The sequence below is a fragment of the [Clostridium] innocuum genome, from assembly GCA_012317185.1.
In the GTDB taxonomy this organism is placed as follows: Bacteria; Bacillota_I; Bacilli_A; order Erysipelotrichales; family Erysipelotrichaceae; genus Clostridium_AQ; species Clostridium_AQ innocuum.
On the sequence record CP048838.1, the window covers coordinates 4,094,676 to 4,325,361 of the forward strand.

The window sequence follows — 230,686 nt, forward strand, 5'->3', positions numbered from 1 at the left end:
GCGTGTAGGCTTCATTCAAGCCGTGCTCCTGAAATGTGGAGATTGCCTTGGACTGTGCCTTGCTCATGGTACGAACCTTATCGTACACATCCACCTTGCCTTCACTTTCACGATCCAATCGCAAAATCGGCTTGATTTTCAGCAGTCCGCCAAGTGCAGCTGCCAGCGGTGTCAGCCGGCCTCCACGCTTCAGATGCTGCAAATCATCCGGTATAATCAGTGTCCCGCTATCTGCCGCACTCGCACGCAGACGCTCCACGATCGTTTCCAGATCATGTCCCTGCTCGACCAATTGACTGGCACTGATTGCCAGATAGCGCTGGATATTGCAGGTTGTATACGATTCGATGACATGCAGATTCACCTGATGCTCCTTGGCTACCGCCTGCATGACACTGGAGGTGGAGGATAAGCCGCCACTCAGCGGAACTGCAATGACCGCTTCATAGCCCTCCGCCTTAAGCTGTGTAAACAGCTCCTCCACAAGTCCCATAGGAGGCATGGAGGTTGTCGGCATTTCGCCGTTTCTCAGATACTCATAAATCTCTTCTACGGTTATATTCTCTCCATCCAGAAACATTTTGTCCTGAATGATGATTTGCAATGGCAGATAATAAATTCCTAATTCGCCGGCCTGCTGCTTTGTCAGACCGCTGCCGCTGTCGGTTACGATTGCGATTTTCATAAGACTCGCCCCTTTTCTGTATTCGTGTTCCCTCGCGAATGCAGGGTTTTCAATACGGTCAGTTACACAGACGTGTAAAAATATCCTGTTTCATTATACCAAGTTTATTTTGAAAGTCAAACGAGAATCACCATGTTCTGCTTTCCAATTATCGGATGCCGGGTTTCAAAAAGTCATTTCGACTGAATACAATCGTACTGTAAGGCTCGATATTGACCTTTTTAATCAGGATATCCTCGGATGCTCCGTTATAATATAGCAGCGGATATGCCGCCTCAAATTCATAGGAAAAATATTCTCCTGTCGGATTGAAGATAATCACCATATCATCATGCTCGTCCCTGATTTTATACAGCAGTACCTTTTGGGCGATATCCGAAAAGGACACGTGCTGTTCCACATCCTCTTTCATGGAATAACGCAAAATCGGATGCTCCTTGCGGATACGGATCAGATCCTTTGTGATTTTCACCATATCCTGATACTGGTTTCTGCGCAGATAATCCAGTTTATTGATTTCATCACTTTCTTCATATGTGTTGGGAAGCCCGTGCTTGCTGCGGGCAAATTCCTGTCCGGAGTGGATGAAAGGGATACCCTGCGCAAGCAGAACTGCCGCCATCAGCATTTTGGCACGGGCAATGCGCACCTCCTTGCTGTCTTCCTTGCAGCATTCCTTCAGCTTGTCCCAAGACGTCATATTGTCATGGCATTCCACATAATTGACAGCGTTTCTCGGATGGGTGAACATCGGCTCCATTCCAATATTCGTACAGCTGCCGCTCAGACAGTTCTTCATGATATCAAGCAGGTAGACTGCCCCGGTGCAATAGCCCTTGACACTGACCTCGTTGGTATTCGTACGTCCCTTGACAACATCCCGGAAGCGATCGGAGAAATGAGCGACATACGGCATCTGTGCATTGTTGGAAATACTGGCACGTTTTCCGGAATCCAGAAAGCTCGGCATATCCCAGCCCTCGCCATAAACCATGAAATCCGGATTGAGTGCTTTGCAGGCCTCATATACCGCATTGATGGTTGCCACATCCAGAATTCCCATCAAATCGAAGCGGAAGCCGTCAATATGATAGGTTCTTACCAGATAGGTACAGGCATCCACAATATATTTATGACACATGTTTCTGCGGGAATCCACATCATTTCCGCAATAGGTACCATTTGAGAAGTCACCGTTTTCATTCATTTGAAAATAGTAATTCGGTACAGTGTTTTCAAAGGCATGTGTTTCCTTATCGTATACATGGTTGAATACGACATCCAGATTGACACGGATCCCCTGCTTGTGGCATTCCTCTATAAGCTTTGTCAGCTCGAACATACGGCCGTATGGATTCGCCGGTTCTGTACTGAAGCTGCCTTCCAGAACACGATACTGCACCGGATCATAGCCCCAGTTATAATGCATCAGCGGATAGTTTTCATCCACAGAGCCAAAATCCGTGACCGGCATCAGCTGAATGTGCGTGATTCCCAATGTCTTCAGATAAGAAAATCCGCTGCATTGCTGCTTCGTTATTTCATTTTCCTCTACAAACCCACGGAATTTTCCAGGCATTGTGACACCGATTCCCTTCTGCATCGTGAAATCGCGCACGCTCGTTTCGTAGATAATGGCATCGCAGGCACTGGTCATTTTCGGCAGGGGTACGTCCCGCACGCGGATTTTATCCAAATCGACAACCGCACTTCTGCGTGAATTTTCAATCGAAGCTGTCCCATACGGGTCAATGCTTTCCCGCCAGACACCGTTTACCCGGACAAGGTAGACATAGGTCGCATTCTCCAGATTTTCCAATATGGTATAGCGGTATACCCCCTTGTCTGTCCGTTTCATTTCATACGTATACAGACGGTTGTTCTTGCAGACCTCCAGCTTGACTCTGCTGGCTGTCGGTGCCCATAAGGCAAATGCAGTCTGGTCTCTGTCATAGGTATAGCCGAGATCATTACCGTCATAAAAAAACTGTTCATCAAAACGCTCTGTCTTGACGATACCGCTGTATTCCAGCACCACACCCCGTGCATGCTGATGCATCACCTGATATTCCACACCGATTTCGATGGGATCGTATAATGCCAGTGTATATTTATTGTAATTATTTTGTGTTGTTTCTATGGACTGAATGTGAAGGTCAAAGAGATGCCCCTGATCATCCTTCAGATAGAATTTATTGCTGACTCCCTCATAGCTGTTTCTTGACATAAATACAATGACCTTGTCATAGTCATCCAGATATGCCTCGTAATACTTTTCCTGTCGCATACTTATCACCATGTATTATTATACCAGAGTTTTCCAGGTTTATCACCAGAAAGGTAAAACAGGTGCTGTTCTTCTGCTAATCTGTTCAGATTACAGGGAAATGAGGGGTGTTTATGGCATCATCCGGATTACAATTTCAGCTTTCAGGAACATAAGACAGTCGACAGCAGTAGAAAGGTAAGGAATTTTATACCTTTTTGTAATACAAAGTCATAGAAATAGTAAGCATTGTATTCTTATTGAAAAGGAAAAAAAGCTGCTTGATCTACTCCTTATCTTGGCTTGAAAAAAGCACCTGCACGAAGGATAGTTTTTCGGCATACCACCGTTTGTACAGATACTATTTAAGTATTATCAAGCTGATGCATCATGGTTTAAATTCTTATAAGCGCAAGATGGCAGAGAACCTTTCCCTTGTTCTGTTTACGCTATTTGGATTCGGTTTCCTTTGCACCTTTGGCAGCAGAAAAGCGGCAATTGGGATTATTTTCTATTGGCCTTAAGTTCCCGCCATGCCTTCTCCATGATATCAGGCTCCATAATGAGACGTCTGCCGATATCAGCTAATGCAAGTGCTCCGTCGAACAGTGCCCGGCTGCCTTGCTGTGATATCGTGGCAGCTGCCATTTCACGGGAATGACCGTTTACACAGCTGTCCGCGATTTTGATATAGCCCTGCAGGGTTGGACAGCAATAGCTGACACTTCCCACATCACTGCTTCCCTGCGCAACCTCGTCCACCCCTTCCCATGGATAACCGAAATCCTCATACTCATCCTTCAGCATATCCGCAAGAGTATAGTTGATAACACAGTCATCATACGGACACTCATAGGTGGTAATACGACTTGTACATCCGCTCATCGTACAGGCGCCTTCTACACAGGCTTTTGCTTTTTCACAAAGCTCCTTTACATATTCCATCGTTTCCCCGCGGAAATAGTATTCCAGACTCGCATACGCAGGAATAACGTTTGCAGCTTCTCCTCCATGCGCGATTACTCCATGGATAAATGTATTCGGTTCTGCGAACTGACGCAGCAGATTGATTGACATATAGCTCATAACTGCCGCATCCAGAGCGCTCTTTCCGTTCTGCGGTGTACAGGCATGTGCATTCTGCCCAAAAAACTCAAAGCGCAGTGGATAAATGGCAAGTGTTCTTCCCCCAAGGGAGTTCTTTGTATCCGGGTGCAGCATCAGCGCCGCATCCACATCATCAAACACATGTGCAGCAGCCATGGAAACCTTCCCTCCGAAATTTTCCTCTGCCGGTGTGCCAATAATGCGCACCTCTCCGCCGATGTTCGACAGTATGCTTTTTAACGCACAACCCGCTGCCAGTGACATTCCGGCAATCAGATTGTGACCACAGCCATGTCCAACCTCCGGTAAGGCGTCATATTCACACATATAGGCTATGACAGGCCCCGGTTTTCCACTGTTCCATACACCAAGAAAGCCGGTCGGTACCACGTATTCCTCCGTTACTTCAAATCCCTCTTTGCGCAGCATCTTGCACAGGACACGCATGGAACGAAACTCCTGATTTCCGATTTCCGGGTGTTCATACAGATCATTAACCAGATATTTGTATTCCTCCATATGTTCCTGTATATAATGCTTCAGCTGTTCCTTCATATCATCCCTCTTTCCTTTTTCACCATTGTATAGGCGAAACAGATATTTTTCAAGTCAAGATGTCATGAAAGCAGAAAAAAGAACTGAATGTCCAGTTCTTTCCTGTTTTCGTTTATTTCATATTTACCGGTTCAATATTCCAGATTTCATCCGCATACTGCTTGATCGTACGATCACTTGAGAAGTAACCGGACTGTGCGATATTGATCAGGCAGGTTTTTGCCCATTCCTCTTTATTGCGGTAACGCTCTTCAATATTTTTCTGTGCGTGAGAATACGCTTCGAAATCCGCCAGCAGCAGATACTCATCATTCTTGAACATCAGCTCGTTATAAATCTGCTTGAAGTCCTTCGGATCATTGGAGAAGGTGGAATCCACAAAGCTGTTTACCACCTTCTGGATGTTGGCGTTCTCATTGTATTTCCGCCATACATCATAGGTGTTTTCATGCTTGACAAGGGCTACATCATCTGCACGTAAGCCGAAGATTTCCGCATGATCATAGCCTACTTTCTCCACGATTTCCACATTGGCACCATCCATGGTCCCCAGTGTAATCGCACCGTTCATCATAAATTTCATGTTTCCGGTACCGCTTGCCTCTTTACCGGCAGTGGAAATCTGTTCGGAAACATCTGCGGCATTCATCAGAATCTCCGCTATGCTCACACCGTAGTTCGGAATGAAGACAACCTTCATATACGGAGAGACATCCGAATCATTGTTTACCTTGTCGGCCACATAATGAATCAGCTTAATAACCTCTTTGGCAAATGTATAGCTAGGCGCTGCCTTTGCCGCAAAGATAAAGGTTCTCGGATAGATACGGAAGGATGGATCCTGTTTCATACGGAAGTACAAATCGATAATGTTCATGACATTCAGCAGCTGACGCTTATAGGCATGCAGACGCTTTGCCTGTACATCGAAAATGGAATTGACATCGATATCAATGTGCAGTGTCTCCTTAATATAAGCCGCAAGGATTTTCTTGCGCTCCATCTTCACATCCATAAATTCCTTCTGCAGATCCTTGTCATCTACATACTTCATAAGATCCTGCAGACGCTCCGGGTTTGCTTTAAAATCAGGACCAATCGTCTTTTCCAGCAGGTTGCTCAGCTGCGGGTTGGAGTACAGCAGCCATCTTCTGTGTGTGATACCGTTTGTTTTGTTGTTGAATTTATTCGGATAGATGTCATGGAAGTTCTTCATAACATCCTCTTTCAGAATTTTCGTATGCAGTGCAGCTACACCGTTGACACTGTGAGAGCCGATGATTGCCAGGTTTGCCATGTGAACCTGTCCGTCCTTCAACACGCAGCACTCATTCATCAGATCAGATCTGCCCATATCATGACTTACCTCATATTTGAAGCGACGATCGATTTCCTCGATAATCATGAATACGCGCGGCAACAAATCCTGTACATACTGAATCGGCCATTTTTCCAGAGCCTCGCTCAAGACAGTATGATTTGTATATGCCATGGTATTCTTTGTAATATCCCAAGCCTGATCCCAGTCATATTTATAATCATCCATAAGAATACGCATCAGCTCCGGTATACAGAGTACCGGATGGGTATCGTTCAGCTGAATCGCAACCTTTTCCGAGAAGTTATCCAGTGTATGATAGGTAGACATGTGCGATTCGATAATATTATTCAATCCTGCGGCTACGAAGAAATACTGCTGCTTCAGACGCAGAATCTTGCCATGCTCGGTGGAATCATCCGGATAAACATTGCGGCAGATTTCACGCACCTCGTTTACATATTCGTTCAGACTGCTCGCATCACAAGCATCATCCGCAACCTCTGCACTCCACAGACGAAGTGTATTTGTCAGGTTGGTGTTCTGTCCGACAATCGGCATGTCATAAGGTACGGCACGTACAATCAGGGACGGCACATGTTTAACGATTGCCTTGCCGTCTTCTCCCATCCACATGTCCACATGTCCGCCAAAGTTGACATTAACTGCATGCTTCGGTTTCCGCACTTCCCAGACATTGCCTAAAGACAGCCACTGGTCAGGTACCTCCACCTGCTCGTTGTTTACGATTTTCTGTTTGAAGAGACCGTATTCATAGCGGATACAGTTTCCATGTCCCGCCAGATTCAGACTAGCAAGTGAATCGAGGAAGCAGGCAGCCAGACGACCCAGGCCACCGTTTCCAAGACCTGCATCGCTTTCCAGATCCTCCAGTTCATTGATATCCTGTCCAAGCTCGGCAAGACCTTCCTTGGCGATTTCATAGATCCCCAGATTCATCAGGTTATTTGTCAGCAGTCTTCCCATAAGAAATTCCATGGAAAAATAATACATCTGCTTTTCCTGTTTTTCGGCTACGACATTCTTACTGGCGTTCCAGTGAATGCTTGCATAGTCACGAACCATTTCCCCCAGAATCATATATTTTTCAGTGATGTGGGCCTGTTCAAAAGAACGGCCGTAGCGCTCTATAATTCTTCTTTGAAACTCTTCCTTGAACTCATTTTTGTTTTTAAATTCGTTAGCCATAACTTTAACTACTCCTTCCAGCTCGCCTTTTATTTTACATTATTTTACACGTAATTACAAATACAAAAACTGTACGTAAAGTGCGCAAAGCCTCCCTTCTCCTGCTATTTTATGGTCTATCTTCTCTTTTGTGACAAACAGAAAGAAAGGATACCGCTTCCACGATTTATGAAAATTTTAAAAGAAAAGAATATCCGAGCATTTCTCTGATATTCTTTCCATTTATTCTATATTTAAACGCCGTCTTTCGATTGATTTATAATTTGTAGGAATGAATACAATGCCTTATTCTCTTGCGAAAAAGGCTACTCGATATCCTTTAGGAAGACCCAACTCCGTAGTTCTTTAAGCAATACTCTTAAGGAATGTAATAATTATACCTCTATGACTTCAGAATTGCTTATTCAACTTTTTTGATATATATCTTGAAATCACCATATTCAGGATAAAAATTTACGATATTCAAATACTCGTTTCCCTGAATTTTGAGAGTTGCACTCTTTTTATTTTTAACCTGTACGTTATCCACAGCCTCCCATTTATTTTCAGTATTCATCTCCACCTGGAAAAATATCTCTGCATTTTTATGCTTACCTTCGACACTTACTTCGAATGTTCCCGCTTCAATTTCTTCTCCACACCGAAATGCTCCTGTGGTATTGTTCAATACGGCGATATCATCATGAAATTCAATGGTTCGAATTTAGAGCGCGTCATTATCACAGAGCTACCCTGTGATAATGATATCTTGTTACGATTGTAATATCTTATATTCAATATTGTTTGATTAACCCCAAGTTTAAATGCGTTCGTCTTAACCGGCTCCTTTGTAGAAACGTCATAATATCCAGGTTCAAAGCCATCCTCACCGACAACATATTCTTTGTCTCCCGCAATTACAACTCCTGTCTGTCGGGCTGGATAATGCACTCCCTTGCAAGGATACATATTCTTCCTTGCTGCTATACTGTGTAGCAATAATTCCAATTGTGCATACTGCTGCTATGCCAAGCACGGCAGCTGCTAGCTTGTGTTTCTTTTCCATGGTACGCCCTCCTATTTAAGCTGTTATAAATTTTAGACTATTCAGCTAATTCCTAAAAGTTACTATGATATAAATCCTATTCCAGATTTTGTATAAGTCGATCACCTTCTTCACTGTTTTTAAAGTATGCTATCCAAGTATGAGCTTAATTTAATGTTTTTCCCTTACTTCGGATTAAATATGCCTTTATTCATACTTAATTTCAAATCAATCCCCTATCGATCTATACTGGCAAATACAGAGGAGGGCATAAGAACTGCTCCCAAGACGATGGCGCTCAAAGCCGCTGTAATCTTTTTTTCTTTTACATTTTCCTTCCCTTTCTTAAACCACCTGTTCATACTTGTAGAATATCATAAAGATTCATTACAGCACTTATTTCTTAAGATTTCTTTATATTTGCTCGATTAGTAAACATACACAGCAAAAAAAGCAGCACAGGCAAGTCTGCCTATACTACTTTATTCGTTCCTTATAATCAATTTTGTTTCTCTGTACATAGATTGGTCTTCGCTTTGTCTCCATATACGTTCTGGCAAGATACTCACCCATGATTCCAAGACAAAACAGTTGAATACCACCAATCAGCAAAATCAGACAAATAATTGTCGCATAGCCTGGAATAGTGATTCCCATAATCAATTTCTGTATCAATACCACTATCAAATATAGAAATGCCAGTGCTGAAAAAGTGATACCGAATACCGTCGCTATACGCAGCGGCATCGTCGTAAATGATACAAAGCCTTCGATTGCATATTTAAACAGCTTCCAGAAGGACCAGCTGGACTGTCCGTTTACACGATCCTGAACATCATAAGCCATATAATATGTATGAAATCCGACCCAGGAAAAAATTCCCTTTGAAAACCTATTATTTTCAGGCAATGACAAAATGGCATCAACCATAGGACGGCTAAGTAAACGAAAATCACTAGCTCCATCAACAAATTCTACTTGTGAAACACGATTTATCATATGATAAAATGCTGATTTGAAGCCTCGTAAAATTTTTCCTTCCCTACGCTTCTCCTGGAAGGCTGCAACACTGTCCAGATTGTCATCCTCATCAAGAATCTGCATCATGCGAAGAACATAGGCCGGATCCTGTTGAAGATCAGCATCTATAATAACGGTATAATCACCAACTGACTCTTTCATCCCTGCATACATTGCACTTTCCTTTCCAAAGTTGCGTGAAAAGTTTATGATGTTAATATGAGCGTCCGGATATGTCTTTACAAGCTCTTTTAGCTTAACATAAGTTTGATCCCGACTACCATCATTGATGAATATATATTCATAATCAAAGGCTTCATTCCGAAAAGTAGCTTCGACCTTTTCATAAAATAACTCTACGTTATCAGCCTCGTTATAACAAGGCACTACCAGCGACAATTTCATAATACATCCCTCGTTTCACTATTCCTGCGTTTTTGGTTTGAAAATCATAAATTTACAAAATACGTAATTGCCTATAACCGTAACAATGCTGACAAAAATCTTCGCAATATTTTCATTCATAGCTGCTAATTGGATACAGACAAACAGCAGAAGACTTTCCACAACAAGTGTTACAGCACGCAGAGACACAAATTGTATAAATTCAGCTTTCTGATCATTTCCTTCACTCTTAAACACATATTTTCTATTCGCTATATAGGCGAACAGCACTGCAAATATCCATGCTATAACATTTGCTATTAAATAATGCAGTTGTATATGTGTACAGAAGAAATACACAACAAAATTCACAAGTGTTGTCAAACCACCAACAACGACATAGTTTAGCAGTTCTATTATATTTTTCTTCTTCTCATCCATAAAATACCTCTTTTATATCTGCTTAGCTTATATACGCTATATATAAGAATACGCCATTTTCCTTATGTTTTCCAGTCTTTTATCAGCAATCAGTAATAAAGAAATCATATCTGATTATAAAACTAAACATTTATAGCAAAGGAAAGCCAGCTTCCTTCTATATTTTAACATTCATAATTTTTGTTTGCTATCAGCTTTATCTTAAGGTTTCTTAAAATCTGCAAATCATTGCATTAGTTTCATTGTTCCCATGATTCTGCGATTCATTCTGCAATAACCAATGGCAGCTCTAATACAACGGTAAATGTATTCCCTTTTACATCAATATTCACTGTTCCATTATGCATCATTATTATTTTTTCTACACTTTTCAATCCAATTCTGTTACTTTCTACTTTTTCATCATCTATGCAAATCTGATTACTCATGTATAACTGGTATTGATTGCCTTCGCAAATTCCATGCACAATGGCTGTAGCACTGTGATCTGCATATTTATGCATATTAGAGAATAAATTGTCCATTGCTCTTTGCAGCATTTCAATATTACATGCAATCTGATAGTGTTCATCCTCCAGTGTATAGGTGATATTCATATCATCCTGCTGCATAAACTCAATATTTTCTCTAATATAATTCAATAAATCGGAAAGCGGCTGTAATTCCAGATTCAGAGATTCTTCTTTTTCAAACACCAAAAAATATTCAAACATTTTATTGGAAAGACTTCGAATCTGTTCCACCGCTGTATGGATCTTTTTGTTTCAGATATAGTGCTGTAGCAATCAGCAAAGAGAGTATACTGACCATAATTCCAGCGCTTTTTCCTGGCATTTGATACGTAATTTCTACAGTATGATGTCCTTTCTTTATTGGAAATCCAACAAATGCTGTATTAACTTTTTCATATGCTATTTCTTGGTTATCCAAACGTACTGTAAATCCCTTATCAAACGGAATAGAGGTTACAAAATAACCGTCATCTCTAACGTCTATTTCTCCCTTTAATACATTATTACCTGACATGCGCTCACCTTTTAATGCATCTATGCTCTTATTTCGCTCGGTTAAGACACTGCCATCCATAAGGTATGCCTTGGGATTTTGAATTGTATAAGCCCCTTTCTCCAATTTTAAAGTGATATCTCTCCATGGCTTGTCTCTATCCAGAACATAACGAAAATTATTTCTATTGTTGCCATACATATCACTGTTTGATCCGCGCTTATTCACAATGCCGTTAATTTCGATACCTACGACTGTTCTCGACGGCTTTTTAATTTCAGTAATCGGCAGATCCAAAATAAGCAATTGCCCGTCGATGCTTTGATCCAATCGTAAGTTTATCGTGCTTTTTTTACTTACTGTCAGTTGATAGCCATTTTTAAGCTTCTTTACAGTAACAGAATCATCCATGTGCAAAAGCTTATATGAAAGCTGCACTTCCTGCAGGCTGCTCTTCCACTCTTTCACATCAGCTCTTTCAACAACTGCATTGTTATATACAGCTTCCATAGAATAAGGATATTTCAGGTCTTGAAATTGCTGTTTGGATAACAAATCCGATGTTGCATACCCCATCGGCAATACATTCTCATTAACGGCTACATAACCGTTTTTATCACCGGACAGGATGCTGTAATGCAATGGAACAGTACCCTTACCATATAGATATTTAACAGACATCAGTGACTGAAAGAAAGAATTTTTTTCCGCAGTGACGGTTGCATTATTCGTGCTTGGTCCCGGCATCCCCATCACCTTGTCCGTAAAATAGGAGTAATCCTGATTTCGATTTGAAGAATACAGAGATGTTTTATACATTCGGCTATCCAGAACCTGATTACATGTACGTAAAGCATAATGCAGATCATCAAAGCGATAAAGAGAAGAGTCCTGATCCAGCGCAGCTTTCACCTGTGCTTTTTTATCTGTATTTTCAAATTTTGAGAGTTGAGACTGTTTTACGAAATTCTCAACTTTATTTGTCGGCATTGTTAAAAGCAAAGGAAACAGCAGATATATACCAAATATATATTTTTTTCTTGTGACCGTATATAATATAAAAATTCCTGAACAAAAGAACGCGTCTATCAAATACAGAAGCTTCAGATTTTCCAATTCAATAAAGAAATAAGGAAGGAATAAAAACGGTAAAATCCAAAGCAGCCTGCGAGATGGTTTGTTTTCCATTTCAGACAGCATTTCCGCAATCATATAGCCAATGAGCGGAATCATTGGAATCAAAGACTTTTCCCGTACATACTGCAGACCATTTAAAATATAACAAAACAAGGGTAGGATAGTAATCAGTAGAGTCATGATACCCAGAGCTCGTTTTTCTTTGGAATTTCTGAAAATAAAATATACAACCGCAGCCAAGGCAATCACACACATACCCGCAGAATACGCATTGGATCTGAATCCGGTATAGGTGAGTGCGCTGATATCCATGTCCGGCTTCAACAACTCCATAAGTGTAGGGGATTGGATTGCTTCTCTGGTATGACTGAACATCATGATTACCGTTGGAAGGAGAATGAAACAGCTGATGCCTACACCGATAAGCACTTGTCCCATCAGCCTGCCTATGGTTTTAAGAGACTCCAGATAATCAATTTTTTTCTGCATTCGCAGGATTTCATATATTGCATAGATACCGCACATAAAGAGAGCACTGACACTATAGAAATAGCTTTCCAGAATCATCAGTACAATACCAATCATCATAAGAGCGCTTTTCCTTTTTTGAAGATAGCGTTGAATTCCGATAAATGTCAGTATAAGCCATGGCATATAGTTGATGAACATCACATGCTTATGCGTATGAAACAGCATGGGACCTGCACATAAAAAAATAACCGAAGCAAAAAAAGCAGCATGTTGCGAAATATTTTGTTTCCTTATCCAGTAATAAAACAATTCCGTGCTTGTGATTGTGAGAGCAATACTGCTGATCATAATGTAGGTAGACATCTTGATCATAGGAAACGCATAGGATAGCAATATCTCCGGTCGCAGCAGCCCGTAATAAATAAACTCTGCCATATTCTGACCAGCTCCAAGCTGTAATGAAAAGTCTGGATACAGCTGTCCTGTTTGATAAAAATTCTCGCGGAAATATTCAGCAAACGCCACATGCTGACTCAGCCAGTCCGTTATGGAACCATATACAAGCTGTTTGCTTTGCAGCAGCGTAAAGAGAACACCTGTTATCAGAACAATGAGTATTCCCAATACTGCCATATAACGTATATCATTTTTTTTCATTGCATTCCAACTTTCTCTAATTCTTTACTATTATTAACCTCTATGATTATATCATTCTATGAATAGCGACTTTCCTTTTTTTTCTTAAATATTCTTAAATTTCATCATATTTTTTAAGATGCCTAACGGCCCAATAATATGAAAGAAGGAATAATCGAAGAAAATTCTTCAATTACTCCTTCGCATATAACTCATGATTGTTTCAGCTGTTGATAAATAAAGCTGCTTACTCTTTTGGTACTTTCTCCATCCTGATACATAAAATACATATCCTTAAATGCTTTTATGGATTTCTTATCATAATCTTTTATACAAAGCTCTTTCGTCAGGCTCTCTGCTGTCTGACATACCGGAAAGGGTATGGATTTCAAATCTATGTTGAAGCCGAGTGTTTCTCCATATTCCGCAAGATCAGGCGTATAGAGAATGACCTTTTTCTCCATAATTGAAAAGTCAAACAAAATAGAAGAGTAATCCGTAATCAGGCAATCTGCTACCGTATATAGATGATTCAGCTCTTCATCTGTTACATTCAGAATCTGCTCACCACTTCCAAGGTCAACATCACGCAGCAAAGGATGCATCTTATACATAACAACATAATGATCCGGTAGCTTCTCAATCAGAGATGAAAGATCTAAATCCACATGCCGCAGCCCCTTTATGATATTGCCTCGAAAGGTTGGAGTATAGAGGATTACATACTTACCCTGCAATTCAGGATACTTTTCCAGTAGCTCATTTCTATATGCCAGTCTGCACTCCTTTGAAAAAAGAGCGTCCGTTCGTGGTATTCCTAACGGCAGCACCTGATGCTCATTAACACCAAATGCTTTCGCATATACCGGTTTCCACTGATCACTTGTAGAAAGAACATAATCATAGTTTTTTATCTCATACTGCCTATCAATTTCATTGCCAAATTTCTTTACAGCACCGCATGCATGCCATACCTGAAGCACCCTGACCTGCGATCTTTTAAAATGAGAAACTACATAATTGTTATCGTTTAAAATAACAACTTTGCTTGTATTGATAAGAAATACCTGTTTTATACAATTTAGGAAATATAATAAATCACCTTTTATCGTCTTTTCAAACTTTGTGAGAATATAACGTATTTCAATATCCGGATAACGCTTCAGTTCTTCATCCAAGAGTTTGAAATCACCTGTAAGTATTTGCGAAGTCAGTGTTACAAAGGTGATTCGATTTTGTCTGACTGGCAGACACTTTGCCAGTTGATAAAAAAACCATAATACCATATGGAGAATAAGCTTTTTTAATTCCATGTCCTCATCTCCTGTTCTGTGAATCAATATATTTCTTCATACCGAATGTATATCTGCTTTTCTTAAAATCAACGCATTCCTTCACCTTAATATTTGGTAAAATTCGTTGGAATTCGCGGCGATAGGCCTCCATCCCGGGAAATCTGTGCAGCAGTCTCTTAAGTTCCTCTTTAGGCGATAACTGCATACGAACATCCATGACGATATAATCAAGGCATTCATGAAATTCCTGATACAGCAGTTTCTGTGTAAGCGGAGTGAAATCCTGACGATCCAAAACTGCTATTGCACTGTGATCCTCCGCAGCTTCCTTTAAATATTGGATGTCCTGCAGCCTCTTTATTTTCGGTATAAAGTACACTGTACGCTCTTTATTCTTATTATCAGCATAATCTGTAATGGAATCCACAGGAACCTTCTTCAGGCATACTGCAGGATCAAAAGCAGCTTTGGATACAAATACATCTGCATATGCATTCCATGCAGCTTTGCTGATTTCCACCGATTTCTGCTTCGTAATATATTCCTGAAGCTGTTTTAATGTTTCCGCCTTTACAAATGGAAGATCTTGAACGGAAAAATACATACCACGATCTCTGGCATATTCTTCAGCATCATAAACAAATAATATGACAGGTCTTTTTGTCAGTGCAAAGTCAAATAGTACACTGGAATAATCTGTTATCAGCATATCGCAGCCCATCAGAAACTCATAATTATCTACGCCCTCAGGAAAGGAGCATATATGCTGATAGCCTTGAATCGGTATCACATCCTTTACAAGAGAATGCAGATTGACATAAAGCATCTGATCGTCATTCAGCGTTTCATCCAATACCTGTAATATCTTTTTCAGTTCTTCGGCATAGCCCGCTATTTCCAATGCAGTGCTTGTCAAACCTCTCCATGTGGGCATATAAGCTATCATTTCCAGTTTCTCCGAACCATACCGTTTTTTAATAGCTATCGTTTTCTCATGCTCATGAAATACAAGATTACGGGGATATTCTGCTGTATAGGATAGCCCGGTAAATAAATTTGTCAAATTATAGTCTTCTATCATCCTCTGTTTGGTAAATACATTTGGAAACAGAAGCATACTGCTTTGCAGAAAGTTACGTTGTATATTACTCATATCCTGGATACCGTTTTTCATTTTCTTACCTAATGTTTTCCATGGTGTTCCATGCCAGGTATTCAGATACACCTGTTCATCTCTTCTGATAAAGTATGGTGGAAATGTAACATTATTAACTAGAATTTCACTGGTTGCCAGAGCCATTTGATATGCTTTGCTATATACAGGAACGAGTATGGCAGTCTCCAGTCCGTGCTCCTTCAGCAGCTGTTTATGCTCCTGTCTGTTCTTCACGGTCGTCGCAATATATATTTTGTCAACCTGATGCTGAAGCTGCTGTGCGATATAGAAAGGTGAGTCTGATACTGTTTTTCCCTGAAAGGACTCAATCAGTGCCTGCCCTTTCATTACCGGATGCTTTTTACAATATGCGTGATAGGCATAGCGCGTGATATAGGAACGCTTGCTCACCAGCCGTTTAAGTTTACTGACTGTTTTCTTAACAGTCTTCAAACAGGTGAGTGCACCTTTCGGTACGAACATAAACAGATACCAGAAGGCTTTATATGGAACCATATGCTTAATTTTACGATTTTTATATACATCCTGAAAAAAGATACTGTTTGTTTTCCAGCTTTTAAAATTCCTGTTCATATGATCAAACCCGGTCTTGATCATTGCCTTTTTCAGGGACAGATTATGGTACCCCGGAAAATCCTGAAACCGCAGCAGCATATGCTTCAGATTAAGAAAACACAGGATGTCCTGGTACTGATTAAAAGCATTTTGCTCTTTGTAATATGTATTTACCAGCTCCATAGACTGAAACATCTGTAATGTCTTACTGCTGTAGGTAGCTGTGATTGCCCCCTCTCGTTTCAGTATGTAGTAGTATAACGGTTCATCAACCTTTGAAATTTTATTCGCATGTAAAAATAAAGTCCAGGTTACTGCCATATCTTCATACAGACAGCCTTTTGGATACCGTATTCCGGTCTTTAAAAATAATTCACGCCGATACAGCTTGTTCCAGGCATAGGTAGAGTTCATATACAGCAATCGAGGATTTTCCTGCAGGCTCTTGTCAAATTCCTGTAGATTTCCTTTTTGAAAATGCCGGAACTGCCCGTTTTGTTCCTGTACACCATAATATCCGCAAACAACAATATCCGCGTTTTCCTGCTTCGCTTTCTCATACAGCTTCTGATACATCTCGATATCTGTATAGTCATCACTATCTACAAATCCAACATAGGCACCACTCGCATGCTCCAAACCATAGTTTCTAGCGTCGGAAAGCCCCCCGTTTTCTTTTTTCAATGCAATGATTTTATCCGGATAGAGAGAAGAAAACTCATCTATAATTTTCTGTGAATCATCCTTCGTTCCATCGTTTACAACAATAATTTCGATATTGGATAATGTCTGATGAACCAGGGTGTCCAAACAAACGCGTATATATTTTTCAACATTATATACAGGCACGATTACACTGACATCTACACTTTTTGACATACGCATCTCCTTACTGCTCTTATAAGCTGTCTGTCTATACTGTATTTTAACACAGTCACCATAAACAGACCATCCCTTAAACATATTGTGCCTGAACGATTATATAAAGAAGTCAGTGTCAATAGACACTGACTTCTAACTTTCAAACGACAGGCTATTACATTCTTTATCCTGATGTTTACTGATTTTGCATAACCCTTTGAAAAATCTGTTCGGATGCCGTACCTTTTTCATACTCGCAGAACTTCTTACGGAATTTCTGCAAAGCCTCGTCATGCTCCTGAGCAACTTTATCAATATTCACAATGCTCTGTATCACCTCATCGGAAGTTTTCAGCAGAGGTCCTGGTGCCTCTGCGACAAAATCAAAGTTAAATCCACGCAGAGTATCTCTGTAATCTTCCAAATCATATGTGAAGAACAGCATTGGTCTGTTTAAAATTGCATAATCAAACATTACAGATGAGTAATCTGTAATAACAATATCGGAAGCAAGATAAAGCTCCTCAACACTTGGATAGTTACTTACATTGATTACAAATTCATCCAGCAGGTCTTCCTTCAGACCTTTAACTGCAAAAGGATGTATACGCAGCATCAGAACATAGTCATCCTGAATCTGCTTTTTCAACTCCTGAATATCAATTTTCATATTGAACTGATTTCGTACACGCCATGTCGGAGCATACATAATCACTTTCTTCTCCGGTGAAATACCAAGCTTTTTCTTTATATCAGTAATATCCTTTTCATTGTTCTTTGCAAACAGCACATCATTCCTAGGGTATCCTGTTTTCAGAAATTCTTTCTTAAATGCATAGCAGCTGGATGTAATGCTCTCTGCCTTGCTGCTCTGCACAACCAGGTAATCCCAGCGGCTGCATTTTTTAATAAATTTCTGACGTGCCTCTTCTGTAGGAAGCTCTCCTGGAACATCCAATCCAAGTGTTTTCAATGGTGTCCCATGCATGGTCTGCACTTCTACCTGTTTTTTCCGCTTTTTAAAGGACTCCATAAAGTTTACATTATTCACAAAGTATTTTGATGTAGCCATATAATAGTGGTAACGCAGACTCTTTCTACGTACGCGAATTCCATTTCCCTCAATTGGTGTTCTTTCATCTACAAGAGACCATATGCAGGTATAATCCGGATGTTCTTTATCCATGTATTTATAAAACGCCTTCGGATTACAGTGGAACTTTTGTCCCCACCAGCCTTCAAATACAATTCTTTTTTTACGTACCGGCAGCATTCTCAGCATTGGATATATGAATAATTCCACAAACTTGCGTCGCAGCTTATTACTCTCATACCATTTCCATTTTCTTGTGACCTTTACAATCATATCCAGATCCATGTTTGGATATACACTATAGTAATAATCCTTATATGGTTTTCTGGACAGCTGCGCTACCGCATCAGCCGCAATGGTGTGCTTTTGTACGGAACCATCTTCAAATTCATAAATAATGTACGTTTTCCATTTATCCGCCACCATGTTCTTTGTGAAAGCATCATCACATATCGGAATAATAGCAGCTGCTGTTACAGAGCTTCCCTGAACATAAATTTTTCCAGTAACCGGTGGCATAGTCAAGCTACTGCTTTCGCCCTTCAATTCAAAATACGCAGTTTTCAGCTTATCTGCATTACTCAGTCTGGTTTCTACTTCCATACCAATCTGTTCTTCTGCCCAATATAGTCTTGTCAAAACAGAACGATGCGGTTCCCCTGCAAGGTTCATATATCCGGCATCATCACTATATACGCGAATCAGTTGATCAGCCGTGAATGCATAACGACTTAAACGCAAATCATTGCTGGATAATGCCTTGCCGCCCTTTGCCATGATAACCCCGTGGTCTGCATGAAAAGCATTCAGATCAAGCACAGCGCTCTGCATATCATTTTCTTGCTTGACTTTTAATTCATTCACAGCATCGTCACTTTTGCATATCAATGTTTCTTTTGACAACTGCGTCTTCACTATTAATTCATGATCAGTAACAGTAAGCTGTTGAACCTTTACATCAAGTGATTCACAATTCAGACATAAATCATACCCCAGATTGTAATATGGAAGTACTTTTGTATCCTTCACATTCAGATATTTGGGACGTGCATCGCTTCCGGAAACCGGCCCACCCGCATAAAAGGATGTATGTATTCCTTCGCGATCATATTGCAGCTCTACTTTCAGAATACCGTTTGCTATTTTCTGTATTTCCGGTCTGCTGAAATCAATTTCAATTTCAAAGCCGCTCCATTTATAATTATAATAACGCGCTTTACGGTTGCTTTTATCAACCTTTAATCCATGCCTTCCGCGAACACCATTGGCCTTGCATACAGTTAATGGCACAGATACAGATTCTCTTGTTGCGACATTCAATAGGTTAGCCTTCAGCTGCTGTGCATGTTTGCTTGAGCAGGTTAATCGTTGAATAAAGGAATATCCCTTTACTATCAGCTTATTGTCATTCCAGTAAACCTGCTGCAGAGACCTTGTCTCCGGATACAGGCGAAGCTCTTTTGTCATATCATAATATTCTTCAGGGAAATCATGAAAAGGAAAGTCTCCGATATAATGCATTTCACCATTTACTTTTTTCCTTTTGATTTTCAACGTACGATAGGCGCCCTTTTCATAAGCCAGTAATTCCAGAAGCCGCTTCTTGTTTCCTGTTTCTATCAGATGATATTTCATGCGGTCAATCGCCTGTAAGTCTTGAAAAGAATCCTTTCGGAAATCCTTCATATAATCACGAATTACATCCATCGCATAATCTATAAATTCATCATCAGCTGTCAGCATTTCCTGAATATATAGCTTTAAGTCAACAGACATCCACTTATAATCCTTCATATAAAGCGCATGGTCATCGCTTACATGTGCATTATAAAAATCATCAACCATGTGCATAATTTTCACACGGTCCGTGAAGTTTTTCATTTCTGTACGGTTTTGTGTAATCGATTTATTTGCTCCATCACGTTCACGCCATAAGTATACGATTTCATTCAATACGGAAACCGCATTTGCATAAAAATGCAGTGGCATCGTCACTGGAATATCTTCATATAAAATCTTTTCAGGAAATTTAAAATCATGTTCCTTCCAAAAGCTGAATTTAATCATTTTATTCCAGGAAGTGGTATCATATATCAACTGCGGAGTCTCTAAAATGCTTGTCTTATCATAGGCATCACGAAATGCTTTTCTATGAAGGCCTGAATTATATATTTTTCTGGAATTAAAACGCTGTACATCACCGACAACCATATCATTGCCTGTTTCCACAGCCTTTTTGTACATCGCTTCATATGCGCCATCCGGCACAATATCGTCAGAATCAAGGAAGATGATATAGTCACCGTGAACAAACTGAATACCGTAGTTCCGGGCATTCCCCAATCCTCCGTTTTCTTTCAAATAATAGAAAAAATTGTCATAGTTCTTTGCATATTCCTGAGCAATGACACCACTGATATCCGTAGATCCGTCATCAACCATGATAACCTCCAGACTATCGATTGTCTGGCGAACCATGGATTCAAGACATTCCTCCAAATACTCTGCGACATTGTATATCGGTATGATGACACTTACTTTATATTTCGCTGACATTCTTCTCCTCCTCACTACTTCTGCTTCAATTCACTCTTGATCATAGTGGAAGATATGCCTTCCGTTCTTGGCAGATAAACAACATCACAATATTCCTTCAGGAAATCAAATTTCCCTTCCCAGTCATCTCCCATAACAAAAACATCGACATCATATTTCTGTACATCCAGCTTCTTCTGTTCCCAGTTTTCTTCAAGAATAACCTCATCGACGTAGCGAATAGCCTTTACGATTTCCATTCTGTCAACATCTTTGATTTGACAGACCTTGCCCTTTTCACGCAGATTAAAATCGTCACTGCTTACTGCCACAATCAAATAATCTCCTAAAGCCTTAGCCCTTTTCAAAAGATTTAAGTGGCCAATATGAAACAAGTCAAAAGTACCATATGTAATAACCTTTTTCATGATTTTCTCTCTCCTTTGTAAATTTATTTATATACCCTATAACCTTATTTCTACAGCTTGTGAAACAGCTTGTCAAGTAGAGAGGTTTTTTCATCAATGATCAAACGTTCCTTAAACTTCTCTTCCAGCATTGCTTTTTTCTCTTTATCGCTTAATTTGTTTAATTTGTCAACATAGGCGGCATAGTGATCGCAAATCGTATCAATATCACCGGTTTCCACAAGCTTTCCACCTTCAATCCATATACCAGATTTACAGAAATCGCGGACCTGCGGCAAGGAATGTGAGATAAATAAAATCGTTTTATCCTCTTCATCCCTCAGCTTCTTCATTCGATTCAAACACTTCTGAGCAAATCCTTTATCACCAACAGATAATGCCTCATCAACAATAAAGATATCCGGATTCAAAGCCAGAGATATAGAAAAGCCAAGACGGGCCTTCATACCACTGGAGTATTTTTTCACCGGCTGATAAAGAAAATCCCCCAGTTCTGCAAATTCAATAACGCCATCTGTTATCTCACGTATCCGCTTCTTCGTAAGTCCAAGTAACGCACCCTTAACATTAATATTTTCCAGTCCAGTCAGCTGGTTGTTTAGTCCTGTGTTTATAGAAATCAGTGCCTGTTCCCCATTGATTTCCATTTCTCCGCCATCGATATCGGAAATACCGGAAAGAATAACAGAAAGGGTAGATTTACCGGAGCCATTGGTACCAAGGATACCAACAACATCACCCTTTGGTATATTCAATGTAATATCCTTTAAAGCAAAAAAACGCTCATTTTCACTTTTCTTACCATCTTTTTTCTTTAGTTTATAAATTTTAGAAACATTTCTCATTTCTACAGCATTGGCACTGCTGTCATATATACTCTTTACCATATACACCTCCTGCTAAATCATATCAATAAACTTACGTTTAAATTTATACATAAGGGCACACCCGATCACAAATAAGATTATAACGACTGCCCAGAAATAAAGGGTCTGAGCCGGATGATCCAAAAATGTTTTATTGTAGAATATAGAATCGCGATATCCATTAACGATATAATATACAGGATTCAGTTTCATAATTTTATTCAAGAGTTCATGATAGGGAACATGATTACCAAAATGACATTCCCAGATAACGGGAGAAAAATACATCAGCATCCGCATCAGTGATGTTATCAGCTTACGAATATCTCGCCAGAGCATAGTTAAAACAGATAAAATCAGCGAAACGGCTTCAACAAATGCAAATGCACATAACGCATAATAAAGCAAACCAAACCAATAGATATTCGGAAAAAAACCATGAATCGCCAGTGTTACAAATGCTATTAGAAGCATACAACCATGGTTAAAAAATTCTTTTGCACAAATGGTAGCCGGCAGAACACTGACTGGGAATTTCATTTTCGTTATTACATTTGTTTTTGAAAAAACAGCACTACAGCCGTTCTGAATACAGGGCTGCACAAACCACCATGCCGCATAGCCTACGACCAGCCATGGAAGATAATCAATCTTACCGATTGGTTGCTTCTGCCATGCGACACCGAATATCAACCAGTATGTAAATACCTGAATTGCCGGGGATGCAAAATTCCAGAATATTCCGAACTTGGAATCGCGCATATCTGCCAGTAATTCATATTTCGCTATACAGAAAATACGGTACAGATTAGAGAAATTTTCATTTAATACATACCTTATACTTTTAAACATAGACCTAACTCCTTTGAATTTCACAAGAAATCATATTGATTATACTACAAATGATATCTATAAACTAGATGTTTTTCATTTTTCTGTTTTTTAACATAATTTCAGTCTCTTCTATATGCAAAATCATATAAGTTACAGAGTTTGTATATATATTATTCTTAATATATGGTATATATAATTACGTACTCCTTAAGTTTATAGCTTATTTAGGAATAATTTGTAAAAAATTGGAATTATTTGTAATTAGTTATTAATCATATTATGATATAATTTAAATATAGAAAGGGGTATTGAATAATACTAGGTGGATACCAATGGGAAACATAGAGTATTCTTAACGATGTTGACTTTATACAATTAAAAGGAGAATACCATGATGTTGAAAAAAATAACTATTTTAATAACTACAATCTGTATGACCTTTCTCTTAAATGAACTAACTATATATGGGGAAAGTACAGATACTATAATAACTAACGATATCACCACACGCGCAAGTTATATTTCTAGACAAAATGTAAAATCGCCATTTTACTATGACGGAGAAACCTATAATATAGACGTTACTTATAAAGTTTATATAGATTCTAGCACTGGGAAAATAATAGATGTGGACCTTGACAAATGGTCATCGAATTTACCAAATGGAAAGTGGACTGTTTGTGAATTGATTTCAGTTTACTATATTTCGAATTACCAAGTTGGCGTAACTGTAGATGTAAATATAATGAGTTGGCTTGGAGTAGAAAAAGTTTCCCGTATACAAGTAAGTTTAAATTCAACAGGGCCTATTTGATAAAGGTACATAGTTGATATAATTTATCAGTATCATAAATTAGAATTACACGACTCTTATAAAGCTTTAAGTAGCTGAAATAGTAATAAAAAAGGAGTATTTTAATTCCAAATAATCCCAAATATTTGGACAGAATTAATTACTCCTTTTCTATAGTAAATACATATATTTCAATTTAGTCTTGAAACTTTTTCAATATATCTATTATTATAACTGCTCAATCTGCTACTAAGCATTTTTATAATTAATTAAAAAAATATTTATCCATGTTTACTGATTCTGGAACCCCCAGCTGTTTATGTACCCAATCCATTTGCCTTTGCTGTAACAGGAATAATACAAGCTTCCATCTGGTCTGGCCAGAGAGCGCTTTATAGTAAAATTCTGATTCTTATATTTCGTCATGCGTCTTACCCATTTATTGGAAGGAGCATTGTAAAGCCAGTATTTCTGCGGGTTTGGTGTATTGAATTTCCTAGTATTGTTGGATCCCCAGCCAAAATAGGTGTCTTTTGTCACATTGTTTTTTAGTGCATAGGAGTTTACATAGCCTATCCATTTTCCATTATAATAAGCTGACCAGTATGATGTTCCTTCATCATTGACATATTCTCTTGTAAGCAATAAAGGCTTATTGTTATAATTTTTCATACTGCCAAGCCATTTCTTTTTGAATGGATCATAGCGGTAATACTTCGAAGCGTTCGGTGAAGAGAAAACCTTAACCCTTCTGGATAGCTGATAAAACCCTTCTGTTTTGCCCGGATACGTAAATTCCTGTGAATAAGCAGCAGTGCTAAACCGCCATCCTTCTTTATATTTATCTGCTGTTCTTACTACAAAACGGTACGCTTTCCCTGGCTTTCCTTTTTTGAATGTATAGGTGGTATCCTGCTGACATGACAGCCAATGCCATGCTTTGGAGTCATCTGTCTGATAATATACACGATATTCTGTTGGACGTGCTACCGGACTCCAGCTTAGCAGCACCTGGTCTTCCTGCACATCAACCTTCAGGTTTTGCGGAGTCTGTGCCTTGTATATTTTTTCCATTGGTTTTGCGGAAGTAGTTAAATGATTTCCATCGCTTTTCACAACAATGGTTCCATTATCTGCTGTTGAATAAATATCTGCATATGAGAGATCACGCCGTGTTCTTTCTGCCGGCAAAGCATTCAGGTTATTGCCTGCCCTTCCATTCGTTGAAGCTACTGCAATACTCGGCTTTACCTGTTCGAAGAATTCATAATTCCCGGAAACCTCCGAATCATCTGGTAAATCGCCTAAGTTCAGATAGCCATGATGCGGAAGCTTTAGGTAATCAACCTGTAGAATATTTTTACATTGCAGCAAATCCTTTAGATTATCATCTCTTTTGGCCATCTCCTGAAGCTGTGTAAGCAAAGCAGGAGCACTGGCAATCAGTTTTTTCTGACCTTCCCGCTGCAAATCGCCGGTTAATAAAAATGAAGTATTCTTATAGTCAATTCTTATCACTAATGAGCTATTGTTTATTGCATCAATACTGGTACCTTCCGCTGGATCGGCAGATGTCAGAAACAATACACGCGCCTGCTCATCACCTTCTCCCAGCATAAAGTAATCTCCTGCACGAGGTTCGCCGAAGCTCATAAATGGATCAACAAGTCCATCATCCTCGCGTGCAAGCTGAGCATCCATTAATTCAGACTGGTATGCTTCATAATAGGAATCTGTTTCAAATGGAGCACCCCAAAACATTCTTGTATTTACGCCAAAATAGCGATTCATAACAGGAATGAACCCACCGATATGGTCGTAATGTGGATGTGTTGCAATCATGACATCCAGCCCAGATTTGCCTTTATCCGCAGATCCTTCCTGCGTATTCACGGTTTGAATCCCCTGTGACTCCAGATATTTTGTGACAGTGTTATCCGGATTTTCAGCAATCAGCTGCTTCACATTATTCCGGAACGCATCCGACTGCTCTTTGCTAACCTTATTGTTTCCCATAAGGTAACTGCTTAACGGATTTTTGAAGCTGTTCCCTTTTTCTTCTGCTTCCGTAGAATAACCGGCATCAACCAGCATTGTCTGTCCCCCGCACCGGATCAACGTTGCATCTGCATTCCCTACGCTGATCGTATGTATTTCAAATCCAGTATTTTCAGCCGCCTGAATAACATTTTTCTGAAATGGTGAAGCTATATTCATACCCAGCGCCAGAAATAACACCAGAATGCTGATACCAATCTTTCTCATTTAAATCCCCTTTCTTACATACATAGCTATTATAGCGCAATCCTATCCATAATATCAACTTTATATAAAACTTTCTTTAATATTCATTTTTCGCTAACTATATTTACTATTTATACAAAAAGTCAGAACCTATGTATATACGCTTTTGTTCTGACTCTAATTTAATTTCTGAACTGCATCAAAAGCCAAAATACCAATCCTTGTATCGGATAAATTTTTCATATGGCACCATATGATCAAAAATTCTGTGTGCATATCCCTGCGAGAGATAAACCTCACTCATTAAATTTTCCTTTGCCTGCGCATCCTGCAAATCTAAGGCACCCGGTATCGTATGATTCAGCAGGTAATTTGTTTTATAAAATTTTCCGAAGTATTCCAGCTTACCCGTAAGTCCCAGCTTTACACATTCATTGGTTACAATCATACTTGTGAATTTATGTTGAATATGACCGTATTCACCATCCGGATTATGTGTGACAATCGAATCCCACTTTTTATAATTAAGAACATAATCAATATCATTACGTATTGGATCCTTAACTTTTTTCCAGTTGTTTTTCACGTGCTTTGGATTATCGGGATAATTAAGAATAATACCATAATTTCCAGTCAGTTCCATTGCCTTTTCAAATTCCTTTTTCCTGATTTTGTTATTCCCATTTGTCAAACAAATTATCAGATATCTGTCTTTCATTATATGATCTCCGGCCCATAGTGTTTCATCATCCGGATGCGCTATAATCATAACATTCTTTATCTGTTTCACCAGCTGATGATCAATTTTGAATGACGCAGGATTCAATTTTTTTGTAACATTTTTGATGCTTACTGTATTACTGCCTTTATAGGCGATTTCTTTCACATTCTCTTTACCCTGTATATATTGTTCCGTAATTCGATAGGTTGCTGTATTCGTAATCGCAAGAAGCAGAATCATGACAGCAGCTATCCGCAAATGGTACTTTCGTTTGTTTCGTTTCCTCATCATCATCACCTGGTCTCATTCTAACATAAAAAAAAGTCTACACTTCTTAATATATCTTAAGTTATGTAGACTTATACTTAATAACTATTAATTTTTAAAAATTTATCTCAGACTTCAAATCACGAAGCATTAGATCCCTTGCGGAATCCTCGGGATTTTTATCCTCAAACAGCACCTGATATATTTCATTGACAATCGGCATATCGATACCCAGACGCTTTGCATTTTCATGCACCGCCTTCGCTGTTCTGACACCCTCCACGGTTTTCGTATTATTATCCCAGAAATACTTTGCACTGTTATGCTTGCCGATATCATACCCTGCCTGAAAATTTCTGGAATGCTTACTTGTACAGGTCACAATCAAATCTCCGATACCTGTCAGCCCCATGAAGGTTTCCTTTTTACCGCCCAAGGCAACACCGTACCGCGTCATTTCCATCAGACCGCGGGTAATCAAAGCTGCCCGTGTATTATCACCATATCCAAGACCATACAAGACACCACTTGCCAGTGCAATGGCATTTTTCACTGCAACCCCGATTTCACTTCCTATTTCATCTGTACCGGTATAAATACGCAGATAATCATTGGAGAAGAGCTTTTGAATTTTCTGTGCATCGGCTTCCTTCTGCGATACCGCACAGATCGTTGTCAGCATACGGATGACAACCTCCTCCGCATGACTTGGACCAATCAGTGAAACCACGCTGCTGAGATGCTCAGCACTTATATTTCTGCGAATGACATCCGACATTCGATCAAAGGTCTCCGGATGAAATCCTTTGGATGTATTAACAACAACAACCTTATGATCCAGCAAAGCATCAATTTCTTTACAAACGCTTTCCACAGCAATCGTCGGTATACTTAAAACGATCACATCCGCATCCTTTACAACCTGGATATCAGTCGTTGCCTTAAGCGCCGGATTCAACTCCACTCCAGCAAAATATTTTGCATTCTGATGATTTTCATTGATATCCCGTATTTCGCTCTCGCAATTTCCATATATCATCACATCTTCATTATTATCACAAAGAACCTGGGCCAATCCGGTGCCCCAGCTTCCGCTGCCTACTACAACTGCTTTCACTTTATTCCCTGCCTTTCGTAAGGTCAATGCTTACCTGATAATCATTATACACATTTCCCCGCATACCGACAACTCTTTTTCCTTGACTGCCGCTGTAAACATTTATTTTACGGCTTTTTTGACAGGTTTCTTACGCTTTTTCAATTCCAGCAGCACACCGCCGAACGCAGGCACATCCACCTCGATGGTATACGGCAGCTTGTTACATTCCTTTTCAACAGCCTTCATTTTTCCAAGCTCCGTGATCTCTCCGCCCCAGATATCCTGTTCCGTATTCAGTAGCTCATGATACACACCCTTTTCCGGAACACCGAACGCATGCTTCTTATAGGCATTTGGAGAGAAATTCAGAATGACGATGTAATAGCTGTTTTCATTTTTACGAAGGTAGCTGAACATATTTTCATCCGCATTGTCCGCATCAATCCACTGAAAGGAGGTCCAGTCATATTCTGTTTCATACAATGCCGGTGTCTTACTATACAGCTCGCCAAGCTTCGCAAAATACCTGTGAAATGCATCATGCATCGGATATTTTAACAAATCCCAGTCGCACTGCTTTTCTTCATCCCATTCACGGAAATGCGCCAGTTCATTTCCCATAAAATTGAGCTTCTTGCCCGGATGCGTGAACATATATAAATACAGGGTCCGCAGCTGTGCGAACTTTTCCTCATAGCTGCCCCATATCTTATCGACGATGGTTTTCTTTCCATGTACTACCTCATCATGGGAAAACTCCATAATAAAGCGTTCGGAATAGAAATAAGCCATGGAAAAGGTGATATTATTGTGATGCCACTTTCGATAAATTGGATCCTTTTCCAGATACTTCAACGTATCATTCATCCAGCCCAGATCCCATTTATAATCAAAGCCCAGTCCGCCATCCTGCGTTGCCTTGGTCACATTTGCAAAATCACTGGAATCCTCCGCAATCAGCATGACACCTTTATATGCCTCAGACAAATGATAATTCATCCGCTTAATGAAATGCAGGGCACCTTCATTTTCTCCCAGGTCCTTGTTTCCATGCCAGTGTATGATATTGCTGATGGCATCCATTCTCAGACCATCCACGTGATACTTATCAATCCAGAAGGCAGCCGCCGACATCAGGAAGCTGCGCACCTCTTCTCTCCAGAGATTGAAGTTCGCCGTTCCCCATTGAGAATCCGCATCGCATGCCTTCTCATATTCATACAGCGGTGTCCCGTCAAAATATGACAGGGAGAAATCATCACGCACGAAATGAACAGGCACGAAATCCATAATGATTCCGATATTGGCACGGTGACATGCATTGATCAGATACATCAGCTCCTGTGCACTTCCATAGCGACTTGTTGCGCTGAAATACCCGCTGCACTGATAGCCCCAGGAACCGTCAAACGGATACTCATTCAGCGGCATCAGTTCAATATGTGTAAAATTGTTTTCTTTCACATACGCAATCAATTCCTTCGCAATATCCTTATAATTCACCCACTCCTGATCTTCATCCTTTTTCCAGGAGCCCAGATGCATTTCATAAATATTCACCGGTTTATCAAAATTTTTCGTACGCTGCGCAAGCCATTTCTCATCGCTCCATTTCTTATAATCCAGATTTGTAACGATGCTGGCCGTATTGGGACGCAGCTCGGAATAAAATGCATACGGGTCCATCTTATCGACAATACGTCCGGTAGCCTGTGTCACCCGATACTTATACATATCGCCTTCTTTGGCTTCTGCCACAAACAGTGACCAGATTCCCTTATCATCCTTGCGGCGCATCTGGTGTCCCTTGCAGCTCCAGTCATCAAAAGAGCCGATGACCTGAATGCCTTGCGCATGCGGTGCATACACCGTGAAGCGAACTCCTTTTTTCCCCCGTTCTTCACACAGGTGTGCGCCGAACAGCTCGTAAGCATCCAATGCACAGCCCTTATAATAACGATCCATAATTTTATTTTTCATGAGTAGCCCTCCAGTCTGTAACTACTTATATTTTACTCTATTTCAACACGAAAACCTATAGGTTTTCCTCTCTTTTTCATAAATTTGTAATGGGTTACATTACTTTTTTACCTATTTGTATACTATTTGCGAATAGCCTGATTCAAATAGTATACAGGCTTTGAAGCTCAAAGTTTTTCTATGCGGAAGCTTGACAGGAACAGATGAATGCGATATGCTGTATACGAAGATAGTTAGTTTAAACTAACAAACAAGGAGGGATAACCATGCTGCTGTCTTTACTAGCATTGACCATACTGACAATCGCATTGCTGAGCACCCGAAACTATCTGCTGCACAGCTATCGCTGACATTCATATAAAACAGTAAGTGGTGAGTTCATGATCGAACTCACCACTTTTTTTATTTGATCATTTCTGCCATCGCATTCTGGAATGCCAGAGTTTTCTCATGAGCATTGTCCAGTGATGTTCCCTTGATACAGTAATAGAACTTGCATTTCGGCTCAGTGCCACTTGGACGAATCGCAATCCAGCTGCCATCCTCCAGATAGTATTTCAGAACATCGGATTTTGTAAATTCGCAAAGCTCCTCTTCTTTTCCGTTTTCAATGATCTTGCTTTCCTTATAGTCTTCGAAGCGGATAACCTTCACATCGTTAATTGTTTCCACTGAAGTCTTACGCAGGGTCGCCAGAATTTCCTGAATACGCTGTGCGCCTGCCTGCCCCTCCAGCTTTAGCGATGTCTGGCTTTCCTCATAGAAGCCCAGCTCCGCATACAAATCATACAGAACATCCACCAGAGTCTTGCCCTTTGCCTTGTAGTAGCATGCCGCCTCTGCCAGCATCAGACATGCCTGCGGAGCATCCTTGTCACGCACGAACGGCTTGATCAAAGAGCCATAGCTTTCCTCATATCCGAATACATACTGTTTCTCATTCGTAATTTCGTATTTTGCCACCTTTTCACCGATAAACTTAAATCCGGTCAGTGTCTTTTCTGTAGCAACTCCGTATTTTGTGGCGATTTTTTCTCCCAGATCACTGGTCACCACAGTATTGAACATCACCGGGTTGTTCGGCATGCGATCCTTCGCCTGCAGCTGTGAGAAGATGTATTCAATCAATACAGCACCACTCTGATTACCGGTAAGCAGCTTGTATTCCCCGTCATGCTTTACACCAACACCCATACGGTCGGCATCCGGATCACAGACAAGGATAATATCTGCATCCTCTCGCTTCGCATATTCAATCGCAAGCTCGTAGCTTCCTGCCTCCTCCGGATTCGGTGTCGGTGTATTGGAGAAATCAGGATCCGGAGAACACTGTTCTTCCACAGCGACAAAGTGATAGCCTGCACGTGTATACACTTCCTTCACAGGAATGTTCGCAGTTCCATGCTCCGGCGTAAAGATTATTTTCACATCATCCTTATTGATATCCGGATTCAACTGAATGCTGAGTACATTTTTATAATACTCTTCATCCACATCCTTACCAATCACGGTAATCAGCTTTTCCTGTTCAGCGGAAGGCTCTGCCTTGATGGCAAGCTCATCCTCAACTGCATTTACTCGGTCGATAACCTGTTGTGCCAGTGCAGGCACCAGCTGACATCCTTTTTCATCATACAGCTTATATCCGTTGTATTCCTTCGGATTATGAGAAGCGGTAACCATGATACCTCCAAAGCAGTTAAAATGACGAACGGCGAAGCTCAGCTCCGGTGTCGGGCGAAGACTTTCAAACACATAGGATGCAATGTTGTAGGTCGCAAGCACCTTAGCGGAATCCATAGCGAATTCCTTTGACATATGACGGTTATCATAGCCAATGGCTACCCCCCGCTTCATCGCATCTTCCCCGTTTGCGCAGATATATTCTGCAAAGCCGACATTCGCCTTGCGGATCGTATGCAGGTTAATACGGTTTGTACCAGGTCCCAACAGACCTCTCATCCCCGCTGTACCAAATTCGATGGTTGTATAAAACGCATCGTTGATCTGACCCTCATCCATCTGTTCCAGCACTTCTTTATAAGAAGGATCCAGATTCGGATGGTTCAGCCATTTTTCATAAATATCTTTCACCATAAACTATCTTCCTTTCTGTTGATTGCTGGTTTTATTATACCATAATCTCATGGTTTTTTCTGTAAAAGTTTAGCGAATGTAAGCGATTACCACATTTTAAAGAGTTAAATTAAAAATTTTGCCATTCTGTACACGAATTGCATCTGATTTTTATTTGAATTTCATACAAAATAAGGAATGAAACGACTATTCGACTACTGTTTTCCTGCAAGTATTGTCTTTACATACATGAAAAAATCCCGTTTTCGATTTATACCCTCTGTGGAAAGTTTTCATTGTACAGATGGATTTCATATGAAACAGCGCGTAACATGCACATCTTCCTTTTAATGGCGTGCTGACAGGAATATACGGATATGTCTCTGTCTCCGGCTATCATAGTTGAAGTCGAACCCCTCAGATGCTTCATATCACCTATTCTGTAAAATACAGGTATTTCCACACCGCCTATGGATACGGCTTAAGCACATTCGAATCTCTGGCAGAGACTGCGTCCTCATCGATAATAAGGATACAGGTAAGATACATGCGGTAAAATATACCGGCATTTCACCTGAAATGATATTCCTGCATACGCACAACAGCCGTATATTGTTTTTTTAAGTGAAACCTCCATCCAATACTCATATACAAAAAAAGCTCCGTCCACAGTCTATCAGCAGGACTGTGCTCGGAGCCTTTCTCTTTTATTAACCGATGATTTTCTGAGCGCGCAATACTTCTTCGATTGCAGCGATTGCAGCATCTTCGTCATCACCATTGCAGGAAATAGTAATTTCAGACTGCGTAGGGATTCCCAGTGACATTACACCCATGATGGATTTCATGTTTACTTCACGGCCCTTGAAAGACACGTTAACTTCACATTTGAATTTGCTTGCAGCGTTCACAGCAACAGTTGCCGGACGTGCGTGTAATCCAACTGGGTCAATAACAGATACAGTGATTTGTTTCATTTTATATTCCTCCTATTAAACAACTTTTTTACATATCCTATTTTAAACCATTTTGATACCACTTACAATCTTTAATTCGTTTTTTTTCGAGAAAAATTGCTTTTCCCATGGGTTTTCCATGCATTTCTAAGCCTTTTGTAGAAAGCGGCTTCACTTCTTCCAAAAATTCCCCGCAGGTCATTACCGGGATTCCCTCATCCAGCAGCAAACGTGCAAACATTCCATCGCCCTCCACCAGCCGGTTTTGAAAGCTTCCATCATAAATGATTCCCTTTCCGCAGCTTGGACTACGCGGCTGTAAAATGACCAGATCCGGCTGAAACTCACGTATCTGTGCCAGTGCCAGCGCTGCTCCCTTTTTAAACTGCGCAGTTACATCCTCACCTTCTGTATTCATGATGTACTCCCCCGATATCTCCGCACAAGCTCTTGGAGTAGGAAGACCACCCAGCACCTCGGGACACACCTGCAGCACCTCATGCTCCTTCAGATAATCGATCAATTCCGAGGAAGCATTATTTCCGCCATTATATTTACAATTTACTCCCAGCAAGCAGCTGCTTACAGCATATTTCATTCCTTACCCCTCCTGTTTATTCAATGTATTTAAATAATGAATGTAGCCTTTTCTTATTTTCTATAAAGAAAACAGCACACCTACATCTCTATACATTCTATCATAAACCATCCAGTGACACATACAAATGTTTGTGTATCACATAAAATTCAATCCTCTCAATATCGATTCGCTTTCGCATATCATCATGAAACAAACTATAAAACCATAATTGGCAGCTTCCTTTCACATTCTATCATCATTCCCACGCATATCCGGATAGGAACCATATGTTTAAACTCCCTCTTTTCTCCCACGCTTTGAGCGCAGGCGCAGGCATTGCCTAACAGTTGTTTCAATTTACTGATTTCATCACAAACTGGATTTTATTTCACACATCCCTATCGACGATTTTAAGCGCATCTGTATATTCACCCAGACGAGCTTGTAACACAAAAAAGCCGCCTGCACAGATTACAGTACGGCTTCCTGTATTAGTTTGCTTTTGCCTTGCAATAGGCTGTAAAATCATGCTCCTGTATAATTTCATCCAAAAGCTCGCGGTTCCCCGGCCTCTCCACATGATACCAGTAGACAGGCAATATATCCAGCTGTGTGCCCTGTTCGTCCAGTATCTGCGTGTTTATTTTCTCATATTCATTTTCCGAACTACCAGGCACATATTCCTCCAGTGCATCAACCGCACGGGCTGCCGCTTCATCCACCTCATAGATTTCTCCAAGAATTCTGGAATTCCCCGGAAGCAGTGCCGGGTATGAGCGTTCCTTTAGGGAATACAGTTCCCCAATGACATAGCCATAGCCTAAAAACCGACTCTTCCCCTTCAAATAAAGCTCATAATTATACAATCCCATTCGCAGGGATCCATAAACGAACAGCTTCATTCTAACAGATGGTGCCTCCTGTCGTTTTGACATCCGCTTCATTATGAATCATTGCGGAAATAGCACAGGTTAACCCCTTAACGATAACCTCCAGCGCCATGCTCGGCTGTCCCGGCTTGTCCACCACCTGCTGTGGAAGATACGGAATATGGATAAATCCGCTTTTCTTGCCGGCAAATTCCTTTTCAATCATATAGCGCACACCATAAAGCACATGGTTGCATACAAAGGTTCCCGCACTGTTTGATATAGAGGCAGGTATCTTGTTTTTGCGTATCTCATTCACCATTGCCTTGATTGGCAGGTTGGAGAAATAGGCAGCATCACCATCCGCAAACACAGGCTCATCAATGGGCTGATTGCCTTCATTGTCCGTGATACGGCAGTCATCGATATTGATACCGACACGCTCCACGGTAAGATCACTGCGGCCACCTGCCTGTCCGATCGATAGAATCATATCCGGATCATGCTTCTGAATAGCTTCACGAATCACCTGCAAAGACTTATGAACGACAGTAGGTATTTCCAACTTGATAATCTCTGCGCCCTCTATCGTAGCTGGCAGCAGCTTCACTGACTCAATAGCGGGATTTATCGGTTCTCCGCCAAACGGATCAAATCCGGTCACTAATATTTTCATAAACAGCTTCCTTTCCTAGAACGCCAGCAACAGCATCAGTACGATGTGTACGACGATCATTGCGAATGCCATCGGTGCCTGTGCCCGAATGACAGTCCATTTATTTCTTGTTTCCAAAACAGCCGTTGGCACAATATTGAAATTGGCAGCCATCGGTGTTAATAAGGTACCACAAAATCCGCAGGTCATACCAAGTGCTCCGACAACAACCGGGTTTCCGCCCTGTGCAATGACAAAGGGAATACCGATTCCCAGAGTAATGACAGAGAATGCCGCAAATGCATTTCCCATAATCATCGTGAATATTACCATGCCAAGGCAGTAGATAATGACTCCGATCAGAATATTGCCGCTTGGTACGACACTGGATATCATTGTGGAAATCACATCACCGACACCGGCTTCGGTAAACAGGGTACCCAAAGCGCCCAAAAGCTGTGGCAAAAGACAGGATGCACCGACCTGCATCAGCTGCTTGGTTGTATTTTCACGCGTTTCATTTACCTTTGGACGGCAGATGATAACCGCCAGAACAAAGGATACCAGACAGGCGATTCCAACCATAACGGCACCATCCAGCGCAGCGCTGTCGATTCTGACAAACGACATCACCAACGCCATCAGACCAACTGTCACGGCCGGAAGGAATATCCAGCTTTTAATCCGTCTGCTTTCTTTTTCCTTTTCCTCAACACTGACATCCCGGAAGGTACCGATACGTACCTGTCCGCTAACTGTTAAAATCCCCATAACCACAAGGATTCCTCCGGTGATCGTACTCGGAATCCATTTTCCAAGGATGAAGATCACACCGACAAGCACCCAGAACAGCGCTGTCCCGTATTTTGCCTTATCATTCTTCTGGAATGCCCGCCAGCCGGCATCCAGACAAACCAGTCCGCATAATGCATAAAATATTTCCGGAGCGATATTAGTCAGAAAATCAGTCATGACGAGCACCTGCCTTTTTTACCTTACGGTCAAACAGGAAAACCTGCAGGAATGTAAATACCACGGTAATAACCATAACCGGAATACTGGCCATCGCAATACTTGGCAGTGTAACCTCCTTGTACATGGAAAGTGTTCCCTGAATCAGCACAACACCGCTTGCCGCCGCAAAGCAGTTCTGTGCAAAGAAGTTACCGAAGTTTTCCACAGCTGCCGCATGTCCCTTCAGCTCCTCCACCTCATTTTCACTCAGGTCACTCTGCTTACTCACCTTTGCCGCAGCCTCTGACATTGGCAGAATCAGCGGACGGACAAACTGAACATGTCCTCCGATCCGCACATTGAATGCACTGGCAGCAGTACGAACAAGCATATAGATTGCCAACACCTTTCCTGCGGATGCATTTTTTATTTTTCCTATCAAATATGCCGCACGTTCCTTCAGCCCGTATCGCTCAATAATCGCGATTACCGGGAAGATAATCAGGAAGATCGACATCAGACGATTGCTAACAAAAGACTCTCCCAGAATGGAAAGAATATGTGGAATATCCATTCCTGCAACAATTCCTGTCACCAGACCAGCCAGCAGAACAGTTGCGAGTACATCGAACTTCAGTGCGAAGCCGAGAACGATGATTACGATTCCAATCAATTTCAAGTATTCCATAATAAACTCCTCTCTATCATGGGGATTTTATCATTAACGGTAAAAAGTCGCAATCATTTTCTTACAAAATTTTATGAATTATTTTCACATTTTACCTGAAAAAGAGCTTCAGGCTTCCATTTTTTATTGAAATAAGCCAGCATTTACCTTATTTTCGTTTCACAAACACAAGCTCCTGTGCCTTGGATAATTCCTTTTGATATGCATAGCCGTCCGCATGAAAAGCGATAAGCTCCTCTGCGGTGGATATACGCTGTGTGATGATCCAGTTAACCATTGCGCCTCTTGCCATCTTCACCTGCGTGGATTCTGTTTTCAGTCTGCCCGCTTTCTCTATAAGAAATGTCACTGTATAGGTAGATTCTTCGCACAGATAAGGGTACACCGCTTTTGAATATTCCTTACTGGCAAGATTGATGATACAGGGCTTTTCGCCTTCCTCCTGCAAGAGGAAATGCGCAAGACGATCCCCCCAGTACGCATACAGATCCCTGCATTCACCGATCGGCAAACGTGTCTGCATTTCCAGACGATAGGGCTGGATGGCATCCATGGGACGTAGGACACCATACATACCGGACAGTATTCGTATACAGTCCTGTGCATAGGCGGCATCCTCCTGTGAAAAATTCTCCACCCCCATATGCTTGAACTGCAGTCCGTTATATGTATACAGCGCGGGTGAGCCTGCAAGAGAAAACGTCATGTTCTGATACCGCTGTACATTCTCCACAGCTATTTTCTCATTTATTTTCATCAGGGTACGCAGCTCATCAGCGGGGAGCTGCTTCAGCCTTTCACATATAACTTCACTGTCGTTGATGAAGTGTGGAAGCTGCAGCGGTTCTCTGTTTACCGGCTTCATCTGCTTGGTTGGTGATAACATTATTTTCATACTATCTTCCTCATTTCTCCTGTCTATTATAGCAGAGAGAGCTGCTTTGCGGCATTGATTTGCATGTTCATATCCGATTTCATTCCTAATGATTTTATAGCCGCTCTTTGAAGAATGATATCCCTGAAAGAAGAATCAAAAGCATACAGCTACCGAAAGGTTTCTTTACCATACAATATGAAGTTGATAAAGCCGTAAAAACCGAAAAAAAGAAATAAAGTTCCTGCATGCGAAGGAAATCTATTTCTTCATGGTTTATAATGTACACCGGTATTTCAAAGTATGTTAGAATCAGCTTTACAGCACCGCTTCTAGATCATGTCCTCGCTTTGTTCTGGCAGGTCCTCACTCACCGGTAGTTCCACGCTGCTGTTTTCCCTTTTCAAGCGTACTCTGCGATTCATTTCCTCACGCAGCAGAGAATAGATAACAGAGAAGGTTGGCAGTCCCAGCAGCATACCCGCAAAGCCAAACAAGCCGCCGCCAACTGTGATCGCAAACAATACCCAAAGGCCGGAAAGCCCCACACTTGTTCCAACGACACGCGGATAGATCAGATTGGATTCAAACTGCTGCAGACAGATGCCGAATATGACAAAGAACACCCCTTGCAGAGGATTGACGAATGCGACCAGCAGGGCACACAGAACAACACCGAAGATCGCTCCGAAAATCGGTATGATGTTGGTACAGCCGATAATCACACCCAGGATCGGTGCATATGGGAAGCCTAACACCAGGCAGCCGATATAGCACAAAACACCGATAATCACCGCTTCCACCAGCTGCCCGGTGATAAAGGCGGAAAAGGTTGTGTTGGTAAGATGAGCGACCCGCAGCACAAACGCATTCGCTCTGTTGGATGTAAAGGCATAGAGAAAGCGATGAGACTGTTCCAGCAGCTTATCCTTAGATACCGTCAGATAAACCGCAATAACCAGTGCCATAAATACATTGGCCAGACTGCTCGCAAAGCCGCTTGCCATGGTAAGCAGATGCGGTATTCCGTTTTTCAGAAGACTCACCAGAGTGTCCTGCAGCTGTGCGGAATAGGTGTCCACCTGCTTGAGAACATCCTGTGGTATCTGCTGTTTCTCGATCATACTGGTAATCGTTTTCTGTGCATCCTCAATATATCCCGGCAGTGAATTCGCCAGTGAGGCAATGCTTTCAATCACCTGCGGCATCACAATGCGTACAATAAAAGCGAGAATACCGAAAATAATTAACATGGAGCATACAGCGGCGAGCGCCTTTTTCCACCTTCCCAGATTGTCCGGAAGCTTTTTCAGGAAAAATTTCATAGGGATGTTGAAAACAAACGCCATCATGATGCCATAGATAAACGGACGCAGCATACCGATGATCATAGACACCGTATCAAACACCTCATTCAGATGCAGCATGATCCAGATTAACGCTATCGTATAGGTAATCAGAAACAATACGTGCTTCAGCGTCAGCCGGTTGATTTTCTTATTTTTTTCAGTGAACATAGAAGACCCCTTTCTTTATGAGTTCCTCAGCTCCAGCAGGATATCGCGAAGCTCTGCCGCACGTTCGAAGTCCAGCACCTTTGCGGCCTCCCGCATTTCCTTTTCCAGATTTGCCAGCAGCTTTTCCTTATCCTTCTTGCTGACCTTGGCTTTCTTCCCAATATATTTCGCCGTCATTTCCTGGGTTTCCTTACTGCGGACAACCTCATGGATCGGCTTGATGATCGTTTTTGGCGTAATGCCGTGCTTCTCATTATAGGCAATCTGTATTTCACGGCGACGTGCGGTTTCATCCAGCGCCTTCTGCATGGAATCCGTTATTTTATCCGCATACATAATGACCTGTCCATGGGCATTACGGGCAGCGCGACCGATAATCTGAATCAAAGAGCGCTCACTTCGCAGGAAGCCCTCTTTATCGGCATCCAGAATGGTAATCAGAGAAACCTCCGGTATGTCCAGACCTTCACGAAGCAGGTTGATACCGATCAGCACATCGTATTTTCCTTTCCGCAGGTCCCGTATGATTTCCGTTCGTTCAATCGTTTTAACCTCATGATGCAGCCACGCCACCTTGAAATCCATTCCCTTCAGATAGCTGGTCAGATCTTCCGCCATGCGAACGGTCAGCGTTGTAATCAGAGTACGTTCATTCTTTTCAATGCGCGTACGGATTTCATCCACAAGATCGTCGATTTGTCCCTGCGTCGGACGTACGGTTACCACCGGATCCAGAAGACCTGTCGGACGAATGATCTGTTCTATGATTTCACCCTTTGTCTGTTCCAGCTCATAGTTACCCGGTGTTGCGGAGACAAAGATTGCCTGATTGATCATTTTCTCAAATTCTTCAAAACGCATCGGACGGTTATCAAGTGCGGAAGGAAGACGGAAGCCATAGTTTACCAGTGTTTCCTTACGGGCACGGTCCCCATTGTACATGCCGCGAATCTGCGGCAGGGATACATGGGATTCATCCACTACGAGCAGAAAATCGTCAGGGAAATAATCAAATAAGGTATACGGGCATTCTCCCGGCTTACGACCATCAATATGACGCGAATAGTTTTCTATACCCGGGCAGACACCGAATTCACGCAGAGCTTCTATATCATAACGCGCACGCTGTTCCAGCCGCTGCTTCTCCAGCAGCTTGCCCTCATTTTCCAGCACCTGCAGACGGTCAGCCAGCTCCTCTTCGATCGTATTCGCTGCCCGATTGATAATTTCCTGCTTTGTCGCATAACCGCTGGCCGGATAAACCACGTAAACGGTATAGGCATTCAGAACCTTGCCGGTTAGGGGATCCACTTCACAGATTCGTTCGATTTCATCATCAAACATTTCGATTCGCAGGATAAAGGAGTCCGTATGTCCCGGTGCAACCTCAATTACATCTCCGCGGACACGAAAGGTGCCCCTCAGCAAATCCATGTCATTTCTCGTATACTGTCTTGCGACCAGCTTTCCCATCAGCTCCTTGCGATCAATGATATCACCCACACGGATTGAGAAAAACATCTCCCGATACTGTTCCGGATTGCTGGCACCGTAAATACATGCGACTGAAGCTATGATAATCGTATCCCTTCGTTCCAGAATGGAGTTGACAGCTGCCATTCGCAGCATATCCAGCTCCATGTTGGTTGTCGCATTCTTGTCAATATAGGTGTCGGAGCTTGGAATATAGGCCTCCGGCTGATAATAATCAAAGTTGGATACAAAGTATTCCACCCGGTTGTTCGGAAAAAATTCCTTAAATTCAGAATAGAGCTGTCCTGCCAGTGTCTTGTTATGTGCGAATACCAGTGTGGGCTTATTGACCTTCGCAATCACATTGGATATGGTGAAGGTCTTACCGGTACCGGTCGCCCCCAGCAGAACCTGCTGTTTCTTTCCTTTTTGAATGCCGTCCACCAGCTCCTGAATTGCCTTTGGCTGATCTCCCTGCGGCTGATAATCCGATACAAGATCAAATAATTTAGTTTCCATTTGTCAGTTCCACCGCTTTCTTCATCTGCGTATCCAGAACTGCCTCCTCACTATGCCATTTTAACGCACAGCTGGAAAGCAGAGAGGTCAGGGTATCCGCATCAATGTTTCCAGTGACCTTCATTCCCTTATCCTTCTGATACTGCTTCAGGGCTTCACCGGACGCATAAGAGAAATATTCATCCGTCCGATCCACTGCATAACCGAGGAATTTCAGATAAATCTGTGCACTCTTCGCTGCTGCGGAAACCGTGTCCGGCTTGTATACTTCCTTTTTCAGAACCGGTGCACTCGTATAGAACGCTTCATCCAGCTTTACCTGAACATCCGGTGTAATGCCCTTCCCGTTTATTTTTTCCCCCTTTGGCGTAATCCATTCCGCTGTTGTGTATTTAAACATGGTTCCGTCCTTAAAGGTGAGCGGCACCTGCACCGTTCCCTTGCCATATGTTTTTTCTCCGACAACGGTTGCGCCCAGATGTTCGCGCAGTGCTGCAGTCAGCACTTCTGCCGCACTGGCAGTATCCCCGTTGACAAGTACAACAATTTTCTTATATTTGTATTGCTCATAACCGCTGATGGTTTTGTAATCCTCCTTCGTGCCGTCCTTTGTTTCCTCACGGAAGATAACGGTATTGTCCGGAAGCAGATAGCTGGCAATTTCCTGTGCGGATTTCAAATAACCGCCGGTATTGTCCCGCAAATCCAGAATCAGGTTCTCACAGCCATCCTTCTTCAGACTTTCCAAATGACTTTTAACCTCTTCCCCGCTTGTTTCCGCAAAGGTGTCAAGCTCCAGTATTCCGGTTTTCCCGTTGACACTGCTGTATACGGAATCCTGCACAGTTGCTTTCTTCACCTTGATTTTCTTATGCCTGTTTTCCCGTATGATTTCCAATGTGATTTCATCACTCTTGGAATTGGTGATCAGCGCTTTAACATCGCTTGTTGTCATATTCCTGCATACAGTTCCATCAATGGCATAAATCTGATCTCCCATCAGAAAGCCTGCTCCCTCTGCCGGTGAATTTTTCAGCACCTCATCAATGATAAACGTCGAATCATCCACGCCGTAAAACTGAATGCCGATACCGACAAAGCTTCCTTCCATGGAGCCCGTAAAGCTTTCTGTCTGTTCATTATCCAGATAGCTGGTATGGATATCGCCGCCGGCATCCACCAACCCGCTGATCGCACCGTCAATCAGCTTCTGATTCAGATTTTTCTGATTCTTTCCGAAGTAGAATTTGTCACTCATGATGGAATAGATTTCCTCCAGCTTCTGAAATTCATCTCTGGAGGCTGCCGCAGTCTGATGCAGCGTGGAGTTTAAAAAGAAGCCTCCGAAAAAGCATACGATACATGTGGCAACAATGCACATTCGTCTCTGTCTGCGTTTTTTCTCTGCCTGTATTTCATCCGGCCATTTATGTCTGACCAGTTTATATCTCACAACTTTTTTCTCTGCCATACAAAACACCTCATTGTCCTTTACAGATTTACGTTTATAATCATATCACATTTTATGAACGATGATAACTATTTCGATGAAAGAACATGACAGTTCGTGAAATCTCATTCGCTCATTTTCATAAAGGCGCTCATTTTCATAGACTTTCCTTCAAAGTGAAAACAAGGAAAAGGACTGCCTGAGCAGTACATCCTTCCCGGATTTACATAGAACGCTCCCTTTGGAAAGCTCTGTGTAATCACGGAATGCACACCCGGCAGTCCTTTTTTACGATTATTCTGATAAAGCGGCACTTTCATTGTGTGCCGGTGTCCATATCAGCGCTTCCAGCGCAGATACTTCGTAGTTGAGAAAAAGCTTCCCACAAGTCCGACCAGCATACCGCCCAATAGCAGAATACCGCAAATCTGAAGTGTAAACGGCATAATCGGCTGTAGTGTAAACAGACTGGTTATAATCTGACCGTTCAGCATGTCAAAGAAATACTGATAGCCGAAATAGGTAAAGATACACGGCAGTACAGCGCCCATTAAACCTATGAGCATTCCTTCAATCATAAATGGAACTTTTATGTACCAGTTTGCCGCACCGACGTTTCGCATGATGGATATTTCGGCATTTCTCGCATAGATTGTCAGCTTAATGGAATTGGATATCAGGAAGAGTGCCAGCAGTGTCAGCAATCCGACAAAGACGAGTCCTCCGGAGCGAATGGTATTCAATACGGAAATCATTTTGGATACACTGTTTCCTCCGTAAACAGACTGCTTCACAAAGGGCAGCTGTTCAATCTGTGCATTGATGGCTTTGATCTGATTGGCATCCTTCACGGACACAAAGAAGGCATTGCACAGCGGGTTATCCTTACCGCGGTACATTTCAAATTCCTTCCCCTTTTCCTTAATCATCAGCTCCAGCTCATTATCCTTATCGGAAAAGGTCACCCTGCGTACACCGCTAATTTTTTCCAGACCGTCTTTTGCCTCATCAATTTTCTTCTGTGTTTTTACATCCGCCTTTAAAACCACATGAATCTGCAGATCATCCTCGATGGAATTGGTAAACAGAGATACATTTCCTGCAATCATCAGAAATGCGGAAAACAGAATCAGTGTGATGGTAACTGCACTGGATGCCGATAAGGACATGGCGATGTGACGAAAGATACTCAAAAAGGCCGTCTTTATGAATTTCGGGAACGCCTTGAAAAATCTAATCATGCTTCAGGTAGCCCCCCTTCATGATATCCGCAACCACATAGCCCTCCTCCAGACAGATGGTGCGTTTCTTAAAGCGGTCTACGATCGTTGAATCATGGGTAACCATGACAACCGTTGTTTTTTCAACCTCGTTGATTTTCTCCAGCAACTCCATGATTTCCGCAGATTTATCCGGATCAAGATTTCCTGTCGGCTCATCCGCTATCAGCACCTTGGGATGATTGGCAATTGCACGGCCGATTGTCGCCCTTTGCTGCTGTCCTCCGGAAAGCTCATTCGGAAAGGACTTCGCCTTATCTTCGAGCGATACCAGCTCCAGCACCTCCCGCACACGGCGGCGGATATCCACCTTTTTCATACCGATCACTTCAAGAGCGAATGCTATGTTTTCAAAGATTGTAAGTCTGGGAAGCAGACGGTAATCCTGAAATACGACCCCGATATTTCTGCGGTAGACCGGCACACGGGAATGCTTCAGCTTTCCCACATTGATATTTTCCACCATAACCGTACCACTGTTGGGAATTTCTTCCCCATCCAGCAGCTTGATCAGTGTAGACTTTCCAGATCCGGTCGGTCCGATAATATATACAAATTCTCCATCATCAATGGCAAGATTGATATCCCGCAGAGCATGTACACCATTCTTATATTCCTTCGATACGTTTTCCATTACGATCATAACATCACTCCTGACTTTTCATAATTACGCTTGAAACGGGCAGCGTTCCCTATAGGTAAGCTTACCCGAAGATATTTTCCGGTTTTTCACGACAAGGGGCACCGCTTACGCCACAGGTTCTGCTTAATGCTCCATTACCCCAGCCGCAGCCCCATGCAAAGTCAGCAGAGGAACGGAATTGTGAGATTGCAGAGGATATACTCATTTTTCCCAGATTGACGACCTCAATATGACAGTGCGGTCCGGAGGTATTCCCGCTGTTTCCGGTCAGTCCCAGCAGCTGTCCCTTTTTCACCTGCGTTCCGGCAGATACTGCAAAGCCTTCCTGTGACATATGGAAGAAGCTGATGGCATACGTGGTTCCACCGGCCTGTGTCAGCATATGGATACTGTTACCACCGCCTACCGGATAACCGCTCCAGTTGCCCAGATAACCGCCGTTCGTCGCTACCGAATTATTGGCATACAGAATAATTCCATCTGCCGGCGCCACGATCTGTGTGCCGATGGGAGCAGCCATATCGAGCCCGAGATGAACACCGCCGCCCGGATAATACCAGGTACCGGCAGACACGCTGCCTCCGCGAACCGGCATCATAAGCGCACCATTTCCACTGAAATCCAGCTTTCCTGCGACAGAGGTATTGATATTGATCATATTGTTCTGAATGCTTGCAATATCCACCTGCACCGAACGCATTTTCTCATTCAATTCAGCTTCCTGCTTACGGTATTCCTCCAGAAGCTTCTTTTTCTGCTTCTGTACCTTTTCTGTTTCTTTCTTATTTTTCTCGTTCTCCGCTTTTTTCGCTTCCACATCGGCCTTCAGCCGGTTTTTCTCGCTTTTCTGATGATCCAACTCAGCTTTATCCTCCTGCAGCTTTTTAATTTCCACCTGATCACTGTCTGTGATTCTCTGCAGACCATCCACCTTACGAATCATATCAACAAGATCCTTGGAGCCCATAATGACCTCCACATCCATATTGGTGCCGATCACCGCCTGTTCATCAAGCATGCGATCGGTGATGATCTTATTCCGCTGATCGATATCCTTCTGCTTCTTTTTGATTTCCACATTCAGCTTGGAAATCTGACCTTCAATGGTACGAATATTGGCTTTATTGATTTCGATATTCTTATCCAGTTTATCAATCACGGATTGCAGCTGCTTCATAACGGAGGTTATTTCCTCAATATTGTTTTTGATTGCGGATATTTTCTTATCCAGAGAGGATACCTCTCCCTCCAGAGAGCTGCTCAGCCCCGCATAGTATTCCTTAAAGGCCGCACACTGCTGCGCTGCCGCTTCACTTTCCTGAGCAACACTGCATTTGTTCAGCCATGCTTCTTCATTTCCTTCAAAATCTGCCGCATACAGCCAGCTGTTTTTCTGTGACGGTACCAGAAACAGCATTGCCGCTACACAGCCTGTAATCATAAGTTTCTTCATTTTCATCGACGCCACCTCAAATATTTCGTTGCTGCCAGAAAGCTGCCAATAATGCCCACAACAGCTCCACTCAGGAATAGCACCCCTGCAATCTGCAAGGTGAAGGGATATGGCTTCTGCATAACGAACATGCTGCTCATGAATTGTCCGCCAAAGAAATCATAGAGAAAGCCATAACCGAATATCGTCAGAATCACAGGAATCAATGCACCGATGATTCCAATCAGCATCCCTTCGAACATGAACGGTGTTTTGATATACCAGTTACCTGCCCCTACATTCCGCATAATGGAAATTTCTGTCTGTCTTGTATAGATTGTCATTTTGATTGTATTGGTAATCAGGAATATTGCAAGTACACCCAGTGCCAGTATAAAGGCGGCACCTCCGTAGCGTATTGCTTCAAAGGTGTCGATCATATCCTGAATGCTCTCTCCGCCGTACTGAGCCTTTTCAATACCTTCCATATTGTTTAATGTCTTTGTAATCTGAGGAATATCGGTTGCCTTCTCCACCTCCACGATGAATACATTCGGCATCGGGTTGCGTTCCTTATAGCGTTCAAACACCGAACCGCTTTCCTCAATCAGGATGTTCAGCTCATCCTCTTTGCTGGAGAATTCCACTGCTTTAACACCGGAGATTCCCTTAATCAGCTTTTCCATGTGTTCAATTTCATCCCGCTGCTGCAGGGAATCAATGGATGCATGAATTTTCAGATTTGTTTCCACATGATCCGCAAAGCTGTTCATGTTGGCCGCAAGCACGAGAAACAGAGTCATCAGTGTCAGCGTTACTGCCACCGCAGAGGCACTGGACAATGTCATCGCCATATGACGGCCCAGATTGCGGAGCGCCGTCATGAAATGCTTGGGAAGACTTTGTATAAAACTAATCATGATGTATATATCCGCCTTTCGCGATATCCGCAACGATAAAACCGTCCTCCAGCGCTATCGTGCGTTTTTTGTATGTATTAACAAGTGTGGAGTCATGTGTAACCATTACAATGGTCGTCTCCTCCACCTTGTTGATTTTATCCAGCAGCTCGATGATTTCCATCGATTTCTCAGGATCAAGGTTTCCTGTCGGCTCATCCGCAATCAGCACCTTGGGATGATTGGCAATTGCCCGGGCGATGGTAGCGCGCTGCTGCTGTCCTCCGGATAACTGATCCGGGAAGGATTTTGCCTTATCCTGCAGTGATACCAGCTCCAGAATTTCACGTACACGCCGTCGTATGGTTACCTTATCCAGTGCCAGCACCTCCAGTGCAAATGCAATATTTTCGAAGACTGTCATCTTCGGAAGCAGCCGGAAATCCTGAAACACCACACCGATATTGCGGCGGTAGAAGGGTACGCGGGAGTGACGCAGCTTCCCCACGTTGGTTTCCGCTACATACACCTCTCCCTGATCCGGAAGCTCTTCTCCGTCCAGCAGCTTGATCAGGGTGGATTTTCCACATCCTGTCGGACCGATGATATAAACAAATTCGCCTTCCTCTATTTCAAGATTGATATCACGCAGTGCGTGAACCCCATTCCTATATGATTTGGATACATTTTTTAAGAGGATCATTTCATCACTCCTTTGGCTAACATTATAACATAAATCGACACCGTTGACAGTGCCTGTCGTATGTAAAATTCTTACAATTTCAAAATGCAGACACAAAAGTTATGATAGATAGAAAACATTACCTGTCAGCTATGCGAAGTTTACAATGGTTTCTTCATCCGGATGCAAGTTTTTTCCTGCACAAAGCTGATGTATATCGTATTATCTGAAAGCTTTGCATTTCGTGCTGTGTTCCTGATAAAGCAAATAAAAAAAAGAATTCCTGCCATCACATTAGCGACGGGAACTCCTCGTTTAAACAGATATTTTGATTGCGGAAACAGGCAGAACCGTTTGATGCTAGAGCTGTTCCTGATAGGTGAAGCCTTCTCCCTGCACCTCATTCACATCACTGACAATGACGAATGCTTCCGGGTCTACCTCTGCAATGATATGATTCAGTTCAGAGAACTGTTTTTTCACAACCACCATCATGATAACCGGCTTGCTGGTTCGGGTGTAGCCGCCCTCGGCATGCAGAATCGTTGCTCCGCGGTTGATATTCTGATAGATCACCTGCATCATCTCTTCGAATTTATCCGATATGATCATGACGTTTTTGGCCTCATGAGAGCCCATGGTAATCACCTTGTCTATCAGCTGTCCGCATACCCAAACGGAAACAAGTCCGATCATGGCAGCCTCCACACCATATACACTCGCACCTAAAAGAACCGTAGCCCCGTCGATGCACATCACCAGCGTCGGCAGTGCAATCTTCGTATATTTGTTGATGATCAGCGGTGGAATGTCCATACCTCCGGTACTGCCACCGACACGGTAAACCAGTCCTATTCCGATCCCTGTACATACCCCTGCATAAATGGATGCCAGGAGTGGATTGCCGGTAACCTGAACATCGGGCCAAAGCATACCAAGCACAGAGATAAAGAGCGGGTATACGATTGTGGAAACAATGGTTTTTAACGCAAAGCGTTTCCCCAGCAGCACCGCTCCCAGTAAATACAGTCCGATGGTCAGTCCATTGATGACCAGACGCGGAGAAAGATTAAAAATCGGCTGCAGCGCAACAGCGATTCCCGCAACACCTCCGGAAAGAATGTCCAGTGGAAGAATGAAGAAGGTAACCCCTGCCGCTATGATGAGATTTCCCATAATGATGCTGATAATTTCGATAATCTGATCCTTTTTATCATGATTCTGCATATCCCATGCCTCGCTTTCCTGCTTTCCTATATATGATAGACGACTACTCCCATACAGTATCTGTAGCATTATCCGCTTATATTCCTGTTGCGAGCTTTTCGTATGTTCGCTACCCGAAATTATAACATATGTAAAAAATGAAATCGCAAGAAAATTCACGGATTGTTTTCACGTTTCTGAAACAGGAATGCATTTTCTATTATCCTTCTTTGTACAAGCCGCCAGAGATTCCTTTCAGAATTTATTGCCTCATAGATATATCCTGCCGGCGTCAACCCCTGCACGCTTTAAGGTGGCATTTCCACAGCAAAAAGAGATCAATTTCATCATTCTAAAATAATGAAATCAACCTCTTTTGTTCCTGCAAAACTGCGCTTACCCGTACGCATTTTAAATGCTTTCGATATTTGATTTAATATCCGCCCTTGCCTGTCGTTCCTTCTTCCACCTGCCCATATGTCTTGAAGCTTTCGATCACGACATCAATTTCTTCTTTACTCAGGACCGCCGGTTTTCCGACACACATGGTACGCCATTGAATTTCCGCAACCCACTCTACGTTTTCCGCTACGTTGAAGGCTTTCGATAAAGATGGTCCATAGGCCACCATGCCATGATTTGCCAGCAGCATCGCCAGACCTTCCCTCGTTGCCTCACTCACCTTTTCCGCCAGCTCCTCTGTGCCATAGGTTGCATAATCGGCACAGGGAACACGAAATGTCTGAGCTCCTGCAAGAAGATAATGCACAGCTTCAATCGGCTGCTTCAGACATGCAAAGGTTGTACAGTAGGTTGAGTGTGCATGCACCACACCTCGCGCATCCGGATGAAGCTTATAAATAGTCGCATGCAGCGCATGTTCACTGGATGGCTTCCGGCTTCCCTCTATAAGGTTTCCATCCAAATCCAGAATGACGATATCCTCAGCAGCGGTTTCAAAATAATCCAATCCGGATGGTGAAATCGCCATATAGCCACACACAGGATCATAGGCGCTGATATTGCCTGATGTTCCTTTCGACAAACCGGCAGAGCTCATTTTCTTCCCGTAATCTACAATTTCCTGTCGTTCTTTTTCCATTAACATACTTCGTTTTCCTCCTTATACCGTCGTATTCACTCTATCTCGATTTGTTTTCCATATTTCATAATACTCCTGTATGAGCGATCCCTTTTGCGGTTTATAGATTTTGTACGCTCGCTCATTTGTGTCTGTATGAATATTCCAATAAGAATTGCATACAGCTACACAGCCCATAATAGATGCCTGATGGAAATTATCCGGCAGTACCAGAGCCTTCTGCGTCAGATCACTGAGATGCTGACACAGCATTTCCGATTGAAAACCGCCGCCGCAGCCCAGAATTTTATCATGCTGTATCGGCAGCATCTGCAGCAGCTGTCGATACTGATAAAAAATAGAACAGGCGATATCCCCCACCAGGGCCCATGCAAGATCTATTCGATGCAAATCGGCGCGAAATGGCGGGCGCATGAAGAAGCCGCCGTTTTTATAGCCGCAGGCATGTTCAAAATCCAGAGAGGAAAAGGATGCGGTGCATTTTATGCTGTTTACTTCCTTCAATGCTGCCTCCAGATCCTCATAGCTTACACCGTCAAAGAGCAGATTTCGAATGCGCTGATAGTTCAATCCCGTAACACCGGGGTTTGTTTCCATCTGATACATGCTGCCCTTTAACCAGGAATCCGTCCAGCAGCGCTCCTGCGGATCACAGTATCGTTCTGTTCTCAGCGTCACCACAGGAGACGTTGTTCCTGATACAACAGCAATATCCCCTTCCTGCATACCGGCTCCAAGCACTGCCACCTGCGTATCTGCCCCCCCTATAAGAAAGGGAATGTCATAGGCGATTCCAAGCTGCTCCTTGATATCCTCTCTCATAAAACCCAGAAGAGAGCCTGCATTCAGCAGGGGCGGCATGGTAAGCTGCTCCAGCTTGAAACGCTTTATCAGTTCTTCACTCCATTGCTGTGTACCGATGTCATATAGCTGTGTTTCACACGCCTGCGAAGGTTCGATGGCAAGCTTTCCACATAAAACATAGCCAATCCACTCGCTCAGGCTTGTAAAGGTTTGTACCTGATCGAAAATTTCTTTTCTGCGCTTTGATAGGCCCATAAGCTTAGCAGCAGGAAAATCCTCCGTAACCCAGCGCCCCGTTTTCTTATAGATCCCATCCTTCTGTATCTCTGCCATCCACGCTCTTCCCCGGTTATCAATATTGGGAAGTCCATAGAAGTCTTCCTGTTTTCGGTTGATGAGGACAATACTTTCTCTGGCACCGGAGGAGGATATGGCATCGATCGTGATATTTGGATACATATGAATGATTTCCCGACAAAGTCCTAAGATGTTGCGCTTCCAAAACGAAGGATCAAAATACTGCGCATCCTCATATGCCTCATCAATATAATAGATATTTTCAAAGGTTTTCACGCAAATTAATGCGCCATCCTCACGAACCAGAGCAACTCTTGAATTACCGGTTCCTATATCCACGATCATATAATGCTTCATAACGGCATCTTCAGGGAGTGATAATTGTATACGATACGCTCCAGCTGCTCCTGCTTTTTCCAGGCCTTTAAACGCTCTGTGATGATATCCGACTGATGGTCTGTAACTTCATAGGTGGCTCCACAGATATGCGGTGTTAAAAGGACATTGTCATTTTCTATGATTTTCAAGTCATCCGGTAATGGCGGTTCGCTATTTAGCACATCCAGAAGAATCCCCTTAATGCGTTTCTCTCTTGCCATATCCTGCAATGCTTCCATATCTACGACAGCACTTCTTGCGGTATTCACAAAAACAGCATCCGGTTTCATCGTATACAGCAAATCTCTTGAAATCAGCTTCTCTGTAGCAGGAAGCACCGGCAGATGAATGGAAATGACATCACATGCGGTAAACAGCTCCTGCAGCTCACATTTTGTATATGGCGTATCACTGACATACGGATCGTAATAGCTGATGCTGCACCCGAATGCGTCCAGCAGGTGTGCAGCCGCTTTTCCCACGGCACCAAAACCGACGAAGCCAACATGCTTGCCATGCAGCTCATTTCCCATCCATGTATAATACGGTGTTGTTCCTTCTATCCATTGTCCGTCCCTGACCCATGCAGTTGCAGGAAGCAGCTTGCGCATATAGGCAATCAGCATTCCCACCAGCATTTCCGCTACAGCCGTCGCATTCCGGGCCGGAGTACACAAAACCGGTATTCCATGAGCACTGCATGCCTCTACATCAATATTTGCTGGATTTGCACGGCAGTCACCAATTACCTTTAATCCTTTATAGTTGGATACTACAGCTTCCGTGATGCGATCCAGCTCTGTAATCAGAATATCCGGCTGCACCGTTTTCAGCGCCTCCAGCATCTCTTTTTCATAAAAGCGCTCTCCTGTTTTATTCCATGGATCATATACGACCTCTTCAAACAGCTCCTGCAGCTCCCGCAGTCTGATTTCAGACATGGGAGCACGTACGTAAACCTTCATAAACCGACCTCCTTATCAATAAAACTGTGATACATCTTCCTCAAAATAAGCTGCGACATCATATGCACTATATACCCCCTTATCTGTTATGACACCATCAATCAGATAGGGTGGAGTAATATCAAAGGATGGATAAATCGCCTGAACACCGGGCAGGGTATTGTTGATACCGCGATAGCAGAGTACCTGCTGCGGATCGCGCTCCTCGATAATGATATCCGCCTTACTGCGCTTATCTGCATCCGGTATACCTGTCACAAAATACGGAATATGGAAGTATTTTGCCAGAATTGCAATCTGCATGGTTCCGACCTTATTTGCGATATGTCCATCCCCGGCGATTGTATCTGCGGCAGAGGTAAATAATGATATCCCCTTGTTTTCCATTGCATAGGCAACCATATTATCAGTAATCACCGTTGAGGAGAAGCCCATTTCATGACATACACTGGAGGTCAGCCGCGCACCCTGCAGGTAGGGTCTTGTTTCCGCATGATAAAACTCCACCTGTCTGTTTCTGCGCTGTGCAACACGACACATCATGCCTACAATCGTTTCTCCAAAGCACTGTGTCAGTACACGCCCTTTCTCCGGGATCTGATCAACCAGATATTCCGCTACCTTTTCCATTGTCGCATATCTGCGATTTAATGATTCCAGTGTTCTTTGTATGATCGCCTCTACCGCATTCTCGCCCCGATCGATTGCCGCATAGGCTGCCTGCAGGCATCCGCTTGTTATGACACGGTAGCGGTTTGCAGTCGTAATTCTGGCTGTAGCGATATCCTCAGCTGCAGTCTTCAGAAATTCCTTCTGCTCCTTCTGGTCTGCATTTCGTATCTGCCATGCTGCCAGGGCCATTCCCATACCGGCTGCGGTATACGGTCCGGCACTTTGCGTCACCATGTCCCGTATCGCCTGAACAACCTCCCGATAATCCTTACATTCCACGTAGCGGATAACACTCGGATAAATTCTCCGATCCAGTATACGGACCATACCGTTTTCAAACCATGCCACATGCTCATATTGCAGCAGATATGCAAGCCCCTTGTCCTGTCTTTCCATTGTATCAGCTTCCTTCCTTATTATAATTAACCCTTTATAGCGCATAGCATGTACCAATTTCATCAGCGTACCGCACAAAGCCCCTTACTTCATAAAGCAAGTACCATGCCTACATGCAGAGAGCGTGTGTATGTGCTGTTCTAGTGTATATGCCAAAGCACTACACACAATCCCTCAAGGTTCATTAGCCCTACGAACAAATCATGTTAAATTGTTCACTTACTTCCTTTCCCTCATGAATCACCTTTCGATTCCGTATCAGCCAGATTCCCATTTTCAGCAATGCACGCTCAAAGGCTACACGCTTGTCTGTCTCTTTGATTGAGGTGACCTCCATAACCTTGGAATCCCCCACAACCCTGCGAATAATTTCCGTCCCTGCATAGCCAAGGGAATCACTCATTACATCTCTGAGATAGTGCTGCTTAAATTCCTTGGTACGATACAGCGGACATTCCACGCATTGTTCATAAACCTTTGACAGCTTTTCCATGGTCAGATCAATCGTATCTGCCACCGTATGTGAACACCAGGTGAGAAATTCTGTATGCCGGGGTTCTATAAACTGTATTCTTGCCCAGGCGAAGAAGAGATTGCCAATCACATTTCCGATGTCATATCCCATTGGTCCGTAAAACGCAAATTCTGGATCGATAATTTTTATTCCCTGCTCATTGATGAAGATGGAGCCGGAATGCAGATCTCCATGCACCAGTGCCTGCGCATGGTTCATAAAGCTATCTCTAAGCTGGGCAACATCGGCTTTCAGCTGCTCATTCTCATATAGAAACTCTTTCACAAACTCCTCATTTTCCGGTAATACGATATTACGATTCTTGTAATTATCATATGGCTCTGTAAGCACAAGATCTTCTGTAATATCACACAGCTCCTTATTCAGGAAGAGCCTGACATTATCTTTCTTCACTGCCCGATCCAGCACCAAATCTGTTGTAGGCAGAAGTGTCCTTGCCAGAAATTCTGCGATATTTTCTGCAAAGTGGGGAAAGAATCGACCTTCCATCAGCTCTTTCCTCATATTTTTATAGGCCGAAATATCCTCCATTGCCAGCACGCACATTGTTTCATCATAGGCATAAACCTTTGGAACAAAGCCCTCTGCCAGCATACCCTCCAGTTTGAGAATTTCCGCTTCAATCTTATTACGATATACATCCAGCGCTCTTCCGGAAGAGCGCAGAAATTTATCTGCCTGCTTTATGATGATGGATTTTCCACTATCCGGATTCCATACACGGAAAACATAATTGATGTTTCCATCACCAATTTCCTCTGCCTGCAGAACTTCATCCTTTTGAAAGTATTGCAGCTTGGAGGTGACATAGCATTTTACTTCCTCCACATCCAGCAACATGTGATGCTCATAGTTATTCATATACATTTCCACCTTATATTCTTCTATGCTTCCTTTTCAACCTGTTCTTTTTTCGTTCTGATATCCTTGAATTTCGGAAATCCGATGATGATAAAGACGATTCCGAAGACAATCATCAGCATGGAATACCAGTTATAGCCCATGATAGCGGTTGGCGATACATTCGCCAGACCTCCGGCTACCAGCAGCTGTCCGGCATATGGCAACAGACCATTAAATGCGGAGGAAAACAGATCCAGGATACTTGCGACACGCGATCTTGAAATATGGAAATTATCCGCAATATCTCTGGCAATCGGACCGGCTGCGATAATCGATATTGTATTGTTGGTAGTCGCAATGTCCAGAAGACTTACCAGAGCCGCAATGGACAGCTCGCCGCCTCTGGATGATTTTGCCCCTTTTGTCAGCTGATTCATCAGGAAATCCATACCGCCAAAGTGCTTCATCAGCTCTACCATACCGCCGACCATAACGGCGATCAAAGCCATATCCTCCATACCGATTGCACCGTCATGAATAATCGTAAGCGACTGTATCAGGGTAAACCCGCCATTGAAGCATCCGATGACCACTCCGGATAAAATACCGATGATCATCACGACCACAACATTCAAGCCGACCAGGGACAAGGCGATGACCAAAATATACGGTATGATATTCACAAAGCTGAAGGAACCGATATTTCCAAGACTCACATCGCCTCCAGACTGGATAGCGAGCAGAATCACATTGATGACAACAGCAGGCAGAACCATCAGTATATTCGCTTTGAATTTATCCTTCATGGATACCTCCTGCGTTCGTGTTGCGGCAATGGTCGTATCGGAAATAAAGGAAAGATTATCTCCAAACATTGCACCGCCGACAACAGCTCCGGCTAACAGACAGACATTGATGCCCGTTTTATTGGATATATCAACTGCAATCGGCATGAGTGCGGCAACGGTTCCCATGGATGTTCCCATGGAGAAGCTCAACAGACATCCAATCAGGAAGATTCCGGGCAGAATCAGATTTCCGGGCAGAATGGTAAGTCCCATGTTTACGATAGAGTCAACGGCTCCCATTCCCTTTGCGACTCCGCCAAAAGCACCGGCAAGCAGGAAAATCAGAACCATCAGAATCAGAGTTTCTTCTCCTCCTCCTTTACAGTACAATGCAATTTTTTCCTCGAATGGTGTTTTCTTATCTCTTTTGTTTAACAGTAATGCGACTCCGGATGCGATGGCGATTCCCGTCATCAGCGGCATGTTGTCAAAGCTTCCTGTTCCAAGTCCCGTACCCATGTACGCAACAAGGAATACAATCAGCGGCAGCAATCCAAGAAAACTGCCTTTCTTTTCATTTTTCATAGTACCTCCTCAAGTATCACATGATTCTTTAAGTAGCTTCACCCTCGGTAGCTGTCCTGTGCTTCCCTCCCTTCTCAAATATTGTTTTCTGACCGAAATGAAACCCCCTACAACGAAAATACAACATATTCAGTCACACGTCAACAGTTTTGTGTTACTTTTTGTTGTTTTATTTGTGTTTATCCTTGCTTTTCATGTTGGATATTGTTATATTATAGATGTCGATGTGACTTTCTGTTTGATTATATGGGATTTTGAAGGAGGATGATTGACCATTTCCAAATAAACTTATATAATATTCATAGAAATATTACGATAAGAAAGAGGGAAGACGTATGTTAAAGCTAGAACGGCAGTTGTTTATTGAAAAGGAGCTGCACGAAAAGGGCAGTGTACTTGTTTCCGAGCTCAGCAAGGTACTGGATTGCTCAGAAGAGACAATACGCCGGGATATCAAGGAAATGGAAGCGGCCGGAAAGCTCAACAAAATTCATGGTGGTGCCTATCTGCCGGATAAATACGACAAGGGTGTGCCGATTGAATTACGTGAATCATTCTTCGCCAGCGAAAAGGAACAGATGGCGGACAAGGCGGTGGATATCATCAAGGATCATTCTGTCATTATGCTGGATTCCAGCACGACATGTCTGAAGCTTGCGGAGGCAATCATCTCATCCGGAAAATGTATTACATTGATCACCAATTCGCTGCGTATCAGTTCTTTGTTTAATTCCCAGTCATCCAATGTGAATCTGATTTGTCTGGGTGGACAGCTTCATCGGGCAACTGCATCCTTTACCGGGTATCGGACGACAGATACGCTGAAGCAGAATTTTGCGGATATCACCTTTATCTCCTGTCCGGCACTGCATCTGCAGCATGGACTCTCTGACAACAACCTGAATGAGGCAGAGGTGCGCAAGCATATGCTGGAAAATTCCCACTATAAAGTCCTGATTGTCGATCATACAAAGTTTGATTCCATATCGGACGTCCTGTTTTATGACCTTGCCGGAGTTGACCTGTTGATAACGGATCAGCCGCTCAGTGAGACATGGGAGGAGTATTGCAGAAAGTCATCTATCGAAATTATTTATTCGTAAATACGATAGGAGGACATCATGAGAAATTTTACGTATCACAACCCTGTACGGATTCTGTTTGGCGATCATGCACTGGATCAGCTTCCTGATCTGTTCAGGGAATTTCATGTTTCAAATCTTTTGCTGGTTTACAGCGGAGATTTTATCAAAGAGCTAGGAATCTGGGATGCTGTTCGTAAGGCTTGTGTTCAAAGTGGCATCGCCTTCTATGAAGAGGGCGGTGTTGTTCCGAATCCGAAAATCGAGCTTGTACGTGAGCTGATCACACTGGGAAAAGAAAAAAAGATTGATTTCGTCCTTGCCGTGGGTGGAGGCAGCTCGATCGATACAGCAAAAGCAGTGGCAGCAGGAATACCCTATGAGCATGATGTATGGGACTTCTTCGAATATGCTGCTGTTCCTGAAACGGCTGTACCGGTTGGTGTTATCACCACCATACCTGCGAGCGGCTCCGAGTGCTCCAATTGTTCCATCATTTCCAATGGGCTGCACAAATGCGGCATTGAGTACGATTGCATCATCCCGAAATTCGCCATCATGAATCCGGAGTATACCAGAACGCTTCCGGCCTATCAGACATCGGCGGGAATTGCAGATATTCTCTCTCATATGCTGGAGCGCTATTTCACCAATACGGAGCATGTTGATACGACAGATTATATGCTGGAGGGTACAATGCAGGCACTCATGGTGAATGCCCGCCGTTTGATGAAGAAGCCGGATGACATTCATGCGCGTTCTGAGGTACAGTGCCTCGCCTTTATCGCGCACAATAATTTGCTGGATATCGGCAGAGAGAGTGACTGGGGAGCGCACCGTATTGAACACGAGCTGAGTGCACAGTATGGGATTACGCATGGAGAAGGTATGGCTGTTGTAACCATCGCATGGGCCCGCTACATGGCTGCGCATCATCCGGATAAGCTGGCGCAGCTCGCTAGCAGAATTTTTGGTGTCGATCCATTTGTTTACACAAAAGAAGATATGGCCTATATCCTTGCGGACAGGCTGGAGGAATTTTTCCGGTCGCTGCATCTGAAAACCACCTTGCATGAGATGGGAATCGATGATGCACATTTTGAGGAGATGGCTAATCGGGCTACCAATAATGGTAAAGACTGCGTTGGACATTATGTGGCGTTGAATAAACAAATTTTTGTGGATATACTGAAGATGGCGTTATAAAAAAGCTTTGTCATCACGAATGCAGGTCCGTGATTGCAAAGCTTTTTACTGTTCTGAAAGCACAACATGTTTTACTTGATTAAATGCGGGGCAATAAAAAAGGCATCTGCATCAGCCTGTACATTATATACATACCTATGCAAATACCTTATCACTCTCTATTGATTCTGGAATCCCCAGCTATTGATATAGCCAATCCACTTATCTCCGATATAGCAGGAATAATACAAGCTTCCATCTGCTCTGGCAAGAGAACGTTTGATTGTAAATTTCTGATTACGATAACCAGTCATTCGCTTCACCCATTTATCTGCTGGTGCGTTATAAAGCCAGTATTTCTGTGGATTCGGTGTATTAAAGACTCGAGCATTATTTTCTCCCCATCCAAAATACGTATCCTTTTTCACACTGTTTTTCAATGCGTAGGAATTTATATAACCAATCCATTTCCCATTATAATAGGCAGACCAGTAAGAGGTACCTTCTTCATTCACATATTCTCTTGTTAAAAGCAGTGGTTTGTTATTGTAATTTTTCATGCTGCCCATCCATTTTTTCTTGAATGGATCATAGCGATTGTAATTTGCAGCATTCGGTGACGAGAATACACGGACTCTTCTGGACAGATTATAGAACCCCTGCGCCTTTTTTTGCGGATAAGTCAGACGGTTACTGAAGCTTGCTTGGCTAAATTTATACTCGCCATTTATAAGGTTTGCTGTTCTGACAACGAAGCGGTAGGATGCCCCGGAGGTTCCCGTTTTAAAGGTATAGGAAGTCCCGGTTTGAGATGTCAGATAATTCCATTCACCATCGTCTGTTGTCTGATAATATACACGGTATCTCGTATTGTAAAGAACCTTATCCCAAGTCAGCTTGATATTTGTTCCCTCTACCGTAGCTGTCAGATTTGCAGGACTTTGTGTCTGCAGACTCAGCAGGGTATTTGTAAACATACTAACATCCACATTTTCTGGAGTAATTCCTTCAAAATCAGCTTCCGATGTATACTGCCATCCACTGTCTCCCGTATAGTACGGATTATCAAACGCCAGATAGCTTCCATATTCTGCAATCCATGAAGTAAGTCCTAAAATATAGGCAGAGTTTAGCTGCTTCTGGCAATAACTGCGATAGCTGTAAACGTGCACTTTTCCACTATAACCTGCACTGTTCATTTTATCAACGAATGTTTTGATAATACTTTCATACGTCTTAACATCCTTTGGCGGAACACGTGTTGCTCCATCATGATTATATGCCTTGAACGCCTCTATATCATAATAAATCGGATAAGACATATCAGTTAAATCATATCCCTGCAGACGTTCAATTGTACTATCCGCTTCCGCATAGGCAAAGTTAGCATCATATGCATAGCTGTATAGATATAAACCATAAGGAATTCCCAGACGTTTACATTCTCTTATATTATAATCAAAATATTCATCTGTGTATCCGACACCCCATCCGATTCTAAGAATTGCGCCGTCAATTCCCTCACTTTTCAATTTTTCCCAGTTTATTTTACCATCATGCTCAGAGACATCGACTACCTGCTTTGGATTTTCAACAACAACGCTTTGTCCATTCTTTGTATATGTAAAGGTTTTCGTTGTTCCGTTCATTCCCCAGACAGGTGCAATCAAGCGGGCATTTGCTGATCTGCTTCTATACTGCGTTTGTGGCTGCTGTGGCGTACCGTCTCCCATGGCAGCATTTTCAGCTCCTTCCATCTCACCAATCTGCTGATATGTATCTGCTGTAACTGTCTTAATTTCATTTGTATCTGTATTGGTTACAGTACCATCTGTATTCTCTGTTTCTTGTGCATGGACACCTGTCAGGCAAAGACCGGCTGCCAGCAATGTGACTAAAAGTTTTCTCAAATTCAGTACCCCTTTCTTTTTCTATATAAGTATAACATCCCTGTAGCTAATTTCCACATTTTTTTATAAATCACTAACATTATTTAATTAACTATGTGTTAAAAATACGATATTTTAAAGCCTTCACATATATTCTTAAGGAAATCGTAATAATCACACAAACATCTCAATTCCTTTATTTTTACATATTCTGTAATCTCCACATTAAATGATAAAAAGGGGAGGCTCCCCTTTTCTTGACATTACTCATAATAATCAAATCTGTGTTTTTAAATATGCGAAGATAAACGCATCCAGATCGCCATCCATAACTCCCTGCACATCACTGGTTTCACAGCTGGTCCTATGATCCTTCACCATGGAATACGGATGGAATACATAGGAACGTATTTGTGAACCCCACTCATTGGCTTTCTGCTCACCCTTGATTTCCGCCAGTCGGGCTTCCTGCTCCTCAATCATCTTCTGATACAGACGACTTTTCAAGACACGCAGCGCCTCTTCCCGGTTTTCATGCTGGCTTCGGCCATTCTGACAGGTGGCCACCAATCCGGTCGGCTTATGCACCATGCGGACTGCGGAATCTGTTTTGTTGATATGCTGACCGCCGGCTCCACTGGCACGCTTGGTCTCCACAATCAGATCCTCCGGTTTGATTTCGATTTCGATTTCGTTGTTAAACTGCGGCATAACATCCAGAGAAGCAAAGGATGTATGCCTTCTCCCGCCGGAATCAAACGGCGATATGCGCACCAGACGGTGAACGCCCTTTTCCGCCTTCAGATACCCATACGCCATATCACCCTCCACAAGGAAGGTCACGGATTTGATCCCTGCCTCATCTCCGGGAAGATAGTCCAGCACGCTGACCTTGAAGCCTTTTTTCTCAGCCCAGCGTGAATACATGCGATACAGCATATCCGCCCAGTCACAGGATTCTGTTCCACCGGCTCCCGGATGCAGCTCCAGGATTGCACTGGAATGATCATATTCATGGGACAGAAGAATCTTGATTTCAAAATCATCAAAGTTCTTTTCCATCTCCAAATACTCTGCTTCAAACAGCTCGAAAATTTCATCATCATAATCTTCCTTCAAAAGATCATGTGTTTCTTCCAGACCTACCAGCGCACTGTTCAGCTTTTCGTAGCTTTCCACGATGTCCTTGATACCGTTCAGCTGACGAATCAGTGTTTGCGCATGCTGCGGATCATTCCAGAAATCATCCTGCAGCGTCATGCTCGTCAGCTCCTGAATCTTATGTTTTTTTTCAGCTAAGTCAAAGTGACTCACCAAGCTGCGCAAGCTTTGCCTGATGAGTGTTCACCCCCTGTTTAATTTCGTATAGTTCCATATTAGTTTTCCACTTTTCTTTCTACCTGTACCTTTAAAGCAAAGAATACAACCTCACGTGCAATACGTGCCTGCATTTCCTCAAACATTTCATATCCTTCCTGGATATATGCCTGTAAAGGATTGTTCTGCGCATAAGAGCGCAGGTGAATACCGTTTCTCAGCTTATCCATCATATCAATATGCTCAATCCAGTTGCGGTCCATATTCCGCAGTACGATGGTTTTTTCAAACTGCTTAAATTCATCACGGATATCCTTGATTTTATCATCGTATAGTGTGAAGATTTTCTCTGCACAGTATGTTGTTACATCATTCTTTTCCTTACCCTGGATTTCCTCCAGCTTCAGATTATCCTTTTCTTCCAGTCCGAGCAGCTCCAGTCCCTGCAGAACACCTGCATAATCCACGCTTTCATCATGGCGGGTATGATCCACATTCGCATCCACCACACTGTCAATGACGCGGTCTATCATATCACGAACGATGCCGTGAACATCCTCATTTTCCAGAACGAAATTACGCTGCTCATACATGATTTCACGCTGCTTACGCAATACATCATCATAATCCAGCAGCTGCTTACGAACATCATAGTTATAGCCCTCGACACGTTTCTGTGCCTGAGAAATCGATTTTGTTACCATCTTGGATTCAATCTGTGCATCTCCCATGGATTCAAACAGCTTTTCAAATTTATCGCCGCCGAAACGAATCATCAGCTCATCCTTTAAGGAAACATAGAAGCGGGAGTATCCCGGATCCCCCTGACGTCCGCTTCGTCCACGCAGCTGGTTGTCAATACGTCTGGACTCATGACGCTCACTTCCAAGAACGACCAGTCCGCCAAGAGCTCTGGACTCATCGGTAAGCTTGATATCGGTACCACGCCCTGCCATATTGGTTGCGATCGTTACGGATTTCGGGCGACCTGCCTTGGCGATAATTTCTGCTTCCCGCGCATGGTTCTTCGCATTCAGCACTTCGTGAGGAATCCGCTCTTTGCGCAGCAGCTCATGCACCAGCTCACTGGTTTCAACGGAAATCGTACCAACCAGTACCGGCTGCCCCTTTTCATACAGCTCCTTAACCTCTTTCACCAGAGCCGCAAACTTCAGTCTCGGGTTCGCAAAAATTGCATCCGGATAGTCGATACGCTGTACCGGTCTGTTTGTAGGAATTTCAATAACACGCATATTATAGATATCCAGGAATTCCTCTTCCTCGGTTTTTGCGGTACCGGTCATACCGGCAAGCTTATCGTACAGACGGAAGAAGTTCTGATAGGTGATAGTTGCAAGGGTACTAGTCTCTTCCTTAATGGATACACCTTCTTTGGCCTCAATTGCCTGATGCAATCCATCGGAATATGCACGGCCCGGCATCGTACGTCCGGTAAACTGATCGACAATGACGATCTCATCATCCTGTACGACGTACTCAACCTCATTTTTCATGATATAGTTCGCCTTTAAAGCCTGTGTTATATGATGTACCAGCTGGGTGTGATCCACATCATACAGATTCTTGATTTTGAAGTAACGCTCTGCGACACTTACACCCTTTTCACTCAGCATGATCTGACGGGTTTTTTCATCAATTTCAAAATCATCCCCCTTCAGACGTTTTGCGAATGCATCCGCCTGCAGGTACAGGTTTGCTGTTTTTTTCGCACCACCGGAAATGATCAGCGGCGTTCTGGATTCATCGACCAGAATGGAATCGACCTCATCGACGATTGCGACATGCAACCCGCGCAGCACGCGGTCCTTCACATCGGTAACCATATTGTCGCGCAGATAATCAAATCCCAGCTCGGAGTTTGTGGTATATGTAATATCACAGTTAAATGCATCACGCTTCTGAGATGGTGTCAGCGGGCGGGAATTTACGCCTACCGTCAAGCCCAGGAATCGATAAATCTGTCCCATCCATTCCGCATCACGTCCTGCCAGATAGTCGTTGACAGTAACAACGTGTACCCCCTTGCCGCTTAAGGCATTCAGGTAAACGCACATGGTGGAGGTCAAAGTCTTACCTTCACCGGTTTTCATCTCTGCAATATCGCCCTGGTGCATAGCAACCGCACCCATGATCTGAACCTTGTACGGGTACTCGCCAATCGTACGGCGTGCAGCTTCACGAGATGTCGCAAAGGCTTCTACCAGCAGACTGTCAAGGTTTTCCCCTTCCTCATATCTATGTTTGTACTCCTGTGTTTTTTCTCTCAATGCATCATCACTTAACGCTTCCATGTCATTTGCCAGTGCCATGACCTGTTCTGCAGTCTTTTCCAGATTATGCAATGTCTTTTTTTCACCGTTTAATAAACGTTCGATAAAATTAGCCATTCAAGACCCTCCATACCTTCTTTATAAGTTTATATCGCCTGTTCCAAAACTTCATATAGCCTTATCTATTGTAACACAAAGTGTGTTTCAATAACACCGGATACAGACAATTTCAGAAGAATTTACATTTTGTTTCTTTTTTTCCATAACATTTGTGTGAACAACCTGTCTGCGTTTTCGTTTACGTAAGCCTCCTCAATAATTTTACGTATCAATTTCAACTCTGGAAAGGATTCTGTTTGAATAAAAACCAGGATAGAAAAAAGAGGACATTCCCAAACAAGCCAGGATTTCTGTCCCCTTCCTATTCCTTTTATTTCGTAATGATTTCTGCCTTACATGCTGATACAAATGTCGGATCGCTGTTGTTTGGGCCTACCAGTACCACCATTGTGAATTCATTTCTTATCACAGTTCCCTGTCCCACCGTCTGACCGCCGGCGTTAATGTCAACACCCGAGGTTCCGACTGGAAGGTAGGAGCGTACAGCATTTTCGCAGGCAGCACTGCATCCGGTTGGAGCAGGTACAGGTGCAGGAAGATACGTAATAGCTTCATTATATACTGCGCTCGTAATTCGCACAGATGCAATGCGGCAGATCGACACGGCCTCTTGAGGTACGCCCTGTGCATTGGTGAGCTGCAGCAGTCCATAATCAGGTGACGGCAGCAGGGAACCGGCACGGCCACTGGCATTGTTACCACTTTCCATTGCAACAATGATAGTATCGTTTGGATAGAGCTGAATGATCTGCAACAATATATTGATCATCTGCTGAACACACAAGCAGTCAGCACCACTTCCTTCAGGGCCGGTTGGTCCTGTGCTTCCTGTATTTCCCGTTGCCCCGGTCGGGCCGGTTGGTCCGATACCCGCTGGGCCCGTTGCTCCGGTACTTCCGGTTACTCCTGTGGCTCCCGTAGGACCGGTGATTCCGATACCGGTTGGCCCTGTTGGACCGATACTTCCTGTAGCACCACGAAATCCTCTGGGACCACGTGGGCCCTCACAGCAACAATCACAACAGCAATCACAGCTGTCATAATATTCATTCTCATCATATAACATGATTCTCACCTCTTTTCATAACCATCACAAATTTTCATGGTCATTTCAGAGTATGTTGAACGTATATCTCCGGTGGCTGTCATCTCCCTATTTTTATCATAAAAAAATAACCGTGACAGCCATTATACATTGGAATCACGGTTATTCTGTTTTTTTACGCTTTAACGATGTTGTGAGCCTGCAGTCCACGGTCAGTTTCAACTAAATCAAATTCAACTTCTGCATCAGCATCAATTGTTTTGAAACCTTCCATCATCAATTGTGAATAGTGGAAGAATACATCTTTTCCATCCTCTAAAGTGATGAATCCGTATCCCTTTTCCTGGTTAAACATTTTTACTTTTCCTCGCATTGCTTCAAAACCTATACCTTTCTATGCTTGATCTATTGCATAACATCATTATAGACAGTTTACGAGTGAAAATCAATCAAAAAATTGTGAACTTTTTGAAAATACTATCATGTTTTTGTAATATGTTTCTTATTTTTAAACAGTTTTTCATTTATGTATAAAAATTACATATATAGGGAAATATTTTTCATTCATAAGACATGTGCTTTGTAATGTATTATATGTTTTTATCTGTTAAAAACACAATAAAAATCTGATTATCCGCTAAAACACAGTATCTATCAGCATTTTCAAGGGAACAAATACATCAATTTACTACTTATTTACTACCATTGAATGAGCCTTGATACGCCAGTTTTCCTAGATATGCAAAGATATGGTACAGCACATCAGTATTGAAACAAGAAAAAAATTGAATATTTTATAGACTATGGAACGCCTAAAATGACGTTCCTTTTCTATTTCCAGCCGTTCTTATTGGACGGCTATTTTATTACTCAAAATGAAAGGAGCATTAGATTTATGAAAAAGACATGGAAACGATTGTGTACGGGCTTCTTAGCTCTTGCGACTGTCGTTACTGCTTTACCGACGACACCCGTCCATGCAGAAAGCAAGCAATACTGGACGGAGTCAAAAGAGCGTGTCGGTATCGTTGAAAAAGTAATGAATGACGGTTCGATTGGTTCTACCTTTAATGAGGGACATTTGACCGTTGAGGGCGAGGACGCTTACTGTATTGACATCAACACAGACTTTAAGAATGGTTACAAGACCAGAGCTGACGCAAGCTCACGCATGAGTACCGACCAGATAAGCGACGTTGCCTTATCTATCGAATATGTAAAACAGTACACAGACAGCCACAGCGGAATAAGCAAAAATCACGCTTACCTTTTAAGACAGCTTGTAGTCTGGCAGAGATTGAGCGTACATCTTGGCTGGCAATGTGATAACGTGCGAGCTTCTTATGATGAAATTCAAAAGGCTACGCAGGACGAAGTTTTCTCTGGTGCAAAAGCCTTTGTCAAAGAAAATAAAGGACGCTATGAATGTGGCGGTTATATCTACTCTGGCGAGGGGCAGGAATTAGGACAATTCTGGGCGAAGTTAAATGTCGGAAATGCGAAACTGCAAAAGACTTCCAGTAATACCAGCATTACAGACGGTAACGGGAATTACTCAATCGCTGGTGCAACATACGGTGTCTTTTCTGATAAGGACTGCACAAAACAGCTTGCCACCCTTACGACTGATGAAAATGGAAATACAGATGTTGTAGAGGTAAAAGCAGGTACAGTCTATATCAAGGAATTATCCGCACCAGCAGGATATAAAGTAGATAAAACTGTATATTCCTTAAAGATTGAAGCTGGAAAGACAGCGACTTTGAACGTATCTGATACGCCAAAAGTAACGGACACTTTGATTGAGCTTTTCAAGATAGATATGGAAACACAGAAAGACAATCCGCAAGGGAACGCTTCTTTAGCAGGTGCGGAATTTACATGGAAGTATTATGCTGGCTTCTACAATAAAGAAAATCTCCCTGCCGAAGCTACTCGTACATGGGTTACAAAGACAATCGCTGAAACAGATAGAGACGGGACAACCCACTACATCACAAAATTAGCGGACGCATACAAGGTATCTGGCGACAGCTTCTATATGCAGGACGGCAAGGCGGTTCTTCCACTTGGAACGCTAACCGTAGAAGAAACAAAAGCTCCAAACGGCTACTTGTTAGAGGGTGCATATATGCAGGCTGGCGATAAGTCCGAACAGATAAAAGGCTTATACCTTACACAGATTACCGAGGACGGCGACCTTGCCGTATTATCTGGAAGTAACCAGTTTTCCGTATCGGATAAAGTTATCCGTGGCGGTGTCAAAATTCAGAAACGAGATTTAGAAACGGGCGATACAAAGCCACAAGGAAGTGCAACCTTGAAAGATACTGATTTTGACATCATTTCCTTAAATGATAATTCTGTTTTGGTTGAGGGCAAGTTATACAAGAAAAATGAAGTGGTAAAGACAATTCGTACAGATATTGAGGGTGTCGCTTCTACTTCTTCTGACCTTTTACCTTATGGAAAATTCCGTATCGTTGAAAGTGAAGCTCCCAACGGTTACTTAACTGATGGTGCAAAACCGATTGATTTTACAATCACAGAAAATGGAAAAATCGTGGACTTAACCGACGAAGCCCATTCTATCTATAATCAGATTAAGCGTGGAGATATTGAGGGTGTAAAAATCGGTGCAGGCACACACAAGCGTCTTGCTGATGTTCCGTTTCGGATCACAAGCAAGACGACGGGCGAAAATCATGTAGTGGTAACTGATGATAACGGGCAATTCTCCACTTCTGCTGACTGGGCTTCTCATAAGCACAATACCAACGCAGGCAAGACCAGCGAGGACGGTGTGTGGTTTGGAACTTCTGAACCAGACGACAGCAAGGGTGCATTACCTTATGATACCTACATCATTGAAGAATTACGCTCTGATAGTAACAAAGGCTTTGAACTTATCCCACCTTTTGAAATCGTGGTATCAAGAAATAACCTTGTGATTGATTTAGGAACGCTGACTGATGAATACGAAAAAGAAATTTCTATCCATACCACAGCGACCAGCAAGGACGGCGAAAAAACTATCCTTGCAGGAAAAGAGATTACGATTGTTGATACTGTAAAATTGGACGGACTTACAAAAGGCACAAAATATCAGCTCAAAGGCTGGCAGATGTTAAAGGAAGAAAACGCAGAACTTCTTATTGACGGGAAACGTGTAGAAAACGATTATACCTTTGTCGCTGATGATGAGGAAATGAAAGTGGAAATTTCCTATACATTCAATGCGTCTGCTTTAGGTGGCAAAAACCTTGTTACCTTTGAAGAATTGTATGATTTAAGCAATCCAGACGAACCCGTAAAAGTTGCAGAACACAAAGACATTGAGGACGACGGGCAAACGGTACTTATCACAGAGCGTATCATCAAGATACATACGACCGCTACCGATAAGGACGGCAACAAAGAGCTTGAAGCAGGAAAAGACGTTACAATCATTGATACCGTAACCTTAGAGGGCTTAGAAATCGGTACACAGTACAAACTTGTGGGCTGGCAGATGTTGAAAGAAGAAAATGCAGAACTTCTTATCAATGGAAAGCGTGTGGAAAGCGATTATACGTTTACTGCTGACAGCGAAACTATGAAAGTGGAAGTTGCTTTTACGTTTGACGCTACTTCTCTTGACGGCAAACAGCTTGTAACTTTTGAAGAATTATATGATTTGAGCAATCCAGACGAGCCGAAGAAAGTTACCGAGCATAAGGATATTGAGGATAAGGGACAGACGATTACCTTTAAGGAAAAGTCAGAAGAACCAGAAAAACCCGAAACGCCACCGACACCAGAAAAGCCTAACAGACCTAGCGACAGTCCCAAAACGGGCGATAACACCAACCTTTACGGACTGCTTGCACTTCTTATGACTTCTGGTGCTGGGCTGGCAGGTATCTTCTTCTACAAACGCCGTAAAATGAAGAAATCATAAGGCAGTAACGGTATGAGGAAAGAAAAATCACGCTCTCCGCCGAAGCGGTCAAACGGCAGACTTCCGCTTATTCTGGCTTGTCTGCCTACAACCTGCAAGAACACGGATAGTCAAGGGTGCGTAAGCATTGATTTTACCCTTTACTATCTGTGGGATTGCTGGTACTTCCCAAACCGCCAGAATAAGAAATCATAATCAATTAACTTATCAAAAATAGAAAGAAACGAGGTAAAACACTATGGAAATGAAATATGTCGTGCCAGATATGGCACAGTCTTTTGGAACTCTTGAATTTGCAGGCGAAAGCGAGCCAGTCTTTGAAAGAGATAAAAATAACCGCAGGGTCTTAGCCAGACGAAGCTATAACCTTTATTCTGACGTACAGAAAGGCGAAAATGTTGTGGTAGAAATTCCCGTGCAGGCTGGCGAAAAGCATTTCAAGTATGAGCAGAAAGTAAAACTTGTCAATCCGAAGTTATACGGCAGAGGTTATGCAATCGGGGATATGGGACATACCGATTATGTGTTAGTTGCTGATGATATTGTAGCAGTTGAAGAAAAGTAAAGGAGTGAAGAATTTATGAGATTATCAAACGGGTTTGTTATTGACAAAGAGAAAACATTTGGAGAATTGAAATTTACAGCGGTGCGTGATGTGTTCTTGCAGAACGAGGACGGGACACCGAGTACCCAGCTTAAAAAGCGTATCTATGATTTGAAGTGCAGTCTGCATGGTGGAATTATCCCCGTGTCCGTACCGCCAGAAGTACCGTTAAGGGAATTTCCGTACAATGCAGTTGTGGAGCTTGTCAATCCAGTAGCCGATACGGTATCACGAAAGACCTATACGGGTGCAGATGTGGACTGGTATGTAAAAGCAGAGGATATTGTATTGAAGAATAAAGGCAACCAGAACGCAGGCAATCCACAGAACCCTACACCGCAGGGACAGCCGAAAAAATAGGCTTGTTAGATAGATTTTTGTTGTAGAGGATATACGGAACTGCTATAATATGGGTATGAAGTAAGCGAAAATTAGAAATTGTGGAGGTAAACTATGAGAAAGTATGTAGGAATGGTATTAGCCTTAATTTGTATTGTAACTCTAACTGCTTGTGGTAGCGACAAAAAAATCACTTTACCAGAATTAGAAAAAATTACAGAAATTGAAATTATTAAAAATACTTCTGAAAGAGGAAAGAAAGTTACTGGAAAAGAGGAAATATCAAAAATAATTAGTGAATTAAAAGATAATTCTGAAAGCACTAAAAAAGAAAGTGTTAGCGATGAACCTACAAATACAGAAGATTATATTTGCATTAAATTTTATCATGATAATGCAGATGACAGTCCAAGTATAGTATATTTATATAAAGACAAAGATGATAGTTTTATTGAACAACCTTATTCTGGTATTTGGAAGTTAAAAAATGAAATATTTGATAATATAAGTGAAAATCTTATAGAGTAATTTGAAAAGAAACTCCCAGTTTGACAACCTCATATCCATATACACAAAGCAGTTAGTCTTAGGATTGACTGCTTTTTTCATACCCAGAAAGGAGTGATTGATTTATGCGTAAGATTTGGAACAAAGGACACCGTATCAGAGCCAGCGACAAGAACCTTGTCTACCACTTTTCCATAGGAACGCTTCTGTTTGTATTCGTGGCGGTTCTCCTGCTATTGAATATAAAACAGCTCATGCGTACCGATTGGGAGCATTTCAGCTTGTTAGAGAACGGCTTGACGCTTTCCACTTACAACTTCATAACCATACTGATAGCGACTGGTGTTTGTGCATTGGTCGCTTTGCTGTATTACCGTTTCTGTTACGACAGTTTCAAGAAGCTCCTGCACCGTCAAAAGCTGGCAAGAATGATACTGGAAAATAAGTGGTATGAAGCCGATACCGTACAAGACAGCGTTTTTTTTACTGACCTGCAAAGCAGATCAAGGGAAAAAATCGTCTGGTTTCCAAAAATTTATTATCAAATGGAAAAGGGACTGCTTCATATCCGCTGTGAAATTACGCTGGGGAAATATCAAGACCAGCTTTTACGGTTAGAGGATAAATTGGAAAGTGGCTTGTATTGTGAGCTAACCGACAAGACCCTGCATGACGGCTATATTGAATATACCCTGCTTTATGATATGATAGCGAACCGCATTACCATTGATGAAGTACGGGCAGAAAACGGCTGTCTTAGATTGATGAAAAATCTTGTCTGGGAATATGACGCACTCCCTCACGCTCTGATTGCTGGTGGGACTGGTGGCGGTAAAACCTATTTTCTGCTGACGCTCATTGAAGCCTTACTGCATACCAACGCTGTCCTTTATATCTTAGACCCGAAGAACGCTGACCTTGCGGACTTGGGAACAGTTATGGGAAATGTGTATCACACCAAAGAAGAAATGATAGATTGCGTCAATGCCTTTTATGAGGGCATGGTACAGCGAAGTGAGGAAATGAAGCGACACCCGAACTATAAGACGGGCGAAAACTACGCCTATCTGGGACTGCCACCCTGCTTTCTTATCTTTGATGAATATGTGGCATTTTTTGAAATGCTGGGGACGAAAGAAAGCGTGAGCTTACTTAGCCAGTTAAAGAAAATCGTTATGTTAGGACGACAAGCAGGATATTTCCTTATCGTTGCCTGCCAGCGTCCAGACGCAAAGTATTTCTCGGACGGTATCAGAGATAACTTCAATTTTCGTGTGGGATTGGGGCGTATCAGCGAACTAGGTTACGGTATGCTGTTCGGTTCAGATGTGAAAAAACAGTTTTTTCAGAAGCGTATCAAGGGACGTGGCTATTGTGATGTGGGAACAAGCGTTATCAGTGAAATTTACACGCCTTTAGTCCCGAAAGGACATGATTTTTTACAGACTATCGGCAGACTTGCACAAGACAGACAAGTTATGCCAGAACAACAAGAAAAGGAGTGAAAGAATAACTATGGGTTATTTACAAATGCAACTAATGAATGAAACAACAGAAACAATTACAATCGGTATTTGCTTAAACATTGATAAATTTTATGCTGATTTAGATTTTACGGCAAATAGCGACTTTGAAAAATGGGACGAATACCCTATTGAGCGTTTCCATGAAAAAGTGAGAGTAATTTTAGAAGAAATGGAAAACAAACAGCAGGAATTACCGCTGTTATTTTCTATTCCTCTGGACGAAGAAATGTCATTCCTAAATATTACATTTTGCTACAATTTCATTGTCATGGATAAAGCTTTGTTTCTGCATACACAACATGAATTTGAACTTGATAGCGAAGCCTTAGAAGTATGCAGGAATGAAGATATAGGCTGTGTTGTGCTGTATCTCGGTATGAATACTGTTATGTAGGCTCATACCGCAAGGCAGGACGGGACGGCGACGTGCGAAGCGAAAGGCGACGGCACGGACTAGCCGTTGCTGGTGTGGCGTAAGCCACGCCAGCAGGTAAAACCCCTCGGTATCTAACAGAGGGGTACGTTTGCAAATGGACAAAAGACAAAAAACATAGGAAACATAAGGCTTCTGGCATGGTTTCCTAGCAAAAATCGACTGTGAAGTCGTCTTAAAAAACTTCACACTTTACAGATTGGGGGTATGGTTCTGAATGAAGAACAATGGATAAAAGAATTACGGGAGAAACGGATTGCTTACGGTATCTCACAAGGCAGGCTGGCGGTGGCTTCTGGTATCACAAGGGAATATCTCAACAAGATAGAAAGCGGAAAAATGAAGCCGTCAAAGGAACTTCTGGAAACTCTGCATAAGGAACTGGCAAGGTTCAATCCAGAAGCACCGCTTACCATGCTGTTTGATTATGTGAAAATTCGTTTTCCCACGCTGGATATACAGCACATCATCAAAGATATATTAAAACTGAATATCAATTATATGCTCCATGAAGATTACGGACATTACAGTTATACGGAGCATTATTCTTTAGGGGACATCTTTATCTATACGTCGGCTGACGAAGAAAAAGGTGTCCTTTTAGAGTTAAAGGGGCGTGGTTGCAGGCAGTTTGAAAGTTACCTGTTAGCACAACAAAGAAGCTGGTATGACTTTCTCATGGACGCACTCGTAGACGGTGGCGTGATGAAGCGTATCGACCTTGCTATCAACGACCATACGGGCATTTTGGATATTCCAGAGCTTGCGGAAAAATGCAGGAAACGGGAATATATTGGAAAGTCCAGAAGCTATAAGTTTTATCAGTCGGGCGAGCTTATCAAGCACAGAGAGGACGACAGAGAATATATGGGACGTACCCTTTATCTTGGTTCGCTGAAATCTGATGTATATTTCTGTATCTATGAAAAGGACTATGAGCAGTACGGCAAGTTAGGGACACCGCTGGAAGAAGCAGACATTATCAACCGTTTTGAGATACGGCTTCGGAATGAACGAGCCTATTATGCAGTACGAGATTTGCTGACTTATTATGACGCAGAGCAGACCGCATTTTCTATCATCAATCAGTATGTGCGGTTTGTTGATGAAGAACCAGACAAGCGAAAAAATGACTGGAAACTCAATGACCGCTGGGCTTGGTTTATTGGCGATAACAGACAGAGCTTGAAGCTGACGACAAAGCCAGAGCCTTACACCTTAGACCGTACATTGCGGTGGGTACAAAGGCAGGTAGCACCAACCTTGAAAATGCTGAAAAAGATTGATAAGGGAAACGGTACAGACTACATGGAAACAATCGAACAGCAGGCAAAGCTCACAGAAAAGCATGAAATGATAATCAAACAGCAGACGACCCCTGCAAAAGATTTGGTGGAAAGTTAGGAGTGATAAAAAATGTGGGTATTATTAAAAGACTTCCTGCTGGTATCTATGGGAATGGGTATCGGCGTAGTCTTGATGTGTATTTTGAATGTCGGCAAAGAAGCTGACTGTGAAACGAAACAATTAGAAGAAAGTGAGGACAATTAAATGAATTTCGGACAAAATTTGTATCAATGGTTTTTATCAAATGCACAGAGCTTAGTGCTTATGGCGATCGTGGTTATCGGTATCTACTTAGGTTTCAAGCGTGAGTTTTCCAAACTTATCGGCTTCTTGGTAGTTGCCTTAATTGCTGTCGGCTTGGTATTCAATGCTGGCGGTGTAAAAGATGTACTGTTAGAGCTGTTTAACAAAATCATCGGTGCATAAAAATTTATTGTAGTGCTGATATGAGAATGTTATAATTGGGATATAAAACATACAAATAAATTGCTGAAAAATGAGGTATCAAAATATGGAAAATGAATTACTGGAAAACTTAGGAAGACTTCACACAACTGAACTTGGCGTTATTAGAATTAAAAAGAACTTATCTTTGAATGTAGAAAATGTAATTGAATGGTGCAAAGAAAAAATTAGCCTTTCTAATGCGGAAATCACAAGAAAAGGAAAAAACTGGTATATAACGATTGATAATTGTATTATAACAGTAAATGCGTACAGTTATACCGTTATCACTGCTCACAAGGTAAAATGATAAATTTTTCTATAAAGGAATTAAACGCATTTGCAGTTATTGGGCAAGAAGTAGAACTGACTAATTATCAAAAAAAGAATATTCAGATTAGTACACAGTTTTGGAGAAAGTTTAACAGTAGTTTGAAAAAAGCGTATCTTTCACAATCGGGAAATTGGGTAAAATATGCTTTTATGGAAAGAAGAAATGGAAAACTTTATTATTTCTGTTCTATTCCCCAAAGAACCATTACCCCAGAGGGCTTTCTGTATAAAGAAATACCGTCTTATAAATATTTGGTTGTGGAACATATTGGTGCTATGGAAAAAATATATGAAACTTATGGAAAAATTTATCAGGAAATTATTCCTAATACACCATATACCCCTATAAAAAATATTATCCTGCACTTTGAAAAATATGATTACCGTTTCCATTGGAATAGAGATAATTCAGTTATTGAAATTTGGATACCTATTCAAGATTAAAAACAATTTCATATCCATACACACAAAGCAGTTGGTCTTAGGATTGACTGCTTTTTTCTTACCTAAAAATCAGATTGGAGTGATGAAATGAACGATATTTTTAAGGATATGCAGGCAAAAGTCGGCTGTGAATATCTTTCCGACATGCCCTTTTACAAGCGTGAAGTATGGCAGGAAATGAAACGGCTGAGCCCTGCCGACTATCCTAAAAAACAACTGGAAGATTTTTCTGTCTATGTTTTTGGTATGTCCTACCAGATATTACAGGCAGTTATGAAACAACAGAGAGGAAGTGAAAAACAATGTATGAATTAAGAGTACAGATTGAAGCTGTCCCAACAGTCGAGGGCGATATACTATCCGCATGGTTTACCCTGCCGATTGACGAGGAACTCTTTTCTGAAAGGCTGGGCGTGGACGCAGAAAGCAATGATTACCGTATCACAGAAAAGGAACTGCCCTTTGCCGAGGAAGTGGACGAAGATACTACGGTGGATAGGCTCAATGATTTTTACTACACTTATGAAAGCCTGCCAGCCGATTTGAAAGAGGACTACGGGGAGCTGATGTGCCACTTTACCAGCCTTGAGGAACTGCACCAGCACCGACACGACATTATCCACTATTCATGGTGTAAGAACATGGCTGATGTGGCGAAACATCTGCTAGACAACGACCCTGCCTTTGCAGAGATTGACGAACGCCTAGTCCGATACTTCAATTTTGAAGCCTACGGACAGTATCTTGACGACAATGGAAAATTCATAGAAACGGAACACGGTATCTACGAACTTCCATAGAAATGAGGTGGTCTAATGAGCGTTGATGATATGGCAGTCTATATCGCAAATTTAGGGGATTATGTTGAGGGCGGTGTCAAAGGGGCGTGGTTTCATTTTCCACTCGACGAGGAAGAAATCGCAGAGCGTATCGGGCTGAATGGTCGTTATGAAGAATACGTTATCCACGATAGCGAAAACTTCCCTTGCGAGTTGGAAGAATATACGTCCATAGAAGAACTAAACCGTATCTATGAGCTGATACAAGACTTTCCAGAGGAAGTGTTAGATAATCTTGACGATTTTATTTCCTACTATAGCGACCTTGAAGAACTGGCAGACCATATTGGCGATATTATCTGCTATTCGGGGTGTGAAACAATGGAAGATGTTGCGTATCAGAAGATTTATGAAGAAAATGTACTTGGGGAAATACCGCCTGCCTTTTTCCATTACATAGATTGTGAAGCCTATGGCAGAGATATTGAAATTCAAGACTATTTTGTAAAAACAAGGTACGGTATGTGTGAAATCAAACGATAAGCTGGAAGATCAGCAACAAGAACTGTTGCTACTGACAGCGATTTTATATTGAGGGACAGTCTGAAAATGGCTGTCCTTTTCCATTTAGAAATTTACGAAAGGAGCTGGAAGAACTTGAAAAAAATTAAATCTTATACGGGTATCTGGAACGTGGAAAAAGTCTTGTATGCAATCAATGACTTTAACCTGCCCTTTCCCGTTACCTTTACGCAGATTACATGGTTTGTGCTTACAGAATTTATCATCATTCTGTTTGGGGATATTCCCCCACTTTCCATGATTGAGGGAGCATTTCTCAAATATTTCGGTATTCCCGTTGCTCTCACTTGGTTTATGTCGCAGAAAACCTTTGACGGAAAGAAGCCGTACAGCTTTTTGAAATCGCAAATAACCTATGCCCTGCGACCGAAAATCACTTATGCAGGAAAAGCCGTAAAACTGCATAAGCAGATATTGAATGAAACAATCACGGCAGTAAGGAGTGTGAACGATGTTCCCGATAAAATATATTGACAATAACCTTGTCTGGAACAAGGACAATGAAGTGTTTGCCTATTATGAGCTGATACCGTACAACTATTCTTTCTTATCCGCAGAGCAGAAATTTATTGTGCATGACAGCTTTCGCCAGCTAATCGCACAATCCCGTGAGGGTAAAATTCATGCCTTGCAGATTGCCACGGAAAGCTCCATACGAAGTATGCAGGAGCAGTCAAAGAAACTGGTAACTGGAAAATTAAAGGAAGTTGCCTGCCAGAAGATAGACGAGCAGACCGAAGCGTTAGTATCTATGATTGGGGACAATCAAGTGGACTACCGCTTTTTTCTTGGCTTTAAGCTCATGGTTACGGAAGAACAGTTCAATCTGAAGAACATCAAAAAATCGGCATGGCTGACGTTCAAAGAATTTCTCCATGAAGTGAACCACACGCTGATGAATGATTTTGTTTCCATGCCGAATGATGAAATCAACCGTTACATGAAAATGGAAAAATTACTGGAAAATAAAATCTCCCGTCGCTTTAAGGTGCGTCGCTTGGAAATCAATGACTTTGGGTATCTCATGGAACATCTTTACGGCAGGGACGGTATCGCCTATGAAGATTATGCGTACCAGCTACCAAAGAAGAACTATAAGAAAGAAACGCTGATAAAATACTATGACCTTATCCGTCCGACAAGGTGTGTGATTGAGGAAAGCCAGCGGTATTTACGACTGGAACATGAGGATAAGGAAAGCTATGTGTCCTACTTTACTGTCAATGCGATTGTCGGGGAGCTTGATTTTCCGTCAAGTGAAATCTTCTATTTCCAGCAACAGCAATTCACATTCCCCGTTGATACTTCTATGAATGTAGAAATCGTGGAAAATCGAAAAGCATTAACAACTGTCCGCAACAAGAAAAAGGAATTGAAAGACCTTGACAATCACGCCTATCAAGCAGGAAGTGAAACCAGCTCAAATGTGGTGGACGCATTAGACAGCGTGGACGAGCTGGAAACAGACTTAGACCAGACTAAAGAAAGTATGTATAAGCTCTCTTATGTGGTGCGTGTCTGTGCTGATGATTTGGACGAATTAAAACGCCGTTGTGATGAAGTCAAGGACTTTTACGACGACCTCAATGTAAAACTGGTGCGTCCTGCTGGCGATATGCTGGGGCTTCATTCTGAATTTTTACCAGCCAGCAAGCGATATATCAATGATTATGTGCAGTATGTAAAATCAGATTTTTTGGCAGGGCTTGGTTTTGGAGCGACACAGCAGTTAGGGGAAAATACGGGTATCTATATCGGCTATTCCGTCGATACGGGAAGAAATGTGTACCTGCAACCGTCTTTAGCTTCGCAGGGCGTAAAAGGTACAGTTACCAACGCTTTAGCTTCTGCTTTTGTCGGTTCACTTGGCGGTGGTAAGTCGTTCTGTAATAATCTTCTGGTGTATTATTCGGTTCTCTTTGGGGGACAAGCGGTTATCTTAGACCCAAAATCAGAGCGTGGCAACTGGAAAGAAACGCTCCCAGAGATAGCCCATGAAATCAATATCGTAAACCTTACCAGCGACAAGGACAATGCAGGACTTCTTGACCCGTTTGTGATTATGAAGAATGTAAAAGACGCTGAAAGTCTGGCAATCGACATCTTGACATTCCTTACGGGTATTTCCTCAAGGGACGGCGAAAAATTCCCCGTGTTGAGAAAAGCGGTGCGTTCCGTTACCCAGGGCGAAAAAAGAGGACTGTTACACGTTATTGAAGAATTGCGAAAGGAAGATACCGCTATCTCACGCAATATCGCAGACCATATCGACAGCTTCACGGACTACGACTTTGCACACCTGCTGTTTTCAGACGGTACGGTGGAAAATGCTATCAGTCTGGATAACCAGCTCAATATCATTCAAGTAGCAGACTTAGTATTGCCAGATAAAGATACCACCTTTGAGGAATACACGACCATTGAATTGTTGTCGGTGTCTATGCTGATTGTCATTAGTACCTTTGCTCTCGACTTCATTCACAGCGATAGAAGCATTTTTAAGATTGTCGATTTGGACGAAGCGTGGGCGTTCTTAAATGTGGCACAAGGAGAAACGCTATCAAATAAACTGGTGCGAGCTGGACGAGCTATGCAGGCAGGCGTTTATTTCGTTACACAATCCTCTGGGGACGTGTCAAAAGAAAGTCTGAAAAATAATATCGGCTTGAAATTTGCCTTTCGCTCTACGGACATTAACGAGATAAAACAGACCTTAGAGTTTTTCGGTATCGACAAGGACGACGAGAACAACCAGAAACGGCTTCGTGATTTGGAGAACGGACAATGCTTATTACAGGACTTATACGGGCGTGTCGGTGTGGTGCAGATACACCCAGTCTTTGAAGAATTACTACACGCCTTTGATACCAGACCGCCCGTACAGAGAAATGAGGTGGAGTGATGAAAGAAAGGATAAAAGGTGCGTTCACAAAAAAGAAGATTTTCCACGTTCTCAAAATGGCTCTGTTCGTGGTGGCACTCTCCCTTATCCTGCTTTCACTTTTGGGGACGGTGGCTCATGCGACGGGGCTTGTGGACGATACCATAAACGCAGAAAATCTGTATTCCAAATATCCGCTTTCCAACTACCAGCTTGATTTTTATGTAGATAATAGCTGGTCGTGGTTGCCGTGGAACTGGCTGGACGGTATCGGAAAATCGGTACAGTACGGGCTTTACTGCATTACCAACTTTGTCTGGACGATAAGCCTTTATTTAAGCAATGCAACGGGCTATGTGGTGCAGGAAGCCTATAAACTGGACTTCATCAACGATATGGCAGATAGTATCGGAAAAAGCATACAGACCCTTGCAGGTGTTACCGAGAACGGCTTTTCTTCTACGGGCTTTTATGTTGGTTTCCTGCTTCTCATTATTTTAGTAGTGGGAATGTATGTTGCCTATACGGGACTTATCAAACGGGAAACCAGCAAGGCACTTCACGCTGTTATCAACTTTGTTGTGGTGTTCGTGCTGTCCGCTTCATTTATTGCCTATGCTCCCGACTACATCAAGAAGATAAATGAGTTTTCATCAGACATCAGCACCGCTTCTTTGGACTTGGGAACAAAAATCATGCTCCCCAACTCTGACAGTGAGGGTAAGGACAGCGTGGACTTGATACGGGACAGCTTATTTTCTATTCAAGTACAACAGCCGTGGCTACTTCTACAATTCGGTAACAGCAACGCAGAGGAAATCGGGACAGACCGTGTGGAAGCTCTGGTATCGGCAAGCCCAGAGGACGAGGACGGAAAGACCAGAGAGGAAGTCGTGAAAACAGAAATCGAGGATAACGACAACAACAATCTGACGATACCGCAAGTGGTAAACCGTTTAGGTATGGTGTTCTTCCTCTTGTTCTTCAATTTAGGGATAACGATATTTGTATTCTTGCTTACGGGCATGATGTTGTTCAGCCAGATACTTTTTATTATCTTCGCTATGTTCCTGCCTATTAGTTTCCTGCTCTCTATGATACCGAGCTATGAAAGCATGGCAAAGCAGGCAATCGTGAGGGTATTTAATACCATTATGACAAGAGCAGGAATTACGCTCATTGTAACGGTGGCGTTCAGCATTTCCAGTATGTTTTATAACATTTCCACAGATTACCCGTTTTTCATGGTGGCGTTCTTACAGATAGTATGTTTCGCTGGTATCTACATGAAGCTGGGCGACTTAATGAGCATGTTCTCACTTAATGCTGGCGACAGTCAAAGTATGGGACGACGCATATTCCGCAGACCGTATCTGTTTATGCGACATCGGGCTAGGCGTATGGAACACCGTATTGCAAGGGCGGTAAGTGCTGGCGGTATTTCGGGCGGTGTGGCTGGTGCGGTAGCTGGAAGTGCCGTTGCTGGCAAACGGGCTGAAAGAAAAAATACAGCTTCTAAAGAAAATCGGGGCAATACCACTTCTAGCATGGGACAGCGTGCAGGTTCAAAAGTCGGTGCTGTCTTAGATACGAAAAATAAAGTGAAAGATAAGGCAAATGCTGTCAAAGAGAATATCAAGGATATGCCGACACAGACCGCTTATGCGGTGTATTCCGCAAAGGAAAAGGCAAAGTCCAGCGTGTCCGACTTTAAGCGTGGCATGGTGCAGGAACAGCAGTCCAGACAGACGGGACGCTTGGAAAAGCAGGAACAGCATAGGAAGAATATCGCTGACAAGCGTATGGAGCTTCAAAAAGCACAAGAAGCAAGGCAGGCACAGCGAAAGGCTGACGGATCAGCGACAACGGGAGCTACCCGTCCCCATGAGCGACCAGCCACAGCTTCAACTATTCCAAAGCCGAGTGCGGAAAAAATGCAGGAAGTCAAACGCCCTGCCACAGCTCCGACTTCTAAAGGTAGTGAGCCAGTCAAGACAAATGTTATCAAAGAGCGTCCGTTATCTTCCGGTGCTTCTGATAAGCAAGTGCCCCAGTCTGCACAGCCAGCACATAGGCAGAATATTGAAAAAGTTACGGTATCAAAGGAAACACGCCAGAATTACAAAGCAGAGCGTACTACAAAGACACAGACCTTTGAACAATCAAAGCGTACAACGGAACATACCGAAAAGAACCGTAACCTTGTAACAAAGAAAGGACAGAAGAAAAAATGAAACTGAAACATATCGCTATCATTGGCAGTCTGTTTCCTATCCTCTTTTCTCTAGTGCTTTTCTTTGGGGTATTGATTAGTGCGGACAGCGACGACGAGAACAGCAACTTTTCTTCGGGCATTACGGGTATGAACTTATCCGCAGAAGTTTTGAAACATCAGCCTATGGTAGAAAAATACGCCAGAGAAAACGGCATTTCCGAGTATGTCAATGTGTTATTGGCTATCATTCAAGTAGAAAGTGGCGGTACGGCAGAAGATGTTATGCAGAGTTCAGAAAGTCTTGGTTTACCGCCTAATTCCTTAGATACGGAAAGCTCAATCAAGCAGGGGTGTAAGTATTTTGCGTCCCTGCTTTCTTCCTGCAAAAATCAAGGTATCGATGATTTGAATGTAGCGATACAGTCCTATAACTATGGCGGTGGTTATGTGGGATATGTGGCAGGAAAAGGAAAAAAGCACACCTTTAACCTTGCGGAAAATTTTGCCCGTGAAAAATCGGGTGGAAAGAAAGTAACCTACACCAACCCGATAGCCGTTGCGAAGAATGGGGGCTGGCGGTATGGCTATGGAAATATGTTCTATGTGGAATTAGTCAATCAATATCTGACCGTAGCACACTTTGATAATGCGACGGCACAAGCGATAATGAATGAAGCGTTGAAATATCAAGGCTGGAAGTATGTGTATGGTGGTAGCAATCCCAACACTTCTTTTGACTGTTCGGGACTGACACAATGGTGCTATGGAAAAGCTGGTATCTCTTTACCGAGAACAGCACAGGCACAGTATGACGCAACCCAACATCTTCCGCTTTCGCAGGCAAAGGCTGGGGACTTGGTATTTTTTCATTCTACCTATAACGCAGGAAGTTATGTAACGCACGTCGGTATCTATGTAGGAAATAATCAGATGTATCATGCTGGCGACCCGATAGGATATGCAGACCTAAGCAATAGTTACTGGCAACAACACTTAATCGGTGCAGGACGAGTAAAACAATAGAAAGGACTTGAAAAATATGTTTAAGAAGAATAAGAAACAGACAGAAAATATCAAAGAAAAAAAGGTGCGTACTGTCAAGGTAGGCACACATCAAAAAACCGTGATTGCGTTGTGGGCGGTGCTTATCGCAAGCGTGAGCTTTGGGGCGTATAAGAATTTTACGGCTATCGACCAACACACGACCCATGAAAAAGAAATCATAGAGCTTCGCTTGCAGGACACCAACGGGATAGAAAATTTCGTGAAGAATTTTGCGAAGTCCTATTACACATGGAGCAACAGCAAAGAAGCGATTGAAGCAAGGACGCAGGCAATCAACAGTTATCTGACAAAGGAATTGCAGGACTTGAATGTAGATACCATTAGAACCGATATACTGACCAGTTCCACAGTTACAGATGTGCTTGTATGGAATATCGAGCAATCGGGAACAGATACTTTTTCTGCTACCTACGAAGTAGATCAGCAGATAAAAGAGGGAGAACAGACAAGCAATGTCAAGGCAACCTATACGGTAAAAGTCCATGTGGACGCTGACGGGGATATGGTAATCGTTCAGAACCCTACTCTTGCACCAGCAATCGAAAAATCAGACTATGAACCAAAGACACCAGAAGCAGACGCAAGCGTGGACGCTGATACCACAAATGACGCTACCGCATTTCTGGAAACATTCTTTAAGCTGTACCCGACAGCTACAGAAAAGGAGCTTACCTACTATGTATCGGGAAATGTGCTTGAACCTATCGGCATGGACTACCTTTATTCTGAATTGGTAAACCCTATCTTTACAAAGGACGGGGACAATGTGAAAGTCAAGGTTGCCGTAAAATTCCTTGATAATCAGACAAAGGCAACGCAGGTGTCGCAGTATGAGCTTGTGCTACATAAGGATAGTAACTGGAAGATTGTAGGGTAAACAAAAAGGCTTGCGTCATACAATGTATGCTCCGCAAGCCGTATTTACATATAAGCTATTTAGCTGTTACAACTTTTATAAGTCGTTCTGTACCATTGATTTCAGCTAATACAATATCCGTCATACGTTGAAGATTGGCAACATGATATAAACTGACCTGTTCTTCCCATTCTTCCGTATCTTGTTTTTGAATACCCGAAAGGTATTCATGTAAAACAATCATACGCTTTTCTAATAGTGCTTTTTGTTCTTCTAAGGGTAAACAATCAAGGAAAAAAGCCGTGATAGAAAAAATATTTGTATCATAATCGAATTTCAAGAAAGAAGTTCGTAAAGTATCTAATAACACAGCCGTTCCTTGTTCTGTAATTGAGTAGATTGTTTTATCGGGCATATTACCGTCTTTTTGCACTTTGCCAGTGATATATTGCTTTTTTTCTAAAGTTTTAATTGTTGCATATACAGTGGAAGTACCAATATTAAACCAATACTTGATATTCATGTAATCTAAAGTTTTGACAATTTCATAGGCATTAAGCGGTTGATGACTAATAAGTCCTAAAAGCATAGTTGCTGGTTTGGATAACATATAATTTCACACTCCTTGACAAATGTAACGATTTGCGGTACTCTATATATAGAGTAGTATTTATTTGTATCACTTTTGTTTTGATTGTATCACGAATTTTTGAAAAATGAAAGTAGAAAGGAGTTGTGTTTATGCCACAATTAAATAAAGGTGGAAAATTTGTATTTGGATTATCTTCAATACACGATGATTTAACCGTTCAGTTTCCAAAACAAGCACTTGAAGAATATCGAGTGTTAAACGATGATAAAATCATTATTTTTACAGGAAGCAAGGTTACAGGCGGATTTTGTGTAACGACATATCCTCTGCTATCCACGTCAAAATTAAGTCATATTTTACATGAATGCCCACAGTTAGAAAATCAGTCTATTCCGCAAGGGGCATTGGTTACATACAAGGGACGCAAATACGCATGGCTTGTTTTAAAAGAAAATGGAAGTATTCAATTCACACCACAATTACTTGAACAGCTAAATCTTAATGTAGGAGATGAGTTATTGTGTATTAGAAGTAGCGATATTGCATTTACAATGGGCGCAAAAGGACCACTCCTTGAAAAAGCCCATAATTACAATGGAAATATCGAGCGATATTAACGGGAGAAAGTTTGATTATGGCAGATTACAAAAAGTTATCAGAGAGCACTTTTAATATGCAGGCAAAAACCTATGATACAGATAAGAACGGGAAACACGCAAGAACACTGTACCAGCACGTTATCAATCAATTAGAAACTATAAAATTTGATAATCTGCTGGACGTGGGGGTGGTACGGGGGAAATCTTAACTACTGTAAAAAGATTATATCCGAACACTTCTATGTATGGGATTGATATTTCAGAAGAAATGTTAAAGAAAGCAAAAGAGAAAGTATTAGATACTGTAACATTATCTCTTGGCGACGCTGAACATTTACCCTTTGAAAATGGTAAATTTGATTGTTTGCTATGCACAGACAGCTTTCATCATTATCCTACTCCTAAAAGAGCGATTGCAGAATTTTGCAGAGTGCTAGATACAAATGGATATTTGATACTGGCTGATTTTTGGAAACCGTTTCCTATCCGTCAAGCAATGAATATCTTTATCCCCTTTAGCAATGAGGGAGATGTTAGAATATATTCAAAAAGCGAGATTATAAATTTCTTAGAAGCTAGTGGATTTCAAGATATACAATATCGAAACATAAATAAATCTGGTTATCTGGTAATAGCGAAAAAATAAGGGAGTGAAATTATGTTAAGACTTAAAAAACGAGATATAAAAAAGGCATTAAAAGTTGGTGCAAAAATGGGTGGTGTGTCATTAGCCAAGGTTAGAGCTGATATAGAAGCAACGATTGATGAAGCAATGAACAGCACTGACCCTGATGTGCAGGCAAATTTCAAAAAAATTTTTGGAAATAAACGCCCTACGCCAGAAGAATATATTTATATCATTACGAAAAAGACAAAAGTGTAATAAAAATCAAGTGCTGTAAGGGGGCTTGTATTATGGAAAGTTTTAAGCATAATCTTATATACTCATATACTACCTAACAGCATTTTATCAACAACTGAATATCTCACAGCTTTAATAGCTCGTACAGACTATATGTTTTGTGCGGGCTTTTTTTGTACCCGAAAAAATTTTTTCACTTTTTTTCAAATTCATGCAACAAATCACACCTTGCTGTACAGATATGGTGCGGAAAGAGGGATAAACACTTTTCACGTCATAACGGAAAGGAGGTGTGATGATATGAAACCGTCGGACTTCCAAAAGACAATACAATGTCAATTTGACTGCAAACTCAAACGTGTAGTAAAAGGCATTGTCCGTAATTATCGCAAAGAATTAAAGCGACGAAGAAATAAGGAAATTTCCTATTGTGAACTTCCAGAAATCGTCGTGGAAAATTTGGCAGTCTGGGACGAATACGAAAGCGATTATACCGCCTTTAATGTATGCGGTATTGAGGTTCGTGTCCTTGATGATGATTTAGCCGAAGCGATTAAGTATCTGTCTGAAAAAGACAGAGAAATCTTATTGATGTATTTCTTCTTAGGCATGAGCGATACAGAAATCGGCAATAAATTAAAGATTAACCGTTCAACGTCGTTTCGCAGTAGGAAGAACTCACTTGAAGAAATTAAGGAAAAGTTAAAGGAGAACATGAATGATGAATAACACACGCCCGTCATTTTATCTTATTTCGTCGGCTGTGGACGGCAACGTAAATTCGATTGAAAAAATACTGGCATTTTATGACCCGTACATATCAAAATGTTGCTTGCGTCCATTCTACGACAGATATGGTAATGTCTGCATAGTCGTAGACATGGAACTAAAGGGACGTATCAGAGAAGCACTTATCAAAATGATTTTGGACTTTGATATTCCTTTAGAAACCGAAGAATAACAAGCAGTAACCGCAGAGCATGATTTGTTCAATCCCCTCTTTCCTGCTCTGCCCCTGCTTTTACATGAAAGCAACACGCTTTCGCCAAAGCTCTTTGACAACTGAATAAAGCAGACAGATACGTTTGCGAGATAGCGAGCCACGGGGACTGTACGCCACGACCTTTTCAAAAGAAAGCGAGCGACCCACGCAGTGATCCGAGAGCGACTGTTGGAAAAGTCGTTTTGCCACGACCTATCCTCACAGAATAATGATACGTCCGCATGGTGCGGTTCTGCCCACAAGAATGGGAATAGTTGAAATACTAACGGAGCTTTCCAAAGCCGTCTGCCTGCTTGTAAAAAACGACACACAGTAAAGGGGGTGCATAGATTATGAACAATACTGATGTGCCTATCTGGGAAAAATATACGCTGACGATTGAAGAAGCGTCCAAATACTTCCGCATTGGCGAGAAGAAATTGCGTAAATTAGCCGAAGAAAATCTTGACGCTGGCTGGGTTATCGTAAACGGTAATCGTATTCAGATAAAGCGAAAACAATTTGAAAAAATCATAGATACATTGGACGAAATCTAATGTCATTGAGCCGTAGATATGGTATAATAAGGTATAGCGTATCACGGCTCATTCCATGACGGAAAGGAGCTTTACACTATGTCTAATGTAAAACGAAAAGACAGTAAAAATCGCAATTTGCGTAATGGAGAGAGCCAGCGAAAAGACGGAAGATACGTTTATAAATATACCGATATATACGGAAAGCCACAATTTATCTATTCTTGGAAACTTGTACCGACAGATAAAACACCTGCTGGAAAGCGTGATGATATATCGTTGAGGGAAAAAGAAGCACAGATAAAAAAAGACCTTAACGACGGTATTGACACAGTCGGCGGTAAAATGACAGTCTGCCAGCTCTACGACAAGAAGAACAGCCAAAGAAAGAACATCAAGAGGGCTACTGAAAAAGGACGACAGTATCTTATGAACGCTCTGAAAAATGACCCATTGGGTATGAGGGCGATTGATACTGTGAAGCAGTCTGACGCTAAAGAATGGGCTATCAGAATGAGTGAAAAAGGATATGCCTATAAAACGATTGATAACTATAAGCGTTCCTTGAAAGCGTCATTTTACATGGCGATACAAGATGACTGTATCAGAAAGAACCCATTTGAATTTAAACTAAGTGATGTTCTGGAAGATGATACTGAGCAGAAAGTTATCCTTACACCAGAGCAGGAAGAACGCCTGCTTGCCTTTATGGAAACGGACAAGATTTACAGTAAGTATTATGATGAGGTTGTACTTCTTCTGGAAACGGGACTTCGTATTTCTGAATTTTGCGGACTGACGACGCATATTGATATGCAGAACAGAATACTCAATATAGACCACCAGTTATTGAAAGATAGCGAAATCGGCTACTATATTGAAACGCCAAAGACCAAAAACGGAAAACGGGAACTTCCATTGACAGAACGAGCTTATCAAGCAATCCAAAGAATACTAAAGAACAGAGGAAATGCACAACCGCTGATTGTAGGTGGTTACAGCAATTTCCTATTCTTGAACCGTGAGGGCTTGCCTAAAATTGCAGGAAACTATGAGGGCATGGTGCGAGGACTGATTAAGAAGTATAACAAGTATCACACGGACAAGTTACCGAACATCACACCACATTCATTCCGACATACTTATTGTACGAATATGGCAAACAGAGGAATGAACCCAAACACTCTGCAATATCTCATGGGACACGCTAACATAACCATGACACTTGGTTATTACGCACACGGTACATTTCAATCTGCAAAAGCAGAGCTGGAAAGACTGGCTTGTTAATATCGGAACTTATATTTACTACTCATTTACTACTTTTGGTTGCATTTTCATGCTGGTAAATGCCAGCTTATGCAAGGTATCTTCCAAAAAGAAAATACCGATAAAGCCCTAAAATACGGGATATATCGGCATTTACCAACTTATGAAAAGATAATCAGAAATTTAGTAAGTTTTTCTCATAAAAAACCATAGTTTAAACACTACATTCGAATATCTATTTGCCAGAAAACAGGAAAAGGATCCGGAGAACTCCTGATCCTTTTCTTTGCGCCATTTATGCTTTTTCTACATTTCTGGCCTGCAGTCCCTTATCGGAATCCACCGTATCAAATGTTACTTCCTGACCTTCCTCCAGGGACTTGTATCCTTCCTGTTGGATATGAGAATAATGTACGAAAATATCCTTTCCATCTTCTCCATTGATAAATCCATAGCCCTTCTCAGCATTAAACCATTTTACTTTGCCTTTCATTTCTGACTTCACCTTCCTGTATCTATGTCAAAGTATAGAGAACATCCCTTTTCTTTTCAAATCTTTTTTTTCGCAGGATTCGACAAATCGGGGATTCGCACAAAGCGCCAGTGCCTCTATCTTATACCTATGCTCCTGAAGAAGATCATATGCACAAAGTAATGTATTTCCACTTGTAACAACATCATCAACCAGCAACAGTCTGGTTTTTGGAAGAACGATATCCGGTTTCATTTTTATTACCTGGGAAATATTTTTGCGGTTTTCAAAGCTTTGCAGGGACTGCTTGTGATTACAGGTCTTATAAAATGGTTCAATGGTCTTTAAACGGCAGGCATGCAGCATGTCCTTTACCGGATGAAAGCCGCGTTCAATGGTTTTTTCTTCGCTCGAAGGAAGAAGAACGATCGTGTAGTGTCGAAATTTAGCATTGATTTTTTTCATGATGTCATGGAAAAACACGTCTCTTAGAGCTGTATCCAGACCTTCCTTATATTGAAATATCATATTTTCCAGAAAATCATTATATACATATGCGATATGCAGCTTTATGCCATTCAGCTTTACCGTCTTATTCAAAACGGTTAACTCATGACGGCAGGCTCCGCACAAAAGGGAATCCTGACGCAGGAATTCAAAAAGACTTTGCTGATTTGTTATCTCCTCCATACATAGTCGGCACCATTCTTCCTTCATTTTGAATCCCCCCTGTTCATCCTCTGTAATGCCTGTATGCAGCGCTCAATATCTCTTGTTTTTCTTGTGCACAGAAACAAACCTTTCCCTGTCGGCATTTCAATATTACGTCCAACACGGCCAATCATCTGAATCAGGCTCGCTTCATTGAATACCGGATGATCAGCATGATAAATCACAACATGTACACCCTTGATGGTGATTCCTCTTTCCAGAACGGTTGTCGCAATCAGACATTCGTAGCGCTTTTCATGAAATCTTTTAAGGATTTTTTCCTTATCCTTCGTTTTTGAAGTAAAGGAAGTACAGCGAAACACAATACGCAGCCATCTGCTCATCTGCTCTGCCAGAGCTATCGTCGGTACAAAGACCAGGGTCTGTGCGGCTTCCTTTTTCTGCCACTTTAAAAATCGGATAAGCTGATACAGCTGTATGGAAGGCAAGGCTGCTTTCACATCAGGTACGATCAAAGGATAGCCATGCGGTCTTTGAAACAGCTCGACCATCTGCAGTTTTCCCTGCTTTACATCTGACAGCATTTCTTCATCCGGTGTAGCGGTCAAATACAGACGGTTCCCGATACAGGCATGTATTGCAATCTGCTTCAGCACAGCATTGCCACGATAAGGAAATGCATCCACCTCATCCATGATCAACAGATCAAACGCCGCATGATAGCGATACAGCTGGTGCATTGTGCATATGATGAGATCACCCTCGGTGACCTCAGTATAGCCCTCACAAACCGCGATCACATTTAGATTTTTAAACGCATCCTGCATGCGCTCCCGTATTTCCAGAACAACCTGACGACGGCTGATGGCAAAGCCCACCTTGCAGCCTTTCGCAAGGCTTTGTTTAATCGCCTCCATGACAAGCTCCGTTTTGCCGGCACCACAGGCTGCATATACTAGCACATCCTGGTGATGATTCAGGTACATTACTATTTCTGAAGCACACCGTTTCTGTGCAGGAGTCAGTGGATATTTCAGCTGATATGCTGTATGAATCGGTTTTCTACATACATTTTTTCTTTCCGGCAGCTCTCCTACCCCAATTCTTCCAAACATGATGCATTTTCGACAGTACCAGCCCTTGGCATCTTTATAAAAGTAACGTTTCTCTGTATTTCCGCAACGCAGGCATTGCATAGTATCACCTCCATAGTTCTATACGTATGAAAGTGGTAAAAGTCCTAAAAAAAACAGAATTTTTTTCATTCTGTCTTTTCTAACTTATGCGATATTTATTCGATAGTGCTGAAGCATTTCCATTTGTTTTTTATCTGTTTTTGTAGAATTGCAAACTATTAATTTGCTTCTTTTTCCACCTGTAAGAAATGCCATGCATCTGCACACATTTCTTCCAGTCCTCTTTCTGCTTTCCAACCAAGCTCCTTCAGCGCTTTTTCTGTGCTGGCATAGCATTGTGCAATATCCCCAGGACGTCTAGGATCAATCTGATAAGGAACCTCGATATTATTAACCTTTGCAAATGTATTAACAACATCCAGTACACTATATCCTATACCAGTACCGAGATTATACGCATCAACACCAATTGGTTCCATAACCTTATTCACAGCATTCACATGTCCCTTTGCAAGGTCTACTACATGAATATAATCACGTACACCCGTACCATCCGGTGTATCATAATCATTTCCATAAACATGCAGATAAGGCAACTCCTTATTGGCAACCTTAACGATATACGGCATCAGGTTATTCGGGATATCATTCGGACTTTCTCCCAACAGACCACTCTTGTGTGCTCCGATTGGATTGAAATAGCGCAGCAAAGCAATATTCCACTCATTATCTGAAATGTATAAATCTTTTAAAATCTGTTCAATCATCAATTTTGTCGTACCATACGGATTCGTAGTAGGTCCCAACGGGAAATCTTCAAAGATAGGTACACTTGCAGGGTTTCCATATACTGTGGCACTTGATGAGAAAACAATGCGCTTGCAGTTATGCTTTCCCATTACCTTACACAATGCAAGCAGCGACATCAGATTATTCTGATAATACATAATCGGTTTCTGTACTGACTCTCCTACCGCTTTATACCCGGCAAAATGAATAGCTGCATCAATTTTATGCTCACTGAATATTTTCTCCAGTGTTGCCTCATCACAGCAATCTGCCTCATAAAACGCAACACGCTTTCCTGTAATATTCTCAATCTTATCAACAACATCAGCCTGTGAGTTATACAGGTTATCAATTATCACTACTTCATTACCAGCTTCTATTAATTCAACGCATGTGTGGCTTCCAATGAATCCGGTACCACCAGTTACTAAGATTTTCATGTACGGTTCCTCCCTTAGTTTATCCATGTCCTATTATAGCATAATCCATTACTGATAGCGGAGAAACAAGAAAAAAAATAAGGATTTCACAAAACTAATCACCTTCAGTATATCAATTTAACCGTTTTCTATGCTTTTATATAACTCACCAAAAGCTTTTCTATCGCTTTAACTAAAAAAAGACCATGACGAAAGTGCTGTCCTAACACCATGGCCTGTTTTCCTGATAGTTTGATTTTTCTAACGCTGCTTCACAACTAATAATCCAGACGTCTGTAATACCGGCGAATATCCATTGGATGCCTTGTTTCTCTTTCCATATACGCATCGATCCGGTTATTTACGGCATGCATCACCAGGTGTGAAATGTGCTTTCTGTACCCTTCACTGATTCCCTTCAGCTCATAATCCCTTGTATCGATAATTGTGTAATTCTCACAGATTCTTGGCAGGAATTTCGCGACTCTTTCAGACAGCGGACGCTGGGCATCTTCTCCTATGAACACGGTAACCGGTGTTTCCTTTGTGATGATTTCAAACATACCATGAAAGAACTCCCCGGATGTGATGGACTTCGTCTTGATCCACAGCTGTTCCTCCCAATAGCACATTGCATAGGAATACGTTGCGCCCCACTGTTTTCCTGCCCCCACAAAATAGTGGATTGGATCATTACAGTGTTTTTTTGCAAATTCCTGTCCAAATGCATCAGCCTTCTTTTCCACATCAATCAGCGCCTGTGCCAGATGTGCTTCAAATTCCGCATACATAGCATCACAATCCGAAAATTCCCCATTGTTCTGCATGAATCGATCCGCAACCATAAAGAACTTCAGCTGTTCATTCACCGGATACGCTATTTCATAATCCACCAGCTTTGCAAGCTCGGTCGTATCAATGTCAATAAATCCAATCACCTTTGCCCCGGCTGCCTGCATACGCTTTACAGCCTCTACCACTTCCACTGTGCTGCCGGTAACGGATGAGGTAATTACGACAGTGCCCTCACCCACACGCTTATTCCCCGTCGTATTGTACTCGGAAGCATTTTCCGCCCAGGTTTCGATTTCTGATTGTTCCTTCATATGAACCGCCGCCTGCATACCGCTCGCCCAGGTTCCCCCGATACCCAGCCAGCAGATATTGCGATATCCCTGTGCACATATCTCATCGACGATCCGGTTGATATCCTTACGGATTGCTAGTGCACCATTGACACTGCTTCGTGCCCATTCTTCATTGAATTTCAATAACATGTTCATGTCCTCCTCTTATTTGTAAATCATTTATCTTATCCGGCAAGTATACCGAAATAAGCACCTGCAATACCGAGAACCATCGTTCCCAGAATCAACATGATCGGATTGACTTTTTTCTTCAATAGCCAGAAATACATCCATGTACCACCCAGTCCGATCAACCCGGGCATAATTCCGTCCAGAATAGACTGCAGGGTGGTGACCTCTTCACCGACCTTACTCAGCTCGACATTCAAAGTCGTCCATACCATATCCTTTGACATACAGCCAATAACCATAACACCAAGAATACTCGCTGCCGCAAGCAGCTTATCCATCATACCGTTGGCCTGCATTCTCTGCAGATACTTGAAGCCAATGCTATAGCCGAAATGCGCGCCGAAATAGCGGATGATAAACGCAGGAATGTTATATATCAGAAAATACACAATCGGTCCAAACATATTTCCGTTCTGTGCCAGTGAAATACCGATACCAACAGCAATAACCCGCAGACAGCCGACAAATACAGAGTCACCGATTCCGCTCAGTGGCCCCATCAGTGCCGTCTTGATACTGGAAATCGCCTCTCCGTCCACCTCGCCACATGATTTCATTTCCTCCATGGATGCCACAATGCCGCCAACGAACGGAGCAAGCTGCGGTGTGATATTAAAGAACTCGACATGGCGTGTCAGTGCATCCCTGTAGCCTTCCTCATCTCCTGCATATACCTTTTTCAAAATTTTATTCATCATCATGGCAAAGGCGATGTGCATCTGCCGTTCATAGTTCCAGGAAAACTCTATTCCCAAAGAGCCCTGGTTAAATGCCATTCTGGTGATATCCGCTTTCTGAATGCTCTTATCGGATTTAGAAGTCATCATCATCGCTCACCTCCATACCAGCTTCTCCAGCTGCGGCTCCCTTCAGATTCATAAAATCGAATTTGACAACAATCAGAATCACACCCAGAATTGCCACGCCTAATACAGGTACACTCATATAAGCTGCAAGCGCAAATCCCAGAAAATAGTAGGGAACATTCTGCCTGTTTACCGTCATGCGCATCAGCATTGCAAATCCCAATGCGGGAAGTAATCCGGCTGCCGCAGCCATACCATCCGTCACATAGGCAGGAATTGCATTGATCATACTGCCCACTGCTTCACTTCCCAAATAGAAAGCAAAGAACACAAGCAGGAATCGTCGTACAATGGTGATCATACCGATCAGCCAGTGTGTTGCCACAACACCGCCGTATTTTCCTTCCATGGCATAACGGTCTGTAAAACGCAGAATCACGGAATTAAATACATTGCAGAAGTTACCGATTGCCTGTGACACCAGTGCAATCGGCATCGCCAGCGTAACCGCCGTTTCGATACCCTTCCCCATGGAAATTGCAAATGCAGTGGCCAGAACACCGCCGACAATCGTATCCGGTGGAACATATGCCCCAATACTGACAGCCCCCATAAAGAATAATTCCAGACTTGCGCCGATAATCAGTCCCTGATGCAGATTTCCCAGCACCAGGCCAACCAGCGGTGCAAGAATAATTGGTCGATTGATATACAGGGAGCCCAGCTGATCGCCGAAGACACCCAGACTTGCAATCAATCCGATTAAGCATGCTTGTACCATGATTTCCTCCTCTTTTGCATTTTCATGCATGTTTCAGGAATTAAATTCCTGTATATTTGACCCGCACGGTTGCGGGAAGCGGACCTTATTGATGCAGTACATGCTCCAGTGCTATTGGAGATTCTGCCGGCAGCTGCTGGATGAATACAGACACGCCGCGCTGCTGCAGCTCCTTTAATTCCGCCTCATCCTTATCACTGATGAAAATCGCCTTGCTGATTTGACGACAGCCTTCCCTTCGAATCGTTCCGCCCAGATTGAGACTGTGAACAGCCGGACAGCCTGCACTCAGCACATTGGCATCATGAATGGTCTTTACGACCACCAGCAGTCGGTACGTATCGGTGACTCCGCTGTTGATTGCCTTTATGGAATCCTCCAGATTTTTAATGACCAGCTTGACCCCGGAGGGCTTTGCCAGCTTCATGGTCGTTTTGAAAACCTCGTCATGTACCACTGCATCATTGGCAATCAGAATGCAGTCAGCACTCAATTCATTGGTCCAGGAAAATGCAACCTGTCCATGCAGCAGACGATGGTCCACTCTGCATAATTTGATCATATTTGACACCCTTTCTTTTGCGCTTTTTGCGCTTACTCACATGTAGAATAAAGCAGTTCAGCTATCGTTTCTTACACCCCACGCTCTTCGTGCATCTGTATGTCTTCTTTACAGCATGTGGTTACTCTTTTGTGCTTTGCGATTGTTCTTTTTAGGTTGCAGTATTTAAAATTCATCCTCCTGCGACGAAATACCTTTGACGGTTTCATTGCAGTACATGATCCCCGTTTTTGCTTCTGTGAACAGACGGCGAATCAGCTTATCCGCATCCTCATCGGAAAACAGAAACAGATTCATCAGCATCGGCAGATTCATTCCGGTTAACAAATGGAAATGCTCCTTCCCGATATATTTCATCAGTTCATTGTTTACACTTCCCCCGAACAGATCCGTACAGGCAATGATTTCCGCATCTGTCGGGATTTTCTTCATAGTCTCTTTGATCAGATCTGAAATATCCTGCCCGTCTTTCACATAAGCGGTTATAAGATGCACATGCTTCTTCTCTCCCAGAATAATGCGGATGGAATCATAAATCCCCTGTGAGAACATCCCATGACTTGCGAGTATATAATGTCGTTCCATATTCTCCCTCCTTTCACTCCTCAAAGCTTTTCAGCGTTTTCATTTCCGCAGACCATGGTTTTTCATAATACCTTTGGGTTGCCGTTTCCAGTGACAGATATCCCGGATAGCCATATTCCTCAAGGACAGCAAGATCCGCTTTCAGATCACGGCTACCATCCCCCCAGGCCAGATGACCGGTCGGATTCCCATCCACAAAGTGAATATGGACAATATCGCTGCCGAAGGCCTCGAAGTATTCCCGGGGTGTATGTCCCATACGTGCCATTGCCCCAAAATCGATACACACCTTGAGACAGCTGCTTCCAACCTCGTTTCGATATCGCTGGATGTCCTGAATTGTATTCACAAGACGCGATTCCTCCGGCTGGAGAGCTTCCAGAGCCAGAATCACATTTCTCTTTTTTGCATAATCTGTGATTCTCTTCATCATAACGACGGAGCGATTCCATGCTTCCTCCACCGTTTCACTGTAATAGCACCATCCGCTGGTCACCAGAACCTGACGACATTCAAGCTCACATGCGATATCAATCATCTGCCGGTAATAGTTGAGTACCTCTTCCTGACGATGCTTCTGCTTGACTGCGATATTGTTCGGCTTTGGGTTTGTCTGTTCCGGACAGATGCCGATGATGGTTATCTGATAGCGATCGCACAGCTTCTTCAGCTGTTCCGGCGAGTCATGACGGCGGGCATCCACATAATAATGCATGGGACCGCTCCACAGCTCCACATAATGCATGCCCAGCTTATGGACGGATTGAAAGAAATTCTCCAGCTCATAAAAGCGGTAATGGCAGTTCATCGCACAGAGTCTGTCTTTAAAATTCATCTTCTCCTCCTGCCTTTCGTACATCATTTTCTATATATTCAAAGAGATATGCTATTTCCGATAGGGGCAGCTTGACATGGTAGTGCTGCAGCATAACCTCAAAGCTCCGGTTGACATCCGCAATAAAGTCCTCATGCTGTTTCTCAAAGGATGACAGGTCTGTATATTTTTCCAATGCCGTTTTTGTGACCAGACGTTCCACCAGGAAACAGATATGAATATAAATGCCGACAATGGTCTTGCTTTGAAACTTACGACCCATCGTATGCTGAAGCGCACTGACGGAGTCACTGACATAATCCAGCAGCTTATCTGCATTCAGAATCGTGATATTTTCCATGACTGACTGCATGGAGAAATTTTTCAACAGCTGACGGTCAAATTCTTCAATTTCCTCTTCCTTCAGATATGGCCGAAATACCTGATTCAGCTGTTCGATATGTTCGAAATTCATGATATCCTCCAGCGTCACACTATTGACCTTTTTTAGCTTCAGCGAATACGGCTTGATCATCAACACCACATCATATCTGTGAAATAAAATGTCCTCTGCCTTATTTTTCATCAGCTCATCATATTCATAGGAAATCATTTTCAAATCAATGGGACGCGGCAGACTGTTTTTGAATAATCGGCACAGCTTTTCTGAAATGACCATACCGGCATCATTTGTGAATACGATTGCTTTTTCCTTCTTCGCCTCTGAGAGTACCTTGTAATTGCATTGATTTTCTGCACAGGCCGTTTCCAGCAGATTCTCCAATTCGTAGTGCTGCTGTATCTTCATACCGATATTCAGAGCAAGTGAGGTGGAAATATTATTGATCACACCGACATTCACACTGTCTGCAATCACCTCGCCGATTCCCTCCAGTGACCCCATATCGACAAGCAGGATAATGTTTTTCAGATGCGGATTTTCTTCAATGAAATCGTTCAGCTTGTCGCTGATTTCCTGTACCGGTGTATTCAGCGGCATATCGATAGCTTCAAACGTATAAGAGTTCAGCAGCGAATTTGCGGCATCGGCAATAGAGCTTGCGGTAGAGTACCCGTGACTCAATATGATACCCACAGTATCTTGAGAGCGGATATCACGATTGTAGAAGTTGATATTCAGCATCAGAAAGATACGGTTCATTTCCGACAAGCGCATGTTGATATTGGAATGCAGCTGTCTGGCAATGGATTCCGTCAGAATATATTCATTGCTCATATTCTCTGCCATTTTCTTTAGACAGCGCTGTATTTCCTTCTGGTGATCCTGTTCCCACTGATGCAGGGAGGAGGTGTTTTTCTGCGCAGAGACGAGCATTCTCGCCAGTACATAGGCACAGTTGATCGGCAGATTGATATTTTTCATGAGCTTCACGCTGTTCAGCACACCGATGACTATTTTCTCCATAGCCTCCAGTCGGCCGTCATAGTACGTTTCCTGAAAAACAAGGATATCGTAGTAGTAGCGCAAGGCCTTCTGCCCCTGTTCCAGAAAGCTGGTAAAGGCATGTGTATCCATGCAGGTTTCTTCAAATGCCTGCAGCAGCTGTTCCCACATGATGAGGATTTTACTGCCGGCTGCGTTTTTCTCCACTGCGTCTATGCGAATCAGAGAATCACTGTCCCTGCTGTTTTTTTCCACCTTAAGATGATCGAGCAGCTGAACAGGCAGGTGATACAGGCAGATGTCCATGCGCTGGTTTGATACACAGTCCGCAAATGCATTGGCACATATGGTACGGATACATCTTCGCAGTTCATCGATATTGCTTTCAAAATGGCAGCTCATCAGGAAATGCTGAAGACGCTTTGATATATAAATCGTGCGTTCCAGACGTGCCTGTTCTTCCTGAAAAAATTTAATAACGAATTCCAGACGCTCCTCCTCGTTGCGTTCCTGAAAGGATGGGATGGAACAGATAACAGGAATGCTGAGCAGCAGGCTATGACAGAAAGCCGTATGCGGATCTTCACTGGTGGAGAGAATCAGATGGACACGGGATTCAATCTGTGCCTGATCATCCTGCATTCTCGTAAATTTATTTCTGCTTAAATAGTCGGCCAGCTTTTCCTGACATTCCTCACTCAGATGACTGGCGTCCTCTATACAGAGGATGCCTTCATCTGCCTCCTCCAGCAGTCCCCGCTCTGCCGCTTTCCCATCTGCGGCACCTTTTCCAAACAGCTCCTCCATCTGCCTGACTTTATCCTCACCGCGAAATGCCTTTTTGCGAAGCAGCGGTATCTCTTTTCTCGTGGAGGTCATGTGATTCAGACAGTATTCATGTGTGAGTCGTACCAGATAGGATTTTCCACATCCCATTTCCCCATGGAGAATGACAGGTAATCCTCCCTGCGGATAGGAGAGGGCGGTTTTCAGCTGTGCAATCGGGTATTGCAGGCTGCCGTCACAGCCGATTGCTTTTTGAAAATCCTGCAGCTTGGGACTGTTCCGGTGCAGCTCCTTCATAAGCTCACCCAGACTCAGATATTCACAGCTTTTTAATTCCAGCTGATACTTGCGTTCCAGCACACTGCGATCCATATAATAGACGGGACGCGTACTGATTTTTATGATACGCTCATCCTTCACCAGCTCATTGAGATACTGGGAGGTTAAGGAGCGGGAGATGTTTAAAGCACTGCTGATACTGATTGTTGTAAAACCGCCCAGCTCATTCATGCGCAAGCCCCGGGTAATTTTCTGCAGATATTCCAGAATCTGCAATTTTGATGTTGTGATATTCATGAAAGCACCTCACTTTTCCGGTACCGCTTGTTTACGATACCATTATAGAAATTCACATTGCACTGTGTCATCAGAGTCCTGTATTTTTGACACTGCGCAATGTTTCCATTCTAACTCAAACACTAAAGCGGTTTCAACACTATACAGTGTTGATTTAAAAGACACTGTTGAAATGGGGGCAACAGTGTCTGTTTGAATTTATATATTCCAGTGTTTGGTATTTCCAATCAAAGATTACAAAGTCTGATGCTTTCTTTCTGCTTCTGTAATCATAGATAATCATGATTCTGTATGAAGGAATTTCATTATCTCAACAGGAATCTGCTCCTGCCGTTTATTATATTCCAGTTTGACTGCTTTCAAGATATGTTCCAGAGTAAGAAAAGCTTTACCTTCCATTCTCCAATAACAAGCAGCATTGACTGCAACATTTTCAATTTGCGCCAGAGTCAGATTCAGGTGCTCTGCAAGCCAGGTGCAGGGAAGCTCCGTTTTCAAAGGGATACCTGAAAAACAGACTCTCCATTTTTCAGCTTTAACAGTTTTATCAGGTAGTGGAAACCGAATCATGACCGTTATGCGCCTTAAAAAAGCATCGTCGAAATTCTGAAGGATATTGGTTGTCAGAATCACAATGCCCTGATACTGCTCTATTTCCTGCAGCAGAAAGGCCGTTGCACTATTCGCATATTTATCATTTGAAGAGGCTAGGGCTGTTCGCTTTCCAAACAGTACATCCGCTTCATCAAACAACAGGATACAATTATTTCTCTGAGCATTTCTGAACATTTCCCGCAGGTGTTTTTCACTTTCTCCGACATATTTATCCATAATCATCGAAAGATCAACCTGCCATACCGGAAGGTCAGCTTCCTTTCCCAGGATTCTGGCAGCCAGGGTTTTACCGGTTCCGCTGGGGCCGTGAAACAAGACGATACAGGCATGTATTCTTTCCTGTACATGATAGCTAGTATCCCCCATATGCTGAATCCTGAATAAAATATAACGCAGCTGTTCCTTTAGGTCATCACTACCCAGCCAGTCCTCCCATTGCGCATCATGAGGCAGTACTTTATAAAGCGGAGATGTGAGGTCTCTTGAAATTATATCCATATGATAATTTTTCAATCCGCTTCCCTCCGGATCAATTTTTTTATAATTCACCATATCCTGCGGTGTCATATGAAGATAAGATTTAACCCATGTCTTTTCCCAAAGAAAGAAACTCATTGTCTGTAAATCTTCTGCAGATAAATACAGAGGTAACTGAATAACAGGATATTTGTTTGTGAATGACGACTCAGCAGAAATAATAACAGGGATCTTGACATAGCTAAAAAAATAATCTAGAAAGGAAATCTCTTCTTTGAGCAGATCCTTTGCAGTATCCAGATAAACAATACCTCCATTCAGTAGTCTGCAAAAAAAGGCAATACAATACAATATTCGAAGTCGTTCCTTTTGATCTGCCTGCTTCCATGCAATACCAGATAGTAAAAACACAGATTCTTCGAGAATTTTTGCACACCGCAATACTAAGGTTCGCTTTCCTGCATGTGCTTCTGCAGCCAGAATACAGGATTTTTTCAATGTTATATTCTTCAGCAGTTCTGCTTGCTGTTCTTTATAAATTGGAGCAAATGTCTGCTGGGATACTTCCATATATTGAAACGCCTTATGCTGAGCCAAACAGCCGCTGAGCAGATAGTATAAAGCATAAGAATGTAATTTAATCGGCGTCATCATCAGATAAGTTCCTTCATTACGCTGAAAAAGCATATCTTCATTCAAAAAAGCCATACAGACAGCCGCTGCATCTACAGGTAATGGTTGCATTGCAGAATACCATGATAGAATGACGCCTAGAGGAAGAAAGGATGCCTTTGTTTGTTTATATACATAAGAGGATAAAGCTGTGTCTGTCTCATAAAGAAAGGCACACAGAAGCAGAAAGTACAACATATCTTCCAGCTGAAACTGTTCCTTCACATAAAGAAAATTCGGTTTTGGATAATCAGAAGGCTTCTGAAGCTCCTGAAATAATACAGCAAGCTCTTTTGGTTTTTCCTCAGCCTGAAGCAGTTCAGATAATTCCAGACATTTCTTTAGGTATTCCTGATTACTCACCTGCATACCGTAATCACCTCATCTCATAATATCCACATAATCCAATTCAGCAGTGTCCATCACTCGGTCTGCTTCCCACAACGCTGCTGTAACACCAAGGAAGGCATTCTCATCCATATAGGACTGCCTTGTAAAATGCACATGAGCCACTGCATTCGCTGGTACCTCCTGTTGAAAAAACGACAACAGCTTCCGCTTTTGCCTCACAGGTAAGCAAGGTACAAACACATGCAGAGTACGCTTCTTTATCTGCATACATATGTTAATGTGAAACAAGAACTTCACCAGCTCAAAAAGATAACGCAGACTGCCCTTTTCCTGATAAATTTGATTCCATAAAGCCGGAAGCCCGCGCAGTGCAGACAGCTCTGCATACTCCTGAAAGTGCTCCAGTCCCAGCCATGTAAGCAGTTCACGAAGATGCTCCTCATCCGCACAAAGCGGATCCAGCTGCTCATAAAATTGATCAATTTCCTGTTCCAGAGAGAGATACACATCCTTGAATATAGACAAATACGCATCCAGCGTAGGGTTGTTTCGGTATACATATGGCAGATATTCACTAAACAAAACGGCCGGATAGCTTAATTCATAGCCGATGAATTGGAGTGTATTGCCTTTCGGCTTGCGGACCTGAAAGCAGAAGATAAGATAGCGTCCCTCACTTGCTTCCTCCCTGCCATACAGCAGCAGGTCCTGTTTGCTTTTTGTAAATCCATTCTGCCGGATGACATGAAAACGATCCAATACAGAAAAATCAAGCAGCTGCTCTCTTGTGGAAGCAGAATCAAACATCCAGACGGATACCTGCAGTTCCCACAGCTGGACAAAATGCAGGTGTAGTTCATCCCAGGTCCCCTTCACTTCACCACAGTCAAAGACGTCACTGACATAAACAGCCTCATCGTTTTGTATGCCCATGCATAAGGCACCGTTCGTGAGCGGTGTAAAACCGATCCATGCCCCCTGCAGGCTCATATCCTTATTCGATTGGTAGCTCAACGCTTCCCGCACATCATCACCTCATTTAATTTATTATAAGCAATGCGTAATCACAACATCCGCAAGCACGTAGGATACAGCAGCCTCATAGCGCAATACTTCACTTTCTCTATCTGTCTGAAAACAGCAGCGGATACAATCCAGTGAACATTGATCTCTCAGTTCCTGTCGAAGCTCATCCGCAGCAGCATCCACTTCTTCCTGCTGGCAGCGCTTCATATATGTTTTACAAAGCGCCTCCGCCTGTTTCTGTATCTGCCAAGAAACTGAGTTCGCAGCCTGCAGCTGAATCACTGTCCTTTTCAGCTTAATATCCTGTACACTCACATCATCTGTAAAGGGAAGATGCTGTTCCACAAGGTGCTGTACATAAGTCTGATAGCTTGGCATATGGCAGGCATGATCACAGCTATCCAGAATATAGAGCATCCATTTTCCAGGCATGCTCTGTATGCGAACCTCCATCAGGGATAGCAGCGGATATTGCAGAAGAAATTCCTTAAGCTTCTCCTTATGAAAGAAGATACCGCCGTATATCATGGCTTGCTCATACAGAGATGCAGACAGGGCATTGCATCCATTCATATGCGGATGATAAATCCGAACCGTTTCCCTATGCAGGGTAACCGGCTTTGACAGCTGTTCAAAAGCGGTGAAGAACAAGCCGTTCTCCATGGCTTTAGGGAGCTGAAAATCTCGGCCGTTTCCCATGATGATGCCTGTTTCGTCGCGATAGCAGCCCATTGCACCATTGGCCTTCTCATAACGATCAATGACTACGCCATCCTGCCATATACCCTGTGCAACCTGAAAAGCAAGACGATATGTTGATGCAGGGGCAATATCAATACGCTGTGAGCTGATTCCGTTTATCGTAAAGGTGGATACCAGCTCTTTCAGCTTCTCTCGCTGTGCAACCAGCCTTGCGAAAATCGCATCAGATGGAAGCTTCTCCCAGTAAAAGTGACTGGCAGTTCTTGTCTGCACTCTTCGGCAGGGATGCTGAACCCATCGTCCATCCAACTTCTGTATCTGCAGTATGTAGTTCTCCTTTGCGATATCCTCTGCAATCCGCAGTTCTGTTTCCTCCAGACTTGACAGCATCCATGTTTTTGCTAATGTACTGACAGCCTGCAGCAGAATCACATTCATCCAGACAGCCTGTAAACCGATTGGATGATCATAGCACGTTTCTTTTATTCGCAGACGCAGCCAGAATCCGTTTTCCTCAAAGCAGGTGGTTACCGCCATATCCTTACCCGGACGAAACCGTAGCTCACCACTGTTTAGCAGCGCATGGGTATCATCCTGAACATCACAGGCGTTCTGCCAGCCGTGAATACTGAAATAGTCCACCTGCATATCCACCAGCTTCGGCCATTCCAGTCCGTATACTTGCTCACAGGAATTTTCCACACAGATGTAAAAGGAGGAAACAGCATCGCGTGGCAGCGGATTCTTCAGACGAAGGTAGAGCATACAGGCATCCTCACTCAAAGGCAGTGTATAGGTTCCCTCCAGCGATCGAAGCAGCTCTGTAATCTGTTCTGAATGGTACCCGTTCTGTACATAGATGGAGCATATTTCATTAGGAACCAGGTGATAGGCATGCTCTGCTTCCAGTGTCAGATAATCCTCACCCAATGCTATGGAAAACGGCGTACCCTTTTGTAAATCGACAGGGTGATTCGGTTGCATACGAAACGGCAGTGATCTGCAGCGAGTTTCCGGCAGCGGCTCCTGCTGAAGCAATTCATACTTCTTTTTATGCGATTCCTGCACCTGCTCACTGTAATAATTCAGCATATCCACCAGCATCACCTGCATTTCCAGCAGCGTATAGGATACATCACTGGGATATATCTCTTCTTGCTTTGTCCGCTGCTTCCATTCCTTTAGCGCATCTGCGAACAATTCCTTATAGGTATGCGTATCTAGCTTCTGTACATTCATATCTGCCTCCATTTTATGCAAGCACAATAATTCAGCCGGCTCTTTCTTGATTCCGGGTATGTGAGAAATCGTACAGCTCTGCATAACCGATATTGACCGATTATTTTGTATCTCATTCCCCTTCCTGTACCTTACATTGAGAAAGAACCATTTCGCCCTCTTACATTCTACTTATGCTGTGTTCTTTTTCATCTGCCCTTCGCACTACCCGCACATTGGAAACCCGCATGATTCCCTGCTTGATATGCCGCAAAGCATGCAGCGGCTGTACCCTCGTGGATGGTGAGGAATGTACACGGCCTCTGATTTCACAGCAGACAATGTGCAGACCCGGCAGAGCATTTCGTACAACATGCACAATTACCTGCTCTTCACAATACATTCCGATTCTCCACCCATCCCCGTTTCTGCCATGTACAGGATGCAGGTACTCCCTGATCACTGCCTCCACCTGACGGTCGATATCCATATCCTCATGCTCTATCGTCAGCTGGATATTCAAAAGGATTTCGATAGGAGAACATATGTTAATTTTAAACGGAAAGGTATCCGGAAGCTGTTGTACAAGTACCTCCTCCACCTGCTTTTTCCGTTCACTAGTTTGTATAGAAAATACTTCCGTTTCCCATAACACCGCCACATGAACGATGTGCTGTTCCACTAAGCAGCTGACGTCCTGCAGATCGCAGAAGCACTCCATCAGAAATTCCTCCATATCGCGCAGTGTCTGTATATGCATGTGGTTTTTAGATTGCGCAAGGCGCTTCATCAGATGTGCATCCGTCTCCTTTTTTCTCTGCCATACGGAGTCGCTCAGTGTACGGATAGAGGAAATCCGCTGCATGCTTTGCGCCGGAAATACGACAGTCCCCTGTGGCAAAGCTTCTGCGGCAGACTCCTTACGGCAGAGGAGCCTTATTTCAATATGCTCATTCTGCAGACAGCCAGGAAATGTCTTACGATAAAAGGTTACAATATGCTGTTCCTCATCATATAGCACCCTGCGTTCTGCAAGTTGCTCAGCTTCAGCCACAAATGTACAGCTCTCCCAGCACTCCTGTACACGGAATTGCACTTCCTGTACATCGCCTTGGCAATGGACAGATACGGGAAGCTCATGGAAATGAAGTGTTTTTTCTATTGTGAATTCATCGTTTCCCTCAACGTATACGCAGTTTTCATATATGCGGCAGATACGGTTATCCCAATGCCCCTTTTCCTTTCGCACCTGTATCCAGTATCCGCTTTTTCCAAAGCGTTCCTTTGCCTTCACCGTGGAAGGAAAAAACATGCTGAGTAGCCCGCTGTGCGAAAATCCGCCGGTTTCATCCTCTACGGAAAGCTTTATCTCTCCATCCTCTCCATCTATCAGAAACTGTACATCCTGGCTGCTGTCAAAGGACTGCAGCAGCTCCACAAACATACGGCAGGGACCAATGCCGGGCTTTTGATTCAGCAGAAGGAACATCGTATCCAGCTTCACAGGGAAGGACGGAAACAAGAGAAATGTCTGCCCGATGCTGATATCCTCCTGCTGCCCATTTGCCCACAGTAGAATTTTATCTGGAGTGATGCGTTGATTTCCATAATCAAACTGCCAGCGTGAATGCGAAATCACAGGTATATGATGATAAGCGGGAAGCTGATAGCAATTTTCAGCCTTCGTAATCATCAGACGGAACCAGTAGCTTTCTATCCCGTCATAAACAAAGGGACACATATCCCTGGGACAGGTAAACTGAACACTGCAGGATTCCCTGGGCTGGTGAAAAAAATCCTTTGAAAAACGGACTTCATTCAGCTTTACCCACTCCCCGTTGAAATATTCCAGACGCACGCCATCCACAAAGACATCGTACACGATCTGCTGTCTGGGCAGCCTGCGCATGAAAAGGTGATAATCTGTTTCTTCGATGAGCTCTTTTCCTGCCGTATATACCACTTCCTCTGTGGAAAACTTCCATGTCAGCGCTGCATTAAGGCGTGTGAATACCTCATCACAGCGCATATAGCATGTTTGAAATATGGAAATTGGAGCATCTGCGAGAGGAAAATGTCCGGGATTTTCTTCCATATCCTGTACACTGATACTATCCGGATAAGAGGATGCAGGTGGAATCCGCAGAAAAATGCTGTCGATATATAGAGAAGGCAGTGTCATGACATCAAATACCTCCATGGTAAACACGAGAGTTCCCTCGGAAATCGGAAAGGCTTCATGAAAGTGAAAGCACAGATGATCTTCATCCTGCATAAGCGTCCAGTCATCGCGCACCTCGTCTTCCCAGCAGATGCTCCATCGTACACTGGCAGAGGTCAGCCATGTCAGAAAGGATTTTTTCTGCGCTTGCGCTGTTTCAAAATATACCTCGCAAACCGGATGCTTCCTGCGTTTAAAGATATTTCCAACACAAAACTGCAGCGCATACCGCTGTATGCTTTCTTCTGTCTGTTGAACCAACGGTATATCTTTACACACAGGAATGTGCGTGATCGAGCGATGCTCAGGATCGGCAAAAAACACCTCCTGTATGGATGTATGCTGCAGGCAGATATCCTCCTTTACCTTTACCGGCAGCAAAGCGCTTCCCTGAATATAGAAGTGGGTATCTTTCTTTACCAGCACACCCTGATACGCTAAAGAGGGATGAAGTTGCAGGCAGGTCATAAAGGGGGAGGCATACAGGCGCTGATAAGGCATGCGGTTCACATACAGACGGTGATGAACATCCATCATTTGCTGCAAAGCCTTTTGTGTATTCAGTAGCATTTGAATTCCGATATCCTGAATAATCGTCGCAGGATCCGTTTCATCAGCCTGCCACTGTTCAAGATATGCCATTTGCCGCGCTTTCTGCAGTGCTTTTAAATCGGTCACAGCTTTCCCTCCTTTAACGTTCTCCTAAATGGTTGACAGTATGCGCAAAACAGTTATCCGCTTTCCAAAGCCAGGGGATACTGTAACGCATCTCGCTTGCTATGCTCAGTACAGAGGTAGGAAATCGTAATCAGCAATACTGCATCCTCTCTTTGAAAGTCGACCTCAATATCTGTAATGCGCGGTTCCCATGTATGCAGGGATGCGATAATTTCCCGGCGGATCATTTCTTCCGTTTCAACGCTTTGATTCTCAAAGACATAGTCCTTAAGACGGCTGCCGAAAGAAGGCAGCATCCATCTCTCCTGAACATGGGTCGATAGAATCAGAAACACGCTGTTTCGAATGAGCTGTCTTTCATCACACAAAGATGAATGGTGTGTCCATGGATCAATTTGAAAGGGAAAGGAAAGCGTCGTATCCTGCGTTTTATCCAAGTTTAACGATGCCTCCCTGTACTTCGGTGATTCCGCTTGCAGAGATTTTCACGCTGGAATTTCCCTTGATTCCGACCTCCAGCTTTGCCTCCAGATTCACCTTCTGAGCACTGAGTTTTGTATCCATGGTGGTTTCACTTGTCAGCGCCTGTCCTTTGATCTGCAGCTTTTTACCTTCGATGCAGATAGTTCCATCCTTCTTCATGGTGATACTGCCCTCACCGCAGACCAGCTTTAATTCTTTTTCCGCATCCAGCTTCACACAGCCGTTTTTGCCATCCAGCAGCAACGAGCTGTCCTTCAGCTGCAGCTGCAGCTGCTGTTCCTTTTCATCCAGTTGCATAGCGGTATCCTGGCAGGTGATTTCTGCTTTTGCGGCATTCTCCTCATCCCAGAGCGAAAGCTTCATTCCGTTTTTCATAAGCCACTGCTTCTGTTCATTCTTCTCACTGCAGCCCTCCCAGATGGAAGCATCACCGGGGGCAATACAGCCGATGGCAACCGCTCTTCGCATATGCTCTCCGCTAAACATGACCATCACCTGATCTCCGATTTCGGCACGGCACAGAAAACCGTAGCTCTTACCGCCATATGGCAGCAGCAGCTCCACATCCTCCAGTATATCCTCTCCCTTTTTCATGTACGGAAGTTGTACATGCAGGGTTGCTTTTTTCTCATCCGTTCCATATCCGCATACTGTCGCAATTACCATATTGCGGAAACTATTTTGTTCATCCATATGCATCAGATCCATAATTTCATCCTTTCTCTATGACAGCTTCCCATTCACTGTAGGCACTTGTATCGTCAATGTGGTGCAGCATGTGCGTTACATAGCCTTTCTTTTGTTCACCATCTCCGCTTTTTGGAAGTACCAGTTCATCACCGCATTGCAGCCACGGCAGAAACACACACTGTCCATTTACCTTTGCATAGCTGTTTTCTACTTCCTTTTTCATACCGGCAACCATGCAGTTCAGTTCTTCTATATCATGAAAGCCGTCATCCACCACACTTGTGGAGGTATGCTTCAAAATGCCGGACAGTTTTTTTGTATAAGGCAGGGACGATAGGGTAACGCTCTCCTGTACGACTTTCTTCTCCTCATAGCCATCGCAGGTTGCGACTGTAAGCGTACCAATCAGATCCTGTATCGTATATAGCAGCTCCACCTGCTGCACTTCCTGCGCAGCATCCAGCTCCATCATTTCTTTGGACGCTGTATAACGCGGTTCAAAATGCAGCGTATCTCCCCGCATATAGCAGGTATACAAAGCCTGCATGCACAGCTTCTCCAGAATATCGAAATCACTGCAGCCCATCACCGGCCATATGGAATCCATGGAGTGAGGCAAGGGTGTCATCGCAAGGGATGCGTAATATTCCGCATACAGCGGTGTTTCCAAAATATCCTGCAGCAATGCATTCTTCATTTTTCCGCTTTCCACAGCTGATCGCTTGTGCAGCATCATCAGTCCCTTCACATCCTGTGCATAGATTTCCAGCTCCTGCAGCTGCGCATGTCCACTTTCACGCAGGGTCATCGTGTGAACATATCCCTGAAAAATAAGCTTTTCCTTCTTCTGATATCCTCCAAAAACGCTAAGACATGCCCCGCTTTGCAGATTGCTCAAAACCTCACCGGCATCCGTTATATCACAAAATAAAACCTCGGCTGTATTCGTTTTCAGCTCGCATGTTGTATCAATGTGCATACGGCTCAGACTCAGCGCCCCCGGATACAGCTGTCTGCCATCAACCTTTACGGTACAGGTCAGCTTTTCAAATCCGGAATTGGATGCTTTTAATTCACTCAGCTTCATAATCTGGCCTTTTTGACATTTTGTTTGCGGGCGATTTGTTTCCAGTCGTCGCTTTCCTTGAAGCTGCGCATGGATTCCAGGAAAGAGGTATGCTCCATAAGTTCACCGTTTTCTTTCGGCTCTGCTTCCGCTATCTGTTCTCCGTAATATTCTCCGGCAATGGATATGGAAACCTCCGCACGCACAGGAACTCCGGATGGTGAAAACATCGTATAGCGGACATCAATTTTTTCCAGAATCCCAATCACACAAATCGAACTCCAGGTAAAACATATTTTTTTCAGGTTTTCTTTCGTCTCCACACCGACATTTGTATAGGGATACAGCTTACGGATATAGGAGCGTACATCCTCATAGCTTTTTTGTGAAAGAGAGGTAAAGGTGTTGTAAAAAAGTGTTGTGGAAAGATGCAGAACCTGTTTATCCTTTTTTGTTTCCACCGGATTGACATGAGGATCGCCTGTTCCCTTTTCCATATCATATAAAGATGCAACAGCCTCACTGATTGCAATCTCGTTCGGATTAAACTGTACATGAAATGAATTTGATCCGGGTTTTCCGCTATCATCTACATTGGACAGTTTTGCCTTCGTCAGCATGTCGCTACCTCCTTCCCTCACGCAGACGCTCCCGCTTTGTTCTGCGCTCCACTTCGCGTATCACCGTGTTTACCAGTGTATTCATATCGTTACGCTGTACAGCTGCACGATGCTCTGGTTCACGTTCTACATGCATCTCATCTCTGCTTTTTTCTGAAATGACCTCTCGCTGCAGCTGTATTTTCTCACGATGGATCAGTGCCCTGCTCTGCTGGTATATCACAGGAATAAGCACCTGCTTCCATGACTGTGAAGACAGTGTCGTAAACAAGGAAGATCTGAACAGGCTACCGGCATAGGAGTACTGTGAAAGGCGGTTCATATGCGTGTTCAGGCAGTTTTTTATCTCTCTGTTATGTAAGTAGCTTACAGCCAGCTCTTTTGCTTTCGCAGGATGGTACTTATAATAGCTCTTTTCCTCCAGCAGACGCTGCTCTGCCAGCCGTTCGATAGATTGCTTAGCAAGGTGTAGCTGCAGTATTCTGGAAGGGTACTTCCTGTTTATAACTTTTTTTGACTGAATGATAAGGCTTCTTTCATCATTTTGATGATTCAGCATCAGAAAAGTCTGCGCCTGGTGTACATGCAACGTCATCATATGGTGAATATGATGGGTATGCTCTTCCTTTCGTATGACACTGCTTCTGACTTCTCTTAAAACGGTCTTCGCTTTTAAGAATGTCGGATGAAATTCATGATGCAGGGTCCGATTCAGGTGCAGTGTCATAATCGGACGAAACCTCTTCAGCTTTCGTTTCCTGCGCCAGCTATGAAAGAACATGCAGTTCTCCGTATGCCAGTGTAAAGGTGTCAATCAGTGCTTCATTCCCCTGTGCCTGCAGGGAGGATACCTCCCATTTGGATACCAGCAGGTTTTTCAGCATATAGGTTTTCATAACGGTTCTTCCATCATGTCCATAGACCTCGATCTTCATAGAATCAAGCTGCTCTCCTACCAGATAAAACGGATGAGATTGTCCGCTGTAAACACCTTTTTTCAGGGTAATCGTCCCCTGTGCAGCAGTACGTTTAGGGAAAAGGAGAACAGCATCATTCCGTCCTCCCTCCTGGTATGTTTCAACTTCGATTTCTCTGGCGATTCCGCTCAGCTCCTGAAATCCCATCATCGTATTCTGTATGGTCACACCAAAACGGTAGGCATGCAGCAATTCCATTGTCATAAATATACAGATACCGGGTGATGGTATCCTCTCCTTTTTGCTTTCATACGCACCTCCGTTAGATTATATATCAAATATACTTTCTGCTTCTCCATTCGCTCTGCGGTTGATTCTGCCAGCCTCATCACAGAACCGGTTGCGCTCAATATGCGGTAAAAGAAGAAGCTCGTCATAGGACCAGTGAAAATAATAGGCCAGGAATGATATCTGTTCATACAGTGTATCGCGGCTGTACAGACTCAGTCCTGCTGATAAAATTTATCGGTTCCGTAAACTCCTTACCGCAGTGCGGGCAGATAACACGTACCATCAAATCTTCATTATTGTTGATCGTTTCGTACATGTTCTGTAAAAAATTCACATCAGCTGTATACATATCTTCGATCATTTCCGGTGTCACGAAATCACAGCCATCCAGCTTCACAATGACTTTGCTAAGTAGAATGATGGTCGCATATTCCGGAGCTGCCTTTGCTTTCGGATGACGGGAGGCCTCAATTTCATCCTTCGCGGTCGCCAGTCTCATGAAGCCTTCCTTATGGATACCGCCATCCTCTGATCGATAGCCCTTTGGCAGCTTGAATTGATATTCTGTCTGCATATGGTTTCACCTACCCTCTGATAATCGCTTCACACGCGATATCCACGGATTCCACAGCCAGTTCATTTCCGGTTGCACTGAAATCGGAAAGCGCCAGCTTGATAGGAATCGCCTTCTGCAGCGTCCAGGAAGTAAGCACGGATTTGTGATCATCCCCCAGCAGTTCTATTTTTACATCCTCCTGCTTTACCGTAGCAGTTTGTGCGCTGTTCAGCCAGTCATAAAGTGCCTTGCTGGCGGTCAGACCGTATTTCAGTGTGACATTGCCATATTTGACGATTCCCTGCTGCTTGATTGGTGAACTGGATTCATAATTTCCTTCCCGATATTCAATCGGTTCGTAGGAGATGTCCCCTTTGGATATCTCAGAAAAGCCCATATCTCCAAGACTTCCCACGGTGACCTTATAGTTATATTTTTTAAATGGATATACGACAGCCATAGTGCTTCCTCCTTAATTGTTATTTTGCTTTTGTTTTATATTTTAAAGGCACTCCCTGATAATCCAGAGTATGTGCGTACAGCATGATTTTATCTGTTGTATAATGAATTTCATCCACCTGAAGTCTTGTACCAGGCGGAAGCATAACCTCATATTCCTCAGCATATTTCTGTTCGTTCTTAGGTAGATATGCCCCATGCTTTCCTAATAGTTTGATAGACCATTGCAGTGATTTTTTTGAGTATTTACTATTCTTGTCATAAAAGGTTGACACTATTTTATTCATAACCACAATTTCATTTGTTTTGTAAATTCCCGGGTTTTCATTCGTTATTTTGTATAGCATTTTGTAGTTTGATTTATAAGCAATCAAATCTTCCCCCCTACCTACCCAGTTCCCCTGATATGGTGTCAACAAATTCATTTTCCAGTTAAGTGCCAACAGATTTGCTGATTTTAAATGATTTTCATCAGTATCAACTTCATCTCCCTGCGTTCCCAGCATTAGCATTAGCGCCGTATTGATTTCCCTATATGTATTCGTCATATACAGTTCCGGAGCACCTTTAATTTCCCCGCTTAATTCAAATACAGTTTTGATTTCATAAGTGGTTATACCTGTAAAAATAGGATCAGCAGAAAGGATAGGAAGAACTTTATCTTGTATTTGTTTTGAAGAGAAAGCAGTGTTCCACTGTAATCCGATAGCTATCAAAGTAGCAGCTCTTTCCATACGGGGTGTATCATCTAATTCGTGATGATAGCCCTTCTCAAATTTTTTATCAATATAGAATAGCAGCGTTCCTTTTGTATTTGAATCCCAGCGTTCAACAATTTCGGCTCTGAGCAGACTGGAATCCGGCTTACGCTGATACCACGTAATCCAGGTTGCTGCATTACTTTTTCCGCTTAAAGGGGCATAAGGACTGGATACATCATCTGTTATATAATAAAGCTTATCTGGCTGTTGTTTATTTTGATACCATGTCAGTTTTAAATCCTCCAATCGATAGCTGCAATCCCCATTTTATTCAAGAATCCATGCTGGCTGTAATACTGCAGATGCAGGTACGGACGGACTTGTATGGGCGATTGCATGCTGCTTTACAGGGATCCGCTTCAGACAGTCACCAATCGTATCTGCTTCTTTCTCCAGGAATGCATGATCTTGTATTGCATTCCCCTTTATATGCTTATTTGCTGTAATTGGTGACATCATCTGTTGTACTGCGTGACCAAGCTCATGTGTGAAGCATGATTCAGCAGTTGATGCCATGTGAATTTCAGGGAACCGCGTAAACGCCTGTGCATGAATATTCCCGGGCAAACTGGAAGCACGATGAACTGAAAGGATGGAATCTGCGCCATGGTAAGCATTTGAGGCTTCCTGCATGGCCTCCTCTCGATTAAGAAAGCCCCGTTGTTTCATTTTATGACAGTTCCTGCATCTTCTGTGTAATACGGAAGATAACGAACTCTGCCGGACGTACCGGTGCAATACCAATCACACAGATTAGCCGACCATTCAGAATATCATCCTGTGTCATGGTTGACGGACCGATGTTGATAAAGAATGCCTCATCCTCACTGGAACCGACCAGCGCTCCGCTTCTCCAAAGCGTATTCAGGAACATATGAATCGTTCCCTCCACACGCATCCACAGATTAGCATCATTCGGCTCAAACACCGCCCAGCTTGTATTGGTGCGAATACTTTCCTCCACATATATAAAGAGACGGCGTACGTTGATATATTTCCATGATGCATCGCTGGACATGGTTCTGGCACCCCATACACGAATTCCCTGACCAGGTAATGAACGAATCAAGTTGATGCCCTTCGGATTCACCTTTCCCTGTTCTGCTTCATTGTAATTTACACTCAGACCGGTACAGCCGCGTACAACCTCATTTGCCGGTGCCTTAAACACCCCGCGTGTATTATCTGTGCGGGCATAGATTCCTGCCATGGCTGCACTTGGCGGGAAGAAACCGCTTGTTCTGAGAAGTGGATCATATATCTGAAGCCATGGATGATAAATCGCCCCGTAATTAGAATCGAAATAAGATCGATGCGTCTGCATATCATCCACACTGCGTGTATCGTACGGCATATCCAGTATCGCAAAACGGTTTGCAAGAGCTTCACAGTGTGCCACAAGTGCACTTTGTACCGCTGGAATCGTTACACCCGGTATCGCCATAATACTGACATCATCCACTTCCTTGAAGGCCTCCAGCCCGCTGCGTTTTCCAGGTCCCTTATCTTCTCCCAGAAACAGCTCGGCACCTTCTTCCACAACGGTTTTTCCATCCTTCAAAAAGCCGGTATACAGCGCATCATTCAACTGGAACTGCGACAGCCATGCTTCCAGCTTTTCCACCGTTTCTTCCTCGATTGTGAAAGTCCCCTGTAACAGGATACCCTTTGTCATAACGCGGTTGACGAAATCTGCTGCAGCCGTATTCCATGTCACATTATATGTTTCCACCATACCATCACATTCCGCCTGCAGAATAAAGCCGATTCTGTGCAGGAATATCGATGGCAGCAGATTGTTATCCACATAAGGAAGCGTAAAGCTGCGCTCCAGTTCCAGCTCGCCCTCACGCACACTGACGATGCGGTTATATTCTTTTCCATCCCCCGATACCAGCTCCACAAGATCACCGGCCTCATATCCGCTGATGCTTTTCACACGAACGATGCGCTTTTGCTCATCCCTCGCTTCTTCAAGAATATTGGTCTTAATCAGTCTTTGCTTCTGCATGGTAACACGTACTTCATTTCCCCACGCACCAACGCTGCCGGCTTTTAAATGCAGTGCAACGCCGTCCTGTTCCAATTCCATGGACGCAGTTGTATCTGAAGCACTTGCGACACGCATAACATAACAGCAGCTTCCTCCGTTTGTAAAGAACTGGTCAATTCCATATGCCAGATGCCGATATTTCACAGCAGCATCCAGATACCCTCCAAACACGCTGCGAAACTGCGAAATCCCTGTAATCAACACCGGTTTTCCTGTGACAGGTCCCCGCCTTGCCAGACCGATAAAGCCTGCCGTGGATGTACTGACACCCTCCATCGCTTTCGGACCGCTGTCAAATTCCTCTACGTATACGCCCGGTGATAAATATTCTGCCATTGTGACTCCTCCTTTTAACCTTAAACTATACGCTTACGTATATGTTCAATTCCTATGTTCTGCTTTGAAACTCCTTCGTTCTGTTTCGTAAAGCTTTTTTATCTGTAATCACAGCCGTTATGCTGCGACCAGTAAAAACAAGCACCGATATGATTTGTTGTACTGTGATAGTTTTTTTCTACCAGGATCATCTGACACTGATTTGCAGCCATGTTATATAGACCATGGTGCCACTCATAGGTGACTCCAGGTACAGCTGCGTTTGCCATTGCTTTTGTATATCCTGCTGCTGCACCAGCAGTATCTGCACTGGTATTATCGGTTGCACGATACCCGCTCATATTGATGATAACCCCTGCCGTATTGCCCTGATAGCAGTTTACAGGTGCTAGTAGCAGGGGTGTGTAACTTGGGATAAACATATTGGCAAAGAATGCACGCATAGAGGGAAAGGACCCATAATCAAACGTAGAGTACACTCTGCTCTTGAAATAATCACACATTCTCTTTGTTGCCGGTGGTAACCCATTTCGATATGTATATCCGATCAATGCCTGATGAATCTCATCCAGCATTGTATAATCATTATATGTCTTCCCGTGGATTACTACAAACCGCTGGACCACATCCTTTTGTACAGTATCGGAAGTATTGTGGATAATGAATTGATTTGCTTCCTGCTCCAATCTGCTATCTGAAACTACACTGCCTCGCTGTTGACAAACAGGAAATGTATTCTGCTTTTGTTGAACGATATGTACAACCTCATGCTTGATTTTATTCTCGTGAAAAGGCGCCAGATGAATGGTATTCTTCTGTGCAATTCCAACAGCCTGATAGTCTGCAGGCTTGGTACTGTTATAGTGTACCTTCACGTTTGAGAGATCACAGCCTGATTTTCTTTCAGCTTGAGATTTCAAATATGCTGGAATAGCTGTTATTTTTTCAGGCATTTCCTTCTTTAAATATATCATACTTACTTTACCATTACCTTTTGTGCCGGACTGGATATAAACTGAAGCATGCCGCCATATGCACACATAGCTCTTGCATCGGTTGTAAGCACGGGACTTCCCTTAACCAGTACCGTGGGACTGCTGATCATCCAAGGTCCCGCAATCATCGGCAGGCAGGGCATCGGCGTCAGTACACCCAGTGCAGCCGCCGTCGCACTCGCCACCGTGGGATTTGCCATACTCTGGCACATGCCAAACGTGGCAATACTTGCGGGACTGATATCCAGCATGGTCCCTGCGGGCATCCCGCTTAGAACCGTGGCATTCGCCATCGCCTGAAACGGACAAGGCGCGATACCAAAGGAGCATTTCATCACTGCACCACTTGTCACCATCGCACCCATATCAATCTCCTCCTTTGTTTCTGCTTTCTGTCACAACATCGACATGCCGTACGATATTGACCTTTTCAGATTGCAGAGAAGCAATCTCCACCGGAGCCACCCGCAGATATAAAGCCGGCTGCAGAGGCTGATGAAGACTCTCCCATACATGGATTTTAGAATCAAGCTCCATATTGACAAACTGTATCGGTATCTGCGCGGCATTCACATCCAGCATGCATAAGTCATGAAAGGTCTGTATCATTTTCTCATACAGAATCTCTTCCTGTTCCTTGTTGTAGCCGCCAAAGCGTGCATCTTCATTGACAAAGATCAGATAGCTCAGCTCCATCAGTTTCGGAGGAAATACACGGGAATCTCCATCCACACTGGCATAGCGCTGTGCGGTGATGGAGTATTCGCTGATATCATAAAGATAGATACCAATCTGTACATCCTGATGCTCGTGCCTTGGAATACAGAGCTGCACGCCGTCGCGGTCAAGCAGATAGTCCGGATACAGCTGTTCCACTAAATGCCGGCAGATTGTTCTGGATACTTCATGGATCATTTTACGAATTTCTCACTTTCTTCTTTCGCTGCCGCATCCTCTTCCAGCATGATTGTATAAAGCAGCTTATCCTCATAAATTGGATAGCCATAGCCGATGGATAGTTCTGTGACAGGATACAACACACGCTTCGTCAAATCTAATTGCAGATGATACTGCAATTCCTGTATGTTATTCTTATGGTCTACAAGACTGGTGCATTTGCGATACTCCCTGAATGCCTTGTTTTCCGTTAGCCGTAGGGCAATCACATCATAGGCATCCATCAGACCAGTCACCGTATGCGGCCTGTATTTTTTCTGCCAGGACGCCTCAATCTTATCCGGATCTGTCCCGGTGTTGGGGTCATCAATATTGTTATCCACCATCATGACAGAGGATATCACGATGTCCTTTGCCTCCTGCTTATCCTTCAGCTTCCACTCCTTTTCACTCTTTTCCAGCTTTAACGGATATTTTGTGAAAAAGGCCAGTGAGAGCAGGTCTGTCTTATAGACGATTGCTGTCGTGTTTTCATATACATAAATCTGATACGGCAGCAGGAAGCTGTTTTGTATATCTTCGAGGGTGGAGGGGAGAAAGGATGTAAAATTAATATGCCCTTCATGCATAGCACCTGTATAATAGGCTTTTCCGAAGGTATCAAACAGCGTACCGGTTCCCTGCGGTCTGCCAAACGCAAATTCCCCCTGATAGACCTTACGGGTATAGGCACCTTCCTCATATAAAATTCCCTGCCCATGTCGCATATTATCAAGAAACTCTCCTTCATAATCAATATTGCCGTTTTTATCATAATAGATGCCCCTGCCTTCAAATTCCCCATCGACAAAGCTTCCTTCATATAGCAGCTTGTAGGTATCATCAGTTTTACGATAGGCTCTGCCATCTCCATCTGCACGGTTGTTATGTACCTCACCGATATATTTCCGCATTTCGCCTTTGTCAAAATACAGGGTTCCGCTTTTATCCTCCATGACATTATCGATAAATTCTCCGGTGTAGATTTTATGTCCGTGCTCATCATATAAGGTACCCTTGCCATTACAGGCACCTTTTGAAAACATGCCCTCATAGGTGAGCCTGCCTTCTTTGTTCAGTATTTTGACATTTCCCTGATAGCTTGCCAGATTCAAATCATGATAGGAAAAGGTGGTTGCCTCCATATTCTGATTGGTAATCCGATTCCAGAGCTGCTGCAAATCCTTGTGAAAGAGAAAAATCAGAGTACTGAGGATGAGAAGCAACAGCAGCATGAATATCTTTCGATCAACATACAGATGGAATATGCGAATATAGTCTTCATTTCTCCGCTTTCGTTTCATGGATCCATACGCTCTTCTCCGATGCGCTGCAAACCGTCATAGGTCCGCTCGCTCCATTCCATATATTTATATATCCCAATGCCACAGAGTGCCAGAATTCCAATTCCTGCCATGATGATACAGCAGACACGGATTAGGAAGCTCCAATTTCGCTTCTTCAGGATAAATGCATCCTCCAGATGCACTAGATCGTTCATCAGCTGTGCATAGTCGTGATAGTCTCTTTGTGCCACCTTCTTTACAAAATCCTGATATTGTTTTGGATTCTGATATCGGTGCAACCGACGGGTTTCTTTTGCCTGCGACAGGATATCTGCCAAAAGCCGTGAGGTTCTGTATACACAGGTTGTGTGAAGTGGATGCTGCAGATGCGAGAAGTTTGGATTCAGGAATAAAACAACATCCTTTTCCGGTGTAATACCGATACTGTAGATATCCAGCGTAAGGTCACATAGACGCTCCGGCAGCTTTCTGCGCATGATTTCAAATACGAGGCTGCGGCATATGATAATACGCTCCTGTATGGTATGGAACTCCTTCAGCCAATCGGCTAAGGAGCATGCCTCTTGATACGGCTCAATCAGACAGAAGCTGCCCTTATAAAAGCCGTAAAGCAATTCGTATTCCATGCATAGATAAATCAGGGGTCTTTGAAGCTGTTCCTGCGCAATACAGAACACCCGGTATTTTTTATTTTCCTGTTCATACAGGTGTGCGGTACAGGACGGATTCTTATACAGGATGCCGGCATGCTTCCATGTTTCCAGATGAATTTCACTCATGTGCTTCCATCACCTTTACGTAGGCGGCAACCTGCTGATCATGGTAATGAGCACGAATCTGATACATACCGCTTTTCTGTCCGGCAGTAAAGGTTCCATCCTCCTGCAGTTCTCCTGCACTGGCATCATCAAGGGAAAATCGCAATTCTCTTATATCCTCCTCCCTGTCAAACACCGCTGTGAAGTGACAGACATCCTGCGGTCTGCATGCTATCGTGGAAGGCTCCAGACGAAGCAGACGGGTTTCCGTTACATTCTGAGTCTGCATATCCCATGCTCTGGCATACCAGTGTGCAATCAGCTTTTGTTCATAATAGGATTCGGAAACAGATACAGCCGCCTGAAAGCTGCCGGTCCATGGATAACAACGCACTGCCCAGCGCAGCGTTTCTTCCGGTTGAAACAGAGAGCAGTCACCGCTGATCAGCTGCTTCTGATATCCCGGTGCATCCTGCGGACTCTGAATTTCGATTGAAATCTGCATCTGAATTTCTCCGGGACCAAGACCATGACTGATTTCATCACTGTAGAAAACCGGATGCAGTCTGTCACACTGAAAATGCAGAATGCCACAGGCCTCCTTCACGTTTTGGTGATCAGCGGGTATATGAGATTCCTGTTTATCTGTCCAGCGAAGCCTTCGTTTCAGTTCCTCCACAACCATATCCAGCTGTGGTCTCTGGCATTCAATCCTTCCTGTTTCGTTCACCTTTTGAATATGAAGACGATCGTGTTCGCACTTAAATTCCACATATCCGAGAATAAGCTCATTCTGAAATACAAAGGGTTTTTCCATCAGCCGTTTTACCAGAGAAGCTTTCATATCCTCCACCATTTCAATTTCAAAGGTTTGTTCAGGTATGGTAACACTATGCTGCTCCAGCTGCAGCTGATCGATATGGAATACCGCATAATGTGCACCGGCTGTGTGATTTCGCTTTAACAAAACCGGTATGCTGTGCTCTTTCTTTTTATCTTTTGTATGCAGTTCCACTGTCTGTATATGATATAGCGTTGATCGTAAAGTCAGTGCCAGATGTAAGGGCGCTTCCTGCTTCTGTTCCAGCTGCAGAAGCAGCTCTACATCACCGTTTTGCGGCAGCATGCAGGGAATGTGCAGATACAGCTTATACTTCGTATCTTCGTAAATCACCTGCTGCTTGAATATCTGTTCATCCAAATAATCCGGAGGCTGCTGTTCCTGTATGTGCAGTTCCCATCGATCCTCCCATTTTCCATATTCCTCATGCTGATCCGTGCTTGGAAGCTCACAAAATTCTTTTCCAACTGCTTCATCCCTGTGATGAAGTGTTATCCAGCCAGCATCTGTATTGATCTGTGAAAAGCCCTCCAGTTCTTCCAAGGTGATCGTGATATCTTCTTCCAGTTGGATAAAATTGCCGGTGCTGTCCAATGCACTGCCTGAACTGATATGTAAACGCTCGTCAGATTGCCTGCTTAGATGAAGACCATATAGAATCCCGTCTCCCAGCGCTGCATGTGTACGTGCTTTCATCTGGTCGAGCATATACGCCTGTTCGCATATGAAGTCGTCGCTGCGCAGCATCTTTCCATGATAATAACGATTTTTCTGTTTCTGCATGCTGTATCACCCCCCTGTTGCAATAACATATATCCTTGGTTTTATTTTATCAGAAATGCCGATTAAATTCCTACATCTGGGACGAATGGTAATATGCTGGGACGAACAGTAGCTACGCAAACTGCATAAACACTGAACCATTTATCCCAGTTTGTATGCCGTTCATCCCACACATATAAAAATCGGATATTTCTTGTGTATAATAAAGACAAGGAGCTGATTATGATGGTATATAAATCTTTCAAGAAAAGCAGTCGGAATAAAGATATGAGTGCTGTCTTGCAAACAGAATTCGAACAAAAAAGCAGCATTGATCTCAGTGATGTACAGATTCATTATAACTCTTCCTTGCCTAAGCAATACATGGCTGACGCCATTGCACATAATAATCAGATAGATATCGCTTCCGGAAAAGAACACCTGCTGCGACATGAGCTTACTCACATTATCCAACAAAAGCAAGGGCTCGTAGATGTCACGGAAAAGCGAGGAAATCATTATATCAATAGCAGTAGTGTTTTGGAAAAGGGGGCAGACAATGCCGTTATAAAGCGTAAGCCACCGATGCATAAGCAGCAAAATATTATACAGATGGCCCCCATTACCGATCAGGAAATTATAGACCAGATACTAAAGGCTGGCGTTATATACATCAATCCCCTGTATCCTGAACTCAAAGCCTTCTTTAAGGATGCAGACTCTGATGATATAACTACAGAAACACTTCATGCCATTATTGAATTTGTTTATCGAACCGATACTGCTTCTGTTTCATACCTGCACAATCTCTTTCAGACATTCCCATTTAAAGCTAACATACCAATATATATGGATTTTATACAGTTTATAAATCGTTACCCTGAATTAGGTCCATCACTTTTAAATTTTACTAATATACTCGGTATTTCTGCTTCTGATTATCTCATAAGTGCATTTTCAAAAATCCCTGCCCTTGTTATAGATACCTTTGATTTACTGGTTATGCAACAAGATAATATTGCTGCATTTTCTACTCTTTTTCAAGAGCAGATACCTATGTGCGCGTCAGATATTATGGTCTCTGAAAATATTACGATGGCAAACCTCGGAGATTCCATCTATAATATATTAGGTGAAAAGTCTTTTACTTTATTTAATGATTGTATATCAAAGCTTGTACACTGCTGTATACCAGCCAGTATTAGTGATGTTTTGCTTGGATGTAATCTGAATGTTACAGAATATATTCTAACTGTCATAGATGGACAGGTTTATACTGCTGACGCTGCAGCTACAGAAATAGATATGAAAATGTTTTTACGCAGGCTTCAATTAACCACTGATTATGTTCAGAGTATTTACAACAAATTCCATGGAAAGTATTTGATAAAGCCTACTGGCAGCGATCCACATTTGCAGGGACGCCAGGTCGTATTTCTTATCAATGCTTCGGGCGGTATTTTTGTCTATAAAAATCGTCCACTAGAGGTAGATAATGAGCTCGCTGGCAAAAATGGCTTTTTAGAGGAAGCAGGAGAGCTTTTAATAACAGATCCTGAGATGCAATTTCAAGGAATGTGCATTGATCCTGTATCACACATGGAGGAAGTCATTTCTCCTTTAGGCGCTCCAAAAACAGAACCACTTGATTTAGATACCGCTAAAAGAAACTATTTTCAGCTTGGTGCTTTGCAGGCGATTGCAAGCGTTACCGGAATAGTTGATCTCCACGCAGACAACATTATATTTTCTGCAGTTGGACTTCACATTATTGATGCAGAATGTTCATTTCTATCTTTTACTGATACGTTAATAGAGCATGACAGAACAAGCCCTTTCATAATGCTTTACTCCCCGTCCATGTTAAGCTACACAAATTCAGTCTTTTCAATCAAAATGCCTGACGACCAGGTTGTACTTTCTACAACCAAATCTCCACTGCTTATGGAGATGTTCTATAAAGGAAAGAACTACACATTAATAAAAATCAAAGCAGAGAAGGCTACCTTTCTTCAAATACTATCTAAACACCTTGTCAATATACTTAGCTCCCGGATTGTTCCTATCGGGACAGGTGACTTTGGTGAATTGATGTATCGTTATGCCTTTTCAAACAATAAAGAAGATCTTCTGATGAATACCATCGAAAGGATAACAACTGATCTAATGAATGACAGCTACGCATATATGGCAGGACATCCAAAGCCTGTCTTTCAGTTTGATGTAATGCACAATGTGCTATACGATGCCTTCGAAAACCACACCATTCCGGCTTTGGAATTTCAATGGTCCACATCTAAAATATATATGGATTCTCAGGAAATATGTGCGCTTCATTATCGTAGAAACGGTACAATCGTATCCTTTATTCTAGAAAAGGTGGCACAGATGATTGACTCTCTTTAATCAATATTAAACACCTGCGATATGCAGCCTGCATTTTTGATAGACTTCCTTTTTTCTACCACGACTGATATAAAGAACTCTTTGATTCCGCATCGTGATCTGATTCCCATGAATTTGTTCGATGTAAGCTGGATTAACAATTACGCCGCGATTGATCAGAAGACAGCCATGGCAGGATAGTGTATCCTGTGCATATTTTATCGTCGCGCGATCCTTCCAACAGTTTTCCCGCCCATTAATATAAAGATAGTTCTTATTGCATTCGATAAAGTAAATATCCTGTATATGTAGTTTTCGCTGTGTATCCGGGTGTTGGAAATAATAGCATTCTTCCTTTTCATACAGATACTGCAGTTTTTCTTTCAGAGCAACACAATCCTGTGCAATGTGGGAGCAGCGAAGGACAAAGAACCAGGGAAAAAGCTGCATCGTGAAGAAATCCTCACTATCGTTACAGAGAAAGATCATTTTTGCCTTTTTAAAACAGGAGAACAGTGCCATAATCTTATGATTTATTTCCTGAAGAGTATCCGCATGCAGAACGATGTAATCAAAATTTTTTTCAGAAGGAAAAACCGGTTTTTTCTGCAAAAAATTCATTTGTACGCTGTGAAGTGAATATCCGCTGCCAGCAACACAGGCATCTGTGATTATCTGACGCTGTTTCGCTTCTACATCAATGAAAAGGAACGTAAGTATGCCTGTATGGTTCATGAAACATCACCCCTGTTAATATCCCCCAAGATCATATGCACACTTTCATGTGTTAATTATATGACAAATCTAAACATCATACATTACCACTCGGTAGAAAAAACTGCCAGTAAGGCAGTTTGCTTTTCGAAATCAGGGATACAGGATAAAGCTTGCGATAAATTTTGTGTCTGCTTTATAGAAAGCTGCATTTCCACCATACTTTTCGCATACCGTTCTCATGTTGATCATGCCATAGCTATGCTTCTGTGAATGCTTTTTAGGCACTATCATCCCTGAATCGGCTTTGTAATTACATTCATTTTCCACACGAATCAATAGATACTCATCCACATAACGAATATAGATTTGAATATCTGCCAGTTCTGTCAGCTCACTTTCCTGTATCGCATTTTCCAGTGCATTCCCCAGCAGAACAGTTAGGTCAATCGCTTCGATTGGCGGCGCCTTCACAACAACAGCATCTATCTCTATGGGTATACACGCACTTGCGCAGCGTTGCATATAGTAATTCAGAATACTATCAAGCAAAGGACAGGCTGTATATTTCTGTTGACTGACTTCATCAATTGATCGGGTATATTGTGTGAGGTAGCAATCCAGATCCTCCAGCCTGTTTTCCTGCAGCATTGAGCGGATTACATTCAGATGATGCTGCAGATCGTGGCGGATTTTTCTCGCATCCTCGATACTGCTGGTAATTTTTTCATATTGCGTCTGAAAGGATTCCAGCTGCTGATTTAGCTCCTGATTTGTTAGTGAGACCTTAAGCTCGGAAAAATACATATAATATACGATTGCATCCGTAGCCAGCACTGATGTGAGAAAAAGCAGCATATCCCTGTCATCGAGGAATCCGGCCGTACGATTCGTCATCGTAAAAATACAAAGACAATAAAGAAACATGACAGAGACAAGATACAGACAGCCTCTTTGCGCTGCAGCACGATCCATCGCAGGGAGTATACGAGCCATGGTATTCCTCATAAACAGTGCAACCAGAGGATAGCTTACGATGAGTAACAGCAGATTCACACCTACATTTTTATTATAAATTGTATACGTAGGGTCATAAAATATGGAAGAGCTTATGTTAACGAATGGTGTTACGAACGTAAAGATGACGGCACCGTAATGTATGACTGTCATATAAACCAGTAGTTTTTTTATAAATAGCTCCTGTGTGTGACGATAGATATATCCGGCTGTTATCAGCAAAACTACCAGAAAATACATATCAGCTGCGCCTCTCATATTCGCAAAGCCGCTTCCATCCCTGGTATATAGATAATTCATAAGGAGGGTGAACACCAGGGCTGCAAAAGTGAGACCAGCTGAGCAAAAGCATAGAATTTGCTTTTTCCCGCCATAAATCAGATGATTGAGAAACGGCAGGCAGGCAAGGAAAGCAAACGGCAGAGTCTGCAGTAAAAAGCCGGCAAAGTGCAAGAATAATAGATTTACTGACATAACAGTGTACCAGCTTCTGATCTTTGAAAAAGATAATCGTGATATTTCTGTAATACCTGACTTCTTCTCCGGCGGCTTATGATAATCGTTGTACCGTCTCTTAACAGACAATTTCCGTCACGGTAAATTTGCTTGATAAAGGACAGGTTTACAATTAAGCCACGACTTACGGTAATCAGCTCTTCTTCCTGTATTTCTTCTTCCAGTCGGACAAATGGCATATTAAGGAAGAACGGACTTTCCATTCTGGAAAGATATATTTCAACCCCTTTGTTTCTGCTTTCTATTTTTTGTATCCGATGAATTGGCAGCTCGCATATAGTTCGTTCTGTTTGCAGCTTCAATGTGTGCAAAGGCAGGCGCATGCGTTCAAAATAACGACGAAACATTTCCTGTATCTGAAAGTCTGTCAAGGGTTTCACAATATAATGAATTGCATTTAACTGAAATGCTTCCGGTGCATATTCTTTACTGGTTGTGAGAAACGCAACTTCAAGGGATTCCTGTAGCTGCCGGGCTTGTTGAATGATTTGCACACCATTCTCCTCTTTCAGATAGATATCCATAATGATGAGATCACATGGAATATTCAGGCGCAGGGAATGCAGAAGCTCTTCTCCAGATGTATAAAGGGTTAATCGACATTCAAAGGAGAACCTTTTTTCTGCTTTATGAATTGCTTCATGAAGCACGACGGCATCCAGATGATCATCTTCACAAATAACGACATTCAAAGCCATATTACTCCCCCTTTTGGACAATATTATATCATGAATAAATTATTACGGTATAGTGGAGTTTATGAAGCATAAAAATATGATCGTATGTATCAATATACGGATACTTTCTGGTGATCCGTCAGCAAATGTTTTAACCTTTTCTTTCTGCTTACGTTGTATTAATAACTCAGAATTGCATTATCCTGCAGTAAATTTGGACATTTTCACACATTCAGATTCCATTCATCTGAAAATCATTACAATAATAGTCATTAGGAGGTACATATTATGTACATAAAAGATACAATATTAAAAAGTTTGGCTATGGCCAACATGGATCCTATTATCACTATGAACCGGGATCCTCTGTCACATCCGTCGTACGAGGCATTTTTAGAAGTAATGAAAAAGGAAAGGAAAACAGCTGCGGAAGCAGAAGCATTGTGGAAGCTACTGATCGATGGCTTTCGTCACCAAAGAGAACTGAACAAGGATGCTCAAAAAGAAGCCGAAATTATCAAAGATGCTGTCCAGTTCAATGCCCTGTTGATGAAGTACAAAATTCCAGAGCCTCTGAAATCAATTTATCAGGAGAATTACATTTACTTTTCTGAAAAAATTGCCAAAGCTTCCAGTTCTGATAAACAGAAACGGGCGAATGAAAATTACATGAGTTTCCTACGTGGTGTCGTTCGCTCCACCAATCCTGAGTTTGAGCAATTCGCCAATCAGCTTCGAGCTTTATTGATAATACCGGGAGGTCGTGAGCTTGCTTTATGGTCAGGCGGTATTGATCTGAGCATTTTCTCTTATGAAAAAAGCCGCTGTCCTCTGGAACAGACAGTTCTCGGTAAGCTGTTAAACACGATGCCAATTACTACTTTATGGAATCTGGAAGCACCACTATGGAATATTATTTCCAGAACCTTTGTTTCTCAATACGGCCGGCTTCCGGTTCATGTATATTTCCGCGTGCTTGACAACGCCAGTGTATTATTACGCCAGGAGCTGCCACTCATGCAGAAGATCAATCCATCCGTCGCTATTCACTGGCACCCTGTGTTTAATTACCCAATCGGTATGGCAGAGGTTGGTGTTCATGGGGAAGCTATCACAGAGTCCGGGCGCGGCATTGATGATATGAAAGCGGCTGCAGAGTTACTGATTGCAAAATTAGGGGCAGCCAGCTATAAAGCAAACAGGCAGGCATTTGAACGTGCAAATAGTGATTACTTCGATCCGACACGTCCTCCTTTTGCAATTGATGATTAACTGAAAATAGAAAGACTGACAGCATCTGTCAGTTTTTTCTTTCATGATTATTTAGTTATTTTATAAAGCCGATATCCCTTACATGATAAAGAGCTTTCATCCATTGTATGGTTACACTATAATAAGAATTTTCATTGGATCAATCCTTTATGTAACTCACCTTTTATGTATTTCTTTATGGAGGATTATCAACTGAAATTACATAATTTAGTTCCGATCATATATATGAACTGAAATTAATAAAAACGATCTGCTTCAATTGGTTTGTTATTAGATTTAGTGGTTTACTATTTATGCAGCCCTCATGATATTGTAACTTATGGTGATCGATTGGTAACATCCTGCCTGTTTCTGAAATTTCGCGTTTAAAATCATTACGATAGATTACATATGGGAGGGGATTTCAAATGAATTTTATAATACAGATTGATAATACCATAACAGAAGACACAATTATACTGCGGGCGTGCAGTAGAAACAAGAATTATATTTATAATGTAATCCTTTATCTACAGAAAAACAGTTCACGAATTAAAGTATATGATGAACTGCATAATCTTTACCTTGTCACCTGTCACGAGATATATTATATAGAGAATATAGATCATAAAGTATATATCTATACAGAAAAAGATGTCTATCGCTGTTACCTTCGATTTTCAGAATTAAAAAAGCAACTGCATAATTGTGGCTTCTGTCAAATAAATCAGAGCACTCTGGTTAATTCAATTCATATAAAATCTGTTCGTATTGAAAAAGACTGCCACCGGAGCATAACTCTAGATAATGAGGAATGTCTAATCGTCAATCGCAGATATCGCTCTTTTTTAAAAGATCAGGTTTAACAGATTGCTGCCTTATTTATTTGAATAAAAAATGATAATAGTACCATACGGTTTTTTCTTACGTTAGAGTGTTTGTAAAAAGGAGAATTCAAATTCTATTGCTTTTCTACAATAGTGTTGAATTCTCCTTATCTGTATTTATGCACAATCGGTTAGCCTGATGATTGAATATGAGTGAGTAAGGCCCTAGCATAGGACACAAGCATCCTGTTGTTTATTATTCAGCTTTCTTCATCTATATAGATATGCTGAAGCTTATCCCGATAATCTGTTATCAGTCTGCGTAGGCTTTCCTTATCCGGATCATTTATCATATTATGAAAAGCATCCTGTATATCATGATGCAGCATTTCAATTAGCCACTGCTCATAAATATCAACAAATTCCTCTATCTGCGGGATTTCCGGAACCGGCTTTAGACTCATCCAAGATTTCAATGCCTGTTTATAAAAATCAGCATCATCATCTAAAGACTCTTGGAGATCTGTATACTGATTCTTCTGCAATGCATTCCATCCAAAGTCCCATGTCAGCATAATTTTATAGAGTTTGCTTTGCATACCAATATGCAGAATTTTTAGATTTTGATAATTCATTCTTTCAGTATCCGTTAAGTTCTTTTCTTTATCTTCAATAACCTTCAACAGCTGCTTTAGTCTTTTACTTTTTTCTGTCATTCTGTAATTCTCCATTCCTGTATCAAATGCTTCCAAATCATTCCGGTTGTCCAGTATACCTGCATAGCATAGCCGTCTTTCCCCATATAGCTTGTCATATCGTGCCGGATCAGTTTATGTTCAACACTATCATAGGGTATCTGACTTGATGTTATCAGTGTACCACTCCCCTGCTTTTCATCATTTTTCCCACCATGAATATATGGATTTAATCCGCTTGCTGCAGTACCCGGATGAAGCATATCTGTACCTTTCATTCCATATGGCGGAATGTTTACCTCCGGATTCAACTGACCGCCAGCATACTCATCACCAATTTGATAAAAGTGTGAAATTTCATGTACCATCGTTATTGCTGTTTCATCACCGTTTTCAAGTATAACAGTCGTATCTGCACCAAACGTAAAGCCGCTTAAAGCGTCCTTTTGATCATTCAAATCCATTTTTTCCGGTGATAGACCGATAACACCATCGCATTCAAATTCATTTTTTAAATGCTTTAACAGATTCCAGGTACGAAGTCTGCCAAACCATGTGTCCATATCGTACATATCCCCTCTAATATCCAAAGAATCATGCAGTATCAGCTGCAATCCGTTCCGGGATAAGGGTAACCTTTTTAATATCTCATTATGCCAGGTTTGCATTTGGGTATTCATGACGGAATGCTCCTTTTTTTTCTTAGATGTCAGAAGCGGTACAATCAGAAATTTCTTCACTGGTATAACGGTTGTATTAACACTCTCTTTTTTGCAGGCATCCCCTATCTGTACCTCAAACTGCATATCCCCCTGTTGAATATCTGTATATGGAATATAAAACAGGATTTCATCTTTGTTTGTTTCCTCCGGATGATAATCATGCTTTGTATCTGAATTGTCCAGAGTGGCTCTGGCAGCCTTTTGCAAGCTTTGATCGAAACAGGAGTCCTTAGATTTTGCGAGCAGGATGCTGTTACGCTTTGCCACATGTGTTGAAATCGCAGCAGGTGTGCCATCGTGTTCATTGATACCATATCCGAGTGCCTGATCAAAAACAAGCTCATAGTCACAGGATGTTTTCTGCGAAGCACTCTCACAGCCAAAGCAGCCTATGATCAGAATGAATAGAATGAATTTCTTCATAATTGCTGAAGCTGTATAAGTTCGGCTTGCATTGCGATGATTTCATCAGGTCCCAGACTTGCATTTTTTATTTTGTTATACAATGCATTCACTTCACTGAGAATCAGCTCCCAGTGTACCATTTCTTCTTTCATCTGGTGAAGCTGTCCCTGTACTTTTTTAATTTCATCTACCTTATCATCATATGACTTTTGTACATTATTTTTTTCTGTTTGACTACATTGATAATCATACTTTGCGGATTCCAAATCACGACTGATTGCTGCCAGTCTTTCTCCGGAAGCACAATATTCCCGATAGGCTGCAGCTGTGTCTGCTTCCTGATCATTCAGCAGCTTGTCAAAAGCCAGATAAGCTCCATATCCGGGTACCCAGAACCATCTTTTTAACAGCTCATTTTGTTTCTCTGCTTTTCTTCTGGCACTTTCGAGTTCTTCCTGTGCTATGCTGTATGCTTCTTGTTTGCTTATATAGGAAGCATTATATGCATCATATAAATTCTTTCTACCTTCATATATACTCTCCTGCTCATGATTTTTCTGTTTCAATCTTTCCATATGTACATACAGAACAGGTAGATTTGCGTTCAATTGGTCACATAGTACTTTTTTTTCATCAAATATCCGGCGAATCCTATTTCTGTTCTCATCGGCCTGAATTCTGATCTGCTCCAAAGAATCCAAAACGCTCTGTTCCTGTCGTTCCAGCCTGGCGATATCCTCATCACTAAGATCCATATGAATGGAATTTTTTTGCAGCATTTGTAAAATCTGTTCCATGATTTTTGTCAGCTGCAGATTAGCTGAATCCGTCTTTTTCATGTTTTTATCTGCGCTATTATCTTTATTTTCCATAAGCTAGCCTTTCAGTGTGCTGATTTTTTTATTGCTTTCTGCAACCTGCCGATTCAGGTTATTTGCAACATTACCAGCTGTTTTAGAAGCCATATCCCAGTGCTGTTCTCTGCTCATTTCAGCCTTATCTGCTTTTGTAATTGTCTCGTTTAAACGGAATCTTGTATTTTCAGCACCATTGATAAAGTCTGTGGAAATGCTTTTTACAGCTGCCCACTGTACCATATACGTCAGTAACGGGATCATAACACTGTCTGTGTAATAAAATTCAATGCGTTCTTCTTTGTCAATTTCCTGAAGATCTTGAATTGTATCCTTTAAATCAGATGTGGCAAGAGCCTTGCAGCATTTTTCCATAGATGTCCAGAATAAAGCGATGTCCATAACAGCAACAACAACATTTTTTAAACAGGATACAGCAACTATCAGGGAACGAACAGCTGCTTCCACACTGTTTTTTTCAATTACCATCGTCTTCAGTCGATTTGTATATTTGGCAAGATTGGCTAATTGCTTTGTCTGTTCCTCTTCCAAACGGATCAGCTCAGCGTTGATTTCCGTTAATCTCTTGCTGCGGTTTTCCTGTACGCTGCTCTCCTTCTGTGACTGCTCGGCAATTTGTGAAGAAACACCATGTAAAGCTGCACTAATGCTCTTAAGCGCACTTGATTTTTTGTTAACCTGCTTTTCTGCTTCCGTAATTTCAATATCCTTAGCACGGATGTCAGACCTGATGCTTTCCCTTTTTTCATCATTATCCGCTGTTTCAAGAGCTTTAACAAGTTCCTCTTTCTCTTTCTTCAGACTTTCGAGTCTATCCTTTGCGGCATTTGCTTCTTTTTGTGCAGTGTCAAGCTTTTCCTTATCCTCAGTTGAGCTTTCTGTAGAACCTGATTTCCCTGCCACATCAGCTGCTACAGAAGCAGCACTGCCAAGAAATGAGAATACAGCGCCCATGATGTCCATTGTACGCTGATGCTTTTCAGCATCCAGCTCTGCCTTGCTAAGCTTCTCATATTCGGTCTGCAGCCTGGTCAGACGTTTCTTAATTTCCTGTTGGGCAATATCCGCCGCTTCCTGCTCACTTTGAAAATCCGCCATCTCCTTCTGTATCTGATCCTGATGTGCATACTGGCGATTGTTTTCGTCAATAGTGTTTTTTAAGGTTTCTGAAGTATCCCCCGCCATTTTCTGATAGTCCTTTGCCAGCTGCTCCGCCTGTCTGCTCATTGTACCTGCAATTACAGAAAAGCGTTCCAATTTCTTGATTGCAACCTTTTCCGCACCCTTAGTCAGCCAGTCAAAGAAACCAATCAAATCATGAATAACAGCAGAGGACTGTCTTGCGAAATCGTCAATCACATTGATTCCCTTATCGTTTAGATCCATCAATGTTTTCTGCAGATCCCATATCTGCGTTTGTACATCAAAGCCATACACCGCATGATATGCAACATTTAGCAAATCTACAGAATTATCAAGATTCTTGAGTACGGTGTCCAAATCCATTTTGTGAAGTATATTCTTTTTCTCTGTCACCACTAGTGTAGAGGATGCATCCGGGGCTTCTTTCAGGCTGTATGTCTCTCTAATACCACCACAGTCCATAGAAATTGTATGATCCTTTTCAACCTTTAAAATTAAATCATTTGCCATTGTGTTTTACACTCCTTTTCTTTATAAGGAATCATAAGTATGCGCATAACTGATTCATCCTGTACATACTGTAATATATTTCTGCATCTTGGTGCTTCGGATCTACATGTCATGCGAATATAATAACAAATACTGCAATTTGCTTATTATAAAAGAACCGGTTCCAAGATAGCAATGTCATCAACTTAAGGTATCTTGACAAATGTGTGGTTTATTGTATAGAAAACGAAAAAAGGTGAAATGATTACCTAAAATGGGTATCTATTTCACCTTTAATTATGCTATAATTGTAGTGTGAAATGAAAGGATGATTACACATTATTTAATATATATCTAAATTGATTTGTAGTGTGTACGATGGTGCTGTTATGTATGTGAGAACTTGGAAAAAAGGATCCAAAATCTATGCCAGTATTGTGAAATCTACTAGAAATGGTACAAAAGTTTCTCAGGAGACTGTTGCTTATCTTGGAGAAGTCACTTTTGATCAGATCCCTTATCTTAAAGCTGCTTATGCTAAGAATAAACCATTATTGGTTTATCCGGAGGAGTCCTTATGATGTCGTGTGAAAAATCTTATCTAAACAGGATTCATAGAACCGCTTTTCTGCTCGATACTGAATATATTGATATTATCCGTGGAAATAATCAAAATGCTTATACGAGAAAGAGAAAAATCCTTTTGCCTCATATCTTTATGCAGATGCTTGCCACAACCGGAAAATCACAGAAGAATGAAATTTCTGATTTCATTGAACAAGTTGATGAAAATATAGAAATATCACAAACAGGTTATTTTAATGCGCGGATGAAATTTAACCCTGATGCCCTTCGTACAATTCTTCATGATATCAACAGAGATGTATATGCAGAAAAGAAATTATTAAAATTAAATGATTATTATATTATGGCGATTGATGGAAGCGATTTTTTTGATACCTAAATGGAGAGATAATAAAGAGGTTTGGAAAACAAAAATTGCACGATGGCGATAATGATCCTGTGATGGGTTCTGCTTCCAGTATTTTTGATGTCATTAATAAATGTATTATAGATATATCTATAAATTCGTATAAATACAGTGAGAAATCAAGCGCAGAAGATCATTTGGGTTATGCACGAGATATCTTACCTCAAGGATCAAAAATGGTTTGTATATTTGACAGAGGATATCCTTCTATTAAGCTGATCGATCAGATGTTAGAAAGCGGTCAATATTTTGTCTTTCGATTAAAAGCAAATGATTTTAAAAGGGAATGTGAAGAACTTCGTGATGATGAAGATGATAAATGGATTGATGTCATATATGGTAGATTGCGGAGTAATCACTTCCGTGAGGATAGATCATTTCGGATAAAACTTATGAATACTACCTACCATTTACGTTTTGTGAAATTCCAAATCGTACTCAATGACGGAAGTACAGCTACAGAGATATTATTGACAAATCTTTCTGAAACTGATTTTTGATACAGAAAGTATGAAGGAACTGTATCATCTGTGCTGGGACATAGAAACCTGCTATCGCTCCATGAAGTCACAATTAAAGATGGAAGAATTCTCAGGTTATCGGGAACAATTGATAAAGCAGGATATATACGCATGTGCATTAGTATACAATGCTGTATCTGATATCGTATGTTCAAAAGAAAACTTAAGTACCATACGACAGGAAAGATATAAATATGAGATGGCATTTAATAGAAATTATGCGAGTGGAAAATTGAAACACTATCTACTGAAGATATTTGTGTATTATGATCATCCAAAGCTAGCCAAAAAAGCATCAGTAAAAATGGATAAAGAGATGATGCGTCATCTCTGTCCAATACGCCAAGACAGAAATAGCATATATAGCAGACAGAAAAAGCGATTGAATAAACATAGAATGACTTATCGTTATTCTTATTGATGTAGTGTGAAATAGTATGATAGTATCAAATTCGTGTTTTTTTGCGCACTTATTTTTCAAAAAAAAGTATCCTCTATAGGAACATATTGATTGTTCTCTATACTGAATACTCTTTTTTTGTCAAGATACCTTAAGTTGATGACATTGTTCCAAGATAGAATCGGCTCCTCTTTTTGGTTGTAAACTAAAGATGTTTCCACTTCATATTATTGCCATTTATTATATCTGTTTTATCTACGAAACAGCATTTATCCGCACTGATGGAATTCGGCAAATGATACACCTTGGTTTTTTGATTCAGGTCATATTTGTATGTAAATTTTCCCTTTGCAATTTCAAAATGATTATGATTTCCTGTAGCTCTGCCTGCAGTTCCCGCATTCGCTATCTGTGTGCCCTGGCTATATTTTACACCAACTCTGATACCGTCAAGATTGTTGTCGTGTATAATCATAATCGTAGCATAGTCCATTGTTCCATCCGCAAAGCGAACCTTATTCTGAGACTGCCAGAATACTGCATTTCCCAAATCCGGTCCATCAACGCCGACACAGACTACATCAAAGGGAGCATATAAAGGACTGCATCCACCTTTATAGCCTGCTAAATCAAGCGCATTAACTCCCTGATGTGAGTATGATCCATTATTACCCTGCGTGATATTCATGTGCTCCACAGGAAACAGAATATTCTGTATTCCGTCTTTCATGCTTTTTTGATGTGCTTGCATTTTATCTTCTCCTTTATGTTACATACATACTGATTTTTATTGAAGAAAGCTCTGCTTTTCGTAATCAGTTTCTTTACATGTGTGCATTATTCCCGCATGTGCAAAATAATCCTATCCGAAAATATATTGAACAGGATCATGCTTAAGCTTACATTTCTTCCGGAATTTTAAAACTCAAAAGTGTCTCACGAACATCAGCATCCTGAGGCCACTCATCACAGAAAACAAGATAGTTGCTCATTTTCTCTGATCCCTGATATGTACCCATGCAATACATATCATCCAGTATAACGGAATTTGCATCAGCTGTTGTATTTGTTTTTTTCAAATACATAGTATATGCAATTTCATACTTGTTCTGTGGAGTGACACTGAGGAAATCTGACAACTCATCATTTCCCAGTGGTCCAACAAGAACACGTGAATAACCACAGCCTAGATAAGCCATTAAGCTTTTGTGAATCACCATGAATGCAGATGATTGAGATAATTGATAACATTCTGATGCGGTGCACAGGCAGGCCGATTATAATGAATATCAACAGCAGCATACGTTCCTGATTGGTTCTTTGTAATCGCCATTCTACTCCCTCCTTCCATCCTTAGGATATCAGAATACCAATATGATGAGTGATGATTATCTTATTTGTACGAATTAAAGGTTCTGTTATGCAAATTCGTTATTTATTATAATTGGTTTTCATCAAGCAGTTTTCACACTTTTTTATGATAAAATTACTTTTCCCCATGCCCCTATCCTGGATTGTATACTCCATATCGCATCATGAAATCTCATTTATATAATGAGCAGCTCTATCCTATACTAGATATTACAGGACCTGTTAGAGAAAGTTGAGATGATCAGAAACGATGCGGATGAAACCCTACGGAAAATAATTCAGATAGCGGAAACGATAAATGAATATTATCTTATTTTAAGCATAGATGGAATCGATCCTAACCTGGCATCTAGAATATTGGCAGAAATAGGTGATATAAAGCGATTTGAGACACGGGAAGCATAGATAGCTTATCTTGGCTTAGATCCAAATATCAGTCAATCAGGACAACTGGATGGTGATCATTTATCTATCTCAAAGAAGGGAGAAACAAGCGATTACGATGTCTACTGTATTTGGCGGTCACATGTAATATAAGGCTAAAGAAAGTAAATCCCATCAATCAGTTTTATCAAAAGAAAAGGTAGCAATTGAATCCGTTAAATTCAAAAGCCGCCAAGGTTGCATGTACCGCTAAACTAGCTAAAATCATTTACGGTATGTGCAAGAACAACACTATCTTTCAAAGATAGCCTATTTATATTATAAATATTTCTCAGAAAAATGGAAGATTCCATCTTTTTGTCGTAGACAAGTGATCTACTGATAATGAAGTGATATTTTCTGAAATTTAGGCTTGATTTTTATTATCTAATTTTTATTAATTTCTGTATATAAAATATGTCCATCTTGTGTTAAAGCCACAGTGCGAAGCCACCCAGCAGAAATCTGCACAACATTGTTCCAATCAGCTATTTCAGTTTGTCCAAAATTTTCTTTTTTATCAAGAATTTCTATAGATATCACAGTTCCATCTTTACGGAGTCCTATACTATGAAATCTACCGCTGATATTGCAATAATATCACGCCAACCTGAAACAGAACAACATCCATCTTTTTCATATCCTATCGAAACAACAGTTCCGTCATTTCTTATTCCCAATGTATGGTTCGATCCTGACGCTATTTGTACTATACTGGTCCAATCAGTCACATCCGTTTCACCAAAATCATATTTTTCATTATTGATTTTTGTAGATACAACTGTTCCATCCGTTTTCAATCCTATGGTATGATCCCATGCTGCACAAACCTGAATGATATCTGTCCAAGCATCTACATCTCCTTGCCCAAAATCATACATGTCATCAATGAATGTAGAAATTACTGTACCGTCTTTGCGTAACCCAACGGTACGCCACATCCCTGCTGATACCTGAACAATATCAGTCCATCTATCTACTTCTTCTTGTCCTGTATCATTAGAAGTATTTATTGACGTTGAAATAACAGAACCGTCATCTTTCAAACCTACAGTATGATATTCATTAGAAGATACTTGTATTATATTCTCCCAGTTCTTCACATTATTTTGTCCACGATTATCTTCAGATTTGTGAATTGTTGTAGATAACACAGTACCATCTTTTTTTAAAGCTATCGTACTGTATACACCAGCCTCGATTTGGGGTAGATTGTGATTTTCAGTCTTTACTGTCTCTTTTTCAGTTTTCTGCTCTATTTTAGCAGAAACAGTGTCAGAAATATTTTCATTGTCATGTGACGTTTGCTGCATCACTGTATTGATAAGAAGTGCAATCAGAATTAGAGCTCCTGATCCAACCATGATAGCCAGCTTCTTTCTCCTCTGTTGATTTACACGCATCTGGGACTTTCATAGCTGTCGGTACTCTACTTCACGTTCTTTCAGATTTCCTAGCTGCGTGACCATTTCTGTTGTTATCAGCGCACCGGTTATCTTCTCACAATACTGTCTTATATTTTCTTCAAAGCTTAAATCAACAGATAAGGTAAGTTTTTCATCTTCTAGAAATTTCTTAATTTTGTTAGTTATCAGCTCTTCATACTTTATTTTTAACGAGGCCTTATCCAGACATGATAGTAATTTGCTTTTACTAAACCGTAAGTATCTTCCATTTTTATTGCAAAATTTTCAAGAATATTGTCAAGCGTCTGTTGCTCATCCATTCTTAAAAATTTATCTGGCTGCTTATAAGCCCTTTCTCTTAAGTCTTCATTCATCAATTCAATCAAATTCTGTTTTTCAGAACCGCACGATTCACAGACATCTGATTTTGCTGCATTACAAAACCCGCAAGAACAGACCCAAAATTTATCCTTTATTAAGGGTAGAGTATTTACAGTTAAGTGTGAAGTATAATCATTTAATAAATTCAATTGCTGACGATCATAGTTTAACTTGATATTCGAAACTATATGACCATTCACAACATACTCTTCTCCGTCAACAATATAGCTAATTAAAGATAAATCTGTAGATGCGTCAGATAGCTCTATTTCATATACAAAACCTAGCAAATTTTGATTTTGATATTCTGAAACGTATTCAAATCGTTTAATTGTAAATTCCTGTCCATGAAAATTAAATTTCATTTGCATTAAATCATTTGTTCATTGAAAAATCGATTATACCTTTAGAAATCTTCTGTATATGTCATTACGCTTTACAATAATATTTTCGATGCTATAAAGCCAATATACTGAATCTAATCCTAATCGATTACGTATACCGTCTTTATCCATGCAATTATAGAGCACGTAAAATAAATCATATTTAAAAATTTAGAATATAAGTATCCGTATGCAAAAAAAGTCAGTCTATAATGCAATAAAATCTGCAAAATAACCTGACTTTTTATTTAAATATTATTCATCGGCTGTGTTTTCTTCCATAACCTGTTGAGCAAGAGCTTTTACATCTTCTCCGTTCTCAACTTTCTTTATAACTTCAACAGCACGTTTCACTGTATTGACATTTGGTTCCATCACCCAGGAATTAAATCCGTTTGCCGGTGACCATGCACTGCCATTACCGGTTCCATTAACGGAAATTTGTTCAATATCCCAGCCACTCATATCGTTTATCTGCATTTTAATCAAAGATGTCATTTCGCTGTTACTCATATTTGTCTGGAAGCTACCACTGACTGCATCCAAAATACTCGTATAATTTGTAATAATTGATGGTGAAATTGCTTTGTTTATGATTCCGGTAATAACTCTCATCTGATTCTTACCACGATCGCGGTCACCGCCCCCTAAATTATAACGTTCGCGGGCAAAGCGTAATGCTTTTGCACCATCCATATAAACTTCTCCTGCTTCATAAGAATAAGTTCCATCACTTGCTGTAAATGCAACTGGATTATTAACCGTGATACCACCTAAAGCATTAACAATATTCTCTACGCTTGAGAAATTTACACGTACATAATAGTTAATATCGATACCAAAATAATTTTCCACTGTTTCTACAGTGCAGTCTACTCCAAAAATACCAGTGTGTGTCAGTTTATCTGTCTGACCTCCCTGACATGGCTGAGGCACATAATAGTCACGAGGAATGCTAGTTAACAGAATCTGATGTGTTTTAGGATTCACTGTCGCAATCATATTAACATCAGATCTGGATACTGTAGATATTGTTCCATAAGTATCAATACCTGTTATGTAAATGTTAAATGGTTCAGAAGTCACATTTACATTTTTACTAATATCTTTAGTTGTAGTCTTATATTTGTAGCTTTTTACTATCCTTGTTTCTGAGTCAAACTTAGAATGATTATCCTCAAACAAGCTTCTTGTGGCTTCATCCATAATAATAGCGTCAATTTTCCCATCATATAGATCATCAGCAATAGTCTTATAAGATTTATAATCAACCGTTGATATATCCTGTCCTGCGTCTTTCTTTATGTCCGCAAGTCCCTTTTTCATGATATCCTGAGTTCCTGTTTTTGTTAAGCCAAATTTACTATTTTTTAAATCTTCAATACTTTCAGCTTTATTCTCTTTCATCACTACTACAGATACAATAGATGTCTGCGTATCATCCCCAGTCATTCTGGAGAATGCTGATCCTGTTTTAAATAAATACCAGTTGCCAACGCCTAAGAACACCGCTAATATAACAATCAATATTTTTCCCAATACCTTATTTACTTTATTTACTTTTTTCCCAAACTGGAGATAATACATTCCTAAAAGCAGTAATAATAATATGACACATACAATCATTGCATATTTCATAGGGATCACATTTACCGTGAATACCTGAACAATCATACCTAAAGTTAGTAATGCATAAAGAAGGACAAAATAAAAACCTACATTTTTAAATAAAGGCGTTTTCTTTGTCTTATGTATTCTCTTTGCCATAAACAGCCTCCTCTTTTAATCAACAGTTCTATTATAAAGGTTTTTCAACTATTTGACCATACGATTTGTATTACATTTCCTTAATATTACACAAGTTTCATACATTCTTGGATAATAGACAATTACCAAGGTTGAAAAAGGATGCTGAAGGATGGATCATTGCTATGTTACTTTCATCACGAAAATTGGTCATAGATGTTATAAAGGCAAACCTGAAAATAAGTTTGATAGGCGAAGCCTCCCCTATTTATTGTTTGCCGTATGATTTAAGGGGAAAAAATTCTAATTAAAAAAGATTGAAATCAATACTTCTTTAAAAAACGTTAAAATATTTACCTCTTTTTTGTCAAATTGTTTGAAGAAAAAAGCAGGAATAATTTGCAAGCGGTTTAAAATCAGCACATGTCCAAAATCATAGGGGCTGTAACGAGCAAGCAGACATAGAAATCGAAAAGCAATCATCCAGATACTGGAAAAAGTGCTTATTATTTGGTAAAATTAATTGCTTGTATTAAATATATTACCTAAGAAAAATTATAGCACATATCAAGCGATCCTGCCATTAAATTCAATTTTCTTTCCAAAAATGACATAGCACATGATGATATTTCACGCACTGTTCTTGAAATCACAGGAGGTATAAATTTAAATAAGCATATTGATTTCACTAACAGAAATACTCATGGCTATAATGGCATCTATATGAATTACGGTTATCCTCGCATGGGCTTGTTCGGTTACGCTTCCACTAGAAAACTTGAGAAACTGTGCCGTACTGATATCCGTTTCATATCTCTTATGAATAATTACAGACCTTGCCATCAGGCTTTCCACTGCTTCATCCATGATGATCTGAAAATGCCGATAGATAAGATATTCACTGAGATCAACAATTACATTGAACAGCAGGATACTGTAGATACATATGTACTGTATCTTGATGGCACTAAATTTGAAGCGAACGCAAACAAAATGACCTTTGTGTGGAAGAAGGCCATAACGAAATATAGAGCCAGATGCTGGGAAAAGACAATGAAATGCATTAAGAGTCTAAACCGTAATATTAAAAATGACCTTGAATTATCAATGATTTTTTTCAGTCTATCATGAAATCAGACTTGATTATCTGATGGATGTCTGTGACTGGATCGAACGATGCATGAATGGACATGGGATAGAGTTCAAACATGGTAAGGGGAAAAGAAAGCATAAAGTCCAGAGATACTATGATGAATTAAAGGAATATGGGCTAAAGATGTATAAATATACGCTTCATATAGATATACTTGCAGAACGCAACAGTTTCTCTAAGACAAATCCAGATGCAACATTCATGCATATGAAATATGATTATTATAACAATACCGGTGTATTCAAACCGGGATATAATGTGCAGATGGGAGTAAGCAGCGAATATATCCGGCATATCTATATCAGTGCAGATGCTGGATATGGCTGATATAATAATTACGGTTATAACAGTATCCACCACATTGAGCAGTATTTGAAATATCCTGGATATGAGAAAGAAAAAGAGAAGAAAACGAAAAAGAATCAGTTCAAAAGCTTTCAAATGAAAGAGAATGAGAACGGTGAGATCATATGTCCAGCTGGGCATGCTTTTACGCTGGTATCATCAACGCTGGATCATAGAAGTATGTATCCAAAGACAAATCAGAAATATGTGAATGAGCATTGCGGAGACTGCCCTTTGAGATCGAGATGCACAAAAGCAAGGAAAGGCAGGACACTGAACAGAAGCCGGGATATGGAAAAATATCATAAAGAGGTGCGCAAGAATCTCGAAAGCGAGGAAGGAAAGAAAATTATGATGCAGAGAAGCATCTAGGCAGAAGGTGTGTTTGCGAATCTGAAACAGGACTATGGATATACATTATGAATACCACTGTAAACACACGAAAAAAGAGCTGTAACGTTCTGTAGCCCAATTTAATGACTATTCGTTACAGCCCCTTTTATATTCATATTTGCATAGGCTTTTTAACGGATTTACTGGACCTCATCACTGTTTCTATTAATCTTTTTTCAGCTTTTTGTATAAACTTCTCGTCACGGAATACTCATTTACTTTACATATTTTCCTAATCAGTCTTATAAACAGGTAATTAATAGGCTTTATATTCTCCAATTATCTATATTTAATTTATTTTTTGCATACACATAGGTATTACTAGAACTTATAACTCATTTCCATCAATCATCTTATAGGCATATACACGTTAGAAATAATATTCCGATTTAGTGATCTGTGCATCATAGATGAATTATTCCCTTTTACCATATAGCGATAATTCATACACAATTCACCTGGTGCTTGCCTGTAATATATAACCATCAGCTTCTGCATTTATATCTCAGCTTTAAACTTTTTCACTGTTTTAGGTCTAGGCTTCGCATAAACATATTAATCCGATACACTTAATTGCCTTTTACCATTTATAATTTTGTAAATATATACCTTATAAAAGTTGTACTCACTCTGATAATTGAGGTATATTTCCATCCATAATCGCCTTTATAATGGGATTAAGTAAAAGTTAAGGTAGAGTATAAGCAGCAACCCAAGAAACATGAGAAAGTATTATTTAGTATCCAATTTACTTTGAAGAAAAGAACGATAACTATACACATGCGTATTATCACCATAACCTAACTCTTTTATACAGCTCAGATATGTGATAAAACCTTTTCATATTCCTGATACATATTTAGGTGGATAGCGCATAATTCCATGATAAGACGAAGGGGTAAAATTTTCTATACCACAATAAACAGGATATGTTAAGTTTACCTACTTCAACATCTCATCAGTTCCATTTGCTTCTTCATAAGCAAAATTCGCATCATATGCATAACTATAAAGATAAATACCATAAGGAATTCCCAAACGATTGCACTCACTAACATTGTATTGAAAATATTTATCTTCCATTAGATGTCCATATCCAACACGAATAATCACACCATCAACATCAGAGGATTTTACTTTTTTCCAATCTATCTTTCCGTTGTGTTCGGAAACATCAATAATTTTCTTTGTTCCTTTTCTCTCAAAAAGCACATTGTTTGCATCATAAAAACTTTTAATACCATTCTCATTAACCCAATATGGACCAACATCACGAAAATCTCTGCTTGTCATTTCTTGATTTTGTCCCATAGCAGCATTTTTCATTTTGTCTATTTCATTAAGATTAATTTTTTGATAACTATTTTCATCAACAATTTCAGTTTCTGTTTCATTTACTTCTGCCAAAACATTAAAATCATTTTGCAAAAGTAATAAAGCTATACAGAGTATAAATTTTAAAGTTTTCTTCACTCTACTTCTTTCTTTCATAGTTCTATTTTATTAATTGCCTTTCGCATATTTATACATATTACTTGGACCTAAAATACGATTCCCTTTTTCAGTAATATAAGGATAAACACGGTAAAAATTATATTCATTATTCGACGCTGTTGTATCTGTATATTCTGTTCCTTTTATCATATAACGATATTCAAAGTTACCATTACCAATTCGGCGATATACAATATAACCTTCGGCATCTTCTACTTTATCCCAGCTAATCTTTACTTTGTTCTTTCCTGCTGGTACTGCGTTCAAGTTATTTACAGCAGCTAAGCCTCCCTTTTGATAAACATAATTACCTGCTACTCCCAATTGACGTTTCCCATTTTCAGTAATATAAGGATAAACACGGTAAAAATTATGTTCATTGTTCGACGCTGTTGTATCTGTATATTCTGTTCCTTTTACCATATAACGATATTCAAAGTTACCATTACCAATTCGACGATATACAATATAGCCTTCGGCATCTTCTACTTTGTCCCAGCTAATTTTTACCTTATTCTTTCCTGCTGGTACTGCGTTCAAGTTATTTGCAGCAGCTAAACCGCCTTTTTGATAAACATAATTACCTGCTACTCCCAATTGACGTTTTCCATTTTCAGTAATATAAGGATAAACACGGTAAAAATTATATTCATTGTTCGACGCTGTTGTATCTGTATATTCTGTTCCTTTTACCATATAACGATATTCAAAGTTACCATTACCAATTCGGCGATATACAATATAACCTTCGGCATCTTCTACTTTATCCCAGCTAATCTTTACCTTATTGTTCCCTGCTGGTACCGCATTCAAGTTATTTACAGCAGCTAATCCCCCCTTTTGATAAACATAATTACCTGCTACTCCCAATTGACGTTTCCCGTTCAATGTTACATACGGATAAATACGATAGTAATTATATTCACTGTTCGACGCTGTTGTATCTGTATATTCTGTTCCTTTTACCATATAACGATATTCAAAATTACCATTACCAATTCGACGATATACAATGTAACCTTCTGCATTTTCTACTTTATCCCAGCTAATCTTTACTTTGTTCTTTCCTGCTGGTACTGCGTTCAAGTTATTTGCAGCATCTAACAGCCTCATTCCATCAACTGCCATAGACATTTCACTGACTTTTTCTTTACCTTTTACATTTTTATAAGATGCAATTTTATAAGAATAGAGACTGCGTTTTGTTGCAGTATCTGCGTAAGAAGTGTTCATATTCCCAGTAATCTTAGCAATCTGTTTATATATTGTTTCGTTAGGATCTTTACGATATAATATATAACCATCAGCGAGCTCATTACTTTCCCATGTTATATTCAATTTATCATTAGTTCCTGGAGTAACTTCTAATTTTTCGGGTGCTTCTAATGATTCTAATTCTTGAGGAATGATATTTCCATAAGAATATAAAACATAGTTATCATCAGAAGTAATGTTTTGAACATCGACAAGACCGAAAGTTTCATTCGCTTCAATAACTTTATTATTTCCTAAATAAATTGCAATATGATGAACTTGATCAGTGTGATCGCATTCTGGGTCACCACAATTTGGCTTTGACCAGAAAATCAAATCGCCTGGCTTTAATTGTTCCCTTGTAATTTCTTTGTTATTATTTTTTACAAACATTGCTTGCTCAAAAGATTCAGCACGATAATCCCATAAATCAATATCTAGATTTTCATAAGCAAAAGTGACAAAGGAACTGCATACATAACCATCTGGATCAGTTGTATAACGTACACCTATTTTATCCAATGCTTTATTAATAATATTGGGTCGTACATCATCTTTATAATCATCATCAATATAATGATTCATCATAATACCTTTATTATTAAATTGAATAATTACATGATACAAATTATAACTTGTGTTTTTTAATGCCTTTCCACTAGTCTCATCAAAGCAATAAAGATCTTTTCCTACCGAAAAAAGACCAGTCAGCATAATTCCTGATTCTTTATAAAACAGATAAGTATCACCTTGATATGTTTGAAGCCCAGTTCTTACGCCACTTGCAGTATTTTCATCAAAATAATAGGTAAAACCATTATTTGCACGATAAATTCCATTTAATAATTCACCAGTTTTGGGATGAAAATAATATTTTTTATCATTAATTATTTTGATATCTTTATACATAATACCGCTATCTTTTGCAAAATAATATTTCTTTCCATCAATGACCTCAAATCCATTTTGTTTAATACCGCCATTCTTCAAAAAATAATGTGTTTGTTCACCTTTTTCATAATTAATTGTCACAAACCCTATTTTTTGTTTCCCTGTCTTCTCATCAAAATAATATTTTTTTCCATTAATATTTTGGAGTCCGTACGCCATGATTCCATTATTTCCAGCAAAGTAGTATGTATCGCCTTTATTATCAGTATAAAGTCCCGTTGCTACACCACCATCTTTCAAAAAGTAATGTGTTTGTTTTCCATTTCCATAATCAATTGTCACAAGCCCTACTTTTTGCTTCCCAGTCTTTTCATCAAAATAATATTTTTTACCATTGATATTTTGAAGTCCATATACTAGAACTCCATTAGTTCCTGCAAAATAGTACGTATCCCCCTTATTATCAGTATAAAGGCCCATTGCTATCCCACCATTTGATAAGAAATAATGTTTTTGTGTATTACTTCCATAAGAGACTTCCACAATTCCAGTTCTTTGTGCATAAGTAACTTCATCAAAATAATATTTCTTTCCGTTTACTAATTGTAACCCTGTTTTTAATGCCCCTTTATCCCATTCTGGTGCATAATAAGTTTTATTATTTCTTGAAAATAGTCCCATTAATACTTTACCATTTTCCATATAATATGCTTTTCCATTTTTTACAACAATATGACTGTCAATACTAGCTACACTGGAAACAACTGGTGGCGCTTCTTGACGAAGTGGTATAGCAGGCAAAACTTGTCCGCCCATACAGCTTATAACTGTGCTTAAAATGATCAAAGTTTTCATAAAATTCTCCTTTTTTTACTAGAGTTAAGTTATACATCAAATAAAATTCAATGCACAATATTTATTTCAGTACTTACATAATCTTAAGAAATAAGTTTAGAAAAATAATCTTATATTTTTTCTAACAAAAAATCAAATTATTAAAAGTTTCTAATTTATTTTTATGCTAATAACTTTAGTGAATTTTATATTTTCAACTAATCCATGTAAATTCTAAATCTTTCCATTCTATATGAATTTGTTATTTTCATTGATTAATTAACAGATCAAATTTAACAAGGTTAATTTATTCTTTCTATTTTGCTATCCTTTATTTGAAGGTATTGGCCATCTTTTACTGTAACAAATCTATTGCCTTTAAAGTAATCATTTGACTCAATACTATCCCATCGATTATAAGAATCATTACAAATCGCATAATAACCATATTCTTTTTCTGGATTTACAACTACATTATATGTTCCTGCTGGAATATCTTTCCCGACTTTAAACATTCCTTCGCTACTCATATCTAAATCTGGCGCATGATTTACAGGATACATATCTAAACCATTTAAAGAAATGCTTTGTCCTTTTTGCAATGTAATATATCCATTATACTCAAGAATATCATTAGTGATGATATCATCATTATTTCCTGTTAATGTGACTTTATAATATCCTAAATTAGCATTGTTTTTAAAAACGATATATTCTCCCTCAGGTACATCTATCCCCACTCGATACATACCCTCTATATATTTTTTTATAGTCTTAGGTATTTTAACATAACTATAATTATTTGAAGGGCCTAGAACTCGCTTTCCATTCACATTTTTATATGCATAAACCCGATAATAATAATACCCTGGTGCCGATGTTTGAGTATCGACAAACGATGTACTGTTTACCATGTAACGATAAACCATTTTTGAATCATTTGGTGATTGGCGATAAATAATATAACCATCTGCATTTGATACTGTATTCCACGTAATTTTTATATTAGAATTTTGTCTTATTGTTTTTAAATTAGTAACAGCCAACGGCATAGGTTTAGCATACTTATATTCATTTGATGGACCAAGTACACGTTTTCCCTTCACATTCTTATATGGGTATACACGATAAAAATTATACTCACCTGTTTTTGCTGTTGTATCAGTATATGTGGTATTACTTACCATGTATCGATATTCGAATATTCCATCTGCAATTTTGCGATATATAATATATCCATCCGCATCTTTTTCTGCATTCCATGTGAGTTTAATTGAAGTAGTTCCAGTTGCTTGTGCTTTAAGATTTTTCACTCCTAATGGTGCAGGTTTAACATACTTATATTCATTTGATGGACCAAGTACACGTTTTCCATTCACATTCTTATATGGATATACACGATAAAAGTTATACTCACCTGTTTGCGCTGTTGTATCAGTATATGTGGTATTACTTACCATGTATCGATATTCAAATTTTCCATCTGCAATTTTACGATATATAATATATCCATCTGCACCTTTAACAGCATTCCATGAAAGCTTTACTAAATTTGCCCCCATGATCTGTGTATTAAAATTAGTTACAGCAGTTAAATCAATATTACTGTATGTTTCGTTCATATTTAACTTTGCTATCTCATCTGAATTTGCTTTTACATTTACATTTATACCATATAAAAACATAAACATTACAAGTATTGAACTAATTACATTTTTCAGAATTCTCATGATTATTCACCTCATTTTTATTTCAAAACCCTTGAAAAGATAATAACTTCATGATTTCCTCTTAACTATTTAAATAGCTATATTTTTATATTAAAAATTACAATTCCTATTAGAATCAATGAAATTCCTATTATTTTATTCTTATTTAATTTTTCCTTTAAAATATATATACTAAGTATTACAACAAATATATAGCTAGTTGTTGTCAAAATAGGACCAAATTTATAATCAATACCACTATATGCATATATATTCATAATCATTGTCAATAATAATAATAAATATCCAGATATAACAACTGGATTTATATATTCCATTATCCAATTCTTATGATTTTTTTTTGCACTCAACTTTAATAAAATTTGAGATATAGCAGCTAAAAAAGACGAAAGTAACATGATTAAAGTATAGATATTAAGCATTTTCATTCACCACCATTATCCCTACAAAAATTATTATAGTCCCTATAATATTAAGTATTGTTATTTCCTCTCTAAAAATAACAACAGACCAAATCATAGACCAAAATAAGAGCATACCTTTATTCACATAAGCAATGGATAAATCAACTTTCTTTAACAATTTTTGCCATAAAAAAGCATAGCTTGCCAATACTATTAACATGATTAATAAAATAACCATTACCATCCATATTTCTTTTTCTAGAAAAGACGAAGCAATTTTTGATAGTATACTTATAATTGAATAAAGAAAAATAATTGCTTGTATTTTTATAATTTGTATCCAATTTATTTTCTTCATAAAGTGTTCCTCCTCATATGTTATTAAATCCATAGTATTAAAATTGCTTACTTTTTTTGTCATAAAATTCATTCTACCATATTTTCTAATACTATTTTGGTAATTACTATTTTAACGACAAACTATAGAGATTTATAAAACAGGCGATATATTTAACCTAGTTATTCTATTTAATCAATGTTTTCTTCTGTTATTTCTGAAATCATATACTGTGGCGTTTGAGTTATAACAAACATCATTCTTACAATATAAATTCCTAGTAGCGATATAGAGAATAATAACAAACCTATGCAAGACGCAATGAGACAAAGTAAATAATTATTATTTCTATTAAATGCAAAAAGCAATGTAAAAAATATAGATAAAATTATAATTACAATAGAAACTACCATAAGATAGTGAAATGGTTGCGCAGAGAAATTTAAAATGCTCGACCATAATTTTAATGATTTCCGAAATGTATAGTTTGAACTGCCACTTATACGTTCAAAATGTTCTAACTCTACATTTGTTATATTTGCAGTTGTTCTAAGAAATAAAGATTGTAAATCCGTAAATTGTGATGGATAAAGAATAATTTTATCACGAATTTTCTTTTTAATTATCCAAAAGCTTGTAGCCTTTAATCCCTTTGGTTTTCCAATTAGCTTTTCAACAGAATAATTATGCAAATTGCTTGTTATTTTTTTTATACCTTTTGAAGTTGTATTTGTATATTTACCATAGACTACATCATAACCCTCTGATATCTTATTAATCAGCTTTTCTATTTGTGATGGATGTGTTTGCATATCATCATCCATTCCTAGATAATAATCCGATTCTTTAATACTTAATCCTGCTAATATTGCATTATGTTGTCCTGCATTTTTGGCTAAATTCACACCAATGACATTTTTATAAGATTTACTTATTTCTTCAATTTTTTTATAAGTTTGATCTTTTGAATAATCATTCACTAAAACAAAATCATAAGAAATACCTTTTAATTCGCTTAAAATTTTACTTGTTAAATCCACTACTTTTCCGATTGTATCTGCTGAATTATAACAAGGAATTACTATTGTAATTTTCATCATTTACACCCCTAATAATAGTTCTTTAAATCTTGAATTGCTGCCTCTAAATCATACTTAGGCTTAAAATTCAATTCTTTTTCCGCTTTTGATACATCCATCTCTAATATACTTTTATCTTCTGGTTTTTCTAGTAAATATTTAATTCCTGCTTCATTTTTAAAAACTCGGTTTATAAGCTTTGCTAGATTAGAAATAGAAATACGCCCTTTAATCCCTATATTATAAATACCCTTCGCATTTTTTGCTTCGATTGCACAAATAATTGCGGATATAACATCTTTAATATATATATATTGTCTCTCTCCACATCCACTACCATATATAACTTGTTCTTTATATTCTTTCGCATTATCTAATAGCGTATTTAACAAATATCCTTTTCGTTCACCTGTTCCAATTACCTGTGCCAAGCGTAGGCTTTTTATACACATTTCTTTTTTCTTATTCAAAAAATTTATTAAATGATCCATTGCATACTTTGACTCGCCATATAAATTACCTGATCCAGTATCAATTTCTTCACTACAGCTTTCATTATCGGCACGATATGTAGAAATAGAAGACAAAAATACTACATTTTTTGTATTTGAGTCCATGCAACTTTGAAATATATCACAATTTAAATGAATATTTGCAACATAATCATTTAAATTAAAATTGGGAGTTAATCTTTTTGCAGCAAGACATACTACTGCATCATCTGGTTGTAATACGTTCATCAAAACATCATATGATACTTGTTCCTTGATTAATTTAAATGATGAATTATCCAAAAACATTTGCAGATGGTTATCATATTGATCAATGCCAATTACATCATACTGACATTTTAATAATCGCTTTATTAAGTTTACCCCAATAAAACCATTAGCGCCGACTACAACAACTCGCATTTATTTCACTTCCTCTATATAATATCCGCCTTTTTCCATAAAGCCATTTAAAACACGCACATTATCTCCATTTTCATAATACCAGCGTAAATAACAACATTTATCAGGAATAATATATTTACTGCGATCAAATGCCGTATTTGGCTTCTCACAAGTAAACACTAATTTAAATTTCCCTTCTTTTTCTTTCATACAGAAAGCAAGTTGTTCATTGCCTAATAGATGTTGAAATGTTGCATCTAACAAATCAAATCCACAATATTCTTTTATAACATTCCACATATGGCAACCATCTAATCTAGGAGTTACTTCAATTACATAAGGAACATCGTTAACAATTTTTATTTGGAAATATACTGGGCCATTCTCTATATTTAATTTATTAACAACTCTCTCTACCAAAGCCCTAATTCTTTCTACAACAACAGGACTTTCTTTCGTTGGTAAATGATGTTCTTTTATAATACCTCCTGGATATTCTTCAAAAGATACACGATCCGATACAAGAAAGAATTTTAATTCTTTTTCATAAACATAAGCATTTACACTTATTTCAGGACCATTTAGATACTCTTCAAAAATTATTTTTTTACTTTTTGAATGTGACATTGATTCATCATATTCTTCAAGAACTTCATCCATATTAGATACTAAACGAACTCCACGTTGTCCTTGAGAATCTACTGGTTTCATCATCATTGGGAAAAAATTTAGTGTTTCTTCACTTAAATCATCTTTATTTGATGAAACAAAATAATGTACATTCCCTTCAAAATCAGAACCTAGATAATCTCTCATCTGCTGTTTATTATTACATATAATTGCTGTTTCTGACGAAACAAAATACGGTAAATTTAATTGTTCACTTACTTTGCACGCTGTTGGCATTGCAACATCTGAACCAACTGAATAAACGATATCTGCGTTAATCTTTATTGCATATTCTTTTACTTCATCAACATCAATAATGTTAATTTTCTCAAAGTGATCTAAAAGCGGAATTGATTTATCTGTATCTGTGTAGCTACATCCATACACTTCAAATCCCTTTTCTTTACAATATTTTATAGCGTCATATTGTGCATTCCCTGCACCTAAAATTAAGACTTTACGTGTCATATTTTTTACCCCTTTCATTCATAAACACTGTAATATTCATTTTCATAAACTAACTTATACTCATTATTAGTTATAAAATTGTTTAGAATCATCTTCTTCTCATTTATTTGTGATGTTCTTTCTAAATTACTTAAATAACCAACTTCATCAAATCCAAAATAAGATGATGTACGACAAATAACAATCAATGGCAGAGATGAATTTTCTTTCAACTTTTCCTCCAAATCTTGAGAAAATTCTTTTATAGAATATGATGAAACATTTATCCATGGACGCACATATGCCTCTTTATTACTTAATTCATATAATAGAACACTATCACCATATACTAATAATTCTTTATTATCATAAATAGAATTATTAAGTATATTCAAGACATCATTTACTGTCTCTGCCTGTCTTTGTGTAGTAAACAGTAATTTTGTTTCTTTCGAATTAATTTTAGAATTTAAATTAAAGATGTTAGAATCATCATACATATTAGTAGTTATTAAATAATTTGAAATTAATACAATACAAATTAAAAAAATAATTTTCGAACTTACTCCTAACCATTTATTTTTAAATTCAATAAATAACTTATAGAGAAAATGAAATACTAATGGCATTAGTATCCACATACCTAAAATTGTATGTCGAAACCTAACTCCAGATCCCATAAACACTAAATAATTCAGTAAAATTCCTAAAACACCTAATAATCCAATTTTTTTATATTTATCTGAATATGTTCCTAGAATTGAATAATATATTCCGCATATCAACAATATTCCAAAATATATCCATCCAAAAGAGCTAAGTTTTGCCCATCCTTGTGGCATTGCAGAAAAACTATTAATCGAATAAAAAATCAACAAAAGTACCACACAAGCTAAACAAAAAAAGAGAAAAGAATATAACTTTTTATCCTTTAAATAATATTTAATTCTAGTAATAAAAAATCCAATCAACATAGAATATACTAAAAGTAATAATCCTATTTCTATTGATGCCATACTATCTTTTATCAAAAATATAAATACATTTAAAAAACCATATTGAGAAGTTCCACTTTCTCCTTTTGATAAAAACAGAGCACGATTGAATTCTTCTAACAAATAGTCAAATCCAAAAATTAGCATATAAATTAGCAAAATAACTATTATTGATAAAATGAAACCAGATAAAAAAGAGACAATTTGACTAATCGTATCTTTTCTAGTTACATTGGAATTATAATATTTCCAAATTATTATCGGAAATATTAAAATAATACTAGTAATACTTGGTAATCTTACAAATACAGATATACCAACTAATATTCCAGAAATACAGCAATAAAATAATTTATTATTTATTAACCCTTTATACAAAAAATAAATTGCCATAATCATTAAAAGCATATTTAATTGATGAAAATTATAAACATTAATATATGTATCACAAATTAAGAGACTCAATGTTATTCCAAATAAAAGAATTTCTTTTCTTATCTCTTCTTTCAACAATTTATATACAAAGTAACAACTAGCCCATTCAATAAGAACCTCAAGAAGGTTCAATCCCCATAATCCTAAAAAAGATGTAATGCTGTACCATAAATATCCAATAATCGTCGCCAAGAAAGTCATTAATGAGACTGTTTCGGAAAACGGATGCTGGTAATTATATAAATATAAACCTGTATCCGCCATATCTATTCCGAAAAAAGAATGAATTAATGGCCACCCTATAATTATTAGGAGAAATATTAAATTCAGATTGACTTTTAGTTTTTTCTTGTAGACTATCATTTTTATCCTCTTTTCAAAGATTTTGAAATTTCATCTACTACATACAAAGTATCTTCAGTCGTCATGTCTACATACAGAGGTAATCTTAATATTCTCTTTCCTAAATCTTCAGTAACTGGCAACATTTCTGGTGTATATCCTAATTTTTGTCCATATGGTGAAGAATGCAAAGGTACATAACAAATATAACTTGAAATACCCTTTTCTTTTAAAGAATTGATTAAATTTGTTCTTGTATCTTCATCAGGCAATACGATGCAGAACATATGCGCATTATGCTCGATATCTTCTGGCAATACCGGTCTTCTCAATAAGCCTTCCTTCTCTAAGCATTCTAGTCCATTATAATATGTATTCCATACATTCATTCTTTTTTCTAGAATTTCATCATAACGTTCCATTTGTGCTGACAAAATTGCTGCTAGCAAATCACTAGGTAAAAAAGAAGAACCGATATCATGCCATGTATATTTATCTACTAATCCGCGTAATACATTTCTTCGATTTGTACCTTTTTCACGGATGATTTCAGCACGCTCCATATATTTATCTTCATTAACAACAATTGCGCCACCTTCACCCATAACATAATTTTTGGTTTCGTGAAAACTAAAACATCCAAATTCAGTTAATGTTCCTGCATATCTACCTTTGTATGTAGATCCTACCGCCTGAGCAGCATCTTCAATCACGAAAAGACCATGGCGATTTGCAATTTCATTGATCTTATCCATCTCACATGGAAAACCTGCATAGTCAACAGCATAGATTGCTTTTGTTTTTGGTGTTATTAGATCCTCAATTAAATTTTCATCGATATTAAATGTATCTTCTCGAATATCACAAAATACAGGTTTTGCCCCTCTTAATAGAAATGCATTTACCGTAGAAGAAAAAGTAAAAGAAGGCGTAATTACTTCATCCCCTGGTTCTAAATCAATTAAAATAGAAGCCATCTCTAATGCAGTAGTCCCTGAAGTTGTCAACAACATATTATCAATATGAAATCTCTTTTTAAAATGTTCATATACTTCTGTTGTATACTTTCCATCTCCTGATAATATACTATTCCCGTTCAAGCAATCAACTACTTTGTTGATTTCTAGTTCCGTAATCGATGGTTTATTAAATTTTATCATTCCCTAACCCTCCTGAAATATCTCTAACCTTTTGAACTAATTGAGCTTGTAAAAGTATTTCATGATAGATTTTATCTCTTACAGCGGTGTCATTGATAGCATTATAAAATTGACATATGGATTTTCTAAAATGAGAATCACAGTTTAATTCAAGAGTTTCAACTTCTCCGTTTTGAATAATTTTCAAACTTGGTTTCAAATTGTCGGGGGCTGTAAAAATACGATCCGTTTGCATAATTCCTCTACTTCCCCATATGGATAGCATACATTGGTATTCACAGTCCATTCCATATTCTCCAATAAATACCTCATTTTTACTATTTCTAAACATATAACTTCCATATAGATCTATATCAAAATCCTCATAAGAATTCATGACACATGACTCCAATGTAATATCTTCTCCGAGTAACTTTGTTGCAAGTTTTATTACATATCCTCCAGCATCCAATAAAGCGCCTCCCCCTAATTCTTTATTGTATCTGAAATCATTTTTATCTCTTCTAGGAAAACCAAATCTAGCATGATATGAATGCACTTTTCCAATTTTTCCATTTTCAACTTCTTTCTTTATTTCTGAAATTTGTGAATGATATTGGAACATATAATTTTCATGCAATACAAGTTTTCTTTCTTCAGCTAATTTGACCAAGTTTAAACTATCTTGATAATTTGTAGTTGAAGGTTTTTCAACAAATACATGTTTATCATTTTCTAATGCTTTCTTTGCCCATTTATAGTGTAAGGCAGGAGGCAATGGTAGATAGACTGCATCAACTTCATTTGACATAATTAAGGAAGAATAACTCTCGAAGATCTTCCCGCCATAGGTATCTACAAAAGTCTTTCCTTTTTTCCATTCATTTTCAATTACAGTGTCTGCAACATCTCCATCCCACTCTTCTTTTGATGCAATTGCAACACCTACATATGTAAAATTCTCTTCTTTTTCTAATGAAGGTAAAAATCTACGAAATGCGATTTCTGATGGACATATAATTCCAATTCTAATTTTTTTCATTTTTACACCTCTAATAATGATATTAAATTTCTAAGTTGTATATTTAAACAATTATTAACTTGAACTAATTGATTTAAAGTTCTATAGCTTACCCAGAAATATCCTTCCTCTTCCACAGCATGGATCTCATTTTTATTTATTTCTATAATAACATTTCGGTTTTGCTCATGATAAAATCTACCTCCTTCTTCTGAAAGTAGTACATCATGTATAATATTTACATTATGATTCATTTTATTCATAAACAAATCTACTATCTGATCCTGTTTATCCTGTGTTTTTGATGGCTCTAATTGCACAGTTGGTCCTAATTCCAAAGAATCAAAGCAGCCGATTTCCTTCTTTATCCTTACTAAAAATTTCTTTACACCATTATCATTACAAACAAATAGTCCAAATAAAGCAATCCCTGTCGCCTCAAATAACGGCTGGCTCCATCTCGTTACTTCTCTTCCCTCAATCATAATGTCACAAAATATGACTTTAAAATCATATTCATGAACACATTTAATTTCCTTCTCTATATGTTTCCACGTAGAAAGTTGATCTAGAGAAACCAATGCATCTTCTTCATCATCAAACATTTTTGAATTGTTTATTTGTTGATATATTCTAGGAATCATATACTCATCATGCATTGTAAAAATCGATTTAAATAAACTTTTATCATTTGCTTTTGCTTCCATTGCCTTTAATTCATTAGTTGAAAAACTGTGATTATAATATGGAATACAAGACAATACGGTTCGTGTATCCATATTCACAATATTGTCTTTTTTCATTAAACGCTTTATTTGTCCTAATGTCATCCATTTAAAATTTGGTTTTAACAAAACCTCATCCTGTACTTTTATGATAATATTTCGATTTCGTTTCTTATAAAAACGTGAAGATTGCTCTGATTGAATTTGATCTACGATGATTTCGTGATCAACCGCATTTAGGAAATATTCCAAATAATTCGGTTTTCTACCACCATGTTTTTGAGTAAAATTACTTTTTGTTGCTTGAATTGTAGGCGACAATTGTATTTTATTAATATTCCCAGGTTCAATTTTTGCCTGCATCAAAAAATTCAATACACCATCGATTTCCTTACAAATAATTCCTAAGTAACCTATTTCGTTTTGTAAAATAACGGGTTGTTCTAATATGACATCATTTTCTCTTTTTCTTTGGAATCCTTTTACCGTGAAAAATGATAAATTCTGATTTCTAATTTGTCCTTCTTTTTCGTCATAGTACCATGGACTACACTCGTTCAAAGATATTTTTTCTATCTGAACCTCAAGATCGTTATTTCGTTGCTCAATCCACTCATCTATTTCATCATTTCCAGTAATATTTCCTGTTTTATTTAGCCAAGATTCGTAGAGAAGGATAATTGTATTTTTCACACGATTACCCCCTTACTACGCTTACTTCATTGACATCTTCTTCTGCAAGTCTCAATAAATATTTTCCATAATCCGTTTTCGCAAATTTCTCTGCCAATTTTAACAATTGAACTTTATCGATAAAACCTTTTATGTATGCAATTTCTTCTATGCAGGAAACATATAAACCACTTCTTTTCTGAACTGCTCCAACATACTCAGATGCTTCAAGTAAGGCGTTGGGATTTCCCGTATCTAGCCATGCAAAGCCTCTTCCAAGAACTTTGATATTTAGCTTTCCACGATGTAAATATTCATTATTTACGGAAGTAATTTCCAGTTCTCCTCTAGCTGAAGGTTTTATAGTTTTCGCAATCTCTACAACATCATTATCATAGAAATACAACCCAGGAACTGCATAATGAGATTTAGGGATTTCAGGTTTTTCTTCTAGTGTTAGTACTTTATAATCCTTATCAAACGTGACGACGCCATATTCTTTAGGATTATCTACATAGTACCCAAAAATTGTTGCACCTTTTTTTGATAAAGCTTCATTTAACGTTGCCGTAAAATGACGACCGTAAAAAATATTATCTCCTAAAATCAATGCAACACGATCGTTTCCTATAAATTTTTCACCAATTATAAATGCCTCTGCTAATCCTCTTGGTTGTTCTTGTATTGCATATTCAATACGTAATCCCAATTGGCTTCCATCCCCTAATAATTCTTCAAATACTACTACATCTCGTGGTGTAGAAATAATTAGAATCTCTTTAATTCCAGCAAGCATGAGTGTAGATAATGGATAGTAAATCATCGGTTTATCATATACAGGCAGTATTTGTTTCGATACAACTTGTGTCAATGGATAAAGTCTAGTTCCTGATCCTCCGGCTAAGATAATCCCCTTCATGTTACACTCTCCCTTTTTCTTTATACATTTTATTAAAATAATTTTGATACTCTCCAGAAAGAATATTTTGCCACCACTCTTTATAATCCAAATACCATTGAATTGTTTGTTGTATACCAGTGTCAAAATTATATTTTGGTTTCCATCCTAGTTCTGTTTCTAACTTATATGGATCAATTGCATATCTTAAATCATGTCCTTTTCTATCTTCAACATACTTTATTAAAGACTCCGGCTTATTCAATGCTTTCAAAATTGTTTTAACTACTTCTAGATTTGTTCGCTCATTATGTCCACCGACATTGTAAACTTCACCTGCTTCTCCTTTTCTTATAATTAAATCAATTGCCACACAATGATCATATACATGTAACCAATCTCTTACATTTTCTCCAGTACCATATACAGGAAGCGATTCCTCAGCTAAAGCTCTAGAAATCATTAATGGAATTAATTTTTCTGGAAAATGATATGGTCCATAATTATTGGAACATCTACTAATGGTCACTGGTAAACCATATGTTCTATGGTAAGCTAAAACAAACAAATCCGCCGCTGCTTTTGATGAACTATATGGACTTGATGTATGCAAAGGAGTTTCCTCCGTAAAAAATAAATCTGGTTTATCTAATGGCAGATCTCCATATACTTCATCCGTTGAAACCTGATGATAACGTTGAATCCCATATTTATTACAAGCGTCTAATAAAGTCGTAGTTCCCATTACATTCGTTCTAACAAAACTTTCTGGATCCTCTATACTTCTATCAACATGCGATTCTGCCGCAAAATTTACAACCACATCAAATTTCTCTTTTTCAAATAAATCAAAAACAAAAGCTCTATCGGCTATATCACCCTTATAGAATTTATAATTTGTTTTATCCTCAACAGGTTTACATGTTTCTAAATTACCCGCATATGTAAGTAAATCAAGATTTACTATCACATCGTCCGGATATTTATCCACCATATAGTGAATAAAATTCCCGCCAATAAAGCCTGCGCCGCCAGTTACCAAAATTTTCATTTTCATTCTCCTACCTTATTTTCCAAATATAATATGACCCTATTTTTTTATACAAAGTCATTTCCACATTTACTTTATAATGTTCTTGTATAAAAGTCAAGATTTCATTTATCGGTCTGTTCTCTATAAAATAAACATTTTCCTTTAATAAATGTTCCATAGGGTTATTTATACTATGTTTTTCCAATTGCTTCATCCAATCCGGATGGAATGTATCAATTCCCGCAAAAAAAGCAGCATTCTTAAATTCTGACTTTTGAATCCCTTTCCATGGATTGTAATTCAAATATAACGTTTGAATATTGGAATAAAAACCTAAATAATAAAAATTATTTGGATTCTGCTTAATTTCGTTTATAACACTCATATCCTTTTCTTTTTCAAAAGAAGCATTATATTTTGCTAAATCATTATTCCATGAAATAAACAATGCATCATAACTACTTTTTCCATAACTTGGTATATACACTGGTATTCTACATACACATAGAACGATCAAAACTGCGATTAGAAATTTATCGCTAAATTTTTCGATTCGACTTTCAGATATTTGAATGCTAAAGAGCAAAAATGCTGTGGCTGCTAAAAAGATAGAATACTCAACACGATAGTTTAGTCTTCCTAGATACATGTTTAAAAACAATAAACAGAAAGCAAAGAAATTCACAGCCAAGACTTGAAAGATTCCATTTCTTATTGCAAAAATTCCAATCAATGAAATGAGGATTAGTGCCCAAACACTTACGTAATATTTATACTGGCGATTTATTAAATTGACAATCGTTCCTTTTATACTCGTATATTGGCTATCTCGATAGGCATTTAAAATAGTGCTAACCGTTTTTAATTTATCTAAATCGTAATATTCTATATCTCCGAAATTCCAATGAACTAATGTATAAAAATCATTTTCACTAATTCCATTTTTTTCAAATTCTATTCGGTTATCTTCATATGAGTAGTAAGAATAATCTACAATATCAGATCGATATGCACTATATGTTTTATATGCTTTAAACGCAGGATATCGTTGAACAAATCCTATACTGAAAAGACTTAATCCAATCAAAATAAGAAAACATGGGAATATTACTTTCCCTGCTTTTTTAACCAAATTCACGAAATCTATGTATTTGAGCCTCTTCTTTATTCCATAAAATAAGACTGGTAGTCCAGAAAAAAATAAAACAATATAGATGCATTTATTTCTTATCATATAGCCAACACAAAAAAGGAAAACCCCCAAAGCGACTTCTTTTTTATTTATCGTTTTGCTATCTAAAATATTGCTTAAAATAAGAATGCATCCTGTACATAGAGAGATCGTCGCAGTTTTTGTGAATTGCACCAATAAGTATAGATCATTGGAAAAAAACAAAAGAAATATCATAAAAAGCAATATGCTTAGATTATCTTTTTTATATTTCAAAAACGTATACGATATAATGCATAATGAAGTAAATATTACCGCAATTTGAAAAATAAAATACCAGTTGATTGTTGCGATAAATGTATATAACATAGAGAGAACAATCCCAATCATAGGATGCATAAACATAATAAATGAGGAAGGTGAGCCTGTATAAGCTCCAGAAACCACCATTTCCATGATAAAGTCATCAGAAACCTCATACTTCATACATCCTGAGAAAGCAAATAATATTAGGAGAACTAAGTTTATACAAAAAATCCCTTTTTTAGAAATTAAAAACTCTTTCATCACAAAGTTCACCTCCTAGTTTTTAAAGCTGAATAACCTTTATATATATAGTCAACCACAAACTCTTCTTTCAATAGAATCAAGCAAATAACATAACTTCCAAAAAACAAAATTGCATATACAAATAAACTGAAGAAGACTGTAAAATCGGTAAACAGATTGATGAAAAGTACAAGTATTGAAGCAAATAAACATGAAATAATTATTTTAAAAATTTTGAATCCACACTTAACTTCATGTAATTGTTTTGAAGTATACATAATTTGTACAGCCAAAACAGAAAATTCAGCAATCAGTGTGCCTAAAGATGCACCAGCGGCTCCTAATCTAGGAATACATATATAATTGACAATTAAGTCAAGGATTGCACCAAATGTAACGGAGTATACAACAATTTTTTCTTTCCCTAAAGGTGTTAATATTTGGATACCTGTGATGTTAGATAATCCTATTAAAAGAATAGTAGGAGTAATTATTTGCATTGCCAGCGTTGCGCCTATAAAATCTCTTCCAGATAAAACAATCAGTGTTTCTTTTGCAAATAAAATAAAGAAAATAGTTAGTGGTAATGCTATTATAAAAACAAATCTAATACTCTTAGAAATTAAGGTTTGAAACTGTATCTTATCATTTTTTTGAATACAATAAGATAATCTAGGTAATAAAACCGTTCCTAAAGATGTGACTAAACTTAGCAATATTGTCTTAATTTTTATTGCAGCATTATAGTACCCGACCTCTATATCAGATTGCATAAAACCAAGCATGACAGTATCGAGATTTGTATAGACTGTAATTGCAACAGATTGAGCAAAGAAAACCAAAATCGGTCTTATATGCACTAGAAAACTATAACTTTCGACTTTTTTAAAATTAATTAACTTGCGTAATCTAATAAAATTTAATATGTTAGATCCTGCATTTGCAAAAATCGCAATTCCACCATAAATAATATAATCACTTTTTTGATGGATAAAGAAAAACATTAGTATTATGGATATAATTTTAAAAAATATAGAGCGGTAAGTTATATAGCTATATTGCTCTAGTGCTTGATATAACCAATTAACTCCAAAAACATTTAAAATAATAGATAAAGAATTTATTAGCATTAAGGTCTTCTCTTTATATAATTCTGGCACTATAAAGACACTAATAAAATAAAACATTAATGCTAAACTAGTCGCACTCATATGAATTATAAGAAGCTCTTGTACTGTTTTATTTAGTTTATCTTTATCATCGCGTATTCTTGCGCATGCACGTATGCCATAAGTTGGAATCCCTAAGGCAGCAATCATAGAAAAGTAACTCGCAATAGATGCTGCAAATGCTACTTTTCCAGTTCCCTCAGCTAATAGAATTCTAGAAACATAGGGAAATGTTACAATAGGAAATATAAAATTTGCCGCAGTCAAAATGAAATTCATTATAAAATTCTTTTTGACAGTTTGTATTTTATTCATTAAACTCTTTTCCTACCATCTCTAAGGCTTCACTTATGATATGATGCATATCATAATACTTGTACATTCCCAATCTTCCGCCAAAAATAACTTTATTTTCTTTATCTGCAAGTGCTTTATATTTTTCATACAGACAATTATTTTTTTCATCATTCATCGGGTAATATGGTTCATCACCTTTTTTCCAAGTTGCTGGATACTCTCTTGTTATTACTGTTTTTTCTTGCTTCCCATATTCAAAATGCTTGTGTTCTATAATTCTAGTATATGGTATTTCATATTCATTATAATTTACCACAGCATTACCTTGATAATTCTCGCTTTCTAATATTTCTGTTTCAAATCTAAGACTACGATATTCTAATTCGCCAAAGCAATAATCATAGTATTGATCAATCATGCCAGTGAAAACGATTTTATTAGCAATCGTTTCTAGTTCTTTTCTTTTAGAAAAATAATCACAATTCAATCGTATATCAATTCCTTCAAGCATTTTTTCAATAATCGGTGTATATCCACCAATCGGTATGCCCTGATACAAATCATTAAAATAATTATTATCGTATGTAAATCTCACGGGTAATCTTTTAATAATGAAAGAAGGAAGCTCATCACATCTTCTTCCCCATTGTTTTTGTGTATATCCTTTTACTAATTTTTCGTATATGTCTCTTCCTACTAATGATATAGCCTGCTCCTCTAGATTTTTAGGCTCTATAATACCTGATTCTTTGATTTGCTGTTCGATTTTTTTCTTCGCTTGCTCTGGGGTAATTACTCCCCAAAGCTTATTAAACGTATTCATATTAAAAGGCATATTGTAAATTTCATCTCTATACCTTGCAATAGGAGAGTTGGTATATCTATTAAAAGTAGCAAATTGCTGAATATATTTCCAGACCTCGTGATTAGATGTATGGAATATATGCGCCCCATATTCATGAACATTAATACCTTCCACTTCTTTAGTGTAAATATTTCCGCCGATATGAGGTCTTTTGTCAATTACAAGACAATTTTTTCCCCTTTTTTTTGCTTCATATGCAAAAATAGAACCAAATAGACCTGCACCTACTATCAAATAATCATACATTCAATTCACTCACTTTCCATCGAACTTTTCTCCAGGTTTAACCTGTTTTCCTAATAAATTATGCCTAGCATCATGATATGCTTTTTTGGTATATCTAATTCTAGGCAAAGACCATTTTGAAATTGCTCTTAAATATGAAAACAAACAAAAATACATTGGGCGTAATCGTTTAAAAATGAAATTCTTCCCATATTTCATATCAAATACAAATGAATTCCTCAACATATAGTATTGTTTCCAATAAATTGGTTCACTTATATTGGGCAATGGTAGTTGCCTATTTAATTTTGCATTAACCATAAAATATATCTTTGTTATCTTTGTACAGCGATATGCGTAGTCACTATCATCAAAGAGTAAAAAATATTTATCATCTGGTAGACCAATTTCCGACAAAATTTCAGAATTAAACAATGGTCCTTCAAACGCAAAATCCACAACTTCTATTTTTTCTTTTCCGGTAAAATCTGAAATAACTTGTTTATCTTCTACACGTTTAAAGAAATTGTCAAAATTCATTTTTATAACAGCATTATCTTTAAAATTTTCACAAGTTCTGTTTGGGATGCACACTTTATGATTTTCATCCATACCCTCAAGCAAAATTTCTAAGCAATTTACTTCTGGTAATACATCATCATCCATTACCCAATAATAGTCATAGTCATACTTTAATCCTATTTCAAAGGCTTTTTTAAATCCGCCTGCCCCTCCTTCATTTTTTTCATTTAAATAATAATAAAATTTGATATTATTTAAATTAGTGATTTGTACCTCATTAATCTTTTCATGTAAGTTTAAGCCTAAAGCATTTAAATGACATAAAGTCCCATCAGTTGAATGATTATCAACGACTACAATTCCTGATATTTGATGGGTTTGATTACTTAATGCATTTAAAACTTTTTCTAAACATTTTTTACGATTATATGTACATAATAATACACAGACTTTTTTATTCATTTATTCGCCTTCCCTTTCTTTTTTGAACTATCCTAAATATGTAGGAGCCTACTACAATTTTTAAGACAGAAATTTTTAGTTTTTTAGATAATACACTTAGCTTTATATTTTCTACTAAAACATGATATGCTCCTGCATAATACATCCTTTTAAGTTCTGATCTAGCTTCATACTGCATAAGTTCTATTGTATATAGTAAAAAACCTTTCGGCGATTTAGCCAAATGATTATAGATATTTCTAGTTAAGCCTGAATCCAAATACTCACATCGATAAATGGGTTCATTAAACCATCTTATTTTATATCCGTCTCTTGCTATTTCATTCCATAAGACACATTCACTTAGAAATTTTTCACCACTAAATTCCGGAAATCTATACTTCTTTATTACATCTGTATAAAAAACCTCAGCTTTATCTCCTTTTATATTCTTTTCTCTTCTTTCTATTGAAGAACAGTCCAAATATTCTCCTTCAAACGATTCTCCTACATCTCCACTAAATTCATAAGATTTCAAGCCTCCAATACCTGCAAACTTTTCTTGTTCACTTTTTAGAGTAGTAAACCAAAAGATAATTCTTTCTATTGAATTTTCTGGTAAAGTATCATCTGAATCAACTATAAAGAAAAATTCTCCTGTCGCATTTTCTATTCCCATATTAACTGCATGATGTTTTCCTCTATTTGTTGATTTTATATAATTAACCCCAAATGGACTCTTTTCTTTCAGCTTATGAACTATATCTTCTGTATCATCTGTTGATCCGTCATCTACTATAATCCATTCCATCATCGTTAAATCAACTGTTTGCTTTGTTAAAGTCTCATATAATTTAGGCAAGAAACTAGAACGATTATACGTAGGTGTCATAATTGTTATTTTAATATCACTCATATTCATTACCTTTTTCAAATAAACAGTCAAACTCATATAAACGTGCTTGTAAATCAAAAAAAGGACTTCTTTCTACTGCTTTTTCTCTCAATTCATTTAATTTATCCTTATCCTTAAGTAATTGCTTTAAACCTTCATATAGTCCATTCTCATTATTCTCTACAATTAGACCGAATTCACTGTCTCCTAAAATATCTTTCATTCCTGCACAATCTGTCGTAAGTACAGGTGTACCTAAAAAAATAGCTTCAGAAACCACTGTGCTAAATCCTTCAGTTAATGAAGAACATACAAATAAATCTGCTTTTTTTAATAATGGATATGGATTATCAATAAATCCAGTTAATTCAACACAATCATTTAGTTCATTATCATCAATAAATTTTTGATAAGTATCCTTCAAGAGTCCGGTTCCTACAATTTTTAATTTAAATGTCAATTTATCTTCTTTTAATCTAACACAACACTTTAAAAGTCGATCATATCCTTTTTGTGGACTAAGTCTTCCCACAGTAATAAGATTTAATGGATTCTGCCTCTTATATTCTGTAACATTTTTTATAGAATTTAGTATCTTATTAGTATCTAGCACATTTAGTTGAACTTGCACTTTTTCTTCATCCACATCGTATATTTTTAAAAAAGAAGTTTTCACATCAGATGAAACGCATAATATCTTATTGTAAAAATTATAACATTCTTTCGCTTCTTCTTTACTTCTATAGTATTTATTGCTATCAGGCAGATTTATTAAATCAACATGAACCCATGCATATTTGGGAGTCCTTGACTTAGAACCGGCAATTATCTTAGTTACTGGTCCTTCTAAAAATGCTATTTCATAATCATATTCTCCCTGAACATATTTCTTGTATAATTTTTCTTTTTTTGAAAATTTAATATATCTTAAAAAAAGAAAGCGAATATAATTTCTCAATCGCTCTGGATACGCTTCTAAATCAAAAGCAAAAAAATATGTTGCATATTTTTTTATTTCTTCTATATATATTCCCTCATTTAACAAAGAAAAAACATACACATCATATTTTGTTTTATCCATTGCTTTCACTGTATCAAGAAGTATTTTCTCTGCACCACCACCAATTAAATTAGTTATGCTAAATAATATTTTCTTTTTCATTAAAAGCCTCCCCTAAAATATCCAATACCAGCCATATGCTATGATATTTGCATATGTCGCTAATATAGAAGCAATTGACAAAAATAACATAATTATAGATAAAATATGTGTTAGTTTAATTTTAAATTTCTTAAATTCAAAATAATTATTAATCTTTTTTTCTGATAATAAAATAAATAAAGGTTCTATCATAAACAAAGGCACCAAGTACATAAATCTTCTAATCAGATCAAATTGATAGAACGTTGATAACGCTAATATTGTATATAGAATTAAATACTTAATTGTATTAGACTTCTGTTTATACATTAGTATAATTATAAAAGAAGCAAAGAGAGCAAGAAGCATAAATAAAATCATATAATTCGCATTATATGGCTGTATAGTTCCATTTAAATATGGTAGTATCTTAAGATACACAAATGAGTCTTTCGGACATAAACTTAAAAAAAACTTTAAAATAGGATAATGAAAAAAAATACCTACTAATAAAGCGAACTGAATTTTTCTATTTTTTATCCAATCTACTAATAAAGGAATTACAAGAACCAATGATACCGGATGAATAAGCGATAATAATAAAACTACAATCAAGAAGTGATGAACTCGTATTCTCTCTGTTCTTAATGCATAACAATAATATGCACCGGTGATAAAACAAAAATAATTTCTTATTGCTAAGATATAAGTTTTATAAAAAGACATGCAAAATATAAATAACAACATACCTATCAATATATTTTTGTTTCGTATTTCTAAATCATCATAAATCATTAGTATTAGCTTAAATAAATAGAAATATCCGACAAATGTAAAAATCGCTTGGTATAAGCCTAATATATTAGTTTGTGCAATTATATACATTATTAAGTTATTCAAATATACCAATGAATATCCTGAATGAAATATTACCATAATAGAATGATTTTGATAACTTCCCATGACATCAAAATGTCTCTGTAAGTCATCCGATGTATTAGGCAATGTATAGAAAGCAATTAAAGCTAAGCCAACTGAAATCAATACAATGGATAAAATATCACATTTTTTTTGTTCTTGCCTAATAAAATAGCATCCACTACCTATACATAAAACCGGTAATATAATGCAAACTCCAAAAAGAATATTAGACATCTATAACTCTCCTTTTATGTAATTTTTTATAAACCTTTTTTGGAATCATTCCAATAATTAATGGTTTCAGTGCATAAATAAATAAGTACTTTGTCATTCCTGTACGCTTCATCCAATAAAATTTTAGTTTCGCCTCTTGAATTCTATATACATATTTTCTTTTTTTTATTCCACTTTCATCTTCTCTATATTCTAAAAGATAATCACCAATAATCTCCAATACCATTCTTTCTTCTTTCATTTTACACCATAAATCATAATCTTCAGCACGACATGTTAATTCAGTTACTGTATATTTATTCACATTAAGTATCGCTTCTTTTCTCATCATCACAGAAGGATGAATAAGGGAAGTTTGCTTAACCGCTTCTTTTAATGAAATACTTTTCATATGAGGAAATTCAGTCTTTGAATACCTATTTGATGAGTTATCTATATAGTATACATTAGTACCGATCACACTAGTTTCTGGATGCTCATTTAAATACTCTACTTGAATAGAAAATCTATCTGATAAAGCCCTATCATCACTATCCATTCTTGCAATATAATCACCTTTAGATATATCTATGCACCTATTAAGTGAGGCTGCTAGCCCCATGTTTTTTTTATTATTTATAATTGTTATTCTATTATCAATTTTTTTATATTTCTCTAATATCTTAGTGCTTTGATCCGCAGAACAATCATTACATATAATAAATTCAAAATTCTTATAGGTTTGACAAAGAATAGATTCTATTGCTTCTTTTAAAAATCTCTGATCATTATACACACCCATAATTACAGAAATCAAAGGTTCTTTATTCATTTCTCTCATAAATTTCCCTCATTTTCAAATTCACTTTCTTTATAGAATAATTTGAAACTTTATTATAATTAAAAGCAGCCATTGATCTAGAAAGGTCTAACTCTAATATTTTATTTATATAAATATTAAAGCTTTCGTTTTCTAAATCCACACAGTATCCACCTTTCTCATTTTCAATTAAATCTTCATTTCCTCTAATTTTGGAAACGACACAAGGTAATCCACATGCCATTGCCTCCATTAAAGCTACTGACAGTCCTTCCCTTTTTGAAGGAAATACAAAAATATCGCATGACTTCATTATCTTAATTACATCTTTTCTATATCCAAGAAAATGTAATCTGTCTGATACATGTAATTTCTTGGCTAATCGCTCATGTTGCTCTTTCAACTGACCATCACCGCACATTAGATAATGCACATTATTGGGTAACTCTGGTAATATTTCTATTACAATCTTGTGATTTTTATTAGCATTAAGCTCTCCAACTGAAAGTATTAAGATTGCATCCTTTGGAATATTCAACTCTTCACATAATTGTATCTTATTTTCTTTAATTATATTAATTTTATCTATATCAATTCCAACACCTGGTACATATTCAACAGTACCGCTTTTCTTTAATTTAAATTTCTTTGCTGCAATATAGTCTTCATTGTTAATTGTAATCAGTACATTCGTATATTTTGCAGAAATTTTTTCAATATTTCTAAAAACAAAATTTTTAAATGGATTGTTTCCTTTAAAAAAGTGAAAACCATGCGCTGTGTAAATCATTTTGCAAGTTCCGTATATATTACTTTTTTTATAAGCTAAACGTGTTATAAAGCTTGAGATAGGTGTATGTGTATGAACTAGAGAATAATTCTTATCATTTAATAACTGCTTTATTTGTTTATAAGAATTTATTATGTTTTTTATATTTTTAGGACTTCTCGAAAAACTAATATTAATTTTTTTAATCTTTAATTCCTTTAATTCACTTTCGAATTTTTTTATTCTTTCTTCATTCCAAACTGAATAATCATCAAAATTGCAGGCAACATCTATCGTATATCCCAGTTCTTGTAGTAATTTGATATTATTCATGTTAAACTGTCCAATCATTGATGGAACAGTTGCAGTCATTAATACTCTTTTCATACTTTCTCCAATCTTATTTCATTTGTTTTGCTGGTACTCCTATATAAGTGCCATTTTCAACTATGTCTTTTACAACAACAGAACCAGCACCTATCACCGTCTCTTTAACTATTTCTTTTCCTTGTATGATTTTAGTTCCCGTTCCAATTTCGACACAATCATTTATTCTTACATTACCTGAAATATTCACTCCCGGATAGACTGTTATATAGTCATGAAACTGCACATCGTGCCCTACCGTACAATTCAAATTGATATGATTAAAATTTCCTATTTCTAGATTTGTAGTTAGAATACTACCTTTACAAATGATATTTCCAAAACCTATCGTGACAGTTTTATCTATAATGACATCTTTATCAAATATATTAGGAAATGAAATATTCTTATTAATTTGAAGTCTTTCAACTATTTTTTTTCTGATTCGAGGATTTCCAATGGCTACTACTACATTGGTTTTCTCATTTACATTAAGCAAAAAATCTATTGTGCCTAAAACAGGATAATCATTCACACTTTTATGTTCTAAATCTTCATTATCATCTACAAAACCTTTAACATTCCATTTATCTGAATTTTCAATTAGCCATGCTACTTCTCTGCCAAATCCAGATGCACCTACAATTACAATATTGTTCATATCATCACCTATTAATCATCCTTTAAACTCCTCCATTGTCGAAGAGGTATCGCTACTAATTCCTTCTTTCTTAAAAACCGTTTTCACAGTCATAAATAATATCTTCATATCCAATAAAAAAGAATACTCTTTCGTGTATTCTACATCTTTTTCAAATTTCTCTTCCCAAGAAATTGCATTGCGTCCACTCACTTGCGCAAGTCCAGTTAAACCTGGTCTTACATCATGTCTTTGTTTTTGAAATCCATTATAAAGTGGTAAGTAATGGACCAATAGAGGTCTAGGACCGATAATACTCATATCTCCTTTTAAAATATTAAAGAGCTCTGGAAGTTCATCAAGTGACGTTGAACGAAGTTTCTTTCCAAATGAAGTTAACCTAACTTCATCTGGCAGAAGATTTCCCTCCCCATCAGTTTCACTCGTCATGCTTCGAAACTTGTACATCTTGAATATCTTTTCATCCTTGCCTGGTCTTTTCTGTTTGAATATAACAGGACTTCCCAATTTCACTCTTACAAGTATGGCTACAATCAAGTAAATTGGACTCAACAAGATTATTGCTATTAAGGACAATGTGAAATCAAGAAATCTCTTAAAAAATAATCTGTACATTATTTAAAGCACCCCTTAATGATTTCTATGATTTGGCCTTGCTCTTCTATTGTCATCTTATTATCAGAAGGTAGACATAATCCTCTATCAAAAATATCCATACCTGCATCTAATGTACTGCCTTCGAGATACGCATTCGTACTTGCTCTTCCGATTCCTTCTCTTGTAATGAAAGGATTCATTCTAAACACTGGCTGCATGTGCATCGGTTTCCAAATTGGTCTGCCTTCTGCATTGTATTTTGTCAATTCTTCTAATATCTCTGTTGGACAAGTTTTGCCTGCTTCACTAATAAATAGTGCCTCTTGTTCACTTCTTACCTGTTTACACATTGCTTCCTTATCGATAATTAAACAAGATAACCAGAAGTTTGGCTCACTATTCTCTTCATCATAAGGATTCATTTTTACTGGCAGGCCTTTTAACCCTTTTCTATATCTTTCATAAATAGCCTTTTTCTGTGCGATATGCTCCTCTAAGTGTGGAATTTGTCCTCTTACCACACCTGCAATGACGTTTGACATCCGGTAATTGTATCCCAATTCTTCATGCTGATACCAAGGTGCATTTTCTCTTGATTGTGTAGACCATTTTCTAACTTTCTCAGTCGCTTCTTTATCGTCAGTCAGAAACATCCCACCTGAGGATCCAGTTATGATCTTATTGCCATTAAATGATATTGCATTGTAATTCCCAAATGTTCCTGTCTGTACACCTTTATATCTTGCTCCTAAAGACTCGGCTGCATCTTCTATGATAATGACATTATGCTTTTTACAAACTGCTTTGATTTCATCGATTTTACCTGGGGTTCCATATAGGTGGACCAAGACAACAATTTTTACCTCCGGATATAATTCAAACGCTTTCTCTAAAGCAATCGGATCCATATTCCATGTATCATATTCCGTATCTATAAATACTGGTATCCCACCTTCATAGACTACTGGATTGACAGTAGCACCAAATGTCATATCTGTACAAAACACTTTATCTCCAGGTTTTACTCCAGCTAGTTTAACTGCCATATGTAAAGAGGATGTCCCGGATGCTAAAGCAACAGCATATTTGCATCCTACTTTTTCGCAAATCATTCTTTCTATTTCATTAATGTTTTTACCCACTGTAGACATCCAATTTGTTTTATAGGCTTCTGTAATATATTTTAATTCTTCTCCATGCATAGTGGGGCTTGACAGCCATATTTTATCCTTGAATTTCTCCAAATCTATCCCTCCAAAATAAAAGCAAGTCCCTTTTCAGCACTTGCTTATGATCTCTAATCCGACTTTTGTTGTGGTTTCTTTGTTGAACATGCTGAGTTGAAGATAGGCGACCCGCTTATGCCGATCTATTCTTATGATTTGTCCTTCTTTCCCCTGCAATGGTCCTTCTGTTATAAATATTTGCTCTCCCTGTATGAAGCCTGTAGACATCTCTACAACATGATTTTCTTTTCCAAATGATTTCATGAAAGCAACTTCCTCTTCATTTAAAGGAAATATATCTGCTTTTTTCTTACCGATGACCTTCACGAAATCAGGTATTTTTTTAAGCTCTATATTTAATTGATCAATCTGATCCGTTATCATGAAGATATAACCTTTGAACAGGATATCCTTTACATCATGCCAGTTCCCCATATATTTCTTTTTTCGGATATACTCTGGTATAAAGCAATCCTGTAAAACATCCTTTGAAATCATAGTCCGGCATTTCTCTACGATCTTTCTTTCGTGACCGCTTCTGACCTGTCCAACATACCATTTCATGCTGTTACCTCCAATAGGGTAGGCTTCACCCATCAAACTTCTTTTCAGGTTTGACTTTATAACATCTATGACCATACATTCGTGATGAACGTGACATAGCAACGATCCATCCCTAAGCATTATTTTCAACTTTGAATAACTGTCTATTATCCTTTGTTAAAATGAATTTAGCACTTTGCATTTTAACTAGAAACATAATACTACAAAAGTAACTATATTGCAACCATTCTTAATTCATTTCAGCTCTGAATGACAAACTTATTTTATGAATTCACATGATAATCTGATGATGATTGGCAGATTTTGAAAAAAAAGATATATCAACAAAACGTGATATACCTTTACTATTATTTCATAAAAACGCTTTGATCCTGATCTGTTATGATTAAGCTCAGCAACCTGTTTTTAATATCATTACGATGCTCGACATCATTTAATATTTCTTCAAGTTTGACCAACCTGTCTGTAATATCTTCTTTGGTTATTGCCATGACATTGTTTTTAAATATCAAATTATTTTTTGTTCTTGTTGTTGTTTCTCCATCAAGCTTTAATTCCTCAAACATCTTCTCTCCAGGACGTAACCCAATTTCAACAATATCAATATCCTTATAAGGTTTGAATCCTGACAATCGAATCATTTTTTCAGCTAAATCCAAAATTTTCACTGGTTCTCCCATATCAAGAACAAAGATTTCGCCTTTATCTGCATAGAAACCAGCCTGCAATACAAGCTGCGCTGCTTCAGGAATCGTCATAAAGTAACGTATGATATTTTTATCTGTTATCGTGACAGGACCGCCTTCCGCAATCTGCTGCTTAAAAATTGGGATTACGGAACCATTCGATCCCAAAACATTTCCGAACCGAACGGCAGCCATCTTAGTCACGCCATTATCACCATCTGCTTGCAAAATCATTTCTGTCATTCGTTTTGTTGCCCCCATGACATTGGTTGGATTAACTGCCTTATCCGTACTAATCATAATGAATCTAGATACGTTATTCTTAATACATGCATTAATCACATTATTTGTTCCGAATACATTGTTCTTGATAGCTTCCATAGGACGCGTTTCCATTAACGGAACATGTTTGTGTGCAGCTGCATGAAAGACAACATCCGGATTATATTCCTTAAATATACCATTGATTGCTTTAAACTCTCTTATTGATGCAATTAATGAAATAATTTCAATTGTTTTATTCAATATTCCATGTGTGCGATTTCTATTAAATTCCTGTTCAAGCATATATAAAGAATTCTCATTAATATCAATCATCATCAGCTGCTTCGGTTTAAATTTCACAATTTGTCGGCATAACTCAGATCCTATGGATCCACCGGCTCCCGTTACTACAACAACCTTATCTGTTAAGTAACTTTTGATTTCGTTTTGTTCTAGCTTTATTTCACCCCGACCAAGTAAATCCTCGATGCTTATATCCTGAACCGGATACTTTTTAGGTGAATTCAACTCATTGACAAGTAAATTGTCTCCTTCTTTCATAATTTTGGTTTCCAGCTTTGCAGACTGACACAGGTCATAAATTCTTCTCACTGTATCCTTATCAGCACTCGGCATAGCAATAAATGCAATTTTCACATCATACTTCTGCACAATCTCTGGAATATCGTATGTATCTCCCAAAACTCTATATCCTGATATTTCATTATTGATTTTCTTATCATCCACAAAGCCTATGACACTGACATTGAAATTATCATTTTGCGCCAATTCCTTTACTAGGACATAACCGGCATCACCAGCTCCAATAATGATAGCTTTTTCAGTTTTATTCGTAACCTTATATGTCATTCTTCTATACAATCTATAACAAACTCGTACATTAAACATCAACAAAGCTGTTAAGAGTCCCCCAGTAACTATAACACTAAGAAAAGTTCTATCTAATTCAAATATGATCGCCAAAGCAAACAATACGACAGTAGATAAAACAACAGCCAAACCAATTCTCAAAGTTTCAATAGGCCCGACATACTTCCATAAGCTTTTGTGAATTTTAAACAACATAAAGCAACTCATGTATACTAATAAAACTGAAAGCATTGCCAGCGCAAAGTCCCTTATATAGATTTTTTCAAAATTTGGTATTCTAAATTCTATTTTGATCCAATAAGCCAATAGAAACGATACAAATACGATGCATAAATCAAAAAAACACAGCATCATCTCTCTATGATTCTTATATAGACTGTTGTTAAATATTTTCTCAATCATTACAGCCACTCCTTCATACCTATCCTATTCTACCATACAACTAAATTTAATAAAATCTAATTTTAAAAAACAAAAGTATATATACCTTATTTTTAGCTTATATATCAATAATGAAATGTTATTTGTACCAAAATTTATGATTTTTCAACTATCACATATCTATCATATTTTCATTTGAAGATGACATTGTCTATCGCAGATAGGAACGAAAGTATGTATCTAAGTACTTTTAAAGACCCTTTATATTATCATTATCTTCAAATATACTAAAAAGAGAAACTCGATTCACAAGCTTCTCCATTAATAACCCTAAATTTCTATGATGCTAACGCTTTGAAATCATCTCTTACTTTTTTGTCATAGTCTTGGATATTGCGTATTATTTCAACAAAATATTTTTCTTCATCACGATTAAAGATAAATTCTATGATTTTTGTTGGAATAACCAACAGTGCAGTAATCAAAGATACTGAAGCACTGATGAAAGCAACTAAAGTATTCATATCAAATCCTCTATTTACCATGACTGCAATTGAAATACAATGTGCAAGTACCACAGCTATCAAAACACCTAAAAAAATAAATACAGAAACTTTCTTACACCTAGTTTTGAATGAAAGAGATTTTGTAAAATAATCCCTATATTCGATAAGTATCTTTGTATACTCTTCATTTCTTTCTTTGATATTCTTGCGATCTTCTTTTCTTCTATCAAATTCATAGGGATCAACTTCATTATTCCGCAAATCCGAAGGTTTTTTTAGTAAATCCCAAATCGTTTTTTCATTTGATTCCATCCTCTAACCCCAATTCCCCGATTCTTCTTAATATAGCAGTTTCAGAAACATCAAAAATATCCGATAATTCATTAACAATCATTTCTTTTTTGTATCCTAAAAGTGAAAAAAATCTATATTTATCAGTAAAAATATCTTTTGGCATTAATAAAGCAGCAGCAAATCTGTTTACTCTTATTTCCGTTTCACTAGTAAGCCTTTCCTTATCCAAACTATATTCATCCGCAAAATCTGACTTCCCATCATAATCAAATATGTAATGTCCTAACTCATGAGCCATTGTAAAACGCTGGTGTCCACGATTTTCATATGCATTAATTAACATAATTCTTTTACACCCTCGTGCCTCTATTAAGGAATCACTGACCCCAATAACGCCAGAAATATTCGCTGATAGATTTTCTTTATATATCTTAAATCCCACTTTATCAAGAATATGCGCAATTGGTGTCGGATAATCCATCAATTCAAACTGATGGCGTACTTCACCAGCAATTCTTTCAATTTCATTCGAATCAGAAAAGTCTTTAAAATAATTATTTTCTTGTCTTAATTTGTCAAATACACACATAGCTCTGTGCTCTCTTTTCTTTTCCAATGTTTAACACCTCAAACTTATATTACAAAATTATTCCTATTTTTTTTGTCAAAATAAGGTATAGAAACATGGTCTTTAACAGAGACAATTCACCCCTTCCCTTTAAATATCTAAATTTTACACCATTAATTCAAAAACAACAACCTAAAACAACACAAATCTCAATAAAATTCAACCATAAATTTTATCAATCATTACTGTATTCTGTTCATATTCATACTCTCATAAATTCTTATCAATAAAGGATAATATAGGATTATCCTTAAAAAGAGTAAGACGAAAGCTATATAAGGAGCTGTATGAAATTCATAGAAGATAAAGTATGGACAGAAATTCTAAATTATTTTTATAAGAAACAATATGGTAGCATAAAGGGAAATATTAAAGGTGTTCAGTTTGAAGCGTTGGTTGCATTTTTGCTTAAACTGTTATTTAATCAATATGAAATTGAATTTCATCCTACGAAGGCCTCGCATGATGGTAGTAAAGATTTTTGGGCAATTGATGATCTGCAAGAGCTTTGGTGGGCGGAATGTAAAAACTATACACAAAATATTGCATTGAAAGAATTAGCTCCAACACTGGTTATGGCTGAACTAAATGATGTACAGCATTTGCTTTTCTTTAGTTATTCAAACCTTAATAAAAATCTCAAGCGTCATATAGGACGATATGCATTTGAACACAAAAAAGAAGTTTTCATTTATGAGAATGAAACAATAGAGGAACTCCTATTCACAAATTATAAAGAAATGCTTTCAGATTTTCTGGGTCAACAGATTAAAGCAGATTTTCATCACTCCGTAGAAATAGATTTTTATAATGAAAAAAATCCAAAACTGATAGATAAGAAACGATTTAACGGGTATTATGAAATCATGGATTTAGCTGTGGGTGAAGTGTATAATTTGAATGTTATCGCAGAAAATAAGCATAAATTCAATTCCTGTACTATTAAAATAACCATTGATGAATCAGAAGATAATTATTATTTTGAGTTTCTATCACAGGACAAGGCTTTACGTAATAAGATAATGCGTACTATTGAATTAAAACCTAATCAAATCGTATTATGTAAATTTAAAGTACGTTTAATAAAATATAGGGAAAGGCTAAAGCTTCCACGCTTATGTACGGAAGTATGCCTGAACGGTGTGCAGGAAGCAAAAGCAAAAGCTGATTCTGTGGCATATCCTTGTGAATGGAATAGAAACAATGTCCTTATAGGGAAGCATTATGAGGATCTCATAAATATATTTACACATGAGTGTATAAATAATTCCCCAATGTCCGGATTTCTGGTATATGGTGGCGGTGGTACCGGAAAAACAAGAATATTACAGGAATGCGATGCAGTTTTAACAAAAAATGATTATCATATCCTAAATTTTATAGGCTTTGATAAAAATAGTTCTTGGAAGGATGTTGTGCGTGAAATCACCTATAGCGCTTTTGCGATTTCGGAAGACCTTGCATTTCATCTCATGTGTGAAACCGACGATATCGTTATACCGAGTCTTGATGATAATATCAAAGAAGAAATTGTAGCATTTTTTAAATTATTAAATAAGAAAGAATTCGCATTTGAAGAATTGCATCGGTATCTTAAAATAATCTTTGGAAAATTATCACAGGGCAGATATGCTGTAATCATTGATAATATGCAATCTTATGCGGTAGAAATTATTGATTTCTTCAAAGAAATGATACAGTATATGCTCCAACATCAGCAATCCTCACATATTGTCTTACTTATCTCTATCAATACGAGTCTTGTATTTGATGATCGATACCTTGATTTTATCGGGGAATTTAGCAGAATTGATTTTCTCTGCAGGAAAATTGATGGATTTCAAAATGAAAAACAGGCCATCGCATATTTAAAAACTATTTTGAGCTTGGATGATTATCCTTTAAATCTTCCTGTATTAAGAAAGATTCTTGCCAGTACGTCGTTAAAGCCAAAATATATCCAGCAGCTTGCCAATCACTTAATCATATCAGATTGCATAGAATTTAAAAATCAGCATGGAATTATCAACAAATCGAAGGAACTGGAAGCGAGTTTACGATCTATTCCAGATGATTATGAAAGATTATTCAGTTCGAGTTATCATATGATATTGGATAAATATGTACAATGGAAGTCAGATATCTATGATTTTATTTCCTTACTTCATCTTTTTTCCACAATGGATGAATCATTATTAGATATATTAAATGTAGACAGAAAGATTGTTCAGGCCTTAGTCAGGCACGGGGTCATTAAAAATGAAGGTGATCATAGGAACAAATGCTATGCATTTGAACACGATCTAATTGAATCCTGTTTAAGTACGGATATCTATCCAGATCTGCTGAAAAATGCGATGAAATATTTAGAGTCCTATCAAGACCTTTTTCATACGATTCTAAGAGATAAACAGGTTCCTATTCTGCTTTATAAGCTTTCTCATCGTATGTATGCAGGCAGTGAGCTTATAACTATAAACAAACATAAAGTACTTTATACTATACCAAATAAATTTATATTTAATTTTCATACGTATTTGCTCGATAATTTCATAAATAAAAAAGATGAAATGGAATTGAATGTGTTTATTAAGGAAGTGTCTGAATGCTGTAAATATGTTAGAGATCATATCAGTGAGTTAAGTGCAGAATATTTATTCGATAAAGCCTTTTCACATGTGTTTGATATAGTTTCAAATGAAAAAAACATTCTCCGTGAGCAATTCTCATTCATCATACATTATTGTGAAAATAAAAACAGATTGGCAAAAGCCGATTTATCTAGAAAAATTTACACTTTATATTATGAAAGATTGGAAGCTTGTGTATTAAATCATCGCGATATGGAAAGAGAAATTGAATATGCCAAAGCTTATCTTGAAAATCGAATTTTTGTATGTGGCAGACTGGAGGGTGCTTCATTGAAATATGTTTCCAATCTCAATAATTCAATGATGACAGCAATCGCATGGCAGTTTCATGATATATTATTAGAAGACTGTTTTGATGCTGCTAATTTATTTTTTATGAATAATGAAGATCTGAAACGAGGAATAGAATTATTGAAATGGGGCTTCAGAAGCTTTGAGTTATTGCCTGCTCATACAGCAGCGAAGTTTAAAGTTAACTATTATTCGAAGCTTATTCTCTATCAATTGATTACGCAGCAATTTGAGGATGCCATCAAAACAGCGAATGAAGCATTGTCCTATATAAAAGATAACGAAATCATCAATTATCATATTTTCTTTAAGTGTCGTTATCTGAAATATAAATTGATAGCTCTGTTATTGATTGGAGACTGTTCAGATATACTTGACAGCACCTTCGAGCAGTATGAAACAAATTTAAGTATTACACATACAGATAAATCAGATGACTGGCTATTTCTTCAGGCTAAGTATGCATTTTTAAATAATAACAGAGATAACTTTGAATCAATATTTCAAAGGCTGTATACTTCAATGGATTACGCTTCAAGTAATGTGAACATGCTGGAGGAGCTCGCATTAAAATATAAATTATTGTTTCCTGAAAAAATATTTTCAGAAATCGATGACAGAGCGAAGTCTTTATCATTAGTAAATAAGCTGCTCTATATGACCCCAAACGAAATCAAAGCATTCAATGCTGACTATATAAGCAAGGCAGTGATAGTCAGCATTGATAAAAAGGATGGATTTTACATGTGATTAACAGGAGCGGTCAATAATTGAAGACAGTGGTAAGAGGTTTCCATGAGAATCTAATACCAAATCATCTTTTATGTCTCGCATATGATACCAAATCAGATTATCTTGAAGGGAAGGAAAATAATCCACGAAATAAATAATTGGGACGTTGACATTCATGAATGAGTAAGGTATTTCATCATAGATTTGTATAGGAGTAGAATAATGTGGTGTATTTTGCGGATACGTATGGATATCACAATATTCAATATCTGCTATTTTTCTTAGCTGTGAGGCATACCATTCAAACTCCCATAAAGATGATAGATTGATGAAATAATACATGGGCTTTAGTTTAAAGATTGATTTTAAATATTTAAAGGATCTCATTATGCTTGAATCGATGGTGGGTGATAGAGTTTTGTAATTTTTAGCCCAAAACATGCTAGTGGAATCACTGCGTAAATGAGAGAAACTGGCACTTTTTCCATTTTTGAATGAGCTGCTACCTCTATGATATGCAATAGAATCAGCAATAACCCAGTTTTCTAAACCTAAGTTTCCAATCTTGAGTCCTATATCACAATCACTGCAACAATACGGCATATCCAAATCCATGCCTCCTACTTCAAGATATGTTTCTTTTCGTAGCATTAATGTTGCACTTGTTGTGGAGGAGACCTTTCTATCTTCCATCGCTAAAGGATGGTTGAATTTTAGACCTCTTAGCGGATGGACAATACGGTATTTTGAGTATTCTATTCCAAAATCGATAATCCTGTTATTTATAGGGTTCAATAGTTTTGAGCTCACTGATCCAATATTATCATTGGATAATAGCTTTTTTAAAAGAGGAGTATACCAATCATGATAACTGAAAATATCCTGATCACATAAGGTAATTATGTCACCATGTGATGCCTCAACACCTAGATTTGCTGTTTTTGAATACAGCATTGATTTATCATATTTAATATATGTAAATCGCTTTGGTAAATCTACTTTTAATTCATTCAGGTTATTATTATTTCCAACTATAATGATTTCTACTTCATTAGGAATGATTTTATCCAAAAGCTGTGTTGTGTAATATAGCATTTCTTTGTTTCTATGATAAGGCATAATAATACTTTGCTTTGGCTCCATGATTGTTATTCTCCTCTCTTCCCTGTATTTAAATAGTTTTCTGCTGCTTTTACATCTTCCAGAGTGTTAATATTAAAGTTGGCATCGCCAGATTGTTCGATTCGACATTTAAGACCAGTATCTATAGCTAACTGAATCCAATTGCCCATTTCATATTCCCCACGCTGTTGATTCGGTTTCAGTTCTGTCAATATACTTAACATACTCTATCTCATCAAACATAAGCCGGTGCCTTTCCATTTGTTAAAAACCTCAATCGGCTTTTCAATTAAGCAAGTAACCAGGTTATTAGAATTCAGCGACAGTGTATAAGCCTTTTGTATATTTTCGATTGTATCTTCTGTTACGCCACATAAACAGTCTGTATCTGAATGTTTGAATTTTTCCATCATAGACATGATTCTGGGATGCACTGTAATTTCATCACTTAAACACATCATGAAATCACTATTTATGTAAGGTGCTGCTAATAATATGGCGTGTGCTATTCCTAATTGAGGTTCTTGATAAACATATGTTATTTTTATGCCTTGATAAGATTCACCCATATATTTCATAATATACTCAGCGTTATGACCAACAATGATTATTAGTTCGTCAAAATACTGTGGTAATACCAATTCAAGGCTATAGTTTATTAAGGGTATATTATTTATGGGCGCAAAGCATTTATTTGTTATCTTCATATCCAATCGGTGACCTTTACCTGCTGCCAGCAAAACGAATTTCATATAATTTTCTCCTCGTTTAATTTTCATCAAATGAAGGATAATCCTATATTATCCTTTATAGTTTCCTTATTCAAATAATGCAATCAATGCATCATATAATTCCTCCGGCGTTTGAACCGGTTTACTCACCTTCTGTTTATCCACCTGGAAATCCAGTGTGTCGATAAATCTGATTTCATTTTGATACAGATAATCAAAGCCGATCTGTAAAACTGCTGCATGGCTTCGCTTCTTTAAATAGGACGCACAGTCTGCATCTATAATAATAATCTGTTTGTTTTTCACCATATTGAGCCGCTTTAGTAAATGCGGATCCGAAAACAGCCCCAAGCCGAACAGCACAATAGAGTCCGCTTCCAGAATATCTTTTTCAAACTGTTCCAATATGTCCGGATCTACTTTATGCTCCTTGTTTTCAGGTGAACTGCATATAATTTCCGATGCTTCATAATCTCCATGCAGTGCTACTATCTTCATATCAATGGTGATTCCACTGTCCTTGATATCGAAAAACTCATTTGTAATCTTATCATAGTTCGTCGTATAGCAAGTAACTCTTTCATACCCTGTCTCCTGCATTTCACGAAACAGACAGCCGGAGAAGCAACTCATTTTATGAAAAGAGTTTTTATCCGTATGCTTTAATTTTGATATTGTCCGCATCGTTTTCGGTACACTGGTCTTTTCATTATCAATAATCAAATTCTGCATATTTGTTTTTATTTTATCTGAAACAGCCTTTTCCAGCTGCTCCAGTATCTCTTCTGCTTCCACCTTGGAACAAAGATTCGCCAGCCTTGATAAAAGGAACTCTCCATTCACATTTGCATCCGCTATCTTTATGTCATCCAGCAGATGGCAATACTCATTCAACAGCCCTTTTGTCTCCTTATACCATTTCATACTAATCCATTTATTGGGGCACGCATCAAAGAGCTTTTCCATAATCTCTTCTTTATACAATGGATTATTCAAATACGCACTAAAGAAGCAATTGAACCCGTTGCCTATAATGAACACACTTTTCATTCTGCTTCCCCCTTAATCTATCGCATCCAGCTCATGATATAATGTTTTTGCATACGTATCTGTCATTCCACTTAAAAAATCAGTGACCAGTAACAGCCGTAAATATAATGCGTCACGCTCCTTATACTCACCTTCCAGCTTGGAAGCTTCCTTGCGGTAATTTGCGACGTGATTTGAGGAAAGCAGACTTGTAACCTTCTTATCTATTTTCTGCTGCTTGAAGCCTGCGTTTTTACAATCAAAATATATAATAGCAGGAACAAATTTATCCAACAGCGAGTTCAGGAGCTTATGAGCAGAGATTTCCAGCTTCATAATGCTTGTATGTGTAAACGCATAATCCTTTGCTGTTTCCTTTAAAATTTCCAATGTCTTCTCATGATAGGTATCCTCCAGCAGCTCCTTGTGATATTCTCCCTTCATAATGGCCGTATAATTGATACTGAACGAATAGGCCGCACACCACATCAGCCAACCTTTTATGTATTGCAGCCAGTTTTGGACAGCATACATTTCTGCATCCTTCACAGAGCTGCATAATTCCAATCCTTTAACATAAAGCTCCGTCAGCTTCTGCTGTGCTTCCTTTACATAATAATATTTATCATTTTTATCATATTTCTGTATTTTATCTGCGATTTTCTTCCTTAACTGATGGTAGCTGAACAACCCTTTCTTAAAGGAATCCTCTACATCTGCCACGCCGTAGGATATATCATCAGCAGCTTCCAGTAAAAACGTTAACGGATGACGTACATAGCTTCCAACAGCCAAAGTTCCGGTCTTCCTGCATATTCTTTGTACCAATTCCTCATCAGCCTGAAAGAACCCCATTTTATGATATTGGATATTTTCTGCTTTATCATCGATATCTTTGGAACAGCACGGATATTTAATCAATGTGTTAATAACTGCAGCTGTAAGATTCATGCCAAATTCACTATCCGAGAACGGCAGCTTTAGTATGGAACGAAGTGCCTGCGCATTCCCTTCAAAATTCTCAAGATCCATTCGCTGCTGTTTACTCAACAGGCTGTATACAGATTCTTCTCCATACATAAGCTCTTTCAAGTGATTTCGAAACCAGTCTCTTATTATCGTTTCGCCAAAATGACCAAACGGCGGATTCCCAATATCATGCAGAAGACCTGCACAGAACAGAATGTCCGGCATTGATTCTGTTTCATGCATAGAAACCCTGTTGTATTTTTTCAAACGCTTTCGTGTCAAATTTGCCAGCTGCTTGGCTGTAAATGCCGTTTCCAAAGAATGTGTGAGTCGAGTTCTTACAAAATCATTTTTGTCCAATGGAAAAACTTGTGTCTTATCCTGAAGTCTTCGAAAAGCTGCGCTCTGGATAACCGTTTGCTGATCCTTTTCAAATTCGTCCCGTAATTCCTTATCAAATTCTTCCAATGGAATCGCCGCCAGACGTTCATCTGATAACAATGCTTCCCAATTCATATTGCCTCGCTTTCCCTGATACTGTCTTTGAAAAGAGAATACGACAAAAAGCCCCCGTATTTTCCCCACTCTTTTTCTTTATTATACAATAGAAACAGCTAACCATGTAAAATTTCTCGTACTTTTTTATGTTTTTTTCTATTATTGCTACCTATCGTTTTACAAATCTTATAATTCATGGAATTCATTCAGCAAATATCACTGAGAATCAACATCCATCAGCTTCCTTTCGCAAACCATTCAGCTTTTTAAATCCTTCCTCACTTCTTATCCTCTTACATTTCTCCGTCAATAAATTTCATAATTTACAGTATTTTCCATTCAATATATATTTACATATTTTACCATATAAACTAGCATAAACCTTGAGGTGAAAAACATGAACTATATCTTAACCAAAGAAATTGTAGACCGGTATCTGCAGGAATGCAGTATCGCAAAAGAGCTGAACTCCCACACACTGAAGGCCTATCAGATCGATCTGAAGCAGTTTTTATGTTTCATGGAACCCTATGCATACGATGTACAAAAGGAATCTCTGCATGCCTATATTCTGCATCTGCACAAGACATATCAGAAACCAAAAACTATAAAACGCAAGATTGCCAGCATCAATGCCCTGTTCTCCTATCTTGTTTTTCATGATCTGATGGAAATCAATCCCATGAGCCGTCTGCGCACCTCCTTTCGGGAACCCCGGCTGCTGCCCAGAACCATACCGTACACACACCTTTCCTCCATCTTCAACCGCATTTATGATGAGATGAAGAACTGCAAGACCAGCTACCAGCGCAAGGTATGTGTCCGCAATGCCGCCGTCATGGAGCTTCTCTTTTCCACCGGCATGAGAGTCTCCGAGCTCTGCCATGTCAGGGATGAAGAAATCAACCTGCGTGAGCAGTATGTCCGCATTTATGGAAAAGGATCAAAGGAGCGCATCCTGCAAATCGGCAATCCGGACGTGTTGAAAATTCTCTATTCCTACCGCTCCATGTTTCAAAAAGAAATCGAAACCAGCGGCTTCTTCTTCATCAACAAGCTCGGCAACCCGCTCTCCGAGCAATCTGTGCGCCTGTTGATTGCCCGCTATGAGAAAGCACTGAAAATCCCCCAGCATCTGACGCCCCATATGTTTCGCCATACCTTCGCTACACAGCTGTTGGAGGAAGACGTGGACATCCGCTACATTCAGCATATCCTTGGACACAGCTCCATCACTACCACGCAGATCTACACCCACATCAGCTCCAACAAGCAAAAAGAAATCCTGTACCATAAAAATCCAAGAAATTTCATAAACCAGAGCTGATTGCACATATACTGCATCCCGCCTCTTGTCTAATTCAAATCCGAACAGCAAAAAAGAGAATTCAGAGATACTTTGCGTACATGAATTCCCTTTTTCTATATAATTGGCATTGTATTAAAGCATTCCGAAAATCTCCATCTCTTACAGGAAACTTTCTGATCAACGAGAGTGAAGACTTCCCTTCATCTTTGGTTATACACTGGCTTTCCCCGTTCAGCCATTCACCTTCAGCAGCTCCAGAATCTGATCCTTATCCATCCTCATGATATTCGTCTCATTCTCTTCCACGAAAATATCCGCAAGCTCCTTTTTCATCTGCTGTAAATGCTGAATACGCTCCTCCACGGTATTGCGCATAATCAGCTTATACACCTGCACGCGGGAATTCTGACCGATGCGATATGCCCGATCACTTGCCTGATTCTCCGCTGAAACATTCCACCAGGGATCATAATGAATCACTGCCTCCGCAGCTGTCAGATTGATACCGGTACCCCCGGACTTCAGTGAAATAAGGAACACCTTCTTTTCCTTATCCTGAAACTTCTGCACAAGCTCCCGTCGCTCCTCCTTACCGGTACTTCCATCCATTCGGAAATACGGTATATGCAGATGCTGGAGCTCAACCTGAATCAAATCCAGCATGGAGGTAAAATTGGAAAACAGCAGCACGGACTTATCATTCTCCACAAGAGAGCTCACCAGCTCCATGCAGGCCTTCAGCTTACTGGAAGGCTGCGATACCTCCTCATACACAAGACGCGGGTCACAGCAAATCTGCCGTAAGCGCATCAGCATTCCCAAAACCTGGAACCGATTGGTCTTCACCAGATCAAGCTCCTGCTGCAGCTCTTTGTTGACCTGTGCAAGATTCGCCATATACATTGTTTCCTCTGCCTCATCAAAGGCGATACTGAGCGTTGTCTCCGTCTTTTCAGGCAGCTCACTCAGCACCTCCTTCTTCACTCTTCGCAGAATGAACGGCTGTACCATTTTCTTCAGCTGCTCCTGCTTCTCCTTATGCTTTCCAAGAACGATATCCTTCTCGAAATGATGGGAGAAATAGCGGTAATCAAACAGGTAGCCCGGCATCAGAAAGTCAAAAATACTCCACAGCTCAGCCAGTGAATTTTCAATAGGTGTACCTGTCAGAGCCAGTGCATGATGGCTCTTCAGACGCTTCGTGCTCGTCGCATTCATCGTCCGCTGGTTTTTGATATACTGTGCCTCATCCAGAATCTTATAGAAGAACGTCCGGCTTTCATAATAGCCGATATCCCTCTTCAGATAATCATAGGAGGTAATCAGCAGATCCATATCCATACTGCTGCGGATCAGCTCCTCCCGCTTTGCCTGAGAGCCTGTGATACAGCAAACCCTTAAATCACTTGCAAATTTACGCACCTCATCCTCCCAGTTATACAGCACACTGCTCGGCACAACGACAATGCTGGTGCGGCCTGCCTGCTTTTCGCTTTCCAGAAAGGCAATGACCTGCAACGTTTTTCCAAGACCCATATCATCCGCCAGAATACCTCCGAAGCCATACTGGTGCATCAGCTTCAGCCAGCGAAAGCCATCCTTCTGATAATCACGTAAAAGCTCATTATAGCGCTGTGGTATTTCAATATCCTGTGTACTGATCTGCTGAAAGGAGTTCAGTATATTCTGTAAGACATCCTCTTTATGGAAGGCAATGGAGTCACTTCCCTTTGTGAATGCATCCAGCATGAACAGACGATATCCCGGCAGCTGTATGCAGTTCTGCTGCAGCTGTTCATCCTCGATATGAAACTCCTGCATCATCGTATCCAGTTCCTCCAGCTGATCACTCTTCAGATTCAGCAGCTTCCCGTTTTTCAACCGATAAAAATGCTTTTTCCTACGGTAGGCGCGCAGCACATCCAGCAGCTCCTCCTTATGAATATCGCGGCTGTGTAAATCGATTTCCAGAAGGTTACCCGCAAGGCGAAGCCCTGCATGCAGATTAACCACATGCTTCTTATTCATATTCTTCAATACATCACTGACAAAAATCTCACAATATCCCGACAGAAACGGAAGGCCGTCCCGCATGAACTCCAGCAGGGTTTCACTCACATCATGAAACAGCGCACAATGCTCCTTCGGCTGTATGATATCCGCATACTGCCTTATGAAATTTTCAACGATCTCCTGGCGCAGCGGCAGATATTCCTGCTCATCCTGAAAGCCCGGTATCCGTTCATCCTCATACAGAACATCCAGCTGAAAATACACCCTTCCCAGCTCATCAATATCCCCATACAGCTCCAGTCCGATCGGCTCCAGCGTATAGGCATACTTCGCGATTCCATACATATTCGCATAATCACGGATTTCACTTAGAACATATTTATAGAAATCCGCAAACTGCTCATTGCGCACATACAGCTGCTGCTCACTCAGGGAATCGATCAGCTCCAAACACTTCCCCTGTTCATCAAAGCGATAGCGGTACAGCGTATCATCCTGCATGCGGTACAAGTGATGCCGTCCCCGAATACCGCTTTTCAGCAGCGACCAGTTGCGGAAGGTAAGCAGTACAAAATCCTCCTCACTCTTTACGCGGATGTCCAGCAGCTGTCGTTTATCCTTCATCTGAATGTTGCGATAGCGCTGTGGAAGGCGCCCCAGCAGCTCATAAAACTCATCCATATACAGCGGAGGAATTTCCATAACACTCGGATTGGATACCAGCGTCTTTCCCTCATAAAAGCAGTTTTTCAGAAAGCGGATCAGATCCTGGCTGTCTTCATCAAAGCGGTTTATCGAATGGGTGAACGCCAGAGACATACCATATTGTGCGTAGGTCTGCTGGGCAAGACGCTCAAAGAAATCCGCAAGACTGCTGATGGTATACCATTTCCGGTCTCCGATTTTCAGTGCGATATACATATGCTGCTGGTCAGTGACCTCAGCTTCCACAAACAGATGCACCTTTTCCACATGCTCACGGTTTTGCAGCTCCTGATAATAGACCTTGCTCTCCTGCAGAATATGACTGGAGGTCGCAAACTGCTTCATCAGCTCTCTGCGGCGGGTATTCTCCTTCACCATCGCCTCGATGTTCTGATGCTCCTTCAAAATTTCCATCTGCAATCTGCCCTTTTTTACAGGTACTGCTTCCTTTTCTGCAGAAATCCTCTGCTTCTCTTTCTTAACAGGTGACGGACTCTGCTGAAGTAACGGAAGTTGTGCAGCTGGCTGTACGGCGATTTCTTCCTCTTTCCGTTCATAGGAATATGGAAACTTCTCCGGCTGCAGATCATGAATCTGATACAGTACGGCAAGCAGATGCTCACATATTTTTGTTCGCTTGCAGCTGCAGAAATAATAATCCACATCACTCTCCGCATTTAATGTAAACTGCAGTGTCGCATAAAACTTGCCACTCAATGTTTCCATCCGTGCCTCTACGTGGTACTCACTCTGCGTTTTTGCTATATATATTTTTTTGATCAGGTTTTCTTGTTGAACCTTTCTGGCCTTGATCAGCTTTGTTTCACTTTTTGTCTGTCGCTTAATATCATCTACCGTTAATCTCACAGCTTCATCCCTTTACTCCTGCTTTTCCTATCTTTACAAATATGCAGGGTATCCTTTCTATTCCGAATACAAAAAAGCATCCAATACGTCATGTTACGTATTGCACACTTTTCCTCGCGTTTCTTCTTATATGATACCTGCAAATCCAAATAAGTCAAGCCGCTTTTCCTTTATTTTCTAAATCCGTCAGGAAAAACAGATACGATTCACCAAAGTAGCATGCGCGGTTAGGCGCTGATCGCTGAAACAACAGCAGTCTATGACAGCCTGTAAACTCTATATGCTATCAAGCAATGGTATCTCTATCAGCCTATATCTGTGTTTCAAAGCGGTGAGGCATTACGAAAACAGCTTACTGTACATTCTGAACTTCTCTGTAATAAGGCATCCCCGCACTGCAGCCATACATTCTGCCAGTAGCACAAAGCAGGCTACATATGCCGAACCCGCAGGACATCCACAACCATCATAATAAATTCCCGGTTGGTCGGCTTACCTTTATTCTTACTGATCGTATTACGGAACACGGAATACAGAAAGTCCACATCCCCGCGATCCAGCGTTGCCTCTACGGCATTGCGGATACTGCGCTCCACACAGGAAGGCGTTGTATCATAAGCCTCAGCTATCGTTGCATATAGGCCATTCATCATATTCTTTAATAGCTCCGGATGATCATAAACTTCCAGGATAGCGCTGCGCAGATAATAGTGCCCTTTGATGTGTGCGGGTGTTCCCATGTCATGCAAAAGATTTGTAACCTCTTCGTATAATTCCTTTGTCAATGTATCCATCATAAAATTCCCTCCATCCATTTCTCTGATTCCACACACTAACAATAATTTAAATATGTCCAGAAGTAAACCGATGTCGTTATCTGTCGAAATTTATAATTTATAAAAGCGTTTGTATTTACAGGCCATTGCAGTCTTATCAGGGTATCCCGTATCGTCTGGTGTATTTCTATGATGATCCTTATGCCAACAGTAACAGGTGTTCACAATTCCCTGCCGCATATAAAAAAATGAAGGGTTCATAACGAATCCTTCGAGTGGGCAGACAATCTATATAAGCATTTAAAGACCGCCGCTTATTCAAGCCTGCACATCCATCTTACAGCAGGAAGATATACGGATGCCTTATTGCAAGCATCCTCGAACAGCATAAAGAATCCAAATCTATTGGTATACACAACAGATTGGATTCTCCTTTTTCTATTCACACTGAGTAAGCATGCCGTAATCAGAAAATGCTTCCGCATTTACTTTAGCCAGTCACTGTGGAACACCCCTGCCTGATCCACACGCTCATAGGTGTGTGCACCAAAGCAGTCCCGCTGTGCCTGTATCAGATTCGTTTCCAGACTTGCCGTGGTGTAGCCATTGACATAATTCATCGCACTGCATAAAACCGGTATATACAAGCCCTTTTGCAGAGCGAAGCTGATGATGCGCTGTAAATCCTCTCTGCCCTGTTTCACATACTCTGTAAACTGATCGGATACAAGCAGATTTGTAAGGTTTGCATCCTTGTCATAGGCCTGATATATATCCTTTAAGAACTCTGATTTGATAATACAGCCATTCTGCCATATCACCGCGAGCTGCTTGGTATCAATATGGTAGCCGCATTGCGCATTCACGGCAGCTATGAGGGAAAAGCCCTGTGCATAGATGCTCGTTTTTGCCAGCAGCACCGCCTTACACAGATCAGCAGCCAGCTGCTCATTGCTGGTTTCTTCATCCTGTGTACCTGCATAGCACTGTTCCGCCTGTAGCCGTTGGGCTTTCATGGAGGAAAGAAATCTTGCTTCCACCGCCTCTATAAGGCTTGGCACAGGAACACCGTATTCCAGAGAAACACATGCTGTCCATTTTCCGGTTCCCTTCTGCTTTGCGACATCCAGCACCTTGTCAAGCAGCCATTCCTCCTGTTCCTTTTTTTGCAGGATATCCTCTGTGATATCCAGAAGATACGAGGCAAGATTATGCTGATTCAGCTGATGAAATGCCTTTTGCACAGCGGCACGATCCTTTGGATACAGCCTTTTCAGGATTGCATAAAGCTCCGCAAGCAGCTGCATATCGGCATATTCAATACCATTATGCACCATCTTCACAAAATGGCCGGAGCCTTCTTTTCCGATATAGGTACAGCAGGCTGTGCCGTCTTCATTTTTGGCAGCGATTGCAGTAAAGATGTCCGCAATTTCGCAATAGGCCCTGTATTCTCCGGAGGGCATGATGCTGGGACCATGCAAGGCTCCCTTTTCTCCACCGGAAACACCGCTTCCTATCAGATAAAATCCATCCTGCTGCAGGGACTGCATTCTGCGCTGTGTATCCTCATAATAGGAATTCCCACAGTCAATCAGTATATCCCCTTTCGCAAGCAGCGGCTTCAAGGATGCAATGACACTGTCCACCACACGTCCTGCCGTTACTATTAGGATGATTTTACGCGGTTTTTCAAGGCTGTTGACAAAGGCTTCCAGTGACTCATATCCGAAAAGCTTCGGATATTTCTGTGTAAACTGCTTTGTGATTTCTGTTTCTATATTGTATACAGATACAGAGAAGCCGTGCTGCATGATATTGCGTGCCAGCGACTGTCCCATGACGCCCAGTCCGTATACTCCGATATTATTCATAGCGAGCCTCCTCTTCCTGACGGCGCTTTAATTCCTCCTTGGCCTGCTTGAGCAGCTTCGGGTTCTGATACAGCGTCAGAATACTGTTTGCCATTGCCTTGCTGGAAATATCAAGACAGTGTTTGCCGGCATCGGATATTGCGAGCTCGCGAAACTGATCGGTATGGCCGGATATCTTCTTTTCCGGAAGCAGTGTCATATAGAGATTGCATGCGGGAATCACACGGGAAACATTTCCCAGATCCTCTCCACCCGCATCACTCGGCATTCCCTCCATCATGGGCTCCCCAAGGGCCAGCATTTCCTCTCTGCACAGCTCAGCGAGCACCGCATTCGGCATACGCCCGTAATATCCCGGTATTTCCTTATAGCTTACCCTGCAGCCGCTGGCCAGTGCCATGCCTTCTGCAATGTTTATGATTTTCTGTTTGGTGGTTTCGATATCCTTTGCCCGCATGGTGGATATTTCCACCTCCAGCCTTGCATAATCCGGGATGCGTCCGATATCCCATTCACTTTCCGCTAGGATACAGCAGATATGAATAGAATCACGCAGCTGCTGCCGGGCAAGTCCCACTGCCTGATAAAACAGATTCGCCGCATCCAGTGCATTGATGCCATTTTCCGGATGGGATTCTGCGTGTGCACTCTTACCGAAGTACTCTATTTCAAAGTCGGTAAAGGAAGCACATTCTCCGCCGATTCTTGCCATGGCACTTGTCGGATGCATCAGAAAAACAGCATCCAAACCGTCAAATACACCCTGCTTAAGCATGATGATCTTTCCTCCGCCATCTTCCTCGGCAGGAGTTCCATATACCTCGATGCTACCTTCCAGCTCACTGCTTTCCAGAACCTGCTTTACTGCGGCTGCACAGCCTAGCGCACTGGTTGCGATCAGGTTATGACCGCAGGCATGCCCCAGTCCCTTTAATGCATCGTATTCCGCAAATACGGCAATTCTTGGACCGTTTCCTTTTTTGAATACAGCCTGAAAGGCCGTATCCAAACCGGCGATTCCCGTCTTCACAGCAAATCCCTGCTCCTGCAGATAAGAAGAAAGCGCATGTGCAGCTTTCTTCTCTTCAAAGGCGATTTCAGGATTTGCATGGATATAGGAGGCCAGCTTCCATAGATGATCAAAGTGTTCATCTATAAATAAATTAACCTTTTTTTTTAATATTTCCATATAAAATCTCCCCTAATTTAATAGTTTTTAAGATCTTGTTTAAACAATATCAAAGAATGACAGTATAAGTGAAGCAATAATAATACCAATTAGGATACCGCCATACTTTGTTCCTTTTTTCTTCATGTAGAAATAAATACCTGTAATCACAGCAAAAGGCAATAACCCTGGCATAATGCCATCTAATATATTCTGAAGTAAAATCGGATCACTATTTTCCAATTTAAAACCTGCCGTTGTTGTTAGTGATACAAAACTTGCAGACAACGCTCCCATCATCATTAGCCCTAGGATACTGCAGGCATCAATTATTCGATTCATTAGTCCACTTTGTATAAGCTTACTGATAGCGTTACGGCCAAGTGAATATCCCAGACGGCACATATAGTAGCCAATGAAATATCCAGCCAAAGGAAATAACAATACGAAGAATGCACCAATTAGATTGTTGCTTAAAGCCATCGTTGTAGCAAGTGCAAGACATATAGGTTTAAGTGTACCCCAAATCAATGTGTCTCCAATTCCTGCTACAGGGCCCATCAATCCCGTTTTCAAAGCTATTATCATTTCTCCAGAAATTTCCTTATTTGCTGCCTTTTCTTCTTCCAACGACATCGTAATACCATGAATTACAGAACCTATAGTTCCCTCCGTATTGAAGAATTGCAAATGGCGAAGCAGTGCCTCCTGATACTCCTCATCATTTGGATATAGCTTCCGTAATGTATTTTGAATACTGGCACAGAAAGATAATGACTGCAGTCGATCATAGCAATGTGAAACTTCACACAGCCAATACCATTTATTATAAGCTCTGAATAATTCTTTTTTTGTAATCTTTGATTCCTTAACTGCTGCTGTCATGATTACACCTCCCTTTCTTTTTTATTTTTAAGGAACAAATATAATAAAGCAATACATGTTCCGAAAATTGCAACTCCCATTGTAGCTACTTCAAAGTATATAACTAAGAAATATCCAATTACAAAGAATGGTAGAAATTCCATTTTTCCAATTGTATACACCGCCATTGCAAAACCAATTGCGGGTAATACGCCGCCTGCTACTTCAATACCGTGCATAGCCCATGTTGGAATTGAATTGATTACCCCTTCAACGAGCGTAGGTGCCAGTATATTAGCGAGAAAAATCGGTATAGCAGTTAGAAAGAACGTGAGTATAAGTGGGTATACAGAAGCATTACGTGTAACTGCTGCATAATTTCCGTTTTCTACGCTTTTTTGTGCGCGAATAGTAAACGTTGAGTTGATTGAATATTTAACGTTCCATAGTATAGAACCCAGTATTCCGAAAGGGACTGCTAAAACAGTTGCTGCGTGTGCATCAAGCCCTGTACGGAGTGCAATCGGAATAGCTACCAATGCTGCGCTAGAAGCACACGCTGGAACAGTACCTCCTGGATAAATGATTCCTAAATACATTAACTCTAAAGATCCCCCAATCATTAAACCTTGCTCCACCTGTCCAGTTAAAAGTCCAAGAAGCGCACCTACAAGAACAGGCTGTCCCAGAGTATCACTCAGGGTATAACCAAAATCTGTCGTTGATACAAACTGCCAAATCCCACAAAATGCTGCAATTAGCAATAAACTAGTATCCATATTCATTTCCTCCTCTATTCATTGAACTCTAATTTTTCAATCACTTTCTCTATTTCATATTTCTGCTGTGTTGGTACAACCTGTATGTGAATATCACTTCCTTCCGCTATCATTTCCTTCAAAAGTTGTACATCCTTTGCATCAAACGAGATTCCACTGGAAGTATTGATTCTACCAGAACCTCCACCAAGCCCTCCAATTTGTACCTCAGGAAGAGGGAAGCCTAGCCTCTGAAGATTTCGTATATCACTAACGTTTTTAAATAAGAGCAAAACTTTACCTTCTCCGAACTGATCTGTTGTCCACTTAGCCATTGCATCATCTACTGTAAAAATATCTACCTTAACATTAGATGGAGCAGCCATTTTATAAACACTAGCTAAAAACTCATCCTTAGCCAGCATATCATTAACGATTATAATTCGATTTGCATTTGCCTGTTTCACCCATTTGGTAACTACCTGACCATGTATCAGACGAAAATCGATACGCACTAAATTTATATCAGCCATATAAAAACCTCCTTATTTACGCTCATTAAGCAATTTTATAACATCTTTTCCACTATCTCTCAGTATTTCCAGTCCTACTTCAACTAACTCCTGTCTAGGGCGAAGATTTCTTTGTGAGGTCACCTCGATATACATCGCCAGATTCAATCCGGAAATCACCTGCATGTCATATGTTTTCGACAGAATCGCACATGTCGTACACGGTGTTCCGCCAAACAGATCCACCAGGCACAGAACCTTACCATCACCCAGCTTCTCCAGCTGCTTCTCCAGCATTGCTCTGTATTCCTCCGGTTGCATTCCCGGCATCAGAGAAAACGCAAATACATTCTCTGCCTCACCGGCAATCATCTCAGCGGATTTCATCAGCTCTTCACCGAATCTGCCATGTGTACAGACGAAGACCCATACATTATCCTCCATAACTTACTCCTTTCTTATTACCTTCACTCATTTACTAGCAAGTCCCGTGCCAAAATAAAAAAGTGCCTGTTTATCAGCACTTTTCCATCTCTGTATGCTAGTGTGTCATTCTGTGTCAAAGTTATCCATGATGTAAGCCACTTCTGTGTCAGAGATGCGGATTTGAAATTCCCGCTCAATGATTTTCATCGCTGTACGGACAAGACGATACAGCTTTTCATTTCGCTGAATACGTTCCTGACAGGCATCATATTCCATCTCCGCACCGCGAATACAGCGCTCAATCATACATCCGACATGCATCATATAACCAATCAGTATCCGGTTATAGTCGTCAATATCCCACATCTTGGATATGACCTGGAAGGATTTGCGTATCACATCATCTGCTTTTATCGGGTCAAGGAACACAAGCGATTCCTTCAGAAAATTATTCATGACGATATTGGAGGAAACCGGCTCCCTGTCTTCAACCCCAAGCGCTGTGGATATGATTTGTGCGATTTTTGCCAAACCGTCCTCCAGAATGATTTTATCACTGGATATGTACAGCGTATCCTCCAGATGCAGATCTCTGGCACCGACAACGGCAAGAATACGTTTATTTTCCAGATGCTTTTCTTTAAAGGATTCCGTATTGCATGCAACAATATCGATATGATATTCGTCTATGGCAGGTATGGCGGAGCGAATCAGCTCTCCCAGCTTAACCGCTGCCCCTTCGCCGCTCAGACAGGTCGTTACAATGACATTCTGGTGCAGGGCCTTTTGCTTGATTTCCTTGGAGTACAGCTTTCCGATATATGGAGTATAGCTTCGCAGCTCGCGATACAAATCGTCCAGTGTATATTCGCTCAGCATCGTTTTCCGCAAAGCTTCCAGTACAAACGGTGTGGATATCATATCGATTGTCTTTGTTGGAATTCCGGTTTTCTGTGTAATGATTTCTCCAAAGGATAGCAGGGAGCCCATATCGACAAGAATGAGCACCCCCTTTCCCTCATCAATTTCCTTCACCTTGCGTGTCACCGTTTCCAGAAAATCATCCACACTCTGATGCAGGCTCATATCAAGCGCATGACCATGGCGTGTGTCCAGCAGCGCGTTGGCAACATCCACCATATTGCGTGCCACACCGTTTCCATGTGCCAGTGCAAGAAGTGCAATCGCTCCGTTTACCTGCGGCTTATCCTTTTCAATACACAGAAACATTGTAAAGAAGACGATTTCCTGCGGTGGAAACGGAATTTCCAGCTCTTTCTGCAGGAAGCTCATGATTTCCATTGCCACATGATATTCATTCGGATTTTCACTGAGAACGTCATAGACGTTTGCATTCAGCTCATGCTCCTTACGCTTGTTTTCCATCAGCGCGGATATATGCAGCGCCATTGCCGTATACACCTTTTTGGAAATCGGATAGCCAAGTCGCTGCTGAGCCAGCTGCAGGGCAACCTCTACTGCATGATATACATGAATCGGTACAATTTTGTAAAGCATTGCTTCACTCCCGGATTCCTCAATCTGATTGCTTAAGGTTTTGATATAGGTTTCGATATACATGCGCATATGACGGTTGATGTTTGCATTGTCAAAGCCCTTTGCCTCATAATCCTGAAAACGGCGGTTCATTTCCTCATAAATATTCAAAAACTCGCCATCATAGTGTTCCAGCTTTGTTTCCTGATCATAGACGAAGATCTCCTGATCATGTATGGTCAGAAAATCATCAACCTCCTTCTGCTTGCCGGAATTTAAAAGACCGTGATAGATATGCTCCTGCAGTAAGGACAAAGTAATGCGAATCACGTTATCCTGACGGGATATATGCTCCAGAAAGCCGTTGGCACAGAGCAGGCGGATATCCGCCTTCAGCTGCCCGATGTTCCCCTTGCAATCGTAGGACAGCAAAGCCCGCATGACCTTGGCCTTAACCTGAATAGGAATTTTGACCTGGTTATATTCCTGACGGAAGAATTTTTCAATCAGCTCATAGCGCTCTTCAATGGAGCGCTCCTCCAGAGAAGGCATGGTGATCGTCATCGGTATCCTTCGTAAAAAGGTCTGAAGCAGACTGGATTCCAGGTTTTCCGTTGTTGCGGCGATGATCAGCACTCTGGCATCCTTGCTAGTTTCATTGGCTCCCAGCTTGCGGTATTCTCCCTTGTCCAGCAGCATGAACAGCATTTCCTGCCCCTCCGGAGGCAGCCGGTGAATTTCATCCAGAAAGAGGACACCGTTTTGTGCCTTTTCCACCAGACCTTCACTTTCCCTGTCTGCGCCGGTATAGGCACCCTTTACATATCCGAACAGCTGTCCCAGCAGAAGCTGTGGATTATCCGCATATTCGGCACAGTTGAAAATAACAAACGGTGCAGTCTTTTGCAGTACACCATGATCCTTGGCATACTGATACATGATTTCCGCAAACATCGTCTTACCCGCACCTGTTGGTCCCACCAGCAGTGTATGCAGGCCAAACGGCGGATAGATCATAGCCGCCTTTGCCTTGTTGATCATCGTCTTCAGACTTTTATCACTGCCGATCAGCTTATCGAAATCATTTTCGGTATACACTTCTCCTCGTTCCTGCAAATATTCCTGCAGAGAGGAAACAGCAAAACGTTCCAGTGAATGCGCCAGCAGGACCTCCATGCGTTCCCTGTCGAAATAATAAACCGGTCTTCCGGTGATCTTGATAACTGCATTCTCCTGAAAAAGCTGATTCAGTTCTTTACTTACATTCGCCCGATCCATCCCCATGAAATCGGATAGCTGCTGTGCGCTGACCCCCTCATAGCCTTCCTGTATGGAAGAAAGGCTGATGTCTGCACAGAGTTGCTTCAATGTGTCTGCTACCCTGGATTTTCTCCGCATGTTTTCACCTCTTTATTCTGATACGTGTTCAATGCGATTATAAGTTATAAGTATTTGAATGTCAAAATGTCTGTGAGAATTTCCTGAATTTTACTTTACATAAGCAGGCGGTTTCTACACATTATTTATATCGCTCCTTCCTACGTAATAATATGCATAATGAAAAAAACATATATTATATCCTTTATGTGCTTTCAGAATGAAGCGCGTTCTATACCGATTTTATAAGCATACATAACAAAGAATTAAAAGGTTTGCAAAGTGTGACTGCTATCAGTTTGACACGTTTTAAAGTACTTCCAGCTGCTGTTCCCATAAGCTCTTTCACTTGCAGATTCAACTTATCTCATGATATTGCAAAAACAATAAACAAATTTTAGTGGTACAAAAAAGAGCTGAGATGATACAGCTCTTTAAAAATTACTGTAGGTATAGCTTTTTAGGATAGATGTAGAGATTGCAGAACCGTAGGTCGTATGTCTTCTTCAACATCCAGTATGTTCATAGCATCCACCGCACTGACATCGATTTTCTGCATCAGTTTTTTTACATGGAGTAGTGTTGCTTCCACTTTTCCCTCTTCCTTGCCTCTTTGCTCAATGAAATCGCTAAAGTTGCACATCGTCATGACCTCCTTATCTATCTCCTTCTCCATTAGTATACCATACGTCTTCTGTAATTGATCCTTTTTATCCTCTATAACGAGATTTTTTATAAACAAAATCTTTAACAGCTCTAAAAGCCTCTGCTTGTTCTCATCCTCCTGCTCTACCGCATTCGGAATATCCTGCGCTTTTCGTACGCCTTCCTTTTTCGGATACACCATGACTGCTGTAATCAAGTCATAGTCCTCCTTCGCGGCATGCCATATCTTTGTTTCACATGTTTCCTGTATCTTATAGGTGTTGATGACATCGTTCTTTTGATTGTTGTGACCGATACAGATCCAGATGGAACAGACCTTTTTAATTTTGTCATAATCCGAATGCTGAAATCCATCCTTGGGATGCTTCTGTCTTGCCATCAATCTACTGCAATAATACAAAGCACGCTTGATCAGAGGATAACCGGGATCATCATTTGCCTGGCTTTCCAGATTGATGATCATGCAAACTTTCTTATCCGCAGGTGTGCTCTTATCGGCTTTCTTCTGCTTCATGGGGATTGTCGCCTCGAACTGAATATCGTATTTGATCTGTGCACCCGGTATGGCTTCATCCGTGACCTCAACCTGATAATCATCGATATATTCACAGTCTGCTGTGTTTATAGAAGACATTTCGATATAGGACGGTATGTCCTCCAGTGGAATATCTGCGTATTCCGGAATACAGCCCTTCATCACATAGGCGAGAATCTGCTTGTTTGATAATAGCTTTTTACAGTACATGTCATATTTCTTTTTATTATCATAGCAGCTAATCATAGCTGCTGCTTCTGTTTTCATTTTTGTTGTCATAATCATATCCTTTCTTTCTCCTATTGCTATCTGTACTTTAAGGATATGATCCGGTGGTGCTCTTGTTCTGCTATTGTTTTCATTAGCATACAGAGGTACCTGCTGTTTCGTATCATACGCAGGAACAGATGCAACAAAAACAAGGCAGTCCTTACCGCCGACAAGCGGTGTTCAGCTGCTGTAAGCTACTTAATAATTGTAAGGAATGAATGAACGTATAAGAAAAAACGCTTCTAGCAAGCGGTTGAGCTACTGAAAGGCCGGGGCTTTTGCGGATGAATTAGATGTGAATGGATTGTAGTATTTATATAGTTTCTCATAGACCGGCCTCTCCTTTTTTTGTATTTACAGTGTAGCATATATCCTGTCGGAAATACAGAAAAAATCTTAAAATCAGAGTATAGACGAAGTGAAAAAATTCATTTGGTAAATCATGATACAGTCTTATAACTGTATACCAGATAGCGCTTAGGCGAATACAGGTTGGCACAGCAGACTTCAATAAAAGTGGAAATTGTAATTAATATTCATATCTGATAAACAAAAATAGGATGCGTAGGCTGTAAAACTAACAACAGCTCCGCATCCATTCATACACATTCTCAAATATACCTTTCAGCACTAATCCTTCTTATCCTCTTTCGGCAGCAGGTACTGCACACGCACTGATTTCTTTGCACGCTGCCCCTGTGCATCCTCGACACTCAGCTGGTAGGTTACTGTTTTTGCTTCCACAGGCAGCTCCTCATCCCATCCGGTAATCAATGCACTCAAATCGTTTCCAGATGCATCTGCGGCAGTAACACCAGCATAATCACGTACCTCCTGCATTGTTGAATTGGATTCAATAACAAATTGAAAATCCGCATGTGCCGCCTGTATAACCGGCTTTGCATTTTCCACAACCTTAATTGCAAAGGATACACGCTCCTTCTGTAAGGATGCTACAGCCTGATAGGTACCCGGTGTTGTAACATCAACCGCAGACAAATCCAGCTTAACCTTATTTAATACATCGGAATCTGCATTTACATAGGTTTCCGCCTTCTGACTCAGCTTTGCGTTCTGCTCAATGATAAAGGTCTCTTTCTTGGCAGCAATCGCATTGACGCTTTGTTGTTCCTCCTTCAACGGCACATAGGCTTCCGCTTTTACAAATTTCTGCTTCAGCAGTCCTGCAGTCAAAACAACAGCAATCATCAGAATACCGATTGCCAGTACAGCTTTTTCTTCCTTTTTAAATTGAAAATACTTCTTCACATCATCACTTCCCAACTTACTTCAACGTTTGTATTTTATCATATCCCTTCCGGTAATAAAATGCCTAAAATACAATTTCAGCCTTTATTTATCACCTTTTTTACCATTTGGTCTGGAAAGGTATGTTTGTGGGATTACGCATTCTGCACCTGTGGAAAATATGACATTCCATCGTTTTTCATTTGTATTTTTTTCTGCTTGATATTATAATCATACTACTCATGTTGGAAAGCTATCAGCTACCGTATAGACTATTGATGAAATAACACAGGCAGCGCGCTTCCATTCCATATTTATACAGAGCTTTTTTCATCGCTGTTATGCGGGCAATATGATATGATTATCCTGTAGTAAGCAGCACGCCAAAAATCAAAACAACATTTTCAGGAGGTACAATATGACATTTTTACAGAAATTGGGTCCCGGCAGCACCCTTATTGCCCCAGCCTACCTGCACGCAGCTCTGCGCGAGGAGCTTTTAAAAACACGCAGCGGCTTGCTGGGACTGAAGCTGAACACTCTGCAGGGATGGCTGCAGCAGCAGGCAAATGTTGCAGTACCGTCCAGACATGTTGCCTTATATCAGTATAAGCAGCGGATACAGACAATCCTTCCGCAGCTGAAAATCTATCGTGAGGTGGCGGACTCCTCGGTATTTCTGAACGAATGCAGGTCGTTTCTGGATTCCATTTATTTCTGGAACATCCCCCAGAGTGAGCTGCCTCAGGAAAGTGAAGCACAAAAAGAACTGTTTGCAATCCTTTCTCAGCTCACGGATATTGCCGTGCCTTCCAAACAGCAGCGTGCAGCATTAACGAATATAAAAACAAAGCGGCTGGATGATCTGCATATTCTGGATGTGTATCACACGCTGGAGGAAGAACAGCTCATACAGGCGCTGGTTGCGCAGGGGGCACAGCGCTGTACTCCGCCAGTGTATGAGCCAATGCCATTGTTTTTCCATGCTGTAAACAAGCGCCAGGAAATTGAAGCATGTGCACAATATATTATCGAGCACGATCTGGATGCGGATGATATTCATATCACCCTTGCCAATGCAACCTATAAGCCGATTCTTGCACAGATTTTCCAGCGTTATCAAATACCGTATACACTGCTGCAGGATTCCCATGCGAGTATACTGCCACACCGCTTTTCCGCATTGTTCTCTTATTATCTGAAGCCGGATACGGAAAATCTTCTCCGTGTTCTGGATTGCGGTGTCGTACACATGGAACAGCTGCAGAAGCTGAAGGATTATCTGGATGTATTTTCCTGTAATATCGAGGAAGCCTTTGACCATTTACAGCAGATTGAGGATGAGGGACATATTCTCGATGCACTTGAGCTGGCCAAGCTGCAAAAGCTGGAAGAAGAGGCTGAGCTGGTTCGTCAACAGCTGGTGGTCTATCTGCGTCCGCTGAAACAGCCGATATCGATAGAAGCGATGATACAGACCGCTGCTTCCTATGTCAGAGAATCTCTGCGCAGGGACGATGCAGATACCAAAATTCTTCTGGATATTGAGGCGATGCTGAAGGAGCTCCATCCTTATATATTAGAAAAAGAGGATATTGCATTTTTTCTGTACTTCCTTGACGGTATGACACAAAGCAGTGCTCCCAAAGAAAGAAGCGGAGCCATCGTCTGTGATCTGCGCCAGTCCCCCTTCTGCCGAAAGCATTTATTTATTCTGGGATGTACACAAAAAGACTATCCTGCCTTTCAAACAAAAAAAGGCATTTTCGATGAGAACTATCACGCATTGATTTCAGCCTATCCTTCCATGGAACGACGTTATCAGTTTTATCTGGAACAGATATCCGCAATGCTGTACGCAGCACCATCCGTATATGTATCCTATCCGCTCGGCACCTATGAGGGAAAAGGAATGGAGGCTGCCCTGGAAATTGAGGACTATGTCCAGAAGCAGCATGCGAATCCAAAAGCGGGTTCAGTAGCTTATCCGCTGTACAGCAGCTATGAACCTGTTTCCACCAACATTACATTGTCTCCTGAAATGGCACAGGCTCTGTTTGTTAAAGATAAAATGATCCGGGGCTCCATTTCCGCTCTGGAACGCTATGTTAAATGTCCGTTCTCTTACTTTCTGCGCTATGGTCTTTCCCTGCGGGAACCGATGAAGGTCGGCTTTCCGGATTCCTATGCCGGCACTCTCGCACATTACCTTCTGGAGACCTTTACAGGGAAATATGGGAAGGCCTATACAAAGGTGGCAGAGGAAAAAATCGAAGAAGTGCTGATGAAGGAAATTCGGATTATGCAGGATGTGTTTCCATCTCTGGAAAAAAAGCTGGAAAATGTTGCACAGCGAATACTTACCTCTATGACACAGACCTTGGGCTTGCTGGATGACTTTGAACAGCATTCCATATTATCTCCGTATCTTCGTGAGAAGGAGTTTCATTACAGCATTCCCCTAGGGGATGACATCAGCCTCGCATTAAAGGGATATATTGACCGCATCGATGCGTCGGATGAATTCTTATGTATTCTGGATTATAAAAGCTCTGCCAAAATGCTGTCGGAGACTAACGTATTTGCCGCCTTGCAGCTGCAGCTGCTAACCTATTCCATCGTCTGCAGTAAAGAATTTCATAAACGTGTTCTGGGATCCTTCTACGTTTCGTTAAAAAATGAAAATATCCCTTATACGGCAGGCAAGCTGTCCCGGAGAAAACCGGTAACACATCTTCCATCCAGTAAAGAGGAATATGAAGAAATCCGTCACAAGGCACATCGCATGAACGGCTGGGTCATGGACAGTGATATACAGGCACTGGATGACAACGGCGCACACATTGTTGGTGTGAGTCAGAATAAGGAGGGGATCATAAAGCCGCGCAAGCTGTATGATCTCGGCAGTATCGAACGTTATTTTACAATAATGTATCAAATGATCGGTAACAGAATCATAAACGGGGACATTCGCTGTTTGCCGATGGAAGAGGCCTGTATGTTTTGCAGCTATTATGAAATCTGCCGATTTAAGGGCATATATGCAGAAAAAACACAGCTGGTGGAGGTAGAGGACGATATCTATCAGCAACAGAAAGGACGTGAGGAAGATGCCTGAATGGAATCCCATGCAGCTGAAGGCGATTCAGACAAAGGAACGCAATATCCTGGTATCCGCATCCGCAGGAAGCGGGAAGACCACCGTGCTGATTGCACGTCTGATGGATCTGGTCATGAAGGATCATGTCTCCATTGACTCCATTCTTGCCATGACCTTCACGGAAGCTGCCGCAAACGAAATGAAAAAGCGTCTGGCCACAGAGCTGCAGAAGGCGTTGACCGCTGCCCGAACAGAAGAAGAGAAAAGCTATATCACCAGACAGCTGACGGGTATACAGACAGCACATATATCAACCATCCATTCCTTCTGCCTTTCCATCATACAGGAATATTATTACATTCTCGGACTGGATCCGCAGCGTATCAAAAGCATTATGGATAACGGAACGATTGTTCTGTTTCAGCAGCAGTCCCTGGAGGAAGCCTTTGCGAAACAGTATCAGCTGCAGGATGCAAGCTTTCTGCAGCTGTGTCAGATGTTTTCAGCAAGAGCGGAAAACGATGAGGCCCTGCGTACCATGATTATGAATCTTGCAGGACTGGCCTCCAGCAAATCCGATCCGGAAGCCTGGCTGGATTCTCTGGCAGAGAATTATCATGAAAAGCATCTGCTGGAGGATTTACCAAAAGAGATTTATGAGAATTTCTTTGAATATCTCGTTGTGCAAACTGCACGTTATGAAGAAACGCTGGTCCGTATAGATGAGCTTTACCGGTTAAAATATGATGATCAGGTAAAAAAACACGCTATAGTGGAACAGAAGCTGCTTGCTCTTCAGGACCTGCATCAGGCCTTGCAAAATCAGGATTATCAGGCTTACCGTGCTGCCTTTCTCGCCATTGTACACGCCGTTGTACCTCCAAGCCCGGATAAGGAGGATAAGGAATATGCGCGCCTGAGAAAAAGTCTTCTTGCTTTAGAGGATGCACAACTGGAAATCCTATTCAGTGAAGATGAATTCATGCGGGATATCCGCTACTTGTATCCTTATATAAAAAAGCTGGTGGACATGTGCAGGGATTATCGCAGCGCCTATGCAAGGATAAAGGAAGAGCATAAGGTCATCGACTTTGATGATATGGAGCATTTCGCTCTGGAAATTTTACAGGCGAAGGGTGGCCGTGTTGCTGATATCTATCGTGAAAAATTCGTTGAAATCATGGTGGATGAATTTCAGGACAGCAATGATGTTCAAAACCAGCTGGTAATGCTGATCTGCAGAAAGAACAATGTATTCCGTGTTGGAGACATCAAGCAGTCAATTTATGGATTCCGTCATGCCAAGCCGTCTTTGATGAAGGGACTGATCGATCATCGCGGAGTATTTGATGAGGTTATTTATCTTTCAAATAATTACCGTTCCAAGAAAATGATTGTCGATTTTAATAATGACCTGTTTAAGCTGTTGATGAATATCGATGGATTTTCCTGCAGCTATGCAAAAGAGGATGATGTAGAAACCGGTGTCCCTGCGCAGAACGAGGATAATGTTCCCATCTGTTTTCATGCTGTATACCATAACGAAATTAAGGAAGCAGAGGGGATTATCGTTTCCAAAAATGAATTAAAGGCAAGCTATATTGCCAATCAGATTTTGGAAATTAAGGAGCGCGAGCAGCGAAAGTGGAAGGACTTTGTTGTCCTCGTCCGTGGAAATGCCCGCAAGGATGATATGAAGAAGATTTTCGATGAGCTGAATATCCCGTATTTCATTGATATCAAATACGGATTCTATCAATCCAATGCCGTACAGGTGATTCTGTCCGCAATGAAGTGTATTTTGCATCCGCACGATGATATCAGCTTTACTGCCACTATGCTGTCACCGCTTTTTCGTAAATCAACTATGGATTTCGCACAGGCCAAGCTGCAGAAGGAAAAGGGACAATCCTATTATTCCTGGTTCTGTGAGCATCCGTTTCCCGGATTTGAAATATTACAGGAGCTGATTTTCCAACATGGCAGGCTGCGCATCAGTGAGCTCATAAATAAACTGTATGAGATGCAGGATTATTATCGTCTGCATACAAGCATTCAGGAAAAAACCAATCTGGATCTGCTGTTTGAAAAGGCTGTACAGTTTGAGGATCAGTATGCCTCCGGATTATCCTCCTTTCTTTCACAGATCGAACAGATCAAGGATGCTCAGACAGCAGAGGCGATTCCGATTGGCGCTGAGGCGGATGTGGTCCGTGTTATGAGTATCCACCAGTCCAAGGGTCTGCAGTTCCCCGTCGTATTCCTATGGTCTACCGATAAGCAGACACCGATCGAATTTAAGGATTTCTGTATCAGTGATTCCGAGCTCGGACTGGCAATGAAGGCAATGGACTTACCGCAGCGCTATGTCCGCACAACGATACCGCGAATCGCCATGGAACATAAAAAGGATAAGGAAGAACTGGAGGAGGAGATGCGCATTCTCTACGTGGCAACCACCCGTGCCCAGACACAGATGCATATCGTTGACTGTATACTTGAGCTTGATGCCTATAAGCATCCGTTAAGCATGTCGCAGGTATACAACCGCAATGGCTATACATCATGGATTTTACAGACGTTTTTATGCAACCCAAGTCCACTCTTTACTATAAAGGAGGTGCACCGCCTCTGGCACAGTGAGGTGCAACAGGCAGAGGCAGGCGTAGATCATCCTTTCCGGGTATATGAAAAGCCATCCAAAAGCATTGAACTGGTAACCGCTTCCGCACAAGAGGCAAGGGAGCTGCCTGCGTTTACATTTGACGATGACATGCAGGGAAGTGATTATGGAACCATGATGCATAAAATGATAGAGGCACTTCAGGCTCCTATATGGAGTCGTGATGTTATTCTCCAAGTCGCCAATCAGCAGCTGTTGGAGCTGAAGGAATGGGATATTCAGACATTGCTGCAGCTGGGAAAGGATCCGGATTATCTGTCGGCATACAGAGGGGATGTCCATCATGAAATGCCGTTTATGGTTAAGGACGGATTGCAAATTCTACATGGCTATATGGACTTTGTCAGCATTCAAAACGACCGTATGATCATCCTTGATTTCAAGACAGATTCTCTCAAAGAGGATGCGGAATTCATACAACGATATAAGGGACAGCTTGCTATGTATAAAAAGGCTATGCATCTCTTATATCCAAAGCATAGTATCACGACCTGCATCTATTCTCTGCATCTGCATAGGATGATTGCCATTTCATAACAAAAGACAGAATCATGAACCTTCTCAGGTTCATGATTCTGTCTTTTTTGCTTATAATGAGTTCATAGCCTGCTTTCCATATTATGAATATACCTGTCTGTGATGTATCTGACTGTATACATGCAACAGATATGGTGTTGTTTCTTCTGCTCTATCAACAGTTACAATCGTCAACCTGCAGTATGCCTAAAGCAGGACAGCAGCCCCTTCATTAAGATATCGAGTGTCCTACCGCATATCCAGGCACAAAGCTTCCCTTCATTTACGCTTTCGGCTCTACAGCAATAAACAGCTTATCTCTTTCCGCTATTCCGTAATTCTTTGAAAAGAAATCATACATCGTCCAATTATAATAAAAACGTTCTGCAGGGTAAATACCATAGCCGTCCTGATTATGGTCTGTTGTATCATAGGAATCCGCCACAATAAGAACATCATCCTGTGTTGTTTCCGTCCCCATGGTATCATATCCGATGATTACCTGCCAGTGTCCTCCCCAGTCATTCCATGCCACCATAACCGGTATACCTTTTTTTAAAAAATCCTGAATCATGCGCAGATTGATTTTATCGTAATCGCTTTCCTTGTAATCATACGTTGAATGAATCTGAAACCCTCCAACACCTTCGAAAATCTGTATCATGGATTGTAAAGAGGTAGCCTCACTTTTCAGTTTATTTGTGCGAAGCTGCACAAGTGTTTCCTCATTGTGCTTACCGAGCTTCCCGTAATACTGCAATACCATGAGTGCCGCATCCACACCGCAGCTCCATTCACTCGTCTGCTGCATCGTTTTAAATTTCGGCAGCAAGGTAAGCGTATCTGTAGACTTCATATGATAGAAATCCGGATGCTTGAAATATGGTGATTCCTTTTGATCACCCTCACGCTCCACACTGTCTGCCCCGTCATCTTCTGACAGATCCACTGTATGTGCTATCTTCATTTCATCACTATAATTTTCCTTTTCCTCCGTTTTCACACTGCAGCCGAAAAGCAGTACCGCTGCCATACAAAAAATAATCGTTTTTTTCATCATGTCCTCACTTTCTTAGTGAGTATAATACCTGCATATGCAAACGTGCATACTGATCCTGTTATATCCGCTGTGCTGTATGATTCTATGTTCATAATAATAAAATATACGGGATATCCTGAGTCTATACGACAAACATCTGCCTTTATTACTCTTATTGATCTTACAAGTATCGATACTCATAAAACTGGCTTTAAACCAACAACAAGACTTTACAGTCACAATAATCGGCATTTGACCTGGCTGTCCGTATGGCCTTTTTTCTGAGGTCAAACGAATGCATATTGCATTCCATGCAATTAGGGTGGTGTAGCATAAAGGTTTTCAGGACATCCCTCCACTTCTTCTATGAGCGGAATTATAACGAAAAGGAAGGTATTCCACAATACTAAATATAGGTAATATCAAATACAGGAACAAACATGAAACTGTGTATCGGATGTAAAAACAAAACAGCACAATTTCGTGCTGTTTATAAGATAAGCTCCTGCTGTACTCCTGCAGAGCGTTTTGTCACATATTTTTTTAGAGCCTCCATGATAGAGTAGATGATGTTTTCCAGAACTCCCAAATCCATACTCTGTACAATCAGCTGGAGCAGATAATCTTCCTTTCCCATGTCAAAGTCATTATCAAACATCAGCAGCAGCATTGCCAGAATATAGTTTTCTCTGAGGTATTCCTCATCCTCCTGTAAAAGGTCAGAAGCCTGCAGTATGGTTGTGCGGCAGTCACAATTTTTCATCCAGTCACAGAATTCTCTGGACAGCTCGATCCTTCCCTTGCGATAATACAGGCAGTCCCCCTCCTGCCATAAAACAAACCGGCTGGTGAAATCCTGAATTCGCTGTGTAAGTGGCAGACGCCAGTCCTCATAAGGATCAAGCCTTCCGTTATTATCCAGATCTTTAAACGCAAAGCCGTCCTGCTCGATAATCTGAATACCGAGATTGGGATCATAGCTGAGTGTTTTACCGCCTTTATTCTCAATGCACTCATGATTGTGCCTGTGAGTCAATTTCCATTGCATAAACAGAAACCTCCTTGTGTCTTTCTACCTGTAGTATAACAACACTCGCCGCGTATGTTGTCAAACAATCTTGTGAAATTGTGGGTTTACGCATATCTTTCGAAAGCCTTCACATTTTGTACAGAAAAAGAACATACAGCCCTTTATACTATATGTTCTTCTTTCTGCATGATTCCTTATAATGCTTTTTTCTGTGCGAGCATCTTAATAATTTCCACAGTGCCGTCAATACCGAACGTAGAGGAATTGATGCTGATATCATAATTCTCTGCACGACCCCATTTGCGATCCGTATAGTACTCATAATAATTTGCACGGCGCTTGTCGATTTTCTTGATGCTGCCCTCGATATCGCGTTCATCCACCTCATAGGAATGAACCGCACGCTCTTTGCGATCCTCCATATCTGCATGAATATACACATTCAGTACATCACTGCGATCCCGCAGCACATAATCTGCACAGCGTCCGACGATGACGCATGATCCCTCACAGGCCACACCCTTGATTACTTCTTCCTGTACCAGATACAAGCGATCATTTAATGATAATTCCGTTATCGTGGACAATGGTCCTCCCAGAGAATATCCCAAGGCACCCAGGAGTCGGAACCCCTTGCTTGTACGGGCATCATCTTCTTCAAAAAGCTCTTTATCCATACCGCTTTCTTTGGCAGCAATCTCAATGAGCTCCTTGTCATAGAACGGTATTCCCAGCTGGTCGGCTATTTTCTTACCGATTTCACGTCCTCCACTTCCAAACTGTCTGCTGATGGTGATAATGGTCTTATTTTCCATAAAAATCGACCTCCTTGTTGTTACTTTTATTATACTATGTTACTTTCACAACATCAATGAATTGACGGCCATTTTCTGAAAACAGTCCCGTTTAAGCTATAACAGAGAAGGAAAGCGGTACGCAGTTAAAAACGGTATGCAATCATCAATTTCCTGCCGCTTTCTCTGCCTCCTCTGCAATGTTTAAAACTGCAACCACCTCCTCCGCCTTCACATAGGGAGCCTTTCCCTGATAAATACATGCGTACAGGTCATCATAAATCTTACCATAATCCGTTACCCTAGAGGGAATACGGGTCGTAATATCATTCCCATATTCATCCATATATGATAATACTCCCCAGTTATCCTCCGGTTCCTGCAGAAAGGAAGCCTCGATAGGCTCCTGTGCAGATTTTGCGAACAGATGCCCTTGACTGTATTTCATAAAACTGCCATTTGTGCCATGTACAAGGAATCTGGGATATGGCAGCTTCACAAACAGGCTCGTTTTAACTGAGACCTTAAGCTTACCGTAATAAAGTTTAATATCAAAATAATCATCGGCTCCATCTTCTTTATTAAGAATGCCTTTTACATCATAATCCGTTCTATCAGGAATACCAAACAGAGCTATCATTTGATCAATCGTATGAATACCCAAATTGAAAATCATATCCTGTGTTACAACGGGGCGTGTTTTAAAATAATCATAGTGAGATTCTATTTCAATGAGCGTACCAAGCTTTCCACTTTGTATGATATCCTGCAATATAAGAAAATCCGCATCAAATCGTCGATTCTGATTGGTATATGCAAGGCATCCTTTTTCCTGTGCAAGCGTAAAAACACGTTGTGCATCACTGCTTTTCATTGCAAAGGGCTTTTCCACCAAAATATGCTTTCCGGCCTTCAAAGCCATTTCTGCATAGCTTACATGTGTGTGATTTGGTGAATTAATACAAATGACATCAATTTCAGTATCCTATAAATTAACCTGTTCATATACCTCTTTTTAAGAAACGCAGGAAATCATCAGCGCCTTTAGAACCTGTATCACTTTAATGACTTGCTGTTCCAGATCACTGTTATCTGTCCGTTTTTCTATTTTCAGTGATACGCATCCATTATAGCAGCTGCCGGACGTTAACAAAATATCCCCATATGCATGCTTATCCTCTGCCAAATCATGCCATTCCGCATGCTCTGCTAGTTTCTCATGAAGTCCCTCCAGTATATGCCGGTCAGCAAATCCCTGCAGCTTTCCGACATTCCCGATGGAATCCAGATACACCCGCTGAATACGCTTCTTCCCTATATACTCCTGCAGCATGCGCAGACCATACTCAGAACGTGTTCCCTCATCAATCATAGCAAAGGCTACGTGCTGCTTTTCCTGTTCAGATAGATCAGAGGCCAAAGCAAACAGGGCAATCAGACTTGAAGAATTGCGCACCATTGTATTTCCTGCCGCTATTCCTCCACGCATATGCCGAATCCCATAAAAAACGAACAAACATACGAGTACAAGCACCGCTCCCCATAGACTCACAAATCCGTGCTTCTGAAGACTGGGAATCACAGTAAGGTATAAAAATGCAGCAATCGCAATCATACAGCATAGAAACAGCAAGGTATGGAGAAGGAAATTTCCCCTTGACCAGTTCGCATCAAAGGCTTTCTGCTCTTTGGGGTAAAACTGCCACAGCGGCGTATCATAATACGTGATGAAGACCACATCCGCTTTTTTGAAATCACCAGCGTAAAGATTATACATATTTACAGACTCCCGCCTCATGAGCGAAGCGGATACACAGGTGATATCCACAGGAAATCCGGCCTGCTCCAGCTGTTTCTGAGCCGCTCTCAAAAAATCCGTTTTCTGTCTTTCCGTATTTCTTTTTCCAAGAAGCACGCCATAACGCAGAATTACATCCTTTACGCTTTCCTTCTCCATCTTCGTCACCTCACGTATTCAGTTGTTCCAGCATTGCTCGCACACACGACAGATTTTCAGCGCAGTCAACATCCGATGCCGTATCCTCCACATCAATAAAACGATGATCCGGTATCCGCACGGTTTGAATTCCTGCCGCTACTGCCGCCTGTACACCTGTCAGGGAATCCTCAAAGGCTGCCGCATGCTCACAGGGAACCTGTGCCCGTCTTAAAACCTCCAGATACAAATCCGGATAAGGCTTCAGCTTTATTACATCATCTGCAAACACAGGAATGTCAAGATAGGATAGCAGGCCCAGATGTGCGAGTATGGCAGTCGAGCGCTTTTTCAGAGAGGAGGTCGCAAGCCCTGTCCGGTATCCGTATTCCCGAGCTGCCTGCAAAGCATCCCGTGCATAGGGCATAGCAGACAGCGTACCATTCTCCAGACACTGATAGATATACTGTTCCCGATCCTTACGAATCCTTGCGCACAATGCTTCCTCATGGCATACCTGCATCAGATATGCATGTGTATCATGAAAGCTTTTTCCCACCCAGCTTTTCACCACGGCTTCCGCAATAGCAACATGCTGCTTGTTCAAGGCATACAGCCAGCCCTCCAGATAGACGCGCTCTGTATCCACAAGCAGACCATCCATATCAAAAATAAGAAGCTCTGTTTTATCGCTGATCATATGCACGGACAATATTCACCAGCTTTTCCGCCTCCAGGCGTACAGCTTCAAAATCTCCTGTTTTAGCTCCCTTCGTGAGGCTTCCACCGGTTCCAACCGCAACTGCCCCGTTGTCCAGCCACTCCGTCAGATTGGCAGCACTCACCCCTCCGGTCGGCATGAAATCCGCCTGTGGAAGAGGTCCCTTAAAGGCTCTGACAGCCTTCGGACCAAAGGTATCACCCGGGAACAGCTTGATCACATCTGCCCCATAGCGCAGACATTCCAGCATATCCTTTACATTGGCAGCCCCAGGAAAACAGGGCACACGATAGCTGTTGCACAGCTTCATGACCTCTGTATCCAGATGCGGACAGACCACAAACTGCGCGCCCGCAGAAATTGCCATGCGTGCAGATACGATATCCAGACAGGTACCTGCACCGATAATGATATCATCACAATGCTCATATGCCTTGCATAAATGCGCAATCACCTGTTCTGCCTGTGGTATTGTATATGTGATTTCCATGAAATGTATTCCACCGCAATATACAGCATCCACAATGTTTGTGACTTCCTCTTCATCCTTACCGCGAATGACTGCTACCAGCCTCTGTTTTTTCAGCTCAGCCAGCAAAGTTGTCTTATCCATATGCTCCTCCTTATCCTGTAATCGATACGTATCTCTATGCCTCCAGCGAACAAATCAGATTTTCCACCGCCATACGGCTCATGGCGTTAATAGCCTCCTGTGTGGAAGCGGCCGTATGCGAACTCACAATCACATTGGGAAGTGTCAGGAGCTTGGAGTTCTGCGGCGGCTCCTGCTCAAAAACATCCAGCCCCAGACCGTAAAGCTTCCTTTCCTTCAATAGTTCATACAGCGCGTCCTCATCCAGCAGTCCTCCTCTGGCCGTATTGACGATAATCAGATTACTTTTCGCACGCTTCAGATTATCTTTATTCAGGATATGACGTGTTTCCTGCGTCAGTGGAAGGTGTAGAGAAATGAAGTCACATTCCCGTATGATTGTATCCACATCTGTAAAGCATACATTATATTTATTCAAGAAGGCATCATCCCTCATGATGTCATATCCATAGACACGCATGTCAAAGCCGCTGGCACGCTGCACGACTCCCTTCCCTATAGCCCCCAGTCCGAGTACACCGATTGTTTTTCCATAGATATCTAATGCTTCCTTTTTGGACCAGTCATTGTGATGACAGCCCTCATCAATTTCCACAACACGCCGTGCTACAATCATCAACAGAGTCATGGCGTAATCCGCAACCGCATTGGCATTCGCATTCACAGTGCGGCTTATGGCGATGTTGTTTTCTTGCGCATATGCACAGGCGATGTTATCGATACCGACTCCGTACTTTGCGATAGCCCGCAGTCTGGGTGCCTGCCTCAGAGCCTCCTCACTCACCGGATCAACACCGACAATCAGTCCGTCCATATCCTGAAGTGCACTGCACATCTGCTGCTCATTCATAATCGTTCCGTAAGGATTGAAGACGGGTTCAATTCCATGCTGTCGAAGCTTTTCTATCAGCTCCTCGCGATTATATTTTCCAAAGGAACGCGGAGTAATCAAAACCTTTTTCATCAGTAGTCCTCCCCGTTTTCTTCTTCCTTCACCACCAACGGCTCACTGATGCCATCCAGACCAGCCGCCCCCGCAATCGCAACAAGCTCCTGCAGGGAGGAGGATACCCGCATTGCCGCGGTTTCCAGCAGCATTGCCAGATTCATACCGGCAAGCACACGGACACTTATTCCCTCCTGCGCCATTCGGGCCGCTGCATAAACAGACGCATTAAACGGAGAAGCTCCGTAAAGATCGACAAATACCAGTACACCATCTCCACTGTCCAGCTGTCGTATAGCCTCCATGACCTTTGCACGAAAGCTTTCAAAATCCTCACCTGCGCAAAGAGAAACCGTGTGCATCCGGTCACAGCTTCCCATAATCAGCTCCAGGCTGTCCAGCATTCCTTCCGCCATTCTTCCATGGCTGACCAGCAGCATCCCAATCATGCGGAATGCTCCTCAAACAGGCGTGCAGCCTCTTTTAAAGATACACGGCGTGAGGATGGAATCGCCTGAAAATATACATCAATGCCATAGTCTTTTTCCAGCTCCTGCAAAATCTTTAGCTGTTCTTTGTTGATTGCGACCTCCTTAATGATTGAGGTCAGTCCCGGCTTCTGTGGAATACCGCCAAGATTCAGCTCTTTCATCGGCACTCCTCCCCGTATGATATCTGCCATCACCTCAATGCTCTTGGTCAGCAGAATGACATGATAGTCATCGTACTGCCGGTCATTCCAGTATCGTACAGCACCGTCCTCCTTCAAAACCCGTACCTTCAGGCCGGTGCGTGAGCCTGCACCGAGAATGATGTTCTTTGTAAACGGATCGTGTGCCGATGGATCATCTGCGACAAATATCGCAGTTGCCCCTGCGGATTTTGACAGACTCGTCATAACCTGTCCGTGAATCAGTCTTGCATCTACACGTGCCAACACTACCTTACCCATAACGGTTCCTCCTTAATGTTACAGAATGCCAAAGCCGGCCAGTACGCCGAGGATAATCGTCAGACCGATCAGTGCCTTCGTGACATTCAAACCCTTTTTAGTGAAATAGAAATATACCAACCCCACAGTCAACAGCGGCAAAATCCCCGGCATCACACCGTCAAGGATTTCCTGAATTACGAATTCCTTACCGGACAGGGTAAAGGCCAGCGTAGAGGATACCTTGACATAGTTGGCTGCCAGAATCCCCATCATGAACAGTCCCAGAATCGAGAGTGCTTCAATAATAATCTGCATCTTCGTACCGACGACCTCAGTGGCAGCTGTGCGCCCCAGCTTGAAGCCCAGCTGCGCGAAGTAATAGCCGATAACCAGCTGATACAAGGAGAACATGACGAACGGAAACAAGGCGCCGATTGCGTTTCCCTGCTGTGCCCACGGTAATGCGATGGCGATAAAGATATATTGAATCGTACCGGAGTCAATGGAATCCCCGATACCAGCCAGTGCTCCCATCAAACCGGCCTTCGTGTTGTAAATCAGATCATCGTCAATTGTGACGGGTGTATCCATATACACCTCCTGCGCACGAGCTGCCTCCAGGGAAGCCATGATTCCTGTTATGGTACCTCCACCCCACGATATCTGTGTATTGAAGAACAGCAGATGACGCTGGTAGGCCTCAGATAAATCCTTTTTGTCCTTATACAGCTTTTTCAGAATCGGCATCAGCGCCCACATCAGAGACGGTGCAATATATTTATCAAAGGAATGCGGAATCTCATTGGCGAAATAGAAGCGCAGCCATGCAAGGCTGACATCCCTTTTCGTTATTGCTTCCGGTTCCAGATTCACGCTTTTCTGCAGCATTTCACTCATAATTGTATCCACCTTTCCATAACTTCATCCTAATAGTCATCCTCTTCCTCGTTGTCTGCAGTATTGATTCCGGAAGCGGAGAACATGCTCACAGCCTCTGTTTTAGACAGAACGAAGATAAAGGCGATGATGGTACCAATGATTGCATACGTAATCATTGTGATATTCAGACTCTTTAATACGACAGCGACAAAGTAGGCAAGCAGGAAGAAAGCAATATAATTCTTTTTTCCGATTACATAAATCGTAACAGCGATACCGATGGATGCCAGTCCGCCTCCGATTACCTCCAGAATATGGAAGAGGATGCTTCCGGATGTGGATTGTACGATATCCGCGATAACCGGTGCTCCATAATACAGAGATACGAACATGAAAGGAACAAAAATCAGAAAGGCCACCAGGATCGGAATGAAAATGATAGATATTGTAAGCATTTTATCGTTGGCACTTTTTGCGTATTTATCCGTGAATTTCTGCATAACGAAGGTGTTGACGAAAAAGCGGAACTGATACAGATAGGAACCGAGCAGTCCAACCGGTACAGCAACGGCGATAGCTGCCTCCGGCTTCATATCTCCAAGCAATGCCACCGGTACAGCAATGGCTGCGGCAATGGCAGGCTCGGAGGGCATCTGACCTCCCGGAGAAAAGACCCCCATATAGATCAGCTGAATCGCTGCGGTGATAATCATCGCTTCAGCGACACGGCCGAATACGAGACCGACGATCAGTCCGGTCATCATTGGGGTAAAGCGCAGTGTCGTTGTGGCACCTCCCAAAAATGAACGTGACATAACCAGACCGATCCAGATGGAAATAACTACTGCCTGTACAATCGTGATTTGCATATTTCTGCCTCCTTGAACGTGTACATCATTCTGCGGTTTTGTGACCGCCAAATCCCTTTCTCAGTGATGCGACGACTTTCCCTGTGAAGGTATCCTCATACAACGAGCGATAGCGCATCATCAGGGCTGTGGATATTACCGGAACGCTGACATTACAGCGCATTGCCTCCTCCACTGTCCATTGTCCTTCTCCGGATGCATACATGATTCCCTTCACGGCATCCAGCTTTTCATCCTCTCTGAATGCCTCCTCAGCCAGCTTCATGAGCCAGCTTCGAATGACAGAGCCGTGATTCCACAATCTTGCGACCTGTGCATTATCATAGGGATAGGGGCTGTGCTGTAATAGCTCAAAGCCCTCTCCTATGGCCTGCATCATGCCATATTCGATTCCATTGTGCACCATTTTCAGATAATGACCGCTTCCCGCATCACCGGCATACAGATACCCCTGATCCGAAGCAATGCGTTGAATCAGCTCTTCGATAACTGCAAAGTGCTCACGTTCACCCCCAATCATAAAGTTGGCTCCCTCAAGGGCACCGCGAATACCGCCGGAGGTTCCTGCATCATAGAAATGTATCTTTTTCTTTTTTAGAAATTCATAATTACGTATCGAATCTCTGTAAAATGAATTTCCCCCGTCGATCACGTAATCCCCTTCCTCCAGCAACTCTGCAAGTTGGTGTACCATGCTTTCGGTTATGTCCCCTGCCGGAAGCATCAGCCAGATTATACGCGGTTTCTGCAGAGCAGCAATCAGCTCCTGCAGCGTTTGTACAACCGAGATTCCTTTTGCTTTTGCCTGCTTTCGGGGTCCTGTCTGTATGTCATACCCATAGGCACGAATACCACTGCTCTGCATGTTCATAGCAATATGAAGACCCATTTTCCCCAAACCGATTAAACCTGCTTCCATTCCTTCATCTCCTTTCCGTGCACTCAATCCGCATCAGCAGATAGCGCTTACACCATCTATTATAAAAATAATTTCCATATTGTCAATCATATATTGCAAATAATTTCCAATTTGTGAAATGTTTATATCCGTGTAAACGCAAGTTGGGATGCGTTGGTGACAGCTTGGGGATAAAGCTTCATATATCCCATTATATTCAGGTTTATTTTCATTTATGTTGAAAAAAAATCATATCGTTTATTTTCACATTTCATTCGTAATCCGGGATAATCCACTGTTAATCAGACAGGTAATATTTTCATATTTGGATTTAATATATAAAATAATTTTTCAATAGCTGAAAATAATTTCCAATATAACACCACATTTCGCAATATCTGTTATAATATAAGTATCAGAAACGGGGTGTATGTATGAGTATGGAATTTGCAGGACGGGTGAAGGGTCATTATTACGGTTTGAGTAAAACGGAGAAAAAAATTGCCGATTATCTGCTGGAGCATGCAACGACCGCTAGACACTTATCCATTCAGGAGCTGGCAGAGGATATTGATGTATCCATGTCTGCTATCTCCCGATTCACCAAAAAGATCGGCTATAGCAACTATCAGGAAATGCGGCTGCAGCTGAGTGAACCATTTGATCATCTGAGCGAATCGTTTTTTGCGTCCCTTGATGAGAACGACACAGCAATGAATATCGCAAAGGCTACCTTTCAAAGCGGTATTACCTCGCTTTCCTCAACAATGGCGGTATTGAATCAGGATTCTCTTGAACAGGCCGTACATCTGCTTGGAAGAGCAAAAACCTGCGGACTGTTTGGAATGGGAGCTTCCTCCGTCATTGTACACAGTGCCTATCAGCGGTTTCTGCGAACCTCCTTAAACTGCCAGTTTTCACTGGATTACCATATGCAGCTGATGTATGCAGGAAGGCTGTGTGAAAAGGACTGTGCCCTAATCGTATCGCATACCGGAAGAAACAAGGATGTTCTGCGTATTGTGGATATCCTGAAGGAGCGCGGTGTCCCAATCATATCTGTCACCAGCAACGCCGCATCCCCTCTTGCCCGGAAAAGTGATGTTTTTCTATTTTCCATTTCAGAGGAGACAAAATTTCGTCCGGAGGCGATTTCCTCCAGTGTTTCCCAGCTGATGCTGATGGATACCCTCTTCACACTGTACGCCATCAAAGAGGATAATGATCCGGAGTACTTCAACAGAATTCGCCGAATCGTAAACACGACCAGAATTCCATAAGAATATGCTGTAATGAACATCTTTCGTATGCCCTGATGCTGGAAACATAATAGAAAGAAGCTCTTATACGTTTATGCAGTCAGATCTTCCTGTCCATCTGTGTTTAAAAGGAGGGAAATATCAGGCTGCCTATTGCGATTCACCTTTGTTCCATCAGCCTCTCCCTATGTTCATGCAAACCAATTTTGTATATTCCAGAACTCTTTTTCTGTAAATATTAACATAAATAAATACAAATCGTATAAATATCAAGCTTATTCATTTTCAGTAAAATTTTATGGTATTATTAACTATGAAATTTTAAGAGATATAAGTATGAAAAGAAGAAAAAGAGTCAAACGAAAAGTAAAAATTGCAGCCGTCATTGTGCTGCTTATATGTATAGCTGTCAGTCTGATAATCATAAACCGAACTCATATTCAGCTGGCTTTTAAAGGGTATGACAAGGATGAACGCAATATTATAATGACATTAAGTGCACAGGAGATCGATGAGTATGTATCCTTTGCGTCAGACATTGATATATCGAAATGGAACCGGATGAAAAACAATAAGCATTATCTGGATTATGAACTATATGCAGAGAATGGCGCTGATAAAAAAGAAGCTGTCGCTTATGTTGATCAGTTTTATGCAGACTATTATCAAGCCTTACGCAGCCAGTGGTTTGATCAGCCAACCCTTCGTACACTGATGAAAAAGACCAGTCTTGCTGATTTTAAAACAATAAAGGATAAGAAGCTGACCTGGAAACAGATTCAACCTTATATCTATATAAACGGACGTATACTGGAGGATGTCCCTGACTATCTGAAATCAGGCTTAAAGCCTCTTGAAGCAGTAATGCGTATTTCATATGCGTCCATAAACTCTTCAGCATCAATCACAATTCAGCGATCCTATTCACTTGATGACCCAAAACATCTATTACTGATGATCAAAAGAGGCTTTTATGTACCGAAAACCTACGTTCCTGAAAATTTAACAGCTGTTCAAATCCCTGTAGCTCACAATGACGGAAACAATCTAATGCGAAAGGATGCGGCAGACGCTTTGGAAAGCATGTATAAGGATGCGAAAAAGCAGGGGCTTATTCTAGCTATTAACAGTGCGTATCGGCCTTATAACGAACAGCAGCAGGTGTATGATGAATATATGGTGACCTATGGTTTACAGACAGCTGTGAAGCTGGTAGCAGAGCCCGGCTGTAGTGAGCATCAGCTCGGATTGAGTGTGGATTTAACCAGTCAAAGTGTCATGGACGGCACATATGCGGTATTCGGAGACACACCGGAATACCAATGGGTAATTAAAAATGCTCACAAATACGGATTCATTTTACGTTATCCCGAGAATAAACAAATATATCAGGACAGCAAATGAACCGTGGCATTTCCGTTATGTAGGAACTGAAGCCGCTACAGAAATATACCGTAAAAATCTGTGTCTGGAAGAATATACACTGCAGCATGGTTTCTCATATCCCGTTTCAATAAAGCGCTGATAGCAAATGGATGATATTCATTATGAACCGTCCAGTTATTTTCCTATGAGGTCAATACGATTTTTATTTCATACTGGAATGTATCCTTTTTATGTATTCGGAGTTTTTTCTGTTATAATACTAGTAGATGGTTATCCCATTAAATAATCCAGCGCGAACCATAAGCTCACATGAATTCCCTGGGAGGTTCGCGCATCATTTTGTTCAAATTCGCACAAATGTAACAATTTCAACGCAATTTTCATTAACCAAAGTTTTATAATTGCGTAAATTTGTTTCATTTAGGGGATTTCATGGGATTTTTCACGGTCTAGCCTCCCTGAGGCTAGTGGATCTAAATGCTATAATCTTGACAAGGGAAGTAGCACGGCTTGTCTAGCCTCCCTGAGGCTAGTGGATCTAAATCTATAGTGCTGCTGGCTCCTGTTATGATTTCCGGGAGGTCTACCCTCCCTGAGGCTAGTGGATCTAAATTTATTTATAAGATTTCCCATTATCCTATGAAAAAATACGATTTCCTTTTGCCTGACAGTAATGCAAGATTATTACAGGCTTAAGAACATCGTATTTTTTAATTCATTTTGTTTATCCGCTCTTCTTTTTATATGTGCGCTTTAGCTGTTCCATAAAAACAGCAAGGACTGCAATATCCGCAGGATTCACACCCGAAATACGGGAGGCCTGTCCCATCGTCAGAGGCTGTACCTTATTCAGCTTCTGTCTTGCCTCCAGTGACAGATTCACCACCTGATCATAGTCAAACCGCTCAGGCAGGCATACCTTGTCCATCGCCCGCAGATGTTCCGCATCACGCTTGGCTTTTTTTATGTATCCCTCGTAGCGAATCTCGATTTGCACAAGCTTCGCAATCGCAGGATCAAATTCGCGTTCCAGATAGGGCTCTAAAAGTGCGATGGTAATTCCCGGTCGCTTCAGCAGCTCTGCAGCACTGATCCCCTCCTTCAGCACATCCAGTCCTAGCCGTTCCAGCAATCCATTAACTGTTGATTTTGGTGTAAACCGAACACCTGCAAGATAGGAAATCATTTCTTCGATATTTTGCATTTTCTTCTGATATCGTGCATAACGCTCATCGCTGATCAGACCTGTCTCATACCCATATTCGCTTAGTCTTGCGTCTGCATTATCATGACGCAGCAGCAGCCGATATTCAGCACGGGAAGTAAGCAGACGATACGGCTCCTTTGTCCCCTTTGTCACCAGATCATCAATCATGACACCGATATAGGCTTCATCACGATGCAGGATTAAAGGTTCCTTGTGATCCAGCTTGCGAACTGCATTGATTCCTGCCATCAGTCCCTGTGCCGCAGCTTCCTCATATCCACTAGTACCGTTGATCTGTCCAGCAGTATATAAATTCTCAATGATTTTATTTTCCAAGGTCGGCTTGCATTGCAGCGGATCTATGGCATCATATTCAATCGCATAGGCATATTTTTCAATAGTGCAGTTTTCCAGACCAGGCAGAGAATGCAGCATAGCCTCTTGTACATCGTACGGCATAGAGGTAGAGAAGCCCTGTACGTAGGTCGTATCCAGCGACTCGCTTTCCGGCTCCAGAAAAATCTGATGACGCTCTTTATCCGCAAAACGTACCAGCTTATCCTCAATACTGGGACAATAACGCGGTCCCACTCCCTTCACCAATCCGGAATACATGGCAGAGCGCTTCAGATTTCTGTTGATAATGTCGTGCGTCTTTGCCGTCGTGTAGGTAAGATAACAGACAGCCTGCTGATCAAATGGACGAATTTCCTTTGTATCCTCAGAGAAGCAGATAAATTCATCCGTTCCCGGCTGTACTACGGTTTTTGAAAAATCAATGGACGCCGTTCGTACACGGGCAGGTGTTCCAGTTTTCAATCGAAAGGTTTCAATCCCCAGATTACGAAGACTCTGTGACAAATTCTCCGTTGTTGGCTCATCCTCAGGACCGCTTAAGGTAGAAGTATGCCCAACCAGAACCGTACTGCTCATAAATGTACCCGTTGTCATAATCAAAGCACGACAGTTCACAACGGTTCCATCCTTTTGACGAACGCCGCTTATCCTGCCATCCTTAGCCAGCACCTCTTCCACACACATTTCACGGATTTCCAGATACTCCTGTTGTAATAGCTTGTCTTGCATATAGCGCTTATATTCCAGCTTATCCGATTGTACGCGAAGACACTGAACACCCGGTCCCTTCGTTGTATTCAGCATTTTAAACTGCAATGCAGTCGCATCGGCAGCTTTTCCCATTTCACCGCCAAGTGCGTCAATCTCTCTCACGACGATTCCCTTTGCAGGACCTCCAACACTCGGATTGCATGGCATGGATGCAATCATATCAATATGCATAGAGTATAGAATTGTCGTTTTCTTCAAACGGGCACAGGCCAACGCAGCCTCAACTCCTGCATGACCCCCGCCAATTACGATAACATCAACCATACGATTTCCTTTCCTAATGTCCCTTATAGCCACATTTTGCACAGGTATTTCCCGATCCCATCAGGGCCCCGCAGTGTGGACACATATGCTCCTTTTTACGTATTTCCTTATCGAACTCACTTACAAATTCCCGCTGAATTCGTTTTCTTCTCATATTCAGACGAAGCAGGAAAATTGCTATGAATAGCATAATTGCACAGACGAGCAGACTGCATGCACTCCTCCAGAATGGATATGCTTCTATATATGAATAGAGTGCAAATATGCCAGCTAGCAGTGCTATAAGAATACAGAGCGCAAATGACAGCCAGCGCTGTTTCAAGCTGAGACGTGAATTGTTATATTTCATGATGATTCCTTCCTTCATTTCCAATGCATCCCACAGCCTATAATCTCATGAGAAACCCAATCCCGAATATGTCCTCATTCGGGTTATATTATAGAATATTTTCAAACGTATGAACAGGGATTTTTTTATATTTTGCGTTTGTATTCGTTCTAGTGAGCACTGTAAGCGCTCCGTTTTACCGATTCTTCTGCATAAGGTAATCCTTGTTTCCAGAAAACAGATTTTCTTTTATTAGACACAGATTTTCGTATAGATTCAATAGTATTCACTTACGTATTCTGCTTGCTTACTGCAATTATTAGCCAGTTGGTTTGTAAGAAAATACAGACCAGATTAAAACATTGAAAATCAACACATGGAACTTCATAACATACATATTAAAAAATAACAGAGATTCCAATAGTCCTGTGCCTGCCATCGTATTCAAAGCTGAATACACCCCTTCCAAAATACACTTATAGAAAGCAAGGAAAAGACATACACTTATAAAAAGCAAGGAAAAGCATTGACTTTTCACTCATTTTTTTCTATACTTTAGGTACTGAGACAGAAAGCCTGTAAAGGCTGAAAAGAGAGTGTCGCCTGCAAGCAAGCACTCTCTTTTTTACAGAGGTCTGAGACAGAAGGGGTGTGCAAGATTTCCACATGCAGGATAAGGACTGCCACAGAAATCGATCATTTACTTCGCTGCGTTACCGGCGAATCTGCCGTTCGATCATATAGATCAGCGTCAGAAACATCAGGTACGCCACGATCTGATCCGTATGTACTTCCCCTTCATTTCAGCACACATATCCTTGTGTCCATACTGTTACCTCCACTATTACATACGGTTTCTTTTTTTAAAACTCCTAAATTTTTTGACATTTCTCTGAAATAACCTATAGTTAAATATAAAATCACACAATGCTCCTATAGCGGCAGCCCTGAAATCTTATCTCCTCCACTTTATGCGATTCATGTCATTCCTGGAAATAAACCTCCCTTGCCATATCAAATAGAATGACATGAGCTCCCTGCAGTGTCTTGATGCAGAAGCTTTCATCAATTTCCACAGCATCGCGCTGCTGTAAGCAAATATCATTACACTCCACCTCACCTTCTATAACAATAAGATATACCTGACGGGAAGGCTCTACCGGAATATCCAGCTCCTTTCTGGAAGATAAAGCGCTGACATAAATATCCATATCCTGATGGATTTGCACATAAGCTGTATTCTTATGACCACTTACGATATGCAGCAAACGGTTTTCGCGAGCCTCCCATGGAATGCGTGCTTCACCATACTGCGGAGTATAACCGCTTCGATCAGGCAAAATCCAGATTTGAAGCAGACGTAATATTTCCTCCCCGTCGTTTTTCTCACTGTGGAAAACTCCGGTCCCCGCACTCATGTACTGTATTTCCCCACGTTTCAGTGTTGATACATTTTGCATGCTATCGGCGTGGGTCAGCCCCCCTCAATCACATAGGTTATGATTTCCATATCCCGATGCGGATGGGTTTCAAAGCCGGTATGAGGCTGTATCGTATCATCATTAACTACCCGCAGCACACCGTAATGCATGTTTTTCGGATTGTAATATTCCGCAAAGGAAAAGTGAAACCAGCTGTCCAGCCAGCCGAGACAGCTTCTTCCCATATTGCGGTGATCAATCTTTTTCATCATTGTATATACCTCCATATCCAGTATGTACATGTATAACACTTCCATGCATGCGCAGTTACACTGAACATCACTGAGATAAGAAAAAACTCTCAGATGCCGCGTGATTCATAATACATGGGCTGCTTTTTCTGGCATGCACCTTATCCGGAACGTTCGCATCTTGTTGTCCGCCATCATGATTTATAAACGCTCTTGTCTGCGGCTATATGCTGTAACAGTGATTCCGCAGTGCTGTACCACAGGCATTCAGACGCAAAACAGCAAAAAGAAAGGATACTCTTTCAAGTACCCTCAGTGTTCCATATTCAAATAAACAAACAGCATCCGGTTTTTACCGGACATATCCTTAAGAACCTCAATTCTTGCATTTGGAAAATATTTCTTCGCCTCTTCACTTAGCGCTTCCTTCTGGTTATAGCCCATTTCAAACGCCATCATAGCACGTTCCTTCAACACCTTTACGGCATTTTCAAAGATAATGCGATAGAATTTTAAGCCGTCGTCTCCTCCAAATAGCGCCACGTGCGGTTCATAGTCCACAACACTGTGCTCCATTTCCTCCTCACGCGGTATGTAGGGAGGATTACTAATTAGAATATCCACCTTCAGATTGCGGTCAATCAGCGGCTGTAACATATCTCCAACCATGAAATTGACGATTGCTTCATTGTCATCAGCATTCTTTTTCGCAACAGCTACAGCCTGTTCACTGATATCCGTTGCCATCATATGCAGATTCGGTTCTTCCTTTTTCAAAGAAACCGCAATCGCCCCGCTGCCGGTTCCGATATCCACCGCCATCACATTATCCTGACTGGAAAAATGCTCATCATAGGCTGCCAGAATATTTGCGACCAGCTCTTCCGTTTCCGGGCGCGGAATCAAAACATCCTCATTCACGGTAAAGCGATAGCCGTAAAACCATTCAAAACCAAGAACATGTCCGAGAGGAATACCGGTAAGAAGGCGCTGAATACCTTCTTCATAGAGTTCTTCCAGCTCCGGCTGCATTTCCTCATCGAATTCCATATACAGATTGTGCGCTTCTTTATTCGTCAGCTCCAGCATATACAGCAGGGCAGACTGTTCGCCATAGCCGGCTTCCTCCATACGCGCCTGAGCATTCTTCAGCACGGAATGATAGCTGCTCATTATTTCTCCCCTGCCAGCTTTGCCTGCTGATCCGCACTCAGTAATGCATCCAGCAGATCCTGCATTCTGCCTTCCATAATGCGATCCAGCTGATTCACGGTATATCCGATACGATGATCAGTTACACGATTCTGCGGATAATTATAAGTACGGATTTTTTCTGCACGATCTCCGGTGCCGATCTTGTTCCGGCGTTCGATACCCTGCTCTTCTTCCAGCTTGCGCTGATGCTCCTCATACACACGGGAACGGATTGTCATCAATGCAGTTGCACGGTTTTCATGCTGTGAACGTCCGTCCTGACACTTAACCGTAATTCCGGTAGGCTTATGCACAATACGAACTGCGGAATCGGTCTTATTGATATGCTGACCTCCGGCTCCGCTGGCGCGCATGGTTTCCATTTCCAGATCGTTCATATCAATATCAAAATCCTCCGGTTCGATTTCCGGTGTTACCAGAACGGTTGCTGTAGAGGTATGGATACGCCCCTGACTTTCTGTCTTGGGAACGCGCTGTACACGATGACTTCCGGATTCAAACTTCAGTTTCCCATAAACGCCATCCCCCTTGACCATAAAGGAGACAAGGGAGAAGCCGCCTGCTTCACAGTCATCCATTTCTACGATTTCTATCTTCCAACCCTGACTCTCTGCAAATTTGCTGTACATCCGGTACAGGTCACCTGCGAAGATATTTCCTTCATCTCCACCGGCTGCCCCGCGAATCTCCACGATGGCATTATGAGAATCATTGGGATCCTTTGGTATCAGTAGAATTTCCAGCTTTTCCAGATATTCCTCAATCTTAGGCTCCAGCTCCTCGATTTCCATTTTCGCCATTTCCTTGATTTCCTTGTCATCCTCCAGCAAAAGCGCCTTGGCATCCTCCAGAGCACTCACACTGTTTTTATATTCCGTATAGGTTTCCACCACCTGAGTCAGATCGGCCTGCTCACGTCCCAGCTTGGCCAGCATCCTGCTGTCGGTTACGATTTCCGGTGACATCATCATTTCATTGATTTCATGATAACGGTTCACCATTCCTTCAAGGCGTTCTATCATTACACTCATACTATACCTCCTACGAGTTCTTTCTCTCATTATGCCTGAAAAACGCATAAATATCCTTATATACTATATCATTGAACGGCTGAATTGCAAAGAATAAAATGTAGGAATAGATGCTTTCCCTTCGAATATATGCGTTGCTGAGTGAATGAGAGCAATCGTAAAAAAAACGGCAAGTGATTTTGCGAGTGCTGCAGATGATACCATGAGATACCCGATCACGAAGAGAAACCTTAAAATCAGTTAACAGCTTTTCCTTGTCAATTTACAGACAAGCACGAAATACCGTTACGCCTTCGGTTAAAGCACAGGTTATCAATCACTTCATAAACAGCTCTTTGCGGCTGTGAACCTTTACTTTGCGATATAGCCTTTTCATATACGATGCGACCGTATTCTCCTTTAATCCGCTGGCCTCAGCCATCTCCCTTCGACTATATCCCTTTAACACATAGTTTACCAGCTCCAGCTGTCGCTGCATGAAAGAAATACATCCTTTCCAATTTCCAGTATGACTGTCATAATGCCATCCGGCTGGCAGATTTCGATTATGTGATGAACAGCCTCTACGATCTGTTCCTGATGATTTTCCTCCTCCAGCAATATGCAATAGAACAACAGCGCATATATCGTTCCAAACATCTGCTTTCTTTCATGCGCCTGACTTTCCAGCAGGGATGCCACAACACGCAACTTTGCATAATTACGAATCTTTATCAGATACATGCCGTAAACAATAGAAGAATACAGGGTAGCTCCCTGAAGCAGATTTCCTTTTCTCCCCTCCTGGATCCATTCAGCAACTTTTTCATATTCACCGGATAAAATATATAAATAGGCCTGTGCAAGATCGATTTCCGAAAGAAGCGGCGGCAGGATCACCTTTTCCCGCAGAACAGCCAGCTGTTGATGAACAAATTGCAGTAATGTATGATCACGAAGATGATATGCGGCTCTTCCAATTGTAAACAGCGAGGATACACAGATCCATTTCTGACGGTAATGCTCAGCAATGTAGTATGCTTCCCATGCTGTATGTATGCTTTCCGCAAAGCGGGCGCTTTCCAGCTGCTGTTCAGCGGATGACTGTTCCATTAAACCACCATTTGAGTTATTGGTGATTTCAAAGTAGTAATGCAGGTCCTTATGTAGGATATTGACGATTCTCTGGATATCTCCCGGTTTTCGATGATATAAAAACAGATTGTGCGGACTGCCGAAGGTTGATATGATTTCCGGATTGCTGATTCGTGAGGTCTGATTACGCAGCAGAGTTTTTGACCGCTTAAAATAGCGGCTCATCTCATGTAAATTGTTATAGCGGGAATACGCCAGAATCAGCTCCACCTCCCCCTGCAGCAGCTGTTCATCCCCATGCAGGCTTCCGCTATGCAGCGCATGTAGAAAGCCCTCCAGCAGCTGCTTTCCATAAAATATATCCTGCAGATTATTGAAATTATCCATAATGGCATGCAGCCATGCATATGGATAATCCACGTACAGCTCCATTGGTACCATCTGATAGATATTCCGCATTAACTCAGTATCATAATCTGCAAAGTTTTTGCTTTCGTATAATTCCAGCAGCTGCAGTATTTTTTTATAATCCTTCAAAAGATAAAGCTGACGCAGACAATTGAGGATATCACCGCTGCTTTCGTAATAATCGGCAATTTTGCGATAGAGATGACTCGGATTTTTTTCATACATAAGGAATTTATCATACAGGAACTCACGAAATACAGGAGAGTAGGTAAAGAGGCGTGTAGTTCTGTCCACCTGCACAAACCAGTGGAAATTCATCATCCAGGTCAATATTTTCATGATTCCGGTATCCACGCATAAAGCCTCAATGAGCTGGATATTGAGTGCTCGGGAACAGACAGCACAGCCAGACTCTGCCGCTGTGCCTGATTCAGCTGCCGGTATATATATACGTCAAACAACGGATACAGCTGCAAATCCGGATTCAAAGTGCGTACGGCTCCATATTCCTCCAGCAGTGCATGCACACCGATGGTCCATCCGCAGGTAACTCTTAAAATTTCCCGCACTTCCCGTTCATCAATGCAAATCTGATTCACAGCTGCCAGCTTCTGAATATCGGCAAACTGAAATCGCAGCATTGTCGTAGGGATCAGCAGCGTCCATCTATAAAGCTCTGAATTAAAAAAAGAGGGAATTCCTGACGCAAGAAGTATAATCCTGCAGCTATGTTCCCTCCGTTCGTACACCTTCATGATTTGTCTGTCCAGTATATGATTGCGATATTGATCCAGTATGATGATATCATAGCTGCCGCTATCTATACTTTTCTCAAAAATTTCCCCAAGCTGTTTACGATTTTTCTTATGCATATGAATCCAGCAGCACCTTTCCTTTCGATTATGCAGAAAGGAAGCAACTGCTGTTGTCTTGCCAAAGCCATCCGGTCCGTAAATGCAAATCAGCGGATAGGAAACCATATGCTTCAGCATTGAATTAAATTGTTTTCTGGCAATCTGTCTCATATTCCTTCACCTATACCATTATAGCGTATATTACAAGGAATTCAAAAGCGAATTATTACCATTTTATGTATATTCCAAAAAAATCTACAGCTCCTGAATTACGCAGAAGCCCCCATGTATTGTAACAGTATTTTTTACATCCATTTTCTGCCTGAC

Annotated in this window: 196 protein-coding genes and 7 pseudogenes (1 of these 203 running past the window's edge); 45 read left to right on the top strand and 158 right to left on the bottom strand. The window is 40.4% G+C overall.

Translation table 11 applies throughout. From position 1 onward, the window contains the following. The 16 genes from G4D54_20165 to G4D54_20240 form a co-directional block, all read right to left on the bottom strand. Positions 1-685, bottom strand: the 5' portion of a protein-coding gene (locus G4D54_20165) for a DegV family protein (GenBank protein QJA04581.1). Its footprint begins 170 nt before the window's first position; the window shows 685 of its 855 coding nt (coding positions 1-685); the start codon lies at positions 683-685; its stop codon lies beyond the left edge, outside the window. A gap of 148 nt (positions 686-833) precedes the next feature. Further along, positions 834-2,972 (bottom strand): type I pullulanase, encoded by a 2,139-nt coding sequence (gene pulA, locus G4D54_20170; GenBank protein QJA04582.1) that lies wholly within the window; start codon positions 2,970-2,972, stop codon positions 834-836. 483 nt (positions 2,973-3,455) lie between these two features. After that, positions 3,456-4,613 (bottom strand): M20 family metallopeptidase, encoded by a 1,158-nt coding sequence (locus tag G4D54_20175; protein ID QJA04583.1) that lies wholly within the window; start codon positions 4,611-4,613, stop codon positions 3,456-3,458. A gap of 112 nt (positions 4,614-4,725) precedes the next feature. Beyond that, complete coding sequence (locus tag G4D54_20180; GenBank protein QJA04584.1) at positions 4,726-7,140, bottom strand: glycogen/starch/alpha-glucan phosphorylase; 2,415 nt, start codon at positions 7,138-7,140, stop codon at positions 4,726-4,728. A gap of 400 nt (positions 7,141-7,540) precedes the next feature. Beyond that, a complete protein-coding gene (locus G4D54_20185) occupies positions 7,541-7,807 on the bottom strand; it encodes a hypothetical protein (protein QJA04585.1) in 267 nt (88 codons plus the stop codon). Next, the gene (locus G4D54_20190) at positions 7,804-8,088 is read right to left on the bottom strand and encodes a hypothetical protein (GenBank protein ID QJA04586.1); all 285 of its coding nucleotides are present in this window, start codon (positions 8,086-8,088) and stop codon (positions 7,804-7,806) included. Before G4D54_20190 ends, G4D54_20185 begins: the two co-directional genes overlap by 4 nt. Before the next feature lie 553 nt (positions 8,089-8,641). Next, the gene (locus G4D54_20195; GenBank protein ID QJA04587.1) at positions 8,642-9,589 is read right to left on the bottom strand and encodes a glycosyltransferase family 2 protein; all 948 of its coding nucleotides are present in this window, start codon (positions 9,587-9,589) and stop codon (positions 8,642-8,644) included. A gap of 18 nt (positions 9,590-9,607) precedes the next feature. Further along, entirely contained in the window at positions 9,608-10,009 is a 402-nt protein-coding gene (locus G4D54_20200) for a GtrA family protein (GenBank protein QJA04588.1), read from the bottom strand. Between the two features lie 263 nt (positions 10,010-10,272). Then, positions 10,273-10,722 (bottom strand): sensor histidine kinase, encoded by a 450-nt coding sequence (locus tag G4D54_20205; GenBank protein QJA04589.1) that lies wholly within the window; start codon positions 10,720-10,722, stop codon positions 10,273-10,275. A 1-nt stretch (position 10,723) separates the two neighbouring features. Next, positions 10,724-13,279 (bottom strand): YfhO family protein, encoded by a 2,556-nt coding sequence (locus tag G4D54_20210; GenBank protein ID QJA04590.1) that lies wholly within the window; start codon positions 13,277-13,279, stop codon positions 10,724-10,726. 191 nt (positions 13,280-13,470) lie between these two features. Then, positions 13,471-14,571 carry a CDP-glycerol--glycerophosphate glycerophosphotransferase gene (locus G4D54_20215; GenBank protein QJA04591.1) on the bottom strand — a complete coding sequence of 367 codons (1,101 nt, stop codon included), beginning with the start codon at positions 14,569-14,571 and terminating at the stop codon, positions 13,471-13,473. Between the two features lie 4 nt (positions 14,572-14,575). Continuing rightward, the gene (locus G4D54_20220; GenBank protein ID QJA04592.1) at positions 14,576-17,248 is read right to left on the bottom strand and encodes a glycosyltransferase; all 2,673 of its coding nucleotides are present in this window, start codon (positions 17,246-17,248) and stop codon (positions 14,576-14,578) included. Between the two features lie 94 nt (positions 17,249-17,342). After that, positions 17,343-20,795, bottom strand: coding sequence for a bifunctional glycosyltransferase family 2 protein/CDP-glycerol:glycerophosphate glycerophosphotransferase (locus G4D54_20225; protein QJA04593.1), 3,453 nt, complete (start codon positions 20,793-20,795; stop codon positions 17,343-17,345). A gap of 14 nt (positions 20,796-20,809) precedes the next feature. Further along, positions 20,810-21,202, bottom strand: coding sequence for a glycerol-3-phosphate cytidylyltransferase (gene tagD, locus G4D54_20230; GenBank protein ID QJA04594.1), 393 nt, complete (start codon positions 21,200-21,202; stop codon positions 20,810-20,812). Between the two features lie 50 nt (positions 21,203-21,252). Next, a complete protein-coding gene (locus G4D54_20235) occupies positions 21,253-22,089 on the bottom strand; it encodes an ABC transporter ATP-binding protein (protein ID QJA04595.1) in 837 nt (278 codons plus the stop codon). Between the two features lie 12 nt (positions 22,090-22,101). Beyond that, positions 22,102-22,920, bottom strand: a complete 819-nt coding sequence (locus G4D54_20240; protein QJA04596.1) for an ABC transporter permease — start codon at positions 22,918-22,920, stop codon at positions 22,102-22,104. Positions 22,921-23,296: 376 nt separating this feature from the next. On the opposite strand from G4D54_20240, the gene G4D54_20245 reads away from it, so the two are divergent. Continuing rightward, the gene (locus G4D54_20245) at positions 23,297-23,716 is read left to right on the top strand and encodes a hypothetical protein (GenBank protein QJA05246.1); all 420 of its coding nucleotides are present in this window, start codon (positions 23,297-23,299) and stop codon (positions 23,714-23,716) included. Between the two features lie 270 nt (positions 23,717-23,986). Here the strand turns inward: G4D54_20245 and G4D54_20250 are convergent, their stop codons facing one another. The 27 genes from G4D54_20250 to G4D54_20380 all read right to left on the bottom strand — a co-directional run bounded on the left by G4D54_20250 (position 23,987) and on the right by G4D54_20380 (position 56,124). Then, positions 23,987-25,960, bottom strand: coding sequence for an MBL fold metallo-hydrolase (locus G4D54_20250; protein QJA04597.1), 1,974 nt, complete (start codon positions 25,958-25,960; stop codon positions 23,987-23,989). Between the two features lie 178 nt (positions 25,961-26,138). Beyond that, positions 26,139-26,948: a PIG-L family deacetylase gene (locus G4D54_20255; protein QJA04598.1), complete on the bottom strand. Its 810-nt coding sequence runs from the start codon at positions 26,946-26,948 to the stop codon at positions 26,139-26,141. Positions 26,949-27,042: 94 nt separating this feature from the next. Then, positions 27,043-28,044 carry an NAD(P)H-dependent glycerol-3-phosphate dehydrogenase gene (locus G4D54_20260; protein QJA04599.1) on the bottom strand — a complete coding sequence of 334 codons (1,002 nt, stop codon included), beginning with the start codon at positions 28,042-28,044 and terminating at the stop codon, positions 27,043-27,045. Positions 28,045-28,146: 102 nt separating this feature from the next. After that, positions 28,147-30,006: a 1,4-alpha-glucan branching protein GlgB gene (gene glgB, locus G4D54_20265; protein QJA04600.1), complete on the bottom strand. Its 1,860-nt coding sequence runs from the start codon at positions 30,004-30,006 to the stop codon at positions 28,147-28,149. A 402-nt stretch (positions 30,007-30,408) separates the two neighbouring features. After that, entirely contained in the window at positions 30,409-32,103 is a 1,695-nt protein-coding gene (locus G4D54_20270) for a phospho-sugar mutase (GenBank protein ID QJA04601.1), read from the bottom strand. Between the two features lie 689 nt (positions 32,104-32,792). Beyond that, positions 32,793-33,059: a phosphocarrier protein HPr gene (locus G4D54_20275; GenBank protein ID QJA04602.1), complete on the bottom strand. Its 267-nt coding sequence runs from the start codon at positions 33,057-33,059 to the stop codon at positions 32,793-32,795. 37 nt (positions 33,060-33,096) lie between these two features. Continuing rightward, positions 33,097-33,636, bottom strand: a complete 540-nt coding sequence (locus G4D54_20280) for a DUF523 domain-containing protein (protein ID QJA04603.1) — start codon at positions 33,634-33,636, stop codon at positions 33,097-33,099. Positions 33,637-34,109: 473 nt separating this feature from the next. Beyond that, positions 34,110-34,520, bottom strand: a complete 411-nt coding sequence (locus G4D54_20285; GenBank protein ID QJA04604.1) for a gamma-glutamylcyclotransferase — start codon at positions 34,518-34,520, stop codon at positions 34,110-34,112. 1 nt (position 34,521) lies between these two features. Continuing rightward, positions 34,522-35,163 carry a pyroglutamyl-peptidase I gene (pcp, locus tag G4D54_20290; protein QJA04605.1) on the bottom strand — a complete coding sequence of 214 codons (642 nt, stop codon included), beginning with the start codon at positions 35,161-35,163 and terminating at the stop codon, positions 34,522-34,524. Between the two features lie 15 nt (positions 35,164-35,178). Continuing rightward, positions 35,179-36,114, bottom strand: coding sequence for a DUF979 domain-containing protein (locus tag G4D54_20295; protein QJA04606.1), 936 nt, complete (start codon positions 36,112-36,114; stop codon positions 35,179-35,181). Next, positions 36,107-36,784 carry a DUF969 domain-containing protein gene (locus G4D54_20300; protein ID QJA04607.1) on the bottom strand — a complete coding sequence of 226 codons (678 nt, stop codon included), beginning with the start codon at positions 36,782-36,784 and terminating at the stop codon, positions 36,107-36,109. Before G4D54_20300 ends, G4D54_20295 begins: the two co-directional genes overlap by 8 nt. Positions 36,785-36,932: 148 nt before the next feature. Further along, positions 36,933-37,679: a peroxide stress protein YaaA gene (gene yaaA, locus G4D54_20305; GenBank protein QJA04608.1), complete on the bottom strand. Its 747-nt coding sequence runs from the start codon at positions 37,677-37,679 to the stop codon at positions 36,933-36,935. Between the two features lie 311 nt (positions 37,680-37,990). Next, a complete protein-coding gene (locus G4D54_20310; GenBank protein ID QJA04609.1) occupies positions 37,991-39,175 on the bottom strand; it encodes an AI-2E family transporter in 1,185 nt (394 codons plus the stop codon). A gap of 15 nt (positions 39,176-39,190) precedes the next feature. Beyond that, positions 39,191-41,167, bottom strand: coding sequence for an excinuclease ABC subunit UvrB (uvrB, locus tag G4D54_20315; protein ID QJA04610.1), 1,977 nt, complete (start codon positions 41,165-41,167; stop codon positions 39,191-39,193). Then, the gene (locus G4D54_20320; GenBank protein ID QJA04611.1) at positions 41,157-42,638 is read right to left on the bottom strand and encodes a S41 family peptidase; all 1,482 of its coding nucleotides are present in this window, start codon (positions 42,636-42,638) and stop codon (positions 41,157-41,159) included. The genes uvrB and G4D54_20320 overlap by 11 nt, the downstream gene beginning before the upstream one ends. Before the next feature lie 317 nt (positions 42,639-42,955). After that, positions 42,956-43,858 (bottom strand): ABC transporter permease, encoded by a 903-nt coding sequence (locus G4D54_20325; GenBank protein QJA04612.1) that lies wholly within the window; start codon positions 43,856-43,858, stop codon positions 42,956-42,958. Then, positions 43,851-44,540 (bottom strand): cell division ATP-binding protein FtsE, encoded by a 690-nt coding sequence (ftsE, locus tag G4D54_20330; protein ID QJA04613.1) that lies wholly within the window; start codon positions 44,538-44,540, stop codon positions 43,851-43,853. Before ftsE (G4D54_20330) ends, G4D54_20325 begins: the two co-directional genes overlap by 8 nt. Before the next feature lie 61 nt (positions 44,541-44,601). Continuing rightward, positions 44,602-45,999 (bottom strand): peptidoglycan DD-metalloendopeptidase family protein, encoded by a 1,398-nt coding sequence (locus G4D54_20335; protein QJA04614.1) that lies wholly within the window; start codon positions 45,997-45,999, stop codon positions 44,602-44,604. Beyond that, positions 45,996-46,892, bottom strand: coding sequence for an ABC transporter permease (locus G4D54_20340; protein QJA04615.1), 897 nt, complete (start codon positions 46,890-46,892; stop codon positions 45,996-45,998). The genes G4D54_20335 and G4D54_20340 overlap by 4 nt, the downstream gene beginning before the upstream one ends. Further along, positions 46,885-47,574, bottom strand: a complete 690-nt coding sequence (gene ftsE / locus G4D54_20345) for a cell division ATP-binding protein FtsE (GenBank protein QJA04616.1) — start codon at positions 47,572-47,574, stop codon at positions 46,885-46,887. Before ftsE (G4D54_20345) ends, G4D54_20340 begins: the two co-directional genes overlap by 8 nt. A gap of 339 nt (positions 47,575-47,913) precedes the next feature. After that, on the bottom strand, positions 47,914-48,780 hold the full coding sequence (locus G4D54_20350) for a YitT family protein (protein ID QJA04617.1): 867 nt from the start codon (positions 48,778-48,780) through the stop codon (positions 47,914-47,916). 412 nt (positions 48,781-49,192) lie between these two features. Further along, positions 49,193-49,867, bottom strand: coding sequence for an L-fuculose-phosphate aldolase (locus tag G4D54_20355; GenBank protein ID QJA04618.1), 675 nt, complete (start codon positions 49,865-49,867; stop codon positions 49,193-49,195). Between the two features lie 15 nt (positions 49,868-49,882). After that, complete coding sequence (locus G4D54_20360) at positions 49,883-51,319, bottom strand: carbohydrate kinase (protein QJA04619.1); 1,437 nt, start codon at positions 51,317-51,319, stop codon at positions 49,883-49,885. Beyond that, positions 51,316-52,305: a 2-hydroxyacid dehydrogenase gene (locus tag G4D54_20365; protein QJA04620.1), complete on the bottom strand. Its 990-nt coding sequence runs from the start codon at positions 52,303-52,305 to the stop codon at positions 51,316-51,318. Before G4D54_20365 ends, G4D54_20360 begins: the two co-directional genes overlap by 4 nt. Before the next feature lie 15 nt (positions 52,306-52,320). Then, positions 52,321-53,373 (bottom strand): S-methyl-5-thioribose-1-phosphate isomerase, encoded by a 1,053-nt coding sequence (locus G4D54_20370; GenBank protein QJA04621.1) that lies wholly within the window; start codon positions 53,371-53,373, stop codon positions 52,321-52,323. A gap of 190 nt (positions 53,374-53,563) precedes the next feature. After that, a complete protein-coding gene (locus tag G4D54_20375; GenBank protein QJA04622.1) occupies positions 53,564-54,769 on the bottom strand; it encodes an S-methyl-5-thioribose kinase in 1,206 nt (401 codons plus the stop codon). Positions 54,770-54,792: 23 nt separating this feature from the next. Further along, positions 54,793-56,124, bottom strand: a complete 1,332-nt coding sequence (locus G4D54_20380; protein ID QJA04623.1) for a Na+/H+ antiporter NhaC family protein — start codon at positions 56,122-56,124, stop codon at positions 54,793-54,795. Between the two features lie 335 nt (positions 56,125-56,459). Here G4D54_20380 and G4D54_20385 point away from each other — a divergent pair, with 335 nt between their 5' ends. Together G4D54_20385 and G4D54_20390 are read left to right on the top strand one after the other, a co-directional pair. Beyond that, complete coding sequence (locus G4D54_20385) at positions 56,460-57,227, top strand: DeoR/GlpR transcriptional regulator (GenBank protein QJA04624.1); 768 nt, start codon at positions 56,460-56,462, stop codon at positions 57,225-57,227. A gap of 18 nt (positions 57,228-57,245) precedes the next feature. Continuing rightward, on the top strand, positions 57,246-58,412 hold the full coding sequence (locus G4D54_20390; protein QJA04625.1) for an iron-containing alcohol dehydrogenase: 1,167 nt from the start codon (positions 57,246-57,248) through the stop codon (positions 58,410-58,412). A gap of 158 nt (positions 58,413-58,570) precedes the next feature. Here G4D54_20390 and G4D54_20395 read toward each other — a convergent pair whose 3' ends face one another. The 5 genes from G4D54_20395 to G4D54_20415 form a co-directional block, all read right to left on the bottom strand. Continuing rightward, positions 58,571-60,301 (bottom strand): 1,4-beta-N-acetylmuramidase, encoded by a 1,731-nt coding sequence (locus G4D54_20395; protein QJA04626.1) that lies wholly within the window; start codon positions 60,299-60,301, stop codon positions 58,571-58,573. Positions 60,302-60,556: 255 nt separating this feature from the next. Further along, positions 60,557-61,618, bottom strand: coding sequence for a peptide chain release factor 2 (locus G4D54_20400; GenBank protein ID QJA05247.1), 1,062 nt, complete (start codon positions 61,616-61,618; stop codon positions 60,557-60,559). Positions 61,619-61,656: 38 nt separating this feature from the next. Next, positions 61,657-64,005, bottom strand: coding sequence for a preprotein translocase subunit SecA (gene secA, locus G4D54_20405; protein QJA04627.1), 2,349 nt, complete (start codon positions 64,003-64,005; stop codon positions 61,657-61,659). Positions 64,006-64,318: 313 nt separating this feature from the next. Then, positions 64,319-65,074 carry a collagen-like protein gene (locus G4D54_20410; protein QJA04628.1) on the bottom strand — a complete coding sequence of 252 codons (756 nt, stop codon included), beginning with the start codon at positions 65,072-65,074 and terminating at the stop codon, positions 64,319-64,321. Between the two features lie 154 nt (positions 65,075-65,228). After that, positions 65,229-65,426: a cold shock domain-containing protein gene (locus G4D54_20415; protein ID QJA04629.1), complete on the bottom strand. Its 198-nt coding sequence runs from the start codon at positions 65,424-65,426 to the stop codon at positions 65,229-65,231. A gap of 522 nt (positions 65,427-65,948) precedes the next feature. Here G4D54_20415 and G4D54_20420 point away from each other — a divergent pair. The 20 genes from G4D54_20420 (at position 65,949) to G4D54_20515 (ending at position 83,369) form a co-directional block, all read left to right on the top strand. Continuing rightward, positions 65,949-68,993, top strand: coding sequence for an SrtB-anchored collagen-binding adhesin (locus tag G4D54_20420; GenBank protein QJA04630.1), 3,045 nt, complete (start codon positions 65,949-65,951; stop codon positions 68,991-68,993). 12 nt (positions 68,994-69,005) lie between these two features. Further along, positions 69,006-69,188: a hypothetical protein gene (locus tag G4D54_20425; protein QJA04631.1), complete on the top strand. Its 183-nt coding sequence runs from the start codon at positions 69,006-69,008 to the stop codon at positions 69,186-69,188. A 43-nt stretch (positions 69,189-69,231) separates the two neighbouring features. Continuing rightward, positions 69,232-69,558, top strand: a complete 327-nt coding sequence (locus tag G4D54_20430) for a YdcP family protein (protein QJA04632.1) — start codon at positions 69,232-69,234, stop codon at positions 69,556-69,558. A gap of 15 nt (positions 69,559-69,573) precedes the next feature. After that, positions 69,574-69,957 (top strand): YdcP family protein, encoded by a 384-nt coding sequence (locus G4D54_20435; GenBank protein ID QJA04633.1) that lies wholly within the window; start codon positions 69,574-69,576, stop codon positions 69,955-69,957. 93 nt (positions 69,958-70,050) lie between these two features. Beyond that, positions 70,051-70,464 (top strand): DUF5301 domain-containing protein, encoded by a 414-nt coding sequence (locus G4D54_20440; protein ID QJA04634.1) that lies wholly within the window; start codon positions 70,051-70,053, stop codon positions 70,462-70,464. Positions 70,465-70,568: 104 nt separating this feature from the next. Then, positions 70,569-71,948, top strand: a complete 1,380-nt coding sequence (locus G4D54_20445) for an ATP-binding protein (protein ID QJA04635.1) — start codon at positions 70,569-70,571, stop codon at positions 71,946-71,948. A 10-nt stretch (positions 71,949-71,958) separates the two neighbouring features. After that, complete coding sequence (locus G4D54_20450) at positions 71,959-72,363, top strand: hypothetical protein (GenBank protein ID QJA04636.1); 405 nt, start codon at positions 71,959-71,961, stop codon at positions 72,361-72,363. Between the two features lie 246 nt (positions 72,364-72,609). Next, the gene (locus tag G4D54_20455; GenBank protein ID QJA04637.1) at positions 72,610-73,806 is read left to right on the top strand and encodes an XRE family transcriptional regulator; all 1,197 of its coding nucleotides are present in this window, start codon (positions 72,610-72,612) and stop codon (positions 73,804-73,806) included. Between the two features lie 12 nt (positions 73,807-73,818). Beyond that, the gene (locus G4D54_20460; protein ID QJA04638.1) at positions 73,819-73,953 is read left to right on the top strand and encodes a DUF3789 domain-containing protein; all 135 of its coding nucleotides are present in this window, start codon (positions 73,819-73,821) and stop codon (positions 73,951-73,953) included. Continuing rightward, positions 73,954-74,175, top strand: coding sequence for a hypothetical protein (locus G4D54_20465; GenBank protein ID QJA04639.1), 222 nt, complete (start codon positions 73,954-73,956; stop codon positions 74,173-74,175). Positions 74,176-74,260: 85 nt separating this feature from the next. Continuing rightward, positions 74,261-74,503, top strand: a complete 243-nt coding sequence (locus tag G4D54_20470; GenBank protein QJA04640.1) for a DUF3781 domain-containing protein — start codon at positions 74,261-74,263, stop codon at positions 74,501-74,503. Then, positions 74,500-74,970 carry an AraC family transcriptional regulator gene (locus G4D54_20475; GenBank protein QJA04641.1) on the top strand — a complete coding sequence of 157 codons (471 nt, stop codon included), beginning with the start codon at positions 74,500-74,502 and terminating at the stop codon, positions 74,968-74,970. Before G4D54_20470 ends, G4D54_20475 begins: the two co-directional genes overlap by 4 nt. 87 nt (positions 74,971-75,057) lie before the next feature. Then, positions 75,058-75,285, top strand: a complete 228-nt coding sequence (locus G4D54_20480) for a hypothetical protein (protein ID QJA04642.1) — start codon at positions 75,058-75,060, stop codon at positions 75,283-75,285. Then, complete coding sequence (locus tag G4D54_20485) at positions 75,273-75,770, top strand: antirestriction protein ArdA (protein QJA04643.1); 498 nt, start codon at positions 75,273-75,275, stop codon at positions 75,768-75,770. The genes G4D54_20480 and G4D54_20485 overlap by 13 nt, the downstream gene beginning before the upstream one ends. 15 nt (positions 75,771-75,785) lie before the next feature. Continuing rightward, complete coding sequence (locus tag G4D54_20490) at positions 75,786-76,292, top strand: antirestriction protein ArdA (GenBank protein ID QJA04644.1); 507 nt, start codon at positions 75,786-75,788, stop codon at positions 76,290-76,292. A gap of 114 nt (positions 76,293-76,406) precedes the next feature. Next, positions 76,407-76,805: a conjugal transfer protein gene (locus G4D54_20495; protein QJA04645.1), complete on the top strand. Its 399-nt coding sequence runs from the start codon at positions 76,407-76,409 to the stop codon at positions 76,803-76,805. Next, positions 76,783-79,233 carry an ATP-binding protein gene (locus G4D54_20500; protein QJA04646.1) on the top strand — a complete coding sequence of 817 codons (2,451 nt, stop codon included), beginning with the start codon at positions 76,783-76,785 and terminating at the stop codon, positions 79,231-79,233. The genes G4D54_20495 and G4D54_20500 overlap by 23 nt, the downstream gene beginning before the upstream one ends. Next, entirely contained in the window at positions 79,233-81,446 is a 2,214-nt protein-coding gene (locus G4D54_20505) for an MFS transporter (protein QJA04647.1), read from the top strand. Before G4D54_20500 ends, G4D54_20505 begins: the two co-directional genes overlap by 1 nt. Then, on the top strand, positions 81,443-82,450 hold the full coding sequence (locus tag G4D54_20510; GenBank protein ID QJA04648.1) for a peptidase P60: 1,008 nt from the start codon (positions 81,443-81,445) through the stop codon (positions 82,448-82,450). Before G4D54_20505 ends, G4D54_20510 begins: the two co-directional genes overlap by 4 nt. Positions 82,451-82,466: 16 nt before the next feature. After that, entirely contained in the window at positions 82,467-83,369 is a 903-nt protein-coding gene (locus G4D54_20515; GenBank protein QJA04649.1) for a conjugal transfer protein, read from the top strand. 55 nt (positions 83,370-83,424) lie between these two features. Here the strand turns inward: G4D54_20515 and G4D54_20520 are convergent, their stop codons facing one another. After that, complete coding sequence (locus G4D54_20520; GenBank protein QJA04650.1) at positions 83,425-83,958, bottom strand: PadR family transcriptional regulator; 534 nt, start codon at positions 83,956-83,958, stop codon at positions 83,425-83,427. Between the two features lie 131 nt (positions 83,959-84,089). On the opposite strand from G4D54_20520, the gene G4D54_20525 reads away from it, so the two are divergent. From G4D54_20525 to G4D54_20550, 6 genes are all read left to right on the top strand, one after another. After that, positions 84,090-84,557, top strand: a complete 468-nt coding sequence (locus tag G4D54_20525) for a hypothetical protein (GenBank protein QJA04651.1) — start codon at positions 84,090-84,092, stop codon at positions 84,555-84,557. A gap of 17 nt (positions 84,558-84,574) precedes the next feature. Further along, a complete protein-coding gene (locus tag G4D54_20530) occupies positions 84,575-84,748 on the top strand; it encodes a hypothetical protein (protein ID QJA04652.1) in 174 nt (57 codons plus the stop codon). Continuing rightward, positions 84,742-85,185 (top strand): class I SAM-dependent methyltransferase, encoded by a 444-nt coding sequence (locus G4D54_20535; protein QJA05248.1) that lies wholly within the window; start codon positions 84,742-84,744, stop codon positions 85,183-85,185. The genes G4D54_20530 and G4D54_20535 overlap by 7 nt, the downstream gene beginning before the upstream one ends. A gap of 12 nt (positions 85,186-85,197) precedes the next feature. Then, positions 85,198-85,422, top strand: coding sequence for a hypothetical protein (locus tag G4D54_20540; protein ID QJA04653.1), 225 nt, complete (start codon positions 85,198-85,200; stop codon positions 85,420-85,422). A gap of 279 nt (positions 85,423-85,701) precedes the next feature. Continuing rightward, positions 85,702-86,130 carry a sigma-70 family RNA polymerase sigma factor gene (locus G4D54_20545; GenBank protein QJA04654.1) on the top strand — a complete coding sequence of 143 codons (429 nt, stop codon included), beginning with the start codon at positions 85,702-85,704 and terminating at the stop codon, positions 86,128-86,130. Next, positions 86,120-86,362 (top strand): helix-turn-helix domain-containing protein, encoded by a 243-nt coding sequence (locus tag G4D54_20550; protein ID QJA04655.1) that lies wholly within the window; start codon positions 86,120-86,122, stop codon positions 86,360-86,362. Before G4D54_20545 ends, G4D54_20550 begins: the two co-directional genes overlap by 11 nt. 28 nt (positions 86,363-86,390) lie before the next feature. Here the strand turns inward: G4D54_20550 and G4D54_20555 are convergent. Then, positions 86,391-86,627, bottom strand: a pseudogene (locus G4D54_20555) (hypothetical protein). Between the two features lie 109 nt (positions 86,628-86,736). On the opposite strand from G4D54_20555, the gene G4D54_20560 reads away from it, so the two are divergent. Together G4D54_20560 and G4D54_20565 are read left to right on the top strand one after the other, a co-directional pair. Then, positions 86,737-86,940, top strand: a complete 204-nt coding sequence (locus G4D54_20560) for an excisionase (GenBank protein ID QJA04656.1) — start codon at positions 86,737-86,739, stop codon at positions 86,938-86,940. A gap of 78 nt (positions 86,941-87,018) precedes the next feature. Beyond that, on the top strand, positions 87,019-88,209 hold the full coding sequence (locus G4D54_20565) for a site-specific integrase (protein QJA04657.1): 1,191 nt from the start codon (positions 87,019-87,021) through the stop codon (positions 88,207-88,209). Between the two features lie 274 nt (positions 88,210-88,483). Here G4D54_20565 and G4D54_20570 read toward each other — a convergent pair whose 3' ends face one another. The 31 genes and pseudogenes from G4D54_20570 to G4D54_20720 form a co-directional block, all read right to left on the bottom strand. Further along, a complete protein-coding gene (locus tag G4D54_20570; GenBank protein QJA04658.1) occupies positions 88,484-88,681 on the bottom strand; it encodes a cold-shock protein in 198 nt (65 codons plus the stop codon). A 27-nt stretch (positions 88,682-88,708) separates the two neighbouring features. Beyond that, complete coding sequence (locus G4D54_20575) at positions 88,709-89,377, bottom strand: ComF family protein (GenBank protein QJA04659.1); 669 nt, start codon at positions 89,375-89,377, stop codon at positions 88,709-88,711. Continuing rightward, the gene (locus tag G4D54_20580; protein ID QJA04660.1) at positions 89,374-90,528 is read right to left on the bottom strand and encodes a DEAD/DEAH box helicase family protein; all 1,155 of its coding nucleotides are present in this window, start codon (positions 90,526-90,528) and stop codon (positions 89,374-89,376) included. Before G4D54_20580 ends, G4D54_20575 begins: the two co-directional genes overlap by 4 nt. Positions 90,529-90,686: 158 nt before the next feature. Further along, positions 90,687-91,697, bottom strand: a complete 1,011-nt coding sequence (gene galE, locus G4D54_20585; protein ID QJA04661.1) for a UDP-glucose 4-epimerase GalE — start codon at positions 91,695-91,697, stop codon at positions 90,687-90,689. 257 nt (positions 91,698-91,954) lie between these two features. Beyond that, positions 91,955-92,959: an SIS domain-containing protein gene (locus tag G4D54_20590; GenBank protein QJA04662.1), complete on the bottom strand. Its 1,005-nt coding sequence runs from the start codon at positions 92,957-92,959 to the stop codon at positions 91,955-91,957. A 29-nt stretch (positions 92,960-92,988) separates the two neighbouring features. Further along, on the bottom strand, positions 92,989-93,825 hold the full coding sequence (locus tag G4D54_20595; GenBank protein QJA04663.1) for a PTS system mannose/fructose/sorbose family transporter subunit IID: 837 nt from the start codon (positions 93,823-93,825) through the stop codon (positions 92,989-92,991). Then, positions 93,809-94,582, bottom strand: coding sequence for a PTS sugar transporter subunit IIC (locus G4D54_20600; GenBank protein QJA04664.1), 774 nt, complete (start codon positions 94,580-94,582; stop codon positions 93,809-93,811). Before G4D54_20600 ends, G4D54_20595 begins: the two co-directional genes overlap by 17 nt. Positions 94,583-94,667: 85 nt before the next feature. Then, the gene (locus G4D54_20605; protein ID QJA04665.1) at positions 94,668-95,144 is read right to left on the bottom strand and encodes a PTS sugar transporter subunit IIB; all 477 of its coding nucleotides are present in this window, start codon (positions 95,142-95,144) and stop codon (positions 94,668-94,670) included. A 165-nt stretch (positions 95,145-95,309) separates the two neighbouring features. Then, positions 95,310-95,729, bottom strand: a complete 420-nt coding sequence (locus tag G4D54_20610) for a PTS fructose transporter subunit IIA (GenBank protein ID QJA04666.1) — start codon at positions 95,727-95,729, stop codon at positions 95,310-95,312. Between the two features lie 13 nt (positions 95,730-95,742). Beyond that, a complete protein-coding gene (locus tag G4D54_20615) occupies positions 95,743-96,564 on the bottom strand; it encodes a sugar phosphate isomerase/epimerase (protein QJA04667.1) in 822 nt (273 codons plus the stop codon). Beyond that, a complete protein-coding gene (locus G4D54_20620) occupies positions 96,554-99,310 on the bottom strand; it encodes a sigma 54-interacting transcriptional regulator (GenBank protein ID QJA04668.1) in 2,757 nt (918 codons plus the stop codon). Before G4D54_20620 ends, G4D54_20615 begins: the two co-directional genes overlap by 11 nt. 279 nt (positions 99,311-99,589) lie before the next feature. Continuing rightward, entirely contained in the window at positions 99,590-101,110 is a 1,521-nt protein-coding gene (locus G4D54_20625) for an ATP-binding protein (protein ID QJA05249.1), read from the bottom strand. Positions 101,111-101,455: 345 nt separating this feature from the next. Then, positions 101,456-102,451 carry a phage tail protein gene (locus G4D54_20630; protein QJA04669.1) on the bottom strand — a complete coding sequence of 332 codons (996 nt, stop codon included), beginning with the start codon at positions 102,449-102,451 and terminating at the stop codon, positions 101,456-101,458. Between the two features lie 21 nt (positions 102,452-102,472). Beyond that, positions 102,473-104,392 carry a hypothetical protein gene (locus tag G4D54_20635; protein ID QJA04670.1) on the bottom strand — a complete coding sequence of 640 codons (1,920 nt, stop codon included), beginning with the start codon at positions 104,390-104,392 and terminating at the stop codon, positions 102,473-102,475. A 160-nt stretch (positions 104,393-104,552) separates the two neighbouring features. Next, positions 104,553-107,270, bottom strand: coding sequence for a hypothetical protein (locus G4D54_20640; protein QJA04671.1), 2,718 nt, complete (start codon positions 107,268-107,270; stop codon positions 104,553-104,555). Positions 107,271-107,323: 53 nt separating this feature from the next. Beyond that, positions 107,324-107,617, bottom strand: coding sequence for a GPW/gp25 family protein (locus G4D54_20645; protein ID QJA05250.1), 294 nt, complete (start codon positions 107,615-107,617; stop codon positions 107,324-107,326). 82 nt (positions 107,618-107,699) lie between these two features. Then, positions 107,700-108,461: a hypothetical protein gene (locus G4D54_20650; protein ID QJA04672.1), complete on the bottom strand. Its 762-nt coding sequence runs from the start codon at positions 108,459-108,461 to the stop codon at positions 107,700-107,702. Positions 108,462-108,465: 4 nt separating this feature from the next. Then, complete coding sequence (locus tag G4D54_20655) at positions 108,466-108,741, bottom strand: hypothetical protein (GenBank protein QJA05251.1); 276 nt, start codon at positions 108,739-108,741, stop codon at positions 108,466-108,468. Between the two features lie 785 nt (positions 108,742-109,526). Continuing rightward, entirely contained in the window at positions 109,527-110,129 is a 603-nt protein-coding gene (locus tag G4D54_20660; protein ID QJA04673.1) for a hypothetical protein, read from the bottom strand. A 4-nt stretch (positions 110,130-110,133) separates the two neighbouring features. Next, positions 110,134-110,910: a hypothetical protein gene (locus G4D54_20665; GenBank protein ID QJA04674.1), complete on the bottom strand. Its 777-nt coding sequence runs from the start codon at positions 110,908-110,910 to the stop codon at positions 110,134-110,136. Further along, positions 110,897-111,310: a phage tail protein gene (locus G4D54_20670; GenBank protein ID QJA04675.1), complete on the bottom strand. Its 414-nt coding sequence runs from the start codon at positions 111,308-111,310 to the stop codon at positions 110,897-110,899. The genes G4D54_20665 and G4D54_20670 overlap by 14 nt, the downstream gene beginning before the upstream one ends. Positions 111,311-111,521: 211 nt before the next feature. Continuing rightward, on the bottom strand, positions 111,522-111,911 hold the full coding sequence (locus tag G4D54_20675; protein ID QJA04676.1) for a phage tail assembly protein: 390 nt from the start codon (positions 111,909-111,911) through the stop codon (positions 111,522-111,524). Positions 111,912-111,921: 10 nt separating this feature from the next. Then, complete coding sequence (locus G4D54_20680; GenBank protein ID QJA04677.1) at positions 111,922-112,353, bottom strand: phage tail protein; 432 nt, start codon at positions 112,351-112,353, stop codon at positions 111,922-111,924. A 19-nt stretch (positions 112,354-112,372) separates the two neighbouring features. Beyond that, a pseudogene (locus G4D54_20685) lies at positions 112,373-113,782 on the bottom strand (hypothetical protein). A 1-nt stretch (position 113,783) separates the two neighbouring features. Beyond that, positions 113,784-115,502 (bottom strand): phage tail sheath family protein, encoded by a 1,719-nt coding sequence (locus G4D54_20690; protein QJA04678.1) that lies wholly within the window; start codon positions 115,500-115,502, stop codon positions 113,784-113,786. A gap of 98 nt (positions 115,503-115,600) precedes the next feature. Beyond that, entirely contained in the window at positions 115,601-116,476 is an 876-nt protein-coding gene (locus G4D54_20695) for a DUF4157 domain-containing protein (protein ID QJA04679.1), read from the bottom strand. A gap of 2 nt (positions 116,477-116,478) precedes the next feature. Next, positions 116,479-116,862 carry a DUF4280 domain-containing protein gene (locus tag G4D54_20700; protein QJA04680.1) on the bottom strand — a complete coding sequence of 128 codons (384 nt, stop codon included), beginning with the start codon at positions 116,860-116,862 and terminating at the stop codon, positions 116,479-116,481. A 1-nt stretch (position 116,863) separates the two neighbouring features. Beyond that, a complete protein-coding gene (locus G4D54_20705) occupies positions 116,864-117,412 on the bottom strand; it encodes a DUF4255 domain-containing protein (GenBank protein QJA04681.1) in 549 nt (182 codons plus the stop codon). Continuing rightward, positions 117,409-118,737: an MORN motif containing protein gene (locus G4D54_20710; protein QJA04682.1), complete on the bottom strand. Its 1,329-nt coding sequence runs from the start codon at positions 118,735-118,737 to the stop codon at positions 117,409-117,411. Before G4D54_20710 ends, G4D54_20705 begins: the two co-directional genes overlap by 4 nt. Next, positions 118,734-119,519, bottom strand: a complete 786-nt coding sequence (locus tag G4D54_20715; protein QJA04683.1) for a hypothetical protein — start codon at positions 119,517-119,519, stop codon at positions 118,734-118,736. The genes G4D54_20710 and G4D54_20715 overlap by 4 nt, the downstream gene beginning before the upstream one ends. Continuing rightward, positions 119,512-121,122, bottom strand: a complete 1,611-nt coding sequence (locus G4D54_20720; GenBank protein ID QJA04684.1) for a hypothetical protein — start codon at positions 121,120-121,122, stop codon at positions 119,512-119,514. The genes G4D54_20715 and G4D54_20720 overlap by 8 nt, the downstream gene beginning before the upstream one ends. A gap of 222 nt (positions 121,123-121,344) precedes the next feature. Here G4D54_20720 and G4D54_20725 point away from each other — a divergent pair, with 222 nt between their 5' ends. Continuing rightward, positions 121,345-123,507 (top strand): DUF4135 domain-containing protein, encoded by a 2,163-nt coding sequence (locus tag G4D54_20725; GenBank protein QJA04685.1) that lies wholly within the window; start codon positions 121,345-121,347, stop codon positions 123,505-123,507. Between the two features lie 6 nt (positions 123,508-123,513). Here the strand turns inward: G4D54_20725 and G4D54_20730 are convergent, their stop codons facing one another. The 3 genes from G4D54_20730 to G4D54_20740 form a co-directional block, all read right to left on the bottom strand. Then, positions 123,514-124,221: a LytTR family transcriptional regulator gene (locus G4D54_20730; protein QJA04686.1), complete on the bottom strand. Its 708-nt coding sequence runs from the start codon at positions 124,219-124,221 to the stop codon at positions 123,514-123,516. A gap of 132 nt (positions 124,222-124,353) precedes the next feature. Continuing rightward, positions 124,354-125,691 carry a GHKL domain-containing protein gene (locus G4D54_20735; protein QJA04687.1) on the bottom strand — a complete coding sequence of 446 codons (1,338 nt, stop codon included), beginning with the start codon at positions 125,689-125,691 and terminating at the stop codon, positions 124,354-124,356. Further along, positions 125,682-126,431, bottom strand: a complete 750-nt coding sequence (locus tag G4D54_20740) for a response regulator transcription factor (GenBank protein QJA04688.1) — start codon at positions 126,429-126,431, stop codon at positions 125,682-125,684. Before G4D54_20740 ends, G4D54_20735 begins: the two co-directional genes overlap by 10 nt. Positions 126,432-126,698: 267 nt before the next feature. Here G4D54_20740 and G4D54_20745 point away from each other — a divergent pair, with 267 nt between their 5' ends. Both G4D54_20745 and G4D54_20750 read left to right on the top strand, forming a co-directional pair. Further along, positions 126,699-127,682 carry a hypothetical protein gene (locus G4D54_20745; GenBank protein QJA04689.1) on the top strand — a complete coding sequence of 328 codons (984 nt, stop codon included), beginning with the start codon at positions 126,699-126,701 and terminating at the stop codon, positions 127,680-127,682. 407 nt (positions 127,683-128,089) lie between these two features. Then, positions 128,090-128,527, top strand: coding sequence for a LytTR family transcriptional regulator (locus tag G4D54_20750; protein QJA04690.1), 438 nt, complete (start codon positions 128,090-128,092; stop codon positions 128,525-128,527). A gap of 221 nt (positions 128,528-128,748) precedes the next feature. On the opposite strand, the gene G4D54_20755 is transcribed toward G4D54_20750, so the two are convergent. Genes G4D54_20755 through G4D54_20770 form a run of 4 tightly spaced genes read right to left on the bottom strand, consistent with a single transcriptional unit; the run spans position 128,749 to position 132,838 of the window. Continuing rightward, entirely contained in the window at positions 128,749-129,204 is a 456-nt protein-coding gene (locus G4D54_20755) for a hypothetical protein (GenBank protein ID QJA04691.1), read from the bottom strand. Further along, complete coding sequence (locus G4D54_20760; GenBank protein QJA04692.1) at positions 129,201-130,328, bottom strand: hypothetical protein; 1,128 nt, start codon at positions 130,326-130,328, stop codon at positions 129,201-129,203. The genes G4D54_20755 and G4D54_20760 overlap by 4 nt, the downstream gene beginning before the upstream one ends. Continuing rightward, entirely contained in the window at positions 130,325-131,182 is an 858-nt protein-coding gene (locus G4D54_20765) for a hypothetical protein (GenBank protein ID QJA04693.1), read from the bottom strand. The genes G4D54_20760 and G4D54_20765 overlap by 4 nt, the downstream gene beginning before the upstream one ends. Before the next feature lie 3 nt (positions 131,183-131,185). Next, complete coding sequence (locus G4D54_20770; GenBank protein QJA04694.1) at positions 131,186-132,838, bottom strand: hypothetical protein; 1,653 nt, start codon at positions 132,836-132,838, stop codon at positions 131,186-131,188. 368 nt (positions 132,839-133,206) lie between these two features. Between G4D54_20770 and G4D54_20775 the strand changes: the two genes are divergently transcribed. Continuing rightward, positions 133,207-133,398, top strand: a complete 192-nt coding sequence (locus G4D54_20775; protein ID QJA04695.1) for a 2-C-methyl-D-erythritol 4-phosphate cytidylyltransferase — start codon at positions 133,207-133,209, stop codon at positions 133,396-133,398. Further along, positions 133,395-134,750 (top strand): annotated as a pseudogene (locus G4D54_20780) (IS4 family transposase). The gene G4D54_20775 and the pseudogene G4D54_20780 overlap by 4 nt, the downstream one beginning before the upstream one ends. Positions 134,751-134,934: 184 nt before the next feature. On the opposite strand, the gene G4D54_20785 reads toward G4D54_20780, so the two are convergent. Together G4D54_20785 and G4D54_20790 are read right to left on the bottom strand one after the other, a co-directional pair. Next, positions 134,935-135,480: a M23 family metallopeptidase gene (locus G4D54_20785; GenBank protein ID QJA04696.1), complete on the bottom strand. Its 546-nt coding sequence runs from the start codon at positions 135,478-135,480 to the stop codon at positions 134,935-134,937. Positions 135,481-135,628: 148 nt separating this feature from the next. Further along, positions 135,629-135,946, bottom strand: a complete 318-nt coding sequence (locus tag G4D54_20790) for a hypothetical protein (GenBank protein QJA05252.1) — start codon at positions 135,944-135,946, stop codon at positions 135,629-135,631. 391 nt (positions 135,947-136,337) lie between these two features. Here G4D54_20790 and G4D54_20795 point away from each other — a divergent pair, with 391 nt between their 5' ends. After that, positions 136,338-136,505 carry an IS110 family transposase gene (locus G4D54_20795; protein QJA04697.1) on the top strand — a complete coding sequence of 56 codons (168 nt, stop codon included), beginning with the start codon at positions 136,338-136,340 and terminating at the stop codon, positions 136,503-136,505. 405 nt (positions 136,506-136,910) lie between these two features. Here the strand turns inward: G4D54_20795 and G4D54_20800 are convergent, their stop codons facing one another. The 4 genes from G4D54_20800 to G4D54_20815 form a co-directional block, all read right to left on the bottom strand. Then, positions 136,911-137,066, bottom strand: a complete 156-nt coding sequence (locus G4D54_20800; protein QJA04698.1) for a hypothetical protein — start codon at positions 137,064-137,066, stop codon at positions 136,911-136,913. A 20-nt stretch (positions 137,067-137,086) separates the two neighbouring features. Continuing rightward, positions 137,087-137,887, bottom strand: a complete 801-nt coding sequence (locus tag G4D54_20805) for a hypothetical protein (protein QJA04699.1) — start codon at positions 137,885-137,887, stop codon at positions 137,087-137,089. Positions 137,888-138,135: 248 nt separating this feature from the next. Then, the gene (locus tag G4D54_20810) at positions 138,136-138,675 is read right to left on the bottom strand and encodes a hypothetical protein (protein QJA04700.1); all 540 of its coding nucleotides are present in this window, start codon (positions 138,673-138,675) and stop codon (positions 138,136-138,138) included. Between the two features lie 273 nt (positions 138,676-138,948). Then, a complete protein-coding gene (locus G4D54_20815; protein QJA04701.1) occupies positions 138,949-140,460 on the bottom strand; it encodes an LCP family protein in 1,512 nt (503 codons plus the stop codon). A gap of 702 nt (positions 140,461-141,162) precedes the next feature. Between G4D54_20815 and G4D54_20820 the strand changes: the two genes are divergently transcribed. After that, entirely contained in the window at positions 141,163-141,570 is a 408-nt protein-coding gene (locus G4D54_20820) for a transposase (protein ID QJA04702.1), read from the top strand. Between the two features lie 394 nt (positions 141,571-141,964). Continuing rightward, complete coding sequence (locus tag G4D54_20825) at positions 141,965-142,309, top strand: hypothetical protein (protein ID QJA04703.1); 345 nt, start codon at positions 141,965-141,967, stop codon at positions 142,307-142,309. Between the two features lie 963 nt (positions 142,310-143,272). Here the strand turns inward: G4D54_20825 and G4D54_20830 are convergent. From G4D54_20830 to G4D54_20975, 30 genes are all read right to left on the bottom strand, one after another. Next, positions 143,273-143,821, bottom strand: a complete 549-nt coding sequence (locus G4D54_20830; GenBank protein ID QJA04704.1) for a hypothetical protein — start codon at positions 143,819-143,821, stop codon at positions 143,273-143,275. Positions 143,822-143,833: 12 nt separating this feature from the next. Continuing rightward, positions 143,834-146,824, bottom strand: a complete 2,991-nt coding sequence (locus G4D54_20835; protein ID QJA04705.1) for a hypothetical protein — start codon at positions 146,822-146,824, stop codon at positions 143,834-143,836. 281 nt (positions 146,825-147,105) lie between these two features. Continuing rightward, positions 147,106-148,533, bottom strand: coding sequence for a hypothetical protein (locus G4D54_20840; protein ID QJA04706.1), 1,428 nt, complete (start codon positions 148,531-148,533; stop codon positions 147,106-147,108). Between the two features lie 77 nt (positions 148,534-148,610). Continuing rightward, positions 148,611-148,955: an EamA family transporter gene (locus G4D54_20845; protein QJA04707.1), complete on the bottom strand. Its 345-nt coding sequence runs from the start codon at positions 148,953-148,955 to the stop codon at positions 148,611-148,613. After that, positions 148,948-149,295 carry an EamA family transporter gene (locus tag G4D54_20850; GenBank protein QJA04708.1) on the bottom strand — a complete coding sequence of 116 codons (348 nt, stop codon included), beginning with the start codon at positions 149,293-149,295 and terminating at the stop codon, positions 148,948-148,950. The genes G4D54_20845 and G4D54_20850 overlap by 8 nt, the downstream gene beginning before the upstream one ends. A gap of 170 nt (positions 149,296-149,465) precedes the next feature. Next, positions 149,466-150,374 (bottom strand): glycosyltransferase, encoded by a 909-nt coding sequence (locus tag G4D54_20855; GenBank protein QJA04709.1) that lies wholly within the window; start codon positions 150,372-150,374, stop codon positions 149,466-149,468. An 8-nt stretch (positions 150,375-150,382) separates the two neighbouring features. After that, complete coding sequence (locus G4D54_20860) at positions 150,383-151,267, bottom strand: NAD(P)-dependent oxidoreductase (GenBank protein ID QJA04710.1); 885 nt, start codon at positions 151,265-151,267, stop codon at positions 150,383-150,385. Next, positions 151,268-152,404, bottom strand: a complete 1,137-nt coding sequence (locus tag G4D54_20865; GenBank protein QJA04711.1) for an ATP-grasp domain-containing protein — start codon at positions 152,402-152,404, stop codon at positions 151,268-151,270. Further along, positions 152,401-154,158 (bottom strand): hypothetical protein, encoded by a 1,758-nt coding sequence (locus G4D54_20870; GenBank protein ID QJA04712.1) that lies wholly within the window; start codon positions 154,156-154,158, stop codon positions 152,401-152,403. Before G4D54_20870 ends, G4D54_20865 begins: the two co-directional genes overlap by 4 nt. A 2-nt stretch (positions 154,159-154,160) precedes the next feature. Next, positions 154,161-155,297 carry a dTDP-4-amino-4,6-dideoxygalactose transaminase gene (gene rffA, locus G4D54_20875; protein ID QJA04713.1) on the bottom strand — a complete coding sequence of 379 codons (1,137 nt, stop codon included), beginning with the start codon at positions 155,295-155,297 and terminating at the stop codon, positions 154,161-154,163. After that, on the bottom strand, positions 155,284-156,318 hold the full coding sequence (locus tag G4D54_20880) for a Gfo/Idh/MocA family oxidoreductase (protein ID QJA04714.1): 1,035 nt from the start codon (positions 156,316-156,318) through the stop codon (positions 155,284-155,286). The genes rffA and G4D54_20880 overlap by 14 nt, the downstream gene beginning before the upstream one ends. A 2-nt stretch (positions 156,319-156,320) precedes the next feature. Beyond that, on the bottom strand, positions 156,321-157,715 hold the full coding sequence (locus G4D54_20885; GenBank protein QJA04715.1) for a dNDP-4-keto-6-deoxy-glucose-2,3- dehydratase: 1,395 nt from the start codon (positions 157,713-157,715) through the stop codon (positions 156,321-156,323). Between the two features lie 4 nt (positions 157,716-157,719). Further along, the gene (gene rfbA, locus G4D54_20890) at positions 157,720-158,613 is read right to left on the bottom strand and encodes a glucose-1-phosphate thymidylyltransferase RfbA (protein ID QJA04716.1); all 894 of its coding nucleotides are present in this window, start codon (positions 158,611-158,613) and stop codon (positions 157,720-157,722) included. A gap of 1 nt (position 158,614) precedes the next feature. After that, entirely contained in the window at positions 158,615-159,643 is a 1,029-nt protein-coding gene (gene rfbB, locus G4D54_20895) for a dTDP-glucose 4,6-dehydratase (GenBank protein ID QJA04717.1), read from the bottom strand. Between the two features lie 10 nt (positions 159,644-159,653). Then, on the bottom strand, positions 159,654-161,363 hold the full coding sequence (locus G4D54_20900; GenBank protein QJA05253.1) for a hypothetical protein: 1,710 nt from the start codon (positions 161,361-161,363) through the stop codon (positions 159,654-159,656). Between the two features lie 8 nt (positions 161,364-161,371). Next, positions 161,372-162,829 carry a flippase gene (locus G4D54_20905; protein ID QJA04718.1) on the bottom strand — a complete coding sequence of 486 codons (1,458 nt, stop codon included), beginning with the start codon at positions 162,827-162,829 and terminating at the stop codon, positions 161,372-161,374. Further along, on the bottom strand, positions 162,822-163,922 hold the full coding sequence (gene glf / locus G4D54_20910; GenBank protein ID QJA04719.1) for a UDP-galactopyranose mutase: 1,101 nt from the start codon (positions 163,920-163,922) through the stop codon (positions 162,822-162,824). Before glf ends, G4D54_20905 begins: the two co-directional genes overlap by 8 nt. 9 nt (positions 163,923-163,931) lie before the next feature. Continuing rightward, complete coding sequence (locus G4D54_20915) at positions 163,932-164,885, bottom strand: glycosyltransferase (protein ID QJA04720.1); 954 nt, start codon at positions 164,883-164,885, stop codon at positions 163,932-163,934. After that, positions 164,878-165,780 (bottom strand): glycosyltransferase family 2 protein, encoded by a 903-nt coding sequence (locus G4D54_20920; GenBank protein ID QJA04721.1) that lies wholly within the window; start codon positions 165,778-165,780, stop codon positions 164,878-164,880. The genes G4D54_20915 and G4D54_20920 overlap by 8 nt, the downstream gene beginning before the upstream one ends. Then, complete coding sequence (locus G4D54_20925; GenBank protein ID QJA04722.1) at positions 165,773-166,921, bottom strand: glycosyltransferase; 1,149 nt, start codon at positions 166,919-166,921, stop codon at positions 165,773-165,775. Before G4D54_20925 ends, G4D54_20920 begins: the two co-directional genes overlap by 8 nt. A 12-nt stretch (positions 166,922-166,933) precedes the next feature. Then, positions 166,934-168,055 (bottom strand): hypothetical protein, encoded by a 1,122-nt coding sequence (locus G4D54_20930; GenBank protein QJA04723.1) that lies wholly within the window; start codon positions 168,053-168,055, stop codon positions 166,934-166,936. Beyond that, a complete protein-coding gene (locus G4D54_20935; protein QJA04724.1) occupies positions 168,048-168,875 on the bottom strand; it encodes a glycosyltransferase family 2 protein in 828 nt (275 codons plus the stop codon). Before G4D54_20935 ends, G4D54_20930 begins: the two co-directional genes overlap by 8 nt. Further along, positions 168,859-170,010, bottom strand: a complete 1,152-nt coding sequence (locus tag G4D54_20940) for a glycosyltransferase family 4 protein (GenBank protein QJA04725.1) — start codon at positions 170,008-170,010, stop codon at positions 168,859-168,861. The genes G4D54_20935 and G4D54_20940 overlap by 17 nt, the downstream gene beginning before the upstream one ends. A 13-nt stretch (positions 170,011-170,023) precedes the next feature. Continuing rightward, on the bottom strand, positions 170,024-170,650 hold the full coding sequence (locus G4D54_20945) for an acetyltransferase (protein ID QJA04726.1): 627 nt from the start codon (positions 170,648-170,650) through the stop codon (positions 170,024-170,026). A 15-nt stretch (positions 170,651-170,665) separates the two neighbouring features. Continuing rightward, positions 170,666-171,265 carry a sugar transferase gene (locus G4D54_20950; protein ID QJA04727.1) on the bottom strand — a complete coding sequence of 200 codons (600 nt, stop codon included), beginning with the start codon at positions 171,263-171,265 and terminating at the stop codon, positions 170,666-170,668. Then, the gene (locus G4D54_20955; GenBank protein ID QJA04728.1) at positions 171,265-172,491 is read right to left on the bottom strand and encodes an aminotransferase class V-fold PLP-dependent enzyme; all 1,227 of its coding nucleotides are present in this window, start codon (positions 172,489-172,491) and stop codon (positions 171,265-171,267) included. Before G4D54_20955 ends, G4D54_20950 begins: the two co-directional genes overlap by 1 nt. 33 nt (positions 172,492-172,524) lie before the next feature. Beyond that, positions 172,525-173,037: an antiterminator LoaP gene (loaP, locus tag G4D54_20960; GenBank protein QJA05254.1), complete on the bottom strand. Its 513-nt coding sequence runs from the start codon at positions 173,035-173,037 to the stop codon at positions 172,525-172,527. A 347-nt stretch (positions 173,038-173,384) separates the two neighbouring features. After that, complete coding sequence (locus tag G4D54_20965; GenBank protein ID QJA04729.1) at positions 173,385-175,280, bottom strand: polysaccharide biosynthesis protein; 1,896 nt, start codon at positions 175,278-175,280, stop codon at positions 173,385-173,387. Between the two features lie 317 nt (positions 175,281-175,597). Further along, positions 175,598-176,077: a hypothetical protein gene (locus G4D54_20970; GenBank protein QJA04730.1), complete on the bottom strand. Its 480-nt coding sequence runs from the start codon at positions 176,075-176,077 to the stop codon at positions 175,598-175,600. Next, a complete protein-coding gene (locus G4D54_20975; protein QJA05255.1) occupies positions 176,064-176,648 on the bottom strand; it encodes an ImmA/IrrE family metallo-endopeptidase in 585 nt (194 codons plus the stop codon). The genes G4D54_20970 and G4D54_20975 overlap by 14 nt, the downstream gene beginning before the upstream one ends. Before the next feature lie 326 nt (positions 176,649-176,974). Here G4D54_20975 and G4D54_20980 point away from each other — a divergent pair, with 326 nt between their 5' ends. After that, the gene (locus tag G4D54_20980; GenBank protein ID QJA04731.1) at positions 176,975-180,379 is read left to right on the top strand and encodes an ATP-binding protein; all 3,405 of its coding nucleotides are present in this window, start codon (positions 176,975-176,977) and stop codon (positions 180,377-180,379) included. Here G4D54_20980 and G4D54_20985 read toward each other — a convergent pair whose 3' ends face one another. The 4 genes and pseudogenes from G4D54_20985 to G4D54_21000 all read right to left on the bottom strand — a co-directional run bounded on the left by G4D54_20985 (position 180,380) and on the right by G4D54_21000 (position 184,728). Further along, entirely contained in the window at positions 180,380-181,504 is a 1,125-nt protein-coding gene (locus tag G4D54_20985; protein ID QJA04732.1) for a glycosyltransferase, read from the bottom strand. It abuts the gene before it with no gap. A gap of 5 nt (positions 181,505-181,509) precedes the next feature. Then, positions 181,510-182,235: pseudogene (locus tag G4D54_20990) on the bottom strand (NTP transferase domain-containing protein). Between the two features lie 66 nt (positions 182,236-182,301). After that, a complete protein-coding gene (locus tag G4D54_20995; protein QJA04733.1) occupies positions 182,302-183,264 on the bottom strand; it encodes a hypothetical protein in 963 nt (320 codons plus the stop codon). A 12-nt stretch (positions 183,265-183,276) separates the two neighbouring features. Then, positions 183,277-184,728 (bottom strand): deoxyguanosinetriphosphate triphosphohydrolase, encoded by a 1,452-nt coding sequence (locus tag G4D54_21000; protein QJA04734.1) that lies wholly within the window; start codon positions 184,726-184,728, stop codon positions 183,277-183,279. Positions 184,729-185,107: 379 nt separating this feature from the next. On the opposite strand from G4D54_21000, the gene G4D54_21005 reads away from it, so the two are divergent. Beyond that, a complete protein-coding gene (locus G4D54_21005; protein ID QJA04735.1) occupies positions 185,108-186,037 on the top strand; it encodes a tyrosine-type recombinase/integrase in 930 nt (309 codons plus the stop codon). 213 nt (positions 186,038-186,250) lie between these two features. On the opposite strand, the gene G4D54_21010 is transcribed toward G4D54_21005, so the two are convergent. The 11 genes from G4D54_21010 to G4D54_21060 all read right to left on the bottom strand — a co-directional run bounded on the left by G4D54_21010 (position 186,251) and on the right by G4D54_21060 (position 201,596). After that, positions 186,251-189,604: a DEAD/DEAH box helicase gene (locus tag G4D54_21010; protein QJA04736.1), complete on the bottom strand. Its 3,354-nt coding sequence runs from the start codon at positions 189,602-189,604 to the stop codon at positions 186,251-186,253. Between the two features lie 431 nt (positions 189,605-190,035). Further along, positions 190,036-190,401, bottom strand: coding sequence for a sporulation protein (locus G4D54_21015; protein ID QJA04737.1), 366 nt, complete (start codon positions 190,399-190,401; stop codon positions 190,036-190,038). A 464-nt stretch (positions 190,402-190,865) separates the two neighbouring features. Then, complete coding sequence (gndA, locus tag G4D54_21020; GenBank protein QJA04738.1) at positions 190,866-192,254, bottom strand: NADP-dependent phosphogluconate dehydrogenase; 1,389 nt, start codon at positions 192,252-192,254, stop codon at positions 190,866-190,868. Continuing rightward, on the bottom strand, positions 192,247-193,443 hold the full coding sequence (locus G4D54_21025) for a M20 family metallopeptidase (GenBank protein ID QJA04739.1): 1,197 nt from the start codon (positions 193,441-193,443) through the stop codon (positions 192,247-192,249). Before G4D54_21025 ends, gndA begins: the two co-directional genes overlap by 8 nt. Before the next feature lie 39 nt (positions 193,444-193,482). After that, positions 193,483-194,307, bottom strand: a complete 825-nt coding sequence (locus tag G4D54_21030; GenBank protein QJA04740.1) for a PTS system mannose/fructose/sorbose family transporter subunit IID — start codon at positions 194,305-194,307, stop codon at positions 193,483-193,485. Positions 194,308-194,309: 2 nt separating this feature from the next. Further along, positions 194,310-195,065 carry a PTS sugar transporter subunit IIC gene (locus tag G4D54_21035; GenBank protein QJA04741.1) on the bottom strand — a complete coding sequence of 252 codons (756 nt, stop codon included), beginning with the start codon at positions 195,063-195,065 and terminating at the stop codon, positions 194,310-194,312. 14 nt (positions 195,066-195,079) lie between these two features. Then, the gene (locus tag G4D54_21040; protein ID QJA04742.1) at positions 195,080-195,577 is read right to left on the bottom strand and encodes a PTS sugar transporter subunit IIB; all 498 of its coding nucleotides are present in this window, start codon (positions 195,575-195,577) and stop codon (positions 195,080-195,082) included. Positions 195,578-195,589: 12 nt separating this feature from the next. After that, positions 195,590-196,000 (bottom strand): PTS sugar transporter subunit IIA, encoded by a 411-nt coding sequence (locus G4D54_21045; GenBank protein ID QJA04743.1) that lies wholly within the window; start codon positions 195,998-196,000, stop codon positions 195,590-195,592. Between the two features lie 105 nt (positions 196,001-196,105). After that, complete coding sequence (locus G4D54_21050; GenBank protein ID QJA04744.1) at positions 196,106-198,877, bottom strand: sigma 54-interacting transcriptional regulator; 2,772 nt, start codon at positions 198,875-198,877, stop codon at positions 196,106-196,108. Between the two features lie 439 nt (positions 198,878-199,316). Continuing rightward, on the bottom strand, positions 199,317-200,342 hold the full coding sequence (locus G4D54_21055) for a hypothetical protein (GenBank protein ID QJA04745.1): 1,026 nt from the start codon (positions 200,340-200,342) through the stop codon (positions 199,317-199,319). Positions 200,343-200,957: 615 nt separating this feature from the next. Then, positions 200,958-201,596, bottom strand: coding sequence for a hypothetical protein (locus G4D54_21060; protein QJA04746.1), 639 nt, complete (start codon positions 201,594-201,596; stop codon positions 200,958-200,960). Between the two features lie 397 nt (positions 201,597-201,993). Between G4D54_21060 and G4D54_21065 the strand changes: the two genes are divergently transcribed. Beyond that, positions 201,994-204,693 (top strand): hypothetical protein, encoded by a 2,700-nt coding sequence (locus G4D54_21065; GenBank protein QJA04747.1) that lies wholly within the window; start codon positions 201,994-201,996, stop codon positions 204,691-204,693. After that, positions 204,686-207,895, top strand: coding sequence for a UvrD-helicase domain-containing protein (locus G4D54_21070; GenBank protein ID QJA04748.1), 3,210 nt, complete (start codon positions 204,686-204,688; stop codon positions 207,893-207,895). Before G4D54_21065 ends, G4D54_21070 begins: the two co-directional genes overlap by 8 nt. A gap of 262 nt (positions 207,896-208,157) precedes the next feature. Here G4D54_21070 and G4D54_21075 read toward each other — a convergent pair whose 3' ends face one another. The 13 genes from G4D54_21075 to gnd all read right to left on the bottom strand — a co-directional run bounded on the left by G4D54_21075 (position 208,158) and on the right by gnd (position 218,554). Beyond that, entirely contained in the window at positions 208,158-208,931 is a 774-nt protein-coding gene (locus G4D54_21075) for a hypothetical protein (protein ID QJA04749.1), read from the bottom strand. Between the two features lie 472 nt (positions 208,932-209,403). Next, complete coding sequence (locus G4D54_21080; GenBank protein QJA04750.1) at positions 209,404-209,961, bottom strand: beta-glucosidase; 558 nt, start codon at positions 209,959-209,961, stop codon at positions 209,404-209,406. Between the two features lie 176 nt (positions 209,962-210,137). Next, positions 210,138-210,758 carry a cytidylate kinase-like family protein gene (locus G4D54_21085; GenBank protein QJA04751.1) on the bottom strand — a complete coding sequence of 207 codons (621 nt, stop codon included), beginning with the start codon at positions 210,756-210,758 and terminating at the stop codon, positions 210,138-210,140. A gap of 145 nt (positions 210,759-210,903) precedes the next feature. After that, on the bottom strand, positions 210,904-211,704 hold the full coding sequence (locus G4D54_21090; protein QJA05256.1) for a Gfo/Idh/MocA family oxidoreductase: 801 nt from the start codon (positions 211,702-211,704) through the stop codon (positions 210,904-210,906). 48 nt (positions 211,705-211,752) lie between these two features. Continuing rightward, positions 211,753-212,694 carry a hypothetical protein gene (locus G4D54_21095; protein ID QJA04752.1) on the bottom strand — a complete coding sequence of 314 codons (942 nt, stop codon included), beginning with the start codon at positions 212,692-212,694 and terminating at the stop codon, positions 211,753-211,755. Positions 212,695-212,704: 10 nt separating this feature from the next. Continuing rightward, complete coding sequence (locus G4D54_21100; protein ID QJA05257.1) at positions 212,705-213,373, bottom strand: HAD family phosphatase; 669 nt, start codon at positions 213,371-213,373, stop codon at positions 212,705-212,707. Further along, positions 213,360-214,007, bottom strand: a complete 648-nt coding sequence (gene eda / locus G4D54_21105; GenBank protein QJA04753.1) for a bifunctional 4-hydroxy-2-oxoglutarate aldolase/2-dehydro-3-deoxy-phosphogluconate aldolase — start codon at positions 214,005-214,007, stop codon at positions 213,360-213,362. The genes G4D54_21100 and eda overlap by 14 nt, the downstream gene beginning before the upstream one ends. 34 nt (positions 214,008-214,041) lie before the next feature. Continuing rightward, positions 214,042-214,971, bottom strand: coding sequence for a phosphoglycerate dehydrogenase (locus tag G4D54_21110; protein ID QJA04754.1), 930 nt, complete (start codon positions 214,969-214,971; stop codon positions 214,042-214,044). Beyond that, positions 214,971-215,402, bottom strand: coding sequence for a PTS sugar transporter subunit IIA (locus tag G4D54_21115; protein ID QJA04755.1), 432 nt, complete (start codon positions 215,400-215,402; stop codon positions 214,971-214,973). The genes G4D54_21110 and G4D54_21115 overlap by 1 nt, the downstream gene beginning before the upstream one ends. Beyond that, complete coding sequence (locus tag G4D54_21120) at positions 215,399-215,905, bottom strand: PTS sugar transporter subunit IIB (protein ID QJA04756.1); 507 nt, start codon at positions 215,903-215,905, stop codon at positions 215,399-215,401. The genes G4D54_21115 and G4D54_21120 overlap by 4 nt, the downstream gene beginning before the upstream one ends. 18 nt (positions 215,906-215,923) lie before the next feature. Then, positions 215,924-216,784: a PTS system mannose/fructose/sorbose family transporter subunit IID gene (locus G4D54_21125; GenBank protein ID QJA04757.1), complete on the bottom strand. Its 861-nt coding sequence runs from the start codon at positions 216,782-216,784 to the stop codon at positions 215,924-215,926. A 29-nt stretch (positions 216,785-216,813) separates the two neighbouring features. Continuing rightward, entirely contained in the window at positions 216,814-217,635 is an 822-nt protein-coding gene (locus tag G4D54_21130; GenBank protein ID QJA04758.1) for a PTS sugar transporter subunit IIC, read from the bottom strand. 25 nt (positions 217,636-217,660) lie between these two features. After that, on the bottom strand, positions 217,661-218,554 hold the full coding sequence (gene gnd / locus G4D54_21135) for a decarboxylating 6-phosphogluconate dehydrogenase (protein ID QJA04759.1): 894 nt from the start codon (positions 218,552-218,554) through the stop codon (positions 217,661-217,663). 413 nt (positions 218,555-218,967) lie between these two features. Between gnd and G4D54_21140 the strand changes: the two genes are divergently transcribed. After that, the gene (locus tag G4D54_21140) at positions 218,968-219,813 is read left to right on the top strand and encodes a MurR/RpiR family transcriptional regulator (GenBank protein QJA04760.1); all 846 of its coding nucleotides are present in this window, start codon (positions 218,968-218,970) and stop codon (positions 219,811-219,813) included. A 315-nt stretch (positions 219,814-220,128) separates the two neighbouring features. Then, positions 220,129-221,317 (top strand): annotated as a pseudogene (locus tag G4D54_21145) (M15 family metallopeptidase). Between the two features lie 585 nt (positions 221,318-221,902). Here G4D54_21145 and mnmG read toward each other — a convergent pair. The 6 genes and pseudogenes from mnmG to G4D54_21175 all read right to left on the bottom strand — a co-directional run bounded on the left by mnmG (position 221,903) and on the right by G4D54_21175 (position 230,530). Continuing rightward, positions 221,903-223,777, bottom strand: a complete 1,875-nt coding sequence (gene mnmG / locus G4D54_21150) for a tRNA uridine-5-carboxymethylaminomethyl(34) synthesis enzyme MnmG (protein QJA04761.1) — start codon at positions 223,775-223,777, stop codon at positions 221,903-221,905. A 13-nt stretch (positions 223,778-223,790) separates the two neighbouring features. Continuing rightward, positions 223,791-224,126: a hypothetical protein gene (locus G4D54_21155; GenBank protein QJA04762.1), complete on the bottom strand. Its 336-nt coding sequence runs from the start codon at positions 224,124-224,126 to the stop codon at positions 223,791-223,793. 962 nt (positions 224,127-225,088) lie between these two features. Continuing rightward, positions 225,089-225,798 (bottom strand): annotated as a pseudogene (locus G4D54_21160) (pirin family protein). A gap of 291 nt (positions 225,799-226,089) precedes the next feature. Further along, positions 226,090-226,950 (bottom strand): peptide chain release factor N(5)-glutamine methyltransferase, encoded by an 861-nt coding sequence (prmC, locus tag G4D54_21165; GenBank protein QJA04763.1) that lies wholly within the window; start codon positions 226,948-226,950, stop codon positions 226,090-226,092. Further along, positions 226,950-228,023, bottom strand: a complete 1,074-nt coding sequence (gene prfA, locus G4D54_21170; protein QJA04764.1) for a peptide chain release factor 1 — start codon at positions 228,021-228,023, stop codon at positions 226,950-226,952. Before prfA ends, prmC begins: the two co-directional genes overlap by 1 nt. Before the next feature lie 316 nt (positions 228,024-228,339). Then, positions 228,340-230,530: pseudogene (locus G4D54_21175) on the bottom strand (DNA-binding response regulator). Between the last annotated feature and the right edge of the window lie 156 nt (positions 230,531-230,686).

Coding starts and splice junctions, on each gene's coding strand:
- pulA (QJA04582.1), bottom strand. CDS start 2,972: ATGCGACAGGAAAAGTATTACGAGGCATATCTGGATGACTATGACAAG.
- G4D54_20175 (QJA04583.1), bottom strand. CDS start 4,613: ATGAAGGAACAGCTGAAGCATTATATACAGGAACATATGGAGGAATAC.
- G4D54_20180 (QJA04584.1), bottom strand. CDS start 7,140: ATGGCTAACGAATTTAAAAACAAAAATGAGTTCAAGGAAGAGTTTCAA.
- G4D54_20190 (QJA04586.1), bottom strand. CDS start 8,088: ATGTATCCTTGCAAGGGAGTGCATTATCCAGCCCGACAGACAGGAGTT.
- G4D54_20195 (QJA04587.1), bottom strand. CDS start 9,589: ATGAAATTGTCGCTGGTAGTGCCTTGTTATAACGAGGCTGATAACGTA.
- G4D54_20200 (QJA04588.1), bottom strand. CDS start 10,009: ATGGATGAGAAGAAGAAAAATATAATAGAACTGCTAAACTATGTCGTT.
- G4D54_20205 (QJA04589.1), bottom strand. CDS start 10,722: ATGTTTGAATATTTTTTGGTGTTTGAAAAAGAAGAATCTCTGAATCTG.
- G4D54_20210 (QJA04590.1), bottom strand. CDS start 13,279: ATGAAAAAAAATGATATACGTTATATGGCAGTATTGGGAATACTCATT.
- G4D54_20215 (QJA04591.1), bottom strand. CDS start 14,571: ATGGAATTAAAAAAGCTTATTCTCCATATGGTATTATGGTTTTTTTAT.
- G4D54_20220 (QJA04592.1), bottom strand. CDS start 17,248: ATGTTTAAGGGATGGTCTGTTTATGGTGACTGTGTTAAAATACAGTAT.
- G4D54_20225 (QJA04593.1), bottom strand. CDS start 20,795: ATGTCAGCGAAATATAAAGTAAGTGTCATCATACCGATATACAATGTC.
- tagD (QJA04594.1), bottom strand. CDS start 21,202: ATGAAAAAGGTTATTACATATGGTACTTTTGACTTGTTTCATATTGGC.
- G4D54_20235 (QJA04595.1), bottom strand. CDS start 22,089: ATGGTAAAGAGTATATATGACAGCAGTGCCAATGCTGTAGAAATGAGA.
- G4D54_20240 (QJA04596.1), bottom strand. CDS start 22,920: ATGTTTAAAAGTATAAGGTATGTATTAAATGAAAATTTCTCTAATCTG.
- G4D54_20245 (QJA05246.1), top strand. CDS start 23,297: ATGTTGAAAAAAATAACTATTTTAATAACTACAATCTGTATGACCTTT.
- G4D54_20250 (QJA04597.1), bottom strand. CDS start 25,960: ATGAGAAAGATTGGTATCAGCATTCTGGTGTTATTTCTGGCGCTGGGT.
- G4D54_20255 (QJA04598.1), bottom strand. CDS start 26,948: ATGAGGAAACGAAACAAACGAAAGTACCATTTGCGGATAGCTGCTGTC.
- glgB (QJA04600.1), bottom strand. CDS start 30,006: ATGAAAAATAAAATTATGGATCGTTATTATAAGGGCTGTGCATTGGAT.
- G4D54_20270 (QJA04601.1), bottom strand. CDS start 32,103: ATGGTGAAAGATATTTATGAAAAATGGCTGAACCATCCGAATCTGGAT.
- G4D54_20275 (QJA04602.1), bottom strand. CDS start 33,059: ATGAAACAAATCACTGTATCTGTTATTGACCCAGTTGGATTACACGCA.
- G4D54_20280 (QJA04603.1), bottom strand. CDS start 33,636: ATGAAATATGCTGTAAGCAGCTGCTTGCTGGGAGTAAATTGTAAATAT.
- G4D54_20285 (QJA04604.1), bottom strand. CDS start 34,520: ATGAAGCTGTTCGTTTATGGATCCCTGCGAATGGGATTGTATAATTAT.
- pcp (QJA04605.1), bottom strand. CDS start 35,163: ATGAAAATATTAGTGACCGGATTTGATCCGTTTGGCGGAGAACCGATA.
- G4D54_20295 (QJA04606.1), bottom strand. CDS start 36,114: ATGACTGATTTTCTGACTAATATCGCTCCGGAAATATTTTATGCATTA.
- G4D54_20300 (QJA04607.1), bottom strand. CDS start 36,784: ATGGAATACTTGAAATTGATTGGAATCGTAATCATCGTTCTCGGCTTC.
- yaaA (QJA04608.1), bottom strand. CDS start 37,679: ATGAAAATAATGTTATCACCAACCAAGCAGATGAAGCCGGTAAACAGA.
- G4D54_20310 (QJA04609.1), bottom strand. CDS start 39,175: ATGTTCACTGAAAAAAATAAGAAAATCAACCGGCTGACGCTGAAGCAC.
- uvrB (QJA04610.1), bottom strand. CDS start 41,167: ATGGAAACTAAATTATTTGATCTTGTATCGGATTATCAGCCGCAGGGA.
- G4D54_20320 (QJA04611.1), bottom strand. CDS start 42,638: ATGGCAGAGAAAAAAGTTGTGAGATATAAACTGGTCAGACATAAATGG.
- G4D54_20325 (QJA04612.1), bottom strand. CDS start 43,858: ATGATTAGATTTTTCAAGGCGTTCCCGAAATTCATAAAGACGGCCTTT.
- ftsE (QJA04613.1), bottom strand. CDS start 44,540: ATGATCGTAATGGAAAACGTATCGAAGGAATATAAGAATGGTGTACAT.
- G4D54_20335 (QJA04614.1), bottom strand. CDS start 45,999: ATGAAAATGAAGAAACTTATGATTACAGGCTGTGTAGCGGCAATGCTG.
- G4D54_20340 (QJA04615.1), bottom strand. CDS start 46,892: ATGATTAGTTTTATACAAAGTCTTCCCAAGCATTTCATGACGGCGCTC.
- ftsE (QJA04616.1), bottom strand. CDS start 47,574: ATGATCCTCTTAAAAAATGTATCCAAATCATATAGGAATGGGGTTCAC.
- G4D54_20350 (QJA04617.1), bottom strand. CDS start 48,780: ATGCAGAATCATGATAAAAAGGATCAGATTATCGAAATTATCAGCATC.
- G4D54_20355 (QJA04618.1), bottom strand. CDS start 49,867: ATGTTAATGGAAAAAGAACGACAGGAAATTGTAGATTACGGGAAGAAA.
- G4D54_20360 (QJA04619.1), bottom strand. CDS start 51,319: ATGAAGCATTATATGATCGTGGATATAGGAACCGGTAATTCAAGAGTT.
- G4D54_20365 (QJA04620.1), bottom strand. CDS start 52,305: ATGAAGGTTTACGTACGTGCTCCCATGTCTGAAATCAGACTGCGGGAG.
- G4D54_20370 (QJA04621.1), bottom strand. CDS start 53,373: ATGGAAAGACAGGACAAGGGGCTTGCATATCTGCTGCAATATGAGCAT.
- G4D54_20375 (QJA04622.1), bottom strand. CDS start 54,769: ATGAATAACTATGAGCATCACATGTTGCTGGATGTGGAGGAAGTAAAA.
- G4D54_20380 (QJA04623.1), bottom strand. CDS start 56,124: ATGAAAAATGAAAAGAAAGGCAGTTTTCTTGGATTGCTGCCGCTGATT.
- G4D54_20385 (QJA04624.1), top strand. CDS start 56,460: ATGTTAAAGCTAGAACGGCAGTTGTTTATTGAAAAGGAGCTGCACGAA.
- G4D54_20390 (QJA04625.1), top strand. CDS start 57,246: ATGAGAAATTTTACGTATCACAACCCTGTACGGATTCTGTTTGGCGAT.
- secA (QJA04627.1), bottom strand. CDS start 64,005: ATGGCTAATTTTATCGAACGTTTATTAAACGGTGAAAAAAAGACATTG.
- G4D54_20410 (QJA04628.1), bottom strand. CDS start 65,074: ATGTTATATGATGAGAATGAATATTATGACAGCTGTGATTGCTGTTGT.
- G4D54_20415 (QJA04629.1), bottom strand. CDS start 65,426: ATGCGAGGAAAAGTAAAAATGTTTAACCAGGAAAAGGGATACGGATTC.
- G4D54_20420 (QJA04630.1), top strand. CDS start 65,949: ATGAAAAAGACATGGAAACGATTGTGTACGGGCTTCTTAGCTCTTGCG.
- G4D54_20425 (QJA04631.1), top strand. CDS start 69,006: ATGAGGAAAGAAAAATCACGCTCTCCGCCGAAGCGGTCAAACGGCAGA.
- G4D54_20430 (QJA04632.1), top strand. CDS start 69,232: ATGGAAATGAAATATGTCGTGCCAGATATGGCACAGTCTTTTGGAACT.
- G4D54_20435 (QJA04633.1), top strand. CDS start 69,574: ATGAGATTATCAAACGGGTTTGTTATTGACAAAGAGAAAACATTTGGA.
- G4D54_20440 (QJA04634.1), top strand. CDS start 70,051: ATGAGAAAGTATGTAGGAATGGTATTAGCCTTAATTTGTATTGTAACT.
- G4D54_20445 (QJA04635.1), top strand. CDS start 70,569: ATGCGTAAGATTTGGAACAAAGGACACCGTATCAGAGCCAGCGACAAG.
- G4D54_20450 (QJA04636.1), top strand. CDS start 71,959: ATGGGTTATTTACAAATGCAACTAATGAATGAAACAACAGAAACAATT.
- G4D54_20455 (QJA04637.1), top strand. CDS start 72,610: ATGGTTCTGAATGAAGAACAATGGATAAAAGAATTACGGGAGAAACGG.
- G4D54_20460 (QJA04638.1), top strand. CDS start 73,819: ATGTGGGTATTATTAAAAGACTTCCTGCTGGTATCTATGGGAATGGGT.
- G4D54_20465 (QJA04639.1), top strand. CDS start 73,954: ATGAATTTCGGACAAAATTTGTATCAATGGTTTTTATCAAATGCACAG.
- G4D54_20470 (QJA04640.1), top strand. CDS start 74,261: ATGGAAAATGAATTACTGGAAAACTTAGGAAGACTTCACACAACTGAA.
- G4D54_20475 (QJA04641.1), top strand. CDS start 74,500: ATGATAAATTTTTCTATAAAGGAATTAAACGCATTTGCAGTTATTGGG.
- G4D54_20480 (QJA04642.1), top strand. CDS start 75,058: ATGAACGATATTTTTAAGGATATGCAGGCAAAAGTCGGCTGTGAATAT.
- G4D54_20485 (QJA04643.1), top strand. CDS start 75,273: ATGTATGAATTAAGAGTACAGATTGAAGCTGTCCCAACAGTCGAGGGC.
- G4D54_20490 (QJA04644.1), top strand. CDS start 75,786: ATGAGCGTTGATGATATGGCAGTCTATATCGCAAATTTAGGGGATTAT.
- G4D54_20500 (QJA04646.1), top strand. CDS start 76,783: ATGTTCCCGATAAAATATATTGACAATAACCTTGTCTGGAACAAGGAC.
- G4D54_20505 (QJA04647.1), top strand. CDS start 79,233: ATGAAAGAAAGGATAAAAGGTGCGTTCACAAAAAAGAAGATTTTCCAC.
- G4D54_20510 (QJA04648.1), top strand. CDS start 81,443: ATGAAACTGAAACATATCGCTATCATTGGCAGTCTGTTTCCTATCCTC.
- G4D54_20515 (QJA04649.1), top strand. CDS start 82,467: ATGTTTAAGAAGAATAAGAAACAGACAGAAAATATCAAAGAAAAAAAG.
- G4D54_20520 (QJA04650.1), bottom strand. CDS start 83,958: ATGTTATCCAAACCAGCAACTATGCTTTTAGGACTTATTAGTCATCAA.
- G4D54_20525 (QJA04651.1), top strand. CDS start 84,090: ATGCCACAATTAAATAAAGGTGGAAAATTTGTATTTGGATTATCTTCA.
- G4D54_20530 (QJA04652.1), top strand. CDS start 84,575: ATGGCAGATTACAAAAAGTTATCAGAGAGCACTTTTAATATGCAGGCA.
- G4D54_20540 (QJA04653.1), top strand. CDS start 85,198: ATGTTAAGACTTAAAAAACGAGATATAAAAAAGGCATTAAAAGTTGGT.
- G4D54_20545 (QJA04654.1), top strand. CDS start 85,702: ATGAAACCGTCGGACTTCCAAAAGACAATACAATGTCAATTTGACTGC.
- G4D54_20550 (QJA04655.1), top strand. CDS start 86,120: ATGATGAATAACACACGCCCGTCATTTTATCTTATTTCGTCGGCTGTG.
- G4D54_20560 (QJA04656.1), top strand. CDS start 86,737: ATGAACAATACTGATGTGCCTATCTGGGAAAAATATACGCTGACGATT.
- G4D54_20565 (QJA04657.1), top strand. CDS start 87,019: ATGTCTAATGTAAAACGAAAAGACAGTAAAAATCGCAATTTGCGTAAT.
- G4D54_20570 (QJA04658.1), bottom strand. CDS start 88,681: ATGAAAGGCAAAGTAAAATGGTTTAATGCTGAGAAGGGCTATGGATTT.
- G4D54_20575 (QJA04659.1), bottom strand. CDS start 89,377: ATGAAGGAAGAATGGTGCCGACTATGTATGGAGGAGATAACAAATCAG.
- G4D54_20580 (QJA04660.1), bottom strand. CDS start 90,528: ATGCAATGCCTGCGTTGCGGAAATACAGAGAAACGTTACTTTTATAAA.
- galE (QJA04661.1), bottom strand. CDS start 91,697: ATGAAAATCTTAGTAACTGGTGGTACCGGATTCATTGGAAGCCACACA.
- G4D54_20590 (QJA04662.1), bottom strand. CDS start 92,959: ATGAACATGTTATTGAAATTCAATGAAGAATGGGCACGAAGCAGTGTC.
- G4D54_20595 (QJA04663.1), bottom strand. CDS start 93,825: ATGATGATGACTTCTAAATCCGATAAGAGCATTCAGAAAGCGGATATC.
- G4D54_20600 (QJA04664.1), bottom strand. CDS start 94,582: ATGGTACAAGCATGCTTAATCGGATTGATTGCAAGTCTGGGTGTCTTC.
- G4D54_20605 (QJA04665.1), bottom strand. CDS start 95,144: ATGATCAAATTATGCAGAGTGGACCATCGTCTGCTGCATGGACAGGTT.
- G4D54_20610 (QJA04666.1), bottom strand. CDS start 95,729: ATGGAACGACATTATATACTCGCAAGTCATGGGATGTTCTCACAGGGG.
- G4D54_20615 (QJA04667.1), bottom strand. CDS start 96,564: ATGAATTTTAAAGACAGACTCTGTGCGATGAACTGCCATTACCGCTTT.
- G4D54_20620 (QJA04668.1), bottom strand. CDS start 99,310: ATGAATATCACAACATCAAAATTGCAGATTCTGGAATATCTGCAGAAA.
- G4D54_20625 (QJA05249.1), bottom strand. CDS start 101,110: ATGGCTTTTTTGAATGAAGATATGCTTTTTCAGCGTAATGAAGGAACT.
- G4D54_20635 (QJA04670.1), bottom strand. CDS start 104,392: ATGAATGTACAGAAGCTAGATACGCATACCTATAAGGAATTGTTCGCA.
- G4D54_20650 (QJA04672.1), bottom strand. CDS start 108,461: ATGGATCTGATGCATATGGATGAACAAAATAGTTTCCGCAATATGGTA.
- G4D54_20660 (QJA04673.1), bottom strand. CDS start 110,129: ATGCTGACGAAGGCAAAACTGTCCAATGTAGATGATAGCGGAAAACCC.
- G4D54_20665 (QJA04674.1), bottom strand. CDS start 110,910: ATGTTCTTTCATAGCTGGCGCAGGAAACGAAAGCTGAAGAGGTTTCGT.
- G4D54_20670 (QJA04675.1), bottom strand. CDS start 111,310: ATGACAATGGAATTGCTGCATGCCTACCGTTTTGGTGTGACCATACAG.
- G4D54_20675 (QJA04676.1), bottom strand. CDS start 111,911: ATGCAGACAGAATATCAATTCAAGCTGCCAAAGGGCTATCGATCAGAG.
- G4D54_20680 (QJA04677.1), bottom strand. CDS start 112,353: ATGGCTGTCGTATATCCATTTAAAAAATATAACTATAAGGTCACCGTG.
- G4D54_20690 (QJA04678.1), bottom strand. CDS start 115,502: ATGGCAGAATATTTATCACCGGGCGTATACGTAGAGGAATTTGACAGC.
- G4D54_20695 (QJA04679.1), bottom strand. CDS start 116,476: ATGATATATTTAAAGAAGGAAATGCCTGAAAAAATAACAGCTATTCCA.
- G4D54_20700 (QJA04680.1), bottom strand. CDS start 116,862: ATGGGTGCGATGGTGACAAGTGGTGCAGTGATGAAATGCTCCTTTGGT.
- G4D54_20705 (QJA04681.1), bottom strand. CDS start 117,412: ATGATCCATGAAGTATCCAGAACAATCTGCCGGCATTTAGTGGAACAG.
- G4D54_20710 (QJA04682.1), bottom strand. CDS start 118,737: ATGAAACGAAAGCGGAGAAATGAAGACTATATTCGCATATTCCATCTG.
- G4D54_20715 (QJA04683.1), bottom strand. CDS start 119,519: ATGAGTGAAATTCATCTGGAAACATGGAAGCATGCCGGCATCCTGTAT.
- G4D54_20720 (QJA04684.1), bottom strand. CDS start 121,122: ATGCAGAAACAGAAAAATCGTTATTATCATGGAAAGATGCTGCGCAGC.
- G4D54_20725 (QJA04685.1), top strand. CDS start 121,345: ATGATGGTATATAAATCTTTCAAGAAAAGCAGTCGGAATAAAGATATG.
- G4D54_20730 (QJA04686.1), bottom strand. CDS start 124,221: ATGAACCATACAGGCATACTTACGTTCCTTTTCATTGATGTAGAAGCG.
- G4D54_20735 (QJA04687.1), bottom strand. CDS start 125,691: ATGTCAGTAAATCTATTATTCTTGCACTTTGCCGGCTTTTTACTGCAG.
- G4D54_20740 (QJA04688.1), bottom strand. CDS start 126,431: ATGGCTTTGAATGTCGTTATTTGTGAAGATGATCATCTGGATGCCGTC.
- G4D54_20745 (QJA04689.1), top strand. CDS start 126,699: ATGTACATAAAAGATACAATATTAAAAAGTTTGGCTATGGCCAACATG.
- G4D54_20750 (QJA04690.1), top strand. CDS start 128,090: ATGAATTTTATAATACAGATTGATAATACCATAACAGAAGACACAATT.
- G4D54_20755 (QJA04691.1), bottom strand. CDS start 129,204: ATGACAGAAAAAAGTAAAAGACTAAAGCAGCTGTTGAAGGTTATTGAA.
- G4D54_20760 (QJA04692.1), bottom strand. CDS start 130,328: ATGAAGAAATTCATTCTATTCATTCTGATCATAGGCTGCTTTGGCTGT.
- G4D54_20765 (QJA04693.1), bottom strand. CDS start 131,182: ATGGAAAATAAAGATAATAGCGCAGATAAAAACATGAAAAAGACGGAT.
- G4D54_20770 (QJA04694.1), bottom strand. CDS start 132,838: ATGGCAAATGATTTAATTTTAAAGGTTGAAAAGGATCATACAATTTCT.
- G4D54_20775 (QJA04695.1), top strand. CDS start 133,207: ATGTATGTGAGAACTTGGAAAAAAGGATCCAAAATCTATGCCAGTATT.
- G4D54_20785 (QJA04696.1), bottom strand. CDS start 135,480: ATGCAAGCACATCAAAAAAGCATGAAAGACGGAATACAGAATATTCTG.
- G4D54_20795 (QJA04697.1), top strand. CDS start 136,338: ATGATCAGAAACGATGCGGATGAAACCCTACGGAAAATAATTCAGATA.
- G4D54_20805 (QJA04699.1), bottom strand. CDS start 137,887: ATGGTTGGATCAGGAGCTCTAATTCTGATTGCACTTCTTATCAATACA.
- G4D54_20810 (QJA04700.1), bottom strand. CDS start 138,675: ATGAAATTTAATTTTCATGGACAGGAATTTACAATTAAACGATTTGAA.
- G4D54_20815 (QJA04701.1), bottom strand. CDS start 140,460: ATGGCAAAGAGAATACATAAGACAAAGAAAACGCCTTTATTTAAAAAT.
- G4D54_20820 (QJA04702.1), top strand. CDS start 141,163: ATGAATTACGGTTATCCTCGCATGGGCTTGTTCGGTTACGCTTCCACT.
- G4D54_20830 (QJA04704.1), bottom strand. CDS start 143,821: ATGAAAGAAAGAAGTAGAGTGAAGAAAACTTTAAAATTTATACTCTGT.
- G4D54_20835 (QJA04705.1), bottom strand. CDS start 146,824: ATGAAAACTTTGATCATTTTAAGCACAGTTATAAGCTGTATGGGCGGA.
- G4D54_20840 (QJA04706.1), bottom strand. CDS start 148,533: ATGAGAATTCTGAAAAATGTAATTAGTTCAATACTTGTAATGTTTATG.
- G4D54_20845 (QJA04707.1), bottom strand. CDS start 148,955: ATGCTTAATATCTATACTTTAATCATGTTACTTTCGTCTTTTTTAGCT.
- G4D54_20850 (QJA04708.1), bottom strand. CDS start 149,295: ATGAAGAAAATAAATTGGATACAAATTATAAAAATACAAGCAATTATT.
- G4D54_20855 (QJA04709.1), bottom strand. CDS start 150,374: ATGATGAAAATTACAATAGTAATTCCTTGTTATAATTCAGCAGATACA.
- G4D54_20860 (QJA04710.1), bottom strand. CDS start 151,267: ATGCGAGTTGTTGTAGTCGGCGCTAATGGTTTTATTGGGGTAAACTTA.
- G4D54_20865 (QJA04711.1), bottom strand. CDS start 152,404: ATGAAAGGGGTAAAAAATATGACACGTAAAGTCTTAATTTTAGGTGCA.
- G4D54_20870 (QJA04712.1), bottom strand. CDS start 154,158: ATGATAGTCTACAAGAAAAAACTAAAAGTCAATCTGAATTTAATATTT.
- rffA (QJA04713.1), bottom strand. CDS start 155,297: ATGATAAAATTTAATAAACCATCGATTACGGAACTAGAAATCAACAAA.
- G4D54_20880 (QJA04714.1), bottom strand. CDS start 156,318: ATGAAAAAAATTAGAATTGGAATTATATGTCCATCAGAAATCGCATTT.
- rfbA (QJA04716.1), bottom strand. CDS start 158,613: ATGAAGGGGATTATCTTAGCCGGAGGATCAGGAACTAGACTTTATCCA.
- rfbB (QJA04717.1), bottom strand. CDS start 159,643: ATGAAAATTTTGGTAACTGGCGGCGCAGGCTTTATTGGCGGGAATTTT.
- G4D54_20900 (QJA05253.1), bottom strand. CDS start 161,363: ATGAAAGAGTTTTTAATTTCTAAAAAAGGGATTTTTTGTATAAACTTA.
- G4D54_20905 (QJA04718.1), bottom strand. CDS start 162,829: ATGAATAAAATACAAACTGTCAAAAAGAATTTTATAATGAATTTCATT.
- glf (QJA04719.1), bottom strand. CDS start 163,922: ATGTATGATTATTTGATAGTAGGTGCAGGTCTATTTGGTTCTATTTTT.
- G4D54_20915 (QJA04720.1), bottom strand. CDS start 164,885: ATGAATAAAAAAGTCTGTGTATTATTATGTACATATAATCGTAAAAAA.
- G4D54_20920 (QJA04721.1), bottom strand. CDS start 165,780: ATGAGTGATATTAAAATAACAATTATGACACCTACGTATAATCGTTCT.
- G4D54_20925 (QJA04722.1), bottom strand. CDS start 166,921: ATGAAAAAGAAAATATTATTTAGCATAACTAATTTAATTGGTGGTGGT.
- G4D54_20930 (QJA04723.1), bottom strand. CDS start 168,055: ATGTCTAATATTCTTTTTGGAGTTTGCATTATATTACCGGTTTTATGT.
- G4D54_20935 (QJA04724.1), bottom strand. CDS start 168,875: ATGAGAGAAATGAATAAAGAACCTTTGATTTCTGTAATTATGGGTGTG.
- G4D54_20940 (QJA04725.1), bottom strand. CDS start 170,010: ATGAAAAGAGTATTAATGACTGCAACTGTTCCATCAATGATTGGACAG.
- G4D54_20945 (QJA04726.1), bottom strand. CDS start 170,650: ATGAACAATATTGTAATTGTAGGTGCATCTGGATTTGGCAGAGAAGTA.
- G4D54_20950 (QJA04727.1), bottom strand. CDS start 171,265: ATGTACAGATTATTTTTTAAGAGATTTCTTGATTTCACATTGTCCTTA.
- loaP (QJA05254.1), bottom strand. CDS start 173,037: ATGAAATGGTATGTTGGACAGGTCAGAAGCGGTCACGAAAGAAAGATC.
- G4D54_20965 (QJA04729.1), bottom strand. CDS start 175,280: ATGATTGAGAAAATATTTAACAACAGTCTATATAAGAATCATAGAGAG.
- G4D54_20970 (QJA04730.1), bottom strand. CDS start 176,077: ATGGAATCAAATGAAAAAACGATTTGGGATTTACTAAAAAAACCTTCG.
- G4D54_20975 (QJA05255.1), bottom strand. CDS start 176,648: ATGTGTGTATTTGACAAATTAAGACAAGAAAATAATTATTTTAAAGAC.
- G4D54_20980 (QJA04731.1), top strand. CDS start 176,975: ATGAAATTCATAGAAGATAAAGTATGGACAGAAATTCTAAATTATTTT.
- G4D54_20985 (QJA04732.1), bottom strand. CDS start 181,504: ATGGAGCCAAAGCAAAGTATTATTATGCCTTATCATAGAAACAAAGAA.
- G4D54_20995 (QJA04733.1), bottom strand. CDS start 183,264: ATGAAAAGTGTGTTCATTATAGGCAACGGGTTCAATTGCTTCTTTAGT.
- G4D54_21000 (QJA04734.1), bottom strand. CDS start 184,728: ATGAATTGGGAAGCATTGTTATCAGATGAACGTCTGGCGGCGATTCCA.
- G4D54_21005 (QJA04735.1), top strand. CDS start 185,108: ATGAACTATATCTTAACCAAAGAAATTGTAGACCGGTATCTGCAGGAA.
- G4D54_21015 (QJA04737.1), bottom strand. CDS start 190,401: ATGATGGATACATTGACAAAGGAATTATACGAAGAGGTTACAAATCTT.
- gndA (QJA04738.1), bottom strand. CDS start 192,254: ATGAATAATATCGGAGTATACGGACTGGGCGTCATGGGACAGTCGCTG.
- G4D54_21025 (QJA04739.1), bottom strand. CDS start 193,443: ATGGAAATATTAAAAAAAAAGGTTAATTTATTTATAGATGAACACTTT.
- G4D54_21030 (QJA04740.1), bottom strand. CDS start 194,307: ATGACAGCAGCAGTTAAGGAATCAAAGATTACAAAAAAAGAATTATTC.
- G4D54_21035 (QJA04741.1), bottom strand. CDS start 195,065: ATGGATACTAGTTTATTGCTAATTGCAGCATTTTGTGGGATTTGGCAG.
- G4D54_21040 (QJA04742.1), bottom strand. CDS start 195,577: ATGGCTGATATAAATTTAGTGCGTATCGATTTTCGTCTGATACATGGT.
- G4D54_21045 (QJA04743.1), bottom strand. CDS start 196,000: ATGGAGGATAATGTATGGGTCTTCGTCTGTACACATGGCAGATTCGGT.
- G4D54_21050 (QJA04744.1), bottom strand. CDS start 198,877: ATGCGGAGAAAATCCAGGGTAGCAGACACATTGAAGCAACTCTGTGCA.
- G4D54_21055 (QJA04745.1), bottom strand. CDS start 200,342: ATGATTATGACAACAAAAATGAAAACAGAAGCAGCAGCTATGATTAGC.
- G4D54_21065 (QJA04747.1), top strand. CDS start 201,994: ATGACATTTTTACAGAAATTGGGTCCCGGCAGCACCCTTATTGCCCCA.
- G4D54_21070 (QJA04748.1), top strand. CDS start 204,686: ATGCCTGAATGGAATCCCATGCAGCTGAAGGCGATTCAGACAAAGGAA.
- G4D54_21075 (QJA04749.1), bottom strand. CDS start 208,931: ATGAAAAAAACGATTATTTTTTGTATGGCAGCGGTACTGCTTTTCGGC.
- G4D54_21080 (QJA04750.1), bottom strand. CDS start 209,961: ATGCAATGGAAATTGACTCACAGGCACAATCATGAGTGCATTGAGAAT.
- G4D54_21085 (QJA04751.1), bottom strand. CDS start 210,758: ATGGAAAATAAGACCATTATCACCATCAGCAGACAGTTTGGAAGTGGA.
- G4D54_21095 (QJA04752.1), bottom strand. CDS start 212,694: ATGGAGAAGGAAAGCGTAAAGGATGTAATTCTGCGTTATGGCGTGCTT.
- G4D54_21100 (QJA05257.1), bottom strand. CDS start 213,373: ATGATCAGCGATAAAACAGAGCTTCTTATTTTTGATATGGATGGTCTG.
- eda (QJA04753.1), bottom strand. CDS start 214,007: ATGGATAAGACAACTTTGCTGGCTGAGCTGAAAAAACAGAGGCTGGTA.
- G4D54_21110 (QJA04754.1), bottom strand. CDS start 214,971: ATGAAAAAGGTTTTGATTACTCCGCGTTCCTTTGGAAAATATAATCGC.
- G4D54_21115 (QJA04755.1), bottom strand. CDS start 215,402: ATGATTGGGATGCTGCTGGTCAGCCATGGAAGAATGGCGGAAGGAATG.
- G4D54_21120 (QJA04756.1), bottom strand. CDS start 215,905: ATGGGTAAGGTAGTGTTGGCACGTGTAGATGCAAGACTGATTCACGGA.
- G4D54_21125 (QJA04757.1), bottom strand. CDS start 216,784: ATGAGTGAAATGCTGCAGAAAAGCGTGAATCTGGAACCGGAAGCAATA.
- G4D54_21130 (QJA04758.1), bottom strand. CDS start 217,635: ATGCAAATCACGATTGTACAGGCAGTAGTTATTTCCATCTGGATCGGT.
- gnd (QJA04759.1), bottom strand. CDS start 218,554: ATGGAAGCAGGTTTAATCGGTTTGGGGAAAATGGGTCTTCATATTGCT.
- G4D54_21140 (QJA04760.1), top strand. CDS start 218,968: ATGAGTATGGAATTTGCAGGACGGGTGAAGGGTCATTATTACGGTTTG.
- mnmG (QJA04761.1), bottom strand. CDS start 223,777: ATGGTTGATGTTATCGTAATTGGCGGGGGTCATGCAGGAGTTGAGGCT.
- G4D54_21155 (QJA04762.1), bottom strand. CDS start 224,126: ATGAAATATAACAATTCACGTCTCAGCTTGAAACAGCGCTGGCTGTCA.
- prmC (QJA04763.1), bottom strand. CDS start 226,950: ATGAGCAGCTATCATTCCGTGCTGAAGAATGCTCAGGCGCGTATGGAG.
- prfA (QJA04764.1), bottom strand. CDS start 228,023: ATGAGTGTAATGATAGAACGCCTTGAAGGAATGGTGAACCGTTATCAT.